Genomic DNA, 222,105 nt, shown 5'->3' with positions numbered 1-222,105 from the left:
TTGACGTCGGCGGCGAGGGACTGCAGTTGCTGATCGTTGGCGAGGTTGACGCCCATGGAATTGGTCCTGTCGTAGCCGAAGCTGCGGTAGAGATCGGCCGGAAGCGGAATGCGCGGATGCGGGATGCTGGCGAAGCCGGACACCGTTTCAACCGGATCCTGGATCAGGTCGTCGATGGCGATGTCCTCGTCGGTGATGCGGTTGACGAAGCTGGAGTTGGCGCCGTTCTCGAGCAGGCGCCGCACCAGGTACGGCAGCAGGTCTTCGTGCGAGCCGACCGGCGCGTACACGCGGCACGGCGCGTTCAGGCGGTCGGCCGGAATCACTTCGGCGTAGAGATCGTCGCCCATGCCGTGCAGCTTCTGGAACTCGAAGTGCTTTTCGCGGCCCATCGCCTTGGCGCGCTGGTGGATGGTGGCGATGGTCTGGGCGTTGTGGGTGGCGAACATCGGATAGATCGCATCCGAGGCCTCCAGCATGCGTCGCGCGTTGGCCAGGTACGACACGTCGGTGTTCGGCTTGCGGGTGAACACCGGATAGCCGAGCTGGCCGTCGACCTGGGCGCGCTTGACCTCGCTGTCCCAGTACGCCCCCTTGACCAGGCGCACCGGGATGCGGCGGCCGACCCGGCGGGCGAGGTCGGCGATGAAGGCGATCGCCTCGGGCGCGCGCTTCTGGTACGCCTGGATCGCAAGGCCGTAGCCTTCCCAGCCGTCCAGCGAGGCGTCGCTGTAAGCCGCGGCGATCACGTCCAGCGACAGCTCCAGGCGGTCGGCTTCCTCGGCGTCGATGGTGAAGCCGATGCCGTAGCCCTTGGCCAGCTGGGCCAGTTCCAGCACGCGCGGGGTCAGCTCGGCGAACACGCGCTCGCGCTTGGCGTGCTCGTAGCGCGGGTGCAGCGCGGAGAGCTTGACCGAGATCGACGGGGTGGCGAACACGTCGGCATTTTTAAAATTGCCGCTCTTGCCTATGGCGTGGATCGCGTCGCGGTAGGCCTGCAGGTAGCGCAGCGCGTCCTTGGTGGTCAGCGCGCCTTCGCCGAGCATGTCGAACGAGTAGCGGTAGTTGCCGTTGTCGCCCTTCTTCGAGCGCGCCAGCGCCTCGCCGATGCTGCGGCCCATGACGAACTGGTGGCCCATGATGCGCATGGCCTGGCGCACCGCGAGGCGGATCACCGGCTCGCCGACGCGGCCGATCAGGCGCTTGAAGGCGTTGTGGACGTCGCGCTTGGTGTCGTCGGCGAGGTCGACCAGGGTGCCGGTCAGCATCAGGCCCCAGGTCGAGGCGTTGACCAGCACCGAATCGGACTGGCCCAGGTGGCGCTTCCAGTCGGCCTCGCCCAATTTGTCGCGGATCAGCTTGTCCGCGGTCTCCTGGTCCGGAATGCGCAGCAGCGCCTCGGCCACGCACATCAGCAGCACGCCTTCCTCGCTGCCGAGGTCGTACTGGCGCATGAAGGCTTCGATCGCGCCCTGGTCCTGGGCGCGGGCGCGGACCCGGCGGACCAGGTCGGCGGCGGTGGCCTGGGCGGCGGCGCGGTCGGCCTCGGGCAGGCGCGCCAGCTCGAGCAGGCCGCGCACGTGCTGCGCTTCGTCGCGGACCCAGCCTTCGGTGAGCGCGGCGCGCGGGCCGGCCGGCGGCGCCGGCAGTTCGGGGCTGATCATCGCCGACAGCGGCTGGGCGCCGGGGCGCGGCGGCGGGCCGTCGCTGGCGACGGCGGAGGGAGCGTTGGTGGACATCGGACCCGGGACAGGGGTGGGAAGTCCGCCATTTTAGAGCTTTCTCTCGACCGCAATCTGCCCTTTTTCGGCTGGATCGCAGGCCCCGTACACCATCCGCCGGGGTAGGGCGGCCGGCCCCCGCGCGGGCCCGGAGCGCTCGCGCGGACAGGCGAACCGGCCGTTCCGGCAAGGCCTGCGGCGGCGCCGCGGACTTGCCTGTGCAACCCGCAATCGATGCGCTAACTTGCATCGGTCACGTTTGCGACGCAGGCCCGCGCCGCGCTCCCGGCCGCTCCTGCGCGATGCAAACCCGCGCCGGCGCTGGCTCTGCGCGATTTTCGCGGCGCGGCGCACGCGGCAAGTGGCGGGTTGCCGCAGGGCGGGGCCGCCGCTACCATTTCTCGGTTATCCGTAGCGCCGATCCGGCGTGATGGGCCCGGCAGGGCTCGCCAGCCACCTCGCAGTGCCCGCATGGTCCGCGCGCCCCTTCCAGGGCGCCGCCGGTGCCGGGGACGGGGGCAGCCCGCGGAGCGCGCGTTAGATCACCACACTGATTTATTCGGGGCTCGAACTGATGAAAGCCGGTCGTTTCAAGCAGTGGGCAGCGGGCGTCGCCGCAATGGCGTTGCCGGTCCTCGCGTTCGCGCAGGCGGCCGATCCCAAGCCGTGGCAATTGAATATGGGCAAGGGCGTCACCGCCCAGTCGATGAACGCCCACTCCGCGCACATGCTGGCGCTGTGGATCTGCGTGGTGATCGGCATCCTGGTCTTCGGCGCGATGGCCGTGGCCATGTTCAAGTTCCGCAAGTCCAAGGGCGCCGTGCCCGACAAGGACTTCGTCCACAGCACCAAGCTGGAGATCGTCTGGACGGTCGTGCCGGTGGCGCTGCTGGTGCTGATGGCGTTCCCGGCCACCAGCAAGCTGATCAACATGTACGACACCCGCGACTCGGCGATGACGGTGAAGATCACCGGCATCCAGTGGCTGTGGAAGTACGAGTACCTCGGCGAGGGCGTGGCCATCACCAGCCGCCTGGACCGCAAGAGCGACCAGCTGCGCCAGAGCGGCAAGCACGTCACCGCCGCCGACCACGAGCACTACCTGCTCGACGTCGACAACGTGCTGGTGCTGCCGACCGACACCAAGATCCGCTTCGTGATCACCGCCGACGACGTCATCCACGCCTGGTGGGTCCCGGCGCTGGGCTGGAAGCAGGACGCGATCCCGGGCATCGTCAACGAGGCCTGGACCGACATCAAGGAGCCGGGCATCTACCGCGGCCAGTGCGCCGAGCTGTGCGGCAAGGACCACGGCTTCATGCCGATCGTCGTGCGCGCGGTGCCCAAGGCCGAGTACCAGCAGTGGCTGGCCGAGCAGAAGGCCAAGAACGCCCCGGCGCCGGCTCCGGCCGCAGCGCCCGCGGCCGCTCCCGCTCCCGCCGCTCCCGCCGCCGCCCAGGCCCAGCCTGCCGGCACTGCCAGTTCCGATGCCCCGGCCGCCGCCCCGAAGGGCGCCGCGACCGCCGGTTGATCGTCCGCATTTCTCAGAGGTAGGTCATGGCAGCCACGCACCCCGTCGCCGATCACCACGATCATCACGATGATCACGCCCACCAGCAGGGCTTCATCGAGCGTTGGTTCTTCTCGACCAACCACAAGGACATCGGCACGCTGTATCTGATCTTCAGCTTCGTGATGTTCATCATCGGCGCCGCCATGTCGGTGGTGATCCGAGCGGAGCTGGCCGAACCGGGCCTGCAGTTCGTCAAGCCCGAGTTCTTCAACCAGATGACCACCATGCACGCGCTGGTGATGATCTTCGGCGGCGTGATGCCGGCCTTCGTCGGCCTGGCCAACTGGATGATCCCGCTGCAGATCGGCGCGCCGGACATGGCGCTGCCGCGCATGAACAACTGGTCGTTCTGGATCCTGCCGTTCGCCTTCAGCCTGCTGCTGATGACCCTGTTCCTGCCGGGCGGTGCGCCGGCCGGCGGCTGGACCCTGTACCCGCCGCTGTCGCTGCAGGGCGGCTCCAACGTCGCCTTCGCGATCTTCGCGATCCACATGATGGGCATCAGCTCGATCATGGGCGCGATCAACGTCATCGCCACCATCCTCAACATGCGCGCCCCGGGCGTGGACCTGCTGAAGATGCCGATCTTCTGCTGGACCTGGCTGATCACCGCGTTCCTGCTGATCGCGGTGATGCCGGTGCTGGCCGGCGCGGTGACGATGCTGCTGACCGACAAGTTCTTCGCCACCTCGTTCTTCAACGCGGCCGGCGGCGGCGACCCGGTGATGTTCCAGCACATCTTCTGGTTCTTCGGGCACCCCGAGGTCTACATCATGATCCTGCCGGCGTTCGGCGTGGTCTCGGAGATCATCCCGACCTTCGCCCGCAAGCCGCTGTTCGGCTACCAGGCCATGGTGTACGCGACCGCCTCGATCGCCTTCCTCTCGTTCATCGTGTGGGCGCACCACATGTTCACCGTCGGCATGCCGCTCGGTGGCGAGATCTACTTCATGTTCGCGACGATGCTGATCGCGGTGCCGACCGGCGTGAAGGTGTTCAACTGGGTCACCACGATGTGGCGCGGCTCGATGACGTTCGAGGCGCCGATGCTGTGGGCCGTGGCGTTCGTCATCCTGTTCACCATCGGCGGCTTCTCGGGCCTGATGCTGGCGATCGTCCCGGCCGACTTCCAGTACCACGACACCTACTTCGTGGTCGCCCACTTCCACTACGTGCTGGTCACCGGCGCGCTGTTCTCGATCATCGCCGCGGTCTACTTCTGGTGGCCGAAGTGGACCGGCCGCATGTACAGCGAGGGCCTGGCCAAGTTCCACTTCTGGTGGACGATGATCTTCGTCAACCTGCTGTTCTTCCCGCAGCACTTCCTGGGCCTGGCCGGCATGCCGCGCCGCATCCCGGACTACAACGTGGTGTTCGCGGACTGGAACCTGATCAGCTCGATCGGCGCGTTCGGCATGTTCCTGACGCCGTTCATGATGGCCGGCATCCTGCTGCTGTCGAAGAAGTCCGGCGCCAAGGCCGAAGCGCGCGCCTGGGAAGGCGCCCGCGGCCTGGAGTGGACGGTGCCGAGCCCGGCTCCGCACCACACCTTCGGCACCCCGCCGGTGATCCGCGACGGCGACCTGGCCCACGGCGACATCACACATTGATCGCGGCATCCGGCGCTGCGGTCTGACGATCGCGGCGCCGGCACCGACGGGAGGCCGAACATGACCCCGATCCAGGAACCGCAGGACCTCGCCCAGCGCCGCGCCGCCGCGCGGCGGACCGCGTTGTGGTTCGGCGCGGCCGCGGTCGCGGTGTACGTGTTGTTCATCCTCAGCGGCGTGTTCGGAGCCGGCCAGTGAGCGCCGCCCGCGACCCGCGCGAGTCGCCGCCGCAGGACCTCGCCGAGACCCGCCGGCAGGCCTCGCCGAAGATGGTCAAGCTCATGGTCGGCGTGGCCCTGGGCGCGTTCGCCTTCACCTTCGCCCTGGTGCCGCTGTACCGCATCGCCTGCGAGAAGGTGTTCGGCATCCGCCTGGAGCGCGGCGTCGCCGAAGCCGACGTCGGCGGCCGCGCGGTCGGCGACCGCATCGTCACCGTGCAGTTCGACGGCAGCGTCAATTCCAAGCTGCCGTGGGAATTCCGCCCGCACGTGATCAGCATGAAGGTGCGCCCGGGCGAGCAGTACGAAACCACCTACTACGCGCGCAACACCAGCGATGCGGCCATCGTCGGCAGCGCCTCGCCTTCGGTGGCGCCGGCGCGCGCGTCGGGCTATTTCAACAAGACCGAATGCTTCTGCTTCACCGCGCAAACGCTGCAGGCCGGCGAGTCGCGCGAGATGCCGGTGCGCTTCATCGTCGATCCGAACCTCCCGGAAGGCGTCGAGACGCTCACCCTGTCCTACACTTTCTTCAAGAACGACGTGCTCACCGCACGGCTGCAGCAAGGCGCGGTCTCCAAGACCCCGTCCTCGCCGCTGGCCGCGCCTTGAGTTGGCTTCGCACCACCTGACTACGGAATGCCGCCATGGGCCAAGCGCACTCGCCAGACGCCAACATCTACTACGTCCCGCATAGCAGCCGCTGGCCGTTCCTCGGTTCGATCGGGCTGTTCACCCTGATGATCGGCGTGGCCAGCTGGCTCAACGAAGTCAGCTGGGGCAAGCCCACCTTCTTCGTCGGCGTGGCGATGATGATCGCGGTGCTGTTCGGCTGGTTCGGCGACGTGGTCAAGGAGTCGGTGCGCGGCAACTACAACAAGCAGGTCGACGTCTCGTTCCGGATGGGGATGATCTGGTTCATCTTCTCCGAGGTGATGTTCTTCGCCGCGTTCTTCGGCGCGCTGTTCTACGCCCGCCAGCTCGCGCTGCCGTGGCTGGGCGGCGAAGGCGACGGCGTGATGACCAACAGCCTGCTGTGGCCGGAATTCAGCGCGGCCTGGCCGAGCTCGGGCCCGGCCGGCGTCGGCGGCCACTTCCAGACCATCCCGGCCTGGGGCCTGCCGCTGCTCAACACCCTGATCCTGCTGACCTCCGGCAGCACCGTCACCGCCGCGCATCACGCGCTCAAGAGCGGCCACCGCAAGTCGCTGCTGTTCTGGCTCGGCGCGACCGTGCTGCTGGGCTGCGTGTTCCTGTTCTTCCAGGCCGAGGAATACATCCACGCCTACAAGGAACTGAACCTGACCCTGGGCTCGGGCATCTACGGCTCGACCTTCTTCATGCTCACCGGCTTCCACGGCGCGCACGTGACCCTGGGCACGATCATGCTCGCGGTGATCTGGTTCCGCTGCCTGAAGGGCCACTTCGACAAGGACAACCACTTCGCGTTCGAAGCGGTGGCCTGGTACTGGCACTTCGTCGACGTGGTGTGGCTGGGCCTGTTCCTGTTCGTCTACGTGCTGTAAGCGCGGGCGACGCCATCGCAGCGAAAGGCCGGCCCGGTGGCCGGCCTTTCGTTTTGCAGGGCTCGGGCGGTTTCGGCCCGCTCTTGTGGGAGGGCCTTCAGGCCCGAGGCTTTCCGCCCAAGTCGCGGCGAACTGAAACAAGAGCATCGGGCCTGAAGGCCCTCCCACAACAGCTTCGCCGGGCCTTGCAGCAGGGGGCCGGGCACGCAGCGACCGGCCGCCGCATCGCGGCGGCGCCCCGAACGGGCGACAATAGCGGTTTCCAGGACGCCGGCCGCGGCGCCCGGCCGGATCAGCCCGGATTCGAACCCACGCCGTGCGGCGTGATCCAGCCCATCCAGATCGACACCGCCACGATCAGGATCAGTGCGACGGACAGCACGATGCGGCGGGTCAGGGCGTTGACCGTGCGTTTGCTCTGACCCTTGTCCACCAGCATGTAGTAGAGGCCCGCTCCCAGGTTCCACAGGATGACCGCCAGGAACGCCACCACCAGCAGGACTTTCAGTTCTTGGCTCATCGAAGCCTCGTGCGGCGCGCGCGTGGGTGCGAAAGCGGGATTATCGCAGCACGCCGGGAGCTTGGGGTGAGCCGCCGCGGCAACCTGTTGCTGGGTTGGACGCTGGCGCTGGCGGCGATCGCGCTGTTCGCCAACCTCGGCCTGTGGCAGGCGCGGCGCGCGGTGGAGAAGCAGGCCATGCTCGACGCCGCCGCGCGCGTGCTCGGCGAGCGCGTGCCGCAGCCGCTGTCGGTCGCCGACGATCCGCACCGCGCGCGCGACTACGACTGGGCCGCGGGCCTGGGCCGTTTCGACGAACGCGGGCCGCTGCTGCTCGACAACCAGCAGCGCGGCGGCCGCGCCGGCGTGCGCGTCTACCGGATCTTCGTGCCGCGCGCCGGCCTGCCGCTGTTGGTCGACCTGGGCTGGCTGCCGCTGGGCGGCGAGCGCAAGCTGCCGGCGGTGCCGCGCCCGGACGGCGAACTGGCCCTGCGCGGCCTGCTCAGCGCGCCGCCGTCGGTCGGCATCGCGCTCGGCCCCGGCCTCGGCCGCGACGGCGAAGGCTGGCTGCTGACCCGCGTGGACACCCGCGCGATCGCCGCCGCGACCGGCCTGTCGGCGCCGCTGGCGCCGCGCGTGCTGCGCCTGGACCCCGACCTGACGCTGGGCTACGAGCGCGACCTGGAACTGCTCAGCAACACCTTGCCGCCGGACAAGCACCGCGGCTATTCCCTGCAATGGTTCGCACTCGCCGCGGCGGTGCTGGCCACTGCGTTGATCCTGACTTTCCGGCGTCCGCGCCGCGGAACCGACCGATGACCGAACCCCTGCCTCCCGCGAGCGAGCCCGCCGCGCGCGTCTCCGACGCCCAGCGCAACCGCAACCGCCTGACCCTGCTGCTGATCGCCGCGTTCTTCTTCGTGCCGATGCTGGTGGCCGGGGTCATGCGCTTCACCGACCGCCACCCGGCGATCAACCGCCAGCACGGCGAGCTGCTCGAACCCAAGCCGGACCTGCGCGAGCTGGCGCCGAACCTGATCGACGGCAAGCCCTATCCGTGGAACCCGGGCGCCCGGGTCTGGCGCATCCTGGTCGCGCCCAAGCCGGATTGCGCGCAGGAGTGCGTCGCGTTGTCGCACGAGCTGGACACGGTCTGGCAGCTGTTCGGCAAGGACGCCGACCAGGTCGACCTGCTGTGGCTCGGCGAGCCGCCGGCCGGCGCCGCGCGTCCGGCGTCGTTGCGCGTGCTCGGCCCCGCGCCGCAACTGCGCGAACGCCTGCCGCGGCTGGACGACCCGGCCGGGACCCCGGTCTATGTGGTCGACCCGAACGGCTTCGTGATTCTGCGCTACGCTCCCGGCTTCCAACCCGGCGGGCTGCGCACCGACCTGAGCCGGCTGCTGAAACTGATGTGACGACGGGCCGGCGCGGCCCGCGGCGGGCGCCCGGCGCCGCCGTCCCGCGCACGCCGCCGCAAGCGAGACCAAGCCAAAGCAATGAGCGTATCCAGCCTCACCGGCCTGAGCAGTTCCGGCCTGTACAAGAATTTCCACCGCATCGCCTGGCTGGCGGTGGCGCTGGCCCTGTGCGTGATCGTGTTCGGCGCGTTCGTGCGCCTGTCCAACGCCGGCCTGAGCTGTCCCGACTGGCCGACCTGCTACGGCCGCGCCGCGTGGCCCTCGCACGCCGACGACGCGGTCGACCACGTCGCCACCCAGATCCGCCCGGTCGAGGTGCACAAGGCCTGGCGCGAGCAGTTCCATCGCATGATCGCCGGCCTGCTCGGCGTGCTGGTGCTGACCCTGGCGCTGGTGTCGGCGCGCCGGCGCAGCAAGGGCATGGCGCAGATCGCGCTGGCCTCGCTACTGGTCGCCATCGCCATTCCGCTGTACATGAAGGGCCAGCACGTCGCCGCGTCGGCGCTGGCGATCGTCGGCGAAGCGATCCTGATCGCCGCGGCCGCGCGCTGGAGCAACACCGACCTGTCGCGGGTCTCGGCGCTCACCCTGGCGGTGATCATCTTCCAGGCCCTGCTCGGCATGTGGACGGTGACCTGGCTGCTGAAGCCCATCGTGGTGATGGCGCACCTGCTCGGCGGATTGCTGACGTTCTCGCTGCTGGTGTGGATCGCGTGGCGCGCGACCAACCAACCGATCCGCCTGGCCGACGCGCCGCGCCTGCGCGGCTGGATCGCGCTGGGCATCGCCGTGCTCGGCGTGCAGATCGCGCTCGGCGGCTGGACCAGCGCGAACTACGCGGCGCTGGCCTGCGGCAACGACTTCCCGACCTGCGTCGGCCAGTGGTGGCCGCGCCACGACTTCGGCGAGGCCTTCGTGTTGTGGCGCGGCATCGGCGTGGACTACGAAGGCGGCATCCTCGACGGCGAGGCGCGCATCGCGATCCAACTCGCCCACCGGATCATGGCCGGCGTGGTGTTCGTCTACCTCGCGGCGCTGACGGTCGCGTTGCTGCGCACGCCGGGCCTGCGCGGTTGGGCGACGCTGCTGGGCGCGCTGTTGCTGCTGCAGGTCGGCCTGGGCATCGCCAACGTCAAACTCGGCCTGCCGCTGGCGGTCGCGGTGGCGCACAACGGCGGCGCCGCGCTGCTGCTGTTCGCCCTGGTCTCGCTGCTCGCGCGCCTGCGCACGCCGGAGCCGTGATGAGCGCCGCGCCGCGACCCACCGCCAAGCAGTACTGGGACCTGACCAAGCCGCGCGTGGTCGCGCTGATCGTGTTCACCGCCATCGTCGGCATGTTCATGGCGGTGCCGGGCTGGCCGCCGCTGCGCGAGTCGGTGCTGGGCTTCCTCGGCATCTGGCTGGCCGCCTCGTCGGCGGCGGCGATCAACCAACTGCTGGATTCGCGCATCGACGCCAAGATGGCGCGCACCTCGTGGCGACCGATCGTCGCCGGGCAGGTCACGCCGCGCCAGGCGCTGGTGTTCGCGCTGTCGCTGGCTGCGGCGTCGATGGCGATCCTGGTGCTGTGGGTCAACGCGATCACCGCGTTGCTGACCTTCGCCTCGCTGATCGGCTACGCGGTGGTCTACACCGTCTACCTCAAGCGCGCCACGCCGCAGAACATCGTCATCGGCGGCATCGCCGGCGCGGCGCCGCCGCTGCTGGGCTGGGCCGCGGTCACCGGCATGCAGGGCGAATGGGACTGGGCGCACGCGCTGCTGCTGGTGCTGATCATCTTCGTCTGGACCCCGCCGCATTTCTGGGCGCTGGCGATCTTCCGCCGCGCCGACTACGCCCGCGCGATGGTGCCGATGCTGCCGGTCACCCACGGCGTGCAATACACCCGCTGGCAGATCCTGTTCTACACCGTGTTGCTGGTCGCGGTGACGGTGTTGCCGTGGGCGGCGGGCATGAGCGGGCTGTTCTATCTCGGCGGCGCGTTGGTGCTCGGCGCGATGTTCCTGTACTACGCCTGGAAGCTGATGGACCCGCCGGACGAGCTGTACGCGATGAAGGTGTTCAACTACTCCATCGTCTACCTGATGGCGCTGTTCGCGTTCCTGCTGGCCGATCACTGGCTGCTGCCCGCGCTGCAGCCGGCGGCGGCGTTCGAGTTGCGCGCGGTCGGCTGAGCCGCGCAACCCTTCGCGGCGCGGCCGCATCCAACGGACTCGTTTTCGTTGGAGAGTCCCGTGATTTATTCGTTCCGCCTGCGCTGGCTCGTCGTCGGCGCGCTCTTCGCCGCGATGGGCGCGGCCGCCGATCCTCGCGCCACGCCGCCGGCGGACGGGCTCGCGCGCACCATCGAGTTCCGCGACGGCCGCTGGTTCGACGGCGAGGGTTTCCGCGCCGGTACCTGGTACTCGGTCGACGGCGCGCTGACCCGCACGCGGCCGGCGCGGGTGGACCGGGTGGTCGATCTCGACGGCGGCTACGCCACCCCGCCGCTGGCCGAGGCGCACAATCACAATCTGCAGAACGCCTGGGGCGCGCGCCGCTTCCGCGAGCGCTATGTCGAAGGCGGCGTGCAGTACGCGGCGATGCTGTGCGGGGATCCGGGCGGCACCGCCGAGGCGAAGCAGGCGCTCGGCGCGGACGCGCCGCTGGACGTGCTCTACGCCAGCGCCTGCATTTCCAGTTCCGACGGGCATCCGCTGGCGATGGCGCGGCGCGATCCCGACGGCAGCCTGCGTCCGGTCGAAGACGTGCACGACCACGACTACCTGGTGATGGACTCGCGCGACGACATCGAGCGCAAGTGGCCGCGGGTGCGCGCGGCGCGGCCGGACCTGATCAAGGCCGTGCTGGTGCACAGCGAACGGCCCGAGCGCCGCGGCGACGCGCGCTATTTCGGAATGAACGGCTTGCGTCCGGAGTTGCTGGCGCCGCTGGTCGAGCGCGCCCATGCCGACGGCCTGCGCGTGGTCGCGCACGTCGAGTCGGCCGCCGATTTCCGCGTCGCGGTCGAGGCCGGCGTGGACATGATCGGGCATCTGCCGGGCTATCAGATCTGGGAAGGCCGCGGCGAAGCCGATTACCGCCTCGACGATGCGTCCATCGCCCTGGCCGCGCGGCGCGGGATCGCGCTGATCGCCACCGCCGGCGCCGCGCAGCTGGTCGCCGGCGACGATGCCGGCAAACTCGAACGCGTGCGCGCGCTGCAGAGCGACAACCTGCGCCGCCTGCTCGCCGCCGGCGTGCCGCTGGCGTTGGGCAGCGACCGCTTCGACGCGACCGTGCGCGCGGAGATCGAGTACCTGTCCGCGCTGAGGCTGATGCCGCCGGGGCGGCTGTGGCGTGCCGCAGTGGAGTACACGCCGTCGCTGCTGTTCCCGCGGCGACGGATCGGCCGCATCGCCGAAGGCTTCGAGGCGAACTTCATCGTCCTCGACGCGGACCCGCTGCGCGCGCCGCAGGCGCTCGACCGCATCCGCTTGAAAGTACGGCGCGGCGCGCTTTACTGAGCCGGCCCGCACTGGCGGAGCGCGGCCGGGGCGTGCCTATACTCGCCGCACTGTTCAGCCGATGGGGAGATCGGTGCCGATGATGCGACACAAGAACTCGAAGGCGCGGCGCGCGGCGCGGGCCGGACTGGCGCTGGCTTGTGCGGCGCTGACGCTGGCTTCGCCGGCGCTCGCGCAGCAGGCGCCGGACACGCTGGTGGTCACCGCGGCGCGGCTGTTCGACGCGAGCAACGGCCGCTTGATCGAGAACCCGCAGATCGTGATCCATGACGGCCGCATCAGCGCGGTCGGCCGCGCCGGCGACGCCGCGCCCGAGGGCGCGCGCAGCCTCGACCTGCCCGGCATGACCGTGCTGCCCGGCCTGATCGACATGCACGTGCACCTGGATTCGGACCCGAGCTACGGCGGCTACACCAGCCTGCAGTTCAACGACCGCTTCTGGTCGGTGCTGGCGGTCAAGCACGCGCAACAGACCTTGCAGGCCGGCTTCACCACCGTGCGCAACGTCGGCGCCGACGCCTGGAACGACGTCGGCCTGCGCCAGGCCATCGACGAAGGCAAGCTGGCCGGCCCGCGCATCGTCACCGCCGCGTATTCCTTCGGCGCCACCGGCGGCCACTGCGACTCGACCTATTTCCCGCCGTCGATGGCGCAGAAGAACCCGTACAACGCCGACTCGGCCGCCGAAGCGCGCAAGAGCGTGCGCGAGCTGCGCAAGTACGGCGCGCAGGTGATCAAGATCTGCGCCACCGGCGGTGTGTTCTCGCGCAACACCGAGCCCGGCCAGCAGCAGATGAGCTTCGAGGAAATGAAGGCGGTGGCCGACGAGGCGCACCAGTGGGGACTGCGCGTGGCCGCGCACGCGCACGGCGCGGCCGGCATCCGCGACGCGATCCGCGCCGGCGTCGACACCATCGAGCACGCCAGCCTCATCGACGAGGAAGGCATCCGCCTGGCCAAGCAGCATGGCGCGTGGCTGTCGATGGACATCTTCAATACCGACTACACCCAGGCCGAGGGCAAGAAGAACGGCGTGCTCGAGGACAACCTGCGCAAGGACCGCGAAGTCGGCGACATCCAGCGCGAGAACTTCCGCCGCGCGCATGCGGCCGGTGTGAAGATGGTCTACGGCACCGATGCCGGCGTGTACCCGCACGGGCTCAACGGCAAGCAGTTCGCGGTGATGACGCGCTACGGCATGAGCCCGGCGCAGGCGATCCGCGCCGCCACCTTCGACGCGGCGCAGGCGCTGGGCCGCAAGGACGTGGGCCTGGTCGAGACCGGCCGCTGGGGCGACCTGATCGCGGTCGCCGGCGACCCGACCCAGGACGTGCGCCTGCTCGAGTCGGTGCCGGTGGTGATCAAGGGCGGCGAGGTGGTGAAGGACGCGCGCTGAGCGAGGGGCGGGCGGCGCGTGCTGCTGGGAGGCTGCGTCTTTTCGCCAACCTCCGTCATTCCGGCGAAAGCCGGAACCCATTTTGATCGTGTCGTTGCCGTTGCCGTTGCCGTTGCCGTTGCCGTTGCTGTTGCTGTTGCTCGTGCTCGCCTTTGAGCCCGATGCAGTCGTCCCGCAGCCCCGGAGGGCGTGCGCATGGATGCGCACGCGCGCCATGGGGCAGGATGCCCCTTATGGCGCGGCCCCGCGCCCCTTTCGAGCCCTAGTGGCTCTTGATCCGAAAAAGATAAGGCCTTTTCTTTGGTTACTTTCTTTGTGGCTTCAGACAAAGAAAGTGACCCGGCCGCTTGCGGACGGAAGCTCTTGATGTTCGCTTGTCGTCACCCGTAGCCACACGAAAAAGCAGCGCCCACCGCGGCACGCCCCTGTAGGAGCGGCGCAAGCCGCGACCGCGCCATCGCAAACACAGTGAAAGTTTCGTAGTAGTTGCATTGTCGCGGTCGCGGCTCGCGCCGCTCCTACAGTCGGATACGCGACCCCATGCCCGTCATTCCGGCGAAAGCCGGAACCCATGCTGGCTTTGCTGCTGCTTTCGCCGTTATCGATGTGTCGCGCGACGAAAAGCCACCATCAAAAGCTTTCGTCCGCAAGCGGCCGAGCTACTTTCTTTTGTCAGCGCGACAAAAGAAAGTAGCCAAAGAAAAACGCTTGTTTAAGGTCACAAGCCACTAGGTCCAGCACCTTGCGCGGGGATGCGCCGTAAGGGGCATCCATGCCCCTACGGCGCACGCGCGCATCCATGCGCGCGCCCTCCGGGTCTGCAGGCATGCGCGGGAATTCAGGGGCAAGCACAATCGACGGCAACGGCAACGGCAACGGCAACGGCAACGGCAACGGCAACGGCAACGGCAACGGCAACGGCAACGGCTATGAATCGTACGCTCCCGCCAAGGCCGAAGCCACTCGCGACACGCGCACCGCCGCTGCACACCGCTCAGTCCGCCGCCTGCTCCAACTCCGCCCGCCCCGCCGCCTTGCGCGCGTACCGCTGCGCCAACTGCGCGCACACGATCAACTGGATCTGGTGGAAGATCATCACCGGCAGCACGATCGCCCCGAGCGCGCTCGTCGCGAACAGGATCTTGGCCATCGGCACGCCCGTCGCCAGGCTCTTCTTCGAACCGCAGAACACGATGGCGATTTCGTCCTCGCGCGAAAAACCGAGCCTGCGCGCGGCGAACGTCGTCGCCGCCATCACCGCCGCCAGCAGCAGCGCGCACACTGCGATCACGACATACAGCGCCAGCGCCGGCATGCTCTGCCACAGACCGCTGTTCATCGAGGCGGAGAACGCGGTGTACACCACCAGCAACACGGTGCCCTGGTCGGTGTAGCGCAGCACCGCGCGCTGGCGCTCGACCCAGCCGCCGATCCAGCGCCGCAACAAGTGGCCGGCCACGAACGGCACCAGCAGCTGCAGCATGATCTTGCCGATCGCCTCGGTCGGGTCGGCCATGCCGCCGTGGGCGCCGGCCAGCGCGCTCAGCAACAGCGGGGTCAGGAACACGCCGAGCAGGCTCGACGCCGAGGCGCTGCACACCGCCGCCGGCACGTTGCCGCCGGCCATCGAGGTGAAGGCGATCGAGGACTGTACGGTCGAGGGCAGGGTGCACAGGAACAGCAGCCCCAGGTACAGCTCGGGCGTCAGCAGATGCCCGGACAGCGGCTTGAGCGCCAGGCCGAGCAGCGGGAACAGGATGAAGGTGCTGGCGAAGATCACCAGGTGCAGGCGCCAATGCAGCATGCCGGCGAGGATCGCCTCGCGCGACAGGCGCGCGCCGTGCAGGAAGAACAGCGCGGCGATGGCGAGGTCGGTGAAGTCGTCCATCCACTGCGCGGGCGCGCCCTGCAGCGGAAATTTCCAGGCCAGCGCGACCGTGGCCAGCAGGGCCAGGGTGAAGCTGTCCACGCGCAGTCGCTTGAGCCAGCTCATCGAGGTCCTCGTGGTGCGGGAATCGCGGCTGCGGCCATTGTGGACGCTGCGCTCGGCGCCGGCCATGCGCGACGTGGCGGATGCGGCCGGGCCTCCAGGCGCGCAGTCGCGGGCGGCTCGTCAAGCCCGATGCCCCTTCGTTCCGGGCCGTGGCGCTCGATCTGCGAGAAGGCCCTCAGGCCCGATGTCCCTTCTTTCCAGGCCACAGCGCCAACTCTGTGGGAGGGCCTTCAGGCCCGCCGCTTTTGTTTCAGGCCGCAGCGATCGGGCACAAGAGCATCGGGCCTGAAGGCCCTCCCACCCGAAGCGGGCGCTGCCGTCAGCCGCTCAGCAGGGCCGCACGCGCTCGGCGATCTCCGCCGCGCTATCGGGGGTGACGTACCACCTGCCCGGCTCTTCGTACTCGAAGTCGATCGCCACTTCGGCCGCTTCGCGGTTGATGCGGATGATGCACACCCGCCACGGCGCCTTGCCCTGCACCTGGGTGACCCGGCGCAGCTCTTCCAGGCGGTTCTCGACCTGCACGCCCGACGGGGTCAGCGGCTCGCCGGCCTGGCCCTTGTCGTAGCGGAAGCCGTTGAGCCGGCTGATGCCGTCGCCGTACCAGGCGATCAGCGCGTAGCCGTCCCAGGGGCGCTCGCCGGCCTTGGGATCGGTGACGATCAGGCGCGCGATCTCGCCGAGCAATTCGTCTCTGTTCATGTCGTGCTTGAGGTCCTTGCGGTCAGCTGGCCGCGATCAGGCCGTCCATCTCGCCCGTGTCGATGCGGTCGTAGCTCTGGCCGGCGCGGTTGTCGAAGCTCACGCGCTGATCGTAAACCCTGTGGCCGTCGGCCGGGTCCAGGACCTCATAGGAAATGCGAACCCGGTCCGGTCGGTCGGCTTCGCGCGGGCTCAGGTCGATGCTGACGCGCACGTCCATGCCCTTGTCGATCCACGCCGCCCACTCGTTCTCCAGGGTCTTGTAGGCGCCCATGTTGAAGTTGCCGTTCTGCGGGAACAGGTTCTTCAAGCCCTGGTCGGTGACGAAGCGATGGCCGAGCAGGTGGCCGCCCTGGTCGCCGTCGACGCCGCGGTCGGCGGCGGTGCGCTGGGCGGCGGTCTCGGCGTCGCTGCGGTCGATCTCGCTGAACACGGTGCGCAGGGTGCCCTCGGCGTGCAGCGGACGGCCCTGGTCGTCGACGGTCCAGGTGGCGTCGTTGATCTCGCCGCCGTCGGGGTTGGTCACGCTGGCGGAGACCTCGCGGGTCTGGCCCGGCTCGGCGCGATCGACCGGCGCGTCGTCGGCCGACAGGCCCAGCGCGCGTTGGATCCCGTCGACGAAGCGCGCGACCGGCCCGTCTTCGCGCGGCAACGCCGCGTAGGCCTCGCGCAGTTCCGGCCCGCCGCGGCGTTCGACCGCTTCGGCGATGGTGTCGCGGCCGAACGCGGGTTCGAGCTTGCGCAACCGCGGCGCGTCGAGCTTGCCGGCCAGTTCGTTGGCCAGCGATTCGCGCTCGGCCAGCGGCAGCGCGGCGACCTCGTCGCCCAGCGCCCGCACGCCGTCGCGGTCGAGCGCATCGACCTGGACGCGTGCCAGCGGCGCGGGTGCGTCGCGTAGCGTCTGCGGCAGCGCCGCGGGCGGCGGCAACGGCGCCGGGCGGGCGGGGAGGCCGGCGTGGATCGGGTCGCTCATGACGTGCCTGTTCGCTGCGCTGGATGCACAACACGTTAGCCAGAAATGCGCCCGGTCCCCAGTGGGGAAAACCCCAGAGAATTGTTTCGCTTCAATGACTTCCGGCGGCCGGACTAGGGTTGTCCCCAGCCTCGCGCCGCCGGCCGCGGGCGGGTGCCCTCAGTCCTGCCCGACCTTCGATTCCGGCGCGATCAGATGTTGCCGCCAGAACTGCATCATCGCCGCGCCGAAGTAATCCGAGTTGGCCTTCTTGTGGAAGCCGTGGCCCTCGTCGTCGAACATCAGGAACCACACCGGCTGGCCGTTGGCGCGCACCGCCTTCACGATCTGCTCGGCCTCGGTGTAGGGCACGCGCGGATCGTTCTTGCCTTGCGCGACGAACAGCGGCGAGCGGATCTTGCCGGCGTTCTTCAGCGGCGAGATGCGGTCGAACACCGCCTTCATCGCCGGGATGCGTTCGTCGCCGTACTCGGCGCGGCGCAGGTCGCGGCGGTAGCTTTCGGTGTTGTTGAGGAAGGTGCTGAAGTCGGAGATGCCGACCACGTCGACGCCGGCGCGGATACGGTCGCTGTAGTGCATCAGCGAGGCCAGCACCATGTAGCCGCCGTAGCTGCCGCCGTACACGCCGACGCGGCTGGCGTCGAGCTCGGGCTGCTTGCCGATCCAATCCAGCAGCGCGCCGATGTCCTTGACCGAATCCTCGCGCTTCTCCGCGTTGTCCAGGCCCAGATAGGTGCGGCCGTAACCGGCCGAGCCGCGCACGTTCGGCACCAGCACCGCCACGCCGAGTTCGTTGGCGAGGAACTGCGCGGTGGGATTGAAGGTCGGCTGCGATTGCGCCTCGGGGCCGCCGTGGATCTGGATCACCACCGGCATCGCGATCTTGCGTGGGCCGCCGGCGGGCCGGTAGTAGAACGCCGGGATCGTGCGCGGCTTGCCGTCGACCTTGTCGAAGGTGGGATAGCGCACCAGCGTCGGCGCGACGAACTTCGACGAATCCAGGCCGCCGACTTCGCTGCGGGTCCAGCGGGTCAGCCGGCGCGGTTCCAGATCGATCACGTAGACGTCGCTGGGCGAGGTCGACGAATTGATCGACAGGGCGACGCGCTTGCCGTCGGGCGAGAACGCGGCGCGGCCGATCGCCCCGACCGGCAACTCCGGCAGCGCGATCTCTTCGTGCCCCGGTAACGACAACACGCGCAGCTTGCCGATGCCGTCCTCGTTGCTGACGTAGAGCAGGCGGCTGCCGTCGTCGGACAATTCGATCTGATCGACGTCCCAGGGAATCTTCGCGCTGAGCACGTCGAACTTGCCGCTGGCCGGCTCGTGCCGGCGCAGGGTGCGGAATTCCTGCGGCTTGCCGCCGACGATCTCGTCGGACACGTAATACACCGCGCGGCCGTCGCGCGAGAAGCGGAAGTCGCTGATCGAAGCCTTGCCGCCGTCGACCGGGAACAAGGTCAGCTTGCCGCTGGCCAGATCGACCAGGCCCGGGTACGACTCGCTGGCCGAGACGTACTTGAGCACGAGCAGCTGCTTGCCGTCGGGCGAGAAATCCTGCGCGCTCCACTGCCCGCCCTCGGTCACCACCGTGCGCGCCTTGCCGCCGGGGAAGTCCGTCACCCACACGTCGGTGTCGCGGCCGTTGCGCAGCGTGCTGCTGTACGCGAGCTGCTTGCCGTCGTGGGCGAACAGCGGCGCCTGGTTGCGCGACTTGCCGTCGGTCAGCAGGCGGGTCTGGCGCGTGGCCAGGTCGAACCAATGCAGCTGCCAGAACTCGTTGCCGCCGACGTCCTTGCCGAACACGAAGCCGTCGGCGGCGCCCGGCGCGACGGTCAGGCTGTTGACCGGCTCGGGATAGAAGGTGAGTTGCTCGCGCATGCCCAGCGGCGCGCACACGCGGTGGGCCTGGGCGGTCTCGGCGAAGCGGGTGGAGACCAGCAGGCAGCCGTCGCGGGTCCAGCCGGCGAAGCTGGCGCCGCGGGTGTTCTGGTAGCGGTTGAGGTCTTCGATCAGCTGCGCCGGCAGCGACGGGACGTTTTCGCTGGTGCGGTTGCCCTGGTGCAGGCGTTCGACCGCGCCCGGCTGCGCCTGCGCGGCGCCGGCGCAGGCCAGCATCAGCAACGTGGAGGTCAGGACTCGGCGCAACCGCATCGGCGTTCTCCCGGGAGGCCGCGCGGCGCGCGCGCAGGCAGGTGCGCGCCGCGGACGCGGCGCAGGAAGCCCGAGCTTAGCGCGCCGCGGCGGCCGCGATCCCTCCCGAAAGTCACGCAGCGCGCCGGCCGCCGTTACGCCTAGAGTGCGTTGTCTGCAATCGTGCCCGATCGCACGACGGCTCGAACGGTCGGTCGAACGATCGGGTCGGCGGGCGCCGTCGCCTTCGTTGGTACCGTCCCGCCGTCGCGGCAGCGGCCGCGCGGATGCCTGTGCGCCGCGGCGGTATCGCGCGCGCCGCGCAGTTCGCGGGTGCATGTTTTCGAGTCCGGCCGCGCGCCGCGCACGCCGCCGCAGCCATATCGCCATGAAGGGGGAATCGCAATGACCGATCGCAGGAGTTTTCTGATCCAGACCGCACTGGCCGGCGCCGGCGCGCTCGTCGCCGGCGCCGCCGGCCCGCTGCGCGCGGCCACGGCCGCCGCCGAACCGCGCTGGGCGCCGTTCGCCGAGGCCATGGTGGTCGACGCCTGCGGCTTTCTCGGCGACGACGAGGCCAAGGTCGGCGACCCGCTGACGCCCAGGCTCATCGCCGACGCGCGCGCCAGCGGCCTGCGCGTGCTGCAGACCACGGTCGGCCCGGTCGCCCAGTACGAGGGCGCGTTCGAAGCCTCCGTGCGCGACATCGCCGCGTGGGAGGACGAGATCGCGCGCCGTCCCGACGTGTTCCTGGCGGTGCGCAGCGGCGCCGACCTGGAGCGCGCGCGGCGCGAGAAGAAGCTCGGCGTGGTCTACCAGTTCCAGGACAGCGCGCCGATCGGCGAGAAGCTCGAACGCATCGACGATTACCACCGGCTCGGCCTGCGCACGGTGCAGCTGACCTACAACGTGCGCAACCTCGCCGGCGACGGCTGCCTGGAGCCCGGCGACGCCGGCCTGAGCAAATTCGGCCACAGCCTCATCGAGCGGCTCAACCAGCGCCGGATCCTGGTCGACCTGGCCCACAGCGGCCGCCGCACCGCGCTGGAGGCGATCGCCGCCTCGAAGTCGCCGGTGCTGATCAGCCATACCGGCTGCGCGGCCCTGGTCGAGCGCCCGCGCAACAAGACCGACGCCGAACTGCGCGCCTGCGCGCAGCGCGGCGGCGTGATCGGCATCTACCTGATGCCGTTCCTGCGCGAGACCGGCCAACCCGGCGCGGCCGACGTGATCCGTCACCTCGAACACGCGATCCAGGTCTGCGGCGAAGACCATGTCGGCATCGGCACCGACAATCTGGTTTCGGCGGTGAAGCTGACCGAGGCCTACAAGCGCGACCACGCCGAATCGATCCGCGAACGGCGCAAGCTCGGCATCTCCGCGCCGGGCGAGGCCGAGGACGTCTACCTCTACGTCGAAGGCCTCAACGCCCCGAGCCGGTTCGAGACCCTGGCGGCGTTGCTGTCGGCGCGCGGCCACAGCGATGCGCGCATCGGCAAGATCCTCGGCGGTAATTTCGCCCGGGTCATGGCGGAAGTCTGGGGGTGATTCGCGCGGTGGCTGCAGGCAGCGGCCGCAGCCCGAAGTCCGACTTGTAGGAGCTGCGCAAGCTGCGACCGCAGGGTAGCCGTTCGCGTCGCAAGCGCAGTGTCGCGGTCGCGGCTCGCGCCGCTCCTGCAAGAAGCGGCCATAGCCCGAAGTCCGACCTGTAGGAGTTGCGCGAGCTGCGACCGCGGGGTAGCCGTTCGCGTCGCAAGCGCGATGTCGCGGTCGCGGCTCGCGCCGCTCCTACAAGAAGCGGCCATAGCCCGAAGTCCGACCTGTAGGAGCTGCGCAAGCTGCGACCGCGGGGTCGCCGTTTGCGTCGCAAGCGCAGTGTCGCGGTCGCGTCTTGCGCCGCTCCTACAGGCAGCGGCCGCAGCACGAAGCGCGACCTGCGCGCGCCGGTTAGGTCGCCGCGCGCAGTTGCAACAGCGCCAGCAACTCGCGCTTCTGCTCGTCGCCCAGGCCGAACTCGCGCTGCAGCGCCTGCAGTTCCTCCAGCCGCTGCACCACGGTCTGCTTTTCCAACTGCCCGACCGCGTCGAGGAATTCGCGCTGCAGGTAGTCCTCGTTGCCGGGCAGGCTCTGGCTGGCGAGCTTCTGCAGCGCGCCGATCTGGTCGTGTTCGGCGAAATGCTCCAGCAGCGCGCCGGTGGTGATTTCCGGCCGCGTCTGCACCACTTTGACGATCGCCGCCAGCAGGTCCACACCCGGTTGGTTGAGCCCTTCGAAGGTGTACTTCGGCGGCTCGGAGCCGGCCAGCGGCTGCAGCGCGGCCGCCAACGACGGCTTCTGCAGCAGCAGCGCGATCGCGCTGCGCACCAGCGAGCGCTTCGGCGTCGCCGCCGGCCGCTGCGCGGCGCTGGCGCGCTGCGCCGGCACGTGGGTCTGCGCCGACGCCGCGCGCGCGCCGACGCCGGTCAGTTCGGTCAGGCGCTGCTTCATCAGGTCGGCGAAGGCGCCTTCGGGAATCTGCGCCAGCAGCGGCTTGGCGCGTTCGGCCAGGCGGCCCTTGCCTTCGAGCGTGTGCAGGTTGACGTCGGCGGCGAGGCTGTCGAACAGGAACTGCGACAGCGGCATCGCCTCCTGCAAGCGGCGGCCGAAGCCGTCCGCGCCTTCGCTGCGCACCAGCGTGTCCGGGTCTTCGCCCTCGGGCAGGAACAGGAAGAACGCCTGGCGCCCATCCTTCATCCGCGGCAGCACCGATTCCACCGCCTTCCACGCCGCCCCGCGCCCGGCGCGGTCGCCGTCGAAGCAGAAATAGACGTCGGCGGCGTTGCGGAACAGCAGCTCGGCGTGGTCGGGCGTGGTCGCGGTGCCGAGCGTGGCGACCGCGGTGTCGACACCGTGCTGGAACAGCGCGATCACGTCCATGTAGCCCTCGACCACGACCAGCCGCGGGATCTTGTTGTGGGTCTGGCGCACCTGCCACAGCCCGTACAGCTCGCGGCCCTTGTGGAACAGCGGCGTTTCCGGCGAATTGAGGTACTTCGGCCCGTCGTCCTTGTCGAGCACGCGGCCGCCGAAGGCGATGACCCGGCCGCGGCGGTCGTGGATCGGGAACATCACCCGGTCGCGGAACTTGTCGTAGACGCGGCCGCTGTCGTTCTTCGACAGCAGGCCGGCGCGGTCGAGCAGCTTGAGCCGGCGCTCGTCGGTGCCGAGCGCATCGCGCAGGCCGTTGAAGCCGTCGGGCGCGTAGCCGATGCCGAAGCGGTCGCGGATGTCGATGCTGACGCCGCGGTTGTCCAGGTAGCCCTGGGCCTTGCCGCTGGTCGCGTACTGGCGCAGGAAGAAACGCTGCGCCGCTTCCAGCGCGTGGACCAGGTCCTGGGTGTCGGAGTTCTCGTTGCGCGCGCGGGTGTCGCGCGGCACTTCCACGCCCACGCGCTTGGCCAGTTCGTCGACCGCGTCGAGGAACTCGAGCCGGTCGTAGTTCATCAGGAAGCTGATCGCGGTGCCGTGCGCGCCGCAGCCGAAGCAGTGATAGAACTGCTTGGTCGGCGAGACCCAGAACGACGGCGAGCGCTCGTCGTGGAACGGGCAGCGCGCCGAGTATTCCTTGCCCTGGCGCTTCAACGGCACGCGCGCGCCGATCACCTCGACGATGTCGGTGCGGGCGAGGAGGTCGTCGATGAAGGCGTCGGGGATGCGGGCCATGCGTGAGCCGCCCGGCGGGGCGGCGCGGTCTCGAAACGGAGCGGCGACTAGGATGCCATGGGCGGGGCGCAACGGCCGCGACCGCGACGGGCGGTTGCGGCGCCGGCACGGCTCAGCCCGCGTCCAGTCCCGCCGCCGCGCGTTCGTCGGCCAGCCGGCGCCGGACCCGCGCGTGCTCGTCGAGCATCGCGGTGATCAGCGCGCCGACCAGGAACACCACCGCGCAGTAGTACATCCACACCAGCATGACCACCAGCCCGCCGGCCGGCCCGTAGGCGGTGCCGAGGCTGGCCTGGCCCAGGTACAGGCCGATCGCGCTGCGCCCGAGCATGAACATGCCGGCGGTCAGGGCGCCGCCGAACAGCGCGCGCCGGCGCGTCACCGGCCGGTCCGGCAGCCAGCGGTACATCGCCGCGAACACCGCCGCGTACAGCAGGAACGAGAACCCCGCCGCGAACGCCGGCAGCAGGTCCGGCACGTAGGCGATCAGCAACTGCAGCGCCGCCTGCGCCGCCATCGACACCACCAGCAGGAAGCCCACGCTGATGACCATGCCGAACGAGAGCAGGCGCTTGCGCAGCCACACCGCCAGCCCGCCCAGGCGCTTGGCGTCGCTGCGGAACACCCGGTTGAGCGCGGCCTGCAACTGGCCGAACACGGCCGAGGCGCCGACCAGCAGCGCCAGCGTGCCCAGCATCGCCGCCATCGAACCGGTGCCGGGCCGATGCTGGGCGTTGGCGACGATCAGCCGCGCGGTGTTCTCGACCTCGTTGCCGGCCAGCAGGCCCATCTGGCGGAAGAATTCCTCCTGCGCCGACGGATACAGCGCGGTGCTCAGCCACAGCACCATCAGCACCAGCGGCGCCAGCGACAGCAGGGTGTAGAACGACAGCGCCGCGGCCAGAGCGAGGATGTCGTAGTCGACGAAGCGCTGGACGAACTTGCCGGGCCAGCTCTGCTCCAGCCGCGCCTGCAGCGAGTGGACGCGCTGCATCGCGTCGTGGGCGAGTCCGGCCGCGGCCGAGCGCCCGCCGGCGTCGCCGGACGACGGCGGGAGCGGGGCCGGGGCCGGTTCGGCGGTTGCGATGGTCTCGCGCGCGTCCGCCTGCGCATCGGAGCCCGGCATCGGGCGGCCGGCACCGGCAGCGGTGGAGCGGTGCGGGGCGTCGTCGGGGCGTCGGGGATCGGTCGAGGGCATGCGGCGAACGGAACCGGGCGGGGTCGCGTTCAGTATCCGACAAGCCGGTTAGGCGCGTGTTGGCATGGCGTTAGAGCGGGGCGGCGGGCCGGCCCGGTTTCGCCGCGGTTGCGGTATCGCGGTCGCGGCTCGCGCCGCTCCTGCAGTCGCAAGCGAAACCCGCCGCAGCTCCCTGTAGGAGCGGCGCGAGCCGCGATCGCTACCCCGCCGCGACCGCGCAACCCGCCGCGAGCCGTCGCGAGCCGCGTTTTCCGCGAACAAAAAAGCCGGCGCGACACGAGGCCGCACCGGCTCAGCTTGTCTCGACACCAAAACCGACCGCCGCGCACGCGCGCGGCGCGGGGGCGATCAGCCCGCCAGGCGCTTCTTGGCCAGCGCCGAGACCTGGCCCATGTCGGCCTTGCCGCCGAGCTTGGCCTTGAGCGGGCCCATCAGCTTGCCCAGATCGGCCGGGCCGGTCGCGCCGACTTCGGCGATGGTCGCCTCCAGCACTTCGAGGATCTCGGCCTCGCCCATCTTGGCCGGCAGATAGCGGTCGATCACCACCATCTCGTCGCGCTCGATCTGGGCGAGGTCGTCGCGCTGGGCGGCTTCGTACTGGGTCACCGAGTCGCGGCGCTGCTTGACCATCTTGTCGAGCACCGCGATCACGGCGTCGTCGTCGAGCTCGATGCGCTCGTCGACTTCCTTCTGCTTGATCGCGGCGTTGATCAGGCGGATCACGCCGAGGGAATGCTTGTCGCCGCTCTTCATCGCGGCCTTCATGTCTTCGGTGAGGCGTTGCTTGAGGCTCATGGGACGAATCCGGGAAGGGGGAAAGGGGAGGCAGGCGCGGGCCGGGCACCGGCTCCGGAAAAACCGGACCGGCTGCGCATTTCGGGCCGCTGTTCGCCGAACCGCAAACGCAACGAGCCGGCAGCGCACGAGGCGCAGCCGGCTCGAAGGTCGATCGATCCTCGCAGGCGCCGGCCGCGAAGCCGGTGCAGCGCGGAAAGCGCGATCAGTACAGGCGCTGACGCTTGGTCACATCGCGCGAAGCGCGACGGGCCTGGCGCTTCACCGCGGCAGCGGCCTTGCGCTTGCGTTCCTGCGTCGGCTTTTCGTAGAACTCGCGCTTGCGGGTCTCGGCCAGGACGCCGGCCTTCTCGCAGGTGCGCTTGAAGCGGCGCAGGGCAAACTCGAAAGGCTCGTTTTCGCGGACTTTGACGCTGGGCATACGTTTTCTCGTTAAGGGACCAGCCCGGGCAGGCCGGGAGAAGAGCCGCGCATTATAGCGGTGCTCGTACGGAAGGTGCAACATAGGCGGTATGAACGCGACATTCTCCCAGAAATCGGCCGCCGTGCCAGCCCCTGCAACCCTCCGCGCCGGTCGGGAAGGGCAGCGGCCATGAAGGTCCTGGGGATCGAAACCAGCTGCGACGAGACGGGAGTCGCCGTCTACGACACCGACGCCGGCCTGCGCGCGCACACCCTGTACAGCCAGATCGCCCTGCACGCCGAGTACGGCGGGGTGGTGCCCGAGCTGGCCAGCCGCGACCACGTGCGCAAGCTGCTGCCGCTGATCCGCCAGACCCTGGCCGAGGCCGGCCTGCGCACCGACGAACTCGACGGGGTGGCCTACACCGCCGGTCCCGGTCTGGTCGGCGCGCTGCTGGTCGGCGCCGGCGTCGCCCGCGCCCTGGCCTGGGCCCTGGACGTGCCGGCGATCGGCGTGCACCACATGGAAGGGCACCTGCTGGCGCCGCTGATGGAAGACGACCCGCTCGGCCGGCCCGAGCCGCCGTTTGTGGCCCTGCTGGTGTCCGGCGGGCATACCCAGCTGGTCGCGGTCGACCGCATCGGCCAGTACCGGTTGCTCGGCGAGACCCTCGACGACGCCGCCGGCGAGGCCTTCGACAAGACCGCCAAGCTGATGGGCCTGCCGTATCCGGGCGGCCCGCAGCTCGCGGCGCAGGCCGAACTCGGCACGCCCGGCCGGTTCAAGTTCGCCCGCCCGATGACCGACCGGCCGGGCCTGGACTTCAGCTTCAGCGGCCTCAAGACCCAGGTGCTGCTGGCCTGGCAGAACAGCGACAAGACCGAGCAGACCCGCGCCGACATCGCCCGCGCGTTCGAGGACGCGGTGGTCGACACGTTGGCGATCAAATGCGAGCGCGCGTTGGATGCGGCCGGCTGCGACACCCTGGTGGTGGCCGGCGGCGTCGGCGCCAACCAGCGCCTGCGCGCCAGGCTGGCGGCGATGGCCGCCCAGCGCGGCGGCCGGGTCGCGTTCCCGCGGCCGATGTTCTGCACCGACAACGGCGCGATGATCGCCTACGCCGGCGCGCTGCGCCTGCAGGCGGGGCAGCGCGCGGATGCGTCGGTGCGGGTGACGCCGCGCTGGGACATGGCGTTGCTGGACGCGGTCTGATCGCGGCGATGAGGCATTCGTCGTCCGCCTAGTGTCGCGATCGCGGCTCGCGCCGCTCCTGCAAGAAGCTTGCGCGGGAGCGGTGCGAGCCGCGACCGCGACAATGCGACCACGACGTCTGCTTCCTTCCGTTTCCTCGGCGACAAGCCGCGCCGCACTCGGTTACATTGCGCCGCATCGCCGTCAGCCTGGCATCGCGCACCGCTCATGGACCACGTATTCATCGAAGGCCTGGAAATCGAAGCCGTCATCGGCATCTACGACTGGGAGCGCGAGATCCGCCAGCCGCTCGTATTCGATCTGGAGATGGCCTTCGACAACACGGTGCCGGCCGCCAGCGACGCGATCGAGCACACCCTCGACTACGCCGCGGTGTGCGCGCGCATCACCGCGTTCGTCGCCGATTCGCGCTTCGGCCTGGTCGAGACCCTGGCCGAGCGGGTCGCGGCGATCGTGATCGAGGAATTCGGCGTGCGCCGGGTCGCGCTCAAGCTGACCAAGCCCGGCGCGATCCGCAACGCGCGCGGCGTCGGCGTGCGCATCGTGCGCGAGGCCGCGGCTCGGCCGTAGCGAACGCCGGCGCGGCGACAGGCGTGGTCGCCTGCCGCGCCGATTCCTGCGGTCCCCTTCGCCGTTCCCGCCCCGCGCGCGGCGCGCATCGCCACTTGCGCGACGCCCGCGCAGCGCCGACGATGCGCGGTCATCCAGCCCTGGGGAAAGGCCGATGTTCGACAAGATCAAGCGCAGCTGGCGGTTGGCCAAGGCCAGCGCGTCGGTGCTCAATTCCGACCGCGAGCTGCTGGTGTTCCCGGTGATCTCGGCCGCCTGCGTGCTGGTGGTGCTGGGCACCTTCCTGGTCCCGGCGCTGGCGCTGGGCGTGTTCGAGGACGGCTACAGCGTCGGCGCGGCGCTGTATGCGTTCGCGTTCTACTTCTGCCAGTACTTCGTGATCGTGTTCTGCAACTGCGCGCTGGTCAGCGCGGCGATGATCCGGCTGGAAGGCGGCGACCCGACCCTGCGCGACGGCCTGCGCGCGGCGACCGCGCGGATCGGCGCGATCGCCGGCTACGCGGCCATCGCCGCCACCGTCGGCATGCTGCTCAACGCGCTCAAGGACCGCGACAACAACATCATCGTGCGCCTGATCGGCGGCGCGCTCGGCGCGGCCTGGACCATGGCCACCTTCCTGGTGGTGCCGGTGCTGGTCGCCGAGGACGTCGGTCCGGTCGACGCGGTCAAGCGCTCGGTGGCGATGTTCAAGCGCACCTGGGGCGAAAGCGCGGCGGGCATGGTCGGCATCGGCCTGGCCTGCGGCGTGGCGATGGTGGCGCTGGCGCTGGGCGGCTTCGGCCTGGCCTGGTTGCTGGGCCAGGTGTCGTCGGCGCTGGCGGTGCTGGTCGGCGCGCTCACGGTGCTGGCCCTGCTCGGGCTGGCGGTGTACCAGAGCGCGCTCGGCGGGGTGTACTCGGCCGCGCTGTATCGCTACGCCGCCGACGGCGAAGTGCCGGCGGGGTTCGAAGGTTTGTCGCTGGAGTCGGCGCGCGTTTGAGCGCAGCCGCTCGGCAAGACGACGAAGGCCGCGTGCGAGCGCGGCCTTCGTCGTTTGCGACGCCGGGCCGGCGTTCTCAGCCCAAGGCCTGCGACAGCTGCGGCCGTTCGCCGAAGCCGACCACGATGCGGCCGGCGTCGCCGGCGGCGTCCGGGTAGAACCACACCAGCACGCGCTCGCCGGCGCGCGGCAGCGCGCGCGGGTCGAAGTCGCCGATCTTGGCCACCCGGCGCTCGGCGCCGTCGTGGTCGTTGAAGCGCACCACCACGCGCACCCGCGACGGGTTGTAGACCTCGGTGCCGACGTGCTCGGTGTGGACCACGGTGCCGGCCACGCGCACGCCGTGGGCGAGCAGGTCGCGGATGCGCCGGCTGCGCTCGCGATAGCGGCGCAGGCACACCAGCGCGCCCAGCGCCAGCAGCAGCGCGATCAAGGCGCTTGCCGCGGGCAGCGAGCGCGGCGCGTCGCCGAACAGCCACTGCGGCCAGCCGGCGGCCAGGCCGGTCAGCGCCGCCTGCGGATGCCAGGGCCAGGCGCGGGCGAGTGCGAAGCCGGCGGCGAGCGCGGCCGCGGCCAGGGCCAGGCTGGCCTGCAGCGCGACCGCCAGGCCGAAGCGCACGCCGAAGCCGGCGTTGACGAACACCCCGAAGATGATCCCGCCGAAGCCGCCGGCCAGCAGCGACCACAGCAGGGCCTGCAGCGGCGCGCCCGGGGCGACCGCGTCCGGCGGCTGGGCCAGGGCGCCGGCCAGGCTGTAGCCGCACAGGACCCAGCCGGCGGCGCAGGCCGCGCTCAGCAGCCACAGTCCCAGCGGCAAACGGTCCGGCGGCGGCAGCAGACGGCTGTGCGCGTTGGCGAGGGCGGGCTTGCTCATGCCATGGCTTCCTTGTCGGTCGAGAACCGAGGGGCCATGTTGCATTCGGCGGGTAAAGAAAGTGTGCGTTAAATCACAAATTTTCGTGGGCTGGCATGCCCGCTTGCAGTGGTAAATCGCGTTTTAGGCGGCTATCGGGCTGTTCAGCCGCGCCGAGGCCGGCTTCGGCGCGCGGTCGCGCCGCCCCTGTTCAGGCGGTCGTAGCGCTCAGCGCCGGGCCAGCCGCTCCTCGATCCCGGCGTCTTCCTCGCTGCCGAAGCCGACCACGATCCGGTCTTCGTCGCCCGGCGCTTCGCGCAGGAACCAGACCTGGACCGGGTCGCCCACGCGCGGCAGCCGGGCCGGATCGAACGGGCCGATCTTGGTGGCCCAGCGCCCGGTGCCGAGGCGGTCGCCGAAACCGGCGACGCGGCGACTATGCCGGCGGCCGCGCGGACCGCCGTGCGTGCGATCCGGCGAGCGGCCGCGCGATCGCGCCGCCCGGGTCCGCACACCCGCGCTGCTTTATCCTGATCGCCCGCTTCGCCACCGCCGCGCCCGTGACCGCTCTCGACCTGCCGCTTCCCGATCCCGACGCGCTCGCCCACAGCGCGCGCCTGTCCCGCCTGATCCACGAACAGATCGCCGCCGCCGGCGGCGCGATCGCGTTCTCGCGCTTCATGGAGCTGGCGCTGTACGCGCCGGGCCTGGGCTACTACAGCGCCGGCGCCAGCAAGTTCGGCGGCGAAGGCGACTTCGTCACCGCGCCGGAACTGGGGCCGGTCTTCGCCGCCTGCACGGCCCAGGCGCTGGCGCCGGCATTGCAGCAGATCGGCCCGCAGGCGCGCCTGCTCGAACTCGGCGGCGGCACCGGCGCATTCGCCGAAGTCGCGCTCAAGCGCCTGCTCGAGCTGGACGCGCTGCCCGACCGCTACGCCATCCTCGAACCCAGCGCGCAGCTGCGCGAGCGCCAGCGCGAGCGGTTGATGCAGCGGTTGGCGCCGCCGTTGTTCGAGTTGGTGGAGTGGCTCGACGGCCCGTTCGGCGACGAGTGGGAAGGCGTGGTGTTCGCCAACGAGGTGATCGACGCGCTGCCGACGCCGCGCTTCGGCATCCGCGACGGCGAAGTCTACGAGGAGCACGTGACCAGCGACGGCGAGCGCTTCGCGCGCGAGCTGCGCCCGGCCGACGGTTTCCTCGCCAACGCGGTGGGCCACATCGAACGCGGGCTGGAGCGGCGCTTCGCCGACGGCTATCGCTCCGAGGTGCTGCCGCAGCTGCCGTACTGGATCCAGGCCGTCTCCGGTGGATTGCGCCGCGGCGCGCTGCTGTTCGCCGACTACGGCTATGCGCGCGGCGAGTTCTACGCGCCCGAGCGCGACGACGGCACGCTGCGCGCCTACTACCGCCATCGCGTGCATGGCGAACCGCTGCTGTGGCCGGGCCTGCAGGACATCACCGCGTCGGTGGACTTCACCGCGCTGGCCGAAGCCGGCGTCGCCGCCGGTTTCGATCTCGCCGGTTATTGCTCGCAGGCCAGCTTCCTGCTCGGCAACGGCCTGGACGGCGTGCTCAAGCGGATCGAATCCATCGCCGACCCGGTCGAGAAGCAGCGCCGCCTCAACGAGGTGAAGAAGCTGACCTTGCCCAGCGAAATGGGCGAGCGTTTCCAGGTCATGGGCCTGCAGAAGGACGTGGAGCTGGGCGTGGCGTTCATGGTCGGCGACCTGAGCCATCGCCTGTGAGCGCGGCCAGGACCCTGCGCGAGTTCCGCCGCCCGGCGCTGTGGATCGCGCTGTGGCTGGCGATGATCGCGGCGGTGATCGCGACCTGCCTGATGCCGGCCCAGGACCTGCCGCCGGCGCCGTTCGATGCCTTCGACAAGGTCGAGCACTTCACCGCCTACCTGCTGCTGTCGTTGTACGCCGGCATGCTGTTCGCGCGGGTGCGCGCGCAGGCGCTGGCCGCGGCGGGACTGATCGCGCTCGGCATCGCGCTGGAGTTCGCCCAGGCCAACCTCACCGATTCGCGCAGCGGCGACGCCGCCGATGCCCTGGCCAACGGCCTGGGCGCGCTGGCCGGCTTGTGGTTGTCGCGCACGCCGGTCGCGTTGTGGCTGCAGCGGCTGGACCGCGCGCTGGCGCGAGGCTGAGGCGCCGGATCGCGACGTCCGCGATCCTCGTAGGTGCCGCCCTCGTAAGTGCCGCCGCGATCGCGTCGCGGCCATATCGCCGATGACGGCAACGCGCCGCTGCATGCGCGCATCGCTTGCGACCGGCACGCTTCATCGAATTCAGCGGCGCGCCGATGCCGTGCGCTTTCCGCGCTCGCGCGTGCCGCCGCGCACGCGATTCGGTGACGCCGAACGCATTCAGGTCTGAACGCCGCATTAGCCCGTTCGTCGTAGTAGGAAAACCGTCACAAAGGCAAAGTCGGCACAGTCACGCGGCGTATTGCGAAAAGGTTAAGAACCCGTGAGGCTCCAGCGCGGGCCACGGGCGCCCCTCACCTTCGCAAGGAACCGACTCATGTCTTCGACCCCGCATCGCCACCGACTGGCGCTGGCCGTAGCCGCCGCCATGGCCGCGACCGCCTTCGTTCCCGCCGCATTCGCGCAAGCGTCGGCGCCGCAAGCGCCCGCGTCGGGCACGCGCGAGGCGACCACGCTCGATGCGGTGCAGGTGACCGGTTCGCGCGCGCGCGGCCGCGCCGCCGAGGACACCGCGGCGCCGGTGGACGTGATCGGCAAGGAAGAACTGAACGCGACCGGCGCCACCGAGATCGGCCAGATCCTGCAGATGCTGGAGCCCTCGTTCAATTTCTCGCGCACCTTCGTCAGCGACGGCACCGACATCCTGCGCCCGGCCACGCTGCGCTCGCTCGGCCCCGATCAGGTGCTGGTGCTGGTCAACGGCAAGCGTCGCCACCAGCAGGCGCTGGTCAACGTGCAGCAGACCATCGGCCGCGGCTCGGCCGGCACCGACATCAACGCGATCCCGCTGTCGGCGATCGAGCGCATCGAAGTGCTGCGCGACGGCGCCGCCGCGCAGTACGGCTCGGACGCGATCTCCGGCGTCATCAACATCATCCTCAAGAAGCAGACCGAGGAAACCCAGCTGTCGCTGCAGGCCGGCCAGAACTACGCTGGCGACGGCGAGAACTACTCGGCCTCGGTCAACACCGGCGTCAAGCTCGGCAGCGACGGCTTCCTCAACCTGTCGTTCGAATACCGCGACCGCAGCGCGACCAACCGCGCCGGCCCCGACAGCCTGCGGGTGAATCCGCCGCGAGTGACCCAGCGCCTCGGCGACGCCGACGCGACCGACGCGTATTTCTGGTTCAACGGCGGCCTGCCGGTCGGCCGCGGCGAGCTGTACTGGTTCGGCGGCCTGTCCAAGCGCAAGGGCGATTCCTACGGCTTCTTCCGCAGCCCCGGCGACAACCGCACGGTGCCGGCGCTGTATCCCGACGGCTTCCTGCCGAACATCCGCACCAAGGTCGACGACACCTCGCTCGCGGTCGGCTACAAGGCGCCGATCAACGACAACTGGGATTGGGACGTGTCGATCAACCGCGGCCGCAGCAAGTTCGGCTTCGAGGAAGCCGACTCGGTCAACGTCAGCTGGTGGTACGAGCCCAAGCCCGGCGGCGGCATCTACGCCGAATCGCCGACCAGCGCCGACACCGGCACGCTGCAGTTCGACCAGACCACGTTCAACCTGGATTTCCGCGGCACGCTCAAGGGCTTCAACGACCGCCCGCTGTACCTGGGCACCGGCGTGGAATACCGCAAGGACGAGTACCAGATCCGCGCCGGCGCGCCGGTGACCTACACCTACGGCCGCACCAACAACCGCAACATCAACATCGTCGGCCAGGCCGGAGAGACCGCGCAGCCGGGCATGCAGGGCTTCCCGGGCTTCTCGCCGAACGAGGCGGTCGACGACGGCCGCCACAACTACGCCGCCTACGTCGATCTGGAAACCAACCTCAGCGATCGCTTCCTGCTCGGCGCGGCGGTGCGCTACGAGGACTACTCCGACTTTGGCCAGACCACCACCGGCAAGCTGTCGGCGCGCTTCGACGCCAGCGAGCAGTTCGCGCTTCGCGGCACGGTGTCCACCGGCTTCCGCGCGCCGGGCGTGCAGCAGCTGTTCTACAGCCAGCGCTCGACCAACCTCAACGCCGCTGGCGAGCTCACCGACACCCTCACCGCGCGCCAGGACAGCGCGGTGACGCGCGCGTTCGGCATCGAACCGCTGAAGGAAGAAACCTCCAAGAGCGGTTCGGTCGGTTTCGTGCTCAAGCCCAACGACCGCTTCTCGCTGACGATGGACGTGTTCCGCATCGACATCGACGACCGCATCATCTTCTCCAGCAACATCCAACCCGAATCGGTCGGCAACAACGGCCAGCCGTGCGCGCCGGGCAACGGCAACTGCCCGATCCGCGCGATCCTCGACCCGATCGGCGTCGGCCAGGTGCTGTTCTTCACCAACGCCATCGACACCCGCACCACCGGCGTGGACCTGGTCGCCAACCACAACACCGAGTTCGCCAGCGGCGCCAAGCTCAACCTGACCGCGCTGGTGCACTTCAACAAGACCGAGGTCAAGGACCGCCGCTCGCAGTCGGCGATCCTGCCGCCGAACGTGCTGTTCGACGACACCCAGGTGACCCTGATCGAGAAGGGCCAGCCGCGCCAGCACCACGTGCTGCAGGGCGTGTACGAGACCGGCCCGTGGGAACTGACCGCGCGCGCCAACTACTACGGCCCGGTCACCGGCGAGGGCTTCACCCCCGGGGTCAAGCAGACCTGGAGCGGCAAGTGGCTGGCCGACCTGTCGGTGCGCTACAAGTTCAGCGACCAGCTGGCGCTGACCGTCGGCGGCAACAACCTCTTCGACACGTATCCGGACAAGTGGGATCGGGTCCGCGGCGCGCCGTTCCCCGAAATGGGCTTCAAGTACGGCTGGGAAACCCTGCCGTTCGGCATGAACGGCGGCAGCTACTACGCGCGCCTGGACTACCGCTTCTGATCGTCGCAAGCGATCGCGCGAAGACGCCGCCCGGCTCCGGCCGGGCGGCGGTCGCGGCGCGCAAGGCGCCGGGGCCGGGCTGAACCCGCGCCGCAGCACTCGGTTCGGGCCTGGCCCGAACCGCGACGGCCGCGGCTTGACGCCGCCGCCGGGGGGGAGAAGACTGGCGGCACCAGCGTAGCGACAGGGACTGTCATGGGCAGGATATGGATCGTGGTGGGCGACACCACCACCGGCGGCGGCAGCGTAGTGTCCGGCTCGCCTTTTACCGACATCGACGGCAAGCCGGTCGCGCGCATCGGCGACAGCGTCGTGTGCCTGCGCCACGGCCCGACCGTGATCGTCAGCGGCGACTCCAGCATGATCGTCGACGGCCAGCCGGTCGCCCGGCATGGCGATGGCTTGGCGTGCACGTGCAGTTTGGTGGCGGTGCAGCAGGCGCATGTGCATATCGCCAGCGGCGGGGCGGGCGGTGCGGCGGCGACGCCGTCGGTTGCCGAAGCCCCGACTGCAGCATTAGCGCCCGATGGTGCAGGTGCGCCGCCGCCGGCCGCCGCGGCAGGTGCGCCGGCAGGCGCGGGCTCGGCCGCCGCACCGCCACCGGCCACGCCTCCCGCTCCTGCGTGTTGGATCGCCGACCACGACAAGAGCGTCGCAGTGCAAAGCCGCGGGCGTTATTACGAAGTCTTCGACAAGAACGGCGCGAAACATAACTACAACATCCAGCGCAAGTTCAAGGTCGCCTGCCCGCTCAAGTCCGGCGGCAACGTGCGGGTCGAGGTGAAAATAAAGGCCGTCGCTCAAACCGGGGTCACCGCCGCGGACGTCGCTGCGGCCAAGACCGCGTTGGAGACCGGCGTGTCGACCCATTGGTCGAACAAGTTCAAGCTGGAGATCACCGATCAGCCCTGCGGCACCAAGACGCTGCCGATAGAGTACAAAGTGGTATGGGTGACCTCCGGCGAAGACTATACGATGAAAGTGCACCAGACTTATCCGCGAGAGGGCGTGACCGGCTACGTCATCGACGTGTCCAAGACGACGACCGCCTGGATCTATGCGCATGAGTTCGGCCATTGCGTTGGCGTCCCCGACGAGTATTCGTACACTGCCGACAATGAAACGGTGCAGTACTACAAACCCGACGGCACGCTGGACAGCACGGTGATTTCGGCGCCGCCGACCAAGCCGGCCACCGATACCTCCGCCACCATCATGTCCACGTTCGGCAATACCACCGTGCTGCCGCGCCATGCCTGGAGCGTGGCGCGCGAAGTCCAGGAATTGCTGACATCGAAGATAGGACGTCCTGTGACATGCAACGTCATCTGACTCTGGCCGCGGTCTTGTTGGCCACAGCGTGTACACCGGTAAAAGGCGCGAGTATGAACAACGACACTCTTTCGGTTTCCGCCACCTGCCGCAACAGCCCGCAATGCAGGTTCGTCGGGCAGGACATGTTCATCGATGTCCGCATCCTCAACAACACAGGCAGCGACATCTCGCTGCCGCTGGACTATCTGCGCAAGCGCGGACCGGTCATCAAACTGATCGATCGAAAAACCGGCAGCGAGAGCTTCACCCGGCCGAATCTGGCCGATCCGGCGTTGCAGGAAAAGCTGACCACGTTGAGGCCTTCCGAGTCGGTGATCGTGGAATGGGTGATCGCCGAGTCGGAACTGCGCCAATTCGACGAGCATCATGTCGACGTCACCGCCGAGATCAGCATCCAGTCGGGCGCCCGCAGCGAAGGGCGGGAGATCGAGATCAAGGGAAGCGGGTCGCTCAACATCGCCAGCGCCAAGCCGTAGGGTTCCGCAAGGCATCGATGCCGCGCTTGCTGGGCGACTCTTCGCTGCAATGAGTTGAGGCGTTTGCGGGCGAGCGGCTAAGCGCGACTCTTGAGCCTGCGTCTTGCGCGTAGCGGCCCGCCCAGACGACATCGATGCCGCATATGAAGGAACTGCAATGAGGTTCCCCGTCCTGGCTCTGTTCGCGTTATGCCCTTCGGTGGCATACGCCAGCGACAAGGCCTACGCCTGCGACCTGGGCGATTTGGGTGCGCCGCAGGTGGTACGGGTGACCAAGGCCGGCAAGCTGGCCGATACCTACATCTACTACCTGCGGCAGGGCGACGGGGCAGCGCTGCCGTTGCTCGGAGGCGAGGCCGAGGGTTCGCGCGGTTCCGGGCTCAGGATCGAATGCGTCGATGGCAAGCATCGCGCGCTGGCGGTGTTCGGCGAATTCATGTCGGCCGGCTATCCGCAGGGATGGGTGATGATCTACGACCCGGCAAAGCGCTCGTTCGAGCGCTTCGGCTTCGCGGAGAGAGCGCCGCTGGGCTGGCTGTACCTGGGCGCCCAGGACAGTCTGCTGGTGTTCGCGCCCGGCGGACGCCTGGAAACCGAGCGGCGCTATCTGGTGTACCGCTTCGCGGTCGGCGCCGGCCAGGACAGCACCGAAACGATCGTCGATACCTTGCCCAAGGCCGAGGGTTACGAGGTGGTCAAGATCGACTGGTACGCTCGCAGCCGCGCCAGTCCGTCAGTCCGCCGGCGAATCCTGCGCCCCCTCGCGCCGCAGCGCCGCGATCGCCTCGATCCTCGCCCGGCGCATCGCTTCGCCGACGGCCGGACCGCTCAGGCCCGGCTTCAGGTCGCCCGCGCGCACCTTCAGGCCGGCGTGCAGCGCGTCGACCAGCGCCTGCCGCGAAGGATAGTCGCTGTCCTCCAGCCCCAGCCGGCCGCGCTTGTCGGCCTCGCACACCAGCGCCATCTGCTCGATCCGCTTGGGGTTGCGCCAGCCGTCGCAGCGCGCGATCAGCTCGTAGACGCTGCGCGGGCGCATCTCGGCCAGGCGGTGCACGTTGAGGTGTTCGCGGCACACCGCTTCGGCCAGCAGGCGGTGATCGGTCGGCACCTTGAGCCGCGCGCACAGCTCGGCCAGCGGTTGCAGGCCGTTGTGCTCGTGGTTGTGGTGGCGCGGCAGCAGATCGGCCGGGGTGCGCGCCTTACCGAGATCGTGGGTCAGCGCGGCGAAGCCGATCAGGTCGTCGCCGGGCGCGAGCCGCGCGGCCATGTCCACGACCATCTCGGTGTGGATGCCGGTATCGACTTCGGGATGGTATTCGGCCCGCTGCGGCACGCCGTACAGCGCGTCGACTTCCGGCAGCACCGCGGCGAGCGCGCCGGCCTCGTGCAGGGTGCGCAGGAACGCCGAGGGCGTGGCGCAGGCGAGCGCGCGGCGGGTTTCCTGCCACACGCGCTCGGGCACGAGGTCGGCGAGCTCGCCGGATTCGGCCATGCGCCGCATCAGCGCCATCGTTTCCGGCGCGACGCTGAAACCGTGCGCGGCGAAGCGGGCCATGAAACGCGCCGCGCGCAGCACCCGCAGCGGGTCCTCGACGAAGGCCTCGCCGACGTGGCGCAGCACTTTGGCTTCGAGGTCGCGCGCGCCGCCGTAGGGATCGACCAGGCGTCCGTCGCCCTCGTCGCGGGCGATGGCGTTGATGGTGAAGTCGCGCCGGCCCAGGTCGTCTTCCAGGCTTACCGACGGATCGGCATCGACGACGAAGCCGCGGTAGCCGCGACCGGATTTGCGCTCGGTACGCGCCAGCGCGTATTCCTCGCCGGTGTCAGGATGCAGGAACACCGGGAAGTCCTTGCCCACCGCCTTGAAGCCGGCGGCCAGCATCGCCTCGGGCGTTTCGCCGACGACGACGTAGTCGCGATCGCCCGCCGGCAGGCCGAGCAGGCTGTCGCGGACCGCGCCGCCGACCAGATAAGTCTTCATTTTGGGGATTCGGAATTCGGTAGGGGCGAAGCGATTGCGTTGCCGGCTTGCCGGGGTGGGACCGCGATGGGGGCTGCGATGCGCGAAGCGGCGGCGCATCGTCGCGGGCAGCGGTCCCGCTTTGGCGCAGCCCTGGTCGCGAACTCCGCGGCCTCAGCGCGGCGCCAGCAGCGCGATGATGTCTTCCGCGCCGGCGCTGCGGCCGAGGCGGCGCGCGATCGGATTGGGCTGGCCCGACACCCACAGCCGCAGCTCGGCTTCCAGGTCGAAATGGCCGGCGGTTTCCAGCGAGAACATGACGATGCTGCGGTAGGGCAGGCTCAGGAATTCGGTCTTGCGTCCGGTCACGCCCTGCTTGTCGACCAGGATCAGGCGGCGGTCGGTGAACACGATCAAATCGCGGATCTCGCCGAAGGCGCGCACGACGGTTTCGCCGGGCGCGAGCAGCGGGGCGAAGTCGTCGTTGACCTTGTCGGCGGATTTGCTGCCGGCGTGGCCGAGCAGGGTGTCGAGCAGGCCCATGGCGGTGTCCTTTCGCGGGAGGTGTATCGCGCATCCTAGCGCAGCGGCCGCAGCCCCTGTAGGAGCGGCGCGAGCCGCGACTGCGGCAACGCGACTGTTGCGAAAGGTTCGGCGTAGTCGCGTTGCCGTGGTCGCGGCTCGCGCCGCTCCTACAGGTCAGGCCCCGAGGATTTCGGGCAGGCGGGGCAGCACCGGGGTCGGTTCGACGCCGAGCTTGAGCAATCCGTTCTCGACGCTGGTCGAATCGCTCTGCAGCGAGCGCCAGTTGTCGCGGCTGATCGGCTTGCCCGGCAGGTGTTCGCCGATCTCGGCCTGCAACTTGCCCAGCGCGTCGGGCAAGGGCACCACCGCGCGCCAGCGGCCGCGGGCGCGCGCGCCGGCGCGCACGATCTCGGCCAGGGTCATCACGTCCGGGCCGACCAGGTTGTAGCTGCGCTGCACGTGCGCGTCGTCGGCCAGGGCGTTGACGAAGGCCTGGGTCACATCGCCGACCCACACCGGCTGGAAACGCGCGTGGGCGCGGCCGATCGGCAGCATCGGCGCGTAGCGCAGCAGCGCGTCGAAACGGCAGAACAGGCCGTCGCCGGGGCCGGCGATCACCGAGGGGCGGAACAAGGTCCAGTCGAGCTTGGACGCGCGCACCTTCTGTTCGGCGCGGCCGCGCGCTTCCAGGTAGTGGCTGTGGCCGGTGCCGGCGTTGAGCGCGCTCATCTGCAGCAGCCGGCGCACGCCCATGTCGCGCATGGCTTCGAGCAGCGCCTCCAGCAGTTCGACGTAGACGTGCTGGAAGCCGCGCCCGCTGTCGCCCTGCTCGTTGAGGATGCCGACCAGATTGACCACCGCGTCGACGTCGTCGAGCACCGCGCGCAGGAAATCCGGGTTGGCCACGTCGCCTTCGATGATGCTGGCGTCGCGGCTGAGTTTCTTCTTCTTCGACGGATCGACGCCGCGGCTGAGCACGGTGACGCGGTAGCGCTGGTCCAGCAGATGCGCGACCAGGTGGCGGCCGACGAAGCCGGTGCCGCCCAGGACCAGGACGTGGGGACGCGCCATGGCCGAACCCTTACTCGGTTTCCGCCGGCAGCGGCGCGCTGGCCGTCGCGGCGGCGGCCGGACAGGCGAAGGACTTGCGCCTGGCCTGGGTCGCGCCGCGCAGGCGGTCGCTGACGCTGAGCGCGTCGCCGTTCATGCGCCAATCGTAGAGCACGCTGAAGGCGAGCACGCGGGCGACGTACTCGCGGGTTTCCTTGTAGCTGATGGTCTCGATCCAGAAGTCCGGGTCCATCCCCGGACGCTGCGACTGCCAGCGCGCCAGCGGCGCCGGGCCGGCGTTGTAGCCCGCCATGGCGAAGTAGGGCTGGCCGCCGTACTTGTCGTGCAGCTGGCGCAGGTAGGCGGTGCCCAGGACGATGTTGGTGTCGGAGTCGTACAGGCTGGCCGCGCCGCCCCACGGCAGGCCCAGGCTCTTGGCCACCTGCGCGCCGGTGCCGGGCAGCACCTGCATCAGGCCCATGGCGTTGGCGCCGGAGCGCGCGGTCGGGTTGAATACGCTCTCGGCGCGGATCTCGGCGGCGACCCAGGCCGGGTCGAGCCCGTTCTTGGCCGATTCGCGGCGGATCGTGTCGGCGTGGTGCAGCGGGAAGCGCAGGTAGTACAGGCGCTGTTCCTGCGGGGTCTTGTTGAGCGAGAACACCGCGCGGTCGAACCAGTTGTAGCCCTGCGCGACCTCGATGGCGAGGCGCCGCTGGGTGTCGTCGAAGCGGCTCAGCGCGTCGTCCCACTCGCGGATCGCCCACGGCGTGCGCTCGATCTGGAACAGGCCCATCGCCCGCACCAGCGCCGGATCGCGCGCGACCTGCGCGCGCGCGGCCGGCGCGTCGGCCGGTTGCAGCGGGCACAGCGTGTACGCCGCGCCGAGCCGGTCGGCGGACAAAAAGCCGTGGAAGTCGGCGTTCTTGGCCGCTTCGCGATACAGCCGGGTCGCGGCCGCCTTGTCGCCGGCGCGTTCGGACAGGCGCGCTTCGAAGTATTCCCAGCGCGATTCGCCGCGCTGCTTGGCGCCCATCTTGCGGATCGCCGCCAGCGCCGCGTTCCAGTCCGAACGCGCCATCGCCTCGCGCGCGCGCCATTCGTGCAGGCGTTCGTCGTAGGCGATGTCGGGCACGGCGTTGAGCCGGCGCGCGGATTCGGCGTCGTAGGAGGCCACCGACCACAGCGCGGTCTGGTACAGCACGCGGCCGCGGTCTTCGTCGCTGAAGTTCAGCGCGCTGGCGTACTTGGGCAGCTGCGCTTCGGCGCTGGCCGGCTGGGCCTTGGCCAGCTTGGCCAGACCGTGGCTGGCGATCTTGCGGCTGCGGTCGGTCTTGGGCCAGGCCAGCGCGCGTTCGTTGACGTTATCCAGGAACGCGGCGTAGTCGTTGGCTTGCGCGAGTTGATCCGCCGGCAAGCCGCGCGCCGCCGCGCGCATCACCGCCGGCTGCCATTCGGCGGCGGCGGCTTCGATGCGTTCCCAGCGCAGTTCCGGGCTCAGCCCGCCCTGCGCGGCCAGCACCGCGAACGGCGCGTCGCAGGCGTCGGGCAGCGACTTGCCGCTGCTGCGCCAAATGGCTTGCGCGTCCTTCGTCCATTGCGCGTCGGCGCGGCCGAGCGCCTGGCGCGCGCTCAACTCGGCGCAGCGCAGTTGCGCGCCGCGTTCCTTGCCGCTGCGGTTGAGCGGGGTCCATGCGGCGAGGAAGGCGTTCCAGTCCTGGCGGCGCGCGGTCGCGGCCAGCCAGATCTCGCGGAACGCCTCGCCGGAGGCTTCGTTGCCGCGGCGGGCGAGGAAGTCGCGGGCCTGGCCGTTGTCGAGGCTGTCGATGTTGCGGCGGAGCGCGGCGTACTCGACCCAGCCGTACAGCGGATGGCGGGCGATGTCGGCGTACTGGCCGGCATCGAAGCCGCCGCGTTCGGCCGCTTCCAGCGCGGCGCGCACGCGCGGCAGCTGGGCGTCGGCGGTCGGCGCCGGCGGCGCGCGCAGCAACGGCGGCTTGGCCGCGGGCTGCGCCGGCGTGGACGCCGTGGTCTGGGCGCAGGCGGTGGTGGCGATGGCCGCGATCAGCGCGGCGGCGAGCAGGGGGAAGGGGCGCGGGAGCATCGCCGGACTATAGCCGAGCGCGCATGAATGTCTTATGTGAACGCAGCGTGGATGAGGGCGAAGCGCGAACGCGGTCGCGGCGTGGCGGTGGCGGTGGCGGGAGCGAGGGTCGGAACGACTGTAGGAGCGACGCGAGTCGCGACTGCGACAACGCAGGTACGACGCAGGTACGACGCAGTTGCGTTTTCGCAGTCGCGACTCGCGTCGCTCCTACAGTCGGAGCCATCGGCTATCCAGCGCGCGAACGGGCGTGCAGAATCGAAGGCCCGCATTCGGAATGCAGCGCATGGCGATCTGGCTGGTCTTCCTGGTCCTCGGCGCCATCGCCGGCGTGCTCGCCGGTTTGCTCGGCGTCGGCGGCGGGCTGGTGCTGGTCGCGGCGCTGGCGTGGATCGCGCCGGCGTTCGGCATTCCGCAGGAAGCGGCGATGCACACCGCGCTGGCCAGTTCGCTGGCCAGCATCGTGCTGACCGCGACCGCGTCGGCGCGCGCCCATGCCAAGCGCGGCAGCGTGCTGTGGCCGACGGTGCGCTGGATGGTGCCGGGCCTGATCGTCGGCGGCTGGCTCGGCAGTTGGGTCGCGGTGCGCATCGACGGCGAATGGCTGCGCTGGATCGTCGCCGGCTATTGCCTCATCGCCGCGGCGCAGTTGTTGTTCGGCAAGCCGCGCGCGGCGCTCGGCGAGGACGCGCCGGCGCCGCAGGGCGCGGCGATGTCGGGCGCGGGCGTGGGCATCGGCGCGGTCTCGGCGGTGGTCGGCATCGGCGGCGGCAGCATGACCGTGCCGCTGCTGGTCTGGCGCGGAGTCGCGCCGGTGCGTGCGGTCGGCACATCCTCGGCCTGCGGCGTGGCGATCGGCCTGGCCAGCGCGATCGGCTATGCCTTCAATGCGCCGCCCGGCGCGCTGCCGCACTACGCGATCGGCTATGTCTACCTGCCGGCGGCGATCGGCGTGGCCCTCGCCTCGGTGCTCGCGGCTCCGTATGGCACGCGTTTGGCGCATCGCCTGCATGGCGACACCTTGAAGCGGGTGTTCGCGACGTTCCTGCTCCTGGTCGCGCTGAGCCTGTTGCTCGGCGGCTGAATCCGCAAAGCCGATCACGTTTCCGCGGCATCGCGCCGCGACCTCTCGCGACCGTCCGGCGCCCGGCCTGAATGGGCGGCGAGGGTATGCCGCATCCGGTGTTTGTCCGAGGCCTCGCGACAGGCCGAACAAAACTGCGACCGGTTTGGCAAGTACTCCTATTTTGCGCCTTGTGGCGGATTCACGGATTGTTTACAACCTCTCGGATGCCTCCGGCACGGTCCGGCCGGCACGCCAATAGCCAACAGAGCTAGCCAAGCCAATTACGAGGGAGAGAGTAGATGAAGCCGTCGCGTCGCCATGTCCTGGCGAAAGCCATCCAATTGTCCCTGCTGGTCGCGCTGCCCGGCTTCGCCGCCGCGCAGGACGCCGCCCCCGCTAAGGACCCCACCACGCTCGACTCGGTCCAGGTCACCGGCACCCGCATCAAGAAGGCCGAGATCGAAAGCCAGGTCCCGGTCCAGACCCTCAGCCGCGACGACATCGAACGCACCGGCCTGACCTCGCTCGGCGACATCGTGCAGGAACTCACCGGCGCCGGCTCCGCGCTCAACACCAAGTTCAATTCCTCGGGCAACTTCGGCTTCTCGCCCAACGGCGACGGCATCGGCGCGGGTTCGGCCCAGGTCGACCTGCGCCACCTCGGTCCCAAGCGCGTGCTGGTCCTGGTCGACGGCATGCGTTGGGTCAACGAATCCTCGGCCTCGGGCGTGGGCGCGGCGACCGACCTCAACACCATTCCGCTGGCCATCGTCGAGCGCATCGAAGTGCTCGAGGACGGCGCGTCCTCGCTGTACGGTTCCGACGCCATCGCCGGCGTGGTCAACATCATCACCCGCCGCAACTTCGACGGCGGCCAGATCAGCCTCAACTACGGCCAGTACGGCAAGGGCGACGGCGAGCTGCAGGGCGTGGATCTGGCGTGGGGCTACAACACCGACCGCGCCAACCTGTTCCTCGGCCTGAGCTACGTCGACCAGGATCCGGTGTTCTCGCGCGACCGCAAGGTCTCGCGCGTGCCGGTGCCGGGCCTGGGCGTGGAGACCGGCAGCTCGGCCACGCCGAACGGCCGCTTCATCTTCACCGACCCGCGTTGCCCGGCGGTCGACAGCGACGACGATCCGTCCACGCCGCCGGTCAACATGTGCAACATCACCACGCCCAACGGCTCCAGCTTCCCCAACGGCGTGCGCTTCCCGCAGGACTTCATTCCGTTCGGCGGCGCCAACCGCTACAACTTCGCCGCCGAGAACATGCTGCTGACGCCGTCCAAGCGCACCGGCGCGTTCGGCCAGTTCCGCTATCACTTCAGCGACAACGTGCAGGGTTATTTGAAGGCCCTGTACAACCGCCGCGAGTCGGTCAACCAGGCCGCGCCCGAGCCGATCTTCCTTGGCCTCGACGCCGGCACCGGCAACCCGTGGTCCGAGCGCATCACCATTTCGCGCCTGAACCCGTACAACCCCTTCGGCATCGACCTGACCTCCGAGGGCGCCAACCCGAACCTGATCACGCTCGCGCGGCGTCCGGTCGAGGGCGGCCCGCGCATCTTCGAACAGCAGGTCGACACCCAGTACGTGGCCGGCGGCCTGGAAGGCAGCTTCGACGCGGGCGACCGCACCTTCTTCTGGGACGTCAACGCCGCCTACAGCCGCAACAAGGCCGACCAGACCAACCGCGGCAGCTACAACATCCGCAACATCAACATCGCCCTCGGCGATCCGGCGGTGTGCGCCGCGACCCCGGGCTGCGTGCCGCTGAACCTGTTCGGCGGCCCGGGCACGATCACCCCGCAGATGCTCAGCTGGATCAGCCCGATCATCCGCGACCGCAGCGAGCAGAAGCTCAAGACCTTCACCGCGAACTTCTCCGGCGACCTGTTCAACCTGTGGGCGGGCCCGCTGTCGTTCGCGGCCGGTTACGAGTACCGCAAGTACGAAGGTTCCTACTCGCCCGATCCGATCACCGTCGCCGGCTACTACAACGGCACCCAGTCGCTGCCGACCCGCGGCACGTACGACGTCAACGAGGCCTATGTCGAGTTGAACCTGCCGCTGATCAAGGAAGGTTCGTTCGGCAAGAGCCTGGATCTGAGCCTGGCCGGCCGCTATTCGGACTACTCGACCTTCGGCGGCCAGTTCACGCCCAAGTACGGCCTGCGCTGGCAGGTCGCCGACGAGTTCCTGCTGCGCACCACCTACGCCGAAGGCTTCCGCGCGCCGTCGATCGGCGAACTGTACGGCTCGGCCAGCCGCGCCGACCTGCAGCTCAGCGATCCCTGCCTGATCTCGATCACCGGCTCGCCGCCGACCGGCAACCGCGCCAACTGCGCCGCGCTCGGCGTGCCGGCCGGCGCCGCCCAGGCCAACAGCCAGATCTCGGTGCAGACCGGCGGCAACGCGGACCTGGAACCGGAAACCGCGCGCAGCTTCACCGCCGGCTTCGTCTACAGCCCGGCCTGGGCCGCGGATTCGGCGTGGTCGGACAAGTTCGACTTCGAGGTCACCTACTACCGCCACTCGCTGGAAGGCGCGGTGCAGGCGATCGACGCGCAGACCCAGCTGAACCTGTGCGTGCAGACGCTCGACCCGCTGTACTGCAACGGCATCACCCGTTCCAGCGTCGGCGGCATCTCCAGCTTCGAGAACAAGCTGACCAACCTGGGTTCGATCAAGACCTCCGGCTGGGACGTGGACTTCTTCTGGACCCTGCCGGAAAGCTCGCTCGGCCAGTTCAAGCTGGCCTGGCAGAACACCTGGGTGACCCAGTACGACGCGGTCGGCGCCGCCGGTCAGTTGCAGCCGCGCCGCCCCGGCGTGGAAGTCAACGACAGCGCGATTCCGGAGTGGAGCTCCAACGCGACCTTGTCGTGGAAGCGCAACGCCTGGACCGGTTCGTGGACCGTGCGCCATATCTCCGAACTGACCGAGACCTGCCAGGCCTCGGCGCTGGAGTCGCCGTACTGCGACAACTCCGTGACCGGCGCGAACAAGCTCTCGCCGACCACGTACCACGACATCCAGCTGGGCTACCACTTCGAACTGTTGAAGGGCCTGCAGGTCACCGGCGGCGTCAACAACCTGTTCGACAAGGACCCGCCGGTGTGCCTGTCGTGCTCGCTCAACGGCTACGACGCGTCCACCTACGACATCCCGGGCGGGCGTTTCTTCTACGTGCGCGCGGATCTGCGGTTCTGATCCTGGGGTAAGGCGTCAACGAAAAGAAACGGCCGGCGCTGCGAGGCGCCGGCCGTTTTCGCTTGGGGGTTCTGCGATCGTCGGGACGCGGCTGCGATGGGGTTTTCGTCGTTGTCGCGTTCTCGCGGTCGCAGCTTGCGCAGCTCCTACAGTCTGAAACGAAACCGGCCGCAGCCCCTGTAGGAGCTGCGCAAGCTGCGACCGCGCCAACGCAACCGCGACGAACCCGGCTATCGCCCGCGCACCGACGCATGCCGGATCACCTCCAGCGCCTGTGCGGCGTCGCAGGCGTACAAGCCCGCGCCCCAGGCCGCGTTCTGTTCCACGCAGGCCCAGCCGCGATCCTCGATATAGCCCACGTCGATCACGCACGCGCGCGGCAAGGCCACGCGCGGATCGTCGAGCATGCGCTGCAGGAACGCGGTGGCCTGCGCGTCTTCTTCGTCGCTGCTGGCGAAGCCGCTGTCGCGCGCCAGCTCGCCTTCGCGCGAATACAGCGACCAGGTACGCAGGCGGCGGTCGAGCACGAAGCAGCGCAGTTCGCAGCGCCAGCGCACCACGTCGGCGACCAGCACCGGCATGTCCTCGTCGTAGCCCAGCGGCAGTTCGGCGCCGGTATAGACGCGGGCCGGGAAGCTCTTGTCGTTGGGCGGCTTGACGAAGGCCGGCGCGGTGCGCGCGCGCTGCGCGCCGAGCGTGCTCAAACCGATCTCGCGCAGGCGGTATTCCGGCGGCAGCGCCGGCAGCCAGTCTTCGGGCGGATTGTCCAGGCGCAGGCCGAGCGCCGCGCCGATCTGCGGCGCGAACAGCGCTTCGCCGTAGAACACCGCGTCGTCGAGATCGCGCAGGCGATCGGGCACGCGCCAACCCGGCAGGCGCTCGATCGACCAGCCCTGGCGCGAGGCGGCTTTCCACAAGGCCTGGGCGTCGTCGGTGTGGCGGGGCGTGAGGATCAGCGTGGGCATGGCGTGGCGGCGGTGGGAATGCCGGTGCAGCGTCGGGGAAAGGGCGAGGTGCGTCAACGGCCGGAATCGGCGTCGATCGGGGGATGAGCGGCGCTGGATGATCGTGTGCGTTGCGGCGTTTCCAACGTCGCGGGCGGCCTGCACGTCGTTCCGGCGAAAGCCGTAATCTATTTTACCGCTGCCGCTGCCGCTGCCGCTGCCGCTGCCGCTGCCGCTGCCGTTGCCGTAGTTGTTGCTTGTGCTCGCCGCCCAATCCGATGCGAATGTTTCGTAGCCCCGAAGGGCGTGCGCATGGATGCGCACGCGCGCCATGGGACAGGATGTCCCTTATGGCGCGGCCCCGCGCCGGGTGCTGGACTTAGTGGCTTTTGACTTAAAACAAGCGTTTTTCTTTGGCTACTTTCTTTTGTCGCGCTGACAAAAGAAAGTAGCTCGGCCGCTTGCGGACGAAAGCTTTTGATGTTGGCTTGTCGTCACGCGACACATCGCTAACGGCGAAAGCAGCAGCGACGTCAACATGGGTTCCGGCTTTCGCCGGAATGACGGCCGTAGGGTTGCGTATCCGACTGTAGGAGCGGCGCGAGCCGCGACCGCGCCGACGCAACTACGACGAAACTTTCGCAATCGCCGCGATGGCGCGGTCGCGGCTTGCGCCGCTCCTACAGGGGGCGTGCCGCGGTGGGGTCTGCGTTTGCGTGTTCGTTCGAGTGACGACAAGCGACCATCAAGAGCTTCCGTCCGCAAGCGGCCGGGTCACTTTCTTTGTCTGAAGCCACAAAGAAAGTAACCAAAGAAAAGGCCTCGTTTTTTCGGATCAAGAGCCACTAGGGCTCATCGTGGCGCGGGGCCGCGCCATAAGGGGCATCCATGCCCCATGGCGCGCGTGCGCATCCATGCGCACGCCCTCCGGGGCTGCGAAACATGGGCTTCGCGTGGGGTTGCGTCCGAGCGAATGGCAACGGCAATGGCAACAGCAATTGCAACAGCAGAATGGATTCCAGCTTTCGCTGGAATGACGGGATTGGGGATGACGGCGCAGAAGGTCGGCGTCGTTAGCGGCGCGGAAGTGGCTGCGTTGAAAGGGCGTGAGCCGTGAAGCGGTGCGCGTAGAGGAGGGGCGGTGCGCCGGCTTGCGCTTTCGGTCGGGATGCGCCGCGACCTCCGCCGAGCTCAGCGTAACGCGTCGTCCGGCACGTCCAGCTCCAGCGACAGCGCCAGATGATCGGACTGCGCCGCCGGCATCGCCTTGGCGGCGATGTAGCCCAGGCCGTCGCCGAGCAGGATGTGGTCGATCGCGCGCTGCGGACGCCAGCTGGGGAAGGTCGGCAGGATGTCGGCCGGTCGTTGCAGCCGGGTGTCGCGGAACAGCGCCTGCATTTCCGGGCTGTCGGCGGAACAGTTGAAGTCGCCCATCAGCACCGCGTGCGGATGGTCGTGCAGCAGTTCGGCGATGAAGGCCAGCTGCGAGGCGCGCGAGCCGGCGCCGAGGGAAAGATGGGCGACGGCGACGGTGAGGCCGTCGTCGCCGTTGCCGTAGTGCGCGACCAGCACGCCGCGGCCGGCGATGCGCCCGGGCAGCGGGTGGTCGACCACTTCGCGCGGCTCCAGCCGGCTCAGCAGGCCGTTGGCGCTGGAGGCGACGTTGCCGACGCGCCGGTTCGGCTGGTGGCTCCAGTAATCGAAGCCGGCGCGCTGGGCGAGGTAGTGCGTTTGATTGGTGAAGCCCGAACGCAGGCTGCCCGGGTCGCTCTCGTTGAGGCCGACGATGTCGTGCTCGCCGGCCAACTGGGCGATGGTGTCCAGGCTACCGCGCTTGTTGCCGGCGGGCAGCACGTGCGACCAGCTGCGCGTCGCGTAATCGCTGTAGCGACGCGTGCTGGAACCGGCCTGGATGTTGGCGCTGAGCAGGCGCAGCCGGCGAGTGGTCATGCCCGGTACGAGCGCGGTCGGGGCCGGCCGATCAGTTCTTGACCGGCGCCGCGGCCGGAGCCGGGGCCGCGCCGGCCATCGCCGCGCGCTCGCGCGCGACCAGGTGGTCGGCGATGCGCAGGTAGTCCTCGAAGCCCTTGCCCTTGACCAGGTACTTGCCGTTGATCACCAGGCTCGGGCTGGCGTCGACGCCCGAGCGCGCCATGAACTGCTCGGCGCGCTTGCCCTTGGCGGTGATGGCGAAGCTGTTCATGGTGCCGATGAAGTCGGCCGGCTTGACCCCGTACTTGGCATAGAACTCGCCGAAGGTCTGGTCGTTGACGGTGCGGTAGTCGATCGACTGGTCGATGTGCACGGCGCGGAACATCGCTTCGTGGGTCTTGTCGATCAGGCCCAGGGTCTGGGCGGCGTAGAAGGCCTTCTCGAACGGGATCGGGTTGGCGCCGAACGGACCGGCGATCGGGGTGAACTTGACGTCGGCGGTCTGCTTCTTGCGCCACTCGACCAGCAGCGGCTCGAACTGGGCGCAGTGCGGGCAGGTGTAGCTGAAGATCTCGGCGACTTCGATCTTGCCCGGGGCCGGATCGAACGGCTGGCCGCCCGGGATTTCCTGGTAGTCGGTGCCGGCGACCGGCGTCGGACCGGCCGGCGGGGTCGCGGTGGCGGCCGGAGCGATGGCCGGATCGGCCTGGGCCGGCGCCGCGGTTTCGCCGGCGGCCGGCGCGGCGGGCGCGCCCTCGGCCGGGGCGGCGGCCGGCGCGGTTTCGGTGGCGGCGGGCGCGGCCGGGGCGGCCGTCTCGGCCGGCGCCTCGGTCTTGCCGCACGCGGCCAGCGCGATCAGCGCGCCGAGCAGCAGCGGATAGCGGGACAGGGTGGCGATACGCGAATTCATCGTGATCTCCGCAACAACTTCGGGAAAAAGGCGGGTGCGGCGGCGAAAGGCCGTCCGCGACGGCCCGCCAGCATAGCGGGCGGGCGACTTAACGGGGAGTGTAGAGGCGGCGGGAACGGGGCCTGCGCGCGCGCGGCGCGCGGCCGGCGCGCGATGGCCTGTTCCGATTCCCGCCCGGGCGCCTCAGCGCTTGGCCTTGGCCCGCTCGCGCGCGATCAGGTGATCGGCCACGCGCAGCATGTCGTCGAACCCCTTCTGGGTGGTGATGCGGTACTTGCCGGCGACCACCATGCCCGGGGTGCCCTCGATGCCGGAGGCCATGATGAAGTCGGTGGCGCGCTTCATCGTTTGCTCGGTGGTCTTGCCGGTCATGGTCGCGGCGAAGGTGCCGGCGTCGGCGCCGTACTTGGCGTAGAAGCCGGCGATCTCCTGCGCGCTGGCGTTCTGGATCGGCAGGCTCTTGTCCTCGTGCAGGGCCTTGAACACCGCTTCGTGGGTCTTGGGCAGCAGCTTGAGCGACTGCGCGGTGTAGAAGGCCTGCGCGTACGGGGTCCAGTAGCCGCCCCACGGCGCGGCCAGCGGCACGAAGTTCACGTCGGCCGGCAGGGTCGCCTTCCACTTCGAGATCAGCGGCTCGAAGTGGGCGCAGTGCGGGCAGGTGTAGCCGAACACTTCGACCACCTCGATCTTGCCGGCCGGGGTCGAGAACGGCTTGCCGCCCGGGATTTCGACGTAGTCCACGCCCGGCTCGGGCGCGGGGCCGGTCGCGGCCTTGGGCGCGGCGAGGCTGGCGAAGGGAAGGGCGGCGAGCAGCAGCAGGGTGGCGAGGCGTCGGTTCATCGGAAAGGGTCTCGTCGGAAAGGGCCGGCTGCGCGTCGCGCCGGTGGGGCGGGCTTGGGAACGTCGCCGCCAAGGATAACGGCCGGCGCGGGCGGCCTGCAGTCTGCTATGGGACCGGACGGTGTCGTGTGAGTTCCGCGGCGGGACTCGATGTGAAGTGCGTCACTTTTACGCAGGGCGGGGCTTCTTGTACGAGCGGCGCGAGCCGCGATCGCGGGGTGGCCGGTCGCGGCGAAAATCCGCGGGCCGTTACGCGGGGCTGGTGGCTTTTGTCGTCGTTGCAGTGTCGCGGTCGCGGCTTGCGCCGCTCAGGGGGGCGATGTGGGACTCGCGGCGGGCGGAAACGAAAGCGCCGGAGTTACGTGGGCCGGGTCGGTTTCGTCGTCGTTGCGGTGTCGCGGTCGCTGCTTGCGCCGCTCCTACAGGGAGGGCGATGCGGGTTCGCGGCGGGCGGAAACGAAAACGCCGGCGCGGGGCCGGCGTTTTCGGGTGCTTCGCGCTGCGCTCAGCCCTTGGCGGGCGCGGCCGGCGCGGCGGCCGGCTTGGGCGCTTCGGCCGGTGCCGCCGGCTGGGCCGGGGCGGGCGCGGCGGCGGGCTTGGCCGCCGGGGCCGGGGCGCCGGCGGCGGCGACGTCGTCGGCGCGTTCGTGCAGGCCCTGCAGGTAGCTGGCGAGCGAACCGATCTCTTCGTCGGTGAGCTGCTTGGCCACGCCGGCCATCACGTTGAACAGGTGCGGATCGCGCTGGGTGGTGGTGCCGGCGCGGTATTCCTCCAGGCGACGCTGCGAGTAGGCGGCCTGCTGACCGGCCAGGTGCGGGTAGGCCGGGCCGGGGTTGCCGGCGCCGCCGGGGCCGTGGCAGGCCATGCAGGCGGGGATGCCGCGCGCCTTGTCGCCGCGGCGGAACAGGTCCTCGCCGACCTGGTAGAACTTCTTGTCCTTGTTCGGGCCGGAGGCGATGACGGTGTCGTCGGCCACGCCGGCGCCGGACTTCTGGGTCGCGAAGTAGGCGCCCAGGTCGCGCGCGTCCTGTTCGCTGAGCGCGTCGGCGAAGGGCTTCATCGCCGCGGCCATGCCGGTGTTGCGCTCGCCGCTCTTGAACAGGGCGATCTGGTGGGCGATGTAGCGCTCGCTCTGGCCGGCCAGGCGCGGGTACTGCGGATCGGTCGGGTTGCCGTCCAGGCCGTGGCAGGCGGCGCAGGTGCCGGCCTTGGTGGCGCCGGCCTTGACGTCGCCCCACTTGCTTTGCGGCCCGGCGTTCAACGGCGCCGTCTGCACCGGTTCCTTGTCCGGGATCGGCGTGACCGTGGTCTGGGCATACGCGACGGCGGCGACCGCAAAGACGGCGAGACCGACGAGGCTCAGGACGCGGGCTTGGCTCATGTAGCTGGGCTCCGAACTGCTTGGCTTTCTGGGTGGCGGGCTTGCTGGAAGGCGGGCGTGCGGTACGGCAAAAGCGGGTCGCGACTCGGTCGTGCTGTGGCCGGTCGCGCCGGGCGCCGGAACCTTGGAATTATCATCGCCGGCCCGGACGGGGTCAACGCGGGTTCAGGTGCGCGCGGTCGCCGAATGCGGTTTTGCGCCCGCGGCGGGGCCCGCCCGCGCGATCCTACGTGCGATCCTATGGGCATGAGCAATCCCCTCGCCCGCGCCCGTTACCTGTTGTCGGCGCACAACGTCAAGCAATTGCCGCCCGACGGCGGTTTCGAGGTGGCCTTCGCCGGCCGCTCCAACGCCGGCAAGTCCAGCGCCCTCAACGCCCTGTGCCAGCAGAACGCGCTGGCGCGCGTGTCCAAGACGCCCGGCCGCACCCAGCAACTGGTGTTCTTCGACGTCAGCCCGCTGCACCGCGGCCCCGAGCCGGCGCCGGAGCCGGACCGCTTCCTGGTCGACCTGCCCGGCTACGGCTACGCCAAGGTCCCGCAGGACCTGCAGGCGCACTGGCAGGCCTTCCTCGACCGCTATTTCCAGACCCGCCAGGCGCTGCGCGGGCTGGTGGTGGTGATGGACATCCGCCACCCGCTGAAGGACTACGACCGGCAGATGATCGCCTACGCGGTGAACCGCGGCCTGCCGGCGCACGCGCTGCTGACCAAGGCCGATAAGTTCGGCCGCGGCCAGCAGCAGCAGGCTTTGATGGCCGTGCGCAAGGACCTGCACGCCAGCTACGGCGACACGGTCAGCGTGCAGACCTTCTCCGGCGAGTCCAAGCAGGGCGTCGACGAGGCGCGCGCGGTGGTCGGCGGCTGGCTGGAGCTGGGTTAGGCCTGTTGAGGTGTGCCGGGGCCGGCTCTGGTGGGAGGGACTTCAGTCCCGATGCTTTGGGACCTGATGAGGCCGATCTTGCTGGTGGTGCGCTCGGCGATCTGAGCCGAAAGCGTCGGGACTGAAGTCCCTCCCACATAAAGCTCCGCCCACGGCCGCCCCGGTGTTGGCCGCCCGAGCCCCATCGTTCGCGTTACCTCCTGGGTATACCGCCAGGAGCCCGCCCGCCATGGACGCGATCGCCGATCCCCGCACCATCCTCGCCGCCGGCGCCTACGGCACCGCGCTGCTGTTCTTCGTCTACGGCGGCTACGTGCTGCAGAAGGCGCGCAGCGCCGAACAGAGCCGCAACGTGCGCTGGTACCTGGGCATCGGCGCGGTGGTGGCGCTGGCGATGATCGGTTTCGACGCGTTCAAGCAGCAGCTCGGCGGCGAACGCGTCGCGCCGGGCGTATTCCTGACCTTCTCGCCGAAGTTCTCCGCGGTCGGCCTGCCCGAGCCGGCGGTGGAATACCGCGGCCAGGCGCTGGCGCTGAGCGCGCCGATCCAGGTCAGCGACCAGAGCAGCATCAACATTTCGGTCGACGCGATCCTGGAGAAGGTCAAAGGGCTGCAGCAGGACAACCGGCAGCTGCAAAGCGCGCTGGGCAGCGCAGCGCTGGCCAGCCAGCCGAAGGAACTGGCCGAGCGCATCGCCGCGGCCGACAGCGCCGGGCAGGACCCGTGCGCGCGCGGCGGCGATGCGACCCTGTGCGGCTGGAAGCAGCTGTCCGCCGGCCAGCTGGCGCGCGCGGAAACGACGTTGCTGCAGGCGGCGAAGGACGCGCCGGCCGCCGACAACCGCGCCAAGGGCGCGGCGCTGAGCGGGCTGGGCGAGATCTACGTCGGCCAGGGGCGCATCGACGAGGCCAAGGTGCAGCTGCGCAAGGCGGCCGAGCTCGGCAACGACGGGGCGAAGAAGCGGCTTGCGACGTTGAACCGCCAGCCGCAGCGTTGATCCGGTCGCCCCTGTAGGAGCGGCGTGAGCCGCGACCGCGACAACTCGACTACGACGAAACTTGCGACGTGGCTGAATTGTCGCGGTCGCGGCTCGCGCCGCTCCCACAGGGAGCGACCGCGAAGCGCATCGCGCGCGTGGGCGCGCCGGCTAGCCCGCCGGCCGCGCCGCATAGGCGCCGTGCCCCGGCAGCCGCAGGCGGCCGCCTTCGACCGCGCCCGACGGCAGGCCGTGGCCGGGATCGGCGATCCAGCCGGCGCGTTCGCCCAGCTCCAGCATCGCTTCGCCGGGGCCGAGGTTGAACACCATCAGCACCGCGTCCGCGCCTTCGCCGCGCACGAACGCGATCACCGGTTCGGCGCTGGGCAGGAACGCGATCGCGCCGTCGAGCAGCGCGCGATGGCGCTTGCGCCAGCCGATGAACCGGCGGAAGCCGTTGAGCGGCGAGGCCGGATCGTCCTGCTGCGCGGCGACGTTGAGCGCGCGATGCTCGGCCGGGATCGGCAGCCACGGCCGGCCGCGGCTGAAGCCGGCGCCGTCGCCGGCATCGGCGCCGGCGTCCCACGGCAGCGGCGTGCGGCAGCCGTCGCGGCCCTTGAAGTTAGGCCAGAAGGTCTTGCCGTACGGGTCCTGCAGCGCTTCGAACGGCACCTCGGCCTCGGCCAGGCCGAGTTCCTCGCCCTGATACACGCACACCGAGCCGCGCAGCGAGCACGCCAGCGCGCTGACCAGGGTGGCGAAATGCTTCGGCGCCTCGCCGCGGCCCCAGCGCGTGACCACGCGCTGCACGTCGTGGTTGGAGATCGCCCAGCACGGCCAGCCTTCGCGCATGCTCGCTTCCACCCGCTGCACCGTGCCGCGGATGTGTTCGACGTTGTAGTCGTCGGTCAGCAGCTCGAAGCTGTAGCCCATGTGCAGGCGGCCGGCGCGGGTGTATTCGTCCATCGTCGCCAGCGAGTCTTCCGAGGAGATCTCGCCCAGCGCCACCGCGCCCGGATAGCGGTCCAGCAGCGCGCGCAATTCGCCGAGAAACGCCAGGTTCTCGGGCTGGGTGTTGTTGTAGTGGTGGTACTGGAACGCGTAGGGATTGTCCGGGCTGAAGCCGCGGCCCACGCGCTGCGCCGCAGGCTTGGGCGGGTTGTCGCGCAGTCGCGCGTCGTGGAAGCAGAAGTTGATCGCGTCCAGGCGCAGGCCGTCGACGCCGCGTTCGAGCCAGAAGCGCACGTTGTCGAGCACCGCCGCGCGCACGTCGGGGTTGTGGAAATTCAGGTCCGGCTGGGCCGAAAGGAAGTTGTGCAGGTAGTACTGCTGCCGGCGCGGCTCCCAGCGCCAGGCCACGCCGCCGAACAGCGACATCCAGTTGTTCGGCGCGGTGCCGTCCTCGCGCGCATCGGCCCAGACGTACCAGTCGGCGAATTCGTTGTCGCGGCTCTCGCGGCTGCGCTTGAACCACTCGTGCTCGTTGGAGGTGTGGCTGAGCACCTGGTCGATCATCACCTTCAGGCCCAGCGCGTGGGCCTTGGCCAGCAGGCGGTCGAAGTCGCCGATGTCGCCGAACAGCGGATCGACCGCGCGGTAGTCGGCGATGTCGTAGCCGAAGTCGGCCATCGGCGATTTGAAGAACGGCGAGATCCAGATTGCGTCCACGCCGAGGTCGGCGATGTAGCCGAGCTTGTCGACGATGCCGGGCAGGTCGCCGACGCCGTCGCCGTCGAGGTCGCGGAAGCTGCGCGGATACACCTGGTAGATCACCGCGCCGCGCCACCACGAGGGATCGCGTTGCGCGGGCTGGGAGGATGCGACGGCGGACAAGTGCGGCCCCTGTGTTTTCGTGTGGTGCGGCGCGCGACGGCGCTGCGTTGCGGCGATGCGCGCCAGCTTACCGCCGCCGCCCGCGGCGGCCGCCGCGCCTGCATACGTATTCATGGCGCAAGCGCGGGCGGAACTGCGACATGAATGCGACTGCATCCCATGAATACGTATGCAGAACCCGCTGCAAGCCGTAAGGCATGCCTAACATGCGCCCAGACCACGGCCCCGATGCCGCGGCGGACGCAGCGCGCCGGCAGTGCGCGCGCGGCCACAGAACACAACGCTCTGGAGGGGAGCCATGTCGCATTCCACGCCGGCCGCACGCAGGCCGAAGCAACTCGACCGCCATCTGTTGACCCTGGCCCTGGCATCGCTGGGCCTGTGCGGCTTCGCACCGGCCTGGGCCGCGGACGCGCCCGCGCCGCAGGACGCCGCGCCCGCCGCCGCGCAGGCCGCGCACGAGCTCGACGCCGTGCAGGTCACCGGCAACCGCCGCGTGCAGTCGATCCAGAAATACGCCGGCACCATCCAGTCCTTCAGCGGCGAGGACATCGCCAAGCTCGGCATCAACACCGACTTCCGCAACCTGCAGGCGGTGGTGCCGGGACTGCAGATCACCAAGCAGGAAGGCAAGTACGAGATATTCCTGCGCGGCATCGGCGCGGCCGACTCGGACTTCTCGTCCGACCCGTCGGTGGCGACCTACTACAACGGCATCTACCTGCCGCGTCCGCGCTCGATCGGCCCGATGTTCTTCGACGTCGACCGGATCGAGGTCAACAAGGGCCCGCAGGGCACGGTGCGCGGCCGCAACGCCACCGGCGGCTCGATCAACGTGATCTCCAAGCGCCCGGAACTCGGCGTGACCAGCGGCGGACTCAAGGTCGGCGCCGGCAATTACGACTTCACCAACGCCGAGGGCGTGCTGAACCTGCCGATCGGCGAGACCTTCGCCTTGCGCGCGGCGCTGTTCGACGAGGAGCGCTCCTCCTACATCAGCAACGGCTATCCCAAGTCGCTGTTCGACGCCGAAGGCCCGAGCGCGCTCGACAACCAGGCCGCGCGGCTGTCGGCGCTGTGGCAGCCCAACGACAAGTTCTCCGCCTACGTGATGCTGGACAAGGTCACCGAGCGCGGCACCGGCGACCCGGGCCTGTTCGCCGAGCGCGGCCTCGCCGCGGGCTACGACATCAAGGACCTGGACGACCCGTTCAAGCAGTACTTCCGCACCCAGGGCAAGACCACCAACGACATCGAAGGCATCGCCGCGACCTTCACCTACGCGTTCAACGACGCGGTGTCGGTGGAGTTCAACACCTCCTACCGCAAGTACGACTTCTACAACCGCAACGCCTCGCGCGAATGGCAGCTCGGCCCGGTGTATCCGGGCTCGGAGCGCGAAGCCTATTTCAATCCCGAGCGGCTGGACTGGTACGACACCTTCTACCAGGCCGACAAGTCGTCCTCGCGCATCAACGAGCTGCGCTTCTTCGGCGATACCGGCAAGCTGATCTGGTCGGCGGGACTGTTCAACTACGAAGAGAAGTACGACTACGTCTCCTGGGACGTCGGCAACGGCTACTTCGGCGATTGCGACTGGTGGCGGCCGGGCACGGTCTGCGGCTACCAGGACGGCCTCGGCGGCGAGAACCGCGGCGACGGTTCCAAGGTCGAGTCCAACGCGGTCTACGGCGATTTCAGCTTCGCCGCGACCGATTCGCTGCGCCTGATCGGCGGCATCCGCTACACCCGCGACAAGAAGATCGCGCGCGAATCCAACGTCAAGTACCAGTTCGTGATTCCCGAGGAACTGTTCCAGCAGTTCACCGGCCAGCCGATCAACACCGCGACCAATCCCTACGTCACCGGCCTGGTGCTGGGTTCGCCGGGCTTCCAGCTGGCCGGCCCGGGTCGCCGCCGCGGCGGCGCCCCGAGCATCTGCACCGGCTGGACGCCGGCCGATCTGCAATGCGGCCCGGGCGGCAACACCCTCGACTACTTCCTCGGCGGCTTCCAGAACTTCGGCGGCAACGACAACTGGGCGCAGTTCCTGCAGCAGAACCGCGACCAGATCCAGGTGATCGCGCGCTCGGACTTCCCCGGTGGCCGCAGCCAGGACGTGTACAAGGACAACTACGTCGACTGGCGCGTGGGCTTCGAGTACGACCTCGGCGCGAAGGTGATGCTGTACGGCACGGTGTCGACCGGCACCCGCGCCGGCGGCATCAACCGTCCGCTGGCGCTCAACGACGGCAGCGCGCTGGCGCCGAGCTTCGCGCCGGAAGAGCTGACCGCGTACGAAGCCGGCATCAAGGGCGACTACCTCTGGGGCGAGACCCCGGTGCGCCTGAACGCGTCGGTGTTCTACTACGACTACAAGGACAAGGTGCTGCAGAACCTGATCGACGTGCCGGCGCCGACCCCGACCAATCCCAACGCGACCAGCCGCCAGGTGTTCAACGACAACGCGGCGAACGCGAGCGTGCTGGGGCTGGAGCTGGAAGGCAGGGTCGGCCTGCCGCACGGCTTCGACCTGGGCTACAACTTCACCTACCTCGACGCCACGTTCGACGATTCCAACGTGCTCGACACGCGTTCCGGCGGCCTCGGCCTGATCGTGCCGCTGGACGGCAACCGCCTGCCGAACACGTCCAAGTACAACGCCAACGTCAGCCTGTCGCAGACCGTCGACATCGGCCGCGGCGCGCTGAACTCGTTCGACTGGACGATCAACCTGACCTACCGCTCCGACTACTACCTGACCGCGTTCAACAGCCGCGGCTTCGGCCTGGATGCGAACGGCAAGGTGATCGAGATCCCGCTCAAGGACATGCCGTTCAACAACGGCTCCAACCCGGCCGCCGGCGGCGGCCCGGCCAACGGCCTGGCGATGCGCGACGACGTGGACGGGTTCTTCACCGTCAACGTCTCGGCCGGGTTGAACTTCGGCAGCGACAACCAGTTCCGCATCGACGGTTTCGTGTCCAACCTCACCGACGAGGTGTACTCGGGCAAGGGCTTCGTCAACAACTCGACCAACATCCGTTACTTGAACACGCCGCGGATGTACGGCATCCGCTTCGCTTCGCAGTTCTGATCGCCGCGCGGCCCCGCGTCCGCCACGGACGCGGGGCCGCAGCCGTCGTCGCCCGCGGGGCGACGCGGCGGCGGGCGCGCCGCGTTGCGGCCGCCATCCCGCGTCGCCGCGCGCGCCCCGTGCCAGACTTCCCGCCATGACCGACCGCCCCGACGCGCCGACCCGCAAGCCGCAGCTGACGTTCTGGCAGATCTGGAACATGTGCTTCGGCTTCCTCGGCATCCAGTTCGGCTTCGCCCTGCAGAACGCCAACGTCAGCCGCATCTTCCAGACCCTGGGCGCGTCGATCGACGACATCCCGATGCTGTGGATCGCCGCGCCGCTGACCGGGCTGATCGTGCAGCCCATCGTCGGCTACCTGTCCGACCGCACCTGGACCGGCCTGGGCCGGCGCCGCCCGTACTTCCTGATCGGCGCGATCCTGGCCACGCTGGCGCTGATCGCGATGCCGAACTCGCCGACGCTGTGGATCGCCGCCGGCCTGCTGTGGGTGCTCGACGCCTCGATCAACATCTCGATGGAGCCGTTCCGCGCCTTCGTCGGCGACCAGCTGCCGCAGCAGCAGCGTCCCGCCGGTTACGCGATGCAGAGCTTCTTCATCGGCGTCGGCTCGGTGGTGGCGAGCCTGCTGCCGTACCTGCTCGCGCACCTGGGCGTCGGCAACACCGCCGCCGCCGGCGCGGTGCCCGACACGGTGCGCTATTCGTTCTACTTCGGCGGCGCGGTGCTGCTGCTGTCGGTCGGCTGGACCGTGCTGCGCACGCGCGAGTACCCGCCGCAGCAGTTGCAGGCCTTCGACGAGGCGCCGGCGGCCGAGGCCGCGCCCGAGCGCGACCGGGTCCGCTGCCTGCTGTTCGGCGCATCCTGGGTGGTGGTCGGCGGAATCTGCGCGACCGCGATCTCCATGCTCAGGCTCGACCGCCAGCTGTACGTGCTGGCGGCGCTGATCGCCGCGTTCGGGTTGGCTCTGCTGGTGCGCGGGGCGATCCGCGACGAGCACGGTTTCGCCCGGGTGATGGACGACGTCGGCGCGATGCCGTCGACGATGGCGCGGCTGGCGGTGGTCCAATTCTTCTCCTGGTTCGCCTTGTTCGCGATGTGGATCTACACCACGCCGGCGGTCACCCAGCTGCATTACCACACCAGCGACACCGCCTCGGCCGCCTACAACGAAGGCGCCAACTGGGTCGGCGTGCTGTTCGCCGCCTACAACGGCTTCGCCGCGCTGGCGGCGATCGCGATCGCGCCGATGGCGCGGCGCTGGGGCCTGCGCCGCAGCCATGTGTTCAACCTCGCGCTCGGCGGCGCCGGGCTGATTTCGGTGGCGCTGCTGCGCGATCCGCAGATGCTGCTGCTGTCGATGGTCGGCGTCGGCTTCGCCTGGGCCTCGATCCTGTCGCTGCCGTACGCGCTGCTGTCCGACAGCGTGCCGGCGGCGAAGATGGGCGTGTTCATGGGCATCTTCAATTTCTTCATCGTCATCCCGCAGCTGGTCGCGGCGAGCCTGCTCGGGTTCCTGATCAAGCACCTGTTCGGCGGCCAGCCGGCGGCGGCGCTGGCGATCGGCGGGGTCAGCCTGTTCGTCGCCGGCGCCTGCACGCTGTGGGTGCGCGAGCCGGCGCCGCGGGTGCGCGCGTGAGGCCGCTGCTGCTGGCCGCGCTGAGCCTCGCGCTGGCCGCGTGCGCGCACGGCGGCGGCGCGCGCGAAGCGCCGCCGCAACGCGATTACTACGGCACCCTGGCGCCGATGGCGAGCGAGGCGGTGTACTTCGTCGTCACCGACCGCTTCGTCAACGGCGACGCCGGCAACGACCAGCGCGAGCAAGGCGGGCCGGACCCGGACACGCGCAGCTTCGACCGGCCGGTGCCCGGCGCGCCCGCGGGCGAGAGCGACAACATCGGCTACCTCGGCGGCGACTTCAAGGGCCTGCTCGACAATGCGGGCTACATCCGCGACATGGGCTTCGGCGCGGTGTGGCTGACGCCGATCGTCGACAATCCCGACGAGGCCTTCACCGGCGGCGATGCGGTGACCTGGGGCGGCGCGTTCCAGGACCGCGGCAAGACCGGTTACCACGGCTATTGGGGCGTGGACTTCTATCGCCTCGACGAGCACCTGCCGAGCCCGGGACTCGACTTCGCCGCACTGACCCGCGGGCTGAAGCAGCACGGGCTCAAGACCGTCCTCGACATCGTCGCCAATCACGGCTCGCCGTCGTTCACGATGCGCAAGCCGCAGGCCAAGTACGGGCGGATCTACCGCGACGGCGAGTTGGTAGCCGATCACCAGAACCTGGCGCCGGAACGACTCGATCCCGCGCACGACCCGCTGCATCGTTTCTTTCACAACGAACGCGACCTGGTCCAGCTGTCGAACATCGACGACACCAATCCGGCGGCGATGGACTATTTCGTCGGCGCTTACTCGCAGTGGCTCGACCAGGGCGCCGACGCGTTCCGCATCGACACCATCCGCCACATGCCGCTGGCGTTCTGGCGCGAATTCGCCGCGCGCATGCGCGCAAAACGGCCGGGATTGTTCATGTTCGGCGAGGCCTTCGACTACAAGCCGGAGAACATCGCGCCGTTCACCTGGGCCGGCAACGGCGGCGTCAGCGTGCTGGATTTCCCGCTCAAGGAGCGGCTGGCCGACGTGTTCGGCAAGCCCCGCGCCGACTATGCGCGGCTGGAGGAGCGGTTGTACCTGCAAGGCGGGCCGTACGCGAATCCGTACGAGCTGATGACCTTCTACGACAACCACGACATGCCGCGCCTGGACGCCAGCGACGACGGCTTCATCGACGCGCACAACTGGCTGTTCACCGCGCGCGGGATTCCGGTGATCTACTACGGCTCCGAGATCGGGTTCGAGCGCGGGCGCGCCGAGCATGCCGGCAATCGCAACTACTTCGGCCAGCCGCGCGTGGACGCGGCGCGCTCGCATCCGATCCGCGTCGCGCTCAAGCGCGTCGCCACGGTGCGGCGGGACTCGCCGGCGCTGCAGCGCGGTCTGCAGCTGAACGTATCGCTGCAGGGCGACCGAGCCGCGTTCTATCGCGTGTACGAACACGCGGGCGTCGCCCAGATCGCGCTGGTGCTGCTCAATAAGGGCGATGCGCCGGCGCAGTTCGCGGTCGGCGAATACCTGCAGGCCGGCCGCTGGCGCGCGGCGCTGGGCGGTGGCGAGGTCGCGGTCGGCGAGGGCGGCACGCTGCGCGCATCGGTGCCGGCGCATGGCGTGGAGGTGTATCTGCTCGATGCGCCGGCGCGCCGCGCGGATCTGGTCGCGGCGCTGGACCAAGCGATGGCGCGGGCGCGCAAGCGCTGAGCGTCTCGTCGGTCCGCTACCTGCAGGAGCGGCGCGAGCCGCGACCAACCGAAGCCGCGTAGCCCCGCCGTAGCTCCCCAAAGCCCCGATCCCCCAGCCCGTCATTCCGGCGAAAGCCGGAATCCAACTTGCCGTTGCCTTTGTCGTCGCTCTCGCCCGGCCGACCGCAGCGCAAAGTCAAAATGGATTCCGGCTTTCGCCGGAATGACGGTGCGAGGGTGCGAGGGTGCGATACGACGTGAGGCGACGCGACGCGATACAAGGCCTGTCGGCCCTTCAGCCCCCGCAAGACTTGCGCACCACCAACGTCGTCGGCAAGCGCTGGCTCGCGGCATCCTCGCCGCGGATCAACCGCATCAACGCCTCGACCAGCAACTCGCCCGCCTGCTTGGTGTCCTGGAACACCGTCGTCAGCGGCGGATGCGCGAACCGCGCCATCGGCAGGTCGTCGAAGCCGATCACCGACACGTCCTCGGGCACGCGCAGCCCGCGCTCGGTCAGCGCGCGCATCGCGCCGATCGCGATCAGGTCGCTGGCGGCGAACACCGCGTCGAACGGCAGGCCGCGCGCCAGCAGTTCCAGCGCGGCGGCATGGCCGGCGTCCTCCGAACTTTCCGCATCGACCTGCAGCGCGCGGTCCAGCGCCAGCCCGGCGTCGTTCAAGGCCTGCTCGCAGCCGAGGAAGCGGTCGAGGAATTCAGGGTAGTGGCTGGACGCGTCGCCGAGGAACGCCACCCGCCGCCGCCCGAGCGCGACCAGGTGCGCGCCGGCCTGGCGCCCGCCGCCGAGGTTCTCGCAGCCGATCGACAGCCCCGGCTGGTCCGGCAGCACCGCGCCCCAGCGCACGAAGCGGGTGCCCTGTTCGACCAGCCGCTGCAGCTTGCCCTGGTAGGCCAGGTAATCGCCGTAGCCGAGCAGGATCAGGCCGTCGGCCTTCATGCTGTCCTCGTAGTCGGCGGCCCAGTCGTCGGAGAGTTGCTGGAACGAGATCAGCAGGTCCTGGCCGTGGCGCGCGCAGGCGCGGGTGATCGAGCCGAGCATCGACAGGAAGAACGGGTTGATGTGCGACTCGTCCGGAGTCGGGTCCTCGAACAGCAGCAGCGCCAGCGTTCCCGAGCGCTGCCGGCGCAGGCTGGAGGCGTGGCGGTCGACCTTGTAGTTGAGCTCGCGCACCACCGCCTCGACCCGCTTGCGCGTCTCGGCGTTGACCAGCGGACTGCCGCTGAGCACGCGCGAGACCGTGGCCTGGGAGACGCCGGCCAGGTGGGCGATGTCGACCGAGGTGGCTTTGGTCTTTTTGCGCATGGCGGGAGTGTAGCGGGGACCGGGGACCCGGGACCGGGGACCCGGGCAAGAGCAAAAGCGTTGTCCGCGGCTTTACCCGGTCCCGGGTCCCCGGTCCCCCGATCAACCCTGCTCCAGCCGCGGATCCATCCACCCCCGCAGCGCATCCACCAACACATTGATCGCCACGATCAACGCCCCGATCGCCAGCACCACGCCCAGCACCAGGGTGTAGTCGCGATTGAGCGCGCCCTGGACGAAATAACGCCCCATGCCGGGGATGCCGAACACCTGCTCGACCACCGCCGAACCGGTGACCACGTTGATCAGCGCCGGCGACAGCCACGCCGCCACGGGCAACAGCGCCGGCTTGAGCGCATGGGCGAACAGCAGCCGGGTTTCCGACAGGCCGCGGGCGCGCGCGGCGCGCAGGTAGTCGGCCGACAGCGTGTCCAGCAGCGAGGCGCGGGTCAGCCGCGCGCAATAGGCGATGTTGGGCAGGGCCAGCGCGATCACCGGCAGCACCACGTTGTCCCATTCGCCCCAGCCGCCGGCCGGCAGCCAGTGCAGGGTCACCGCGAACAGCAGCACCAGCAGCGGCGCGACCACGAACTTCGGGATCGCCAGGCCGAGCCCGGCCAGCAGCATCAGCGCGCGGTCGGTCCAGCCGCCGGCGCGCAGCGCCGCCCACGCGCCCAGGCCCACGCCGAACAGCAAGGCCAGCAGCAGCGCCAGGCCGCCGTTGAGCGCCGACACCGGCAGCGCGTTGGCGATCAGCTGGTTGACGGTGTAGTCGGGGTACTGGAACGAGGGCCCCAGGTCGCCGCGCAGCGCGTCGCCGAACCAGCCCAGGTATTGCAGGAGCAGCGGTTGGTCGAGCCGGTACTGCGCATCGAGCACCGCCTGCACTTCCGGCGGCGCCGCCTTCTCGGTGTCGAACGGGCCGCCCGGCGCGGCGCGCAGCAGGACGAAGCACAGCGTGCCGAGCAGCCACAGGGTGATCGCCGCTTCCAGCAGGCGGCCGCCCAGGCGCAGCAGTCGCGGCGCCGCGTGCATCAGACCCGCACGCCGAACAGGTGGCCGACCGCGGTCGCCGCGGCCATCGCCATCGCGCCCCAGAACGTCACCCGCAGCGCGCCGCGCAGCATCCGCGCGCCGCCGGCCCAGGCCGCGAGCGCGCCGGACACCGACAGCGCGACCAGGGTGGTCACGATCGCCACCGGCTGCACGTGTGGGTGCGGCGCCAGCACCACCGCGGCGATCGGCAGCGCCGCGCCGCCGACGAAGGCGCCGGCCGAGGCCAGCGCCGCCTGCACCGGCCGCGCGCGCAGGGTGTCGGTGATGCCGAGTTCGTCGCGCGCGTGGCTGGCGAGCGCATCGTGCGCGGTGAGCTGGCGCGCGACTTCCCGCGCCAGATCCGCGGTCAGCCCGCGTTGCACGTAGATGCGCGCCAGCTCTTCGAGTTCGCCGTGCGGGTCCTCGGCCAGTTCGCGTTTTTCCACCGCGATGTCGGCGCGCTCGGTGTCGGCCTGCGAGCGCACCGACACGTATTCGCCCGCGGCCATCGACATCGCCCCGGCCACGGTGCCGGCGATGCCGGAGGTGAGGATGGCCGCCGCGTCCGCGCCGCTGGCGGCGACGCCGACCACCAGCCCGGCGACCGAGACGATGCCGTCGTTGGCGCCGAGCACGGCCGCGCGCAGCCAGCCCACGCGCTCGGAGCGGTGCGCTTCGGGATGGCGGCTGCGCGCGTGCGGCGTGGGCTTGGCGGCGCGCGCGTTCATGGCGACAGGCTCAGCCAGCGGCTGGCGTGGCGGTCCAGCGCATTGGCCTGGAACCCGCGCACGCGCCGCGAGACCAGGTGCTTGGAAGTGTAGAAGTACAAGGGAATCGCCGCGTTGTCGTTGAGCAGGCGCTGCTCGGCCGCGCGCAGCCAGGCGTTGCGCGCCGCTTCGGTGGCCGCCGCGTCGGCGCGGGCGAGGCGCTCGCGATAGCCGGCGTCGTCGTAGCCCATCCAGTTCAGCGGGCCGTCGTTGGCGAACGCGGCGAGGAAGTTGCGCGCGTCGGGCAGATCGCCGATCCAGCCGCCGCGGAACGCCTGGGTGATCGCGCGCTGCTTGCGGTTCTGCACGAACACTTTCCATTCTTCGTTGCGCAGGCGCACCTGCACGCCGAGGGTCTGCTTCCACATCGCCGCCACCGCCAGCGACAGGCGCCGGTGCGGGGTGGACGTGTTGTAGCGCAGCTCCAGCACCAACGGACGTTCGGGCGAGTAACCCGCGTGGCGGTACAAGGCGCGCGCATGCGCCTCGCGTTGCGCCTGCGTCCACGATGCCCACGGCATCGCCGCCGGCGCGTAGCCGGCGATGCCCGGCGGCACGATGCCGTAGGCCGGGGTTTCGCCGAGGCCGGTGACGTAGCGGGTGAGTTTGTCGCGGTCGATCGCCATGGTCAGCGCGCGCCGCAGCGCCAGCGCCTGTTCGGCGCAGCGCGCGCTGGCGCAGGCCGGACGGAACGGCGGCTGGGTGGTGTTCAAGCCGAGCCAGAACGCGCCCAGGTACGGCGACAGCCGCAGCTGCTCGCCGAAGCGCGCGCGCAGCGCCGGCAGCGGCTGCGGCGGCACCACCTCGGTGATGTCCAGGTCGCCGGCGGCGAAGCGCTGCAGTTCGGCGGCGGCGTCCTCGGTGACGTGGAAGCGCACCCGCGGCAAGGCGACGCGGGCGGCGTCGTGGAACTGCGGGTTCTTCTCGACGACCAGATTCGCCTGCGGCGTCCAACTGGCGAGGCGGTAGGCGCCGTTGGACACCAACCGGCCCGGCTGGGTGTGCTGCGCGCCGTGCCGTTCGACCGCGGGCAGGTAGACCGGAAACGCGATCGGCAGGGTCAGCAGCGCCGGCAGCGAGGCGCTGCGGGTGAGCCGGAACACCACCGTGCGCGGGTCCGGCGCGCCGACCCCGAGCCGTTCGGGCGCGAGCTTGCCGGCCTGCACCGCCTGGGCGCCGTCGAGCGCGTCGAACAGTTCGCCGAACGGCGCCGCGGTGGCCGGAGCGAAGGCGCGGCGGAAGCTGGCGACCACCTGCGCCGCGTCGAGCGCTTCGCCGTTGCTCCAGCGCAGGCCCGGACGCAGGACGAAGGTCCAGGTGCGGCCGTCGGCCGAGACCGTCCAGCGCTCGGCGATGCCCGGCACCAGCCGGCCCTGCGCGTCCTCGGTCACCAGCCCTTCGTACAGGTCGCGCAGCACGTTGCCGCAGGCGACTTCCTGGCAGCGGTGCGCGTCCAGCGTGCTCGGCTCGGGCCCGTTGCCGCGTTCCAGCTGCGCGGTCGCGTCCGCCACCGCCTGGGCAGGCACGGCCGGCGCCGCCAGCGCCAGTAGCAGGGCCGAACCATAGCGTTGCAGGACGGACGTTGTTCGCGCCAAGACGGGCTCTACACTGCCTGGGGTCTTGCGATTGTAGGCGAGCTGCCGCATATCCAGACCTCAGATTGCTGCAAGGTAGGACCGTGGCGCCGCGCCGGGTTCCCCGTGGGGGAGGCCGGCCGCGGGCGCTGGCCGCGCTTCGGCGCGGCGGGCCGCGCGGTCCCGACGACGAACAATGAGTTTGCGAAGCGAGGTGGATGTGTCCGGACCCAGCCAGGTGAACGATCTCGAGATTCCCGACGTCAAGGGCGGCGGCCGCGCCGTGCTGATCGACTACCTGGCTTCGGGCGCGCGCCCGGAATCGGACTGGAAGATCGGCACCGAGCACGAGAAGTTCGGCTTCCGCACCGACGACCTGCGTCCGCCGACCTTCGACGGCGAGCGCGGCATCGAGGCGCTGCTCAAGGGCCTGACCCGGTTCGGCTGGGCGCCGGTGGAAGAGAACGGCCGCACGATCGCGCTGACCCGCGACCAGGCCTCGGTCTCGCTGGAGCCGGCCGGCCAGCTGGAACTGTCCGGCGCGCCGCTGGCGACGCTGCACGACACCTGCGTGGAAGCGGCCACCCACCTGCGCGAAGTGCGTACCGTGGCCGAGCCCATGGGCCTGGGTTTCCTCGGCATGGGCTTCCAGCCCAAGTGGCGGCGCGAGGACATGCCGTGGATGCCCAAGGGCCGCTACAAGATCATGCGCGAGTACATGCCCAAGGTCGGCCAGCTCGGCCTGGACATGATGACCCGCACCAGCACCGTGCAGGTCAACCTGGACGTGCTCGACGAAGCGGACATGGTCAAGAAGTTCCGCGTGTCGCTGGCGCTGCAGCCGATCGCGACCGCGCTGTTCGCCGATTCGCCGTTCCTGGAAGGCCAGCCCAACGGCTACCTGTCCTACCGCTCGCACATCTGGACCGATACCGATCCGGACCGCACCGGCCTGCTCGACTTCGTGTTCGAGGACGGCTTCGGTTACGAGCGCTACGTCGACTACCTGCTCGACGTGCCGATGTACTTCGTCTACCGCGACGGCCGCTACCTCGACGCCAGCGGCCAGTCGTTCCGCGACTTCATGGACGCGAAGCTGCCGGTGTACCCGGACCAGCGCCCGACCCTGAAGGACTGGGCCGACCACAGCACCACCGCGTTCCCGGAAGTGCGGCTGAAGAAGTACCTGGAGATGCGCGGCGCCGACTCGGGCCCGTGGAACCGGATCTGCGCGCTGTCGGCGTTCTGGGTCGGCCTGCTGTACGACGCGCAGGCGCTGGATGCGGCCTGGGACCTGGTGCTGGACTTCACCCCGGCCGAACGCCACGCGCTGCGCGACGGCGTGCCGCGGCACGGGCTGCATCTGCCGTTCCGCGACGGCAAGGTGCTGGAACTGGCGCGGCGCGCGCTGGAGATTTCGGCGCACGGCCTGCGCCGGCGCGCGCGCCTGAACCAGAACGGCGCGGACGAGTCGATCTACCTGGAACCGCTGATGGAGTTCGTGGCGATGGGCAAGAGCCCGGCCGAGCGCAAGCTCGAGCTGTTCCACGGCGAGTGGGGCGGGAACGTGGATCGGGTGTTCAAGGAATTCGCGTACTGAGGTCGCGGCTGCGCGCGCGTGCGTGAGCCGCGCGTGCGGGTGTCGATTCGGGGTGTCGCCTTCGTCGTGGCTGCGTTGTCGCGGTCGCGGCTCGCGCCGCTCCTACAGTCGGATACGAAGCCGCGGTAGCCCCCTGTAGGAGCGGCGCAAGCCGCGACCGCGCCACGACGACTACGACGCGACCGGCCTATGCGCCGTCCGCGCGAATGCCCGCTGCCGTCGCGCGCGCAACAAAAAAGCGGGCCGCCCTCGCGAGCGCCCGCTTCTGTCATGCCCGATACCGCGGCGCAGCCGCCGCGGCACCGGCGCGACGGCTCACTTCGCCGTCGTCTTCTTCGCCACCTTCTTGACCGCCTTCTTCGCCGCGGTCTTGGTCGCCGTGGTCTTGCTCGCGGCCGGCTTGGCCGCCACGGTCTTGGCCGCCGCCTTCTTGACGACCTTCTTCGCCGCCTTCTTGGCCGGCGCTTTCTTGGCCGCGGCCTTCTTCGCCGGCGCCTCGCCGTCGGCGCTCTTGGCCGTCTTCTTGGCGGCCGACTTCTTCGCCGCCGGTTCCTTCTTGGCCGCGGTCTTCTTGCCGAAGCGGCCGCGCACCGGCTTGCCGGTCTCTTCCAGCAGCTTGGTCACTTCCTCGAAGGTCAGCGAGGCCGGCTCGCGGTCCTTGGGGATGCGGCCGTTGAGCTTGCCGTCGCTGATGTACGGACCGAAGCGGCCGTTGAGCACCTGGATGTCGCTGCCGTCGAACTGCTTGATGATGCGGTTGCGCGCGATCTCTTCCTTCTCCTCGATCAGGAACACCGCGCGCGCCAGGTCGATGGTGTAAGGATCGTCTTCCTTCTTCAGCGAGGCGTAGGTGCTGCCGAGCTTGGCGAACGGACCGAAGCGGCCGATGCCGACGCTGACTTCCTCGCCGTTGTGCTGGCCGAGCTTGCGCGGCAGCTTGAACAGCTCCAGCGCCTCGTCCAGGGCGATGGTGTGCATGCTCTGGCCCGGACGCAGCGAGGCGAAGGTCGGCTTCTCCTCGTCCTCGGCGGTGCCGATCTGCGCGTACGGCCCGTAGCGGCCCAGGCGCACGCTGACCGGCTTGCCGCTCTTGGGATCGGTGCCGAGCTCGCGCGCGCCGGTGGCCTCGCTGCGGTCGACCGATTCCTTCTTCTCTTCGACCAACTGCTTGAACGGCGCCCAGAACCGCTCCATCAGCGGCACCCATTCCTCTTCGCCGCGCGACACCGCGTCCAGCTCGTCCTCGAGCTTGGCGGTGAAGTCGTAGTCGACGTACTGGGTGAAGTGGCCGGACAGGAACTTGGACACCGCGCGGCCGACGTCGGTCGGACGGAAGCGGCGGCTGTCGAGTTCGACGTACTTGCGGAACAGCAGGGTCTGGATGATCGAGGCGTAGGTCGAGGGACGGCCGATGCCGTATTCCTCGAGCGCCTTGACCAGCGAGGCTTCCGAGTAGCGCGGCGGCGGCTCGGTGAAGTGCTGGTCGGCGTGGATGCGGTCGAGCGGGATGCGGTCGCCGGTCTTCATCGGCGGCAGCTTGCGGCCTTCGTCCTCGTCCTCGGCGGCCTTGGCGTCCTTGCCTTCCTCGTACACGGCGAGGAAGCCCGGATCGATCACCGTGGTGCCCGACGCGCGGAAGCTGTGGTCGGCGCCGGCGGCGAGGTCGATGCTGACGGTGTTGAGCGTGGCCGGGACCATCTGGCAGGCCACCGCGCGCTTCCAGATCAGCTCGTACAGGCGGCGGGCGTCGTCGTCGAGGTAGCGCGCCATCTGCGCCGGCGTGCGCAGCGCGGCGGTCGGGCGGATCGCTTCGTGCGCTTCCTGCGCGTTCTTGGACTTGGTCTGGTAGGCGTTGGGCTTGTCCGGCAGCGCCTTGGTGCCGTAGTCGCGCGCGATCACGTCGCGGATCTCGGTCACCGCGTCCTGCGACAGGTTGACCGAGTCGGTACGCATGTAGCTGATCAGGCCGACCGTGCCCTCGTCGCCCAGCGCCACGCCTTCGTACAGCTTCTGCGCCACGCGCATGGTCCGCGAGGTGGTGAAGCCGAGCTTGCGCGAGGCTTCCTGCTGCAGGGTCGAGGTGGTGAACGGCGGCGCCGGGCGGCGCTTGCGTTCCTTGCTGGTGACGTCGGTGACGTGCAGGAAGCCGTTGGCCGCCGCGACCAGGCGCTTGCGCGCGGCCTCGGCGGTCTCGCCGTCGGTGATGGTGAACTGCTCGAACTTCTTGCCGTCGAGCTTGTTGAGCCGGGCGGTGAAGGCCTGCTGCGGATGCGCGCATTCGGCTTCGACGGTCCAGTACTCGCGCGCGACGAAGGCTTCGATCTCCTCCTCGCGCTCGACGATCATGCGCAGCGCCGGCGACTGCACGCGGCCGGCGGACAGGCCGCGCTGGACCTTGCGCCACAGCACCGGCGAGAGGTTGAAGCCGACCAGGTAGTCGAGCGCGCGGCGCGCCTGCTGGGCGTCGACCAGGGGCGCGGCGATGTCGCGCGTCTGGTTCATCGCCTCCTTGATCGCGCGCGGGGTGATCTCGGTGAACACCACCCGGCGCAGCGGCTTGTCTTCGAGCAGGCCGCGCTCGCGCAGGATCTCGGCGATGTGCCAGCTGATCGCCTCGCCTTCGCGGTCCGGGTCGGTCGCCAGGAACAGGTTGTCGGCGCTGCGCGCGGCCTTGGCGATGGCATCGACGTGTTTCTCGTTCTTCTCGATGACCGCGTATTCCATCGCGAAGTGGTTGTCCGGATCGACCGCGCCTTCCTTCGGCACCAGGTCGCGGACGTGGCCGTAGGAGGCCAGGACGGTGAAGTCCTTGCCGAGGTACTTGTTGATCGTCTTGGCCTTTGCGGGCGATTCGACGATGAGGAGGTTCTTCGCCATGGGGACTCCGCAGGCCCGGGGCGGGGCGCTGCTCGACTGCTCGTTCTCGGTGGGGGCGGCGACGCGGGCCGGGGCCGGCGTGGCGAGGGGTTAAGAAGGCGACGCCCGCGACGTTCGGCCGCGGGCGTTCAGGTTTCCTTTTTCTAGTGGAATCACGCGGCGGCCACGGCTGTCAAGCTCGGCGCTGCGGCCGCGGCGATCCGGGCGCCCTAAAGTGGCATCGAAATGCCTCAAGGACACGTGACGAAGTGTGCCCCGTTCAGCCCGGGGCGGCTGTGACCGCGGCCGCGGCCGTTCAGGCCCGGTCGTCGGTGGGCGGGGGTGGCGGGCCGGGGCATTCAGCGCAGGCCGAACACGAGCGCGCCGACGATGAAGCCGATCACGCCCAGCCAGATCAGGCCGCCGAGCACCAGCACGACCCAGGTCACCACCCCCAGCTCGTCGCGCTGCAGCTCGGGACGGGCGGTGTAGGCCCAGCGGTCGACCACCTGGGTGCGCGCGAGCAGGTCGTGCAGGCCGCGCTTGCGCTCGGTGAAGGCCGCCATCAGGAAGCCCACGCCGAGGGTCAGCCAGCTCGCGATCGAGGCGGCCCAGCGCGCGAGCGCGCGGCCGCGGCCCAGGCGCGCGCCGTCGGCGTCGACGACCTTGATCCCGACCGCCAGCTTGCCCAGGGTCGCCTGCATCGACGACGACTCCATGCCGGCGTAGTAGCAGGCGCTGATCAGGACGTAGCTGAGCGTGCTGATGGCGGTGACGACGGCCGACAGCGTCGCGCCGCCTTCCAGCCAGCGCCCGCTGTCGCCGGCGATGCCGACCATGAACACGCCGATGAACAGCACCGTGGCGACGGCGTAGTAGAGGGTGCCGACCAGGGTCGAATCGATCAGGTAGGCGGCGAAGCGGCGCCAGAAGCCGGCCGCGACCACCGGCTGGCCCAGCACCACCTGGCTGTTCTCGGCCACCGCGGCGCGCGGGGCGGCGTAGGGCGAATCCGCGCCGGGGGCGTCGGTGGTGGGGGCGACGGACGTGGCGATGGCGGACGTGGCGGCGGTGGCCGCGGCGGCCTGGGCCGTGGCATCGCCGGGGAGGCCGGTGTCGGCAGCGGCGGCGAGTCCGGCGTCCGCGGGCGAACGCCGCGCTTCGGCCTCGGCCTGGGCGGCCGCGACCGCGGCGGCGGTGCGCCCGGCGCTGGCCTGTTCGGCCTGCTCAGGATCGGCGAGCGGCGCGAAGCCCGGCGCGGCGACCAGTTCCGCGGCCAGCTCGCGCCACGGCCGCCACTGGTCCAGGCCGTCGCGCCAGACCAGCGTGTCCGGGCCCAGTTCGCCGCGGTCGTGCAGGGCGGCCATCGCCGCCGCATCCAGCGGCCCGTGCCGGTTGCGTTCTTCGTCGCTGTAGTACCACTGGGCCATCGCGGCGTCCGTTTGCCTGGTCAGATCGGCGCACATGATGCCATCGGTGCGCCGGACCATCATGGCGGCGCGTGGCCGTTGGCCGCGGCCGGCGCCGCGCGGATGCGCGGCGCCGGCGGTTTGGCGGCCTATTGCGGCCTATTGGCGGCAGGATTGCGGCACCAGCGCCGGCTTGTCGATGTCGGTGCTGCAGGTCCATTCGTGGCTGTTCGGATCGAACGAGAGCCACAGCTTGCGGCCGTCCAGGTGGCGGTTGTCGAAGCCGCGCAGTTCGAGCTGGATCGCGCACTGGCCGCTGTCCTTGAACCGGCCGAATTCGACCGAGGCCAGCTGCGGGCCGGCGTAGTCGGCGGCCGGGCGGAAGCCCGGGCTGGCGTTGTTGGGGCAGCCCTCGTGTTCGAGGTAGTGCTCGGCGACCTGGAGCTTGTAGCTGCCGGCCTCGGCCATGACCCCGGCGAGCTTGGCCCGGTGGGTGTAGTCCTGGTAGGCGGGCAGGGCGATCGCGGCGAGGATGCCGAGCACCGGGATCGCCAGCACCGCCACCACGATCAGCGCGATCAGGCAGCCCGACATGCCGCGCTTGGGCGGCGGCGCGGCCTGCTGGCGGCGGGCGACGTGGGCCGGGGCGTAGTCGGCGGGGCTGACGCTGCGCTGCGGTTGCGCGGGCGCGGCTTCCGCGGGCTGGGGCGCGGACGCGCCGATGGGCGCCTGCGCGGCCGGCTGCGGCGTTTCGGCGGCGGCCACGGCGGCACTGAAGTCCGCGCGGCCTTGCGACGCGGGGGCGGCTGGTGTGGCCGGTGAAGCTGTCGCAGCAGGCGCGGCAGGCGCAGCGGCGGGCGCCGGCGCGGAGTCGGTCGGGGCCGGCGCGGCGCCTGGCGCGTTTGGCGTTGCGGCGGCGAGCGGCGCTTGCGTCGCAGCGATCGGCGTCGCGGCCGCGCCGGGCGGCAACGGCGGCGGCGCGTCGGCCAGGCCGAGCTCGTCCTCGACCTGCTGCAGCGGCAGCCATCCGCTCAGTCCCGCCCGCCAGACCAGTGTGTCGCGTCGCACGCGGCCGGCGCGGACGTGTTCGCGCAGTGCATCGGCGTCGATCGGCCCGACCCGGCCCTGCGACGGTTCGTGGTAGTACCAGTGCGTCATTCCATCCCCCCAAAGCCGCGGCCGGCGTTGCGGCGGCCGCGGGCGTCCCTGTCCGTGAAAGCGAGGCCGCGGCGTGTCCGCCGCAGCATCGCGCAATGGCGCGGCGCGCGTGCCTCGGGCGCGCGCGAGCCGCATGAAACTACCACGCAGCGCACAAAACGCTACTGGCGCGACGCTGGCGATCTACGGGCGACGACGGACGGGCGCCGCCGCGGCCATGGACGGGCGCGCACGCTCGCGCCGCTGCGACGAAGCGGCAGTCGGGCGACAGGGACAGGAAACGTGTGGGGCGCCCGCAGCGGGGCGGCGACGCGAGACCGGACGCAGCCCAGGGCCGCGTCGGAGGGGACGAAACGACGCCGCGGACGGCGCCGCAGCCGGTTCAGTGCACCGGCTCGGGCTCGTCCTCGAACATCTGGGTTTCCATCCAGGCGTAGGCCGCCTCGGAACCGGGCTGGTTGAACAGCACCATCAGCACGACCCACTTGAGGTCGTCCAGGTCCAGTTCGTCCTGGTCCAGCGCCATCGCGCGGTCGAGCACCAGTTCGCGCTGGTCCGCGTCGAGGATGCCGTGTTGTTCCAGGAACAGCAGGAAGCCGCGGCACTCGACATCGAGCTTGTCGAGTTCCGGCCCGAAGTAGATCCGGGTCGGCCCGCCCGCGCTGGGACGGCTGACGCTGGGCCGCTGCTGGGCCAACGCGTCGAGCCATTCGATGGCTTTGTTGATTTCGGCGGGGCTGAAACCGGCCTGGCCCAATTCTTCGAACAGGGGGCCGCTGCGGAGCGAATCGCGGTCGCGGACCAGGTCCGCATCGTCGGTGAAGTAATGCTCGAACAGGTACAGCAGGACGTCCAGGATGCTCTCTTTCATTTCCCTCGGCCTGCGCCGCATGCGGCGCGGTGGGCAGAACTTGCTGATTGGCCGGGTGAACTGCCGGTGGGTGACACCGATTCGAGTTCAGCGGTTACGGAAGTAACGGCCGTGCTGCGCCGCGACGCGACCCTCAAGCTCCATGACCAGCAGCATGGAGGACAGTTCCGCAGTCGTCAATCCAGTACGGTGGACCAGTTCATCCATACCGGTTGGGTCGAAACCCAGCGCATTCCACAAGGACTGGTAGTCCGGATCGGCGAAATCGGCCTGGGCCGGGGCTGGATCGGCGTCTCCTGAGACGGGACCGGAACCATCCTGACCGGCCTGTATGACCGCCGCGTGGCCACCGTCAATGGGGGCGCCCAGGCGCCGACGCAAGCCGTCGGCGAGTTCGGCCGCGACCGGGGCCAGCGCGGCGGCGACCTCGGCCGCGCTTTCCACCAGCCCGGCGCCCTCGCGGATCAGCCGGTGGCAGCCGCGCGCGAGCGGGTTGTGGATCGAGCCGGGCACGGCGAACACCTCGCGCCCGCACTCGGCGGCCAGGCGCGCGGTAATCAGCGCGCCCGAGCGCTCCGCCGCCTCGACCACCAGGGTGCCCAGGCTGAGCCCGGCGACGATGCGGTTGCGCGCCGGGAAGTGCGCCGGGCGCGCCTGGGTGCCCGGCGGGTACTCGCTGGCCACGGCGCCTTCGGCGGCGATCCGCGCCAGCAGGTCGGCATGGCGGCGCGGGTAGGCCAGGTCGGGGCCGGTGCCGAGCACGGCCACGGTGAGCCCGCCGGCGTCCAGCGCGGCGCGGTGCGCGGTCGCGTCGATGCCGGCGGCCAGGCCGCTGGTCACCGCCAGCCCGCTGCGGGCCAGGGCGCGGGCGAAGTCGGCGGCGTTGCCGCTGCCGGCCGGGGTCGGCGAGCGGCTGCCGACCACCGCCACCGCCGGGTGCCACAGCAGGCCGGGCTCGCCGGCCACGAACAGCGCCAGCGGCGGGTTCGGCGCGCGCCGCAGCAGGGCGGGGTAATCCGGGTCGGTCCAGGCGATCAGCTGGCGGCCGGGGCGGGTCAGCCATTCGAGCAGGCGGCGATCGGCGTCGTCGGCCCAGCCGGCCTCGCGCCACAACGTCTCGCCGGCCGGCGCGCGCAGGCGCGCGACCTGCGCGGACGACAGCGCGGCCTGGCTCCAGGCGGACGGCCCCGCGGCCAGCGCCGCAGCGGCGCCGCCGCACGCTTCCAGCAGCGCGCGCCGCGCCGCGCTGGAACCGCCGGCGGCGAGCAGGCGCAGCAGGGCCAGGGCGTCGGCTTCGCTGCGGATCGGGCCGTCGGAGCGCGCGCCGGCGGTGCGCGTTGCCGCGGCCGGCGCCGCGTCGAGGGCCGCGTCGAGGGTCGCTTCGCCGGCGGGTGCCGCGGGCGGCCGCGGTCCGCCGCGCGGCTGCGCGCGCGGGTCGGGGTTGGGATTCGGGTTCGGGTAGGAGGCGGGAGCGTCGGCGTCGGGCATGCCCCAGCCTAGCCCGCAAACGACGACGGCGCCCGCAGGCGCCGTCGCGTGTATCGGTAGGAAAAGCCCGCGTCGGGCCCGCTACCGTGGACTCAGTACGGCGAGTCCGGATGCTTGAGCTCGAAGCCGACCTTGGTCGGGCGCACGCCGTCCATGATCAGCGCGTAGCTGACCTTGTCGAAGGTGCGGAACACCATCGCGTGGCCGGCGAATTCGTCCGGCAGGCGCACGCGCGAGTTCTTGCCGACGGTGGTTTCGTCGCGGTCCGGGCCGACCTTGACCCGATCCACCGCGCGGCTGCCCACGCGCCAGGTCGAGAACACGGTGCCGTTGTCGATGCCGTCGCGGGCGCCGACCGACAGCGCGATCACGTCGCGCGGGCCGCCGTTCCGGATCAGGTCGGCCACCGCCAGCACCTGCGCGCGGCCGTAGTCGAACTGGGCCTTGGGCGGATGCGGGAAGAACTGCAGGTCGTAGGGCTGGGCTTCGACCGGGATCAGGCGGTCGCCGACGCGGATCTCGCGGCCGGTGTCGTCGATCACCAGGGTCGAGGCCTGCATGCCGCTGACGGCGCCGCGGCTCAGGGTGCCGGTGGAGATCTGCATCAGCTCGTAGCCGAGCAGCTCGCGGCCCTTGTCGGGCACCACCACGTCGGTCCAGATCGCTTCGAAGTCGACCGTGCGCTTGCCGCGGAAGTCGAGGTCGGCGGCGCGCATGATGTCGCAGCAGGCCACGCGGTCCAGGCGGGTATAGCGCTGGGTCGGACGGACCACGGCGTAACGGGTGCCCGGGCTCGCCTCGGGCAGGCCCTTGATGTAGGCCACCTGGCCCTGGGTCACGCGCAGGCGGTCTTCTTCCAGGCCGACCACGTAGGGCAGGTCCTCGAACTTGTCGACCACGCGCAGGTTCTTCAGGAACGGTTCGATTTCCGACAGCGGCACGCCGGTGATCGCCGCTTCCTGGCGCGGGCCCGGCTGGACCTGGGCCTGGGCCACGCGGTCCAGGTAGGCCAGCGAGATGACGTCGCCGGGATAGATGAGGTGCGGATTCTTGATCTGCGGATTGGCCTGCCAGATCTCCGGCCACAGCCACGGCTTCTTGAGGAAGCGCGCGGAAATGTCCCACAGGGTGTCGCCCCGCTTGACCACGTAGGTCGAGGGGTGGTCGCCACGCAGTTCCGCCGCGATGGCGTACGTGGCAACAGTCAGCAACGCAGCGGCGAAAACCGCGCGAATCGGTTTAAACATGGCGGCCATCTACCTGATTCCCCTTCCAGGTTTGCCCTTTGCGGGCACCCGGACTATAGCCCAGAAGTCGCGCAACACTATCAGGCATTGACCGGCTATGGACGGCCTGTAATGGGGGTACAATGCAACGAAAACTTGCGTATGTGACCCACGCCCCCATTTTAGGTGCCCTATGGCCCTGTTACCGATCTTAGAGTTCCCCGACCCGCGACTGCGCACGAAGGCAGCGGCGGTCGATCCCGCGCGCGTCACCGAACCCGCGTTCCAGCAATTGCTCGACGACATGTTCCAGACCATGTACGAGTGCCCGGGCATCGGCCTGGCCGCGAGTCAGGTCGACGTGCACCAGCGCTTCATGGTGATCGACGTGTCGGAGGACAAAAACCAGCCGCTGGTGTTCGTCAATCCCGAAATCCTCGAGCGCTCCGGCGAGCAGGTCTATCAGGAAGGCTGCCTGTCGGTGCCCGGCATCTTCGCCGACGTGACCCGCGCCAACGCCATCACCGTGCGCGCGGTCGGCCGCGACGGCCAGCCGTTCGAGCTCAGCGCCGACGGCCTGCTGGCGGTGTGCATCCAGCACGAGATGGATCACCTCGAAGGCAAGCTGTTCGTCGACTACCTCTCGCCGCTCAAGCGCGAGATGGTGCGCAAGAAGCTGGCCAAGCAGAAGCGGCTGTCGGCGTAACCGCCGGGCGCCGGACACAGGGAATGGGGCATCGGGGTCCGCGTTCGCGCAGCCTCGGCCCCGTTCCCTTTTCTGTTTTTGCGCGCCTGCGCGGCCCGGTTCGCTAAGCTCCGGGCCGCTGCCGTCCTACTCCCCATTCCCGAGTTCCCAGTCCCGCCCCAATGCGCATCGTCTTCGCCGGCACCCCCGAATTCGCCGTTCCCGCCCTGCGCGCCGCCGCGCAGTACAACGAAGTGGTGGCCGTCTACACCCAGCCCGACCGTCCGGCCGGGCGCGGGCGCGAGATGGCGCTGTCGCCGGTCAAGCGCGAGGCTTTGCTGCGCGGCATCCCGGTGCTGCAGCCGGAGAACTTCAAGCAGGCGGTCTCGCGCAAGGCGCTGCGCGCGCTGGAGCCGGACCTGATGGTCGTGGTCGCCTACGGCCTGATCCTGCCGCAGTCGGTGCTCGATATTCCCGTGCACGGGTGCTGGAACCTGCATGCCTCGCTGCTGCCGCGCTGGCGCGGCGCGGCGCCGATCCAGCGCGCGATCGAGGCCGGCGACGACGAGACCGGCGTGTGCCTGATGCGCATGGAAAAGGGCCTAGACACCGGGCCGGTGCTGCTCGCCAACGACACCGAAATCGGCGCGAACGAAACCGGCGGCCAACTGCACGACCGCCTCGCCGACATCGGCGCGCAGGTGCTGCGCGACGGCCTGGGCCTGTTGCGGGTGGGCTTGGTGCCGCAGCCGTATCCCCAGCCGGAGCAGGGCGTGACCTACGCGCACAAGCTCGACAAGGCCGAGGCGCGGCTGGACTGGAACCGGCCCGCGACCGAGCTGGCCAACAAGGTGCGCGCGTTCAATCCCTGGCCGATGGCCGACGCCCTGCTCGCCGGCGAGCGCGTGCGCGTGCACGGCGCGGTGGCGCTGCCTTTGGCGCACGGCGCCGAGCCCGGCACGGTGCTGCTGGCCGGGCGCGACGGCATCGACGTGGCCTGCGGCGACGGCGCGCTGCGCATCCGCGTATTGCAGCGCGAAGGCGGCAAGGCGATCACCGCCGCAGATTATTTGAACGGCCGCCGCGACCTGGCGACGGTGCGCTGAGATGAGCGAACGCCGCGATCCGCCGAAGCCCGGCTCGTCCAAGCCGGCCGCACCGCTCGACGGCGAGGCGCGCCCCACGGCCGGACGGCTGCGCAAGCTGGATTCGCTGGACGCCGCGCGCTACGCGCCGGCGCCCGAGCGGCCCGCCGCCGCGCCGGGACGTAGCGGCGAGCAGGACCCGCAGCGCACGTCGGCGGCCCGGCGCGAGCGTCGCGAACGCGCGGCGGCGCGCGAGGTCGCCGGTCGCGAGCGCAATCCGCGCAGCGATGGCGCGCGTGGCGCCGGCCCGCGCAGCAACGGCCTGCGTGGCGATGGCCCACGCAGCAACGACGCGCGCGGCGACGGCGCACGCAGCGACAACCGCCACAGCCCAGGCGCACGCGGCAGCGGCCCGCGCAGCGCTGCGCGCTCGCCCGATCAGCGCGACGCCGCGCCTCGCGGCGACGGCCGCAGCGCCGGCGAACGTCGCCGCGATGGCGCCGCACGCACCGGCGATAAGCCGAGGCCGCCCGGCGCGCGCGATCGGGGCCGCGAACCCGGCGCCGAACCGTACGCGCGTTTCCGCACCGAACACCCGGCCGCGCCGCCGCTGCCCGCCGACGACGGCCACCCCGGCGCGCGCGTGCGCGCGATCGCCGCGCGCACGCTCGACGCGGTGCTGCATCGCGGCCGTTCGCTCAAGGCCGAACTGGCCACGGCCTTGCCGGCGCTGGCCGATTCGCGCGACCGCGCCCTGGTCGAGGCGATCTGCTTCGCCGTGCTGCGCCAGCCCTTGCGCATGGAGGCGGCGCTGAACGAATGGATGCCGCGCCCGCTGCCGCCGCGCGACAGCGAACTGCGCGCGTTGCTGCTGGCCGGTCTGGCCCAGCTCGATCCGATGCAGTTGCCCGCGCACGCCGCGCTCGACGCCACCGTGCAGGCCGCGCGCCTGCTCGGCCGCGCGCATCAGGCCGGGCTGGTCAACGCGCTGCTGCGCCGCGCCCAGCGCGACGGCCTGCCGGCGGTCGACCCGCGCCATTCGCATTGGCCGAGCTGGCTGCGCGGCATGCTGCGCAAGGATTGGCCCGAGCGCTACGACGAGATCCTCGCGCAAAGCGCGGTCGAACCGCCGATGTGGCTGCGGGTCAACCGCGCCCAGAACGCCCGCGACAATTACATGCAGCGTCTGGCCGAGGCCGGCATCGCCGCGTCCGCGTCCGACGGTCTCGCCGACGCGTTGCGCCTCGACGAACCGCGGGCCGTCGCCGCGCTGCCCGGCTTCGCCGACGGCGCGGTCTCGGTGCAGGACGCCAGCGCCCAGCGCGTGGCCGATGCGCTGGCGCCGGCGCCCGGCGCGCGCGTGCTCGACGCTTGCGCCGCGCCCGGCGGCAAGAGCGCGCACCTGCTCGAACGCGACGGCTCGCTGCGGCTGACCGCGCTGGACGTCGACGCCGCGCGCCTGCAGCGGGTGCGCGCGACCCTGGCGCGCGCCGGCTTCGACGACGGCCGCGCGCAGCTGCAGGCGGCCGATGCCGCCGACCTGGACGCGTGGTGGGACGGCGCGCCGTTCGACGCGGTCCTGCTCGACGCGCCGTGCTCGGCCACCGGCATCGTCCGCCGCCAGCCCGACGTGGTGCTGCACCGACGCGAGTCCGACATCGCCGCGCTTAGCCTCGTGCAGGCGCGACTGCTGGACGCGCTGTGGCGCACGCTCGCGCCCGGCGGCGTCCTGGTCTACGCCACTTGCTCGATCCTCAAGGCCGAGAACGAAGACCAGGTGCGTGCGTTCCTGGCCCGCACCGACGACGCCCGCATCGACCCGCTCGGCCCGGCCTTCGGCCACGACCGCGAGGTCGGCCGCCAGCGCCTGCCCGGCGAGGACGGCGGCGACGGCTTCTTCTACGCACGGCTGCGCCGGGCCGGATAGCCGTCGGGCGCCGCCGCGTTCGCCGCCGGCGCCGCGCCGCGCCGCGATCGCGTCGCCGCGATCGCGGGTCGGTCTCGCGGAGCCGTCAGGGACGGATGGACGCGGCGCCGAGCCTGCGTCCTGACGTAAGCGGCCGGTCGGGGTCTGGTTCATCCGGGCCCGGCTCGCCGCGACCCGTCCCGACGCGGTCGGCCGGCGACGTCCGCGGCCCGCGTCCGGACGCGGCATGAGCCGAAAGTGAGCGGCGGCGCAGTTGCGCGACAAGCCCTCTCCACCCGTCACTTTCCGCTGCGTATCATTCCCCGCATGTTCAAGAATCCCTTGTCCCGCCACGCGTGGCTGTTCTGGGTCGCGGCCTGGCTGGTGCTCGGAGCCGGCCTCGGCCTGCGCGATCCCTGGCCCGCCGACGAGCCGCGCTTCGCCTTGGTGGCCAAGCAGATGGTCGAGTCCGGGCAGTGGCTGTTCCCGCACCGCGGCGTCGAGCTGTATTCGGACAAGCCGCCGTTGTTCATGTGGACCGAAGCGGTCTCCTACCTGATCACCGGCAATTGGCGCGTGGCGTTCCTGCTGCCGTCGCTGCTGGCGGCGCTGGGCACGCTGTGGTGCGTGGTCGACCTCGGCCGGCGCCTGTGGACCCCGCGCGTGGGCTACTACGCCGGCTGGGCGCTGCTGACCACGCTGCACTTCGCCTACCAGGCCAAGAAGGCGCAGATCGACCCGTCGGTGGTGTTCTGGATCACCTTCGCCAACTACGGCCTGCTGCGCCACTTGCTGACCGGGCCGGCGTGGCGCTGGTGGGTGCTGGGCTGGTTCGCCGCCGGCATCGGCGTGATCACCAAGGGCGTGGGCGCGATCGCCCTGCTGATGCTGCTGCCGCTGGCGCTGGCGGCGCTGCTGCGGCCGCTGCAGGCGCGCCTGGCGCCGGACGGGCTCGGCGCGCGCGCGCTGGCCTGGGTGCGCATGCCGGTGCGGGTCGGGATCGCAAACCCGCGCTTCTGGCTGGGGCCGCTGGCGTTCGTGGTCGCGGTGTCGCTGTGGCTGGCGCCGATGGTGCTGGTCGCGACCCAGTCCGGCGATCCGAGCTACCAGGCCTATCTCAACGACATCCTGTTCCGCCAGACCGCCGGCCGCTACGCCAAGTCCTGGGACCATCCGCAACCGGTCTGGTACCACCTGGGCGTGATGTTCTCGATGTGGCTGCCGCTGATGCTGGCGCTGCCGTGGGCGCTGCGCGCCTGGGGCCGGCGCCTGGGCCGGGCGGACGCGCGCTACCTGCTGCCGCTGGCGTGGTGGGCGCTGGTGATCGTGTTCTTCTCGATCCCCAGCGGCAAGCGCGACGTCTACATCCTGCCGGCGCTGCCGATGGCCTGCCTGATGTTCGCGCCGTTGCTGCCCGGGATCCTGCGCCGGGCCTGGCCGCGGCGCCTCGCGCTGGGCTTCACCGTGGCGCTGGTCGCGGCGATGCTCGGGGTCGGTCTGTCGATGTGGTTCGGCGATCCCAAGTTCGAAGCCCAGCTGATCGCCGAGCGCGGCTTCACCGACCATGGCCGCGCGCTCGCCGCCGGGGTGACCGCGATCGGCGCCTGGGGCGCGGCCTGCCTGCTGTGGTCGGGCCGGCGCCGGCCGGTGCGGGCGATGCTGGCGACGCTGTGCGGGGTATGGGTGTGCTACGGCCTGCTGATCACCCCGGTGCTCAACGATTCGTCCTCCGCGCGCGGAGTGATGACCCGCGCGGCGCAGCGCATCGGCGCCGACGTCGAGCTGGGCCTGGTCGCGTGGAAAGAGCAGAACCTGCTGATGTCGCAGCCCGGGACCGTCAACTTCGGTTTCCGGATGGGCTGGCAGAAGCAGCTCGAACTCGGCCTGGCCTGGCAGGCGCGGGCGCCGGACGCGCGCGTGCTGTTCGTGCAGGCGCCGGCGGTGCCCGATTGCGTGGACCGCGACAAGGCCGAGATGATCGGCCGTTCCAACCGCCGCGAGTGGTGGCTGGTGCCGTACGCCGCGCGCACCGGCTGCCCGGCCTCGCCGCCGCTGCCGCGCAACGAAGACGACCACGAGTACGATTGAGCGTGCCCGCAACGCCTCCCCCGCATTCTCCCGCGCCGTACGCCGCGCCGCCCGCCGGCGACGCGCCCGGCTTCGCCGCGCCACGCGAGCGGCTGGCGCAGCGCCTGCTGCAGGTCGGGCTGTTCCTGCTGCCGGCGTTGTTGTTGTCCACGTCGTGGGGCCTGGGCCCGTTCGCCGCGTTCGCGCTGCTGGCCTTCGCCCTGGCGCCGCCGGTGTTCGCGCGCGGCTGGCGCGACGCCCGCCGCGAGTTGCGCTGGCTGCTGGCGATGGCGGTGCTGGCCGCGGCGGTGGTGCTGTTCTCCAAGTTCCATTTCGACGTGCGCTGGCGCGAGGCCGACAACCGCCTGCGGCTGTTGACCGCGCCGTTCTTCGCCACCTTGGTGTACGCGTGGCGGCCGTCGCGGCGCTGGCTGTGGGCCGGCGCGCTGGCCGGCCTGGCCGGCGCGTTCGCGCTGGCGTTGTTCCAGGTCGCCGGCGGCACCGAGCGCGCGCTGGGCTGGACCGCCAACGCGATCGTGTTCGCCGATGCCCTGATCGCGCTGATCGTGATCGCGGTGTTCGCCCGGCCCTCCGGCGAATTGCTGTGGACCTCGCTGGCCTGCGCGCTGGGCGTGGGCGCGGTGGTGCTCAGCGGCAGCCGCGGGGTGTGGCCGGGGCTGGCGATCGTGCTGCTGGTGGCGCTGATCGTCAGCGGCGGCCGCGCGCGCAAGCTGTCCTGGGCGGTGTTGGCGGCGATGGCGCTGGCGGTGGTGGCGAGCCACTGGATCCCGCCGCTGGCGCAGCTCACCCGGATGCAGGAACTGGCCTCGGACATGGACAGGGTCAAGCGCGGCGGCGACCACGAGTCCTCGCTCGGCGCGCGCGTGACCCTGCTGGAACTGGCCGGCGACACCTTCGTCGAGCATCCGCTGACCGGCGTCGGCGTCGGCCGCTTCGAGACCGTGGTGATGGCGACCCCGCAATGCGCGCCGCCGGCGCCGCGGGTCGGCTTCTGCAAGCTCGGCCACGCCCACAGCGACGCCTTCGAATGGGCCGCGACCATGGGCGTGCCGGGGGTGCTGGCGCTGCTGGCGATCTATCTGGTGCCGCTGGCGCTGTTCGCGCGGCTGTTGCGCGCGCAGACGGTCGCGCGCGCGCGCAGCAGCGCGCTGGCCGGGCTGGTGCTGGTGCTGGTGTACATCGCCTGCGGGCTGACCCAGTCGATGTTCGCCCACCAGCTGGTCGCCTCGTTCTACGCGGTCGCGATCGGCCTGTTGTACGGCTTCGCCTTGCTCGAACGCGAGCGGCCGCCGCAGTGAGCGGCGCCGGCCGCACCGTCACGCCTCAGGGCTTGCCGTCGCCCGCGCCGCGCTCGGGCGTGACCACCGGCTGACCGTTGCCGAGCATCCACAGCATGATGGTCTTCTGCCGCACGTAGTTGGCGCGCACGTAGGCGTAGACCAGCCCGTGCCAGCCGTCGCGGAAGCCGCCGCGCAGCAGATAGCCGCGCCAGAACCGCCACGCCGGCGCCAACACCAGCTTGGCCAGGGTCGCGCGCTTGCCGCGCGCGTGCTCGTGCTCGGCCATCATCCGCGCGTAGCGCTCGGTCTTGGCCAGTTGTTGCTGCAGCGAGCGGTAGGGATAGTGGATCAGGTCGCCGCGCAGCGTCGCCACCGTGCCGTCGACGCTGGCGGCCTCGTGCACCTCGCGCTGGCCGCGCCAGCCGCCGCGGCGGCGGTCGAACAGGCGCAGCACCCGGTCGGGATAGGCGTTGCCGTGGCGCAGGAAGCGGCCGAAATAGTCGGACAGCCGGGCGAATCGGTAGCCGGCGGCCGCGTCGAAGCCGCGGTCGCGCGCGGCCAGGATCGAGGCGCGCAGTTCGTCGCTGATGCGTTCGTCGGCGTCCAGGCACAGCACCCAGTCGTGCGCGGCCTGCTCGACGGCGAACTGCTTCTGGCTGCGGAAGCCGTCGAAGCGGCGTTGCAGCACGCGCGCGCCGGCGGCCTCGGCGAGGGCGACGGTGGCGTCGGCGGAGTGCGAATCCACCACCACGATCTCGTCGCAGAACGCCAGCGAGGCCAGGCAGTCGACGATCCGGTCGGCCTCGTCGAAAGCGATGATGCAGGCCGACAGCCTGGGGCGGGCGGCGTCGTTGGGCGCGGGCGTGTCGATGGCGGCGGTCCGGGGGCGGCGACGGCGATCAGGATACCCCGCGGCGGTACGGCGAGGAGCGAGCGCAGAGGAGCGAGGAGTGAGCTAAAGCGGGGGCGCTCCTGCTCATCGCTCGCTCCTCTACACTCACTTCTCGCTCTCAACGGCCGCCGTCATGTCCGATTACCTGCTCTTCGCCACCGAACGCTACGCGCTGCCGATCCTGCAGCCGCTGGCGCAGGCGCTGCACGAAGCCGGGCACACGGCCCATGCGTGGTTCGCCGACGGCGCCGCCGGCGCCGCGCTGCCGGCGCCGGCGCGCATGCTCGAACCCGGCCGCGCCGGCCTGCGCGCGGCGGTGGCGCTGAAGCCGCGCGCGGTGTTCAGCGCGGCCAACTGGGTGCCGCCGTTCGTGGCCGGCGCCAAGGTCCAGCTGTTCCATGGGTTCAACGTGGAAAAGCGCGCCGATGCGCGCGGCCACTTCCGCGTGCGCGGGCTGTTCGACCTGTACTGCACCCAAGGCCCGGCCACCACCGCGCCGTTCCGCGAACTGGCCGCGCGGGCCGGGCATTTCGCCGTGGTCGAGACCGGCTGGCCCAAGCTCGACCCGCTGTTCCGCGACGACGACGGCGCGTCCGCCGCCTTGCGCGCGCCGGCCGGCGCGCGGCCGGTGGCGATGTTCGCCTCGACCTTCACCGAGCGCCTGAGCGCGGCGCCGCACTTGTTCGAGGCGATCGCCGCGCAGGTCGCGCGCGGCGATCGCTACTGGCTGCTGACCCTGCATCCCAAATGCGCGCCGGACCTGTTCGAACGCTACCGCGCGCTGGCCGGTGCGAACGCGGCCTTCGTCGAGACCGAGCAACTGATCGCCGCGCAGCGCGCGGCCGACGTGCTGGTCGCCGACACCACTTCGGTGGTGTCGGAGTTCGTGGTCCAGCGCAAGCCGGTCGCGACTTTCCGCAATCGCGCGCCGAAACCGCACATGATCGACTTCGCCGACCCGGCCGAGCTGGAAGCGCGCCTGGCGCAGGCGTTCGCGCCGACGCCGCAGTTGCAGGCGGCGATCGATGCGTACGCCGACGCGATCCACCCGTATCGCGACGGCTTGTCGTCGCAGCGGGTGATCGCGGCGACCGGCGACTTGCTCGACGGCACGCTGGGCCGATTGCGCGGCAAGCCGCTGTCGTCGTGGTGGCGCGGACTGCAGATCCGGCGCGAGCTGGGGTATTGGGGGCCGGGCGCCTGAGGCGCGGCGCGGGAAGCGCGTCGCCGTCGCGAGTATGCGGCGGCGCTGGTGCGTTCGCCGTAGTCGAATCGTCGCGGTCGCGGCTCGCGCCGCTCCTACCGGGGTTGCGGCCAGTTTCGTTTCCGACTGTAGGAGCGGCGCGAGCCGCGACCGCGACGCCTCATTTACGACGCCACTCATCCGCCCCGCCGTTCCCGCGAACGCCGGAATCCATCTCGATCGTGCTGTTGCCGTTCGCTCGGACGCAACCCCAAGTAAAGCCCATGTACCGCAGCCCCGGAGGGCGTGCGCATGGATGCGCACGCGCGCCATGGGGCAGGATGCCCCTTATGGCGCGGCCCCGCGCGCCTTTCGAGCCATAGTGGCTCTTGATCCGAAAAAATAAGGCCTTTTCTTTGGTTACTTTCTTTGTGGCTTCAGACAAAGAAAGTGACCCGGCCGCTTGCGGACGGAAGCTCTTGATCGTCGTTTGTCGTCACAAGTACGCACACGCAAAGACAAATCCCACCACCGCGGCACGCCCCCCCTGTAGGAGCGGCGCAAGCCGCGACCGCGCCACCGCAAACACAGTGAACGTTCCGTCGTAGTTGCGTTGTCGCGGTCGCGGCTCGCGCCGCTCCTACAGTCGGATACGCAACCCCTCCCCCGTCATTCCGGCGAAAGCCGGAACCCATGTTGACGTTGCTGCTGCTTTCGCCGTCACCGATGTGTCGCGTGAGGACAAGCCACCATCAAGAGCTTTCGCCCGCAAGCGGCCGAGCTACTTTCTTTTGTCAGCGCGACAAAAGAAAGTAGCGCTGGTCTCTAACCTCAAGTGCATCACCTCAGTGAGGCACTGTGAATGGGTCAGCAGTATTCGCATCTGAGCGCAGAAGAGCGCGGGGCCATCATGGTCTTGATCGCCCAAGGGGCGAGCGGACGGCAAATCGCCCAGACGTTGGGTCGGGCGCAAAGCACAATTGCTCGCGAGTTGCGCCGTAATGGGTTTCGGTCCCATTCGGGGCCGCCGCTGCGCGGACGCCCTCGTTTCGACCCTGGCTACGATGCGACCCGGGCGGGCCGGCGGGCCCAGCGACTGCGGCGACGGGCGCGGGTGCGCCGCAAGCTGCGACGCGACACCGTGCTGTGGCGACGCGTGCGCTATTGGCTGGAACGGTGCTGGTCGCCGCAACAGATTGCCGACAAACTGCGGGATCTGTACCCGGACCGGCCCTGGCTGCGCGTGTCGCACGAAACGATCTATACCGCGATTTATGCGATGCCGCGCGGCGAATTGCGCCGCCAGGTGACCCGTCTGCTGCGGCAGGGGCGCAAGTCCGGCCGCCGCACGCGCCAGGGAAGCGACGCCCGCGGCCATCTGCCGGATCTGCCCAACATCCGCCTGCGGCCGCCGGCCGCGCATGAGCGCCTGATGCCGGGGCATTGGGAGGGCGACCTGATCGTGGGCGCGCACAACCGCTCGGCGATTGGGGTATTGGTCTGCCGCCGCACCTTGTACGTCAAGCTGGTCAAGCTCGCCGACGCGACCGCGCACACGGTGCTGGAGGCCTTCAGCTCGGCGTTCGAAGGCGTGCCGGAAAGTTTGAAGAAGACCTTGACCTACGACCAGGGCAAGGAAATGGCATCGCATCGGCAGTTGAGCGAACGCACTGGTTTAGCGATCTACTTCGCCGACCCCCATAGCCCGTGGCAACGCGGAACCTGCGAAAACACCAACGGCTTGTTGCGGCAATACTTTCCCAAGGGCACCGATCTGTCGGTGCATTCTGCGCAGCGCCTCAAAGAGGTGGCGTGGGAAATGAACAACCGCCCCCGCCGTAGCCTGGGCAGGCGCTCGCCCGTCGAGGTGCTCTATGAGGAACTCAAAAACCCGCGGGCGCAGGGTGATGCACTTGGACATTGACTCCGCCAGCCAAAGAAAAACGCTTGTTTAAGGTCACAAGCCACTAAGTCCAGCACCCGACGCGGGGCTGCGCCATAAGGGACATCCTGTCCCATGGCGCACGCGCGCATCCATGCGCGCGCCCTCCGGGGCTGCGGAACGTGGACCTCGGGTGGGGTTGCGTCAGGGCTAAGGGCAAAGACAACGTCAAGGCAAAAGCAAAGGCAAAATCCTGCGGATTCCGGCTTTCGCCGGAATGACGGCCGGGTGCTTGCGGCCTCGAAGCCTGGCGGCGAAACCGCACGGCTCCGGCGTCTTCACCACCGCAACGGCCGCCCCGCCAACGCCCCCGCCAACCGATCGTAAAGCCGCCGCGCCTCATCCGCCGGCAAAAACCGTATCCGCAACGGCGGACTCAACGCGCCGGCCCCCGCCGTATCCAGCCACAAGGTCGCCGTGCCGCAACGCCGGTCCAGCGGCGAGCGGGTGAGCTGCAGCGCCTGCAGCTTGTCGAGCTCGGCGAAACGCCAATGCCGGCGCCACCAGCCTTCGCGCACCGCGACCAGTTCGGCGTTCATCGCATACCCCATGCGCCGCGCGCGCCGCTGCGCCTTGAACGCCGACCACGGCAGCCACAGCAGCGCCAGCAGGCTCCAGCTACCCAGGTGCCAGTACAGCGCGAACGCCGCCAGCACGGTCCACGGCATGTCCGGCAGGAACAGCCGCCACCAGGCCGCGTTCGGCAGCGCGCGCCACTCCAGCGCGTCCCAGCGCGCGTGCGGCAGCAGGTGCGCGATCAATCGGTCGCAGGTCTGCGGCGAGGCGATCGGCGCCAGTTCCTTGAGCGCGCGGCCTTCGTCGTGTTCGTCCGCGCCGACCGTGTCCACCGCCAGCCGGCGGCGCTTGAGCAGGCGGTGCAGCACGCCTTCTTCCAGCGTCCAGGCCTGGATGCGCCGGCGCGGCACGGTGGTGCGCCAGCGCGCCAGCAGGCCGCGCTCGGCGGTCAGCCGGCGGCCCTGCTCGCTGAGGTCGAAGCCGTAGTAACGCAGCAGCGCCAGGGTCACCGACAGCGTCTTCAGCGCCACCGCCACCAGCGCGATCGTGGCCGCGGCCAGCAGCGCGTAGCCGCCGGCGTCGAGGTGGTAGCCCTCGACCCGGCCGAACAGCCAGTGCATGCCGCCGCGCAGCACCCGCTCGGGCACGCGGCCGTTGAAGTCGGGCACGGTCTGCAGCGCCGCGGCGATGCCGGCGCCGACCAGCACCAGGCCGCCGTTGGAGACCAGGCCGAGCCGCAGCACTTCCGCCGGCGACAGGCGCAGCAGGGAGTCGGCGCGTTCTTCCACCGCCTGCGCCGGGTCGGCGCCGCGGCGGCGCACCAGGGTCTCCAGCGCCATCGCGTCGGCCAGGGTCAGCACGCGCATCTGCGCCTCGGGCTCCTTGCCCGCGGCCGATTCCATGCGCACCTCGGCCACGCCGAACACCCGGTGCAGCACGGTCTGGTGCACGGCCACGTTCTGGATGCGCACGAACGGAATCACCCGCAGGCTGCGGTTGAGCAGCCCGCTGCGCACCACCAGCCCGTTCGGCCCGACCCCATAGCGATAGGTGAAATAGCGCCACAGCGCCGCCAGCACCAGCAGGCCGACGCCGATCAGCGAATACAGCTCGTTGCGGTCGCCGCGACCGGCGAAGACCAGGATCAGCAGCGGCACGATGAATTGCTTGAGGTGCTGGATCAGCACGAACAGCCACGACATCGGATGCAGGCGACGGTCGGCGACGGGTTCGCCGGCCGCGCCCGCCGCGTCCGCCGGCATCGTCGTCGCTGCGGCGTCCGCCGCGGCGACGGAGGCGGATCGCTCGGCCGGCGCGGGCACGGGCGCGCTCATCGGTCCTGGTCGTCTTCGTGGTCGAGCTGGCGGCCCAGCCGTTCGCGCAGGCGCTGGGCGTCGCCGGCGTCGAGGTGATCGATCGCCACCGAACTGTGGCGGGTGCCGGCGGTGTGCACCACCAGCGTCGCCAGCCGGCGCATGCGCTGCAGCGGGCCGTGCTTGAGGTCCAGGTGCTGGACCCGGGTCAGCGGCACGATGGTCTCGCGCTGCCAGGCCACGCCGCGGCGCACCGCGAAGCCGTGATCGTCGAGCCGCCACAGGGTGTTGCGGTAACGGCGGAAGCCGATCCACATGCCGATGCCGGCGCCGAACAACGCGCCGGTGAGGCCGCTGGCGAGCCCGGCATGGCGGCCGACGGTGAGCACGCCGCCGATCACCGCGGCGATCGCGAACACCACCGCCAGCGACAGGCTGATGTCGATCGTGCACAGCGGGATCGCGCGCGCCGGCAGGCGCTGCCAGCCTTCGCGCGGGAACCCGTCGGCGTTCGCGGCCGGCGGCGGCGAGGGCGCGGTATCGGGATGCGTCGCGGGCGACGGCGAGGGCGCCGCATCGGGCTGCGCCGCGGACGGCGTCGCGACGGGCTCGCCGTCGGGCTGGGCCCGCGCGGCGGGCGCGTATGCGGAGACCGTGGCGTCGCCCTCGGCCGCTGCCGCCGTCTCGGCAAGATCGGTCCGGGCCGGACCGTCCGCGCCGACGTCCCCCGCCGCGGAATGCGCTTCGTCGCGCTCGCGCGCGCCGTCGGCGGAGGTGGGGGCGGGGAAGGCGGAGCCGGGCGGGATGGGCGTCATCGTGCGGGCAGGGCGAGGTTCTTCCGCAGTGTAGCGGGGCGCGCGGGGTTCGGTCGGTCCGAGCGCGCCCGCCGATGCGGCCGCGCGGAGGCCGTTGCGCGAGCGCAGTCGCGGCGGCGGCCGCTCAGTGGCGGTCGGTCTCGATCGCGCGGTACGGATTGTCGCGCCCGTCGCCGGACGGCCGCAGGGTGTAGCGTTTGTAGGTCCACTGGTACTGCGCCGGATCGCGCCGGGCGATGCGCTCCACCGCCTGGTTCAGCGCGGCGCAGGCGCGGCGCGGGTCGGGGTCGGCGATGCCCGCCGGCGCGGTTTCCACGCGCAGGGCGAAGCCGGGGCCGTCGGGATGCTGGTCGATGCGCTCGCAGTAGCAGAACAGCACCGGCGCGCCGGTGCGCTCGGCGAGGCGGCCGAGCAGGGTCATGGTCAGGGCCTCGACACCGAAGAACGGGGCGAATTCGCCGTCGCCGGCCTTGGGCTGCTGGTCGGGCAGGATGCCGACCACGCCGCCGGCGTTGAGCCGCTTCCACAACTGGCGCACCGCGGCGCCTTCGGCGCGCACCTGGGTCACGCGCTGGGCGTCGGTGTCGGCGCGCACGAGGTTCAGGAAGGCCTCGCCGACCGGCGACTCCGGCGGCTTGTACAGGATCGCCAGCGGCGTGCGCGCGGCCAGCCACTGGTTCAGCAGCTCCCAGTTGCCGTAGTGCGGCGCGGCCACGATCAGGCCCTTGCCCGCGGCCAGGGCGGCGTCGAACAGCTCGGTGCCGTGCTGCTCGCGCAGCAGGGTCAGGTTTTCGGCGTGCGGGCGGGTCCACAGGCGCAAGGTCTCGACCGCCTGGCGCGCGGTGGTGCGCACGATCGCCTGCTGCCACTGCTCGCGTTCGGCCGGCAGCAGTTCGGGGTAGGCCAGGCGCAGGTTGACCCGCACGACCCGGGCCTCGCGCCCGTCGCGGCGCTGCCAGGCCGCGGCCACGGCGTCGCCCAGGCGCTGCTGCCAGGACCAGGGCAGGCGGCCGATCAGGCTGGCGAAGAAGTAGAGGACGCGGGCGGCGAACTGGGTCATGCCGGCGAGTGTAGCCGCGACCGCCGCCGGCGCCGCGGCGGCGCGCGGTCCCGAATCCCGGCGAACGCCGCCATAGCCGGCACGTTGCAGGCCGTACACTGGCGATCCCCGGAATTGAAGCGGTGCGCGATGTTGAGCCTGATCCAGCGGGTGACCCAGGCGGCGGTGACGGTCGACGGCGAAACGGTCGGGGCGATCGGCCCGGGCCTGCTCGCCCTGGTCGGGATCGAGCCCGGCGACGGCGAGGCGCAGATCGCGCGCATGGCCGATCGGCTGCTCGGATACCGTGTATTCGCCGATGAGGCCGGACGCATGAACCGTGGCCTGGCCGACACCGGCGGCGGGTTACTGCTGGTCAGCCAGTTCACCCTGGCCGCCGACACCAGCAGCGGCATGCGCCCGGGCTTCAGCACCGCGGCCGCGCCGGGGCTGGCTGAACCGCTATTCAACCGTTTGCTCGAAACCTGCCGGCAACGCCACGGCGGAGGGGTGGAAACCGGCCGGTTCGGCGCCCATATGGTCGTCAGCCTGGTCAACGACGGCCCGGTCACCTTCCTTCTCCGGTCCTGATCCGGTCCGCCGCCCCGTCCTGTCCGGGTCGGGGGCGCCGGACCTGATATACTGGAGCGTTCCCTACCCTCAATAGCGCGGTGGCGCAGCCCATGGCCAACGAACGTCAGCCCCCTCCGTCCGATATCAAGCTCCTGATCTCCAAGGGCTTGGAGCAGGGCTATCTGACCTATGCCGAGGTCAACGATCACCTGCCCGACGATCTGGTCGACGCCGAACAGATCGAAGACATCATCGGCATGATCAACGGCATGGGCATCGAAGTGCACGAAGTTGCGCCCGATGCCGAAACGCTGCTGCTCGCCGACGGCAACACCGGTAACCGCGAAGTCGACGACACCGCGGCCGAAGAAGCCGCCGCGGCGCTGACCGCGCTCGATGGCGAAGGCGGCCGCACCACCGATCCCGTGCGCATGTACATGCGCGAGATGGGCACGGTCGAACTGCTGACCCGCGAAGGCGAGATCGCCATCGCCAAGCGCATCGAGGAGGGCCTCAACCAGGTCCAGGCCTCGCTCGCGCTGTACCCGGGCACGATCCAGCTGATCCTCGACGATTACGAGCAGCACAAGGCCGGCAAGAAGCGCCTGGCCGAGATCGTGGTCGGCTTCAACGACCACCTCGACGAAGAGCCCGAGCCCGCCGCTCCGCCGGCGCCGCCGGCCGACGTCGCCGACGCGGACTCCGACGAGGACGAGGACGAAGAGGCCGCCGGCGACGGCGAGGAGACCGAGGAGACCGTGTCCGGTCCCGATCCGGTCGAAGTCGCCGCGCGCATGGAAGCCATCGCCGACCTGCACGGCAAGTTCCTCAAGGCCCACGCCAAGTACGGCTCGGCGCACAAGAACGCGACCAAGCTGCGCGAGGACATCGCCGCGGTATTCATCACCCTCAAGCTGCCGCTGGCGCTGACCGACTCGCTGATGCGCAACCTGCGCGAAGTGGTCGGCTCGATCAAGGAGCGCGAGCGCAAGATCCTCGATCTGGCCACCCGCGTGGCCAAGATGCCGCGCAAGGACTTCATCCGCGCCTGGGAAGGCAACCAGACCAATCTGGAGTGGGTCGACGAACTGCTCAAGCGCAAGCAGAAGTGGTCGTCGGGCCTGCGCGACGTCAAGGACCAGATCGTGGCCGAACAGCAGGCCACCATCGAGCTGGAGACCCGCTCGCTGCTGACCCTGGACGAGCTCAAGGAAATCAGCCGCGCGGTCGCCTACGGCGAAGCCAAGGCGCGCAAGGCGAAGAAGGAGATGGTCGAGGCCAACCTGCGCCTGGTGATCTCCATCGCCAAGAAGTACACCAACCGCGGCCTGCAGTTCCTCGACCTGATCCAGGAAGGCAACATCGGCTTGATGAAGGCGGTGGACAAGTTCGAATTCCGCCGCGGCTTCAAGTTCTCGACCTACGCCACGTGGTGGATCCGCCAGGCCATCACCCGTTCGATCGCCGATCAGGCGCGCACCATCCGCATCCCGGTGCACATGATCGAGACGATCAACAAGCTCAACCGCATCAGCCGCCAGATGCTGCAGCAGTACGGCCGCGAAGCGACGCCGGAAGAGTTGGCGAAAGAAATGGACATGCCGGAGGACAAGATCCGGAAGGTCATGAAGATCGCCAAGGAGCCCATCTCGATGGAGACTCCGATCGGCGACGACGAGGACTCGCACCTGGGCGACTTCATCGAGGACACCAACGTGGAGTCCCCGGTGGAAGCGACCACCAACATCAACCTCTCCGAGACGGTCCGCGACGTGCTCGCCGGTCTGACCCCGCGCGAGGCCAAGGTGTTGCGCATGCGCTTCGGCATCGACATGAACACCGATCACACCCTGGAAGAAGTCGGCAAGCAGTTCGACGTGACCCGCGAGCGCATCCGCCAGATCGAAGCCAAGGCGCTGCGCAAGCTGCGCCATCCGAGCCGGTCGGAACAGCTGCGCAGCTTCCTCGATATCGACTGACCGGTCGGGCGAGTCCGCGCACGTAGAAACAGGCCCCGCTCGCGGGGCCTGTTTCGTTTCCGGCGCGTGATACCGCGGATGTCTCCCGTCCGGCGTGCGATATCGCGGGTGCCCCCTGTAGGAGCGGCGCGAGCCGCGACCGCGAAACCGCGCTTGCGTCGTAGGCGAGGTTTCGCGGTCGCGGCTTGCGCCGCTCCTACACCGGGCATGGGCGAGGGCGACGCAGGACGACTAGGCGGCCACGCGCGCTAAGATCGCTACGGATTCCACGGAGGGACGGCATGGACGAGGACAACGTCTGGAGCGCACCGAAGGCCGCGGTGGGCGCGGACCCGCGCCGCGAAGCCTGGTTCGGCCTCGGCGCGATGCTGTGGGGCAGCGTGCTTGCGACCACGGTCGCCGGGCTGTTGATGATGGCGATGAACTACCGCGCCCAGGGCCGCCCGCGACTGGCCTGGGCGGTCGTGGCCGGCACCGTGCTGGTGGTCGTGCCGGGGCTGTGCTGGGCCTTCATCTACCTGCTGATGTCGGTGATGCCGTATCCCGTGGGCCAGGTGCTGGCATTGGTCGGCTGGATCGCGGCGCAACCGTTGGCGACGCTGACCATGCTGGGCGCCTCGCACCGTCGCGCGATCGCAGAACGCCTGCGCACCGGCCAGCCGATGCGGCCAGCCGCGCACGCGGCGCTGGTGGTGATCGTGGTGTGGATGGCGCCGGTGCTGCTGTTCTTGCTGCTGTCGGCGCTCGCAGGCTTGGTCGTGGTCGGCTGAGGCGCGACTGCCCTTGTAGGAGCGGCGCCCCACAGGGATTTCCTTCGGTCACAAGCCGCGACCGCGAAACCTCACCTACGACGCAAGCGAGGTTTCGCGGTCGCGGCTCGCGCCGCTCCTACAGGGCCGCGGGCGGCTTACGCGCCGCGCAGCCAGCGGATCACTTCGTAGCACGCGCCCATGGTGTGGTAGTCGGTCTTGCCGGCGGGGCTCTTCTCGTCGCTGTATTTGCCGTTGCGGCGGTCGAGGATGCGGTACCACGCGCCGTAGCGGTGGTCGACCATGTGTTGCCACGCGTAGGCCCACAACTTGTCATACCACTGCCAGTACAGGTTCTCGCCGGTGCGCACGGCCAGCAGCGCCGCGGTCGCCAGCGATTCGGCCTGGACCCAGAAGTATTTGTCGTCGTCGCAGACCGCGCCGTCGGGGGCGAAGCCGTAGGCGAGGCCGCCGAATTCGTCGTCCCAGGAGCGCGCGATCGCGGTGTCGAACAGGTGGCGCGCGGTCGGCACCAGCCACGCCGGCGCGTCGCCGCGCGCGGACAGGTGGCGGTCGAGGATCAGCAGCAGCTTGGCCCATTCGGTCTGGTGGCCGGGCTGGAAACCCCAGGGCCGGAACAGGTGCTTGGGATCGTCGCGGTGGTAGTCCCAGTCGATGTTCCAGTCGCGGTCGTAGTGTTCCCACACCAGGCCGTCGGCTTGCGCGGCTTGGCGCTGGGTCATGTTCCGCGCTAGCGTCAGCGCGCGCTCGAGGTAACGCGCGTCGTTCGATGCCTCGTACGCCGCCAGCATCGCCTCGCACATGTGCATGTTGGCGTTCTGGCCGCGGTAGCCGGTGAAGTTCCAGTCGGCGTCGGCCTCGTCGCGGTACAGGCCGAATTCGGGTTCCCAGAAGCGCGCTTCGAGCAGGTTCCAGGTTTCGTCCATCCACGCCGCCGCTTCGGCGATGCCGGCCTTGACCCCGCACGAGTACGCCAGCAGCACGAAGGCCACGCCGTAGCAGTGGTTCATGCGGTCTTCCGGGCGGCCGTCGCGGATCGTCCAGGCGTAGCCGCCGGTGTCCGGATTGCGGTGGACGTCGCGCAGGTAGCGCAGGCCGTGGCGCGCGCGTTCGCGGTAGTCGTCGCGGCCGAATTCCACCGCCGCCATCGCGTAGTTGAAGACGAAGCGGGTCGAGCTGACCAGATGGCGATGCGAGGCGTCGTAGACCGAGCCGTCGTCGCGGAAGTAATGGAAGAAGCCGCCGTCGGCGTCGAGCGCGACCGGATCGTAGAACGCCAGGGTGTCGCGGATGTGGGCGAGCAGGGTGTCGGCGTCGCGGAAGTTCGGCTGCGGATCGAGCGGGAGGTTCATGCGGGTTCCTGGGCTTGTTCCTGCATCAGGCGTTCGACGTCGGCGGCGCTGGGCATGGCCGCGAACGCGCCGTGGCGGGTGGTGGCGAGCGCGCCGGCGGCGGCGGCGTAGCGCAGCGCGTCGGTGAGCTCGTCTTCGCGCTGGAGGAAATCGTTGAAGTTCGCCGCGCTCACGCCGAGCGCGACCAGTCGGCGCAGCAGGCCGCCGACGAAGGCGTCGCCGGCGCCGGTGGTGTCGCTCGGCGCGACCTTGAAGGTGGCGACCGAACCGCCGCGGGTGCGCGTGTACCAGCGGATCGGGGTGGCGCCGTCGGTGATGAGCACGCAGGTGGCGTAGCCGTGCCACAGCCGCTGCAGCGCCGCTTCTTCGCCGCCGAGGTGGCGGGCGAGGAATTCGAACTCGCTGCCGCACAGCTTGATCAGGTCCGCTTCCAGCAGCGCCGCCAGCAGCCGCGGTGCCGGATCGAAGCCGGCCGGCCACAGCGACGGGCGCAGGTTCATGTCCATGCTGACCAACGCGCCGGCCAGGCGCGCGCGGCGCATGCCGGCCAGCGTCGCCGCGGCGATGGCTTCCTCGGTGAGGCTGTTGGAGCAGACGTGGAACACGCCGGCGTCGGCGAAGCCGTCCGGGCTGAAGTCGGCGTCGCGGAACAACAGGTCGGCCGCCGGCGGCCGGTAGAAGCTGAAGCTGCGTTCGCCATCGCCGTCGAGCGAGACGAAGGCGAGCGCGGTCTTGGCCGCGTCGGTGCGGCGCACGTCGCGGGTGTCGACGCCGTAGCCGCTGAGCTGGTCGGCGATGAAGTCGCCGAACATGTCGCGGCCGAGCATGCCGACGAAGCGCGCGTGCGCGCCCAGGCGCGCGGCGGCGACGGCGACGTTGGCCGGCGCGCCGCCGGCGTATTCGACGAAGTGGCGCGGTTCGCCGGGGCTTTGCGCCGGGCGGGCGAGGAAGTCGATCAAGGCTTCGCCGAAGCAGACGATCGCGGCGTTCGCGCCGCTGGCGCCGGACGAAGAGGGTACGGCGGACATCAATGCATCACTCCCGAAGCTTGCGCGCTGGCGTGCTGGCCTTGGCCGGCGCGGATGCGCGAACCGGACAGGCCGTACCAGACGATGAAGGCGTAGCACACCGCCGGAATCACGAACGAATGCTGGATGCCGATGCCGTCCGACAGCAGGCCCTGCAGCAGCGGCACCACCGCGCCGCCGACGATGGCCATGATCAGCAGGCTCGAGGCCTTGCTGGTCATCGGCCCGAGCCGCTCGATGGCGATGGTGAAGATGGTCGGGAACATGACCGAGTTGAACAGGCCGATCGCCAGCACCGTCCACATCGCCACCGTGCCCTGGGTGCTCATGGTCAGCGCCAGCAGCGCGATCGCCGCGACCGCGGCCAGCGCCAGCAGCTTGCGCGCGTCGACGCTGCGCAGCAGCGCCGCGCCGATGAAGCGGCCGACCATCGCGCCGCCCCAGTAGTAGCCCAGGTAGGTGCTGGCGGTGGCGTGGTCGAAGCCGCCGATGTTCGGCTCGGACAGGTAGTTGACCAGGAAGCTGCCGATCGAGACCTCGGCGCCGACATAGACGAAGATCGCGATCACCCCGAACAGCAGATGGCGCTGGCCCAGCACCTCGGCGAAGCTGTGGCGGGTCGGGTCGGCGCTCTCGGTGGACTCGGTCAGCGGCGGGATGCGCATGGCGTAGACGAACACCGCCAGCAGCACCAGGCAGCCGGCGATGACCATGTACGGCATCTGCACCGCCGCGGCTTCGTGCGCGCGGTAAGCGGCTTTTTCGGCGACCGACATCGCGCCCAGTTGGGCGTCGGTGAGCACCGCCGCGGACAGGATCAGCGGGCCGATGAAGGTCGGGAACACGGTCGTGCCCAGCGAGTTCAGCGCCTGCGCCAGGTTGAGCCGGCTCGGCGCGCCGGCCGGGTCGCCGAGCAGGCTGATGTAGGGATTGGCCGAGACCTGCAGCACGGTGATGCCGCTGGCGAGCACGAACAGCGCGCCGAGGAACAGCGGATACGAGGGTACGCGCGCGGCCGGGAAGAACAGCGCCGCGCCGATCGCCGCGACGATCAGGCCGATGACGATGCTGTTCTTGTAGCCGAACTTCGCCACCACCCGGCTGGCCGGCAGCGACATCAGGAAATACGCGCCGAAGAAGGTCGACTGGATCAGCATCGACTGGGCGTAGTTCATTTCGAACACGGCCTTGAGATGCGGGATCAGCACGTCGTTGAGGCTGGTCAGGCCGCCCCAGGTGAAGAAGATCGTGGTCACCACCGCCAACGCGGCGGTGTAGGACATGACGCGGCTCATGCGGGCTCTCCGGGCGGTGTCAGGTGCACCTCGCTGCTGCTGCGGGCCTGCAGGCGCACGGGAGCGATGGTGTGGGCCGGCGCCAGCTCGGGCTCGCGCAGGCGCTTGAGGATCAGTTCGGCGGCCTGGCGGCCGCGCGCGCGCGGATCGACCGCGATCGTGGTCAGCGGCGGCGAGGCGACCGCGGCTTCGGGAATGTCGTCGAAGCCGACCACGGCGAAGTCGCCGCCGGCGCGGCGGCCGCGCGCGACCAGGCCGGCCATCAGGCCCAGCGCGACCGCGTCGTTGTAGCAGACCGCCGCGGTCGGCGCGGGATCGCGCACGAACAGCGCGCCGGTCTGCTGCGCCGCTTCCAGGCGGGTCGGCGCGCATTCGATCAGCCACTGCGGCTCGGGCTCGATCCCTGCCTCGGCGAGGGCCTCGCGATAGCCCTGGCGGCGCTGCCGGCACGAGGACGAATCGCGGTGGCCGCCGAAGAAGGCGATGCGGCGGTGGCCGCGGTCGAGCAGGTGGCGGGTGGCCAGGCGCGCGCCGTGGGTGTTGTCCAGGGCGAGGAAGTCCCAGGCGGTGCCGTCGAGCTCGCGGTTGAACACCAGCACCGGCGTGCGTTCGCCGACCTGCGCGCGCACCCGCGCGCCGTCGCTGCCTTCGGCCGGCGACAGGATGATCCCGGCCGGGTCGTGCTCCATCAGCGAGTTGAGTACCGCCTGCTGGCGCTCGACCGATTCGTTGGTGCTGCCCAGCAGGGTGACGAAGCCGGCGGTGGCCAGCCATTCGTCCACGCCGGCGGCGAATTCGGCGAAGAACGGGTTGGACAGGTCGTTGATGACCAGGGCCACGCCGGTCGACACCTTGCGCCGCAGGTTGGCCGCGCCGCGGTGGTAGACGTAGCCTTGGCGCTTGAGCTCGGCCTCGACCCGGGCGCGGGTGTCGGCGTGGACCAGCGGGCTGCCGCGCAGCACCAGCGACACGGTCGCGCGCGACAGGCCGCAGGCGCGGGCGATATCGGCCAGGGTGACCCGGCCGCGGGGAGCGGGCGCGTCGTTCATCTTGGGCACCTCGCGAACTGTGGACGGGCGGGACTCATGGCCGGCACGGGTGGTTGGAAGGCTTTTGGATCGTTCTAAATGCCGCCATCCTGCGGCCTGGGCCCCGTCGCTGCATTCTGCAATGCAGCATGAACGGGCCGGGGCCGCGTGTTAGCTTGCCTATATTTAGAACGATCTAAAAGTGGCGGCCCGGCTTTGCGGCCGACCGCCGTCCCCTTCGAGCCTTCCCGTCGCACCGGTTCGAACGCGCCAGGGCGCGAACGTTCCGGTCCGGCCTTAGACGGAGTACCCCGGATGACCCGGCCGGTCCAGTCCCGCACCTCCCGTTCCCGTCCCGTATGGTCCCTGGCCGCCGCCGCCATGGCGCTGGCCGCGGGCGTCCTCGCCGCGCCGGCCGCGCTGGCGACCGGCGCGGCCGCCGACGCCGGCCGCCGCGCGTTCGAGGCGGTCGACCCGTTCATCGGCACCGGCGGCGAGGGCCACACCTTCCCGGGCGCGACGGTGCCGTTCGGCATGATCCAGCTCAGCCCCGACACCGAGATCAAGCCGCGCAAGGAGGCCTACGGCTGGGCCGCCGGCTACCGCCACGGCGATCCGACCATCGTCGGCTTCTCCCACACCCACTTCTCCGGCACCGGCCACTCCGACCTCGGCGACGTGCTGGTGATGCCGATCGCCGGCGAGGTCAAGCTCGAACGCGGCGATTCGAAGATCGCGCGCAGCGGTTACCGCTCGGCGTTCCGCCACGACGACGAGGTGGCCCAGCCGGGCTACTACGCGGTCACCCTCGACGACTACAAGATCCGCGCCGAACTGACCGCGAGCGAGCGCGTCGGCGTGCACCGCTACCGTTTTCCCAAGGGCCAAGCCGCGCACGTGCTGCTGGACCTGCGCACCAGTCTGTACGACTACCCCGGCAAGGTGCTGTGGTCGCGCGTGCGCCTTCGTCCGGACGGCACGGTCACCGGCTTTCGCGAGACCCGCGGCTGGGCGCCGGGCCGGCAGCTGTATTTCGCCATGCGCTTCTCGCGCCCGGTCAGCGGCCACGCCTTCCACGACACCGAGGCCGACGTGGCCTACAAGGGCTTCCCGCCGCCGGGCGAGAAAGCCCCGACCCGGCGCGCGCAGATCGAAGGCCGCCAGCTCGTCGCCAGCCTCGACTTCAAGGACGCGCCGGGCCAGGAGCTGATCGTCAAGGTCGCGATCTCGCCGGTCGGCGAAGACAGCGCCATCGCCAACCTCGACGCCGAAGTGCCCGGCTTCGATTTCGACCGCGTGCGCGCGCAGGCGCGCGAGCGCTGGAGCCAGGCGCTGTCGGCGATCGACGCCGAAGGCGACGCGGCCGCGCGCAAGAGTTTCTACACCGCGCTCTATCACACGCTGATGGGACCGAGTCTGTTCATGGACAGCGACGGCCGCTATCGCGGGCCGGACAACGCGGTGCACGAAGCCAAGGGCTTCCGTTACCACTCCACGTTCTCGCTGTGGGACACCTATCGCGCGCTGCATCCGTTGCTGACCCTGGTGCAGCCGGAACAACGCAACAGCGACTTCGTCAATTCGCTGCTGGCCTCGCGCAAGCACAGCCCGTACGGCGTGCTGCCGGTGTGGTCGTTCCACGGCCAGGAGACGTGGTGCATGATCGGCTACCACGCCGTGCCGGTGATCGCCGACGCCTACATGAAGGGCATCCGCGGCTTCGACGCGAACGAAGCGCTGGAGGCGATGGTCGCCAGCGCCGACTACGGCCCCTACGACGGCATCGCCCAGTATAAGGAGTTGGGCTACGTGCCGATCGACGAGGAAGGCGAAGCGGCGTCGAAGACCTTGGAGTATGCGTTCGACGACTGGACCATCGCGCGCATGGCCGGGGCGATGGGGCGCAAGGACGTCGCCGCACGATTCGAAAAGCGCGCCGGCAACTGGCGCCATGCATTCGACCCGGCGAGTGGCTTCATGCGCGCGCGCAAGCGCGACGGCAGCTTCCGCGAACCGTTCGATCCCACCGCCAGCGGCTACGGCAGCGACTACACCGAAGGCAACGCCTGGCAGTACTCGTGGTACGTGCCGCAGGACGTCGCCGGCCTGGCGAAGGCGCACGGCGGCGCCGACAAGTTGATCGCGCGGCTCGACCAAGTGTTCGAGGCCAAGGTCGATCCGAAGATCTTCGCCCACATGGAAGACATCACCGGCCTGATCGGCTGGTACGCGCACGGCAACGAGCCCAGCCACCACGTCGCTTATCTGTACGGTTACGCCGGCCAGCCCTGGCGCACCCAGGAGCGGCTCAAGCAGATCATGGCCAGCCAGTACGCGCCGCGGCCCGACGGCCTCGCCGGCAACGACGACCTCGGCCAGATGTCGGCCTGGTACGTGTTCACCGCGCTGGGCTTCTACCCGGTGGCGCCGGCCAGCAACGAGTACGTCATCGGCCGGCCGTTCCTGCCCAAGGCCACCTTGAACCTGCCCAATGGCAAGCGCTTCAGCGTGATCGCCGAAGGCCTGGACGAGGCGCACACCTACATCGGCAGCGCCACGCTCAACGGCCAGCCGCTGGATCGCGCGTTCCTGCGCCACGAGGAGATCCTCGCCGGCGGCGAACTGCGCTTCGTCATGCAGGCGCAGCCGAACCGCGAATGGGCGAGCCATCCCAAGCAGTTGCCGTACTCGATGAGCGCCGCGCGCTGAGCGCGGCGACGCGTGCGTCGGCGCGGCCGCCGACGCACGCCAGGCGCGGCAAGAATCAGAAGTCGTCGCGTCCGTGCGTCGCCGCCGACCAGCCGATGAACTCGGCCGCGTTGCCGTCCGGCCGACCGCGCTTGGTCGCGTTCTGGAAATTCGGAATCGGCGTACCGCGGTTCATGTAGCCGTTGACCGCGATCTCGCTGTAGCCCGGATACAGGCCGAACGACCGGCAGTCGCGCACGCCTTCGCCGTACAGGATCGACTTGGCCATGTACTCCAGCCCGCGCGAGAACCGCGGCTGTGGCTCGTTGCCGACCTTGAGCAGCCACACGCTGGTGTCGCCCTGGATCGTCGCCATCTCCGCCGCCTGGGCGATGCCGGCCAGCGAATACTGCGGATGGTGGCAATCGCGCGCCGCCAGTTCCTGCACCTCGCCGCTGCTGTAGACGATGCCCGGGATCAACTGCTTGATCCGGTTGAGCCCGGCGTTGTAGCGATTGGCGTCGTCCTGATAGACCCCGGTCGCCATCATCGCCAGCGCGCCGGACACGCCCCAGTTGTTGGTCCGGCTCGAGGCCTGATTCGCGTACCCGTACAGCTTGTTGAGGTAGCCGTTGAAGCGATCCTGCGACGCCTGCGGCCAGCCCGCCGCGCCGCCGTCGTGATGACGCAGGATCTCCGCCGCGCTGGCCCACACCGGCAATCCCCACGCCGCCTCCAGCCACGCCTGCGGCGCATCGGTGCCCGGCGCCAGCGTGAAGCCGGTGAACTTCGCCGACCACGCATCCAGGATCTGCACCGCCTTGTCGCGATTGCGCGTATCGCCGGTGACCGCCCAGCGCAGCGCGTTCAAGTACGCCGCGAACCCATCGTTCTTCCAGCGCCCCTCCTGCGGCCCGCCGGCCGCGCGCACCACCTCCACCGTCGCCAGCGCCTGATGCGCGTAGGTGTGCGAACCGCGGTTGTCCTGCAGCAGGCGGTTGTAGCCGGTCTTCATCGCGCTGCCGTTGCCCGATTGCACCGCGGCGCGGATCGAGGCGAGGCGGTTCTGGGTCATCAACAGGCCGGGGTGCTTGAACGGCGGCACGGCGGCGGTAGCATCGGGAGCGGCGCCGCTGTAATCGGCGGCTTGAACGGAACCGGCGGCCCCGGCGAGCAGGGCCAAGGCCAAGGCCAGGGCGTGGAAGCGGAACGGAGTCGTGCGCGGCATAGAAACCTCGTTGATGGATCGGGCGGCACCGGGCGCCCGCCGACATCGCGGCGAGTCCGGATCGTGAGCCCCCCATCAGTGCGCGACCCGCCCGGCGTCGCCGCCGTCGCGTCCCGCCGCGCCGGACCGCGGCAAACGCCGCCGGCGCAGGCACGCGTCTGGCGCGCGTGTCGACGCCATGCTGCCCGAGTCGTGGGCGCGAAAAATGCGACTGGCGCTGGGCAAGTCGGGCAGCCGAAATCGTATAAAGGCGAGCGGATTCGCAGTTCGGCGGGGTTGTGGCGAACCGCCGAGTCGGCGTGGCTGAGGCGGTCGGGTCCCCGAACGGCCGCGGGACGGCGACGCCCCGGGCTGACTGGACCGCGGCGCTGCTTTAGAATCCCGGCTCTCGCGGGCCTATAGCTCAATGGTTAGAGCAGAGGACTCATAATCCTTTGGTTCCAGGTTCGAGTCCTGGTGGGCCCACCACAGCAATAACGGGGCGCGTTTCTCTCCCTGAGTTTCGCCCAGAAAACGCCCTATTTCCCAGGGTTTTCAACTATCCCTCGGACTTGGAGAGAGGCCGAAACTCGCCAGTTGGCGAAATTTTCGCCACGGTTGCCTCTCTCTTCTCAGCACCTCTGGACCCGGAACCAAAGGGGGCATTTTTTGTCCGTTTGGAATCAAGCGGTTAGCCATGGACTTTTAGAGCCTTTTCCTGCGGTAGAGCCTTTGAGAGGACTAGGGAAAAACTCTATAAAACCAAGGGCTTCCGGAGCGAGGCTCTGGCGGTCGATTTTTTTGACGCAGTTCGAGCCCATCCGCTGGGGCCCGGGTAGACTACCGTCGCCGAGACGACACTCGACGTTGACGACAGGGAATGTGAGCCCATGGCGCTGATTACATGCAAGGACTGCAAGGCACAGACCAGCACCACTGGACTGGCGTGCTCCCAGTCCGGTGCCACGCACGAGAAGATCTCCAGGTGCATAGTCGCCATTGCGCCGACCACTAGCCTCTAGATCCCACACCCACGCTGGACCAGGCCAATGGCAACTCGACTTTGCGCGCCCCTCGACAAAATACCAGAGGCGTTAGAGAAAACCGGATTTATCCTAGAGCACGCAGTGGCGGAAGAATTCAAGCGTGCGGGCTGGTCCACCATCGGTGGTCGCTACTACGTTGACGATGTCGATGGACGCGCTCGTGAACTCGATCTTGTGGCCTATCGCATACACAAATCAGACGATGTCGAGGTGGTGACTGCTGTATTAGTCAGTTGCAAGAAGGATGCTGAAACTACGTGGACATTTTTAACTAAGGATAGACCCAGGCAGGACCCCAACTTTGATTGGAACCCCGCGCATTACTGGACTGATCTCCAGCCTCTCCAAACGTATCTAGCCAGCGTGCCCTGGAAGGATAAGTATATTGATGCGCTCGGCGAGTTGTATGTCGGTGCTTTCAGAGCGGAGCGGGACGTGTTCGCCTTCCAGCAGGTCTCGACGCAAAGCGTCGTTCCACGGAATGACAAGGCAATATTTGACTCGATTGCGACGCTAATGAAGGCGCTTGACCACGAGGTTCAAGCACTTCCGAGTCGGGTTAAGACGCGCAAGCGGCTGTACATGTTTTTTCTTCTCTCCGTCGTCGATGCACCTCTGGTGGATGTCCGATATAACGGGCTCGCGGCCGAAGCGGTAGAGATAGAGAGGATCACATACCTATGCCGCTACATGGTGCGGAAAAGGGAGCTGTCTGCATTGGTTCATTTTGTCCGTAGCGATAGGCTCGGCGAATACATCAAGTCTCTGACTAGGTTGGCAAAAGCAAATGGTAAGTACATGCAATCTCTTGTTGCATCCGCTTATGATGCGATCAAGTCAGATGAAAGCGTCCAGGCGTACTTTAGCGCCCGACTACGTTCGCGAATTGCGTGGAGACTTGATCGATTTCTGTCAGACCGCATGCTAAAGAACTTTAGCGTGGGAGAATTCGGTCTCAGGTACGTTGGCGAAGTGTTGCAGATTGAGATAGATGTAGACGACGATGAAGTTCTCGCGGACTTGAATAAGGATGAATTCGTTCTGGACGCTACGCGTGTAGCGTTGCGTGATATAGCAAGATACTCGGGTGCGTTTACCTTCACTTGGAACATTCCCTTTTAGACATGGCACTGACCACCTGCAAGGAATGCAAAGCCCAGATTAGCGCCACCGCCCAGGCGTGCCCCCAGTGCGGAGCCAAGCCCAAGAAGACGTCTGGTTGCGCCATCGTGATCTTGGTAGTGATCGGATTTGGCGTTTTGTCGATGATGGCGAAGGGCTGCTCAGACCAGGTGGACACCCCTAGCGCGCCCTCGCAGGCCCCGACCGCAACGCCGGCAGCGCCTGCAGTTCAGCTTGACCCTGCGGCCAAGTTAACCGAGGCCGTCCAAACCGTCGACGGCGTAGAGGCGCGGCTGAAGGAAAATGCGCAGAAGCTGAAGAAGTACTACGGCACGAAATCGCAGCTGGAAGATTCCACTGCTGATCTGCTCAAGCTCGGGCTGGTTCGCGCGCAGTACGAGAAGTCTAAGGTGAAAGCCGAGCGAGCGTTAGCAGCCCGGGCTGATGCGCTGTTTACAAAGGTTGGGCAACAGCAGCGAACGATCTATGCCTCGACTATTGAGGAGAACTTCATTAAGAATGGCTTGGACATCCGTACCAGCGTTGAAGGTTCGAAGAAGGATCATCTGCGCCTGAAGTACGTACTGATGTCGAAACCGCTCGTCTACAAGTTCCAGAACGAGATGAAATTGGACGAGCAGGCTAAGGTTTTTGGGTTCACCAAGCTGATTTACTCGGATGGGTACAACGAGAGTTGGACGGTGGACTTGTGAATGCGATCCGATGGGCTACTCGTTCTCTTTGCCATAGTAGTCCTCTCCGGCGAGGCGTTCTTGTTGCCAGTACTCGATCTCTTTGTCCATGCCTTCCCGGTCGTGAAGCCTGACGTCAAAAAGCTCTCTCTCCTCCCAGTGGTCGAACGTCCGCTCTTGCATGATGCGGATGATCTCACCTGCGGGCATGCTGCGATCGATGAGGCTTCGAAAGCCTAGATCGAACCAGCTATCCATGGACTCTTCATTGGGCAAGTTGTCCAGCACCCATTCCCCGGTATAGCGCTCCGGCGAGTACTCCAAATGGTCGACTTCGTCTTGGAGGGTCCAGATGCCCTCGGCGATACGTTTCTCGCGACGTTCCTCGTAATCGCGGAAGTGCTCTTCATACGTATAGGTCGTGTTGCTGTCGCCCTTCCAGTCGTACCAGCGAATGCCAATACCAACTGCCTCCCAGCGGGTAAGAGCGGCCACAAGCGCCGCCTTGGTAGGAGCGAAAATCCATTCATAGGAGTTCAGGAAGTTTTGGCCCGTGGTTAAGCCGACTCCTTCTGCCGAGAACGGCCGACTCTCGCGCTGCTCAGCCCAGCACCGCTCCAGGGCCGCGAGGGTCGGTAGGCGCACGAAGAAGGCATCGCCGGACAACGGCACTCGCTCGGGCAGCGGAATGTCGATGGATCGGGTCGGTTTGTTGTGTTGTTTCATTGCGCCCCCTGGCTAGAACGAAGCCATAGTAGCGACTAGTCAAGGGAGGTAAGGTAAAGAAAAATTAACCTAGTGCCGCCGTGTACTGGGCGCAATGGGGTTGCGGCTCAGCGCCCGCCGAGGTTCGGCGGGGCTAAGCTTGGCTTCATAGCTGGATGATCACTGGCCCGCGGCCGCTGCTCTGGCGCTTTTCGCAGATTGATTTTTGAGCGAGCCTTTCCTGCCGCTGGTCGCGGCGGCCTTCTTAGCCGAGCGCCGCGCCGATGTCTTGCGATCGGCTTCATTAACGGGCGGCAGCTTTCGAGAAGCTCGCTTGGTCACCTTTCCGGCGGCTTTGGCCTTGGGAGCATGCTGGGCCAAAAGCTGATCGACCTGTCGCTTTCCTAATTTCCGCACCAGCGCCAGTTTCTCGATGGAGGCCTGACGTGGCCGGCTGGCGCCGCTTTCCCACGTAGCGATGGCGGGGGCGCTCACGCCCAGCAGGGGCGCAAAGGCAGCCCGCGACAGGCCCAGGCGCTTGCGCAGCTTCAGCAGGCCTTTGGCCGAGAACCGTACCTGACCAGCCGAGCCGTCCCCGCTGGCGCCCGCCGGCAGCGCAGGCGTTTTCGACCGCCCGGCCGCGTTCAGCGCTTTCTGCAGCTTGGCGATATCGAGCTTCAGAGCCGCTATGCTCTTGCGCTGAGCTGCGACCTGCTGGCGCAGTGGATCGACCTGGGCGCGAACTTCCTTTCGCGTCAAGCGCGCGACTTCACTTTTCAGTACCGAAGCGATGTTGGGCATGGAGCATCCTTATTTTGTTCACGTTAGCAGGGTAATTCATCGGGCACTTGGGCGCCAAAACGCACCTTTTCGATGCCGGAGCCACTCGAGTTGTTCCGGCCAAAGCAGGGGAAAGCCCACTGCGATATCCGCAAGCCGAATGTCGGGCAGCGTGTCGTCAAGAATGGCTTCGATAATCTCGGGTGCCAGGAACGTAACGTTGATCATTCGAGCCACGTAGCTGGGATCAGTCCCGTTCTTCTCGGCGATCTCCGTCATGGACGGGACATCCCCCGCGTCCAGCATTTCGCGCCAGCGAAAGCCTCGTGCGAGCGCCTGTTGCATCGCGGTCAGTTCCGGCGGCGTCCCGGTGACGGGGACCGCGCCAGAGCGCAGTTTGCGTTGTCCCGAACGCCGCCGGAGTTGAATGGGCACCAGTACCGCAGCGGCGCCGTCGCTGGTTTGAACGACGCGTGGTCGACCCCCGGGGATAATGGTGGCGGCGGTCATGCAGCCCTACTTTCGCCCGCGCCGGGGAAGAGCTGAAAGCCGAGCGGCTGGAGCCGGATTTCCACTTGGTCCGGTGTCACAATGACCTTCTCCACAAGCTGGGTGACGAGCCGCCGTTGCTCAGCGGGGAAGAGCGCATCCCAGATGCGATCCGTTCGCCGGAGGGCGACGGTCACTGCCGCCTCGTCCAGGGACGGAGCCTGCTCGCGCACGTAGCCCAACACCGCGCTGCTCATCTGTGGGGCCCGCATGACATCCCGCAGATGGGCGACGACGAGGGCCTCGATCTCGCTGGCGGGCAAACGCGGCAGGGTGGACTTTGCGGCGCGCCCGCGTTCCATAAGCTCTTGGGTAAGGTAATAGCGATACATTCGGCCGCTGGCGCTGACCGTGTGCCAAGGACTTAGCGCCCGGCCGGTGGCGTCGAACAGCAGTCCTTTCAGCAAGAAATCGACGTTGGCGCGTGCTTGGTTGGCGCGGGTGCGGCCGTTGACCTTCAAGATGGCCTGCGCCTGCCCCCACGTCTCGGTGCTGACGATCGCAGGGTGGGTGTTCTCGAACTCCATGTCGCGATGCTTGATGTGCCCCAGATACGTGCGGTTGTGCAGGATCTTGTGGATCGCGCCCTTGTCGAGGACATGCCCCAGCAAATTCCGGCCGGCGGCGGTCGTCCACGACTTGTTTCGGTACTCGTGGACCAGCGCATCCTCGGCCACCTTCTGGATCGACCGATGCTCAATAAAGCGTTCGAAGATCCAGCGGACCCGTTCGGCCTCGCCCGTATTGACGGCCAGGCGCCGGTCCTTGATGTCGTAGCCGAGCGGCGGGATGCCGTGCATCCACAGGCCCTTGCGCTTGCTGGCGATAAACTTGTCGCGGATACGTTCGGAGGTCAGCTCGCGTTCGAACTGCGCGAACGTCAGCAGAATGTTCAGAAGCATCCGCCCCATCGCGTCGGTGGTATTGAAGTGCTGGGTGACCGAGACGAAGGTGACGTTGCAGCGTTCGAACACTTTGACCAGTTCCGCGAAGTCGAACAGCGATCGGCTCAGGCGGTCCAGCTTGTAGGCCACGATGACGTCGATTCGGCCGGCCTCGATATCGGCGAGGAGCCGTTTTAGTGCAGGCCGCTCCAGGGTTCCGCCGGAGAAACCGCCGTCATCGTAATACTCGCTGACCTGAACCCATCCTTCGGTTCGACGGCTGGCGATGTAGGCTTCCCCCGCATCGCGTTGCGCGTCGATGGAGGTGTAGGCCTGGCCCAGCCCCTCCTCGGTGGAGACGCGGGTGTAGACCGCGCAGCGCAGGCGCTTTGCGGGTAGGGCGTTCACGCCGCGATCCTCACGATGATGGCGGGCTGGGCGCGACATTCGATCACCAATACCTCATGTTTCCGGAAGAATCGCAGCAGCGCGTCCGCGTCGGGGCCGGGAACGCTCAGATGGTCCCAGTGATTGACCGCGATGCAGTCCGTTTCACCTTCCGCGACGGATTGGAGAAGTCGTTGGAATGCGGGCCGCACCTGCGTGCTGGGACAAAACCCATTGTCCGCATAGACGGTGATCTCAGGCGGCACATCGGCGCAGCGCAGAACCGTGTCCATGACAACCGCGCGTTGATAGTCGATTTGGATTGGGTTCTGCGTATGCGTATGGCAGTAGATAGCGATGCGCAGCGGATTGGCGTTCTCGTTCATGCGGCGGGCTCCGTAGCGAGATGGGCGGGGAAACGGAAGGGAGTCTTCGCCACCACGACCTTCGCATTGGCTTGTTCGAACCGGGATTGCAGGCGGAGGTGATCCAGATGGACCTGAGTCAGTCGGCAGGGGCTGGTGACGACGATGGTGCGAACGTGACCGCACCACACGTGATGGAGCAGAGTCTGGAGCGCGGGGCGGGCCAATGTTCTCCCTGTATAGCCGTCGTCGCTGTAGGCCACTGTGGCGGTCGCGCCTAGCACCGTGCGGGCGTACTGGATCGCCTCCGCGCACTGCTCGGCAATCGACTTTGGATCGGGTTCGCCGCTGCGCGCGTAGATGGCGACGGGGCAAAATGGCGTCAGTTTCATTTCCTTCCTTCCTTGCGATGGTGGATGCCGCGCAGGCCAAAGAACGCCGGGCCCGACCACTGCGTTCCGGTGATCTGGCGGGCAATTGCCGACAGGCTGCGATAGGCTTGTCCGGCGTACTCGAAGGTGCCGTTGTCGAGCACACGGACCGAGTGCAGGACACCCTGGTATTCCCGCGTGAGAACGGTGCCTTGTCGTGCCGTGCTTCCGCTGCGCGGTCGAACACGCCCGGTATCTATCAAGTGGCGGATACGCCGTTCGTTCGAGGACAGAAGTTCACCTTTGTCGTGGCGGGCGGCTTCCTCTTGCAGGCGATGCGTCAGCCGACGTTCGACATATCGACGATTGTTGATGCCAGGCTCGCGACCGAACAAGTCGGCCCACAGGGCTTTCAGTTCGATCCATTTCATTCCTTCCAGCGCGGCGATCTTCGCTGCAGTGTCGATGTGCCCGCGCGATTTGGGTTTCATGTGTCTCTCCGGTTTTGGTTGGGGGGAGGCACATAGACCCTCGGTTCCCGCGCGTTATCAAGGTCCACGGGCGTGGATTTCGCGTGAATTCCGCGAAGGCGAAGGACGCCGCGTGCGATCAACTGCGCAACCATGCGAAGGCGCGCGAGTTCAGTCGATTTGGGATTGGTCATCTTGGAGTTCGACATTGTTGGGTGGTGCGTCGATTACGCGCGGAACAGCTTCTTTCCTGATCCAAACGTGGCCGTGGCCGCTGTCGATAAATCTGCGGACTTCGTCGGAGAAAATCTGGCTCAGGCTGGTGATCTGCCGCGAGTACTTGCACTCTTCGGCAAGCTCTCGCCAGTCGAACGAAGGGAAGCCGATCGCATGCTTCTCCTTAAGCAACCGCATGAAGCGTTTCTGCTTACGCCGAAGTACCAAAGTCTCGCCGCCCAGGATCAAGCGGTTGTACGGCGGCTCCAAGGTGAACCACAGCGGAAGCGGCGCGGTCACCACGGTCCCGAGGCGACGGTGATTGAGCTGGATGCCTTCGGTCTCGATCCTGATCGCTTCATCCATGGGAATCACAATGCGGTGGCTGGTGGAGATCTGATCGTTCAACAGCAAGCTCGAGGTGATGAGAATCTGGCGCGCGCTCTCCTCCTGCCCGAGGACCGCTTTGATCCCAAGCTGATCGATGTGCCAGCCCGAACGCAGCAGGTAGACGGGTGCGCGTCCAGCACTTGTCGTCGTGGTTGTCAGTCGCCATAGCCGCTCCGGGATCAGTTCCATGGGTACGGCCGTGGGCCCACTGAGGAGCCGGGCGAACGTGGACGGAAGCCAGGGAAGGCGGATCTGCACGGACATGTGGTCGGAGATCAGCTCCACTTGCTTGCTGCCGCACGTGCCGCAGGTCACCTCGGGATCTGCCCACAAAGGCAACTGACGCGGGTGCTGATCGCCACAGGCATGGCAAAGCACCTGTCGCGTTCGCCGCGGAGGCGTGAGCGCACCGAGGTCTACGAATTTGCTCATGGCCCAGCCGTCGTAGGGCAGCAGGGCACTGGCCGGTTCGATTTCGAACCAGCTAATGAATCGGTCAAGCACGTTACGTCCCTACCAAATGAGCGGGCAAAAGCTGCCCGTCGGGCTGACAACGCCCGAAAAAGCGGAAGCTGCTTTGATATCGAAGAGGCGGAAAGTCTTCCGCTTTAAATGGGTATCAGCTGTTGTGCAGTACGCGACCGCGAGCGATCGCATAGACGTCGCGCCACGAGGGCTGCGAGTGCGTGGTGATGCAGAGAGAGGTCTCGGTCACCGAGAAACGTCGCCAGACTGGCGACTTGAAACAATCCGTTGCGCATAGAGGGCCTTTGGGGGCAAGCCACTTTCTTGTTGTTTGATCGTGTTGCTGAATCAAGCCTAGCCTGCGGTCGAACGCGCACGCAACCGCACATGCGCGTCGGTCAACCCTTTGTTCGCGCGAATGCCGGTTTGATTCATCTTGCGTTCTGATTCGGGCCGTTTTTCGTCCGATTTTGTGAGCAATCGGCCGCGATTGCTAGCCTCGCGCACGCCAACTTCTAGCAAGATTGCTATCCGAACAAGCGGGTTGCGGTTGCTCGCGCATTGCTCATGTATCGCTAGCTCGTTGCCCTCTTACGTCGCTAGCCACGCTTGGTGGACGCTTGTTGCACGGCATGACAAGCCGATCACAAGGAGCAGCGGCATGGGTACGGGACATCTTTCGACCGCCGAGTTGTCGAAGCACTGGGACATTCCCGAGAAGACGTTGGAGCGGTGGCGATGCGAAGGCATCGGCCCTCGCTACATGAAGGTTGGGCAGCACGTTCGCTATCGACGCGACGACATCGAGCAGTACGAAGCTGCGTCGCTCCGGAGCTCGACCGTCGAGCGCGCCGAGGTTCCGGCATGACGGCGTTGCCGTACCAAAGCCGGTCGGCGTCGGACCTGGCGAAACTGGACGTCGAGGTTCTGTACCAGCTGAAACGGTCTGCGGACGCCGCGGTCGCGAGCGCCCGCGCCGACGCGGATGCAATCGACCAGGCCCTGGATCATCGATACCGGCAGTTGGCGGCGGATGCGCGGCGGGCCGCGGGCAAGGACACCGGCACGGTCCACTTGGTCGACGGTGACCACCGGATCAGCGTCGAACTGCCCAAGCGAGTCGAGTGGGATCAAGCGCGGCTCGCCGCGATCGTGGAGCGCATCCGGGCAGCCGGGGAAAACCCCGGCGAGTTCGTGGAGATCAGCTACCGGGTCAGCGAGGCCAAGTACAGCGCGTGGCCGGCGTCAATGCGCGCTTCCTTCGACTCCGCCCGCACGCTCAAGCCGGGCAAACCGGTGTACCGCTTGGCACCGGCCCAAGACTGAAAAATTGACGAAAGTCTCAAATTCTGGAGATAGGTAGAGCATGTTGCCGATCATCACGGCGGACCAGCGGCTGGCCGAGCCGCGGGGCGTCAAGGGCGTCCTGGTCGGGCGTTGGGGCCTGGGCAAGACGTCCCAATTGTGGACGCTCGATGCGGGATCGACGCTCTTTGTCGACATCGAGGCCGGCGACCTGGCCGTCAAGACTTGGCCTGGGGACAGCCTGCGGCCGCGGACGTGGGAGGAGTGCCGCGACATCGCAGTTTTGCTGGGCGGCCCCAATCCTGCGCTTCGCGACGACCAGCCTTTCAGCGAAGGGCATCACGCCCAGGCATGCCGTCGATACGGCGATCCGGTGACTCTGGCGAAGTACCGGACGCTCTTCATCGACTCGATCACCGTCGCCGGGCGACTGTGCTTGCAATGGTGCAAAGGCCAGCCGCAGGGATTTTCGGAGCGTACTGGGAAGCCGGACGCGCGCGGTGCCTACGGGCTGCTCGGGCAAGAGATGGTGGGTTGGCTGACCCACATCCAGCATGCGCGCGCAAAACACATTTGGTTCGTCGGCATCCTCGATGAGCGCACGGACGACTTCAACCGGCGCGTCTATGAGTTGCAGATCGACGGTTCGAAGACCGGCCTGGAGCTGCCCGGCATCGTGGACGAGGTGATCACGCTGGCTGAAGTTCCCGCCACCGAGGGCGCCGCGTACCGCGCCTTCGTCTGCCACACCGCCAACCCCTGGGGCTACCCCGCCAAAGACCGATCCGGTCGTCTCGACGTCGTGGAGCCGCCGAACCTGGGCCAGTTGATGGTCAAGCTCGGCGCGCCCGAGGCCGCAGCACCGAACCCGCCGTCCACCCAATAGAAGAAGGTCAACCATGTCCTCCGCTTGGAACAATTTCAACGACGCCGAGAGCCCGGCGTTCTCCCTCATTCCGAAGGGCACGCTGGTTAAGGTGCGCATGACCATCAAGCCCGGCGGCTATTCCGACGTCGCCAACGGCTGGCTGCACGGCTGGGCCTCGCGCGGCGACACCGGTGCGGTCTATCTCAACGCCGAGTTCGTCGTGCTAGAGGGCAAGTACGCCCGCCGCAAGCTGTGGACGCTGATCGGCCTGCACAGCCCGAAAGGTCCGACCTGGGGTCAGATGGGCCGCAGCTTCATCAAGGGCGTCCTCAACTCCGCGCACGCGCTCCACCCGGACGACATGAGCGCCGCAGCGCAGCAGGGGCGATGTATCGAGAGTTTCGGCGATCTCGATGGCCTCGTGTTCGCCGGCAAGGTGGATTGGGAGAAGGATAGCTACGGCGAAGACAAGGCGGTTATCAAGGTGCCGGTCATGCCGGAACACCCGCAGTACCGCGAGGTGATGGGCTCGGTGCAGCCGGCGCCCGCCGGGACCGCGTCGGCCCACGTCGCGCAGGCGTCGTCGCCGACAGCACCTACGCCGACGAGTCGCCCTGCTTGGGCGAGCTAGTGCGCGGCGATGACGTCGTGCTGGGGCTGTGGCCGGCCGGCGCGCGGCCTCGGTCATCTGGATCTGCGCCGCCGCGTCGCTGACCCACGCCGCGCGCCCTACCGATGGGCGTTCTGCTCGGCGACATGCCAGAACGCCTTCCACCAACTCTATATGACCCGATACCGGAACGATCCGGCGTCGGTGGAGGAGCTTTTGCCCGTGACCCACCCACTCTCCCACGACGCGCAGCGCGCGTGCCTGCGCGCGCTGGCCGCCGAAGCGGACCGCGTCGGATTCGACGTGCCATTGGCGCAGTACACGCAGGCGCAGGCCACCCGCGTGGTCGAGGCGATCACTACCGCCTATGAAGCCGCCTTACGCCAGCGCTCAGAACCGCGGGGAACGCCCGACGCGCCGTTTGATGATCCGATCCCCTTCTAGGCTCCTGCCGCGCCATGCTCGATTTCAACTCGCATGACGTCTCCGAGCATCTCGCCGGGTTGATCGATGCCGCAATGGAGCGCGACGCCGCTATCCATCCGGCTCGTGCCTATCTGGGCGCATCCAGCCTGGGGGAGGAGTGCAGCCGCCGGCTTCAGTTCCAATTCTTCGACGCGCCCAAGGACTTCGGTCGTCAGTTTCCGGGCCGCTTGCTGCGCGTGTTCGCGCGCGGCCATCGCGTCGAAGACTGGATGGCCGATTGGCTGCGTCTGGCCGGGTTCGACCTGCGCACGCGCAACGACCACGGCGAGCAGTTCGGATTCGCGGCAGCTGACGGGCGCGTGCGCGGCCACGCCGACGGTGTGATCGTCGGCGGCCCCGCCAGCTTCCGCTATCCAATGCTCTGGGAAAACAAGGCGGTCGGCGTCAAGACGTTCCGCGAGCTGCAGAAGAAGCGACTGGCTGCGAGCCGGCCGGTCTACGCCACCCAGATCGCGCTGTATCAGGCCTATCTCGGCCTGCACGAACACCCCGCGCTATTCACGGCCGTTTGCGCCGACGACATGACGATCTACGCCGAGCGCGTCGTATTCGACCGCGGCTTGGCGCAGCGCGCGTCCGATCGCGCCGTCGAAATCTTGCGCGCCTGCGACGCCGGGGAACCACTGCCGCGTATCAGTACCACCCCCACCCATCAAACCTGTCGGTCCTGCCCATGGCAGGACCGTTGCTGGAGGCTGCCCCATTGACTAGCTGGACCGATTTCAACGATGCCGAGCCTGATCTCGAGCCGAAGGCGGCGCGGCCTGCACGCAAAGAAGTGCGTCGGCAATTGCTTTACCGTCTCGACGGCGTGCTGCAAGCACTGTTTCCGAAGGGGAAAGCCAAGCGCGGCAAGTTCACCATCGGCGACATCCACGGTGCGCCGGGCGACAGCCTGGAAGTAGCGCTGGATGGCGACAAAGCCGGGCTGTGGAACGACCATGCGACGGGCGATGGTGGCGACATCTTCGACCTGATCGCTGCGCACGCTGGATTGGACGCGCGCGACGACTTCGCCATCGTCCTGGCGATGGCCGCGGAGCTGGCCGGCCATGTGCCGGTGCCCGTGGCCGGGGAGTCCGGCAAGCGGCGGCAAACCGAGCCGGCGATGGACGATCTGGGCCCGCACACCGCGCGCTGGGACTACCTGGACGCGGACGGCGAGCTGATCGCCTGCGTCTACCGCTACGATCCGCCCGAAGGAAAACAATATCGCCCTTGGGATGCCAAGCGTCGCAAGCACCAAGCGCCGACGCCGCGGCCGCTGTATAACCTGCCGGGCATCGCCGCATCGACTGAGGTCGTCCTGGTCGAAGGCGAAAAATCCGCGAATGCGTTGATCGAGCGCGGCGTTTGCGCGACCACGTCGATGAACGGCGCCAACGCGCCAATCGAGAAGACCGACTGGTCGCCGCTGTCGGCTAAGCACTTGCTGGTCTGGCCGGACAAGGACAAGCCGGGTTGGGAGTACGCGATGCAGGCTGCGCAGGCGGCGTTCAGGGCCGGCGCCGATTCCGTTGCGGTTCTGCACCTGCCTGACGATCGACCGCAGGGTTGGGATGCGGCCGATGCCGCCGGGGACGGCTTCGACATCGACGGCTTCCTGCGCGCGGGCGAGCGCACGTTCTTGTCGCCGGGCAACGACGATGCACCGCCGTCGATTGACTTCGCAGGCTTGGACTGGAGCAGCGACGACGGCCTCGGCTTGGCTTTCACCCGCCACTACGCGGACGATTGGCGCTACTGCGCTGCGTGGGGGCAGTGGTTGAGCTGGACCGGCACGCGCTGGAATCCGGACCGGACTCTGGTGGTCCAGCACCTGGTGCGCGGCGTCTGCCGTGCCGCACAAGCCTTTGCGGACAAGCCCTCGCAGCGCTCGAAGCTGGCTTCGGCTTCGACGGTCGGCGGCGTCGAACGCCTTGCCCGCAGCGATCCGCGCAACGCCTCGTTCGCCGAGGATTGGGATCGCGACCTGTGGGCGTTGAACACGCCGAACGGCATTGTCGACTTGCGCACCGGCGCGCTGCGTCGGCATGCCCGCGGCGAACACATGACCAAGCTGACCACCGCCAGCCCGAAGGGCGACTGCCGGACGTGGCGCAACTTCCTGATCGATGTGACGGGCGGCGACGGCGCCTTGGAGGCGTACCTTCAACGTGTTGTCGGCTACTGCCTGACCGGCGTCACCCGCGAGCATGCGCTGTTCTTCCTGTACGGCACCGGCGCTAACGGCAAGTCCGTGTTCGTGAACACCTTGGCGACGATTCTGGGTGATTACGCTACGAACGCTCCGATGGACACCTTCATGGAGGCGCGGCACGACCGGCACCCCACCGAACTGGCCGGCTTGCGCGGCGCGCGCTTTGTCGCCGCCAGCGAAACCGAACAGGGCCGGCGCTGGAACGAGTCGAAGCTCAAGGCCATCACCGGCGGTGACAAGATCAGCGCCCGCTTCATGCGCCAAGACTTCTTCGAGTACATCCCGCAGTTCAAGCTGGTCATTGCCGGCAACCACAAGCCGGCGATCCGGAACGTGGACGAGGCGATGAAACGGCGTCTGCACCTGGTGCCGTTCACGATCACCATCCCGCTCGAGCGGCGCGACGGACGCCTCACCGAGAAATTACTCGCCGAACGCGACGGAATCATGGCGTGGGCGGTGCGCGGTTGCTTGGAATGGCAGCGTGCCGGCCTGCGCCCACCGCAATGCGTCATCGACGCCACCGACGAGTACTTCGAGGGCGAAGACGCGCTCGGCCACTGGATCGAAGAACGTTGCTATCTGCACATCGAAGCCCGCGCCATGGTTGCCGACCTGTTCACCGACTGGCGCGAGTGGGCGGAGGCCAACGGCGAGTTCGTAGGGTCCGTCAAACGCTTCTCCGACCTGCTCGCCACTCGCCAGTTCAAGAAGCACAAGGGCACGAAAGGGGCTCGGTACCTGCTAGGCCTCAGCCTCAAACCGAAATCGTTCAACCACTACGGAGGTGCCCGCCATGACTGAAATCAACGACTTACCCGAGCGGGTGGCGGATTCGGCAGAAGTGCCGGTTACTCCTTATATGCGTGTGCGCGCGCGTCTCAACGGATTAACCGGCAAACCTGCCGAATCCGCCACCCAGGGCTATCCCCGGTCCGGTACGCCTACGATCATGGCCCTCGATCTGGGAACAACCACGGGATGGGCAATCCGTTTCCTGGGGCTGACGACGAGCGGGACGATGAGTTTCAAACCGGGACGATTCGAGGGCGGAGGAATGCGGTTCCTTCGATTCGCTCAGTGGCTGCATACACCGGACTGCTTTCCTTCCCCGATGTACGTGTATTTCGAAGAAGTGCGACGGCACCGGGGCGTCGACGCCGCTCATGCCTACGGCGGCTTCCTGGCGCAGCTCACCGCGTGGTGCGAGCAGCACAGCGTGCCTTACCGGGGTGTGCCGGTCGCCACGATCAAGCGATTCGCGACGGGGAAAGGGAATGCGGATAAGGCCGCCATGATCCAGGCAATGCGGCAGCGCGGGCACGCGCCCGTCGATGACAACGAGGCCGACGCGCTCGCCTTGCTGCATTGGGTAATCGCCCAGGAAGGAAAGTAATGGCCACGATCTGGACATTGCAGAGCATCACAGATCGCTTCCACGAAGCCGCCGTGACAGCGCGGCGGCTTCCGCCAGCCAGGGTGCAGGGCTATGCCGCGTTCTGGCCGGACATCCATCGGCAGTCGTGGGAAGGCTACGCCGACGAGCGCATCGTCCTGCGGTTCACGGCGTCGCCTGGCGCCATCGATCGCTTCGGCGAGACGGTGCGCTGGCTACGGTGGCTGGACGAGGAGCAACGGCGGTTGGTCTGGTTGCGGGCGCAGTACGTGCCGTGGCGCGAGGTCTGCGAGCGCACGGGTCTGATCCGCAAGACAGCCTGGCGACGCTGGCAACATGCGCTGACGCTGGTCGCGGTGCATCTCAACGGCCCGCTCCCGCGCTTTGCCCAGGTCGATCAGAGGGAAATGCACACCGAGATTTGATCGTTGGGGGCGGATGGGTAGCGATGAGGTCGGATGCGAATTTTGCTGGTGTCCCAAACCCTCGGCTTTTGCCCTAGTCTGATCCCCATGCTGAGCGCGCTGTGCCATGAACGCGGCGCGATCGCTAGGGCCAGTCCGGAGTGCCTCCGCCGCCTCCTCCACTCCGGGCTGGCCCGCTCTCTTTCAAGCATCTCCGCTGCGGTGCATGGTCACTCAGTCCGCATCTGTGATTCGGAAACGGCACTGCGAGGTGCGTCGTCGGACGCGATCGCACATGCCAGAACGTCCGAGTCGGCACGACAGAGGCCGAAGCGGTTAAGCGAAGCGTTTTCTATGACGGGTGGGCTTTTGCCTACCCAGAAAAAGGAAACGAGTACCGTTTCCCCTTCTATGCGTTCCATGCGCGGGCCAATGACCCCCACTACGCTATCGATGACTGCCTCGGCGAGTTCGCCCAAAGGAAACTCATTGAAGGCGGTGTGCCCAAAACGCTTAAGCGCAATCAACTGCCGAGTCATAGCTTCCTCCCTCGGGACGGGGCCGGCCGGAGCAGGCGCGACCACGCCACTCGCCATGGATCACATATTTACGTTGCCAGCGGCACTGTGAATATTCCCTAGACGCACACAGCGCGCGCGACAGGCGGCGTGTGCGGCCCGGAATCACGCAACGGTGAAACCCCGGCTGGACGGACCGCCGCCCACAGCACGCCGCACGTCGCGCGCCTTGGCCGGAAATCGTGGGTCCTACCTGAGCATTTCGTGAAGCGGGGGGCGTAGCCGCAAAACCCCGCTAGTGTCAAATCTTCCTTCCGGGTTTGCAGCCGCTGCAAACTCGGGTTCGCATCGGTATTGCCCTTGACCCTTCAGATCGAACAGCGCGCCATCGGCGCGCTCATCCCTTATGCGCGAAATGCGCGCACGCATTCCGAGGTGCAGGTCGCGCAGATCGCGGCAAGCATCGCGGAATTTGGCTGGACAAATCCGATCCTGGTCGATGGAGCCAACGGCGTGATCGCCGGCCACGGCCGGTTGCTCGCTGCGCGCCAGTTGGGTCTGAACACCGTGCCGGTGATCGAGCTGGCCCACCTCACCAGCGCGCAAAAGCGCGCCTACATCTTGGCCGACAACCGCCTGGCCGAGAACGCTGGCTGGGACGATGAACTGCTGGCCTTGGAATTGGCTGAGCTGCGCGACGCCGAATTCGACCTGGACCTGATCGGCTTCTCGGATGAGGAGATCGATGAGCTGCTGGGCATCGGCGAAGACGCGGGCCTGACCGACGAGGACGCAGCGCCTGAGCCGGAGCCCGAGCCGGTCTCCAGACGAGGCGACGTATGGATCTGCGGCAACCACCGAGTGATCTGCGGCGATGCGACGTCGGTCGAGGACTACGCCGCGCTGCTGGGCGATGAGCTGATCGACATGACCTTTACCGATCCGCCCTACAACGTGGACTACGCCAACAATCCGAAGGACAAGCTACGCGGCAAACACCGTCCGATCCTCAACGACAACCTGGGCGACGACTTCGGCGCCTTCTTGCAAGCGACCTGCACCGAGATGCTACGCGTGACGAAGGGCGCGATCTACATCGCCATGGCGTGCTCGGAGCTGGACAGGTTGCAGGCGGCATTTCGCGCTGCCGGCGGTAGATGGTCGACCTTCATCATCTGGGCTAAGAACAAATTCACACTGGGCCGCGCCGACTACCAGCGGCAGTACGAACCCATCCTTTACGGCTGGCGTGAAGGCACCGCCCGGTACTGGTGCGGGGCGCGCGACCAAGGCGATGTCTGGTTCATCGACCGCGCCAACAATAACGATCTGCATCCGACGATGAAGCCGGTGGTGCTGGTCGAACGAGCGATCACCAACAGCAGCAAGAGCCGCGACCTGGTACTCGATCCGTTCGGCGGCTCGGGCACGACCATGATCGCCTGCGAAAAGACCGGCCGCCGCGCGCGCCTCATCGAATTGGACCCGAAGTACGTCGATGTCATCGTCCGGCGCTGGCAGGATTACACCGGTAGGCAGGCCGTCCGTGCATCCGATGGCGTCGCGTTCATCGCGGCGGACTCGGAGGCCGAGGACGCTGCCTAATGGCGGTCTATTACAACGAGATCGATCCGTACCTGTGCCAGTGGCTGAAGAACTTGATGACGGCGGGCATTATCCCGGCCGGCGACGTCGATGACCGCGACATCCGATCTGTTTCCGCAGACGATGTCCGCGGCTATGCCCAGTGCCACTTCTTCGCCGGGATCGGTGGGTTCGCCTACGCCGCCCGACTCGCGGCCTGGCCGGACGAGGCGCCGCTGTGGACCGGAGGGTTCCCCTGCCAGCCGTTCAGCGTCGCTGGCAATCAGCGTGCACAGGCCGACGACCGTCACCTCTGGCCGGAGCTGCATCGCCTTATTGCACAAGCGCGACCCGCTCTATTCCTGGGCGAGAACGTTGCTGGCCTCATCCCGCTGGGCCTCGACGGAGTTCTCGCTGACTTGGAAGGCGAAGGCTACGCCAGCCGGGCGATTGTTGTTCCAGCTTGCGCCGTCAACGCACCGCACCGACGAGACCGAGTCTGGATCGTCGGGCAGCGTCTGGCCGACCGCAGTCGCGAACGACGACAACAAATTCCCCGAGGCGCACTTGGCGATGAAGCGCCGGATGCCGGGCGGGCCGCGCCAAACGATCACGAGCCTGCAGGTAGCGGCGAAGGCGGTCTGGCCGACCGCGACCGCGAACGATCCGGAGAAACGCGGCGACTTTGCGGCCGAGCGGCGCAACGGGTTGCCGGGGGTGGTGAAGGCGGTCTGGAGCACGCCGCGTGCGAGCGACGGGGAGAAGGGCGGTCCCAGACAGTCCTTCGGAAGCGGGGCGATCGCGCCGCTGCCGGCGCAGGCGCACGAGAGTTCCAAGCAGGAGAACGCGTTAGCGTTGAAGCGGCACCCGATGGTATCGGCGGTACAGACCGCCCTGTACTGCGACCGTCTGGGTCTGGCGCCGCCCGCGTTGTGGGCGACGCCGACGGCGCGGGATCACAAGGATGGCTGGAGCTATGGCAGCGCTCCGCACAATGGCCAGCTTGGGCGACAGGTCGAACCCTCGCCGGCCGGCGGGTTCCTGAATCCGGAATTCGTCTTCTGGCTCATGGGATACCCGCCCGAATTCCTCGCCTGCGCGCCGCCGGCAATGCGATCGTCCCGCAGGTCGCCGCCGAAATCTTGAGGGCGTTGCGCCCCTGACGCCGCGCAGCGCGCGGCGCCAGGGCGAGGCTTACTCTTCGTCCGCCGGCAGCCCGACGTAGCAGGCATGGTCGGTCCCTTCGGCCCGGACATACAACGTCGGCATCCGAGGCGCGACGACCATGATGCAGTGGCCGGGTCGGCTATTGAGTTCCCAGATCCAAGACTGCGGCTTGGCGAAGTCGCGCTCGAAGGCGCGATACTCGGACTGGGTCAGGGTCTTGCGCTCAATGACCCAGACCAACTCTGGCTCCACGTAGTAGCCGCTGAGTTCCCGCATCATGGCGCGATAGTTCGCTGGCTTTCGACTAAATCGAATGCGGAGCTGGTAGGGCGGTAGTAGCGTAGTGCTCATGGTAGGTCTCCTGCTTCGGGGAACCCATGAACGCTTCCTCCCGGGCAGAAGCCAAGGGTTTGCGTGCGGTGCTCGCAACACCGCTCAGCGGTCGGACAGGCAGGCCCGCCGCGCAGCGCGCGGCGGCCTCCGGCTTAGGTGCTTTCGAACTGGCCGGTTGTGCCGTTGTAGCGCAGTGCGATGCTGGAACGAATCGGTGTGAATTCGTGTACCCACAGGTTGAGGGTGTACAGCGCGCGGTAGCAGATCGCGCGCTTGGCCTGCGCCTCGCTCAGCCCAAGATCGATCAGGTACCGCGCCATCTCGGCGTCCGTCGAGCCTTCGTCGTTCGACAACGTGTCCTCGACGGCATCGAGGAGGCGCGCGTCGAGCGTTGCGAGCAGTTCGTCCGGACCGGCGTGCGGGGTGGCGTTGTTCATCGTGGGTCTCCGTGGTTGGGAGGCCATGAACGCTTCAACTCGAAATAAGATCAAGCGCAACGCGCAGCGTTCTTCGATGCGGCGCATTGTTGGACAGCTACGAGACAGCGAGCCGGGCGTTCGCCCGGCTCGCTGCGTGCTTCACTCCTCCTCGTCGCCGTGCGTAGCGGTGCCTTCGGTCACGATTCGATATACGCGCTCGCCGTCGCCTTCCTTACTGTTGGTGACGATATAGCCCTTCTTCTTGACCGTGCCGGCGAGGAAACCACGCACCGAGTGCTGCTGCCAGTCGGTCGCGGCCATGATCTGCGCGAGGGTGGCGCCCTGCGGCCGCGTCAGCAGGCCGACGACCTTGGCGATCTTGGTGTCGCCGCGCGCCGTGCGCTTGGGCTTCACCGGCGGCGTGGTCGCCGCCGACACGCTGTCGGCCGGCGCGGCGGCGGCGCCATCGTTCTGGCCGGTGTTCGTATCGCCCGCGGGTTCGCTGGGCGCGTCGTGGCCGCTGGCGCCCTCGTCGCCCTGTTCGTCGTCGGCCGGCGCTTCGACGCCGACGGCCGCGTAGCCGTCTGCCGTCAGGCGGTAGCCGGCGTCGTGCGGCTCGACCAGCTCGTTGCGCAGCAGACCGCGCACGACGCTGGTGCGGGCGCCGCCCAGCAGGCCGGTGGGGTAGCGTTCGATGCGGCCTTCGGTGGCCACGGCCAGTTCCAAAACAGCGCGCTGGTTGATGCTGAGTTCGACGTTGCTCATGGGTATTCTCCTAGTTAGGGGTTGGGGTTGTGCAGTTCCCGCGCGCGACTGGGGCCGACCCATTCGCCTTCGGGGTCAAGCCCGCGACGGATCAGTTCGTCGCGCGCCAGTCGATTGAGGTCGAGGGTTCCGTTGGCGGCGGCGACGAGGACCGTCGCCGCCGTTGCCTTCAGGAACCAGAGGTCCGCGTCACTCGGCGAGGACATCGGCGACGGTCTTGCTCGGATACGCGCGGCCCAGCAACAGGTCGACCACGCAATCCACGGGGATGTTCTGCAGGGCGAGCGCGGCCCGGCGCTGCAGTTCCTGTTGCGCCAGCGTGCTGAGGACGCCGCCGGTCAGAGGGCCGAAGTCCGCGAGTACCGGTGCGGGGAGTTGGGTCAGGCATTCTTTGAACACGTCGTTCTGCTTCATCGTGGTGGCCTCCGTGGCCGCGTTGGTGTGGACGCATGAACGCTTCGTTCGCCGAGGAAGCCAAGCGGTTTTCGCGTCGAAGAACGCTCGTTCTCGTTCACGGACAGGTGTCGGACAGCTTCGTCGTCGGCGCAATGAAAACGCCCCGCGTGTGCGTTGAAAGCTGTCCGTTGCCTGTCCGAACACCGCCTGGAATCGCGACGGCGCTTGGCTTCGGCGATGGATGACGCGTTCATGCGTTCGCCGCGCTGGGCGGCAACGGAGGGAAAACCGCGATGGACGTCGAACACGATCTACGTACCCTTGGCGCGCTGCCGGGGACGATACGGTGGCTGCTGGTCGCGCCCACGGATCTGGAACCGGTCTGGGAATACGGCACGTGCCCCGTGGACGGATGTGCCGCCTTGACCCGATTTCTGGCGCCTTGGACGCGGATTGACCGCGCGCGCCGAATCGACGGCGTCGAACTGCGCGCGCGTGTTGCGGCGGCGAGTGCGGAGCTGGACAGCTGGCATCGACGGGTGCGTGGCGACTACAACCGCCGCAAGCGCAAGCCGAAGCGGAGGAACGAGACAGTCGCCGCGACGCTAGCGACCGCAGCGCAGCAAATTGAAGACTACTTGCAGTGTCGCCGGGAGTTGACGCCGCGCCAGTGGGTCGCGCAAGCGCTTTCCGTGGTTGAAAGGCTGTCCGTGCTGCGGCCACGCGATAGCGAGTACCAGAACGGCATCAACTTCGCGGTCAGCGGGTTGGAGCAAGCGCTCGGGCAACTGCCGGAGTAGGCGCGGCGTAGGCCGAAGCTGTCAGAACCCTGTCTGCGAACGCAAGCGCTGCTTGTTCTGCTTGGATTCAACGCGGAAGGAAGCGTTCATGTCGTTGCCGCAACGACGCGGCGACTACCGGAAGATCGACATGAGCAATATGTCTTACTGCAAATTCCACAACACGCTAATCGACCTGATCGACTGCCGAAACACCATCGAAGAGATGGTCGCCGGGGACGAGGACGAAGTTTTCGTCCTCAGCCACGACGAGGCGCGCGCGGCCGAGGCTCTGGCGGAACAATGCCTCGACATCCTGACGCTGCTCTGCGAGCACGCGGGCGTGGATCTGGATGAGCACCAGGATGCGCGGGTTTTGATGCGAAGTGTGATCGACAGCTTGCCCCGACGTTAAGCCGGGAGAGGACAGACCCCAGCGCCGGAACGGCGCTGGGGTGTTCCCTCTTCCGTTTCCTGTCTACTTCGTGTCTGCGCTATCGCACTGCCGCTGTTTCGCTTGATGAAGGCCGACAAGGAAGCGTTCATGTCCATGCCGCAACGACGTGGCGCACAGGAGAAGGACATGCACCGAGTACCGGGCCGTGAATTTTCACAAGCCAGGGAGCCCATTGCTTGGGCCGAGGTTTACCTGCACGACCTGCTGCGGCAGGAGGAGGATGCGGCCCCTGCGGATGAGGACCGGGCAGCGGTTTGCGAGGTGGTGCGCAGCGCTTGGGCCATCACCAAGATGCTCTGCGATCAGGCCAACGTCGACCTGCCGCGCGAGCCAGACTGGGAGACGATTCTGCGCGAGTACGTATACCGCTGAGGGAGAGTGAAGTCCCCAGCCCCCTGGAGGGGGCTGGGGTGTTCGTTCTTCCAGCAGCCGGCGAAGCTGTCTCAGCGCTGTCCACGGTGCGGCGCAGCGAACGAAGTGCTTGCGAGGCCCGTCGAGTGAAGCGTTCATGTCGCTGCCGCAACAACGCGGCTTCGATAAGGAGAGCGACATGGACAAACTGGAAGTGAAGGCGTACGCGGAGCTACGCGCTTTGGGTGACCGCATCGAGCGGTTGCTGATGTCGGATGTGCCGGTGTTCAAGACGGACGCGAGCCTGTCCCTCTACGGCTGCTACGGCCTGTCTCACCTGTTGGCCTCGCAAAGCGCAGGGCATCACGTTGGGCGCTGCGACCCGGACGTCGTGATCTGGATGGTGGAAGGCTGCGGGTACGAACTGGCGCCGGTCGAATTGACCGTCGAGAACAGCGACGGCTGGTTCAAGCGCCGCCTCATGCCCAACGAGTTCGGCCCTAATGAACTAACGCTGCGCGCGCTGCTGACGCACATCGGCCGGTATCTTGAGGGCGACGAGCCGGAGTACAGCGCGCTGCCGGTGCATGAACTGGACCGGTTGCTGCAACGGGTCAAATTGCTGGAGGTATGGGATGTGCAGGACGTCGGCTACCAGAAGGGCCTGCGCGCGGCGTTGAAGAGCCTGCAGCGCGCACGCGACGCGGCCGAGTACGAACCCCGCAACTAGCCCCACTCGCGCGAGAGCGCACACCCCAGCGCCTTCCGGGCGCTGGGGTGTTCCCTCTTCCAATCTTTTAATCTGCGCCGATGGCCGGCGGTCGCGGAGGCCCGAATTTGCCAGTGACCGCCTGTGGGAATCAGCATTCGCGCCTACGGGCGCCATCGCGGCGTCTCGGACACCGCCGTTCGTAAAGCCATCGCTACCGGCCGGATTACCGCGCTGGCGGACGGCACCATCGACCCGACGCGCGCCGACGCCGAATGGGCGGTGAACACGACGTCGGCGCAGGCGCCGGTGCCGCGCCCTGCGGCGCGCTCGCGCGCTGCACCTATGACCATAGAGGACGCGGGCCCCGGCCCGACCGGTGGCCCAAGCGGGGGCAATAGCTACGCCCAAGCCCGGACCGCCAACGAAGTCCTCAAGGCCCAGCACCACAAACTGCGTATCGCGCAGCTGCGCGGGGAGCTGATCGATCGCCAGCAGGCGGTCGGCCAGGTCTTCGCCCTGGCGCGCGCCGAGCGCGATGCCTGGCTGAACTGGCCCGCGCGCATCAGTTCGATGCTCGCCGCCGAGTTAGGTATCGACCCGCATGCCATGCACGTCGCGCTGGAGCGCGAGGTGCGGCAGCACCTGTCCGAACTCGGGGACTTCGTCGCCCGCCTGGAGTGATCGTTGTACGACGGCTTTGACGATGTCGCGCGCGCGTGGCGCGACGGTCTGACGCCCGATCCCTTCCTGGACGTTTCGGATTGGGCCGACCGCGACCGCGTGCTGTCGAGCACCTCGTCGTCTGAGCCGGGGCGCTGGCGCACTGCGCGAACGCCGTACCTGCGCGACATCATGAACGACCTGTCGCCGGCCTCGGCGACCGAGCGTGTCGTGTTCATGAAGGGCGCGCAGGTCGGCGGCACCGAGTGCGGCAACAACTGGATCGGCTACGTCATCGCCTGTGCGCCAGGGCCGATGATGGCCGTGGCGCCCACGGTCGAGATGGCCAAGCGCAATTCGAAGCAGCGCGTCGATCCGCTGATCGAGGAATCACCCTCGCTGCGCGAGCGAATCGCGCCCTCGCGCGCGCGGGATTCGGGCAACACGATTCTCGCCAAGGAGTTCCGCGGCGGCGTACTGGTGCTGACCGGCGCCAACAGCGCGGTCGGCCTGCGCTCGATGCCGGTGCGCTATCTGTTCCTGGACGAAGTGGACGGCTATCCGCGCGACGTGGAAGGCGAGGGCGATGCGGTCGCGCTGGCCGAGGCCCGCACCCGAACCTTCACGCGCCGCAAGATTCTGCTGGTGTCGACGCCGACGATTGCCGGCGCTTCAACCATCGAACGCGAGTACCTGGCCTCAGACCAGCGCCGCTTCTTCGTGCCGTGCCCGCACTGCGCCCACGCGCAATGGCTGCGGTTCGAGCAGCTGCGCTGGACCTGGGGCGACCCGCGCTCGACACGCTACATCTGCGAGTCCTGCGAGCAGCCGATCGGCGAGCACCACAAGACGGCGATGCTCGCGGCCGGCCAGTGGATCGCGACGGCATCGCAGAACCGCGGCAAGACCGCCGGCTACCACCTGTCGTCGCTGTACTCGCCGGTCGGTTGGCGCAGCTGGGCCGACATCGCCGCGGCGTGGGAAGCGGCGCAGGGTTCGGCGACCGCGCTCAAGGCGTTCAAGAACACCGAACTGGGCGAGACCTGGGAAGAGGAAGGCGAAGCCCCGGATTGGGAGCGTTTGCTGGAGCGGCGCGAGGACTACCGGATCGGCACCGTGCCGGCCGGCGGTCTTCTGCTGGCCGGCGGAGCCGACGTACAGAAAGACCGCATCGAAGTCTCCGTCTGGGCCTTCGGGCGTGAGCGCGAGGCGTGGCTGGTCGAGCACCGGGTGCTGATGGGCGACACCGCGCGTGCCGCGGTCTGGTCCGAGTTGGCCGGGGTGTTGCGCGAGCAGTGGACGCATGACTCCGGCGCGCTGCTGCCGCTGACCCGTCTTGGTTTGGATACCGGCTACGCCACGCAAGAGGCGTATGCCTTCGCGCGCGACGCGCACGATCCGCGGTTGCTGCCGATGAAGGGCGTCGGTAGCGGCGCCGCCTTGATCGGCATCCCCACTGCGGTCGACGTGAGCATTCCGGGCAAGCGCCTACGGCGCGGGCTGAAGCTGTTCGCCGTGGCCGGCGGCATCGCCAAGCTGGAGTTGTACAACGCGCTGCGCTTGTCGATCGAGATCGGACCGGACGGCCAACCCAGCTTTCCGGCCGGCTATGTCCACCTGCCCAAGATCGACGGCGAGTTCCTCCAGCAGCTGACGGCCGAACACCTGATTACCCGGCGGGATCGGCACGGCTATCCCCAGCGCGTGTGGGAGAAGCGCCGAGACCGCAACGAAGCGCTGGACTGCTACGTCATGGCGCGCGCCGCGGCGATGCAGGCCGGCGTCGATCGATTCGAAGAGCGCCATTGGCGCGAGATGGAGCGGGCGCTGGGCGTGCCGGCGTCAACCGCGCCTCCCGCACCCACCGCTTTACCTATCCCCACGGCCGCCCCTTCGGGCGGCCGTTTTGTTTCTGGCCCGCGCCCGGGGCGCCGGGTCATCTCCAGCCGATTCATGCGATGAGCGATCTTCCATACACCCACGAACAATTGCAGGCGTTGCGCAACGCGCTCGCGCGCGGCGAACGCCGCGTCAGCTTCGGCGACCGCTTGGTCGAGTACCGATCGGTCGATGAGCTGCTGGCCGCAATCCGCGAGGTCGAAGCCGCGCTTGCCGGCACCGAAGGCCACCCGCGTCGCGTGCGCCGGCTGCTGACCACCACCGCCAAGGGCTTCTGATCGTGGGCTGGTGGGGCCGGCTGCGCGCCGCGATGCTCGGCGGCACGCCCGTGCATGAAGTGGCCGGTCACGGGCGCCGCTCGACGGCCTGGCAGCCCAGCAATCCCGGCGCGGTCGCCGCGCTGGTCGCGACCGGCGACGCGCTGCGCGTGCGCTCGCGCGACCTGGTCCGGCGCAACGCCTGGGCCAACGCCGCGGTGGAAGCCTTCGTCGCCAACGCGGTCGGCACCGGCATCAAGCCGCAGTCGCTGATTGCCGGCGCCGCCCAGCGCGAAGCGTTGCAGGCGCTATGGCGCGACTTCGTGGACGAAGCCGACGCCGCCGGCTTGACCGATCTCTACGGCTTGCAGGCGCTGGCCTGCCGCGCGCTGCTGGAAGGCGGCGAGTGCCTGGTGCGATTGCGCCCGCGCCGCCCCGAAGACGGTCTGGCGGTTCCGCTGCAAATCCAAGTGCTGGAGCCCGAGCACCTGCCCCTGCATCTGAATCGGGAGGAGCCGAACGGCAACGTCATCCGCGCCGGCATCGAGTTCGACCGGCTCGGCCGTCGGGTGGCCTATCACCTGTACCTGTCGCATCCGCAGGACGGCGCGATGGCGCCGATGACGCGGCAGGGCGGTCTGGACACGGTGCGCGTGCGCGCATCCGAGATCCTGCATGTCTTCCGGCCGCTGCGTCCCGGCCAGATTCGCGGCGAGCCTTGGCTGGCGCGTGCGCTGGTCAAGCTCAACGAACTGGACCAGTACGACGACGCCGAGCTGGTGCGCAAGAAGACCGCGGCGATGTTCGCCGGCTTCATCACCCGCGACGGTCCCGACGATCCGCTGCCGGGCGACGCACCGCCCGACGAGCACGGTAACGCGCCGCTCGGCCTGGAGCCGGGCAGCCTGCAAATCCTGGAGCCGGGCGAGAACGTTGCGTTTGCCCAGCCGGCCGACGTCGGCGCGAGCTACGAGGCGTTCCTGCGCTCGCAGTTCCGCGCCGTCGCCGCGGCGATGGGCATCACTTACGAGCAATTGACCGGAGATCTGACCGGCGTCAACTACTCGTCCATCCGCGCCGGCCTGCTGGAATTTCGGCGCCGCTGCGAGATGATCCAGCACTCGGTGCTGGTGTTCCAGCTGTGCCGGCCGATCTGGAATGCGTTCGTGGACTCCGCCGTTCTGGCGGGCGCCGTCGAACTGCCCGGCTACCGCCGCCGCAAGCGCCAGTACCGCGCCTGCAAGTGGGTGCCGCAGGGCTGGAGCTGGGTCGACCCGGAGAAAGAGTTCAACGCGATGATCCTGGCGATTCGCGCGGGCCTGATCTCGCGCGCGGAAGCCATCGCCAGTTCCGGCTACGACGCCGAAACCATCGACCGCGAGATCGCGGCCGACGCCGCGCGCGCTGACGCGCTCGGCCTGGTGTTCGACACCGATCCTCGCCGCGTCTCGCGTAACGGCGCCTTCCAATCCGCGCCGACCGAGCCGGCGCCGCCTGAGATCGAAATCCCCGCATGACCGGACTGCCTTACTTGGCGGCGCGCGTGTTCAACACGCCTCTGCTGATCCAGCGCGCCAAGCTGGATGTGATTCTGAGCGTACTCGCGCCGAAGTTCGAGCTGCAGACGATGCCGCCCCCGCAGATGGGGCCGCCGCAGCCCGCGCCGCCGCGAGTTGGCGACGCGCAGGGCATCGCCGTTTTGCCGATCCACGGCACGCTGGTGCAGCGCACCGGTGGCCTCGATGCGATGTCGGGGCTGATCAGCTACGAGAGCATCGCCGCCCGCCTCGACGCCGCGCTGTCGGACCAATCCGTGCGCGGCATCGTGCTGGATGTCGATAGCGCGGGCGGCGAAGCCGCGGGCGTGTTCGACCTGGCCGATCGCATCCGCGCCGGCCGCGACCACAAGCCGATCTGGGCGGTCGCGAACGACGCGGCGTTCTCCGCAGCGTATGCGCTGGCCAGTGCGGCCGAGCGCGTGTTCGTGACCCGAACCGCGGGTTTGGGCTCGATCGGTGTGATCGCGCTCCACGTCGATCAATCCCAGCGCGACACGAACCAGGGGCTCCACTACACGCCGATCCTGGCCGGCGCGCGCAAGAACGACGGCAACCCGCATGAGCCGCTGACGCCGGAGGCGCGCGCGTCGATCCAGACCGAAGTCAACCGCCTGTACGAACTGTTCGTGCTGACGGTCGCCCACCACCGCGGGCTCTCCGCCGACGCCGTCCGGCAGACCGAGGCCGGTTTGTTCTTCGGCCAGGACGCGATCGACGCGGGCTTGGCCGACCGGCTCGGAACGCTCGGCGATGCCGTGCAGCAGATGCACACCGAATTGGACGCCGCCGCGCGTCCCCCTTTCTTGGAGTTTCCCTCGATGTCCACCCCCGAATCGACGGCGCCCGCCGTCGACGCCGCGGCCGTGCGCGCGCAAGCGCAGGCCGACGCCCTGGCAATCGCCGAGTTGTGCGAGCTGGCAGGCCAGCCCGCGCTGACCGCGGCCTACCTGGCCGAAGGCATCACTGCTGCGACCGCGCGCCAACGCCTGCTCGGCCTGCGCGCGCAATCGCTCGAGATCACCAGCCACCTGTCGCCCTCCGGCCCGGCGCCGGAGGCCGATGCCGCCCATAACCCGCTGATCGCCGCCGTCCAGGCGCGCGCCGCCGCGGTTCGGAGCCACATCTGATGCGCCTGACCACCTACCCCCCGGTGTTCGAAGGCCCGAACTTGGGCGATGTCCTCAAGCTCGAAGCCGATCACCTCTACTCGCGCGATCAAGTGACCGTCGCGCCGAATCAAGTCCTGGTCCTGGGCCAGATCGTCGGTCGCATCACCGAGACCGGCCAGTACGCCGCCTTCGATCCCACTGCGACCGATGGCCGCGAACAAGCGGCCGGCGTCGTCATCGTGCCGATCACCACCAACGCCGAACCCAGCCCGGACGGCATCGTCGTCGTGCGCCACGCCACCGTTTCGGACCGCTACCTGGTCTGGCCCCGAACCGCCACTCCCGAACACCGCATCGCTGCGGTCCAGCAGTTGCGCGCGCTCGGCGTGCTCGTGCGCCAAGGAGCCTGATCCATGCCGATGAACAACCCTTTCAACAACCCGGCCTTCTCGGTCAGCTCGCTGACCGCGGCCATCAACCTGCTGCCGAATACCTATGGCCGGCTGGGCGAACTGAACCTGTTCCCGATCAAGCCGGTCCGCACGCGGCAGGTCTCGATCGAGATGCGCAATGGCGTGCTGAACCTGCTGCCGACCAAGCCGGTCGGCGCACCCGGCACGGTGGGCACGCGTGGTAGCCGCAACCTGCGCGCGCTGAGCATTCCGCACATCCCGCACGACGATGTCGTCTTGCCGGAGGAAGTGATCGGCGTGCGTGCGTTCGGTTCGGAGAGCGAGCTGGTGACGCTGGCCGAAGTCATGGCCGACAAGCTGCAGACCATGCGTAACAAGCACGCGATCACCCTGGAGCATCTGCGCATGGGCGCGCTCAAGGGCATCGTGCTCGATGCCGATGGCAGTGAGTTGCTGAACTTCTACGAGGTGTTCGATATCGCGCCCAAGGTGTTCTCGTTCGAGTTGGCCGACGCCGGCATCAACGTACGAGACAAGTGCATCGAACTGCGTCATCTCCTGGAAGACAGCCTCCTGGGGGAGCGCATGACCGGCGTGCGCGTGCTGGTCTCCGAGGAGTTCATGACCGCGCTGACCAACCACACCAGCGTGGAGAAGGCGTGGGAGCGCTGGCAGAACGGCGAGTTCTTCCGTAGCGATACCCGTGCGGGTTTCGCCATGGCGGGCGTCGTGTTCGAGGAGTACCGCGCCACGGTCAGCACGGGAGTCGAGGGCGAAGAGTCGGTGCGTTTCATCGCGCCCAACGAAGGCCATGCGTTCCCGCTGGGCACGCTGGATACGTTCGCCACCTACGTTGCCCCGGCCGACTTCAACGAGACCGTCAACACGATGGGCCAGTTGCTGTACGCCAAGCAAGCGCCGCGCAAGTTCGACCGCGGTACGGATCTGCACACGCAGTCCAACCCGCTCCCGGTCTGCCAGCGCCCCGGCCTGCTGGTCAAGGTCACGGTGTGAACGCTTTCGAGGCAATGGACGATGTAATCTTTGACACGCTCGGCGTCATCGCGCAGGTTCAGCGCCGTCCTAACCCCTCGGTGCTGATCCCCCTTGTCGTGCGCGATGGCGTCGAGCGCTTGGGGGAGTTCCAGCAAGTGATCGGACGGGCGCGCCATGTGGTGGCCCGTAACGTCGAGTGGGTGTTCCGCCGCGGCGACGAAGTCACCCTGGACTGCCGGACCCAAGCCGTCGAGGCGCTGGTCCGCGACGATGGTCTGGTCAACGAGGCCGTCCTGTATGGCTGAGCCAGCGCAGACGTGGACGCTACTGGAGCGCATTACCAGCCGGTTGGCGGAGATTCGTTCCGACCGCGGGTATCGAACCGACATCGGGACCGTTGTAACGCGTGAGCCGATTCAGTACGCGGCCCATGAGGCGTTGGGACTGACGCTGGCGGCATTGGGCGTGCAGCGCGATGCCCAAAAGCCGCAGGGACAATATCGGTTGTTGGAGGCGATGGTCGAGGCAACCGTGCCGTCGCGATTTAACGATTCCCATGCGCTCGCACACGCGATCGCCGCGGATATCGAGGATGCGCTCGATGCGTGGATTCCGCTGCCGCAAGCGCTGCCGTTGCAGGTCGAGGACATCGTGTTCCTTGACCGGCCCGAGGGGTTGGCGGTGGTCGCGGTGCAACTGACCCTGACCGTGCGGTATCGGCGCTGATGCGGGTTTCCATCGACGCCGATGGCGCTCTGGAGGCGGCCAAGCGGATCAGCGACCTGCCCGCGAAAGTGCTGATTGCCCAGCGCCGCGCGCTCGGCACGCTCCGACGCCGCTGGCCGGTCATCGCCCGCAGGGACATCCAAACCGAATACGCGCTGTCCGCGACACGGATTCGCGATGGGCTGAGTGTGCGGACCACCCGAGAGGGCATCGAGCTCGTCGGGCGCGTGCGCGGCATCGGCCTGCTCAACTTCGCCGGGCGCGGTACGACATCGGGTCTGCGCTATCGCATCTTCCGCAACCGGCCCGGCCACGAGCCCCACGGCTTCGTGCGCAGTCGGTGCGGCCAAGGGATTCGGAAGGCGTGGGAGCGCGAGCCCCTGGCCGGTAGTGGCGGGACGCGCCGAGTCCCGCGCTACCCCATCGAACCTCTGTTCGGCCCTTCGCTGGCTCAGATGCTGCGCAAGGGCGATCGCCCGGAACGCATGGCCCAAGCGGGCCTGGATGTGATCACCGCCGAGTTGGATCGGCAACTGTTGCGCTCCCTGCGCCGCTGAATGGGCCGCCGGCTGGCGGCCTTCGACACCTTATATATAGGAGCACGCGACCCGATGGCCGCGCCGAATCTGTTTTCTTTCCAAGGCAAGGTCTACCTCGCCCAGCGCCAGTCCACGGGCAAGCCCGGTCCGCTGCGCTGGGTCGGCAACGCCCCGCAGCTGGAACTCGCCCTGGAAGTCCAAAATTCGGACAAGTTCGAATCCTTCAGCGGCAATCGCCTGCTGTATGGCCGTCTTGTCCAATCCAAGACCGCGAACGTCAACCTGACGCTGGACGAAGCCACCCCGGAGAACTTGGCCGAGGGCTTGTACGCGTTGCCGGCGACCGTGCCTGCCGGCGCGGTCAGCAACGAACTGCTGCCGGCGAGCCTCAAGGCGGGCGACCTGGTCGCGCTCGATCGCGGCCACATCAGCGAGCTGTCGTTGACCGACAGCGCCAATCCCCCGGTGACGATCCCGCCGGCAAACTGGTGGACCGAGTCGCCGACGGCCGGCGTGATCGGGCTGCGGAAGGTCGATGGCTTCACCCAGCCCTACAAGGCGACCTACCAGTACGGCGCGACGGTCAACATCGCCCTGTTCACGACCCCGCCGCCGGAGCGGATGCTGTTCCTCGACGGCATCAACACCGTCACCGGCCAACGCGCCAAGGTGACCCTGTATCGCCTGACGTTCAATCCCATCGAGCAGTTGGCGTTGATCTCGGAGGAGTGGGGCAGCCTGCAACTCTCCGGCGCCGCGCTGTTCGATGAATCCCGCGCGCTGGACCCCGAGCTGGGTGGTTTCGGCCGGATCGAGCTGGTGGCCGGCTGATGGCGCGCAAGGTGAAGCGTCGGGCGCCAGCGGCCGACGACCTGACGATTTTGGAGCCGAGTCGCACGCTGCCTATCGGCGGGCGCAACGTCACCGTGCGCGAAATCGGCTTCTTCGAAAGCCTGCGACTGCATGCCGAGATCGCGGCGCTGGTCGCCGACCTGGTCGAACACACGGACGACGGCAATGTCGATCTGGGGCGGCTGCACCGGATCTGCGCCGCGCATCCGACCGCCACGATCACGCTGCTCGCACAAGCCTGCGATCAGCCCCCCGAGTGGGTGCAGGCACTGCCCGGCGCGCAGGGCGATCTGTTGCTGCTGACGTTCTGGGCGGTCAATGCGGATTTTTTTCTGCAGCGCGTGCTGGCGGCGGTGGAACTGCGGCGAGCGGCCCCGGCAGCGACTGGCCCGGCGTCCTCGCCACCCTGATCGATCACGGCCACGACTGGTCCTGGATCGAGTGCGCGACCGCGCGCCAACTCGCCTTGTTCTATCGCGCCGCGATTCAGCGCGAACGCGCGCTGCGTGCCGAGCGCATCGAGGACGTGAACGCCGGCTTCGCTGGCGGCGCTGACGTCACCACCCTTATTCAATCCCTTCGGGAACCCTTATGAAGTTGATCGAGGACTGGCGCCATGCGTGGCGCTTCTTGAGCGTGCAGGCGATGAGCTTGGCGCTGGCGGTGCAGGGCGTCTGGCTGAACATCCCCGACGACCTGCGCGTGCATGTACCGGATCGGGTCGCCACGTATGTAACCGCAGGCGTTCTGGTGCTGGGCTTGTTTGGCCGTCTGTTCCAGCAGCGAGGCGCGGATGGCACGTCTGACCGCTGAGCAGGCGGGCGGCCAGAACGTGGTTGCGTTCTTGGACACGATCGCGCACGCCGAGGGGGTCGAGCGATTCAGCGCCATTGGCGGATACGACGTGCTGGTGGGCGGCGACCGCTTCACCGACTTCGCCAAGCATCCGCGCTTGATGATCTGGCTGCCGAAGTATCGAATCCATTCCACCGCTGCCGGCCGCTATCAGTTCCTGTGGCGGACCTGGAACAGCCTTCAAATCCGGCTGAAACTACCGGACTTTGGTCCGAGCTCGCAGGACCGCGCCGCCATCGAACTGCTGCGCGAGAACGGGTCGCTGGCCGACATCAAGAAGGGCTGGATCAGTTCGGCGGTTCGGAAGTCCCGCAAGACCTGGGCGTCGCTTCCGAACGCCGGCTATGGCCAGCGGGAGCTGCCGCTGGAAGCGTTGCTGGCGGTCTTCCAAAGGGCCGGCGGCAGTATTCACTAGTGCTCTTCAATGGCCAATCGCGATACCACGATCACGCTTCTGCTCAAGGGCAATGCAGCGGCACTAAATGCTGCGCTTCAACAAGCCGGCGCTCGCGTACGGTCGTTCGCGAACGAGTCGCAGGCTGCTGGGCGCAGGGCGCAGGCCAGCCTGGCGGGCTTGCAGTCCGAGATTCGGGGAATCGCCGCCGGCTATCTGTCGCTGCGATCCGTCCAGGCGCTCGCGCGCGTGGCCGACGAAGCGGTCACCCTGCAGGGGCGCCTGAAACTGGCGACCAAGAGCCAGGAGGAATTCAACACCGCGTACAGCGGTGTCCAGGAGATCGCGCAGGCGACCCGTCAGCCGTTGGCGGCCACAGTCGATCTCTATGCCCGCGTCGAGCGCAGCACGCAAGCGCTCAAGCTGAGCCAGGATCAACTGCTCGGCCTGACGCAGACGATCTCCCAGGCGGTGGCGCTGAGCTTCACCTCCGCAGCCTCTGGCGAGGCCGCGTTGATGCAGTTGGGGCAAGGCTTGTCGACGGGGCGGCTGGGCGGCGAAGAACTGAATTCGGTTCTCGAACAGACGCCGCGGTTGGCCGAGGCGCTGAAAGCGGGTCTGAAAGACCTGGGCGTCGAGGGCGCGGACAATCTCAAGAAGCTTGCGGCCGAGGGCAAGCTGACCACGGCGGTGGTGCTTCAGGCGATCCAGAGCCAGGGCAAGTCGATCTCCGAGGAGTTCGCGAAGCTGCCCGTGACTATCGGCGGCGCACTGACGCAGCTGAGCAATGCGTTCACCATCACCATCGGCGACACCGAGCGCGCGACCGGCGCGGCCGGCGCCCTCTCCACCGAGCTGTCGTCGCTCGCGACCTTCATCTCCAACTACAACGCTGCCCTGGTCGCTGCGGGTGGTACGACGGATACGGCAGGACAGAAGCTCAACGCCCTGGTTTCCATCGTTCGAGTGGTGGGCACCGCATTGATCGGATTGAAGGTCGGCTTCCAGATCATTGGCCGGGTCATCGCGGCGCTGATGGTCAGCGTCGAGAATTTTGGGCGCTATCTCATCCTCAACGGACAGGTGGTGGTCGCCTACGTCGAAGGGTTGCGAAAGATTGCGCAGTTCGACTTTTCGGCACCCGATCAGTTCTTCGCCACTCAGCAGCAGGCCCTCCAAGAGGCCAAGGGCCTGGCGCGGCAGACCGCGGAGGCGTGGCGCGCGGCCGGCGAGGATATGGCCGACGAGATCGGCAAAGCCAACACGCAGTTGGGACTGCTGTGGACGACCAGCGCCGACCCGAAGCCCGCCCAGGATTTTGCGGCGAACGCCAAAACCATCGCCAACGGCGCGGGCAAGATCAAGTCAGGAGACAGCAAGGACGCCGCAAAGCAGGGCGCCAAGGATAAGAAGGATCGGGACGACCAAGCACGGAAGGATGGCGAGCGTCGAAAGGAATTGGCCGAGGCGCTCGCTGCAGCCGAGAACGCGTTGCTGCGTGTGCAGGGCAAGGAGCGGGAGGCGCGCGAACGGGAGCTGACGGCGCAGTACGCGCCGCTGCTGGCGGATATGAAGCGGCTGGGCGTCGCTGGTGAATCGACACTCCGCCTGCACATCGACACCGAGTCGGCGCAGGCACAACTGCAAGAGTTGGAAGCGAAGATCGAGCGGGTGTTCGGCGATCAGTCGCGCCAGGAACAGTCGATCCAGACCCGCCAGCAGGCGAGGCTGCTGACCGAGATCGGCGCGCGCCGGGAACTGCTGGATCTGCATGGCCGCACCGCCGCCGAGGTCGACCAGTTGCTGCCGAAGATGGATGCGCTGGCCGCCAAGACGGGCTCGCCCGAAGCCATCGAGCGGGTCAAGGATCTGACGGCGCAGGTCGCCGCGTTGAAAACGCAATCGAATGAGCTGGTGGTGACGCTGACCAATGGCTTCGAGACGGGCCTAGGTAATGCGCTGGAAGGATTGGCCACCGGGACGTTGACGCTGCGACAAGCGCTGACGGGATTAGTGCAGGACATGGCCCGATCCTTGGCGCAGCTGGCGTCGCAGCAACTGGCAGCGCTGGCGACCGCCAAGCTGATGTCGGTCGTAGGCAAGATCGCGGGCGGCGGTAAAACGCCCGACATCGCCCAGCCGGACCCGGTCCAGGCCGCAGCAGCGGGTGCCGCCTACGCTACCCCGATCACCGGCGCGTCGGTCGCACTGGGCGTGGCCGGCGGTGTAGTGCTCAAGGCTGCCTCCGCCATGCAGGCCGCGGCGGCCACGCTGGCGGCCGCCAATGCGACTAAGGGCGCGAGTGGATTCTTCGCGACGGGCGGCTTTACCGGGATCGGCCCGAAGTACGCGCCGGCCGGCATCGTCCATCGCGGCGAGTTCGTCAATCGACGGGAGGTTGTGCGCCAGCCGGGTGCGCGGTCCTTCTTGGAGCGTTTCAACCGCGTAGGCATGGCCGCATTGGATGGGCTGCGCGGGTTTGCCGGCGGGGGCTTCGTGTTGCCAGCGCCGACGACCCGTGCGCCCGTGCGTAGGTCCGTCTCGGAGCGATCGGCGGCCAGCGCGTCCGGTTCGCGATCCTCGCAAATCACCAACGTTCTCTATCTGGACCCGCGTGAGATCGTCAACGTCATGGGAACGCAGGCGGGGCGGCAGGTGATTCTTTCTACCATCCGGGCCAATGCCCCAACCGTTCGACAAGATCTCGGTTGAACATCTATGACCTTACGAGTAGGAACGGCAACCGATTACTTCGATTTCCTCAATCGCTTGGAATCCGCGCTCTGCGCCGAGGGGCACGCCTGGGGTTTGCTCTACGTCGGCGCCGGCAACGGCACGCTGACCGGGCCGGACGGCGCCATCGGCGGTTACCGCGGCGGCGGTGCCAGCGTGGCCGAAGGCTTCACCCTGACCGCGCTCGACACCGAGCGCTTCCAGGTGATCGGCGCGGTCGCGGGCGATCTGGGCATTGCGCAGGTCGGTCAACCCTTCGATTCCGAGCGGCTGCGGTTCCGCATCAACGCCGGATCGACGCCGTTCGTGTCAGGCGACCGCTTCACCCTGAACACGTCACCGGCCTGGACGCTGCTGCGCCGCTACGGCTGCCGGAATGCCAGCGCTCGCACCACGAACCTGACCAATCCCACGGCGGTGTTCGACAATCGTACCGATACTTGGGGCAACCTGCCCGTCGCCGGTCTGCCGGCGCACGCCAGCATCGAGATGATCGGTCCGGCCGCGGTCAAGGCAATGACGCTCGGCATCGGCGACAGCGGCGCGCGCGGTCCAGCAGCCTTCGAACTGCAGCGCTCGGATGACGGCTCGGCCTGGTCTCGGGTGCAAGCCTGGACCGGCCAGGTCTGGCCGACCGCACGCATGCGCCGGACGTATTCGATCACCGGCGCGCCCGCGGCGGCTCGGTTCTGGCGCGTCCTGGTCACCGCCACGGCCGGTGCCGACCCGCTTGAGGTTAACGATGTCAGCTTCCACACCGATCTCAACGCCGACTTCGACCTTGAAGACCGGGCGCAATGGATCGTGCAGGCACCGGGGCTGGACGGGCAGAAGGCGATCTTCATCGGCGCCGAACTGTACGAGGACAGCGCGCGCGCCGCCTACAACCTCAACTGGTACGGCTTCCGCTCGCACAATCCGCTGCGCGGCGTGCGGACGCAGACCAACGCCAGCGGCGTGCGCGGACTGCCGTTGCGCAACGGTCCCTTCGCCTACTGGCTGGCGATCAATGGCCAGCGCGTGGTGATCGTGGCGCGCGTCGGCACGGTCTACCTGAGCGCATACCTGGGCTTCATCAACGCCTACGAGCCACCCTCGATCCACGAGTACCCGCTCGCTATCGGCGCCTGCGGCTCCGTCGAGACGCTGACCCCGGATGCGACCGATGCCAGCTTTCGCTGCTTCTTTGACCCGGGGCGCTATGGCTTGGCGGTGAACTACCCGGACAACGTGTGGCGGGTACATGCCAACCGGTACTCCTCTGGATCGAGCGACACCGGCGATACCGAAACGCCCGGCAAGGTCTATCCCAGCGCGATGTCCACTTGGGGCGATCGCGCCAATCTTCGCGAGAACCTGGACGGCACATCGCCGGTACTGCCGCTCGTTCTGGGGAATTCGTCTCCGCGGCATCCGCTGGGCGAGTTCGACGGCTGCGGCTGGACCACTGGCTTCAGCACCGCCTCCGAGTCGCGGATCGACCACGACGGCGCGGCCTGGATGGCGTTCCAGAATGCCTTTCGCATTTCCCCCGACAACTATTTCGCCTTAAAGCTGGACTGATGGCCTACGCGACTTCCGCAGCGAACGACCCCAACGAACTGCTCGACAAGCTGCGGGTGTTTGCCCACAGCAATGGCTGGGTGGTGGATGGCTGGCGCGATCGCACGGTCCGGGTCGGCAAGGCGCTGAGCGTGCATGCGGGCTCCCTGTACGCGACGCTTCTGACCGAACTCAGCGGTGGCGACAGCAGCCGACCGCCGCCGTTCGTGGGCGTGTTCGGCCACACGGGTTACACGGCGAACGCCAATGCCGATCTTCAGGCCGAGGCCAGCGCGCCGGTTTGGGCGAACTATGTCCAGGGTCCGTACAGCGCGGTTCACTTCTTCTGCCGAACGGCGCCGCAACCGTACCTGCACATCGTGCTGGAGACTCAAGCCGGCACGTTCAAGCACTTCGGCACGGGACGGCTGGTGACAGCAGGCGCGGTCAGCACCGGCCAGTACGTCTATGGCAGCCAGTGGTACTACGACCCCAGCTACATCAACAACCCCGACGATGTTCGTCACGCGATGGCGTTCGATGATTCCTGGGCGAACTACGTGTCGGCGACCACGCGCGTGCGCGCCGACTTCGATGGCATCGCGCCGCGCTGGCATGGGGTCTCGGACACAGGCGGCGATAGCCGCGCGCTGTACTGCGGCTGGCGCCGCCGGGGCGCGCCGATCAATCTGCTGAAGGACATCGGGCACAGCACGCTGACGGGCCGCGCGCCTGGCCAGCCGCTGTGGTGTTCGGTCCCGCGCGGCGGTGATCTGAACACGGACGTCGGTCATCCGCCCGACCTTCGGTTCATCCGCCTGGACAGCTACGCGCCCGGCGAGGAACTGGTGTTGGGCAGCGACCGCTGGAAGATGTTTCCGGTCCACCGCAAGAACGGTCCGGTCGGCACCCCGAACAGCGGGGTCTACGGCTATGCCTATCGCATCACCGAGTAACTAGCGGACATCGCATGTGGCATGGCCTGTGGCCGCTGACCTTCAGCGGTCAGGGCGATTACTTCCGATCTCCCCCGTTCTGGGGCGGCCGACCCAGCGGCGCATTGGCCGGTGAGCCGACCTTCGGCGTGCGGACGGTCGATGTGCCCCAGCACATCGGCGACGAGCGCCGCGGCGCGCTGCAACCGCTGTTCGGCGATGACTTTTTCGACCGCATTCACGTCGAGCCGCGGGTGCTGAACCTCGGCAACGTCAGCAGCGTCCAGCGCCGGGCCGTGCGGGTCTGGAATGCGTTCCGCAGCCGGGCGCTGACGCTGACCGAGGTGACGCTGTCGGGCGGCGAGGGCATCGTCCTGACCGCGCCCGGCGTGCCGCCGCTGCCGTTCGCCCCGCTGTCGGAGCGGACCTGGCAGGTCGCGGTCGGAACCGATGGTCCGCCGGTGATCGGCGCCACCTTGGCGTTCTGGTTCGACGGCTTCCCCGAACTGCCAGTGGTCATCACCGGCCAGCGCATCGTCGCCTTCGCGTTCGTGCCGGATTGGTCGCGCGGCGTGCTGGAGCGGCTGGCCTGGCGCACCGACATCCTGACCAGCCCCCTGCAGGTCGAGCAGCGGCGCGGCCTGCGCTCGACGCCGCGGCGCTCGTTCGAAGCGACGCTGATCGTGGACGGGCGTGAGCGGGTCCTGCTGGATCTGGCCGTGTTCGGCTGGGGCGGACGGACCTGGGCGTTGCCGGTGTGGCCGGACGGGCAATGGCTGGGCACCGAGCATGCGCTCGGTATCCGTGTCTTGGCCTGCGATCCGACTTACCGGGACTTCCGCGCCGGTGGCTTGGTGCTGCTGCGCGGACCGTCCGCGTTCGACACCGAGGTCGCCGAGATCGAATCGATCGGCGCTGACCGCATCGTCCTGCGGCATCCGACGACGCGCGCGTGGCCGCGCGGCACCCGGTTGTACCCCGTCCGAACCGCCCGTCTTGCCGAAGCGCTCAGGGTCACCCGCCTGACCGATCAGGCGGCTTCGATTGCGGTGCGGTTTGACGTGGTCGAGCCTTGCGATTGGCCCGCGCTTATTGATACGCCAGTCTACCGCGGGCATCCCGTCCTGGCCGATCGTCCGGACGAGTCCGAATCGCTGTCGTCCGGCTGGCAGCGCGCGCTGTTGTCTCTGGACAACGAGTTCGGCGCCCCGTTCGTGCTGGACCCGGCGGATTGGGCGGCCGTCACCCAGCCGCACCGTTGGCGCATGCACGGTCGCGCGGAGCGGGCGCGGGTCCGGTCCTGGCTGTACGCCCTGCGGGGCCGCCAGCGCGCCGTGTGGCGGCCGACCCACGCCGACGACCTGGTCCTGGTCGCCACCGTCGCCGGCACCGCGACGGCGGCGGACGTGGCCAACGTCGGGCTTGCCCGGTTCGGCGGTCTTCGGCCGGGCCGCCGCGACCTGCGCATCGAACTGCGCGACGGCCGCGCCTTCCATCGCCGCATCACCGCCGCGGTCAGCCTGGACGAGGCCGTGGACCGGATCACGTTCAACGCGGCCCTGGGCGCAGAGGTTCGGCCGCGCGACGTCAAGCGGATCAGCTTCATGGCGCTGTCGCGCGCCGACAGCGACGAAACCGAAATCGAGCACCACACCGACAGCGACGGAGCCGCAGATGTCGCCATCATGCTGCGTGCGGTGCGCGATGCAGATGCCGTCAAGACCAGCGGGTGAGAATCAAAGAAAGTGTGACGACTAGTGCTAAGACAGTTCCCCCAATTACATGAGAAACCGCTGGCAGGGCGGCCCACCGAGAGCCAATTCCGCTCTTGAAAGAACAATTTGACGTGCCAACTGCCAGAAAGTACGTGCACGCCGTTATCCACGCGCAAAGCGGCAATCCGATTGCACCAGCGAGAACATGGATCAGCGACCACGGGGCCGTCGCCAACAGATGGACAAATGTTCCAAGCAGCACGCCGAGAGTTAACGCACCGATCTCGAACGTCCGTGCCCATAGTCCTGATGCGAGAGAAGACAAAGTGCGCTGCTTGGGCAAGAACAATAACGCGCAGGTTGCCAGGGCCGCCACAAGCCCGAACGTGTTGAACAACTTAGGTCCAACAGCCTCCCAGGCTGCATCGTGAAAGTACCTTGCTGCCGGCGAATTTACTCTGCTGACTACGAGGGTGACTAGGGCGCTGGGGATGACAAAGAATGCTCCATACCTCGCAGCTTCGGTCATTAGACGAAGTGGAAATTCCATAGGGCTAACCAAAGTCATCAGCGAATTCTTTACTCGTTGCTGAGCCATAACGTTCTCCAGAAGCCATGAGTCTTCATTCCGCGAAGGACATTACTCCTAGCGCTGAAACATGTGTCTTCCGCCGCGCAGTTCAGTGGAACAACCCAGAGTGTACGACTTATTTGAGCGCTCAGTCGCTGCGGGAAATCCGCGGCGGCTATACGAATTCGCCCGTGGAGGGCGGCGCTGGCGATACACGGGCAGCGATCGCGACTTCCAGTTGGACACGCAGACCTTCCGCGCCGTCGCGATCAGCGACGACGGTATCCGCCAGTCCGGCCACGTCGCTAGCGATGTGCTGACGATCACCGCGCCGGGCGATTTCGACGTGGCCCGGCTCTATCGCGGTTTGCCGCCGTCGACCGAGGTCGCCGTCGTCGTGCGCGACGTCCACGAAGGTGACACCGACGCCCGCGTGTCGTGGGTCGGCCGCATTGCCGGGGTCAATCGACCCACGCTGGAGACGAGCGAAATCCGCTGCCAGTCGCTGGATGCCGCGCTCGGCCAACCCGGCCTGCGCTTGGCGTGGACGCGCGGCTGCCCGCACACGCTCTACGACCGCAACTGCCGGGTGAACCCCGAGGCGCACCGCGTGCCGGCCGCGCTGGTGACGGTCGCCGGCAATGTCGTCACCGCGGGTGCGTTCGGTCTGCTCCCGGATGGCTGGTTGGCCGGCGGGTTCCTGGCTTGGGATCTGGGCGAGGCCGGGATCGAGCGGCGTGGCATCCGATTCCACGAGGGCGAGCGGCTGATTCTGCTCGGCGCCGGCGATGGTCTCCGAGTCGGCCAAGCCATCGTCGCCTATCCCGGCTGCGCCCGGACCATCGCGGTCTGCCACAGCAAGTTCGCCAACGCCCCGAACTACGGCGGCGTGCCGGGGCTGCCCGGCAAATCCCCCTTCGACGGCACGCCGGTGTTCTAGAGACCGGAGCCACCTCCCTATTGGGTTCTTCCTAATGAATGTCTGGGTCCAACTCGCGATCTGGCTGGTCAGCTATTTCGTCTCGGCGGCCGCACGGCCGAAACCGCCGCAGCCCAAGCCGGCCGCGTTCGGGGATTTCCAGTTCCCGCAGGCCACCGAAGGCACGCCGCAGGCGGTGATCTTTGGCGACGTGTGGATCTCCGACTGGATGGTCCTCGGCGTCGGTCAGTACCGCACGCAGGCGATCAAGCAAAAGGGCGGCAAGAAGTGATCGTGACCTTGGACCATCTTCGCCGCGCGCCGGGCTTCGGTGCGCGGCCTGGGTTCTGCGCCCAAGGCGGGCGCGAGTGGTTCGCCTATTACGGCTTGGACTGGAGCGCGTTCGTCCGCGACGGGATAGACGCTGAGCTCATCGAGGCGACTGGCGACGCGCTGGGCTTGCACTTGGTCGCGTTCGCGCACGCGGAGGCGGCGTGTGGGTAGTCGCAAGAAGCAAACGGTCGGCCATCGCTACCTGTTCGGATTACACATGGGCCTCGCACGAGGACCCGTGGACGAGATTGTCGAGATCCGGGTCGGGGACCGCGAAGCCTGGAAAGGCTCGATCACCAAGAGCGGCCGCATCCTGATCAACAAGCCCGACCTGTTCGGCGGCGACAAGGGCGAGGGCGGCATCAAGGGCACGCTTGACGTGCTGATGGGCGACGCCGACCAAGCGGTGCTGCCGGCGCTGGCTGCGCTGCACGGCACGCCCACGCCTGCCTTCCGCGGCAGCACCACGCAGTACTTCGACGGCCAGATCGCGGCGAACAACCCGTATCCCAAGCCGTGGAAGGAACGCGCGCGCCGCGCGCTGGCGGGGTGGGACGGCGCGCCGTGGTATCCCGAGAAGGCGGTGATCTGGCTCGCCAATGGCGCCATCCGCGCGATGAACCCGGCGCACATTCTGGTCGAGTGCCTGACGAATCGAGATTGGGGGCGCGGCCTGGACCGTGGTCTGCTGGACGAGGCCAGCTACCGCCGCGCCGCCGACACGCTGCATGCCGAAGGCTTCGGTCTGTGCTTGCGCTGGGCGCGGCAGACCTCGATCAGCGATTTCATGCAGGTGGTAATCGACCACATCGGCGCCGCGCAATATACGGACCGCAGCACCGGCCGCTCGACGCTGCGCTTGCTGCGCGACGACTACCGGATCGAAGACTTGCCGGTGTTCGACTACGAGTCCGGCCTGCTGGCGATCGAGGAGGACGAAGGCGGCGCGCAGGACGGCGCGGTCAATCAAGTCATCGTGACTTGGTACGACCCGACCCTGGATGAAGAACGGCAGATCCGCGTGCAGGATCTGGCCGGCATTCAAGCCACCGGCGGCGTCGCCTCGACCACCACCGAGTACCGCGGCTTGCCGACCGCCGAGCTGGCGGCGCGGGTCGGCACCCGCGATCTGTCGATCGCCTGCTCGGCGTTGAAGCGATTCAAGGTACGGCTCGACCGCCGCGGGGGCGTCTTGGCGCCCGGCAGCGTGTTCTGCATCCGTGATCCGTTCCGCGAGATCGGCACCCTGGTGCTACGCGCCGGTACGTTCGATGACGGCAAGCTGGCCGAGGGGGCCATTCTGGTCGCGGCGGTGCAAGACGTGTTTGGCCTGCCGGCGACGAGCTATGTGCAGCCGCAGCCGCCGGTGTGGACGCCGCCAGACCGGAATCCGCAGCCGGTGCCGACGCGACGACTGTTCGAGGCCGGTTACCGGGATCTGGCCGCCACGCTCGACCCGGCCGCGCTGGCGGCGCTGCCAGCGGACGCGGGCGTGGTGCTGGCCGTGGGCGAACAGCCGGGCGGGCTGGCACTGAACTACATCCTGACCACGCGCGTAGGCGGTGGCGCCTACAGCGAGGCCGCCACCGGCGATTGGTGCCCGACCGCGGTCTTGGCTGGCGCGTTGTCGGCGACGACGACGGCCGTCCTACTGGCTGCCGGGCGCGCGCTGGATCAGGTGGCGGTCGGCACGGCCGCCTGGATCGAGGAGGAACTGGTCCGCGTGGTGGCGATCGACCCGCAGGCCCAGACCGCGACGCTGGCGCGCGGGTGCGCCGACACCGTGCCGGTGCCGCATGCCGAGGGCGTCCGGGTCTGGTTCTACGACGACTTCGCCGCAGCCGACCCCACAGACTACAGCGTCGGCGAGACCGTCGAGGCCAAGCTGTTGACGCGCACATCGAGTGCGCAGCTGGACCCCGCGCTTGCGCCGGCAGACAGCGTCCGGCTGATGCAGCGCCAGGCGCGGCCGTACCCGCCCGGCGATCTGAAACTGGCGGGCGCTCGCTACCCGGACGCCGTCGACGGCGACCTAGTGGTGGGCTGGGCGCATCGCGACCGGCGCCTGCAGAGCGACCAACTGGTCGACCATGGCCAGGGATCGATCGGGCCGGAGGCCGGCACGGCCTATGTGCTGCGCCTGCTGGACGCCATCGCCGGCACGGTCCTCGACAGCCCAGCGCCGATCACCGGCACCGGCTACGCCGCCACGCTCAAAGGTGTGTACCGGGTGCGGGCCGAGATCGGCTCGACGCGCGACGGCCTGGCGAGCTGGCAGAAGGCCGCGCACACCTTCGACTTCAAGAACGGCCTGCTGCGGTCGGAGACCGGCGACGAGTTGGTGACCGAGGCCGGCGACTACCTGCTGATGGAATGAAATGGCGAATCTGAAACTGTCCCAGTTGCCGGCGGCGAGCGCGCTGACCGGCGATGAAATCGTGCCGGTGGTGCAAGGAGGGCAGACCCGGCGAAGTACCGCCGCAGCGGTAGCCGATGCGCGCAAGGGCGCTTGGGTGGCGCCGACGCTCAACGCGCCTTGGACGAACTTCGGCGATTTGTTCGCCGCGGTCGGCTATCGAAAGGATGGTAACCGTGTGCAGTTACGGGGCGTGGTCAAGGGTGGAGCAGGCGGGACGGTGGTGTTCGTTCTACCTGCAACATTGCGCCCCTCCGCGCAGTTGATCATGACGACGCTGAGCGATGTAGCAGAGCCGACCCGGATCGATATCCGGGCGAATGGCGAAGTATTCGTGGGCTTATCACCCAGCGCCCACGTTGCGTGGCTAACGCTGGATAACATCAGCTACTGCACAGATACCTAAGAAAGGGACGAGTGGAACTATCAGGATGTCGACCATGTCTCGCGGATCGCCTCGCGCCGGCTAGTCGTTCTTCGGATTTCGCAGATCTAGCTCAACGCTTTCAGAAAAGACGGTCTCGAACCCGGCGTAGGGCAAGGAGTTATGGCCACCTGCCAGACGCTCGATGCGTGTCTTGGTGGCTGTATCGAGGTTGCAGCCTGGGAGCAGTTCAATTTGCGCTAACTTGCCCCCACGCTCTTGATGGAGTCGGATCCGACAGCGTGCTCCAAAAGGCAGGGCTTTTGGATCGAGCATCTGTAAGAGCGCTTCTTGGAGGGCGCTCGTATAGTCCTCCACGAGATCGTGATCCTGAGGAACTGCCGCTCCACGCGCCGACAGGTCGCGGAGCTGTTGCTGCCGCTCCAACTGCAAGGGAGACAACGATTCGCTTTGGACTGCACCACCAGTCTCGTCGAGCGCGAGAGGGGCTTCTGCCGGCGGACTTTGCGTCGCCACGCCTGTGACGTCCTCGATCTTCGCGGCCGGAATGGAGGCAGCAGTTGGGGGCGGTAGGTCCGAAGGTGCCGGAGGGGCGGGGGATAATGCTGGTGGCGACTGCAGGTCTAAGGTGGTCGAAGCGTCGTTGCGATGGCGCTCTTCCGAGGCAAGTTCCGGCGCCATGGGAACCGAGGTTTCATTGTCCACTATAAGGGCCAACGTGGTTGGCCCATGTGTTCGCGTCTTTGGATCTGGAGAGAGCTGTTCTGCAGCGTAGAGCAGCACGAAGAGGCAGGCGTGGAGCACTAAAGCAAAGACGAAGGCGCGTAGCTCCTCGCTACGGCCTTCGTCTTTGCCGACACGCCTATTTTGCGTAAGGCGGGGGCAATCCCCCATGGCGGTTAGGTTGAGCGGGCTCAATTACATTCAGAATCCGATGGATCTTAAGCCTGCGTTGGAAAGATAGTACATTCTTACTTTTCCAAGGCTGTCATAAGTTAGTCCGAGACGCCACCCTGAAATGGCAGTTGCAGATGGAGGGTTCGCTTCCGAATATTCCGGGGTAGCGGTGAGCGAATTTTGCTGCTTCAGCGCTGCAGCTGAGGGCCTAAGTGGTATCTCGACAGTAGATAAACCGTCGTCTGCCTGCCTGTAATGATCCTTCGGTGAGAAGGTTGTTCCAAAGATTGCGTTGACAGTATCCAGCTCACACTCTTTGCATATGAGCTTCTTATCAATAGCTTCAATGCACGCAAGAAGTCGCTCGTGCTCACTTTGAGCGTTGCTATACCGTTTGGCCGACTCTGCGATACTCACTTTCGACTCAGCAGAATAAGCCGTTGAGCTAACGCCGGCAGCCAAAATGCTCAGGCAGGCAAGGGCTATGAATTTCATGGCGCACCTTAGATTGTTGTTTAGTGTTAGGAGAAAGCTCTCGCTGCTCACCTCGTTGGTGCCGGGCAGGTGGTGCAGAACATTTGTGCCGGATACCGAGGGTCGGGGGCCAGCTGCACTCCCTGAGAAGATCTTACCTGAATCAATTGCGGCCCGTTGGCTGGAACATCTTCGACTCTGTAGTTCATCAACAGATAAACTTCTTCATCGAGGAGCCAAGTTACATAGTTGAACGATTCGGCGTGGCCACCATCGCTGGCCGTAGTTGCCCCCTTAACAGACAAGGGGCCCGTAAATTTCTTGACAGGATCTCTCCATACGCCTTCTTTTATTACGACCACATTATTTTTGCATTCCCGGGCTTTGAGTTCGGCCTCATCTTGTGTCTTGAAGCATTGAATTCCAGGCGCGGTCTCAGGCATGTTCACACCCATTCCCTGATAGATCGAGGCTACACCTACACAACCTCGGTTGAGCTGACGCTCGACGTTCGGCGTGAAGGGACCAAATCGATCTGTAAACTCCTTTCGTGTGTAGGTTCTGCTGGCCCCTTTCGCCATTCGATCAACAACTGGTGGAGCCAGTCCAAAAGGGTCAGTTAGTGTCGTCGGTGCGTTCAGTGCATAGGCGTAAGTACTAACGCCACCGCGAAGTCCGATGGGATCGCTTTGCAAGTACCTACCGGTAGTTGGGTCGTAATCGCGGAAATAGTTGTACAGCATCCCGCTAGCTGCATCGAATCGCTGGCCGGGCATTCTCATGTCGAACACGAGCGGCTTGCCGTCCTGATCAGGGTCTTGAGTGGGACCACTGTTTTCGAAGGCCTCCTCCGCCAGATCCCACCTCCAAACCGCAACGTTCCGATTCGGGTCGATGACAACACGGGGCGTACCGAGCGCATCGGCCTCGATGTAGTGCAGCGCGGTATTCGCCGCTTCGGTCTGCAACAGGGCCACCGGCAGGCTGCCCAGCCAGATCACCTGTTGCTTCGGCTTGCCCGTAGCGTCGTACTCGCCGAGCCACTGACCGGACTCGCCGTAGATCGCAAAGCTGCTGGTGCTTGCGCCAAGATAACGGCGAACTTGCTGGCCCTTCCCGTCATAGGCGTACTGCATCAGCGTCGTATCCGATGATTTGACGGCGGTCATGCGGCCGGTCTCGTCGTAGTCGAACGTCTTTTGCTGCCCACCAATGCTGGTGGTGTTGCCTAGGGCGTCGTAGCTACGGGCCACCGTGCCCACCTTGCTCAAGCGATGGCTGTCGTCTGCGTAGGTGTAGTCGGTCGTGCGTCCGCCGGTTGTGATCGAGTCCCGATTTCCATTCAGATCGTAGGTATAGGCCTGGAGGACGCCATTCGTGCTGCCGTCTTTGGTGGTCAGCAGGCGGTACAACTGGTCGTACTCGTACTTCCGGACCGGCGGGTCGGCTTGGTCGCCCTTGCGCACTGCCTTCAGATTGCCGACCTCATCGAACTCGTAACCGATCGACAGACCGCCCGGTGCGGTGTCCTGGACGATGCCAGGTTGATAGTTCTGGTTGTAGGTGCGAACCAGGCTGCGGCCGTTGCCGTACGTCCAGCCAGCAAGCGGGCCGAAGGGGTAGTAGGTGGCGTTCTGCAGCACGATCGCACGTGCCCGGCCCGGCATCGTGACGCCCGCCGACGTGAGCTTGCCGACGGCACTGTAGCCGTAATCCACCACCGTGCCATCCGGATACGTCATCGCGCTTAACTGGCCCGCGGTCGTGTAGCCGTACCGCAGGGTGAACGCTGTTCCGTTGATGGTCTGCTGTTTCCGGGTCACGCGCCCGAAGCGGTCGTAGCAGTAACGCGTGCTGCCGCTGGCGTCCACTAACTCGGATAGGCGGCCCTTGCTGGCGCGCTCGTCCGCAGCGCAGGCCGTCGGCGCAACGTCGTAGTTCAGCGTCACATCCAGATTGCGGTTGTCGCCGTACTGGGTGCTGACCATACGCCCAAGCGCGTCGTAGCCATAACGTGTGACGATTCCCTTCGCATCGGTGGCCGTCTTGAGGTTGCCGGCGGCGTCGTAGGTCTGGGTGCTGACCCCGGTATCTGGGCTGCTGAGCTGCAGCAAGTCGCCCAACGCGTTACGCGTGTAGACGGTCGCCAGCCCCTTTGGGTCGGTGACCTTGGCTAACTGGCCCAGCGCGTCATACTCGTAGAAGGTGTCCACCTGCAAGTTGTACTGGCCGGAGAGCGCGCGCTCCTGCGTCAACTGCCCCAATGCGTCGTATGTGTACAGCCTGTCGCGCTTCCAGTTGATGGCGTTGGCATTCCACAAGGCATCTCTGTACTGATGCAGCTTGCCATTGACCATGCCATAGCGAGCAACCCGGCCGTACGCATCGGTGACCGATTGCAGTTGTCCAAGCCGATCATAGGCGCGGCTGGACTTCGCCAGGACCGTGCCGTCGGCTCGCAGGATCTCTTCCTTTTCCCGGTCGCCGAACTTGTTCAACGTATACCGGACGCGATTGCCGTCCTGGTCGATGATCTCGGTGAGCAAGTGCTGGGCGCCATACTTGTACTCGGCCGAGCTGCCGTCGGGCAGGCTGATCTTCTTAACCGCGCCGGTGGGTTCATACGCCAGGCGGGTGATGAGATCGTCCGTCTCCCGGCTGTCGTCGGCGCCCCGAACCTTCAAGGCCACCGGCCATCCCTGGGGGTGATACTCGAGGTCGGTGATCAGCCCATTGGCGTCGCGGGTCCGGGCGATGCGGCCCGCCCCGTCATAGCGGAGGACGTCATTGGCGTGGCCGGCTGCATTGACGACCCGGCGCAGATCGCCCTTGCGATACTCACAGGTCGTCGGCATGGTGGAGCAGCTGGCGGCGTCGCTGGCGTAGTACTCGAAGCGGGTGATGTCGTTGACATCGGTGCGGGGGCCATCCACCGACAGTACCAGGCCGACCTTGGGGCAGGTGCCCGAATCTACCTGCGGTTGTTCGCAGTAGGCGGTGGCCGCCGACCGGGTTTCATTGCGAATCGGGTCGCGCGCGGATTCGAGGGTGACCTGGCCCCGCGTGTTCACATCCCAACGCTCCTCCAGCACCAACGTGCCCTGAGCGTCGTACGTGCGACGTGCCGACAGCTGGTCAAAGCTAGAATACCAATCTGTTTCCACAGTCTTGAGCACGGTGGAGGCGGCGTCGAGGTGGGTCGTCTTGGTCACGCGTCCCTTCGTATCGCGCTCAAAGGCCGTGATGTTGCCGTCGAAGCCGCCGGTCTGTTTGACCGTTCCATCGGGATGATAGGACTGTGTCTTCAGGTTCAGCGTGTTCTTGCACATCGCCGCGCTGTAGTTTGCCGGTCGATCTTCCCCGTTGACGGTGGTGCGTTCGATCGACGCGACACGCACGCTGTCCTCGAACACCTCCATAAACGAAGGGTCCGACGGATACGTGACCCTGCGTTCGACTCCGCCCGCGGTTTGAGTGGTCTCCGCTTGTCCCCGGCTGTTGTAGCTGAATCGAGCCTTCTCCTGGCCGTTCGCATCCAGGGTCTTGGTCAAAAGGCGGTTGGTATAAATGTAGTAGTGGCCAAAGCCCCCTCCGCCAGCCACTGAGGACAACAGCTTGTCGTCGGGTGCGGTGCTGGCATCGACATATCGATATTCGACTCGATTCCCGTCCGCCTGGGTCACCGCCTCAAGATAGCCGTCGCTGCGATACGCCAGCGCGATCGCACGACCTTGTTCATCTACGACCCGGGTGAGCTTGGCCCCGTCGTACTGGAGGGACAACGTGCTGTTGGAGAACGCGCGTTCGATCAGTCGCCCCGCCGCGTTGAAGGTGTCGACGTAACCTTTGGGCGAAACAAACTTGAAGCGCCGGCCGTCGGCTCCGATAAAACTGCTTACAGAACCACCGTCAGGCGAAGCCACCGCGACGGTCCCATCGGATCGGAGCGTCATGTAGTGAATCTTGCCGTCATCCTGCGCCAGCTCGTACAGGCCTTCGCCTATGTCGAAGACACGGCTGCTGAAAGAGTGCGACCAGCCTCGCCCCAAGCTGACCCGCTTGGCTTCCCAACCGCTGTTGTAATAGCGGTTGAACTCGAGAAGACCATTGCTGCCGGCGGCATCGAGATCACGGACTTCCTCGAACTTGTTGCCATTGAAGGCATTGATCGGGTTGCCGAGGCCGACCTCGCACGATGGCTTGCCCAAGGTATTGGGGCCAGTATCCTTGCGGTAGTAGTACCGATTCCAGGCACCATCGTAAGGTTGGAAGGGACTGGGATCGACGTAGTCGGGGCCGGAGTAGACGGTCCAGCCCCACGCCATCTCGATGGCACCAAAGCGAACGATCCGGGCGCTGCTGCCAGAGCCATAGGTGGTCTGTACTTCGACACCTGGTACTACATGGCAGGGCTTCTCGCTTCCGGGGGTAACACGGGTTTCACCTTGCTCGTTCTTCTCGGGCAAATCGAGCCGATTGGCGTAACCCTTTTCGCATTGCTCCATGGCGTAGGAGTACGTTGCGTAGGATCTTGTGCTTAGTTCCTCATGCTGCGCTGCAGCGATCGGGCCATAGGCCAATCCGCAAGCCAGTGTTGAAGCCAGTAGTATCTTCTTCATGTGATGTCCCTATCGAGCGTGCTTGGCGACCACGCGTGATCAGCAATGATTGGGTCCGCGACCGTTCTGCCAGAAAACCGGATGGCTTAAAGGTAGGAAATTTGTATTGACTTAGATTGGGATGCAACGGTCTCTTGCCGTGAGACGAATACCGGGCTGAATAACATGAACCTCTCCGTATGCAATAACTGCCTAAGAAGCGAGGAGCCTGCCTGAGCGTTCCTTGGCGGGCTCCCTCGGCCGGCCAAACCGCTACCGGGGCACATGCCCGTACTGGTCGCAGGCCCAGCGCATCTCCTGGCTGGATTCGGAGCCGTTGAACGCATCGAGAAATTCCTCCGGCGCCGAGTACCAGACCGTTGTTTCCAGCGTCCCGTCCAGGCGCGGAACTCGGACTCGTGTTGACACGCCATAGTCTTGGTGATGCCGGCGGGCGCGAACGCGCGCGGCCGCGGCGCAAGCCTCACGGGTGGGGAAGGAAGGCAGGTCGTCCTCACCGTTGATCGACACACGCCAGCCCAACGCGCCCCGGTTGACGACATCGAAATTGATGACACCGTCATTCACCACGAGTCGTACTCCTTTAGGAGCCCTATTCGGCGAACGAAGCCTTCTCCGGTCCATTGGGGGTGATAGGAACGTCCCAGCATCTGATCGGGATGCATAAACAGTCCGCGATTCTTCCGCTCGTCGGCGCAAGCGTAGGCGGGCAAAACCGCCCAGAAGGTCGGATCGATGATTTCGTGGCTGGGAAGGGTCAGCCAGACGTGCAGCTTGACCCGAGCGTCAGGAGCGATGCCGGTGCGTAGCATCTGCTCCAGGCCCGCGATGGGCGTACAACAGAGCCATTGGCCGTCCTGACAGAGATAGCCCAGCGTATAGGTCAACGGAACGCGCAGTTCACGCTCCAGTCGTTCGCGCAGTTGCGCGGTCAAGTCGAATCGTTGGGCGGCGACCTGGTCGACCGACAGGTGCCCCAGGGTCATGGCGAGTTGTTGACGCATCAGCAGCGCCGAACCCGGAGAGGCATACCGCGCCGTGACCGGGTCGAATGCCGGAGGCCGCAGAGCCCAGAGGATGGAGCGCGCACGCGCGGCCATCAGCTTGGTCTCGTAGCTGATTGTGGCAGCGGTGTCTGGCGCGCGTGGAATAAAAAAACGGCGTAACCAAGTTGGCAGCTTCCAATGCATATACGCCGGTACAAAGATTTTAGACACAAAGCCCTCCTACCTTCTCCGACAAGAGCGGTGCGGTTGGCGCCGGTTTCCAGTTGTGAGCTACACGGACCGTGTCGCGGCAGAGCGGCTCTGTTCTTGCGCTTGGTCTTGGACGGGAGCCCGTGCAAGTTGATGGTCCACCGATTCGAGTTTCCGGAAGGACTCGTCCACGGGCGTCTGCGCTGCTTGAGCGACGGACACCTGGGCGCGGCGATGCGTGGGATCGAGCAAGTCGCCCTGCACTGCGAACAGCTTCTGATCGTTCTGAGTGGCCTGGCCGGGAATGACGTGGTCGACTCGGTTCAAGCCGTTAGCTTTAGACGCGACCAGCAGGCTGGCGGTCGTGCGCTCGGCCGTTTCATCGAAGGGCCGGCCCTCGTGCCCGTGCAGCGCGCCGATGCCGTCGCGGATCTGCAGGTACATTGGGTTGTCCGGATGGTAAGGGGTGCGGGGGTCGGTGTTGGGCGAGTCGCTGCGATGGGGCAAAGCGCCGCTGGCGTCCTTGAAGGGGCTCTCCGTCTTCTCGGGCAGGTGTCGGCCGATCTCGCCCGCAATTCCCTGAGCGCCGTTGGCGACAGCGACGCCGATGGAGACGCCGGCACGCATGTTCTCGATGTCGCCCCGGTACTTGTCGATCATCGGCCGGTGCTTCTCGGCCAAGTCGCGCGCCTGGGGCTGCGACAGGATCGACCGGTCCGACTGGCCGTTCCCATCGACATCGAGGAAGTGGTGCATGCGGTGCGAGTCGCCGCCGGTCACCGCGGCTTTACCGGGATTGCGGATATCCCACTGGCTGCCGCTGTCCTCATAGCCGGACGCCTTCAAGACGTTCAGTTCGACCGGCTCGGCGTACATCTGCACCTTGCCGAAGTGCTTGCTGGCGGCGCTGACCACGTCGCCGGCCATGACGTGGTTAACCACGTTGCTGCCGCCTTCGGGGATGCGCATGCCGAGGCTGACCGCGCCATACGGGTTGAAGGTCTCGCCGTTGAGGTTCAACTTTGCAGCAGTGATCTGGGCGAGACAGCCGCCGAGCGAGTGGCCCGTGACTGTCACTTGAGGCTCCATGCCACGCGCATCGCGGCTAGTCTGAGCCATTTCGATTGCGCTACGAGTGAACTCAAGTGCGTCCGCAGCTTGCGCGTTGACGCGTCGCGCAACCATTCCACCATCGGCGAAGACGCCGTCTTTGAACGGCTGAGTGTCGAATTCACTACCGCGATGGGCGACGATGATCTCTTTGGTGTCGTTGCGCTGGTAGATCGTCCCTTGGTAGCCGGACTCCTTGCTTACATGGGCGCGAATGGTGTACTCGACCCCGTCGATCACGGTACGGCGGCTGTCGAGACTGCTCATGTCCGGCGACCTGTAAGCGTCCTGCGCGAGGTTCGCGTACTGCTGCGTGGTCATGCTCATTCCGGCACCTTCCTGGTCCTGACAGAAACACTGAACAACTCGCTACGAACTGATTCCTTGTACTCGTCGGGGCTGCTCGATCCGAGGTCCGAGTAGTCCTCGATCTTGGCGTGCCTGGGATAGCTGGCCCGCCAGTAATAGGTTGTTAGTTGGTCCGCCTGCTCCAACTCATTGGCCCAACGGCTCGCGACGAATTTGGTGTCGCCAGCTGCCTGACTAGCCTTAAGGGAGAAGGAAGGGCCAATGGGCTTGAAGTGGCAGATCCCTCGCCCGAAGTAGTCACCATCGACCAATTCATCCAGCGCAAACTGTCCTTCAAAAGTCGTGTCGTTGACGCGCTTAAGGGCGATGGGCACGAATGTAGAGATTGGCGTTGTCTGTGCACCGGAGAAGCTCTCGGCCGGCGGTAGGCAGTCCATGTTGGCAATGTCGTACTGCACAGCCCCATGCACGACTGCGAATGGACCCGGCGCATTTTCGATCACAACCGTTACGTCGTATCGTTGCTTTGGGGTGGGATTCTTGTCGTAGGTGGGCATCTTTGCTCCTGATTTTCCGGAGCAACCGGCGACTGAAAGCAGGGCGATCATCAAAGCCATGCTTAAGACGTGACGAATAGCGGTTGGCTGTCTATCGCTCATAGGTCGCTCGTAAGGCTTAGTTGAGTCGGGCTCTTTCGGTAACCCGAATTGCTTCGAACAGTGCGGTGAAAGCCATAGTCGATTTGGCGGCAAAGAGGCCCGTCGTCAATACCGTGATGAACTGAGCGGCCATTACCGCCGCTGCCGTTTCCTGGGAAACGTCAGCGCTCATAGAAGGAATTGTGGTGGCGACAACGACAGTGGACAGTACGCATGCGGCGGTTACCGCCGAGGCCAGCCATACGATCTTAGTATCTCGAAGCCCCGCCAATTTGCGCCGAGTAAGGAAGTAGAGTTTCCATATCTGCGCCGCCACGATCATCACCGACGTGCCTGTCAGCGCGGACATGAATCGAGCAACGACGTAAAGATTCAGGTCAAACGCCCAGGACGCGAGCACCGCCAAGAACGCGAGCATCAGAAAGAGCTGCGTAACAATGACCGCAATCGCAACAGGGCGGATGAACTTATCGCCTTCCCGGCTTACGTAGTATTTGGTAGTCATAGCTCTATCATCGTTTGCATCTGCAACACATCAGCGCTCAAGCACTGGAGTCGAGCATTCGCTGTAAGCAATCTCGCACGTCACGCCGTTCTTGGCCTTGCAGTCATCGAGAGCTAGCTGCGAGCTCTTGTATTCGTTCTCCGCCGCAACGATGGCCGGTGGGCCTTTAGATTGACCCGCTGGCAGGGCGATGGCAGCGCATTGGTGTTCGTATGAAAGGACGACCTTGCATTGCGAGTTCCCATCGCGTCGGCAACGTTCTAGTGCTTCCTTCTTTGCGGTCCGTTCTGTCCTACTCCCCACGGTGACCCCGGTGGCTCCGGTCGCGCCATCAACGGCAATTGCGCCCCAAGTCTTGCGCCAGTGAGGGCCGGTAGGCGCCTGCTCAGGAAGAGCGGGGATAGGAACGCAGTCCCCCCGATGTCCTGGGGTGGAATAGCGGTAATACCCCGAGGGGCAATCTCCTTCCGCGTGGGCCGTGAGTGGCGCGAGCAGAGCGAATCCGATGGCTAGTAGTTGTGGTCGTCGCACTTCTGTTCTCCGATCTGCCAGTTCAACTGCGCCTAATGTTGTCGCGATCGATGCGTTCGGGATTCTCGGCTCTCGCCACGGCGTGGTTTGGTGGCGGGGTCGGGGCACCTCCGCCGGGGCTAGTGGGGTATGACGGCTGATTAGCGCCGCCGCTCCTGTTCCCACTGCCGCCACCACCGCTGGGGCCACCCATTGCCGAATATGGGTTGAAGTGCGCGAGCAATCCTCTGAACAACATCGCAGCCGCGGGCGGTGCGCCCATAATGAGCGTCGTAAGCACCAAGCCCAAGATGCCCTGCATCTGAACAACACTGTTGATGCCTTCGGAAGCGGTGCCCATGCCGAGCAGACGGGACAATCCTTCGGCTGCCCAAAACCCTCCTGCGAGCGCGAGCGTGACGTCCATCGCCAGGGTAACCGCCACGCTCAGGAAGGCCATAGCCATCAGAGATCCCAGCAACGAGTTCAGCCAGCCTTTGAACAGCCCTTCCGTCTGCTTGAAGATGAGACACAGGACAAAGAATGGCCCGACGCCGAGCAGCATGGCGATGACGAACTTGTTCAGGATGAGAAGGCACCCGCCGACTACCGCGGGACCGCCTACCCCGAGGCCGGCGAGCAGGCTGGCCTGGTCGCGCTTCTTGATGGCGACTGAGCTGTCGCCCACGTCGAGCATATCGATGCTGCTGATGGCTAGTTGCATCAGAGCCAGCGACTTGTCGATATCGTCGTAGACTGTGGTCTCGTCTTCGCCGCTGATCGCATAGTTGATGACTTGGCTGAAGCCATCCGTCATCGACTTGTAGATCGAATCCTGGAAATTTGCGGACGCACCGGCGATGGTCACGATTAGGACAATCTTGGTGGCTTCAACTTTCAACGCTGCCATCGAGCCTTGCGACTGACCGGTGACCCTCAGGTAGCCCTGGTAGATGATCCAAAGCGTGACCAGCGGGGTAACGCCAACGGCAACTAATGTGCCGACACGCCGTAGCAGGTTGCGCGAGTATTCTGCGATTTCGCCGTCGAGGAAGTCTTTGAACAGGGCGAAGAAGCCGAGGCTGTCGATACCGTCGGGAATTCCGGCCCGAAGCAGGTGCAGGCTGCCGCTGAGGCCGGCTGAAATGATGTCGAGCATGCTAGAAATTCCGTTTAGGGTGCCGAGTTCCTGATCACCGCTCGCGCCGCTTGGCCACTTCGAACGCAGCCTTGAGCGCTGCGGCCCGCATGCCGCCCTGGCCCAGCTTCTTGAGATCGATCTTGCTGCCGGTGTGTTCGCCTTCGATTACCGCTTGCGCGGCTTTCGAATGCTCCTGTTCAAGAACGCGCACTTGCCCGCCATAGGCTTCCAGCATGTTCTGCGCATTTTGGAGGTCCACCTGCGTCCGCGCCTGAAATGACAGCAAGCGGTTGTTGTTCGCCTGCAAGCGCCCAGCTTCGTCCGGCTTGATCTCTGAGCGCTCCTTGTAGATGTCCTTCAGTTCGCCCTCCCGGGCCTCGGTCAGCTCCTGCAGGTCCACCATTGCGTTGAACTGCCGGTTCTGGGTCTGCACAAGCGCTGTGCAGAGTTCCTTCTGCTTGGGGCCGGGGTTCTTGATATCGGTGCAGCGCTCGGGCACGCCATAGCCGAGGGGCCGCCGGTCGAGTTTGACCTTAACGCCATCGCGGCCGAAATAAGACTGACCGTTGACCAACTGCTGGTTGTACTGTTTCTGCAGTTCCTTGTACTGATCGTTGAGCTTGTCGTAGGAGCGCTTCATCTCCTCCAACTGCTTCATGCTTTCGGCGGTGTTCTTGGGGTCGAACACGATGTCGATCGCCGCCGCCGGATGGGAGAAGCCAGCCAGGATCGCCACGAGCACTGTGGCGGGCAACGCGGGAAGACGATTGCTCTTGCTCATACCGACTCCACTTCCGATTGTGAATGTTGTTGCTGGGGTTTCTCGTCCTGTTTGCCCGGTCGCCGCTCACCTACCCAAGCTGGCGGACGAAGCTAGCGCTTTCTACGGACTCGATAGGCGGGCAGGGTGTTTCGATAGGTGATGGCTTCTTTCAATGAGGCTTCTGCTCCGCCGTGGCGAGCATCGAGGAAATAGTGGCGTGCGGATTTTCGCCCTGGGTCGACGGCAACACTCCAGCCCTCCGCATTTGTGATGTCCTCGCGCTTTATGCCAGCCAGGTTCGATCCCAATTCGGCTAATAGATCGCTCGCAACCTGAGCCTCAAGATCGACATCGAGCGGGGCGAGCTTCAACAGGCGCGTGATTCTGCTCGGGCGACTCTTTGTGGATGTGCGCGGAGTCTCAGCGCGAAGTTGCTCCGTTCCCGCTTCGATCAATTGGTGACGGCGTTCGCGGATCGCCATCGCGAGAGCGCAAGCAGCGCCGTAGCTCCGAACACTGAAGTACTTCGTGAGCATCTGCTTCGAAGGAAGAACGGTGCGTGCCTGGTATCCAACGACATGGCCATCCTTCCGAATGGGGGTAACCCCAGGAATGCTGCCCCGACGCGATGAACGTTGAATTCCGTTTTCAGCCATGGCAATACGACCCTCCGTGTCGCGGCAATAGGGTCACGTCTCGCCACACCCGTTTGCAAGATGTTTTTCATGAAAGTGAGAAAAATTGCCCGCGATTGAACACTGTTCAATCGATGCGCCGATTCTGTTCAACGCTGTTCAATCGACGCAGCGTTGGTTAGCTGAACGAAAATGTGCCAGAGGGAACAATTGTCGTGCTGATTGAACAGAAATCGCTTGAATGCTCTAAGCGAAATTTGGCTAAGTCGCGTCCCCAAGGATCAATTCAAGCCAGGAGGGCGCATGATCCGCGTGCTCATTGTTGATGATCACCCGCTTGCCGTTGCGGGCCTTCGAATGCTTCTGGGTTCGGCTGCCGGCATCGAGATCATCGGTGCAACTGACTCAGCAGCGGCTGCATTGACGGCCTACGCTGCAATGAAGCCAGATGTCGTCGTCAGCGACTACTACCTGCCCATCAGGAACGGCCTGTTCGTCGTTGAGCAACTGATCCGGCTAGACCCCGACTGCAAGATCTTGGTGGTCTCCTCAGTGGAGACTGCGGAGATTCCTGCGCAGTTGCTACGCGCTGGCGCGCTGGGTTACGTGATCAAGGCGGCCGACGCTTCGGTGCTGATCCGGGCGGTCCGTAAGGTTGCCAAAGGCGAGCGGTACATCGATGACTCCCTAGCGGGAGCGACGCTCTTTGAACCCAGCGAGTTGGGGAAGATCTCAGGGCGACTGCTGCAGGTGTTGACGCTTCTTGCTGAGGGTTTCTCCAACGCGGAGATCGCGGTCCGACTCAGGATCGATGAGGTTACCGTCCGACGCCATAAATCGCGACTGCTGGCGAAGCTCGGTGTCGAGAAGGAGTCCGAGCTGATCGCGATGGCGCGCGCCGCAGGCTTCGGAAAAGACGTGTACTGACTAGAGGAACGCTCGCAGTTGTGCAGGCGTCGTACAAGCGGCTTTGAGCCGGCAGTACTAGTACCTGCGGTATCCATACATGCGGTGTTGATACATCATGTTTCAATACCGGCCGTTATAATACATGCGGCGTAGGTGCCGCCGGCTAAAAGACAGCGGCGCTCTTGCGTCTATCGATCTACATTTGCGCAATGTCGAAGTCTTCGATGCCTGGCCTGATTCGAAAGAAGCCGAAGCCGACGCCGTCTCGGGGGCCTGGGCGCTCAGGAACGTCGCCAGTTCTAGTCCTAGTCGGGGCGCGCATCAGGCAGGTCCGCTTGCGTAGGGGCATGAGCCAAGACGACCTGGCCTACGGTGTGCCGATGGACCGAGCCGCGTTGGGCATGGTCGAGAACGGTAAGACCGCCCCAACGGTTCTCACGCTACTGAAATTAGCCTTCGCGCTGGGATGCGAAGTGGCCGAATTGATCCCGACCGTTAACGAGGTCAGTTCGCATCTCCGCAGAGAGGTGCCGCGGGACTAATTGCCCTCGGGGGGGGGCGAAGTACGGAACGCGCCTCGGTTCCGATGGGTGGACGAGAACCGGTCCCGCTTGCTTTTTTTGCGACGCAGTGCTTTGTATGGGGCTGTGGATTTCGTCTGGAGCTGGGTAACCTGCGTTACGACGAGTTATCGATGGATCGATACGGCGATGGCGACGAGGTACTCCAAGCGGCGGTCTGATGGCACCGTTGCTTACTACGACTCCGAGGAGGCTATGCGGGCGGACGAGCCGGCTCCCCGCGGCCTGTTCGATTTCTCGATCTTCTATGCCGTCGTAGGCTTGTTCCTGTCGGTGGTCGTCGTCTTGTCGTTGGTATACGGCCTTGACCTGGGCGCCGGTTGGCCCAAGCCGGTGCGCTTCAGTGCGATGGTAATAGCAGTAGCTGCTGGCTCATATGTCATTGGCCGGACCGGCTTGTTCCTGTTCGGGATGTTCTGGCTGCTTGTAGCGGCTCTGTTCGTCCTCGGAATTCTCGGTTCGATCGGCGCAGCCCTTTGGCACTTCGCTTGATCTTTTTGACGGAGGGAGCTAGGCACGGGTATGGGGCGGTGTCCCCTCGGGTGGGGTGGTCCCGGAGTAGCCGCCGCCGCCCCGGCGGCCAGGAGTAGACCACGCGTCTGGCATCTGATCATTGGAAGAGCCGGCTGTCAGAATTGCTCGGTAGCGGCCTCAGTGGCCCCCAACCGTCCCCGCCGGCCCCGATAGAGAGTTGGAGCCGGGGTTTAGCGGCTCCACCACGCCGTTACGTCAAACGGCTTTCTCCGCCTCTCCGCACCTTACGAAAACGCCTTATTTTCGGCCTTTTCGTCGTGCGCCTGTGGTTTTGGAGAAAACGGCACGCGCCAATTTTGGCGAAATTTTCGCCACTTTTTCTCCGTTTTCTCCGCAGCTGTGGACCGAAAACCACAGACTTCAATTTTCGGGGTCTTACGGATCAATGGGTTAGCTGTGGACTTGTCAAGCGGGTTTTTTCGCTATCAACATGCCTGCCAGGACTCAAAACCTAAACCACGGATATCGAGTATGACGGATCCGATCGAAGACTTTATCGTGCAGTACAGACACAGACGCGAGGAGCATCTTGAAGAGCAACGGCGCTTTAGGCGACAGCGTAAAAACTCGAAGCTCACTGAGCTAGATCTTATCTCGCAGGACGAGGACTTCTACGCCAAGTGCCTCTCGGAGCTTGCGGGCTTTGCGAGATTGCGAGGTAAGGAGCTTTCCATCACACGAACAACTGGACTGGTCTTGGCGCTGAAAAACAAGGCGGAGATAATTAACGCTGATATAGACTTCCTCAACTACCTTCATACACTCATTGCAATTGCATTGCCTCTATTTATCATTGCGGGGCAGTTCAACAGAGACAACTACTGGGCGGCACTTGCCTGCGTCTTCTTCGTAATCATGGTTTTCGTGAAGCGCGCCAAACTTCGTAAAGAGCTGTCGATAGCGAAGGAGTTGACCAATCTCTTCGACCAGACTGCGAAGGGCTCTGGCTCGGCATCGAAATAAAGCCTCCGATTTAAAGGCGGCCTTTTTCAATATTGCCCGCATCGGTTGTTAATCCAGGAGGCAGCAAGTGACAAGGATTCTCGGCTGTTTTTTGCTCGTGCTGTTGATGTGTGGTTTCAAAGCCACCGTTGGCTCGAACTTCAACGAGGCGAATTTGCCACAGTTGAAGATCGGCCAAACCACTTTGGCTGAAGCCACGAAATTGCTAGGTCGACCAGCCGACAGCACGCAGGTCGGTCAGAGTGGCGTGATAGGACATACATGGACCTACGTGGTGACGAAGGCGAGCATGTGGACAGGCAATGTGAAGGGCTCGACCAAGAGCGTGATGTTGGTGTTCAACACGGACGGAACATTCCAGCGCATCCTCACGATGGAAGGTATCGTCCTTCCGTCCGAAGACATGCAGCGGCTCGTTGCTGAACCAGCGGCGGCTCGGGCCAAGACACCGTAGTTACCCACATTGGTCAGGCAACGGTCGGCAGGTCCTTTTGCTTGACGACTGTCCGTTTGCCTACGGAATTGGTCTTGCGCGCGGTGGGTTTCGCGATGCCCGGAATCAAGAAATCAGTAGCGTCATGCCCGAACCTGATCTTTTTGGCTAGCCAACGCGGCATGCTTCCCCGGCCTGACCAAGTGTTGCGTTCGTTTTCTGGGTCGCGGTAATTGGGCGCGACCTTGATCGGCTTGCGGTGTGAGCGCCTTTTCCGCCGGGTCGGCGAGGCTGCAGGCTGCTCGCCAAAGAGATCCTCTATCGTGTAGCCATGATTTTCGGCAAGGGCGACCGCTTGCCGGCGCACCGAAGCGGCGGTGCGACGATTTGATAGGAACTGTTTTCGCTTCTCCGCAGAAATAGGAAGGGATGTCAGCTCTCGTAGGCTAAGCTGGTCGATATTGAAGTTCATGCTTTCCAGATTCCGACTCTGGCCATGCGCCTGTCAAGCAGCATCGGCTTCAGCCCGGTGGGCGCCAGGTGTCATGCGACGGCAATTTAACGACACGCCGGTAGGATGAGAGCCTCCCTTGCGAGAAATGTCGTGACCGAATCGGCGATCCGTGGCACTTGCCATTGCGGCACGGTAGAAGTCGTCCTCGGCGCATTCCCGCCGACGATCACCGAATGCAATTGCTCGCTATGCCGCCGCTATGGCGTGCTTTGGGCCTACGTCGAAGCTGACCAAGTACTGGAGCTGCCCGACCCCGGGCTCACAGACGCCTATGCGTGGAATGGCCGAAATGTGGACTTCCTTCGCTGCAGAGACTGCGGCTGCATCACCCATTGGGTACCACGAAAGAAAGGGCGAACTTTGCGAGGGATCAACGCGAGAATTTTCGATCCAGAGTTGGTGGCGCAGAGCAAGCGCATTTTTCGCGATGGTGCCAACAAGTAGTTTCAGTTAGGCCGTCGCATCGCGAGTCTGGGGCGCCAGTACCGACTAACGCCACTCGCCTCGACGTCCGTCAAGCAGCTTGAGGCCTTTCCGTGGCGCGTAGCGCCAATGGTCGAACGTCGCCTCTTGCATGATGCACTTCGCCTCAATGAGCTTCGCATCGCGCTTGATGCAATGGCGATATCGCGGGCCGTACCAGTCCAACATGCTCATCCCCATCGGCAGATTCTCGATGAGCCAGTAGCCGGTGAAGGTCTCCGGTGTGTACGTGACGTGGTCCAGAGCCTCGAACACGGTCAATCGATTGTTGTCGAAACGCTCCTGGCGCTCGGCGTGATCGCTCACGAAGTCGTCGTAGCTAGGGACTGCGCTCGTGTCCGCGCGCCAGTCGTACCATCGCGTCTTGATTCCGATCTGATCCCACCGCGTGACAGCGGCGATGAGCGCCTCCTTGAACGGCGCGAACACCCACTCGCCGGGCCGCAAGAACGTCAGGTCGCAGCTTTCGCCGGTGCCTGTCGCCGCGTACGGGCGTTCACCTATTTGCTTGCGTAACAATTCGGCTTCTTCACGTTCGCTCGTAGCGCGGAAGAAGAGTGCATCGCCCCAGAGCGACTTCCCGCGCGGCAACTCCACGCTGGCCGGGTCCTTCCCAAATTCACTGTGCAACATGGTTCTACCACGCCCCTGTGTGTCTTTCCTAGATACTGATGCGCCAGCCTACACCCGTCGCGCTGGGGAAAGCGTAACGGTAGTTAATAGATGGAATGCACAACTGCCGAGTCAGAAAAATATGCCGGAAGCCAGAGACAAAGCGTCCTCAGGCCGGTACCAGGTCGGCCGCGTCCGCCCAACTCAGTGGTCCCCTGCGAGGGCCAAGCTCAAGCCGCCAACCAGAATATTTCGATCGATGGTGTGCCGCCCAGGTTGGTCCGAACGACCCCTCGACGGACAGCAACTTCCGGCGCACTAGACGCCCGGGGTTGCCCCATTCGTCCCTTTCGCGGACTTCCTCGATGATCGCGAAGGAGGATTGGTCGTTGTAGGCGGCCGGTTCTCTACGAGTGCGCAAGCGGCACTCGTAGCGGGATACACAGATGCCGAGGTCGGCTGGTGCGGGCTGATTCATACTCAGTCTCGGTACTGCAAATGCGTGGTGTGAAGTTCCGCGATCAATTGATCCGCGTACTTGGTCACCCAGGCGGCGAGGTAGCTCATGGCGGTCGAGTAGCTCGTGAACTCGCGGTAGTGCTGCGTGCTGCGGAGCGCGCGATGGGTGCCTAGAACTGTCCATGACTTCCCGCTACTTCGCCCCGCGGTGGCCACTATTCTTCCGCCCGGTCCCCAGGCGATGGCGATGCAGTCCGTAGAGGCAGGCCGGCACTGCTCCAGGCACACCCAGACACACGGCGCCGGGAGCGGGGGCAGTCCAACGCGAGGCGGGCCTGGTGGCATACATCGATTCCCCGCCGAAGCCGAGCCGGAAATTACCGCTCTGGAATCTCGTCCGCTGAGACTCTACAAGCACGCCCAGATGGCAGCGATTGAGCGCGGATTTAACATCTTCTTGGAAATTTCCAAGATCAACCTGCTAACTACGTCGCATCGACCACGATTAGGCTTGACGCCGGCCCGCGCGTCGGATCAATCTCGCCGGGCAAGACCGCAGACCTAAGGGAGACGCCAACGATGGCGTCCCCGACCGCAACACACTTTGGATGATCGAGCCCAATCGGCAGCAACTCCATATCGCCCAGGATGGGCGATACGGCCCGACAGTTGAACACGGACGGTTATGTCTTGTTTCTCCCGCGCACCAAGAATCCCGAACTGCCTCGCTCGCGGTGCAGGTGGTGTGCGCGGTTGCGATGAGCTTCGTCCGAATTCGAAACTTTTCTCTCAGGACATACCGCAATGATTCAAGGCGCCCCCCCTGCCAACGTCCAGGCTGACTTCCCTTGGCCGTTGACCTTCGAAGCGTTCTCGTTCGGCGTTCGCTGCTACAACACGTTGGCCAGCAACATCATCTTCGACAACCATCAGTTCGCATTAGACGACGAAATTGATGGCGCGTCCGGCCAGCCGCGATCAGCCGATTGGAAGGAGCGCTGGACCGCCAGCTACATCGTCATGGCGGAAGATATGCCGCCCGGCCCGGTTGAAGTTCGGTGGACTCCGCTGGACGGCGCGGAACGATACGCGGAAATCGACCTCATCAGGGACATATTCCCTGATCAGCGGGTACTGCATAACGTCCCCAAAGAGGATATCAACGAAGATTGGGCCCGCTTTGAGGGGGGTAAAACCAGTCCGCCCGACATTCTGATGGAGGTCAATGACCGAACCATCAATGTCTACATGAGCGCGCATGTGCTGACCAAATCCTTCCCGATTCCCGGACGCGACGACGTTAAGAGCCGTTGGGATTTGATCCTGGCTTGGACGAAGACCTTCTGAGGGAGCGCGGCGCCATGGAAGACACAAAGAACAAGAAGAAGGTGGTTCAACTCGCCGAAGACGGACTTCCGAAGGCCGATGTCTCGTACTACACGGCCACGCCGGAGCATCTGACGAGCTACGACAGAGCTGCCGACGAGCTATACAAGTTCAAGGTACCTCCGTTGCTGGATACTAAGGACCGGCACTCGTACCTATTGATCGGGCTGATGGATGGCACCGGTAACGATGTCGGGAAGGATCCTCTGCATGCCACCAACGTCGCGAGATTCGAAACGCAGGTCCAAAAACTAAAGCATTCGGGCGTCAATATCGATGTCGTGTACAAAGCCGGTCCTGGTACACAGAAAAATACTGTAGCTGAAACCATAGACGCAGCCACAGGTCGAACCAGCGAATCAATCGCAGAGCGCACATATCAAGAGTTGGTGGAGCGCGCGCAGAAGATATACAGGCTCGATCCTGACGCGAAAATCGCGATTCATGCCGAGGGATTCAGTCGCGGCGCTAGCCAAGTTCCTTTGCTAGCGCGAATGATTCACGAGCGCGGAATCCCCAATCTGGATCGCGCCGAATACGTCCACGACGCGCAAGGCAAGCTCACTAAGACGTATCCGCACTTCCATCAGTTCCCTGGGCACACTCCGATGACTGTGGGGCTCTACGATCCCGTGCCTACCGGCGCGATGGAAAAGTTGGACCGGCGCTTGCCACCATCGGTAGTCTCTGGATTCCAGATCAACGCCGCTGACGAGCGGCGCGGCCTATTTCCAGTGGACCGCATCATTCCCGCGGGCGTGTCGGAGGATGGTCGCTTTCTGAGCGTCAGCGTTGCAGGGGCGCACTCTGACATCGGCGGCAGCTATCAGCGCAATGGTCTAGGTACGCGCAGTCAGAACTTGATGACGGACTACCATAACGCGCTCTTCAGTGAGCCGCTATTGCGGCGTTTGCCGGAGACCTACGATCCACGTCTGAACGTCATCCATCGCTCAGAAGAAGGCAATGTGCTGTTCCGCGCTTGGCCTAAGGTGGAGCGCGATTCGCCTAAGGGCGAGGTGACAAAGCTGATGCCGGACGACGGCGCGCGGGTTATAAATGACCCGATCGAAGCTGCAATTCGCAGTCGGCCAGAGCCCATTTCGCCGGCCGTAGCCGAAGTGGCCCAACGAGCTACGCCGGTGGTCCGTAGTTTGCCTGAGCGATTTGCTGCGCCTCCCGCTGAAGAGGCAATGGCGGAATGGCATAAGAAGGTCGGCAACGTCGAGCTTCGGCCATATCAAGCTCCGACGCAGTTGAGTCCTGGCGCCAAAGTAATGGCGGCAGCGGGCGTCGCTGGCGTTGCTGCAAGTATCGCGGATGCTAAGGCAAGCGCGAACCAAGCCAGTACGCTGCTCGCTCAAGACAATCTGTCAGCAGCGCAATCAACTTTGACCCACTACGCCGCCCGCGGCACGGGCGGCTGGATTGGCGGCGCGACAGCGGGCATGGTCGCCACGGCCGCAGCAACCGGCCCCGGCGTGGTCAGCTTCATCGTCGTCGGCGGCGCGGCCGTGGCCGGCGCGCACGTAGGAGAGCATGTCGCCACGGTGCTGGATAGCTACAAGACCTTCAAGCAGACAGATCGCGATGGCGTTGCTTGGCAGTCCAACGGGCGACAGTGGGTGCGGCAGGATCTGGGCGATCTGAGCGACGACGGTCAGAACAATCCGGTGAAACAGGCGTTCTCTGCCGATCCGGAGAAGGCCAACGAACTGAGCTATCGGGCGAGCAATTCGGCCACCGAACTAGCAATCGGAAAGTTGGAGTCGCCGCGCAACCCATACTCACAGGCCGCGGCGGAGACCGATCCGCCAAGCTTGCGTCGCGCAGATTGGGAGCGCAATCCGGTGAGCGGCGAATGGGGCCGGAAGGTTGTGGTCGGCTTCGAGCAGCGCGGCGTGCCGATGGTCCGGATCGACTCGGCCGGCCCAGAACGCGCGGACGAACTCAATCGTGCGGCGGAGCAGACGATCCTCGACAACATCGCCAACGGACCGGCGCCGATGGCGGCGAGATACGCGATGGCGCATCGGAGCGAAGGATGGGAGCGGTTTGGCACTGTCCCTGCCTCGATCAGCGCCGCACTGCACGACGACTCGCTGGTGGCGTCCGACGGCAAGCTGTACCAGCGCACCGCAGACGGTCAGTGGCAGCGCAACGGCGAGTCCGTTGTCGCCGCAGGGAACTTGCGTCAGGAGTTGGAAGGCACACGCACCGCGTTACAGCCGCAATTGGCGCAACACGAGCAGCAACTGGCGGTCATTCCTACGAGGCAGCCGCCCACGTTGGAGGACATCGAGCGCGCGGATCTGATGGCGACCTACAAGGTCCACAACGTCAATCCGAATCCCCAGCAGTTGGAGGCCGCACTGGAGGCTGTCAGGCGAACCCAGCACGAGCAGGGTGTCGCACCGCTTGCTACGTCCCTGCACCTCGGACGCAATGCCGCGGGCAACTTCGACATCGACAGCCCGATCGAGCATATCGGCCGCGATGCTGATGGCGCGAACCGGGTCCATGCCGTGACGAGCCCGTTGGAAGTGCAACTCGCCATGCTGGATCTGCGGTCTCCGCCGCCCACTTCGCCAGAGGCGCCGGAGCTGCGCATCGCCAACCTGTCGCCCAAGCAGCAGGAAGCTCTGGAGCAGGTCGTCCGGGAAGCCAATCGCGTCGGCCTGACGCGCGACGAAGTGCAGGGCACCGCGCGCGAAGCGGTGGCGGCAGCTGGCCGTGCAGACGTGGAGCCTGAGATCGTCATCGGCGCCGTGGCGGCGGAGCGCTCAGTACAGCCAACGAAGGTCGAGGTGCCGCGGGCCGTTGACCAGGCGCCGGTTGAACCCCCGAAACCCGCCGAAGCAGATCTGGCGGCTAGTAAGCCGTTGGAACCACCGTCAAAGCCTGGGCATCGCGACGCCGAGGCGGTGCCGGACCGTTCCAGCGGAGCGCCGGTAGCATCGGCCACGTCGGCGCCTGTTACACCCGCGGCGGTAAGTCCCGAAGCTAAGCAGGCTCCCACCGTAAGCAACGGGGAATTTTCCGCTCCTCCCCAGCAGCCCGAGCGCCAAACTTCCGGCTTACCGGACCAGCAGCCGCAACCTGAGGTGATCGCGGCCCAGTCGGCCAACCCTGTCCCGCCGCCCCGTCAGCCCGAAACCGCGCCCAGCGCGGCCGTGGAGGCGCCGGCCGCCGCGGCGCCCCGGGTTGCGCCGCAGGCGGTCGCGGAGGCCGAGTCCGCCCCGCGCATTGCGTCGTCGCCGGCAGAAGCAACCCCGGCGCCGACGACGGGAAAACCGGACGTCGCGGAGGCCGGCGCACCGGCGCCGGCTGCGCCCGCGGTCGCTGTGGCGCCTGCTCCAGCACCGGACGACAGCACCTTGCAGCGCGGCGACCGCGGGCAGGAGGTCGAGCTGCTGCAGTACCGGCTTCAGCGGGTGGGCTATCGCGGCCCGGACGATGCGCCAGTCCCCGAGCGTGGGCATTTCGATGCCGCGACGGAACACGCGGTGCGCCACCTCCAGCGCGACCACGGCCTGGCTGAAACGGGCCATGTCGACCCCGATACGCTCCAGGCGCTCGCGGTGGCCCAGCAGGCCAAGATCGAGGCTCAGAAAGCAGTGCCGCAGGCCGACGGGGCCGAAGTCGCCAAGGTGCAGGGGCAGCCGGCGCAGGCAACGGGCGGGCAGAAGCCGCAGACCGTTCTCGCTAACGAGCCGCAGCAAACCGCGCCGATTGCGCCGACAGCCGAGGTCCGCGCGGCACCGGCGCCGGCATTGGCGGGTTACGCGGCGTCGGAAAACAACCCAATCGTGGCTGCGCCGAAAACCCAAGTCTCGGACATGCTGGCGGACGTAGGGGCTAGGGAGTCCGCGCAACCGTCGTACTCGCAAGCGGAGCCCGGCAAACCTGTCGATTCGCGTGCCGTCCACGGACAGCTTGCAGGCGAACCCGCTCAAGATCGGCGGGAAACAGAACGCGAACTGGCGCGCCTATCGCCTGCCGACCAAGCAATGTTCGCGAAGATCCGGGGCGCCGCCCCTGCTAGCGTTCCAGACGAGGTGGTGGCCAAGGCCATGCTGGAGGCCAAGCGTAACGGCATCCCCGACGTGGAACGTGTGGGTCAGGTCGGCGTCGCAGACGGAAAGCTCTGGGTCGGCAGTGTGACTCCCGGCTTCCACGCAGCCGTGTCCGCGAACGGCCCCGCTCCGAACATGCAGGACACGCTGAAAGAGACGCAGATGGTGAACCAGCAGCGCGATCAGCAGCTAGCGATGGAGGCCACGCAGCGACAGCAGGACGAGCAGCGCGCCAAGCCCATCATGCACTAGCGTCAGCGCGAGAAGGTGGCCTGTGCATCTTGGACGAAAAATTGCCGCCTGCTAAACTGGCATGAGCGGTACGCGGCGCCGTGGTATGCCTCCTCGGCACAGCCGCCGCGTCACCGCTCACCTTGGTTGCCCGCCGGTAAGGAAACCGGCGGGCATCTTTTATTGTAGGCCCGTGGTTGCCCCGTTCGCCTTCTGTTCGCCCTTGCGTTGTCTTGGCTTGCTTGCCGGCGGCGATTCGCTCTTAGTCGTCTTCTTCGCGGTCGGAGCCTTGCGGGCTGCCTTCTTCGTCACCGCAGTTGCTGCCTTACTGGACGCCTTTTTCGCTGCGATCGGAGCAGCCTTCTTCGCCGACGGCTTCCGGGTGCGACGTACGACAGGCTTGGCCGACGGCGCATGCTGAGCCAGCAGATCTTGGACCTGTCGCTTAGTCATGCCGCGCGCGATTGCGATTTTCTGGACTGACTCCGCGCGCGGACGGTTCTGGCCGCGCTCCCACATGTAAATGGCCTGGGCGCTGACCCCGAGCAGGATGCCGAATGCCTCCATCGTCAGCCCAAGCTTTTTACGCAGCTTCTTCAGCCCGCTGGCGGAGAACCGCGAGCGTGTTGCAGGAGCGTCTTCCGCGCGCTGGACAGCGACCGCGTTTCGACTTCCTGAGGCTATGCCCTTTTGAAGTTTGGCGACGTCAGCGCGCAGTGCCGCGATCATTTTGCGCTGCGCGCCCACTTGTTTGCGCAACGGTTCGACTTGGAGTTTGAGCTCCTTGCGCGTCAGTCGTGCTACTTCGGCTTTGAGAATCGTAGCGATGTTAGGCATGGGTGATCCTTGCTGTGGCCATTCGAGACTAGACGATTAGTTGTAGCCGGACAAATGGGGCTTGAGCGCGGTGAACTTCGCTAGCTGCTCATCCCAGCGATCCGGTGGAGCGATGGCCACGTCGTCCAACGTCCAGTCCGGAACGGTGTCGTCCAGGATCGCCTCGATCAGTTCGGGCGCGAGCAGCGTCATGTTGATCATGCGGGCGACGTAGCTGCGGTCGATATTCTCGCTGTCCGCGATGTCCTTCATGGACGCGACTTCGCCGGTGTCCAGCATCGCGCGCCATCGATAGCCGCGCGCGAGCGCGGACTGGAGCGCAGTGAGCTCGGCGGAAAGCTCTGCGAACTGAACCTTGGTTTGGCGGAGACGACGCTTACCCGACCGGCGGCGAAGTTTGACGGGAACGCGGATGAGCGTGTCGCCATTGCTGATCTGGACGATGTCGGCGTCGCCGCCGACTTGGATGACGAGTTCGTTCATGCGTTGTCCTTCATGAGTTCTTGTATCGACGTGGCCGACCCCAGCGCATGCATGCGGATCTCAATAGCGCTGTGTGTGACCACGACGCGCTCGATCAGCTGTTGTGCCAGCCGGGCTTGTTCTTCGGGGAAGAGCGACTCCCAGATGCGGTCGATCTGGCGCAAGGCGACGGTGACCCGCGCCTCATCCAGCGAGGGGTCTTTTGCGACGGCGGCCTTCACTACCTCGGCGAGTACGTCCTCGCGCTTGAAGATGTCGCGCAGCTGCTGCAGCACGATGTCTTCCAGCTCGCTGGCCGGAAGTCGGGGTAGCACGGACTCGGAGAGGCGGCCGCGCTCCATCGTCTCCCGCGTCTGGTAGTAGCGATAGAGCCGTCCGTTTCCCTTGGTGGTGTGCCAGGGGATCAGGGCGCGGCCGTCCGCCGCGAACACCAGGCCCTTCAACAAGAAGGAGATGCGCGAGCGCGTGACGTTGCCGCGCGCGACCGAGTTGGTCGAGAGCAGCGCATGGACTGCTTTCCACAGGTCCGAATCTATAATGGCCGGATGCGTGTCGGGAACCTCAGAGTCTCCATGCTTCAAGTGGCCGAGGTAAGTCCGGTTGTGAAGGATCTTGTGCAGCCCGCTCTTGTCCAGAACCTTGCCTTCGCGAAAGATCCCAGCCTTCGTGGTCCACGACTTGTTGCGGTACCCAAGGGCGCGCGCTTGCTCGGCGAGCTTCTGGATGGACTTCAGTGCCAGGAACTGGGTAAACGCCCAGCGCACGATCTCGGCCTCTTCAAGGTTGATGGCGAGACGGCGCTGCTCGATGTCGTAGCCCAGCGGCGGGATGCCGTGCATCCACAAGCCCTTGCGTTTGCTGGCCGCGAATTTGTCTCGGATACGCTCGGCGGTCACTTCGCGCTCGTACTGGGCGAAGGCGAGAAGCATGTTCAGCTGCATCCGCCCCATCGCGTCAGTGGTGTTGAAGTGCTGCGTGACCGAAATGAAGGTCACGTCGTGGGCGTCGAAGACCTTGATCAGGTCGTGGAAGTCCAGCAGCGAACGGCTCAAGCGATCCAGCTTGTACGAAACGATGACGTCCACGCGGCCGGCTTTGACGTCGGCGATCAGCCGCTGCAGGGCAGGGCGATCCAGGGTGCCGCCCGAGTAGCCGGCATCGTCGTACAACTCGCCCACCGGCACCCAGCCCTCGGAACGCCGGCTGGCGATGTAGGACTCCCCGGCGTCGCGCTGGGCGTCAATCGAGGTGTACAGCTGGCCCATGCCCTCATCGGTGGAGACTCTGGTGTACACCGCGCAGCGCAGGCGCGCGCGACCGTTCATGCCGCGCCCCGGACGATCCGCGCCGGCGCCAGCTCGCACTCCATCACCGACACATGGTACTTCTGCTCCAGCACCCGGAGCAGTTCGTCGTAATCCGCCGTCCTCGTTGAAAGGTGCTGGCGTCCGAGTACGGCGATGCAATCGATCTGCCGGGCCTCAGCGGCCTGGAGTAGGCGCTGCAATCCCGGGCGATTCTGGCTGTGCGCGCAGTAGCCGTCGTCGACGTAGACCGACAGTGTCGGGGTGACGTCGCAGCAGCGGTTGAGGGTTTCGACCAGCGTCACGCGCTGGACGGTGATGTGGTCGGGCGAGGCGATGGGAGTTTGGCAGTAGACGGCGATGCGCAGCGGCGTGGTCATGGGCGGGCCTCCGGGATGGGGGCGTCGTAGAGGAAGGAGTGGGGTGCGGACCGGGGCAGTCCAGGCGCTAATCGCGGGTGCGGCGCGGCGACCCAGAGGGCGACGTTGGCGCGCTCCAGCTTCATCTGCACGGTGAGCAGTTGGGTGTGAATGCGAGACAGGCGGTGGTACTCGGCGACCACGACGGCTTCGACGCCGCCGGCTTCGACGTGCGCCAGCAGCGATTGCAGGCCGGGCCGGTCCAGCGTCGTACCCGAATGGGCTTCGTCGCAGTAGATCACGCTCGCGTAAGCGCCCAATTGGGTGCGCAGGAACTGCCGCGTGATCCGGATCTGCTGGGTCAAGGCGTCGGAGTGGTAGCTGGGCGTGCGGATGTAGCAGGCGACGGTGCGGGGCGGTGTCATCGGGTCTTCCTTCCGGAAGCGGCATCGGCCTTGATGCCGAAGAAGAGCGGGCCGGACCAGCGCGTGCCGGTGATCTCGCGCGCAATCGCCGACAGACTGGAGTAGGGCTTGCCCAGGTACTCGAAGCGATCCTTGCCGAGGACGCGCACGGAATGCAGGGCGCCGTGGTAGTTTCGGGTGATCACGAGGCCGGGCTGCAGCCGGTTCTTGTCCTGCGCTTTCATGGTTCCGGTGCTCAGAAGGTGGCGGATGCGATCGTCGTTCGCGGCGACAATCGAAGAACGGGCCGCGCGCGCGGCGTCCTCTTGTATTCGGTGTGCCAGACGCCGCTCGACGTAGCGCCGGTTGTTGATGCCCGGCGGAGCGCCGAAGCGATCCGTCCACATCGCCTTCAGGTCGATCCACTTCATCTGGTAGAGCGATTCGATCTGGGCGATAACATTTTCAGGTAGCGGGTTAATGGACATCGCGTCGGTCTCTCCGTGGTGGTTTGAGGGCGCGGACAGTCACCCTCTCTTCGGAGGCGTTATCAAGGTCCACAGGGCGGTGCGCGGACGCGGAGTTTTTGCATCGCGTGCGCAGCAGGCCGGTGGCGAGTAGCTCGGCGACCATCAACAGTCGCTGCTGGGCAGAAGCGCGTATCGAATCGTTCATGAGATGTCCTTTTTCCTGCGGGGTGGTCCCGCGCGTGGGGTGGCGGATCTGGGCTCCGGCGCTCGGCGAATCCACACTTCGCCTTTGGACCAAGCAATGAAGCGCGAGGCGTTCTTCGAGAACAGTTGCCACATGCTGGTGTAGTTGTAATCGGTGTCGTAGCCGGCGCGTTCGACCAGGGCGCGCCAGCTGGTCGTGGCTTGACCGGATGCGTGCGCTTCTTTGAGCAAGCGCATGAACTCGCGTTGATTGCGACGCAGCTCCAGCGACTCGCCACCCAGGGTTAACCGGTTGTAGGGCGGCGGCAGGTCGAACCACAGCGTGGCGTCTTCGCGCAGCAGGTGCAGAAACTTGTCGGTGTCCAAGCGGATGCCTTCCACGTCCATGTGAGAGATTGAGTTCAATGCGACAAAGGTCTGGTTGGGATCGCCGTTGGGCGGCGAAGCGAGGGGGGACGAGGTGATCACGACGCGCCGACGCGTTCCGCTGTCGCGCTCCAGCGCCTGAAGGATTGGAGCAAGGTCTGGATGGAGCGCGGTTCGCAATAGGTACACGCAGGTGCGCGACGCATCGGCTCGGGACAGGCGCCACAGGCGTCCCTCGATCAGCGTCTCGGGCAGAGCATCCAGGTCCTCGACTTGGCGCGCCAAGGAGGCCGGCAGCCAGCTTTCGACTACGCTGACCGACAAGTACTCCGTGCCCAGCGTCACCACGCCCGCGCATCGACTGCATCGCACGGTGCGCTCGTCCCACACACCGATTTGCAACGACTTCTTGAGCTTGCAGCTCCGACATTCGACATGCCGGGCGCGTTTGGGCTCGGTCAACATACCGACTACTACGAACGGCTCCATCGCATCGTTGTCGTAAGGCAGCAGGGTGCCGACCGGTCCGATTTCGAACCAGTGGATGACTCTGTTGAGCACGCGGAATCCTTGGGTATTGCGGGGCAAATGCTGCCCGTCAGGCCAGAAAGGTCTGAAGCGGGGTACGGCAGGGGGCGAAACGAACTAGTCGATCAATCGATCGGCTGGCGCGCTATCGGGTGCGTGGCAATGATCGAGTGGCGTAGGCCTGCGCCTACGCCGATCCGGTCTCGCACGCAGCCGATGTTCGGCGCGCGGTAGCAGCGGGGGAGGGGGTTGCCGTGGTTGCGCGAAGCCGCCACGACGATGTGGTCGAACAGTCCATTGCGCATCGGTGATGTCCTTCATTGTGCGGCCCACTTCGAGTGGGCTTTCTTTCTTGTTAACGAAGATAGCGCGCCGCGGAAGTCGTGCGCAACATCACTGAACGCCATCCCCCACAAGTCACGGATGCGAGTTCACGGTCCGTTCGGGTTCAGATGCGAATTAGCTAGAAACAGGCCCCGATTTCTATTTTTTTCCACCCGCGGCCAGACCTCCTCCGCTCGTCGCGCTCGAACTGTCGGGCGCAATTGCCATCGCGACGACATCGGCTTCGGCATCTGCTTCGACATCCGCGTCGACCTGGACGGACTCCGTCATCGCGCTGTTGCTACAAGCCAGCGCATCAGCGATTGCGCTCGGCAAAAATTTTTTCGCGTCGGCGCAGATCGATTTCTATGCGCGTTTCGCCGGGTTTTTAGCGGTTTCGATGATCGTGCATAGAAACGCATAGAAACGGCCCACGCGTTTCTATGCTGTTGCTACTTTTCTTTCGTGCTCGTCTTCGCGCAGTCTTTCGTCCCGACAGCGCCACGTCGACGACGAGAACCTTCCCATGAACGACAACTCTTTGACGACCGAACAGCTCGCTGCGCGCTGGGACGTCACGACCGAGACACTGGCGCGCTGGCGCACCGAAGCGATCGGCCCGCCGTTCTTCAAGCTGGTCGACCGGCGCGTGAAGTACCGCCTGGAGGACATCGAGTTGTACGAGTCCGAGTCCATGCGCACCTCCACCGCCGACAACGCGCGCATCCCCAGCAACGACCTGCGTCTGGCGGCGCAGCGCGAGCGCGCCGCGGCGGCCGCGCAAGGAGCGTCGGCATGAACCTGCTCGCTCGATGCATCGACCGACCGGCCAGCGAACTTGCCGACTTCGAGCCTGGCCTGCTGCTCGACCTGAAGCTGCAGGCGGCGGAGGCCGTTGCCGCGGCGCGTGCGCAGGCCGACAAGATCGACCAAGCGCTCGACATCCGTTACGGCAAGCGCGCCGCCGAGCAGCGCTTCGCGGCCGGTAAGGACACCGGCACGGTCACGCTGACCGAAGGCCCCGTGCGGATTTCCTGCGAGGTGCCGAAGAAGGTCGAGTGGGACCAGGCGGCACTCGGCCGGATCGTGGAGCGAATCCGCAGCGCCGGCGAAGACCCGGCCGAGTTCGTAGAGATCAGCTATCGCGTCAGCGAGAGCAAGTACATGGCATGGCCGGCGTCTATGCGCGCGTCCTTCGATTCTGCCCGAACCCTAAAGCCCGGCAAACCGGTGTTCCGTCTGTCGCTGACCGAAGGAAAAGCGTGATGAAAATCACAACTGTAAGTTGGGGCCGCTGGATCCTCATGACCGCGGTGCACGAACTGGGCACGACCTACGCGCTGACGGAGTTGAGCGACGGTCCCGAGGAACACGAACCGGTGACGCCGGAGGCGGCCGAAGCGGTCGCTGAGTTCCTGCGCAAGACCGGGAGTGCCGTCTGATGGCATTTCCGATCATTACCGCCGAACAGCGGCTTGCCGAAGCCCGCGGCGTGAAGGGCGTGCTCGTCGGCGGCTGGGGGCTGGGCAAGACCTCGCAACTGTGGACGCTGGATCCGGCCACGACCTTGTTCGTGGACATCGAAGCCGGCGACCTGCCGGTGATGAGCTGGCCCGGCGACAGCATCCGCCCGCGCACCTGGGAGGACTGCCAGGACATCGCGGTCCTGCTCGGCGGCGCGAATCCGGCGCTGCGCGAAAACCAGCCCTACAGCCAATGGCACCTCGAATCCGCGCAACTGCGCTACGGCGACCCGGCCATCTTCGCGAAGTACCAGACCCTGTTCGTGGATTCGATCACCGTCGCCGGCCGGCTATGCCTGCAATGGTGCAAAGGGCAGCCGCAGGCGTTCTCCGAGAAGACCGGCAAGCCCGACAACCGCGGCGCCTACGGCCTGCTCGGACAGGAAATGGTCGGCTGGCTCACCCAACTCCAGCATGTCCGCGGCAAGCACGTCTGGTTCGTCGGCATTCTCGAAGATCGGGTGGACGACTTCGGTCGCCGTACCCACGAACTGCAGATCGACGGCTCCAAGACCGGCCTGGAACTGCCGGGCATCGTGGACGAGGTCATCACGCTCGCGAAGGTTCCCGCGACTGAGGGGCCGGCGTATCGCGCCTTCGTCTGCCACACCGCCAATCCTTGGGGCTACCCCGCCAAGGATCGATCCGGCCGGCTCGACATGGTCGAGCCGCCGGACCTGGGCCAGCTCATGCGAAAGCTCGGCGCGCCGGAAGCGGCCGCGCCCACTCCCCCCACGCTCCACTAATAAGAAAGGTCATCCATGTCCTCCGCTTGGAACAACTTCAACGACGCCGAGAGCCCGGCGTTCTCCCTCATCCCAAAGGGCACGCTGGTTAAGGTGCGCATGACCATCAAGCCCGGCGGCTACAGCGACGCCGCCAACGGCTGGCTGCACGGCTGGGCCAGTCGAGGCGACACCGGCGCCGTTTACCTGAACGCCGAGTTCGTCGTGCTGGAGGGCAAGTACGCGCGCCGCAAGCTGTGGACCCTGATCGGCCTGCACAGCCCGAAGGGGCCGACCTGGGGCCAGATGGGGCGCAGCTTCATCAAGGGCGTCCTCAATTCCGCGAACGCCCTGCATCCCGACGACATGAGCGCGGCCGCGCAACAGGGCCGGTGCATCGAGAGCTTCGGCGACCTGGACGGCACGGTGTTCGTCGGCAAGGTCGACTGGGAAAAGGACAGCTACGGCGAAGACAAGGCGGTGATCAAGGTGCCGATCATGCCCGACCACCCGCAGTACAAAGAGGTGATGGGCGCGGTGCAGCCGTTGCCGGCGCAAGCCGCCGCGATGCCGGCGCACATCGCGCACGCTGCGAACCAGGCCGCGCAGGCGCCGATCGCCGGCCGTCCGACGTGGGCGCAGTGATGGGCATACGCCACCATGCCGCGAAATTCCCGCCTCCAGGACCGTTACCCGAACGGCGACGGCATCTTCACCCCCTTGCGCGAGTTGTCCAGCGCCGAGCTTGACGCGCAGATCCAGCGCCTCATTGCTCTGGCGCAGCACCACGACGAGCACGCGCAAGCCCTGATCGAGTACCGCGACCATGTCTTTGATCGATCGCGGCATGGCCGATGACGCCGTGCTGGGGCTGCGGCCGACCCGCGCGCGGGTTCGGCCACATGGACCTGCGCCGCCGCATCGCTGATCCACGGCGCACGCCGTACCGCTGGGCGTTCTGCTCGACTGCCTGCCAGAACGCCTTTCACCAACTCTACGCGACCCGAGCTCGGACGAATCCGAGCGCGGTGGAGGAGCTTTTGCCCGTGCCACACCCTTTGTCCCATGAAGCCCAGCGCGCTTGCCTATCCGCGCTGGCGCAAGTCGCCGAGCGCGTCGGCTTCGACGTGCCGCTGGCGCAGTACACGCAAGTGCAAGCCACCGAAGTGGTCGAGGCCGTGACGATGGCGTACGAGTCCACGCTTCGCGAGCAGGCTGATCCACGAAACAAGCCCGTGCCGCCGCTCGATCCGGACCGACCCTTCGACGATCCGATCCCCTTTTGAGAAATGGCACGCCAGAAAAATTCTGGCATTGGCCACCTATTCGAGCGACGTCATGCTTGATTTCAACTCGCACGACCTGTCGGAGCAGCTGACGGCGTTGATCGACGCCGCGATGGAGCGCGACGCCGCCACGCGGCCCGCGCGTGAATACCTAGGCGCTTCCAGCCTGGGAGAGGAGTGCAGCCGCCGCCTGCAGTTCCAGTTCTTCGACGCGGCCAAGGATTGTGGACGCCACTTCCCGGGCCGACTGTTGCGCGTCTTCCAGCGCGGCCACCAGATGGAAGATTGGATGGCCGACTGGCTGCGTGTGGCCGGCTTCGACCTGCGGACCCACGATGAGGCCGGCCAGCAGTTCGGGTTCGAGACGGCGGGCGGCCGAGTGCGCGGTCATATCGACGGCGTCATCGTCGGTGGCCCTGACGGCTTCCGCTATCCCATGTTGTGGGAGAACAAGGCCGTCGGCACGAAGACCTACCGCGAACTGCAACGCAAACGGCTGGCGTTGAGCCGGCCGGTGTACGCCACCCAGATCGCGCTGTATCAGGCCTATCTCGGGCTGCACGAACATCCGGCGCTGTTTACCGCTATTTGCGCCGACGACATGTCGATCTACGCGGAGCGCGTGGTCTTCGATCGCGGCCTGGCCCAGCGCGCGTCCGATCGCGCCGTCGAAATCTTGCGTGCCTGCGACGCCGCCGAACTTCTCCCCCGAATCAGCACGACACCGACCCACCAAACGTGTCGTGGCTGCGCCTGGCAGGACCGCTGCTGGACCTTGTCCATCCCCACCACCCACCACTAAGGACTTCCCATGAGTCAGAACGTCCACACCTTGCCCATCACGATCGAGTCCGAAGCCGAGGCCATCGCACTGCCCACTCGCGAACGCTGCTCGATCGAGGTGGTCTTGGTCAATGCCGCCGTCGCGTCGGCGTGGCTGCATCGGAATAGCAACAATCGCCCCATCCGCTTCAAGGCGGTTACGCAGTACGCCAACGACATGCTGGGTGGGCACTGGAAGAGCACCGGCGAGTCGATCAAGTTCAGTAGGACCGGTCGCCTGCTGGACGGACAGCATCGACTCTCTGCGATTGTGGAAGCGGACGCCACCATCGATGTCGTCGTGAATACCGGGTTGGAGGACGGATCGTTCGACGTGATCGATACCGGCCGGCAACGAACCGGCTCCGACATTTTGACCATCGACGGCATCTCGCTCAGCGAAGCCCGGACCGCCGCCGCAGCGCTGCCGATGATTGTGAATTACAGCCGCGGTCTGCCGCCACACAGTTCGGCGCGTCCGACGAACCAGGCACAACTGGACTTCTGGAAGCAGCATCCGTACGTGCAGCCTGCGAGCCGATATGCCGCCCTGCTTTCCAAACGCTATCCGCCGATCACGCATGCCAAGGCGATGTTTCTGCATTGGCGATTTGCTCAGATCGATCAGGATGACGCCGAGGACTTCCTCGCGGCGTTGTTCACTGGCGGGGAACTGTCGATGACCGAGTCGATCTATCACCTGCGCAACAAATTCATGGAATCCCGTATGCAGGGCCGAGCGATCCGCGACGGCGTCCAGATCCACGCGTGCTTCAAGGCCTGGAATCTGTATCGCGCTAGGCGGGAGGTCCGCTCTTGGCGGGCGGTGTTCCCCCGCGCCGATGAGAAGCTGCCGGAGCTAATCTGATGACTATGGAGTTCCACCCGCTCTGTTTGGCGCTGCCGGACATGGCCGACGACGCGTTTCGGGCACTGGTCGAGGACATCCGGGCCCACGGGCTTCGCCATGAGGTCGTTGTTTTCGAAGGGGCCATCCTCGATGGCCGGCACCGGTATCGAGCATGCCTGGAGTGCGGCATCGAGCCCCGGTTCGTCACCTTCGACGGCGACGATCCCCTGGCCTTCGTCATCAGCGAGAACGTCACCCGGCGGCACCTCAGCGAATCGCAACGCGGCATGGTGGCCTCCCGCTTGGCTAACCGGCAGGTCGGAGGCAGCTATTCTCATTCTGCAAATTTGCAGAATGAGATTGTGACGCGTGACCAAGCAGCCAAGTTGCTGGCGGTTTCCGACCGAACGATCGCGAATGCGGTTCGTATCCGAGAGACCGGAATCCCGGAGCTAGTCGCCAAGATCGATGCGGGGGCGATCAGCGTGCACGAAGGCGTCAAGATCGCCTCGCTGAATCCGAAAGCGCAGGCCCGGCTGGTGGCGATCGAGGAGCGCAAGCCGCGGCAGCGCGAGCTTTCGGCATCACTCAATCGCAGTGCGAGTCGAAACCGCGTGGACCGCCCTGAGTTCGTCGCGCCTGTCGAAGCCACGGTCCGTTACGGCAGCCAAGTGCTGGTCCGGCTAGAACGCTTCGCCACCGACAGCATGGACGCCGCCGAGTCGCCCGAGGAATTCGCGCGCCGGTGCGTGGCCGAGATGGACTGGGACAGCCCGCGACTACAGGGGCAACTCGGCCTGGTCTTGAAGGCCACTGCCGGTATTCGCGAGCTCGACGCCGCGCTGCGTAAGGGCATCGAGGAACGGGCATGATGGACTTCAACGACGCAGAGATTCCGACCGAACCTAGGCCCGAGCGTCCGTCGCGGGATGCCGTCAAAGCGAAGCTGCTGCAACGCCTGGAGAGTATCCTCCAGGCACTGTATCCGCACGGGCGCGTCAGACGCGGAAAGTTCCATCTCGGGAACGTTGAAGGCGAGAAGGGCGACAGCTTGGAGGTCGAGCTGTCTGGGCCGAAGGCCGGGCTGTGGACCGACCACGCGACCGGCGAGGGCGGCGACGTGTTCGACCTGGTTGCCGCGCAGGCCGGTCTGGACGGCCGCCACGACTTCGCCGCAGTCTTGGCGCGGGCCGCTGACTTGGCCGGACACGCACCGATCCCGTCGCCGATCGCGCCGCGACCGCGCCGTCGCGCCGAGCCCGTGCTGGACGAACTCGGGCCGGCGACCGCGCGCTGGGACTACCTCGGCGCCGACGGCGAGCTGATCGCCTGCGTGTACCGCTACGATCCGCCGACCGGCAAGGAATATCGCCCTTGGGATGCGAAGCGCCGCAAGCACGCCGCGCCGGAGCCGCGGCCGCTCTACAATCAACCCGGTCTCGCCGCGGCCCTCGATGTGGTGGTGGTGGAAGGCGAGAAGGCGGCCGATGCCTTGATCGCCCTCGACGTGCCTGCCACGACAGCCATGAACGGCGCAAAGGCGCCGGTCGAGAAAACGGATTGGGCGCCCCTGCGCGGCAAGCACGTGCTGATCTGGCCGGATAAGGACAAGGCCGGCTGGGACTACGCGCTGGCCGTCGCCCACGCCGCGCTCGCGGCCGGCGCGATCTCCTGCGCGATCCTGTATCCGCCCGAAGATAAGGAGCAGGGCTGGGATGCTGCTGACGCCGTCGAAGAGCGCTTCGACGTCATCGGCTTCCTGCGCGCTGGCGAGCGCACGCCGATCACGCGGCCCGAACGGGCAGAAGCGATCGACTTCGGCGAGCTCGGCTGGCATACCGACGATGGCCTGGCGACTGCCTTCACTAACCGCTACCACGAGGATTGGCGCTATTGCGCCGCCTGGGGACAGTGGATGGTGTGGAGCGGGCAACGCTGGAACCCCGATCGCACGCTGACGGTCAACCACCTGGTGCGTGGCGTCTGCCGCGTGGCGGCCACCTACGCGAACACCGGAAGTCAGCAGGCGCGTTTGGCAAGTGCGTCGACCGTGTCCGCGGTTGAGCGCATGGCCCGCAGCGACCGGTATCACGCCTCCGATGCCGAGGAGTGGGACACCCGCCCCTGGTTGCTGAACTCGCCTGCGGGAACCATCGATCTCAAGACAGGGGCATTGCGTAAGCACGCTCGGCTGGATCGCCTTACCCGGATGGCGACGGCGGGAATGAACGGGGAATGTTCGCTCTGGCGCCGGTTCCTCGCGGACGTCACCGGCGGCGACGGCGAACTGCAGGCCTATCTGCAACGCATGGCAGGCTATTGCTTGACCGGCGTGACCACCGAGCATGCGCTGTTCTTCCTCTACGGCACGGGCGCCAATGGCAAGTCCGTGTTCGTCAACACGCTAGCCACCATCCTTGGCGACTACGCCACCAGCGCGCCAATGGACACGTTCATGGAGAGCCGCGGCGAGCGGCATCCCACGGAACTGGCGGGTCTGCGCGGCGCGCGCTTCGTCGCCTCGGTCGAAACGGAAGAGGGGCGGCGCTGGAACGAATCGAAGCTCAAAGCGATCACGGGCGGCGACAAGATCATGGCGCGCTTCATGCGGCAGGACTTCTTCGAATACGTCCCGCAATTCAAGCTGGTCATCGCCGGCAACCACAAGCCCGCCATCCGCAATGTGGACGAGGCGATGAAGCGTCGTCTGCACTTGATCCCCTTCACCGTAACAGTTCCGCCGGAGCGGCGTGACCGCGACTTGGCGCGCAAGTTGCTCGCCGAACGCGAGGGGGTGTTGGCGTGGGCCGTCGAAGGCTGCCTGGAGTGGCAGCGTATTGGCCTGAAGCCGCCGCAGTGCGTTCTCGATGCAACCGACGAGTACTTCGAGGCCGAGGACGCGCTCGGCCGATGGGTGGACGAGCGGTGCCACGAGCACAGGCAGTCTCAGGCACTCGTGTCGGATTTGTTCGCCGACTGGAAGGAGTGGTGCATGGCCAACGGCGAGTTCGCCGGATCGATCAAGCGCTTCGCCGAGATGTTGGAGTCGCGGAAGTACGAGCGACGCCGAGGCGGAAAAGGGGCGCGCTATGTACTCGGACTCAGTCTGCGGCCCAAGAGCTTCACTCGCTACGCAAGCTAAATAATTCAATCACATAACAAGCGTGGGTGACGGATGTGACGGGTTTGCTAGTTACCCCTCGCGTGTGCGCGCGCACGCACATACAAGCGTTAACCGGCAAACCCGCCACATCCGTCACCTAGCGAGACCCGAGGGAAGCAAGATGAGCAGGACAACACTGGCCCTGGACCTGGGCACGACGATGGGTTGGGCGCTGGCGCGCGGCGGCCAGATCGCCAGCGGCACCCAGGCGTTCCGGCCGGGCCGGTTCGAGGGCGGCGGCATGCGGTACCTGCGATTCGGCCGCTGGCTGGACGAGACCCAGGCATTTGTCGGCCAGGTCGAGGCAATTTACTTCGAGGAGGTGCGTCGGCACCGCGGCGTCGATGCGGCGCACGCTTACGGCGGATTCTTGGCGCAGCTGACGGCCTGGTGTGAGCAGCACCGGATTCCGTATCAGGGCGTGCCGGTCGGCACGATCAAGCGATTCGCGACCGGCAAGGGCAATGCCGACAAGGCGGCCATGATCGCCGCGATGCAGCGGCGCGGCCACGCGCCGACCGACGACAACGAGGCCGACGCGCTCGCCCTGCTGCACTGGGCGCTGTCGCAAGGGGCGGAAGCATGAGCACCATCTGGAACATCCAGCAGGTCACGGACCGATTCCAAGAGGCCGCGATCACCGCGCGCCGGCTGCCGCCGGCCCGCGTGCAGGGATACGCGGCGTTCTGGCCGGACATCAACAGGCAGTCGTGGGAGGGCTATGCCGACGAGCGCATCATTCTTCGGTTCACGGCGTCGCCCGGCGCGATCGATCGCTTCGGCGAGACGGTGCGATGGCTGCGCTGGCTGGAGGAGGAACAGCGTCGGCTGGTCTGGCTACGCGCGCAGTACGTGCCGTGGCGTGAGATCAGCCACCGCACTGGCCTGATTCGCAAGACCGCGTGGCGCCGCTACCAGCACGCGCTGGCGGTCGTAGTCGTTCACCTCAATGGCCAATTGCCGCGCTTTGCCGCCTGCGAGCAGTCGGCAGACACGACAATTCTTCACTGAACGGATCCTGCGATATCCACAGTTATCCAGGATCATGATCGCGGCCGTTATGGGGTGTCCCAAAAACCCCGGATTTGCCCTAGCCTAGATCCCATGCTGACGCGGGTATGTCCGACACGTGGTGGTGTAGGCGCAGCGGGATGGGCGGCGGTTCAAATTGGACCGCCGCCTTTTTCTTGGTCGGAAGGCGTGCCCAGTTCGGGTGCGATTTCCAGGCCGAAGCGGTGCAAGTAGTCGGCTGGAACGTCTGGCGTCCCTTGGCCATCCCACTGGAACGTAAGCACCACGTCATGCATATCTTCACGTTCGACCACGGGCGATCGGATACCCGGCACCGCCTGAAGGGCAATGATGGCTAGCTCCTCGATCGGCACGGTCACGAGCTGGACATTCCACGCTCTGCGGATTCTGATCGACGCCTGCATGATGGCCCCTCCCCATAGGGACTCACGTGGAAGCTGAGCGAACTAGGTCACGGTCTCGGCAAGCTCTGTGCGCTCCAGTCCGTACCGATCAAGATACTCCTCCGGTATGACTGGTGTGCCTTCGCCTGGCCAGGCGACGCTGAGTACAGCGTGTTTCCTAGAGGCGTATTCCAGCTGGACATCGCGCAGTCCTTCGAGCGACTGGACATAGGTTAAGGCAACGACGCGCAGCGGAAGCAGATTCAGCAGCGAGCCGAGCCGGCGACGCAGGACGATCTGGTATCGGAGCATGGCGCTTCTCCTCGCCTCGCGAGCATCAAAGCGCGTCGTAGGCAATTTGACTAGGGGGTAATACCCCAGCGTCGTCAGATCGCGATAGGCGGCACGGCCGGGAGTGACGTCGCATCACGCCGACCTGACGTGGCGCGCACACAGGCGCACACGGCGCGGCGCGTCGAAGGCGCCGGTGGGCCCCTATCGCCCTTGGCCGCGGCGCGGACGCGCGGCGGGGCGGCGAGGGGTGGCTAAGAATTGACCGGGTCCTTCCTCGCCATCAGGGCATGCGGGGGGCCAAGCCGCAAAATCACGCTAGCGTCAACCCTTGCATGAGGTTTGCGGATCGCGTTCGCGCCGTCCCGATAAGTCAACTCCGAGGCGCCGAGCACGGCGCAAATCATGATTCCCAACGCGCGTCCACCATCGCTAATCGACGGTGGCGCGGAGCGCTGGCGGCAGATCTCGGACTATCCGAGCTACGAAGTTTCCGACCGAGGCAACATCCGGCGGTCAATCGCATACCGACAGCATCCGGCCGGGAAGCTGCTCAAGCCGAAACCGGACACCGGTGGCTATCTGCAGGTTGCGCTGAGTCGGGACGGCCGGTACGGCTACTTCAATGTTCATCGCCTAGTGGCGTTGACTTTCCTGGGGCCGCCGCCGACGCCGCGGCACCAAGTCGCCCACAATGATGGGGTTCGCAGCCACAACTGGGTCGCGAACCTGCGCTGGGCTACGCCGAAGGAGAATTGCGCCGACCGGGTACTGCACGGTACGTCGCCGGACAACCGCGGCGAGCGACATCCGTCGGCCAACCTCACCGAATCCCTGGTGACCGAGTTGCGCGATCACCGGCGCGCGGGTCGTCGCTACAACGAACTGGCGCAGACCTACCGGCTGCCCATGATGACCATCTACTCCGCCGTGGTCGGCGACACTTGGCCGCATGTGCCCGGTGCGCTCGGCCGCGCGCGCCGCCCACTGCGAGCGAAATGAACCTGCAACTGGAGCACTGGCCGGTCGACCGGCTGATCGCTTATGCGCGCAATCCGCGCGAGAACGACCATGCCGTAGACCAGATGGCCGCGGTGATCCGCGAGTTCGGATTTCGAATTCCGTGCGTGGTGCGCAGCAACGGCGAACTGGTCGACGGCCATCTCCGTCTCAAGGCTGCGCGCAAGCTAGGCCTGGAATCGGTGCCGGTCGTCTTGGCGGACGAACTGACTGAGGCCCAGGTCAAAGCCTTCCGGCTGCTGGCGAACCGTTCCGCCACCTGGGCGAACTGGGACGAGCAATTGCTGCAACTGGAGCTGGCCGACCTGGACGCGCTCGAATTCGATCTGGCGTTGACCGGCTTCGATGACGACGAGATCGAGGAGATGCTGGCTGCGGTCTCGGGCGAAGGTCAGACGGAGGAGGACGCGGCACCCGAGCCGGAAGAGCATCCGATCTCGCGCCCAGGCGATGTCTGGATTTGCGGTGAGCATCGCGTGTTGTGCGGCGACGCCACGCGCGCTGAGGACTACGCCGCGCTGCTCGGGGACGAACTGATCGACATGACGTTCACCGATCCGCCCTACAACGTCGACTACGCCAACAATCCGAAGGACAAGCTACGCGGTAAACGCCGCCCGATCCTCAACGACAACTTGGGTGACGACTTCGGGGCCTTCTTGCAAGCGACTTGCGCCGAGATGCTGCGGGTGACGAAGGGCGCGATCTACATCGCCATGTCGTCGTCCGAGCTCGACCGGTTGCAGACCGCGTTCCGCGCTGCGGGCGGTCGCTGGTCGACCTTCATCATTTGGGCGAAGAACAAGTTCACCCTCGGTCACGCCGACTACCAGCGGCAGTACGAGCCAATCCTCTACGGCTGGCGCGACGGCAACGACCGATTCTGGTGTGGCGCGCGCGACCAGGGCGACGTCTGGTTCATCGACCGAGCTGCGCGCAACGAACTGCATCCCACGATGAAGCCGGTGGCGCTGGTCGAGCGCGCGATTCGCAACAGCAGCAAGACCCGCGACCTGGTACTCGATCCGTTTGGCGGATCGGGAACGACGATGATCGCTTGCGAGAAGACCGGCCGCCGCGCGCGCCTCATCGAGCTGGACCCGAAGTACGTCGATGTCATTGTCCGGCGCTGGCAGGACTACACCGGCCGGCAGGCCGTCCGTGGATCCGATGGTGCCGCGTTCATCGCGGCGGACCCGGAGGTCGAGGTTGCTGCCTGATGGCGGTCTACTACAACGAGATCGATCCGTACCTGTGCCAGTGGCTGAAGAACTTGATGGGGGCCGGATTGATCCCGGCCGGCGACGTCGATGACCGCGACATCCGATTTGTTTCCGCAGACGATGTCCGCGGCTACGCCCAATGCCACTTCTTCGCCGGCATCGGCGGGTTCGCCTACGCCGCCCGGCTCGCGGCTTGGCCGGACGACACGGCGCTGTGGACCGGCGGATTTCCCTGCCAGCCGTTCAGCGTCGCCGGCAACCAGCGCGCGCAAGCCGACGACCGCCACCTCTGGCCGGAGTTGCATCGCCTTATTGCACAAGCGCGACCCGCTCTATTCCTGGGCGAGAACGTTGCTGGTCTCATCGCGCTGGGCCTCGACGGAGTTCTCGCTGACCTGGAAGGCGAAGGCTACGCCAGCCGGGCGGTTGTTGTTCCAGCTTGCGCCGTCAACGCCCCGCACCGACGCGACCGCGTCTGGATCGTCGGGCAGCGTCTGGCCGACGGCAGTGGCGAGCGACGACAACAAATCCCCGGCCGCGCACTTGGCGATGAAGCGTCGGATGCCGGGGGGGCCCCGGCAGGCCATCACCAGCTTGCAGGTGGCGGCGAAGGCGGTCTGGCCGACCGCGACGGCGAACGACCCCGAGAAGCGGGGCAACTTCGCGGCCGAGCGGCGCAACGGCCTACCGGGCGTGGTGAAGGCGGTCTGGAGCACGCCGCGCGCGAGCGACGGGGCGAAGGGCAGTCCGAAGCAATCCTTTGGGAGCGGGGCGACTGCGCCACTCCCGGCGCAAGCGCACGAGAGTTCAACGCAGGAGAGCCCGTTGGCGCCGGTGAAACATCCGATGGCGCTGGCGGTGGAAACCGCGCTGTACGGCGACCCGCTGGGTCTGGCGCCGCCGGCTCTGTGGGCAACGCCCACGTGCCGGGATCACAAGGACGCGACGAGCATTGGCAGCGCACCGGTCAATGGGCTGCTTGGCAGGCAGGTCGAACCCTCGCCGGTCGCCGGATCCCTGACGCCGGAATTCGTCTTCTGGCTCATGGGCTACCCGCCCGAGTACCTCGACTGCGCGCCGCCGGCAATGCGATCGTTCCCCAGGTGGCGGCCGAGATTCTGCGAGCCTTGAGGCCCTAATCCCGCCGGGATAGGCTGGTCGTACCAAATGACGAGGGGTACGTCATGTGGAAGCCGAGGCCATGGACCGATCAGATGAAGCTGATTCGAGCGCTCGTCAGGAGCGCAGATCTGGATGCGGTGGCGAGGGCGTGGCGTGAGGGCCGCATTACGGAGTGGCAGGCGCGCGCTGTTGCGCAAGCCATCAGTGAGCGAGCGGAGGCGAGTTTTGCGCCGTCTGCTCCGCCAGACACGTGACGCTACGCAACTCGCGACGTCTGGGCGAGCTTTACGTTTCCTCGGCAGGTAGCCCCACGTAGTGAGCATAGTTGTGCCCCTCGGCCCTGACGTACAGGGTCAGCATCCTCGGCGCTTCGACTACGATGCAATGCGCGGGACGGCTATTTAACGGGACAATCCAAATCTGCGGTTGGAAGAAATCGCGTTCGAAGATGCGGTACTCGGCCTGCGTCATGGTGATGCGCTCGACCACCCAAACCTGTTCCGCGTCGACATGGTAGCCGCTCAGCCCGCGGAGCATAGCGCGGGAGTTCTTGGGCTTGTGGCTGAAGCGGACCTGGATCTGATGCGGCGGGACAATCGTTCTGTGCATGCGTGCAGCCTCGGTTGGGGAGTCCATGAACGCTTCCGCCCAGCTGGAAGCCAAGTGCGTTTTCTCGAATTCGCCGGTGCCGCTCAGCAGTCGGACAGGAATGCCGCCGCTCAACGCGGCGGCATGCGGCTCAGGCGACTTCAAACTGGCCGGTTGTACCGTTGTAGCGCAAGCCGATGCCGGAACGAATCGGCGTGAACTCGCCCACCCAGAGGTAGAGGGTGTACAGCGCGCGGTAGCAGATCGCGCGCTTGGACTGCGCCTCGCTCAGCCCAAGTTCCATCAGGTGCTGCGCCATTTCGGCGTCCGTCGAACCTTCGTCGTTCGACAACGTGGCTTCGACGGCGTCGAGAATGCGCGCGTCGAGCGTGGCAAGCAGTTCGTCCGGGCCGGTGTGTTGCGTGGCGTTCTTCATCGTGGGTCTCCGTGGTTGGGAGGCCATGAACGCTTCAATTCGAAGGAACATCAAGCGCAACGCGCAGCGTTCTTCGATGCATCTCGTCGTTGTACAGCTACGAGACAGCGAGCCGGGCATTCACCCGGCTCGCTGCTGGGTTCACTCCTCCTCGTCGCCGCGCGTGGCGGCGCCGGCCGAGCGCGCTTGCGCCTCCTCGGTCGCGATGCGGTAAACTCGGTCGCCGTCGCCTTCCTTGCTGTTGGTCAGCGTGTAGCCCTTCTTCTTCACCGTGCCGGCGAGGAAACCGCGCACCGAGTGCTGCTGCCAGTCGGTTGCGGCCATGATCTGCGCGATAGTCGCGCCTTCGGGGCGCATCAGCAAACCGACGACCGTGGCGAGCTTGGTGTCGCCGCGCGCCGTGCGCTTGGGCTTCGCCGGCGGCGTGGTTGCCGCCGACACGCTGTCGGCCGGCGCGGCGGCGGCGCCATCGTTCTGGCCGGTGTCCGCATCGCCCGCAGGTTCGCTGGGCGCGTCGTGGCCGCTGGCGCCCTCGTCGCCCAGTTCGTCGTCGGCCGGCGCTTCGGTGCCGACGGCCGCGTAGCCGCCCGCCGTCAGGCGGTAGCCGGCGTCGTGCGGCTCGACCAGTTCGTTGCGCAGCAGGCCGCGCACGACGCTGGTGCGGGCGCCGCCGAGCAAGCCGGCGGGATAGCGTTCGATGCGGCCTTCGGTGGCCACGGCCAGTTCCAGAACAGCGCGCTGGTTGGTGGTGAGTTCGACTTTGCTCATGGTTTGCTCCTAGTTAGTGGTTGGGGTTGTGCAGTTCCCGCGCGCGGCTGGGACCGACCCATTCGCCTTCGGGGTCCAGCCCGCGACGGATCAGTTCGTCGCGCGCCAGTCGATTGAGGTCGAGGGTTCCGTTGGCGGCGGCGACGAGGACCGTCGCCGCCGTTGCCTTCAGGAACCAGAGGTCCGCGTCACTCGGCGAGGACATCGGCGACGGTCTTGCTCGGGTACGCGCGGCCCAGCAGCAGGTCGACCACGCAATCCACGGGGATGTTCTGCAGGGCGAGCGCGGCCCGGCGCTGCAGTTCCTGTTGCGCCAGCGTGCTGAGGACGCCGCCGGTCAGAGGGCCGAAGTCCACGAGTACCGGTGCGGGGAGTTGGGTCAGGCATTCTTTGAACACGTCGTTCTGCTTCATCGTGGTGGCCTCCGTGGCCGCGTTGGTGTGGGGCCATGAACGCTTCCTTCTAGGAGGAAGCCAAGCGGTTTTAGCGATGAAGAACGAGCGTTCTCGTTCACGGACAGGTGTCAGACAGATTCGGCGTGCAGGAACAAATAGGCCCCGCGTGGGCGGGGCTCTGAGGTCGTGTTGCATCAGTCGATGCGGCGCTGTCGGACGGCTTCGGGGATCAGAAAGTCGAGCGCGCGCCGCTCTTGCCAGCGGTACGCCAACAACTCGGTCTCCGGGATGGGCAGTGTGGTGACCGTTCGGACGGCGCCCGATTGGGCGAAGTCGCTGGCTTCGCCCTCGCCAAGCCATACATCGCCGAGCATCGTGTGCCGTTGCGTCGGCAAGGCGATGCCTTCGCCGCATGCCGCCCGGACGCTGGCGGCGTAGCCAGCCAAATACGCAGCGCGCAAGGCGGCGTGTATTTCCCACACTGCGACGCTGTAGAAGTCCAGGTGGGTGCTTTTTCGTGTCTGTAGCGTGGTAATCCCGATGTGATGGAGCGCGATGTCGTTGAAGAGCACGTCGTTCATGGTGGCCTCCTTGGCCGCGTTGGGTGGACGCATGAACGCTTCGGTTCGGCCAGAAGCCAAGCGCTTTTCCGGGCAATAGACGATGGCTGGGCAATGCCAGACAGCTAACGGACAGGGAGCAGGAGAAGCTGTCCGACGCCTGTCCGAGCGCTAGAGGCGTCGCTTGGCTTCCATCGAAATTGAAGCGTTCATGCCGAGCCGCAAGAGGCGGTGACCGGAGGACGTACAAAATGCAAGCGGTTGACGACGTACTGTTTACTCTAGGCACGCTGCCCAAACGGATTCGATGGTTGTTGGAACAGGCACCGACGGATTTGGCGCCGTCGTGGGAGTACGGCGTCTCCAGCGTGGAAGCCTGCGCGGCGCTCGCGCGATTTCTCAAACCATGGGCGCGACTCGACCGCGCACGGCGCATCGAAGCGGTGGAACTGAGCGCTCGGGTCAGCGCCGCCGACCAGGAACTGCAGGACTGGGAACGACGCGTGGGGAGCGGATTCAAGCCCCTCAAGCGCCGGCCGAAACGGCGCAATGAGGCAGTCGCCACCGCTTTCGCGGACGCCGCGCGCCAGATCGAGGACTACCTTGCGTGTCGCCCCGCGCTCACGCCGCGTCAGTGGGTGGAGCAGGCTCGGGATCTGGCCGAGCGTCTGTACGTGCTCCAGCCGCGCGACGCCGAGTACCAGCACGGCATCAGCGTCGCGGTCAGCGGCTTGGAGCAAGCGCTCGGGCAGCTGCCAGGGTAGACGCGGCGTAAAGCGCGTGGATGACGATGGGTGTAGAAGCCGATCCGAAGGAGCTGATGGCGAAGCTCTGGCGGGATGATCAGGAATCCCCGGGCGCGCTGATGGACGCGCTCTGGATGCCGCACGACGCGGATTGAGCGGGAGAGGTCAGACCCCAGCGCCGACCCGGCGCTGGGGTGTTCCCTCTTCCGCTTCCTGTCTGCCGCGTGTCTGCACCGGCGCGCTGTCGCTGGTTCGCTTGATGAAGTCCGAGAAGGAAGCGTTCATGTCCACGCCGCAACGACGCGGCGACCATCGAGTGATCGACATGAGCAATATGTCCTACTGCAAGTTCCAGAACACGCTGAGCGACCTCATCGACTGCAGGAACACCATCGAAGAGATGGTCACGGGAGACGAGGACGACGTCTTTGTCCTCAGCCGTGAGGAGGCGCGCGCCGCCGAGAATCTGGCTGAACAATGTTTCGACATCCTGACGCTGCTGTGCGAATACGCGGGCGTCGAGGTGGACCAACACCTGGATGCGCGAGAACTGATGCGGAGCGTGATCGCAAGCCTGCCCCGTCGTTGAACCTGGAGAGGACGCACCCCAGCGCCTAGGCGGGCGCTGGGGTATTCCCTCTTCTGGCGTGGCCACCTTCCTGTCCGTTTGCTGTCTGCACGCCTGGGATGGGCTGAGGTCGCTTGCGATTCGCGCGCGGTGAAGCGTTCATGTCTAGGCCGCAACGACGCGGCGACGACAAGGAAAGCAAGATGGAATCACTGGTCACGAAGTCGAATGCAGATCTGCGCGCGCTGGGTAGCCGCATCGAACGGCTGCTGATGTCGGCGGTTCCTGCATTCGACGCTGAGGTAAAGTTTCAGCTGTACGGTTGCTACGGGCTTTCGCACCTGCTGGCATCCCACTGCACGGGGCATCATACGGGGCGCTGCGACCCCGAAGTCATCAGCTGGATGGCGGAGGGCTGTGGCTACGAACTAGATCCGCTGGAGTTGGTCATCGAGCAGTCCGACGAATGGTTCAAGCGGCGGCTGATGCCGAACGAGTTCAGCGCGAATGAGCTGACACTGCGCGCGCTATTGACGCACATCTACCGCTATCTCGAAGGTGACGAGCCGGAGTACAGCGCGCTGCCGTTGGCCGAACTGGACCGGTTGCTGCAACGGGTCAGGCTGCTGGAGGTCTGGGAACTGCGAGACGCCGGCTACCAAAAAGCGTTGCGCGCAGCACTGAAGAACCTGCAGCGGGCGCGGGACGCGGCGGAATACGAGCCGCGCAACTAACGCCGCGCCTGAGAGCGCACACCCCAACGCCCGGCAGGGCGTTGGGGTGTGCGCTCTTCCCCTTTCGAATCTGCGCCGAAGGCCGGCGGTCGCGGAGGCCCAACTGCGATTGACCATCTGTGGGTATTTCCATTCGCGCCTACGGGCGCCATCGCGGCGTGTCGGATACGGCCGTCCACAAAGCCATCAAGTCCGGCCGGATTACCGCGTTGGCGGACGGGAGCATCGACGCGGCCCGCGCCGACGCTGAGTGGGCCGCCAGCACCGACCCGGCGCAGTCGACCCTGGGCGCGCGGACCCGCCCCGCGCGGGCGCGCGCGAGACCTGCCGCCTTCGCAGACGACGGCGCGCCCGGCGCGCCGTCGGGCAATAGCTACGCCCAGGCCCGCACCGCCAACGAAGTCCTCAAGGCCCAGCACCACAAGCTGCGCATCGCGCAGCTACGCGGCGAGCTGATTGACCGCCAGCAGGCGGTCGGCCAGGTCTTCGCCTTGGCGCGCGCCGAGCGAGACGCCTGGTTGAACTGGCCCGCGCGGATCAGCTCGATGCTCGCCGCCGAGCTGGGCATCGATCCGCATGCGATGCACGTCGCGCTGGAGCGCGAAGTGCGGCAACACCTGTCTGAACTTGGGGACTTCGTGGCCCGCCTGGAGTGATCGTTGTACGACGGCCATGAGAACGTCGCGCGCGCTTGGCGCGATGGCCTGACGCCCGATCCGTTCCTCGATGTCTCCGACTGGGCGGATCGCGATCGGGTGCTGTCGAGCACTTCATCGTCGGAGCCGGGTCGCTGGCGCACCGCGCGCACGCCGTACCTGCGCGACATCATGAACGACCTGTCGCCGGCCTCGGCGACCGAGCGTGTCGTGTTCATGAAAGGCGCGCAAGTCGGTGGAACCGAGTGCGGCAACAACTGGATCGGCTACGTGATCGCGTGCGCGCCAGGGCCGATGATGGCCGTGGCGCCCACGGTCGAGATGGCCAAGCGCAATTCGAAGCAGCGCGTGGACCCGCTGATCGAAGAGTCGCCGTCGCTGCGCGAGCGCATCGCGCCCTCGCGCGCGCGGGACTCGGGCAACACGATCCTCGCCAAGGAGTTCCGTGGCGGCGTCCTGGTCCTGACTGGCGCCAACAGTGCGGTCGGTCTGCGGTCGATGCCCGTGCGGTACCTGTTCCTGGACGAAGTGGACGGCTATCCGCGCGACGTAGAGGGCGAGGGCGACGCGGTCGCGCTGGCCGAGGCCCGCACCCGGACCTTCACCCGCCGCAAGATCCTGCTGGTGTCGACGCCGACGATCGCCGGCGCCAGCACCATCGAGCGCGAGTATTTGGCGTCGGACCAGCGGCGATTCTTCGTGCCGTGCCCGCACTGCGCCCACCAACAATGGCTGCGGTTCGACCAACTGCGCTGGACGTGGGGTGACCCGCGATCGACGCGCTACATCTGCGAGTCCTGCGAGCAGCTGATTGGCGAACATCACAAGACCGCGATGCTCGCGGGCGGCCAGTGGGTCGCGACGGCACCGCAAAACCGCGGCAAGACCGCCGGCTACCACCTGTCCTCGCTGTACTCGCCGGTCGGCTGGCGCAGTTGGGCGGACATCGCCGCGGCCTGGGAGGCGGCGCAGGGCTCGGCCACCGCGCTCAAGGCGTTCAAGAACACCGAACTGGGCGAGACCTGGGAAGAGGAGGGTGAAGCTCCCGACTGGGAACGCTTGCTGGAACGGCGCGAGGACTACCGGATCGGCACCGTCCCGGCCGGCGGCCTCCTGCTGGCCGGCGGCGCCGACGTGCAGAAGGACCGTATCGAGGTCTCGGTCTGGGCGTTCGGCCGCGAGCGTGAGACTTGGCTGGTCGAGCATCGTGTCTTGATGGGCGACACCGCGCGCGCAGCAGTCTGGGCGGAGTTGGCGAACCTGCTGCGCGAGCAATGGACCCATGCATCCGGCGCGCTGTTGCTGCTAACCCGGCTGGGCCTGGATACCGGCTACGCCACCCAGGAGGCCTACGCGTTCGCGCGCGACGCGCACGATCCGCGGCTGCTGCCGATGAAGGGTGTCGGCAGCGGCGCCGCCTTGATCGGCATCCCGACCGCGGTCGATGTGAGCATTCCGGGCAAGCGCCTGCGGCGCGGCCTGAAGCTGTTCGCCGTGGCTGGCGGCATCGCCAAGCTGGAGTTGTACAACGCGCTGCGGTTGTCGATCGAGATCGGGCCGGACGGCCAATCCGCGTTCCCTGCGGGCTACGTCCATCTACCAAAGGTAGATAGCGAGTTCGTGCAGCAGCTGACCGCCGAGCACTTGATCACCCGTCGGGACCGGCACGGCTATCCGCAACGGGTGTGGGAAAAGCGCCGGGACCGCAACGAAGCGCTGGATTGCTACGTCATGGCACGCGCGGCCGCGATGCAGGCCGGCGTTGATCGTTTCGAAGAGCGCCACTGGCGCGAGCTCGAGCGATCACTGGGCGTGCAACCGCCACGCCCGCCTGATCCAACCGAACCACCCCTACCCATTCCGTCGAAGGCCGCCTCGCCGGGCGGCCTTTCTGTTTCCGGTCGCCGCCGGGTGATCTCCAGCCGTTTCATGCGATGAGCGACCTTCCTTACACCCACGAGCAATTGCAGGCGCTGCGCTCGGCGCTGGCGCGCGGCGAACGTCGCGTCAGCTTCGGCGACCGCCTGGTCGAGTACCGGTCGGTGGACGAGCTGCTGGCGGCGATCCGCGAGGTTGAGGCGGCCCTGGCCGGTACCGAAGGGCGTCCGCGCAGGGTCCGGCGCCTGCTGACCACGACGTCGAAAGGGTTCTGACCGTGGGTTGGTGGGGAAAGCTCCGGGCCGCGATGTTCGGCGGTTCACCCGTGCACGAGGTCGCGGGCCACGGTCGCCGGTCGACCGCCTGGCAGCCCAGCAATCCAGGTGCGGTCGCCGCGCTGCTGGCGACAGGCGATGCCCTGCGGGTGCGCTCGCGCGACTTGGTGCGCCGCAATGCGTGGGCCAACGCCGCGATCGAGGCCTTCGTCGCCAACGCGGTCGGCACCGGCATCAAGCCGCAATCGCTGATCGTGGACACCGCGCAGCGCGAAGCGCTTCAGGCGCTATGGCGGGACTTTGTGGACGAAGCCGACGCCGCCGGCTTGACCGATCTTTACGGCCTGCAAGCCCTGGCCTGCCGCGCGCTATTGGAGGGCGGCGAGTGCCTGATCCGCCTGCGCCCGCGCCGGCCGGAGGACGGCTTGGCGGTGCCGCTGCAACTGCAGGTACTCGAACCCGAGCACCTGCCGATCGCGCTCAACCGGGAAGCGCCGAACGGCAACCTGATCCGTGCCGGTATCGAGTTCGATCGATTGGGCCGCCGCGTTGCGTATCACCTCTACCTATCGCATCCGCAGGACGGGGCGATGGCGCCGATGACCCGGCATGGCGGCCTGGACACGATCCGCGTGCCGGCCTCGGAAGTGCTGCACATCTTCCGGCCATTGCGCCCGGGGCAGATCCGAGGCGAACCCTGGCTCGCGCGCGCGCTGGTCAAGCTCAACGAGCTCGACCAGTACGACGACGCCGAACTCGTCCGCAAGAAGACCGCGGCGATGTTCGCCGGCTTCATTACCCGCGACGGCCCGGACGACCCGCTTCCGGGCGACGCACCTCCGGACGAGCACGGTAACGCGCCGCTCGGCCTGGAGCCGGGCAGCCTGCAGATCCTGGAGCCGGGCGAGAACGTCGCATTCGCCCAGCCCGCCGATGTGGGCGCGAGCTACGAGGCGTTCTTGCGCTCGCAGTTCCGCGCGGTCGCCGCGGCGATGGGCGTCACCTACGAGCAGCTGACCGGCGACTTGACCGGGGTCAACTACTCGTCCATCCGCGCCGGCTTGCTGGAATTTCGGCGTCGCTGCGAGCAGGTCCAGCACTCGGTCCTGGTCTACCAGATGTGCCGGCCGATCTGGGCGGCCTTCGTGGACGCGGCCGTCCTGGCCGATGCCATCGAACTGCCGGGCTATCGCCGCCGCAAGCGCCAGTACCGCGCCTGCAAGTGGGTACCGCAAGGCTGGAATTGGGTCGACCCCGAGAAAGAGTTCAACGCCATGATCCTGGCGATCCGCGCGGGCCTGCTCTCGCGCGCGGAGGCCATCGCGAGCTCGGGCTACGACGCCGAGACCATCGATCGCGAGATCGCGGCCGACGCAGAACGCGCCGACCGCCTGGGCCTGGTGTTCGACACCGACCCGCGTCGCGTCGCCCGAAACGGCGCCTTCCAATCTGCGCCGGCTGAGCCGGCGCCGACCGAACCTGAAACCATCGAATGACCGGACTGCCCTACCTGGCGGCGCGCGTGTTCAACACGCCGCTGCTGATCCAGCGCGCCAAGCTGGACGTCATCCTGAGCGTGCTCGAACCTAAATTCGAGCTCCAGACCTTGCCGCCGCCGCAGATGGCGCCGCAGATGCCGCAGGCACCGCGATTCACAGATCACCGCGGCGTCGCGGTCATCCCCATTCACGGCACCTTGGTGCAGCGGACGGCCGGTCTCGAAGCGCTATCGGGCCTGACGAGCTATCAGGCGATCGCGCAGCAATTCGATGCCGCTCTAGCCGATCCTGCGGTAAGGGGCATCGTGCTCGACATCGACAGTCCCGGCGGCGAGGCCGCCGGCGTGTTCGACCTGGCCGACAAGATCCACGCGACTCGGCAGACGAAGCCCGTCTGGGCAGCCGCAAACGACGCCGCCTTCTCCGCTGCCTATGCCCTGGCCAGCGCCGCCACGCGGATCTTCGTCACCCGCACGGCCGGCGTCGGCTCCATCGGCGTGATCGCGCTGCACGTTGACCAATCGCGCCGCGATGCCAACGCCGGCTTGAGCTACACCCCGATCCTCGCCGGCGCCCGTAAGAACGATGGCAGCCCACATCAGCCGCTGACGCCCGAGGCGCGCGCGGCGATCCAAACCGAGGTCGACCGTCTCTACGAGCTGTTCGTCCTGACAGTAGCGGAGCAGCGCGGGGCCGCGGCGGAAGCGATTCGCGCCACCGAGGCAGGCTTGTTCTTCGGCCAGGACGCGCTCGATGCCGGCCTGGCCGATCGCATCGGCACGCTCGGCGACGCCGTGCAGCAAATGCACACCGAACTGGACGCCGTCGCGCGTCCCCTATCCCTGGAGTCCCCCACGATGTCCACCCCCGAATCGACGGCGCCCGCTGTCGACGTAGACGCCGTGCGCGCGCAAGCGCACGGCGATGCCCTGGCGATCGCCGAGCTGTGCACGCTCGCCGGCCGCCCCGATCTGACCGCGGTGTTCCTGGGCGAACGGCTCAGTACCGCCGACGTTCGCCGGAAGCTGCTCGGCCTGCGTGCCGAGTCGCCCGAGATCACCAGCCACCTGTCGCCGGCCGCGGCACCTGCCGCCGCTACGCAGTCGTTGGACGACAACCCGCTGATCCACGCCGTCAAGGCGCGGGCCGCGCGAGCGAAGAAGGAGCGCTGAGATGGGCATCACCGTCTATCCGCCCCAGTCCGAGCCGAACAACCTGGGTGATCTGCTCAAGTTCGAGGCCGACAACCTTTACTCGCGCGATCGCGTGACCGTGGCCGCGCAGCAGGCGCTGCAACTCGGCCATGTGGTGGGTCGCATCACCGAGACCGGCCAGGTGGCCGCACTCGACCTGGCTGCGACCGATGGCCGCGAGCAGGCTAAGGGTGTCGTGATCGTGCCGATCATCACGGCCAATGCACCCAGCCCGGACGGCGTCATCGTCGCGCGCCATGCGACCGTCGCCGACCACGCCCTCGTCTGGCCGAAAGGCATCAACCCCGAGCAACGAACGGCCTGCATCGAGCAGTTGCGTGCTGTTGGCGTGCTTGTGCGTCAAGGAATTTGATCCATGTCGACGAACAATCCGTTTCACAACCCCGCGTTCTCGATGAGTGCGCTGACTGCGGCACTCAATATCCTTCCGAACCAGTACGGTCGTCTGGACGAATTGGGCTTGTTTCCAATCAAGCCGGTGCGGACCCGCCAGGTGACGGTCGAAGAGCGTAATGGCGTTTTGTCCCTGTTGCCCACTCAGCCGGTGGGCTCTCCGGGAACGGTCAGTAAGCGCGGGAAGCGCTCGCTGCGCGCCTTCAACGTTCCGCACATTCCGCACGAGGATGTCGTGCTGCCGGAGGAGGTGATCGGTGTCCGTGCCTTCAGCACCGAGTCCGAGCTGGAAACGATCGCAGGCGTCATGGCCGATCACTTGCAGACCATGCGCAACAAGCACGCGATCACCCTGGAGCATTTGCGAATGGGTGCCCTCAAGGGCGTGATGCTGGACGCAGATGGCAGTGAGTTAGCAAATCTGTTCGATATCTTCGGGATCACGCCCAAGACCTTCGACTTCCAACTTTCCAGCAAAGAGACCGACGTTCGGCAGAAGTGCATCGATCTCAAGCGATACATGAGTAACGCGCTGAAGGGTGAGCGCATGAGCGGGATTCATGTGCTGGTGTCTCCGGAGTTTTTCGACGCGTTGTCGGGGCACGACAAAGTCAAGGAGGCTTACCACCTGTGGCAAGAGGGCGCGGCTCTGCGCGACGACATGCGGTCGGATTTCCGCTTCGCGGGTGTCCGTTTCGAGGAGTACTCCGGCGAAGCCAGCGATGCGGAAGGAAAGAGTCGGCGCTTTATCGCGGCGGGTGAGGGGCATGCCTTCCCCCTGGGCACCCTCGACACGTTCGCCACCTACGTGGCGCCGGCCGACTTCAACGAAACTGTCAATACCCTGGGCCAACTGCTGTATAGCAAGCAGGCACCCCGTAAGTTTGACCGCGGCACCGACCTGCACACGCAGTCGAATCCACTGCCGATGTGCCATCGTCCGGCGCTGCTGGTGAAGCTGAAGGCGTAAATGAACGCCTTTGCAGTAGCTGATGACGTAATCTTCGAAGTGCTCGGCGCCGTCGCTCAGGTCCAGCGCTCGGATAACCCCCCGGTAGCCGCGACCCTCGTCGTGCGCGACGGCGCCGAGCGCTTGGGCGAGTACCAGCAGGTCATCGGCCTGGTCCGGCACGTTTGCGCCCGTAACCGGGAATGGGTCTTCCGCCGAGGCGACGTCGTCACCCTGGACGGCCGGTCCCAAGCAGTCGAATCGGTGGTGCGCAACGACGGCCGGGTGAACGAGGCGGTGCTGCATGGCTGAGCCAGCGCCCACCTGGACGTTGCTGGTCAACGTCGCACATCGCTTATCGGACATCCGGGCGGATCACGGGTATCGGACCAATATCGGCGACGCCGTGGCGCTAGAGCCCGCGCAGCATCCAGACGACTCGGTCGAAGGTCTGACCTTGGTCGCTCTGGCGATCCAACGCGACGCGAATCAACCGCACGGACGGCACCGGGTGCTCTCCGCATTGGCCGAGGCCACGGTGCCGGCGTCCCTGATCGATGCCCATGCCCGGTGTCATGCGATTGCGGCCGATGTCGATGCAGCGTTGGCGGACTGGATTCCGCTGTCGAAGGCGCTCCCGGTGCAGGTCGAGGACATCGTGTTCCTGGATCGGCCCGAGGGTTTGCCGGTGGTTACCGTCCAGGTCGCTCTGTCGATCCGCTACCGCACATGATCACCATCGACGCCGATGGCGCGTCGGACGCGGCACGGCAACTGAGTCAGATTCCCGCCAAGATCGCGCTCGCGCAGCGCCGCGCGCTGGGTACGCTGCGACGGCGTTGGCCGGTGATCGCCCGACGGGACATCCAAACCGAGTATGCGCTGACCGCGGCTCGCATTCGATCCGGCCTGAGCGTTCGAACCACGCACGAAAGCCTGGCACTGGTTGGCACCGCCCGCGGCGTTGGCCTTCGGAACTTCCGCTCCAAGCGCAGTGCGGACGACCGCGGCCTGGACTTCGTTGCAATCAAGGGCAAGCGCGGCTTCAAGCGAAGCGGCTTTCACGGTCGCCACCGGGGCACGGACATCGCCTTCGAACGAACGCCCGTCACCGGGGACAAGCGTGTGCCGCGGACCCCGATCCGACGTCTGTACGGCCCCTCGATCGCGCAAATGCTGCGCAAGGGCGACCGCTCCCAGCGAATGGCCGAGGCGGGTCTGGCGGTCATCACCGGCGAGATCGACCGTCAAGTCCTGCGCGCGCGTCGCCGCTGACTCATCGCTGCCCCTGCGGCGGCGCGAACCCCATCTAAAGGAGAACGCGACCACATGGCCGCGCAAGACCTGTTTTCGTTCCAGGGCAAGGTTTACCTCGCCACCCGCCAGGCCTCGGGCAAGTCCGGACCGCTACGCTGGGTCGGCAACGCCCCTCAGCTTCAGCTGGCCTTGGAAGTCCAGAACTCTGACAAGACCGAGTCGTTCAGCGGCAATCGCCTGCTGTACGGCCGCCTGGTGCAGTCGAAGACCGCCAATGTGAACCTGACGCTGGACGAGGCGACGCCGGAGAACCTGGCGGAGGGCATGTACTCGGTGCCGGCTACGCTGCCCGCCGGCACGGTTAGCAGCGAACTGCTCCCGACCGGCCTCAAGGCGAACGACTTGGTCGCCCTGGATCGCGGCTGGGTCAGTGATGTGGCCCTGACTGACAGCGCCAACCCGCCGGTGACCGTCCCGGCCGCCAATTGGTGGACCGAGTCCGCGTCGTCGGGACTGATCGGCCTGCGCAAGGTCGACGGCTTCACCCAGCCGTTCAAGGCCGCCTATAAGCACGGCGAGACCGTCAACATCGCCCTCTTCACCACGCCGCCGCCGGAACGGATGCTGTTCCTGGACGGCATCAACACCGTCAACGGTCGCCGCGCCAGGGTCACGCTGTATCGGGTGACCTTCAACCCCATCGAGCAACTCGACCTGATCTCGGAGGAGTGGGGCAGCTTGCAACTGTCCGGCGCCGCCCTGTTCGACGAATCGCGCGCGCTGGACCCGGATCTGGGCGGCTTCGGCCGGATCGAACTGGTGAGGGGCTGATGGCGCGTAAGGTCAAGCCCCGTGCTCCCGCGGAGGCGCTGGATGATCTCGTCGTCTTGCAGCCGAACCGAACGCTGCCCATCGGCGGACGAACGGTGACGGTGCGCGAGATCGGGTTCTTCGAGAGCCTGAGCCTGCACGACCCCATCGCGGCATTGGTCGCCGACCTGGTCGAGCAGACCGAGGACGGCAGCATCGATCTCGCGCGCCTGCACCTCGTGTGTGCGAAGCAGCCTGCGGCGACCGTGGCGCTGTTAGCTCAAGCCTGCGATCAGCCGGCCGCATGGGTCCAAGCATTGCCCGGCGCCCACGGCGATCTGTTGCTGCTGACCTTCTGGGCGGTCAATGCCGATTTTTTTTTGCAGCGCGTGCTGGCGGCGCTGGAGCTGAGGCGCGTGGCACCGGCAGCGACTGGCCCAGCGTCCTCGCCACGCTGATCGATCACGGCCACGACTGGCCGTGGATCGAGCGCGCAACTGCGCGGCAATTGGCCCTTTTCTATCGCGTCGCGCTTTACCGCGAGCGGGTGCTGCGCGCCGATCGAATCGAAGACGTCAACGCCGGCTTTGCCGGCGGCCGCGACGTCAACGCCTTCGTCCAATCCCTTCGGAAAACTCCATGAAGCTCATCGATAACTGGCGCCAAGCATGGCGCTTCGTCAGCGTGCAGGCCATGAGCCTTGCGCTGGCCGTGCAGGGTGCCTGGCTGAACATCCCGGACGATCTGCGCGCCCACGTGCCCGACCGCGCGGCAACCTATGTCACCGCAGGCGTGCTGTTTCTCGGATTGATCGGTCGCGTATTCCAGCAGCGAGGCGGCGATGGCACGATTGACCGCTGATCAGGCCGGTGGCCAAAACGTTGTCGCATTTCTGGACATGATCGCCCACGCCGAAGGCGTTGAGCGATTCAGCAAGCAGCACGGGTACGACGTGCTGGTCGGAGGCGACTGCTTCACCGACTATGCCAAGCACCCGCGGCTGCTGGTTTGGTTACCCAAGTACCGCATTCACTCGACGGCTGCGGGACGCTACCAGTTCCTTTGGCGAACCTGGAACAGCTTGCAGACGCGGCTCGATCTGCCTGACTTTGGTCCGTCTTCGCAGGACCGCGCGGCGATCGAGTTGCTCCGCGAGAACGGCTCGCTGGCGGATATCCAGAGGGGGTGGGTCGCCTCCGCAATCCGGAAGTCCCGCAAGACCTGGGCATCGCTACCCAATGCGGGCTACGGGCAGCGCGAGCTGCCCCTGGAAACGCTACTGGCCGTCTACCAGAAAGCCGGTGGCCAGGTCGCATGATCGCGCGCCTGCAAGCCTGGGCGGTCGCAGCGGCGTCTGCGGTCGTCGCCGTCTTGGCGGCCTTCGGGATCGGACGCGTGTTGGGTGGCCGACGCGCAAAACAAGAAGCGGCGGAACGCATCGAACAGGAGCAGCGAAGGGTTGCCGCAGCTGAGCGCGATGTGGCGGATAACCGTATCCGAACCGAGATAGAGAATGATGTGTTGCGACTTCCGAGTGGCACCGGCAGTGCCTTAGCTGATGCTGCTCCTGGCACCGCTGCTGAGCAACTGCGCGACGACTGGTCGCGCGATTGAAGGCGGCGGCTGTGCCTGAGCGCGGCCCATCCTGGTGTCGCGGCAGGACGTGCTAACGGACTCCACGGCGAGCCAGATACTGGTTCACAATAGGGCTGGCGAGAGGCTGTGTGGCTGGTCGGCCGAACAGCGAGGGCTACCATAGCGCCTTAACACTTTCTTGGAAATTTCCAAGAACTGCGCGCTACTGGTTTGATTATTGGTGTCCTGGCGTGCTGGCGGGCCGGGAACCGTGACTAGGTGCCGACTAGACCCCGGGGTGTCTGGCTATGCTCGCGGCCTATGAGACGGGACATGGAGCGACCCCGCAGTTTTTACCGGGCCCTTTTGGGGCTCGTCCTGCTGTGCTGGTTTGCATCGGCGAGCGGGCAAGAGGTGCTCCTAGCGACCATTGCGGAAAAGCACGGCCCGTCTCCTGAGCGCGTGGTCGATGGCGCATCCGATGCGCTGTTCCGCCAAGTCATAGGGAACGAACTAACGGCACACGGTCGTGGACCCTATTGGTGGCGCGTAACGTTCAATCGGGCCCTCTCGGAGAAGGACGATCCGCAGTTGGTGCTGGAGTGGCCTCAGCGCCGGACCGTAGAGCTTTGGGCCTCGGGCTCGAAGAACCCCATTCGGCGATCTGTTTACGGCCCAGATGCGGACCTCACCCACACACCGCGCGTTCTTTCGTTCCCGCTAGGCAAGAGCGTCAAGCCAGGCGACGTCGTGTACTTGCGCGTCAGTTCGGTGAATCTGACCGGCTCGGTCGTTGTTCTCCAGTCTCAAGAGGAGTTGCTGAAGGAAGAGATTCACTACGCTCAAGTTCGTAGCGTGCAGATGACCATCCTCGGATTCATCGCGTTCGTGGCGTTCTGTCTGTTCGTGAGCCTCCGCGAACGTGGCTACGCCTATTTGTCCGTCACTTTGCTACTCCAGATGATTGGTCTGATGGCGGAAGGTGGCGAATTGCGCGGTTGGTCGCTGCTGTCCGAGCTGGCGATGGATTCGCGCACCAATATCGTGCTGAACACCGCAGCGGTGCTGGCGAGCATTCGATTTCTGATCTTCTTTTTGGGGTTGAGGCAGCGGCAGCGTCGGTTGACACGGGTGCTGGACATTTGCAGTGCGTTGCTCGGCGGCCTGCTGGTGGTCTCGTTGTTTGCGGTGTGGCGATCCAGCGCGATGTTCGGAAACATGGTGCTGCTCGTCGTGGTCGGGTCGGTCGCCGCAGCGATCTTGATTGCGCTTCTGAAGAAGCAGCGCGAGGCAATCTTCTTGCTGCTCGCTTGGACGCCCATGCTGGTGGTGATCACCTCGCGCATCGGCGCATTGCATCAGTGGTGGCCAACCGCCGACTGGATGGAGTACGGGTACTCCAATGCAATGACCGTCGGCGGCATCGGACTGCTGGTCGGACTTGCCGACAAGCTTCATCAGTTGCGACGGGACCGGGATTCCGCTCGGTATCGTGCGACGTTTGATCCGTTGACGCGGCTGATGACGCGCGCGGCCATGATCGAAGCGCTGGAGGCGGCGGTGGTCTCAGCGCACGCGCGGCAGGCGCCGCTATCGATCGTGTTCTTCGATGTGGATCATTTCAAGCACATCAACGATCAGCACGGACATATGGCGGGAGACGATGTCTTGCGCGTCATCGGCGACGAGACGCGGAAACGCAGTCGGGCGTCTGACCTGCTCGGACGATTCGGCGGCGATGAAATCGTTGTCGCGCTTCTCGGCACCCATGCGGCTGGTGCGGTTCGATTTGCCGAAAGCCTGCGGGAAACTCTCGAGGCCGTCGAAATGCCTAACGATAGAAGGCAAATCAAGATTGGCATCAGTGTGGGCGTGGCCGAGCTACGGCCCGCGGAAACCTTGGCCGAGTTGCTGGAACGAGCGGACTCGGCTTTGTACGCGAGCAAGCACGCGGGACGCGGGCGTGTGACGGACGTCGCCATGATGACTGAGGGTGGGGCGGCTTAGAATGTGAGCGCTTCCGCGTTTAGGCGGCGCGGGCGATTTGGCCTGGAAGGCATGATTTGGGTTTTGGCCTACATTGAAGCGGCCGGCCGGCGCACGGGGACGGTCGCTGTGCGCTTTCGGGCCGGTCTACTCAACGAACCCGAGGACACCACAATGAACCGTTCCCGCTGCGTCGCCCTTGCGCTGCTGTCCATCCTTGTTCTGGCCGGCTGCGACTATCTGCCCAACGGCGTTCCGCCCCACGAAGCGCAATCTTCGGCGAACATCGATCTGAGCGTGCCCGACGACACGCCGCGCAGCTGATAGAAGACGTGACTAGAAGAGGCGCGGCCGGCATTGCCGGCCGCAGCCGTTCGGACGCGTTGAAACACTACCCACTCCGAGAATGAACTAGCTTTGCCGCGCGCAGAGCGTTGTGCTTGCTGAATCCAATGGCGAATCGTGACACCACAATTACATTGTTGGTGCGCGCGAACGCGGCCCAGCTTAACCAAGCGTTGCAGCAATCCGGGACGTGGGTTCGTAGTTTCGCATCGGATGCCGAGCGAGCGGGTGCCCGGAGCAAGAAGCAGTTCGACCAAGTCCGCGGTAGCGTTGCCGCGATCAGCTCACAGCTGTCGCAGACGAAGCACCAACTGGTCGTCTTCCTCGGGCTACAAGGGCTGGGCGATGTTGTCGGGCGACTGGTCAAGGCCGCCGACAGCTACGCGAACCTGTCGGCCAAGATCAAGCTGGCCACGACGTCGCAGGCTAGCTTTAATCAGGCCGAGGCGACGGTTTTCGCAGTCGCGCAGCGCACCTCCACCTCGCTCGATGCGACCGCGACCCTGTTCGGGCGACTGAGCAGTGCGCTGCGCGAGCAGGGCACCTCCCAGCGCGACGTGCTGGGACTGACTGAGACCATCAACAAGGCGCTGGCGGTCTCCGGCGCCACGGGGGCCGAGGCCGCCTCGACCATCTTGCAGCTGAGCCAGGCGTTCGCTTCCGGCACACTGCGCGGCGACGAGTTCAACTCCGTCAACGACGCAGCGCCGCGCCTCATGCGGGCCCTGGCCGACAGCATGGGCGTCACGGTCGGTCAGCTGCGCAAGCTGGCGGAGGAGGGCAAGCTCACCAGCGAGCAGTTGCGCAAGGCGTTCTCGGGAGAGCAGGCCAGAAAGATCGCGGCCGAGTTCGGCCAACTGCCGCTCACGATCGAACGCAGCTTGACGCAACTCGACAACGCATTCACCCGCTTCATCGGTCAGCAGGATCGAGCCAGCGGCGTGTCCTCCACGGTAGCTCAAGCGATCCAGGGGGTGTCGCAAAACTTCGACGGTTTGGCCAGTGCGGTGGGCGTGGTTGCTGTCGCTGCATTGGGCCGGCTTGTTTCGACGCTGACTTTGGCCGGCGCGGCCAAGGTCCAGAGCATGCGCGAAACCCGCCGGCTGGCGCAGGAGGAACTGGCGCAAGCCAGAGCGGTTGAGACTGCCGCCCAGGCAGAGCTCAGTCGTGCCCGCGCGCTGGCGCTGGGCGGGGCCGGCAGTGCGCGAGCGGCGGCGGCCGAGGCCGCTTTGGCAGCCGCGCAAGCGCGGACTGCGGCGGCAACCCGGGCCGCGACGGTAGCGGTCGGAGCAAAAGCGGTCGCCGTGCGCGCACTGTCCTCCGTCCTGACGTTGATGGGCGGCCCGCTGGGTTTGGCCATTACAGGCGTGACGCTGTTGGCGACCGCGTTCGCTAATGCCAGCGCCAACGCGAGGGCCGCGAAACTTGAGTTCGAAGGGACTATCAAAGCCGCTCAGCAGTTCCGTGAGCAGCAGGACATCGACGCGGGCGTCGACGTAGGCAAGAGGTTAATCGCCCAGCGCGAGCAGCTGCAGAAGGAACTGGAAAGCCTGCAGATCCTGAGGCAAGGCGCCGGCTCGGTCTACGGTGGTATCCATGAGAATCCGGGGCAGAGCAGCATGCGCTGGCTCTGGGGCGAGGACGTCGATGCAGAGATTTCTCGTGTCCAGGCGCAGCTGAAGCGTACCAACACCGAGTTCGATACCGTTCGTAAGTCGCTTGTTGAATTGCGCTCAGCTCAGGCGAGCGGGGGACGTACCACGCAGCAGGCCAGCAAGGACGCTGCTGGCTTTGCTAAGTCTCTGACGGATCAGAACGAGAAGCTCAAGGTTGAGCGGATCGAGCGGGAGAAGGGCCTCCGTGCCGCGTTGGAGTATCAGGCCGCCAAGGCTGCGGGCGTCAAGGATGCCACGCGGCTCACCGAGGCGACTCGGAAGCTGATCGATGAACAGGTCCGAGAGCGAGAGGCCGCGAAGACGGCGACCGCGGAGGATCGCGCTCAAGCCGAGGCCAGGCGCGAAGCCGATCGCGCGCAGAAAGCGGCCGAACGGCTCGCCAAGCAAGGAGAGAAGGCTTCCGAGCGCGATGAAAAGAAGGAGCGCAAGACCGACGACGAGCTCAACCGGACCGTAGCTGAGGCCGACGCCAACCTGCTGCGTAATCGGGGCGACACGGCCGCGGCCCGGCAGCGCGAGCTGCTGCTGGAGCATCGCGACTCGCTGGCCGAACTACTGCAGCGTGGGCGGACCAGTGACTGGCTGAAGCTGAACCTCAGTATCGATACCGAGGTGGCCCGCGCTCAGCTGGACGATCTCCAGGCGCAAGTCGATCGCGTGTTCGGCGATCAATCGCGCCAAGAGCAGTCGATCCAGACCCGTCAACAGGCGGGCCTGCTGACCGAGATCGGGGCGCGCCGCGAGCTGCTGGATCTGCATGGCCGCACCGCCGCCGAGGTCGACCAACTGCTCCCCAAGGTGGATGCCCTGGCCGCCAAGACCGGCTCGCCCGAAGTGATCGAGCGAGTCAAGGATCTTGCAGCACAGATCGCTGCGCTGAAGACGCAGTCGAACGAGCTGGTGGTGACGCTCACCAATGGCTTTGAGACGGGCTTGGGCAATGCGCTGGAAGGACTGGCCACCGGCACGTTGACGCTGCGGCAGGCGCTGACAGGATTGGTGCAGGACATGGCCCGGTCCTTGGCGCAACTGGCGTCGCAGCAATTGGCGGGGCTGGCGATCGCCAAGCTGACGTCGGTCGTTGGGAAAATTGTGGGCGGGGGTAAGACGCCCGACATCGCCCAGCCCGACCCGGTCCAAGCGGCGGCCGCAGGCGCCGCCTACGCCACCCCGATCGCGGGCGCGTCGGCCGCACTGGGCGTGGCCGGCGGTGTGGTGCTCAAGGCTGCCACCGCCATGCAAGCCGCGGCGGCGACGTTGGCGGCCGCCAATGCGACCAAGGGCGCGAGCGGATTCTTCGCGGCGGGTGGTTTTACCGGGATCGGCCCGAAGTACGCACCGGCCGGCATCGTCCACCGCGGCGAATTCGTCAATCGCCGGGAAGTTGTGCGCCAACCAGGTGCGCGGTCCTTCTTGGAACGTTTCAACCGCGTAGGCATGGCGGCGTTGAACGGGCTGCGTGGGTTCGCGAGTGGTGGCTTTGTATCGCCTGCTCCGACCGCGCGTGCGCCTGTGCGCCGACCGGTCTCGGAGCGATCGGAGGCCAGTGCGCCCGAGCCGCGGTCCTCGCAAATCACCAATGTGCTGTATCTGGACCCACGCGAGATCGTAAACGTCATGGGCACGCAGGCCGGCCGACAGGTGATTCTGTCCACAATCCGAGCCAATGCTCCAACAGTTCGTCAAGATCTGGGCTAAAGACTGGACGGTGGCGGGCCCACGAACGAATGGATCAACTGTTACCTGGCGTCTCAGCCAGTGAGATGATGGGATGATATTGACGTTCGCTCAGCGAGGATCTAACCATGGAATTCTGGAAGAACGTTGTTATCCCCATTCTTTCTGTCGTGATTCCTATTGTCGGCGTCTGGCTGGCTGGTCGGCCATCATTTAGGCAAAGCAGACAGAAGAAATGGCTGGAGCTTTTGGAAAGTGGGGCTTGGAAAACCGTCCACCCTATGGTTCTGAGCCATGCAGCACGCGACTATTATGGAAAACAGTCCATTCCCTCTCCCGATACGATCAAATTTGCGCTGCTGCGCAGCCAGGATGGTGATCGGGTGATGCGGCTTGCAATGAATGCTGGGGCACTCGTTCGACGCGAAGGGGGGATTTTTTTGGACAACAGAAGAGGGCCGAAGAATCGCTCTAGCTTTTTAGTTTGGTCCGTGTTGAATTTGATAGTCGGAGTGTCCGGCTATGCCTGTGCCATCGCGTGCGCCGTCTGGGCTCCGACTGCTATCGATACGATTCTCTCATTCCTGGTCGGAGTAGTGGTCCTGATCGCTACACTCGCCGCAACATTCTCAATGCTGTCTGCCCACCATCTGGTCAATTTGGAAAATGAAGCAGCGCCCTATTCCGAAGAAGTGGCCAGGGTGGAGTACGCATCTGCTAATGATGAGGAAGTCGCAGGTGCTCCAGTTGTTTCAATAGCATTACGCGACTGATCGAGCGAACGAACTTAGTCTCCCAACGCCTGGCCCATGGCCGGGCGTTTTTTTGCGCCTATGACCCTACTTTCGGCCGTCGCCACCGACTACTACGATTTCCTCAATCGCCTGGAATCCGCGCTCTGTGCCGAAGGCCACGCCTGGGGTCAGCTTTATGCCGGCGCCGGCAACGGCACGCTGACCGGGCCGGACGGCGCCACCGGCAGTTATCGCGGTGGCAGCGCCAGTGTCGCCGAGGGCTTCACCCTCACCGCGCTCGACGCCGGTCGATTCCAGGTGATCGGCGCGGTCGCGGGCGATCTGGGCATCGCCCAGGTCGGCCAGCCCTTCGATTCCGAGCGGCTGCGGTTCCGCATCAACGCAGGCTCGGTTCCATTTGCGACGGGCGATCGCTTCACCCTGAACACGTCGCCAGCCTGGACACTGGTGCGCCGCACCGGCTGTCGCAACGCCAGCGTCCGCACTACCAGCCTGAATAATTCAGCCTCAGTGTTCGACAGCCGCACGGATACTTGGGGCAGCCGGCACGTCGCCGACCTGCCGGCGCACACCAGTATCGAGATGATCGGTCCGGCGGCAATCAGGGCGATCACGCTCGGCATCGGCGACAACGGCGCGCGCGGCCCAGCGGCCTTCGAACTGCAGCGCTCCGACGACGGCGCGGCCTGGTCGCGGGTGCAAGCCTGGACCGGCCAGGTCTGGCCCACCGCGCGCATGCGCCGGACGTATCCGATCACCGGCGCGCCCGCAGCGGCGCGGTTCTGGCGCGTCCTGATCACCGCCACGGCCGGCGCCGACCCGCTTGAGGTCAACGATGTCAGTTTCCACACGGACCTCAACGCCGACTTCGACCTTGAAGACCGGGCGCAATGGATCGTGCAGGCACCGGGACTGGATGGGCAGAAGGCGATCTTCATCGGCGCTGAGCTGTACGAGGACGCCGCGCGCGCCGCCTACAACCTCAACTGGTATGGGTTCCGCTCGCACAACCCGCTGCGCGGCGTGCGGACGCAGACCAACGTCAGCGGCGTGCGTGGATTGCCGCTGCGCAACGGCCCCTTCGCGTACTGGTTGGCGATCAATGGCCAGCGCGTGGTGATCGTGGCGCGCGTCGGCACGGTCTACCTGAGCGCGTACCTGGGCTTCATCAACGCCTACGAGCCGCCCTCGATCCACGAGTACCCGCTCGCCATCGGCGCTTGCGGCTCTGTCGAGACGCTGACCCCGGATGCGACCGATGCCAGCTTCCGCTGCTTCTTCGATCCGGGGCGCTATGGCTTGGCGGTGAACTACCCTGATAACGTCTGGCGTCTGCACGCCAACCGTTATGCATCCGGGGCAACCGATATCGGCGATACCGAAACGTCCGGTAAGGTCTATCCCAGCGCGATGTCGACTTGGGGCGATCGTGCGAGCTTGCGCGAGAACCTCGACGGTACGTCGCCGGTGCTGCCGCTCATTCTGGGAAATTCGTCTCCGCGGCATACGCTCGGCGAGTTCGATGGCTGCGGCTGGACCACCGGCTTCAACACCGCCTCCGAGTCGCGGATCGACCACGACGGCGCGGCCTGGATGGCGTTCCAGAACGCCTTTCGCATTTCCCCCGACAACTACTTCGCCTTGAAGCTGGACTGACAAGCGGGCGTAACCACAACGCTATGCGTCGTGGTGCTTCCCGCTGCTTTGGTCGGAGCGGGACAGGCGCTCTTTGATGACGTCCAGGTCGCGCTGAATGTTCCGAAGACGATGGATTATGCTCCCCATGACGACCGCCAGTGCAATCAAGACCAAAAGCACAATCCACTGCTCCATGGATCTGTCTCCGAGGCCGAGTCGACTTAGTCTGCCTGCGCATGGGGGGTATCTCAAGCGAACCGGCTTTTACATAGAGTCTGCGCCGACGGGTTCTGGTGCCACGTCGGCGCCACGTGGGTCAGGCTGACGGGTATGTCTTACGCCACTTCTGCCGCGAATGATCCCAATGACCTGCTCGACAAGCTGCGGGTGTTTGCCCAGAGCAACGGCTGGGCGGTGGATGGCTGGCGCGATCGCACCGTCCGCGTCGGCAAGGCACTGAGCGTGCATGCGGGCTCGCTGTACGCCACGTTCTTGACGGAGCTGAGCGGCGGCGATTCCGTTCGGCCGCCGCCCTTTGTCGGTACGTTCGGCCACACCGGCTTCGCGGCGAACGCCAACGCTGATCTTCAGGCCGACGCCAGCGCGCAGGTCTGGGCGAACTACGTCCAAGGTCCGTACAGCGCGGTCCACTTCTTCAGCTCAACGGCGCCACAGCCGTACTTGCACATTGTGTTGGAAACCCAGGCCGGCACGTTCAAGCACTTCGGCACGGGACGGCTGGTAACCGCAGGCGTGGTCAGTACCGGCCAGTACGTCTACGGCAGCCAGTGGTACTACGATCCCAGTTACATCAACAACCCCGACGATGTTCGTCACGCGCTGGCGTTCGATGACTACTGGACCAACTACATGTCGGCGACCACGCGCGTGCGCGCAGATTTCGATGGCGTTACGCCGCGCTGGCATGGCGTCTCTGACAGCGCAGGCGATACGCGCGCGCTGTACTGCGGCTGGCGTCGGCGCGGCGCGCCGACCAATTTGCTGAAGGACATCGGGCACAGCACGCTGACCGGCCGCGCGCCCGGCCAGCCGCTGTGGTGCGCCGTGCCGCGTGGCGGCGACCTGATCACCGACATCGGCCACCCGCCGGACCTACGCTTCATTCGCCTGGACAGTTATGCCCCCGGCGAGGATCTGGTGCTGGGCAGCGACCGCTGGAAGGTCTTCCCGGTCCACCGTAAGAACGGCCCGGCCGGCACCCCGAACAGCGGGGTCTACGGGTATGCCTATCGCATCACCGAGTAAGTAGCGGACATCGCATGTGGCATGGCCTGTGGCCGCTGACCTTCAGCGGTCAGGGCGATTACTTCCGATTTCCCCCGTTCTGGGATGGCCGCGCGTCCGGGGTACTCGGATCGGAGCCAACCTATGGGCGATGCACCGTAGAGGTGCCCCAGCACATCGGCGACCAACGCCGCGGCGCGATGCAGCCGTTGTTCGGCGACGATTTCTTCGACCGCATCCACGTCGAGCCGCGGGTACTGAACCTTGGCAGTATCAGCAGCGTGCAGCGCCGGGCGGTGCGGGTCTGGAATGCGTTCCGTAGCCGGGCGCTGACGCTGACCGAGGCGGCTCTGTCGGGGGGCGAGGGCATCGTCCTGACTGCGCCCGGCATGCCGCCGCTGCCGTTCGCGCCGCTGTCGGAGCGAACGTGGCAGGTCGCGGTCGGAACCGATGGGCCGCCGGTGATCGGCGCCACCCTGGGGTTCCGTTTCGATGGTTTCCCTGTGCTGCCGGTCGTCATCACCGGCCAACGCATCGTTGCCTTCGCCTTCGTGCCGGATTGGTCGCGCGGCGTGCTGGAGCGCTTGACCTGGCGCACCGACATTCTGACCAGCCCACTGCAGGTTGAGCAGCGGCGCGGACTGCGCTCGACGCCGCGGCGGTCGTTCGAAGCGACGCTGATCGTGGACGGCCGCGAGCGGGTGCTGTTGGATCTGGCCGTGTTCGGCTGGGGCGGGCGGACCTGGGCGCTGCCGGTCTGGCCGGACGGGCAATGGCTGGGCGCCGAGCATGCGCTCGGGGTCCGCGTCCTGGCCTGCGATCCGACCCATCGCGACTTTCGACCCGGTGGCCTGCTGCTGCTGCGCGGCGCGACCGCATTCGACACCGAGGTCGCCGAGATCGAGTCCATCGGCGCCGACCGCGTCGTCCTGCGGCATCCGACGACGCGGGCCTGGCCGCGCGGCACCCGGTTGTATCCGGTCCGGACCGCCCGGCTTGCCGAAGCGCCCAAGGTGACCCGCCTGACCGATCGGGCGGCGTCGCTCGCGGTGCGTTTCGATGTGGTCGAGCCCTGCGACTGGCCGGTGCTGATCGATGCGCCGGTCTACCGCGGGCATCCCGTCCTGGCCGATCGCCCCTACGAGTCCGAATCGCTGTCGGCCGGATGGCAGCGCGCGCTGTTGTTTTTGGACAACGAGTTCGGCGCCCCGTTCGTGCTCGACCCGGCGGACTGGGCGGCCGTGACCCAATCGCACCGCTGGCGCACGCACGGACGGGCCGAGCGCGCGCGGGTCCGGTCCTGGCTCTACGCCCTGCGCGGCCGCCAACGCGCCGTGTGGCGGCCGACCCACGCCGACGACCTGGCCTTGCTGGCTACCGTCGCCGGCACCGCGACGGCGGCGGACGTGGCCAACGTCGGGCTTGCCCGGTTCGGCGGTCTGCGGCCGGGGCGCCGTGATCTGCGCATTGAGCTGCGCGACGGCCGCGCCTTCCATCGCCGCATCACCGCCGCGGTCAGCTTGGACGAGGCCGTGGACCGGATCACGTTCAACGCCGCGCTGGGCGCGGAAGTCCGGCCGCGCGACGTGCAGCGGATCAGCTTCATGGCGCTGTCGCGCGCCGACAGCGACGAAACCGAAATCGAGCACCACACCGATAGCGACGGCGCCGCCGACGCGGCCGTCGTGCTGCGCGCGGTGCGCGATCCCGACCAAGACGATGGACCCGCCCCGGCATGAGCTTCGACCAATTCGAGCGCTCGACTGCCGCGGGCAATCCCCGGCGGTTGTACGAGTTCGTCCGCGGTGGTCAACGCTGGCGATACACCGGCGGTGATCGCGACTTCCAGCTCGACACCCAGACGTTCCGCGCCATCGCGATCAGCGATGACGGCATCCGCCAGTCCGGCCACGTCGCCAGCGATGTGCTGACGATCACCGCGCCGGGCGACTTCGACGTGGCGCGGCTCTATCGCGGCTTGCCGCCGTCGACTGAGGTTGCTGTGTTCGTCCGCGACATCCACGAAGGCGATGCCGAGGCCCGCGTGTCCTGGGTGGGCCGCATCGCGGGGGTCAATCGACCCAAGCTGGAAACCAGCGAGGTGCGTTGCCAGTCGCTGGACGCCGCGCTCGGCCAGCCGGGCTTACGGCTGACTTGGACGCGCCCGTGTCCCTACACGCTGTACGACCGCAACTGCCGCGTGAACCCGGAGGCGCATCGGGTGCCGGCGACGCTGGCGACGGTCGCCGGCAACGTCGTGACGGCCGGCGCCTTCGGCCTGCTCCCCGATGGCTGGTTGGCCGGCGGGTTCCTGGCCTGGGATCTGGGCGAGGCCGGCATCGAGCGGCGCGGCATCCGATTCCACGAGGGCGAGCGGCTGATCCTGCTCGGCGCCGGCGACGGGCTGCGCGTCGGTCAAGCCCTCGTCGCCTATCCGGGCTGCGCCCGAACCATCGCCGTCTGCCACAGCAAGTTCGCCAATGCCCCGAACTACGGCGGCGTGCCGGGACTGCCAGGTAAATCCCCCTTCGACGGCACCCCCGTCTTCTAACTTTCGGATCACCCCATGAACGTCTGGGTCCAGCTCGCGATCTGGCTGGTCAGCTATTTCGTCTCGGCGGCCGCACGGCCGAAACCGCCGCAGCCTAAGCCGGCGGCCTTCGGCGACTTCCAGTTCCCGCAGGCCACCGAGGGCACGCCGCAGGCGGTGATCTTCGGCGACGTCTGGATCTCCGACTGGATGGTCCTCGGCGTCGGTCAGTACCGCACGCAGGCGATCAAGCAAAAGGGCGGCAAGAAGTGATCGTGACCCTGGATCACCTACGTCGCACGCCGGGATTCGGTGCGCGGCCGGGGTTTTGCGCGCAAGGCGGTCGCGAATGGTTCGCCTACTACGGTCTGGACTGGAGCGCATTCGTGCGCGACGGCATCGACGCCGAGGCTATCGAAGCGACCGGCGACGCGCTGGGCCTGCACCTGGTCGCGTTCGCTCGCGCGGAGGCCGTGCGTGGGTAGTCGCAAGAAGCAGACGGTCGGGTACCGCTACCTGTTCGGATTGCACATGGGCCTCGCACGAGGACCGCTGGACGAGATTGTCGAGATCCGGGTCGGGGACCGCGAAGCCTGGAAAGGCTCGATCACCAAGAGCGGCCGCATTCTGATCAACAAGCCCGACCTGTTCGGCGGCGACAAGGGCGAGGGTGGCATCAAGGGCACGCTCGACGTGTTGATGGGCGACGCCGACCAAGCGGTGCTGCCGGCCCTGGCCGCGCTGCACGGCACGCCCACCCCGGCATTCCGCGGCAGCGCCACTCAGTATTTCGACGGCCAGATCGCGGCGAACAACCCGTACCCCAAGCCCTGGAAGGAACGCGCGCGCCGCGCGCTGGCCGGGTGGGACGGCGCGCCTTGGTATCCTGAGAAGGCGGTGATCTGGCTCGCCAATGGCGCCATCCGCGCGATGAACCCGGCGCACATCCTGGTCGAGTGCCTGACGAACCGGGATTGGGGCCGTGGCCTGGACCGCGGCCTGCTGGACGAGGCCAGCTACCGGCGCGCCGCCGACACACTGCACGCTGAAGGCTTTGGCCTGTGCCTGCGCTGGGCGCGGCAGACCTCGATCAGCGATTTCATGCAGGTCGTGATCGACCACATCGGCGCCGCGCAGTATACGGATCGCAGCACCGGCCGCTCGACGCTGCGTTTGCTACGCGACGACTACCGGATCGAGGACCTGCCGGTGTTCGACTACGAGTCCGGCCTGCTTGCAATCGAGGAGGACGAGGGCGGCGCGCAGGACGGCGCGGTCAATCAGGTCATCGTGACTTGGTACGACCCGATCAAGGACGAAGAACGGCAGATCCGGGTGCAGGATTTGGCCGGCATCCAAGCGACCGGCGGCGTCGCCTCGACCACCACCGAGTACCGCGGCCTGCCGACCGCCGAGCTCGCGGCGCGGGTCGGCACGCGCGACCTGTCGATTGCCTGTTCGGCCTTGAAGCGGTTCAAGGTCCGGGTCGATCGCCGCGGTGGCGTCCTCGCGCCCGGCAGCGTGTTCTGCATCCGCGACCCGTTCCGCGAGATCGGCACCCTCGTGCTGCGCGCGGGCACGTTCGATGACGGTAAGCTGGCCGAGGGCTCCGTCCTGGTCGCGGCGGTGCAGGACGTTTTTGGTCTGCCGGCGACGAGCTATTTGCAACCGCAGCCGCCGGTGTGGACGCCGCCGGACCGAAACCCGCAGCCGGCGCCGACGCGACGACTCTTCGAGGCCGGTTACCGGGATCTGGCCACCACGCTCGATTCCGCCGCGCTGGCGGCGTTGCCGGCGGACGCGGGGCTGGTCCTGGCGGTGGGCGAACAGCCCGGCGGCCTGGCGCTGAACTACATCCTGAGCACGCGGGTCGGAGGTGGCGCCTACAGCGAGGCCGGCACCGGCGATTGGTGCCCGACCGCGGTCCTGGCCGGCGCGTTGTCGGCGACGACGACGGCCGCCCAGCTGGCGGCCGGGCGCGCGCTGGACCAAGTGGCGGTCGGCACCGCGGCCTGGATCGAGGACGAGCTGACCCGCGTGGTGGCGATCGACCCGCAGGCCCAGACCGCGGCACTGGCGCGCGGGTGCGCGGACACCGTGCCGGTGCCCCACGGCGAAGGCGCCCGGATCTGGTTCTACGACGACTTCGCTGCGGCCGACCCAACGGACTACAGCGCCGGGGAGACCGTCGAGGCCAAGCTGCTGACGCGCACGTCGAGCGCGCAGTTGGACCCGGCGTTGGCGCCGGTGGACAGCGTTAAACTGGCGCAGCGCCAAGCGCGGCCGTACCCGCCTGGCGATCTGAAGCTGGCCGGCGCCCGCTATCCGGCCGCCGTCAACGGCGACCTGGTGGTGGGCTGGGCGCATCGCGACCGGCGCCTGCAGAGCGACCAGTTGGTCGATCACGGCCAAGGCTCGATCGGACCGGAGGCCGGCACCTCCTATATGCTGCGCTTGCTAGACGCCATTGCCGGCACGGCCCTCGACAGCCCGGCGCCGATCACCGGCACCAGCTACACCGCTGCGCTCAAGGGTGTGTACCGGCTGCGAGCCGAGGTTGGCTCGACACGCGATGGTCTGGTGAGCTGGCAGAAGGCCACGCATACCTTCGACTTCAAAAACGGCCTGCTGCGGTCGGAGACCAGCGACGAGCTGGTGACCGAAGCCGGCGATTACCTGCTGATGGAATGACATGGCAAATCTGAAACTGTCCCAGCTGCCGGCGGCGAGCGCGCTGGCCGGCGATGAAATCGTGCCGGTGGTGCAAGGCGGGCAGACCCGACGAAGCACCGTCGCGGCGCTGGCCGATGCGCGTAAGGGCGCGTGGGTAGCGCCGACGCTCAATGCGCCGTGGACGAACTTCGGAGACGTGTTCGCTGCGGCCGGCTATCGAAAGGACGGCAACCGCGTTCAGCTGCGCGGCGTGGTCAAGGGCGGGGCAGGCGGAACGGTGGTATTCGTGCTGCCCGCGGCGTGTCGTCCGTCCGCGCAGTTGATCATGACGACGTTAAGCGACGCAGGTACGCCGACGCGGATTGACGTTCGGACGAATGGAGAAGTGTTCGTTGGCCTGCCGCCGAGTACACAAGTTGCATGGCTGACACTGGACAACATTACATACTGCTCGGACGCATAAACAAAAAAGGGAGGAGCGGATGCTCCTCCCCATGACCTACAGGCTGGTGTGACGACAGCGGACGAGCAAGATTTCAGAAGGCGATGCCCCGACTGGCCCCCTCTCATGGTGAAGCATCCGCTGTGACCGGGCTCCAAGGGCTAGGAGAAAACCAAATCATGTGGGGCTGACCGCTGCTGAGACTTACATGACGCTGTTCGAGTCAGAATCCCATAGGCGCCTGCGTGGCGTTGGATAGGTAGTAAGACCTAACTTTCCCGTAGGCGTCGTACTTGA

The 222,105-nt window shown here is 67.1% G+C and carries 224 protein-coding genes and 1 tRNA gene (2 of these 225 running past the window's edge); 139 read left to right on the top strand and 86 right to left on the bottom strand.

What is annotated here, in order from left to right:
* Window positions 1–1,664, bottom strand: the 5' portion of a protein-coding gene (putA, locus tag JHW41_RS24100) for a bifunctional proline dehydrogenase/L-glutamate gamma-semialdehyde dehydrogenase PutA (RefSeq protein WP_250451253.1). 1,501 nt of this gene lie to the left of the window's left edge; the window shows 1,664 of its 3,165 coding nt (coding positions 1–1,664); its start codon is at window positions 1,662–1,664; the stop codon falls past the left edge of the window.
* A gap of 631 nt (window positions 1,665–2,295) precedes the next feature.
* Between putA and coxB the strand changes: the two genes are divergently transcribed.
* From coxB to JHW41_RS27665, 6 genes are all read left to right on the top strand, one after another.
* Window positions 2,296–3,252 (top strand): cytochrome c oxidase subunit II, encoded by a 957-nt coding sequence (coxB, locus tag JHW41_RS24095; protein WP_078999652.1) that lies wholly within the window; start codon window positions 2,296–2,298, stop codon window positions 3,250–3,252.
* A gap of 26 nt (window positions 3,253–3,278) precedes the next feature.
* On the top strand, window positions 3,279–4,904 hold the full coding sequence (ctaD, locus tag JHW41_RS24090; protein ID WP_057945929.1) for a cytochrome c oxidase subunit I: 1,626 nt from the start codon (window positions 3,279–3,281) through the stop codon (window positions 4,902–4,904).
* A 60-nt stretch (window positions 4,905–4,964) separates the two neighbouring features.
* A complete protein-coding gene (locus JHW41_RS24085) occupies window positions 4,965–5,102 on the top strand; it encodes a hypothetical protein (RefSeq protein WP_175429089.1) in 138 nt (45 codons plus the stop codon).
* A gap of 71 nt (window positions 5,103–5,173) precedes the next feature.
* Window positions 5,174–5,734, top strand: coding sequence for a cytochrome c oxidase assembly protein (locus JHW41_RS24080; RefSeq protein WP_057949897.1), 561 nt, complete (start codon window positions 5,174–5,176; stop codon window positions 5,732–5,734).
* Between the two features lie 35 nt (window positions 5,735–5,769).
* Window positions 5,770–6,648, top strand: a complete 879-nt coding sequence (locus JHW41_RS24075; protein ID WP_057945930.1) for a cytochrome c oxidase subunit 3 — start codon at window positions 5,770–5,772, stop codon at window positions 6,646–6,648.
* Between the two features lie 145 nt (window positions 6,649–6,793).
* Window positions 6,794–6,904, top strand: a complete 111-nt coding sequence (locus JHW41_RS27665; RefSeq protein WP_428995594.1) for a hypothetical protein — start codon at window positions 6,794–6,796, stop codon at window positions 6,902–6,904.
* 36 nt (window positions 6,905–6,940) lie between these two features.
* On the opposite strand, the gene JHW41_RS24070 is transcribed toward JHW41_RS27665, so the two are convergent.
* Complete coding sequence (locus JHW41_RS24070) at window positions 6,941–7,168, bottom strand: twin transmembrane helix small protein (RefSeq protein WP_057945931.1); 228 nt, start codon at window positions 7,166–7,168, stop codon at window positions 6,941–6,943.
* A 66-nt stretch (window positions 7,169–7,234) separates the two neighbouring features.
* On the opposite strand from JHW41_RS24070, the gene JHW41_RS24065 reads away from it, so the two are divergent.
* From JHW41_RS24065 to JHW41_RS24035, 7 genes are all read left to right on the top strand, one after another.
* On the top strand, window positions 7,235–7,966 hold the full coding sequence (locus tag JHW41_RS24065; RefSeq protein ID WP_250448074.1) for an SURF1 family protein: 732 nt from the start codon (window positions 7,235–7,237) through the stop codon (window positions 7,964–7,966).
* Window positions 7,967–8,073: 107 nt separating this feature from the next.
* On the top strand, window positions 8,074–8,562 hold the full coding sequence (locus JHW41_RS24060; protein ID WP_250451244.1) for a hypothetical protein: 489 nt from the start codon (window positions 8,074–8,076) through the stop codon (window positions 8,560–8,562).
* Window positions 8,563–8,643: 81 nt separating this feature from the next.
* Complete coding sequence (locus JHW41_RS24055; RefSeq protein WP_057945933.1) at window positions 8,644–9,807, top strand: COX15/CtaA family protein; 1,164 nt, start codon at window positions 8,644–8,646, stop codon at window positions 9,805–9,807.
* Window positions 9,807–10,739 carry a heme o synthase gene (locus JHW41_RS24050; RefSeq protein ID WP_057945934.1) on the top strand — a complete coding sequence of 311 codons (933 nt, stop codon included), beginning with the start codon at window positions 9,807–9,809 and terminating at the stop codon, window positions 10,737–10,739. The genes JHW41_RS24055 and JHW41_RS24050 overlap by 1 nt, the downstream gene beginning before the upstream one ends.
* A 60-nt stretch (window positions 10,740–10,799) precedes the next feature.
* Complete coding sequence (locus JHW41_RS24045; protein WP_250448072.1) at window positions 10,800–12,071, top strand: amidohydrolase family protein; 1,272 nt, start codon at window positions 10,800–10,802, stop codon at window positions 12,069–12,071.
* 79 nt (window positions 12,072–12,150) lie between these two features.
* Entirely contained in the window at window positions 12,151–13,467 is a 1,317-nt protein-coding gene (locus JHW41_RS24040; protein ID WP_250448070.1) for a metal-dependent hydrolase family protein, read from the top strand.
* Window positions 13,468–14,007: 540 nt separating this feature from the next.
* The gene (locus JHW41_RS24035; RefSeq protein ID WP_250448068.1) at window positions 14,008–14,199 is read left to right on the top strand and encodes a hypothetical protein; all 192 of its coding nucleotides are present in this window, start codon (window positions 14,008–14,010) and stop codon (window positions 14,197–14,199) included.
* A gap of 262 nt (window positions 14,200–14,461) precedes the next feature.
* Here JHW41_RS24035 and JHW41_RS24030 read toward each other — a convergent pair whose 3' ends face one another.
* Window positions 14,462–15,460, bottom strand: a complete 999-nt coding sequence (locus JHW41_RS24030; RefSeq protein WP_250448066.1) for a bile acid:sodium symporter family protein — start codon at window positions 15,458–15,460, stop codon at window positions 14,462–14,464.
* 80 nt (window positions 15,461–15,540) lie between these two features.
* Between JHW41_RS24030 and JHW41_RS27660 the strand changes: the two genes are divergently transcribed.
* Window positions 15,541–15,837, top strand: a complete 297-nt coding sequence (locus JHW41_RS27660; RefSeq protein WP_428995426.1) for a DUF6053 domain-containing protein — start codon at window positions 15,541–15,543, stop codon at window positions 15,835–15,837.
* On the opposite strand, the gene JHW41_RS24025 is transcribed toward JHW41_RS27660, so the two are convergent.
* The 3 genes from JHW41_RS24025 to JHW41_RS24015 form a co-directional block, all read right to left on the bottom strand.
* A complete protein-coding gene (locus JHW41_RS24025) occupies window positions 15,788–16,162 on the bottom strand; it encodes a hypothetical protein (protein ID WP_057945937.1) in 375 nt (124 codons plus the stop codon). The genes JHW41_RS27660 and JHW41_RS24025 overlap by 50 nt on opposite strands.
* Before the next feature lie 22 nt (window positions 16,163–16,184).
* Window positions 16,185–17,135 (bottom strand): DNA/RNA non-specific endonuclease, encoded by a 951-nt coding sequence (locus JHW41_RS24020; protein ID WP_250448064.1) that lies wholly within the window; start codon window positions 17,133–17,135, stop codon window positions 16,185–16,187.
* Between the two features lie 159 nt (window positions 17,136–17,294).
* On the bottom strand, window positions 17,295–19,289 hold the full coding sequence (locus JHW41_RS24015) for a S9 family peptidase (RefSeq protein ID WP_250448062.1): 1,995 nt from the start codon (window positions 19,287–19,289) through the stop codon (window positions 17,295–17,297).
* A 384-nt stretch (window positions 19,290–19,673) separates the two neighbouring features.
* On the opposite strand from JHW41_RS24015, the gene JHW41_RS24010 reads away from it, so the two are divergent.
* The gene (locus JHW41_RS24010; protein WP_250448060.1) at window positions 19,674–20,816 is read left to right on the top strand and encodes a dipeptidase; all 1,143 of its coding nucleotides are present in this window, start codon (window positions 19,674–19,676) and stop codon (window positions 20,814–20,816) included.
* Between the two features lie 399 nt (window positions 20,817–21,215).
* On the opposite strand, the gene dnaG is transcribed toward JHW41_RS24010, so the two are convergent.
* The 4 genes from dnaG to rpsU form a co-directional block, all read right to left on the bottom strand.
* Window positions 21,216–22,970, bottom strand: a complete 1,755-nt coding sequence (gene dnaG / locus JHW41_RS24005) for a DNA primase (protein ID WP_057945941.1) — start codon at window positions 22,968–22,970, stop codon at window positions 21,216–21,218.
* A gap of 112 nt (window positions 22,971–23,082) precedes the next feature.
* The gene (locus tag JHW41_RS24000) at window positions 23,083–23,964 is read right to left on the bottom strand and encodes a YihY/virulence factor BrkB family protein (protein WP_057949900.1); all 882 of its coding nucleotides are present in this window, start codon (window positions 23,962–23,964) and stop codon (window positions 23,083–23,085) included.
* 552 nt (window positions 23,965–24,516) lie between these two features.
* The gene (locus JHW41_RS23995) at window positions 24,517–24,963 is read right to left on the bottom strand and encodes a GatB/YqeY domain-containing protein (protein ID WP_057945942.1); all 447 of its coding nucleotides are present in this window, start codon (window positions 24,961–24,963) and stop codon (window positions 24,517–24,519) included.
* Between the two features lie 205 nt (window positions 24,964–25,168).
* The gene (gene rpsU / locus JHW41_RS23990; RefSeq protein WP_031371286.1) at window positions 25,169–25,384 is read right to left on the bottom strand and encodes a 30S ribosomal protein S21; all 216 of its coding nucleotides are present in this window, start codon (window positions 25,382–25,384) and stop codon (window positions 25,169–25,171) included.
* Between the two features lie 171 nt (window positions 25,385–25,555).
* Here rpsU and tsaD point away from each other — a divergent pair, with 171 nt between their 5' ends.
* The 3 genes from tsaD (at window position 25,556) to JHW41_RS23975 (ending at window position 28,127) form a co-directional block, all read left to right on the top strand.
* A complete protein-coding gene (gene tsaD / locus JHW41_RS23985; protein WP_250448057.1) occupies window positions 25,556–26,578 on the top strand; it encodes a tRNA (adenosine(37)-N6)-threonylcarbamoyltransferase complex transferase subunit TsaD in 1,023 nt (340 codons plus the stop codon).
* 207 nt (window positions 26,579–26,785) lie between these two features.
* Entirely contained in the window at window positions 26,786–27,148 is a 363-nt protein-coding gene (gene folB / locus JHW41_RS23980; RefSeq protein ID WP_250448055.1) for a dihydroneopterin aldolase, read from the top strand.
* Between the two features lie 154 nt (window positions 27,149–27,302).
* Window positions 27,303–28,127, top strand: coding sequence for a DUF6159 family protein (locus tag JHW41_RS23975; protein WP_250448053.1), 825 nt, complete (start codon window positions 27,303–27,305; stop codon window positions 28,125–28,127).
* 76 nt (window positions 28,128–28,203) lie between these two features.
* Here JHW41_RS23975 and JHW41_RS23970 read toward each other — a convergent pair whose 3' ends face one another.
* Window positions 28,204–29,001, bottom strand: coding sequence for a DUF3592 domain-containing protein (locus JHW41_RS23970; RefSeq protein WP_250448051.1), 798 nt, complete (start codon window positions 28,999–29,001; stop codon window positions 28,204–28,206).
* A gap of 506 nt (window positions 29,002–29,507) precedes the next feature.
* Here JHW41_RS23970 and JHW41_RS23965 point away from each other — a divergent pair.
* The 6 genes from JHW41_RS23965 (at window position 29,508) to JHW41_RS23945 (ending at window position 35,830) form a co-directional block, all read left to right on the top strand.
* Window positions 29,508–30,725 (top strand): class I SAM-dependent methyltransferase, encoded by a 1,218-nt coding sequence (locus JHW41_RS23965; protein WP_428995593.1) that lies wholly within the window; start codon window positions 29,508–29,510, stop codon window positions 30,723–30,725.
* Complete coding sequence (locus JHW41_RS23960; protein ID WP_057945949.1) at window positions 30,722–31,132, top strand: hypothetical protein; 411 nt, start codon at window positions 30,722–30,724, stop codon at window positions 31,130–31,132. The genes JHW41_RS23965 and JHW41_RS23960 overlap by 4 nt, the downstream gene beginning before the upstream one ends.
* Before the next feature lie 103 nt (window positions 31,133–31,235).
* A complete protein-coding gene (locus JHW41_RS26050; RefSeq protein ID WP_284499518.1) occupies window positions 31,236–31,361 on the top strand; it encodes a hypothetical protein in 126 nt (41 codons plus the stop codon).
* Between the two features lie 147 nt (window positions 31,362–31,508).
* Window positions 31,509–34,019: a TonB-dependent receptor plug domain-containing protein gene (locus JHW41_RS23955; protein WP_250448049.1), complete on the top strand. Its 2,511-nt coding sequence runs from the start codon at window positions 31,509–31,511 to the stop codon at window positions 34,017–34,019.
* 213 nt (window positions 34,020–34,232) lie between these two features.
* Entirely contained in the window at window positions 34,233–35,351 is a 1,119-nt protein-coding gene (locus JHW41_RS23950) for a PAAR domain-containing protein (protein WP_250448047.1), read from the top strand.
* A 53-nt stretch (window positions 35,352–35,404) separates the two neighbouring features.
* Window positions 35,405–35,830, top strand: coding sequence for a hypothetical protein (locus JHW41_RS23945; protein ID WP_139382052.1), 426 nt, complete (start codon window positions 35,405–35,407; stop codon window positions 35,828–35,830).
* A 733-nt stretch (window positions 35,831–36,563) separates the two neighbouring features.
* Here JHW41_RS23945 and JHW41_RS23940 read toward each other — a convergent pair.
* The 4 genes from JHW41_RS23940 to JHW41_RS23925 all read right to left on the bottom strand — a co-directional run bounded on the left by JHW41_RS23940 (window position 36,564) and on the right by JHW41_RS23925 (window position 41,466).
* Window positions 36,564–37,811 carry a multifunctional CCA addition/repair protein gene (locus JHW41_RS23940; RefSeq protein ID WP_250448045.1) on the bottom strand — a complete coding sequence of 416 codons (1,248 nt, stop codon included), beginning with the start codon at window positions 37,809–37,811 and terminating at the stop codon, window positions 36,564–36,566.
* A 153-nt stretch (window positions 37,812–37,964) separates the two neighbouring features.
* Window positions 37,965–38,333, bottom strand: a complete 369-nt coding sequence (locus JHW41_RS23935) for a PH domain-containing protein (RefSeq protein ID WP_057945953.1) — start codon at window positions 38,331–38,333, stop codon at window positions 37,965–37,967.
* A 156-nt stretch (window positions 38,334–38,489) separates the two neighbouring features.
* Entirely contained in the window at window positions 38,490–39,386 is an 897-nt protein-coding gene (locus tag JHW41_RS23930; protein WP_250448044.1) for a complex I NDUFA9 subunit family protein, read from the bottom strand.
* A gap of 10 nt (window positions 39,387–39,396) precedes the next feature.
* Window positions 39,397–41,466 (bottom strand): lytic transglycosylase domain-containing protein, encoded by a 2,070-nt coding sequence (locus JHW41_RS23925; protein WP_250448042.1) that lies wholly within the window; start codon window positions 41,464–41,466, stop codon window positions 39,397–39,399.
* Between the two features lie 286 nt (window positions 41,467–41,752).
* Here JHW41_RS23925 and JHW41_RS23920 point away from each other — a divergent pair, with 286 nt between their 5' ends.
* Complete coding sequence (locus tag JHW41_RS23920) at window positions 41,753–42,550, top strand: sulfite exporter TauE/SafE family protein (protein ID WP_241833799.1); 798 nt, start codon at window positions 41,753–41,755, stop codon at window positions 42,548–42,550.
* A gap of 281 nt (window positions 42,551–42,831) precedes the next feature.
* Entirely contained in the window at window positions 42,832–45,747 is a 2,916-nt protein-coding gene (locus JHW41_RS23915; RefSeq protein ID WP_250448040.1) for a TonB-dependent receptor, read from the top strand.
* Between the two features lie 230 nt (window positions 45,748–45,977).
* Here JHW41_RS23915 and JHW41_RS23910 read toward each other — a convergent pair whose 3' ends face one another.
* The 5 genes from JHW41_RS23910 to JHW41_RS23890 form a co-directional block, all read right to left on the bottom strand.
* Complete coding sequence (locus JHW41_RS23910; protein ID WP_250448038.1) at window positions 45,978–46,712, bottom strand: ATP-grasp domain-containing protein; 735 nt, start codon at window positions 46,710–46,712, stop codon at window positions 45,978–45,980.
* A gap of 1,170 nt (window positions 46,713–47,882) precedes the next feature.
* The gene (locus tag JHW41_RS23905) at window positions 47,883–48,641 is read right to left on the bottom strand and encodes an endonuclease/exonuclease/phosphatase family protein (RefSeq protein ID WP_057945958.1); all 759 of its coding nucleotides are present in this window, start codon (window positions 48,639–48,641) and stop codon (window positions 47,883–47,885) included.
* Window positions 48,642–48,672: 31 nt separating this feature from the next.
* Window positions 48,673–49,533 carry a thiol:disulfide interchange protein DsbA/DsbL gene (locus JHW41_RS23900; protein WP_250448036.1) on the bottom strand — a complete coding sequence of 287 codons (861 nt, stop codon included), beginning with the start codon at window positions 49,531–49,533 and terminating at the stop codon, window positions 48,673–48,675.
* Window positions 49,534–49,716: 183 nt separating this feature from the next.
* On the bottom strand, window positions 49,717–50,373 hold the full coding sequence (locus tag JHW41_RS23895) for a thiol:disulfide interchange protein DsbA/DsbL (protein ID WP_079000000.1): 657 nt from the start codon (window positions 50,371–50,373) through the stop codon (window positions 49,717–49,719).
* Between the two features lie 505 nt (window positions 50,374–50,878).
* Window positions 50,879–51,754 (bottom strand): c-type cytochrome, encoded by an 876-nt coding sequence (locus JHW41_RS23890; RefSeq protein ID WP_123645711.1) that lies wholly within the window; start codon window positions 51,752–51,754, stop codon window positions 50,879–50,881.
* Window positions 51,755–52,000: 246 nt separating this feature from the next.
* Here JHW41_RS23890 and yihA point away from each other — a divergent pair, with 246 nt between their 5' ends.
* The gene (gene yihA / locus JHW41_RS23885; protein ID WP_057949903.1) at window positions 52,001–52,636 is read left to right on the top strand and encodes a ribosome biogenesis GTP-binding protein YihA/YsxC; all 636 of its coding nucleotides are present in this window, start codon (window positions 52,001–52,003) and stop codon (window positions 52,634–52,636) included.
* Here yihA and JHW41_RS27655 read toward each other — a convergent pair.
* Window positions 52,633–52,821, bottom strand: a complete 189-nt coding sequence (locus tag JHW41_RS27655; RefSeq protein ID WP_428995425.1) for a DUF6053 domain-containing protein — start codon at window positions 52,819–52,821, stop codon at window positions 52,633–52,635. The two genes, yihA and JHW41_RS27655, sit on opposite strands and share 4 nt — an antisense overlap.
* Window positions 52,822–52,865: 44 nt before the next feature.
* Here JHW41_RS27655 and JHW41_RS23880 point away from each other — a divergent pair, with 44 nt between their 5' ends.
* Window positions 52,866–53,633, top strand: coding sequence for a hypothetical protein (locus JHW41_RS23880; RefSeq protein ID WP_250448034.1), 768 nt, complete (start codon window positions 52,866–52,868; stop codon window positions 53,631–53,633).
* A gap of 150 nt (window positions 53,634–53,783) precedes the next feature.
* On the opposite strand, the gene JHW41_RS23875 is transcribed toward JHW41_RS23880, so the two are convergent.
* Window positions 53,784–55,445, bottom strand: coding sequence for an alpha-amylase family glycosyl hydrolase (locus tag JHW41_RS23875; protein WP_250448032.1), 1,662 nt, complete (start codon window positions 55,443–55,445; stop codon window positions 53,784–53,786).
* 298 nt (window positions 55,446–55,743) lie between these two features.
* On the opposite strand from JHW41_RS23875, the gene JHW41_RS23870 reads away from it, so the two are divergent.
* The 3 genes from JHW41_RS23870 (at window position 55,744) to JHW41_RS23860 (ending at window position 61,869) form a co-directional block, all read left to right on the top strand.
* On the top strand, window positions 55,744–58,542 hold the full coding sequence (locus tag JHW41_RS23870; protein WP_250448030.1) for a TonB-dependent receptor: 2,799 nt from the start codon (window positions 55,744–55,746) through the stop codon (window positions 58,540–58,542).
* Window positions 58,543–58,678: 136 nt separating this feature from the next.
* Window positions 58,679–60,181: an MFS transporter gene (locus JHW41_RS23865; RefSeq protein ID WP_250448028.1), complete on the top strand. Its 1,503-nt coding sequence runs from the start codon at window positions 58,679–58,681 to the stop codon at window positions 60,179–60,181.
* Window positions 60,178–61,869, top strand: a complete 1,692-nt coding sequence (locus JHW41_RS23860; RefSeq protein WP_428995424.1) for an alpha-amylase family glycosyl hydrolase — start codon at window positions 60,178–60,180, stop codon at window positions 61,867–61,869. The genes JHW41_RS23865 and JHW41_RS23860 overlap by 4 nt, the downstream gene beginning before the upstream one ends.
* A gap of 276 nt (window positions 61,870–62,145) precedes the next feature.
* Here the strand turns inward: JHW41_RS23860 and JHW41_RS23855 are convergent, their stop codons facing one another.
* The 4 genes from JHW41_RS23855 to JHW41_RS23840 form a co-directional block, all read right to left on the bottom strand.
* Window positions 62,146–63,174 (bottom strand): LacI family DNA-binding transcriptional regulator, encoded by a 1,029-nt coding sequence (locus JHW41_RS23855; RefSeq protein WP_250448026.1) that lies wholly within the window; start codon window positions 63,172–63,174, stop codon window positions 62,146–62,148.
* 102 nt (window positions 63,175–63,276) lie between these two features.
* Entirely contained in the window at window positions 63,277–64,209 is a 933-nt protein-coding gene (locus JHW41_RS23850) for an ABC transporter permease subunit (RefSeq protein WP_250448024.1), read from the bottom strand.
* Complete coding sequence (locus JHW41_RS23845; RefSeq protein ID WP_250448022.1) at window positions 64,209–64,937, bottom strand: VIT1/CCC1 transporter family protein; 729 nt, start codon at window positions 64,935–64,937, stop codon at window positions 64,209–64,211. The genes JHW41_RS23850 and JHW41_RS23845 overlap by 1 nt, the downstream gene beginning before the upstream one ends.
* Window positions 64,934–66,502, bottom strand: coding sequence for a peptide ABC transporter substrate-binding protein (locus JHW41_RS23840; protein WP_250448020.1), 1,569 nt, complete (start codon window positions 66,500–66,502; stop codon window positions 64,934–64,936). Before JHW41_RS23840 ends, JHW41_RS23845 begins: the two co-directional genes overlap by 4 nt.
* 268 nt (window positions 66,503–66,770) lie before the next feature.
* On the opposite strand from JHW41_RS23840, the gene JHW41_RS23835 reads away from it, so the two are divergent.
* A complete protein-coding gene (locus JHW41_RS23835) occupies window positions 66,771–68,150 on the top strand; it encodes a glutamate--cysteine ligase (RefSeq protein WP_428995423.1) in 1,380 nt (459 codons plus the stop codon).
* Between the two features lie 315 nt (window positions 68,151–68,465).
* On the opposite strand, the gene JHW41_RS23830 is transcribed toward JHW41_RS23835, so the two are convergent.
* The 6 genes from JHW41_RS23830 to JHW41_RS23805 form a co-directional block, all read right to left on the bottom strand.
* Complete coding sequence (locus JHW41_RS23830; RefSeq protein ID WP_250448016.1) at window positions 68,466–71,027, bottom strand: DNA topoisomerase I; 2,562 nt, start codon at window positions 71,025–71,027, stop codon at window positions 68,466–68,468.
* A gap of 338 nt (window positions 71,028–71,365) precedes the next feature.
* Window positions 71,366–72,472, bottom strand: a complete 1,107-nt coding sequence (locus tag JHW41_RS26045; protein ID WP_284499517.1) for an RDD family protein — start codon at window positions 72,470–72,472, stop codon at window positions 71,366–71,368.
* Window positions 72,473–72,574: 102 nt separating this feature from the next.
* A complete protein-coding gene (locus tag JHW41_RS23820) occupies window positions 72,575–73,573 on the bottom strand; it encodes a GYF domain-containing protein (RefSeq protein ID WP_250448014.1) in 999 nt (332 codons plus the stop codon).
* Between the two features lie 382 nt (window positions 73,574–73,955).
* Window positions 73,956–74,444: a DUF494 family protein gene (locus JHW41_RS23815; RefSeq protein ID WP_057945974.1), complete on the bottom strand. Its 489-nt coding sequence runs from the start codon at window positions 74,442–74,444 to the stop codon at window positions 73,956–73,958.
* Between the two features lie 87 nt (window positions 74,445–74,531).
* Window positions 74,532–75,932, bottom strand: coding sequence for a DNA-processing protein DprA (dprA, locus tag JHW41_RS23810; RefSeq protein WP_250448012.1), 1,401 nt, complete (start codon window positions 75,930–75,932; stop codon window positions 74,532–74,534).
* Between the two features lie 92 nt (window positions 75,933–76,024).
* A complete protein-coding gene (locus JHW41_RS23805) occupies window positions 76,025–77,179 on the bottom strand; it encodes a LysM peptidoglycan-binding domain-containing protein (RefSeq protein WP_057949907.1) in 1,155 nt (384 codons plus the stop codon).
* Window positions 77,180–77,351: 172 nt separating this feature from the next.
* Between JHW41_RS23805 and def the strand changes: the two genes are divergently transcribed.
* From def to JHW41_RS23780, 5 genes are all read left to right on the top strand, one after another.
* Complete coding sequence (gene def / locus JHW41_RS23800; RefSeq protein ID WP_057945975.1) at window positions 77,352–77,864, top strand: peptide deformylase; 513 nt, start codon at window positions 77,352–77,354, stop codon at window positions 77,862–77,864.
* A gap of 161 nt (window positions 77,865–78,025) precedes the next feature.
* Complete coding sequence (gene fmt / locus JHW41_RS23795; RefSeq protein ID WP_078998224.1) at window positions 78,026–78,949, top strand: methionyl-tRNA formyltransferase; 924 nt, start codon at window positions 78,026–78,028, stop codon at window positions 78,947–78,949.
* 589 nt (window positions 78,950–79,538) lie between these two features.
* Window positions 79,539–80,855 carry a 16S rRNA (cytosine(967)-C(5))-methyltransferase RsmB gene (gene rsmB / locus JHW41_RS23790; RefSeq protein ID WP_250451221.1) on the top strand — a complete coding sequence of 439 codons (1,317 nt, stop codon included), beginning with the start codon at window positions 79,539–79,541 and terminating at the stop codon, window positions 80,853–80,855.
* Between the two features lie 306 nt (window positions 80,856–81,161).
* A complete protein-coding gene (locus JHW41_RS23785) occupies window positions 81,162–82,922 on the top strand; it encodes an ArnT family glycosyltransferase (protein WP_343226571.1) in 1,761 nt (586 codons plus the stop codon).
* A 2-nt stretch (window positions 82,923–82,924) separates the two neighbouring features.
* Complete coding sequence (locus JHW41_RS23780) at window positions 82,925–84,220, top strand: O-antigen ligase family protein (RefSeq protein ID WP_231784008.1); 1,296 nt, start codon at window positions 82,925–82,927, stop codon at window positions 84,218–84,220.
* Window positions 84,221–84,245: 25 nt separating this feature from the next.
* Here the strand turns inward: JHW41_RS23780 and JHW41_RS23775 are convergent, their stop codons facing one another.
* Window positions 84,246–85,073, bottom strand: coding sequence for a glycosyltransferase family 2 protein (locus tag JHW41_RS23775; protein WP_250451219.1), 828 nt, complete (start codon window positions 85,071–85,073; stop codon window positions 84,246–84,248).
* A 154-nt stretch (window positions 85,074–85,227) separates the two neighbouring features.
* Here JHW41_RS23775 and JHW41_RS23770 point away from each other — a divergent pair, with 154 nt between their 5' ends.
* Window positions 85,228–86,298 (top strand): CDP-glycerol glycerophosphotransferase family protein, encoded by a 1,071-nt coding sequence (locus JHW41_RS23770; RefSeq protein ID WP_250448010.1) that lies wholly within the window; start codon window positions 85,228–85,230, stop codon window positions 86,296–86,298.
* Window positions 86,299–87,139: 841 nt separating this feature from the next.
* Window positions 87,140–88,201, top strand: a complete 1,062-nt coding sequence (locus JHW41_RS23765; protein WP_057945874.1) for an IS30 family transposase — start codon at window positions 87,140–87,142, stop codon at window positions 88,199–88,201.
* A gap of 296 nt (window positions 88,202–88,497) precedes the next feature.
* Here the strand turns inward: JHW41_RS23765 and JHW41_RS23760 are convergent, their stop codons facing one another.
* From JHW41_RS23760 to JHW41_RS23750, 3 genes are all read right to left on the bottom strand, one after another.
* Window positions 88,498–89,997 (bottom strand): PH domain-containing protein, encoded by a 1,500-nt coding sequence (locus JHW41_RS23760; RefSeq protein WP_250451217.1) that lies wholly within the window; start codon window positions 89,995–89,997, stop codon window positions 88,498–88,500.
* A 68-nt stretch (window positions 89,998–90,065) separates the two neighbouring features.
* Window positions 90,066–90,863: a PH domain-containing protein gene (locus JHW41_RS23755; RefSeq protein WP_250448008.1), complete on the bottom strand. Its 798-nt coding sequence runs from the start codon at window positions 90,861–90,863 to the stop codon at window positions 90,066–90,068.
* A 124-nt stretch (window positions 90,864–90,987) separates the two neighbouring features.
* On the bottom strand, window positions 90,988–91,923 hold the full coding sequence (locus JHW41_RS23750) for a lauroyl acyltransferase (protein WP_250448006.1): 936 nt from the start codon (window positions 91,921–91,923) through the stop codon (window positions 90,988–90,990).
* Between the two features lie 129 nt (window positions 91,924–92,052).
* On the opposite strand from JHW41_RS23750, the gene dtd reads away from it, so the two are divergent.
* From dtd to JHW41_RS23735, 3 genes are all read left to right on the top strand, one after another.
* A complete protein-coding gene (gene dtd, locus JHW41_RS23745; RefSeq protein ID WP_057945982.1) occupies window positions 92,053–92,493 on the top strand; it encodes a D-aminoacyl-tRNA deacylase in 441 nt (146 codons plus the stop codon).
* 92 nt (window positions 92,494–92,585) lie between these two features.
* Window positions 92,586–94,454 (top strand): RNA polymerase sigma factor RpoD, encoded by a 1,869-nt coding sequence (rpoD, locus tag JHW41_RS23740; RefSeq protein ID WP_057945983.1) that lies wholly within the window; start codon window positions 92,586–92,588, stop codon window positions 94,452–94,454.
* 281 nt (window positions 94,455–94,735) lie between these two features.
* On the top strand, window positions 94,736–95,224 hold the full coding sequence (locus JHW41_RS23735; protein ID WP_250448004.1) for a hypothetical protein: 489 nt from the start codon (window positions 94,736–94,738) through the stop codon (window positions 95,222–95,224).
* A gap of 137 nt (window positions 95,225–95,361) precedes the next feature.
* On the opposite strand, the gene JHW41_RS23730 is transcribed toward JHW41_RS23735, so the two are convergent.
* Genes JHW41_RS23730 through JHW41_RS23715 form a run of 4 tightly spaced genes read right to left on the bottom strand, consistent with a single transcriptional unit; the run spans window position 95,362 to window position 99,948 of the window.
* A complete protein-coding gene (locus JHW41_RS23730; protein ID WP_250448002.1) occupies window positions 95,362–96,576 on the bottom strand; it encodes an AGE family epimerase/isomerase in 1,215 nt (404 codons plus the stop codon).
* On the bottom strand, window positions 96,573–97,604 hold the full coding sequence (locus JHW41_RS23725; protein ID WP_057945988.1) for a carbohydrate kinase family protein: 1,032 nt from the start codon (window positions 97,602–97,604) through the stop codon (window positions 96,573–96,575). The genes JHW41_RS23730 and JHW41_RS23725 overlap by 4 nt, the downstream gene beginning before the upstream one ends.
* Window positions 97,604–98,899, bottom strand: coding sequence for a sugar MFS transporter (locus JHW41_RS23720; RefSeq protein ID WP_250448000.1), 1,296 nt, complete (start codon window positions 98,897–98,899; stop codon window positions 97,604–97,606). The genes JHW41_RS23725 and JHW41_RS23720 overlap by 1 nt, the downstream gene beginning before the upstream one ends.
* Complete coding sequence (locus tag JHW41_RS23715; RefSeq protein WP_078996838.1) at window positions 98,896–99,948, bottom strand: LacI family DNA-binding transcriptional regulator; 1,053 nt, start codon at window positions 99,946–99,948, stop codon at window positions 98,896–98,898. Before JHW41_RS23715 ends, JHW41_RS23720 begins: the two co-directional genes overlap by 4 nt.
* A 360-nt stretch (window positions 99,949–100,308) precedes the next feature.
* Between JHW41_RS23715 and JHW41_RS23710 the strand changes: the two genes are divergently transcribed.
* Complete coding sequence (locus JHW41_RS23710; protein ID WP_250451199.1) at window positions 100,309–102,636, top strand: GH92 family glycosyl hydrolase; 2,328 nt, start codon at window positions 100,309–100,311, stop codon at window positions 102,634–102,636.
* Between the two features lie 55 nt (window positions 102,637–102,691).
* Here JHW41_RS23710 and JHW41_RS23705 read toward each other — a convergent pair whose 3' ends face one another.
* Window positions 102,692–103,843, bottom strand: a complete 1,152-nt coding sequence (locus JHW41_RS23705; protein ID WP_250447999.1) for an alginate lyase family protein — start codon at window positions 103,841–103,843, stop codon at window positions 102,692–102,694.
* A gap of 392 nt (window positions 103,844–104,235) precedes the next feature.
* Between JHW41_RS23705 and JHW41_RS23700 the strand changes: the two genes are divergently transcribed.
* From JHW41_RS23700 to JHW41_RS23690, 3 genes are all read left to right on the top strand, one after another.
* Window positions 104,236–104,311 (top strand) — tRNA-Ile (locus JHW41_RS23700).
* 560 nt (window positions 104,312–104,871) lie between these two features.
* Complete coding sequence (locus JHW41_RS23695) at window positions 104,872–105,990, top strand: hypothetical protein (protein WP_250447997.1); 1,119 nt, start codon at window positions 104,872–104,874, stop codon at window positions 105,988–105,990.
* 2 nt (window positions 105,991–105,992) lie between these two features.
* Complete coding sequence (locus JHW41_RS23690) at window positions 105,993–106,703, top strand: hypothetical protein (protein ID WP_250447995.1); 711 nt, start codon at window positions 105,993–105,995, stop codon at window positions 106,701–106,703.
* Window positions 106,704–106,718: 15 nt separating this feature from the next.
* On the opposite strand, the gene JHW41_RS23685 is transcribed toward JHW41_RS23690, so the two are convergent.
* From JHW41_RS23685 to JHW41_RS23650, 8 genes are all read right to left on the bottom strand, one after another.
* On the bottom strand, window positions 106,719–107,408 hold the full coding sequence (locus JHW41_RS23685) for a hypothetical protein (RefSeq protein ID WP_250447994.1): 690 nt from the start codon (window positions 107,406–107,408) through the stop codon (window positions 106,719–106,721).
* A gap of 159 nt (window positions 107,409–107,567) precedes the next feature.
* The gene (locus tag JHW41_RS23680; RefSeq protein WP_250447992.1) at window positions 107,568–108,188 is read right to left on the bottom strand and encodes a helix-turn-helix domain-containing protein; all 621 of its coding nucleotides are present in this window, start codon (window positions 108,186–108,188) and stop codon (window positions 107,568–107,570) included.
* Between the two features lie 36 nt (window positions 108,189–108,224).
* Entirely contained in the window at window positions 108,225–108,677 is a 453-nt protein-coding gene (locus tag JHW41_RS23675; RefSeq protein ID WP_250447990.1) for a LacI family transcriptional regulator, read from the bottom strand.
* Entirely contained in the window at window positions 108,674–110,008 is a 1,335-nt protein-coding gene (locus JHW41_RS23670) for a recombinase family protein (protein ID WP_250447988.1), read from the bottom strand. Before JHW41_RS23670 ends, JHW41_RS23675 begins: the two co-directional genes overlap by 4 nt.
* Window positions 110,005–110,373: a recombinase family protein gene (locus tag JHW41_RS23665; protein ID WP_250447986.1), complete on the bottom strand. Its 369-nt coding sequence runs from the start codon at window positions 110,371–110,373 to the stop codon at window positions 110,005–110,007. Before JHW41_RS23665 ends, JHW41_RS23670 begins: the two co-directional genes overlap by 4 nt.
* Window positions 110,370–110,744: a recombinase family protein gene (locus JHW41_RS23660; RefSeq protein WP_250447984.1), complete on the bottom strand. Its 375-nt coding sequence runs from the start codon at window positions 110,742–110,744 to the stop codon at window positions 110,370–110,372. Before JHW41_RS23660 ends, JHW41_RS23665 begins: the two co-directional genes overlap by 4 nt.
* On the bottom strand, window positions 110,741–111,214 hold the full coding sequence (locus JHW41_RS23655) for a DUF2924 domain-containing protein (protein WP_250447982.1): 474 nt from the start codon (window positions 111,212–111,214) through the stop codon (window positions 110,741–110,743). Before JHW41_RS23655 ends, JHW41_RS23660 begins: the two co-directional genes overlap by 4 nt.
* Window positions 111,215–111,364: 150 nt before the next feature.
* Window positions 111,365–112,303, bottom strand: coding sequence for a hypothetical protein (locus JHW41_RS23650; protein ID WP_250447980.1), 939 nt, complete (start codon window positions 112,301–112,303; stop codon window positions 111,365–111,367).
* A gap of 622 nt (window positions 112,304–112,925) precedes the next feature.
* Between JHW41_RS23650 and JHW41_RS23645 the strand changes: the two genes are divergently transcribed.
* The 9 genes from JHW41_RS23645 to JHW41_RS23605 all read left to right on the top strand — a co-directional run bounded on the left by JHW41_RS23645 (window position 112,926) and on the right by JHW41_RS23605 (window position 119,554).
* The gene (locus tag JHW41_RS23645; protein ID WP_250447977.1) at window positions 112,926–113,132 is read left to right on the top strand and encodes a helix-turn-helix domain-containing protein; all 207 of its coding nucleotides are present in this window, start codon (window positions 112,926–112,928) and stop codon (window positions 113,130–113,132) included.
* Window positions 113,129–113,590: a hypothetical protein gene (locus JHW41_RS23640; protein ID WP_250447975.1), complete on the top strand. Its 462-nt coding sequence runs from the start codon at window positions 113,129–113,131 to the stop codon at window positions 113,588–113,590. Before JHW41_RS23645 ends, JHW41_RS23640 begins: the two co-directional genes overlap by 4 nt.
* A 40-nt stretch (window positions 113,591–113,630) precedes the next feature.
* On the top strand, window positions 113,631–114,455 hold the full coding sequence (locus JHW41_RS23635; RefSeq protein ID WP_250447973.1) for an ATP-binding protein: 825 nt from the start codon (window positions 113,631–113,633) through the stop codon (window positions 114,453–114,455).
* A 13-nt stretch (window positions 114,456–114,468) separates the two neighbouring features.
* Window positions 114,469–115,068, top strand: coding sequence for a hypothetical protein (locus tag JHW41_RS23630; RefSeq protein WP_250447971.1), 600 nt, complete (start codon window positions 114,469–114,471; stop codon window positions 115,066–115,068).
* 201 nt (window positions 115,069–115,269) lie between these two features.
* Window positions 115,270–115,491 (top strand): DUF6511 domain-containing protein, encoded by a 222-nt coding sequence (locus JHW41_RS23625; RefSeq protein WP_250447969.1) that lies wholly within the window; start codon window positions 115,270–115,272, stop codon window positions 115,489–115,491.
* A 14-nt stretch (window positions 115,492–115,505) separates the two neighbouring features.
* On the top strand, window positions 115,506–116,240 hold the full coding sequence (locus JHW41_RS23620) for a hypothetical protein (RefSeq protein ID WP_250447967.1): 735 nt from the start codon (window positions 115,506–115,508) through the stop codon (window positions 116,238–116,240).
* On the top strand, window positions 116,237–118,537 hold the full coding sequence (locus tag JHW41_RS23615) for a phage/plasmid primase, P4 family (protein ID WP_250447965.1): 2,301 nt from the start codon (window positions 116,237–116,239) through the stop codon (window positions 118,535–118,537). Before JHW41_RS23620 ends, JHW41_RS23615 begins: the two co-directional genes overlap by 4 nt.
* Entirely contained in the window at window positions 118,530–119,129 is a 600-nt protein-coding gene (locus tag JHW41_RS23610) for a crossover junction endodeoxyribonuclease RuvC (RefSeq protein WP_250447963.1), read from the top strand. Before JHW41_RS23615 ends, JHW41_RS23610 begins: the two co-directional genes overlap by 8 nt.
* A complete protein-coding gene (locus tag JHW41_RS23605; RefSeq protein WP_250447961.1) occupies window positions 119,129–119,554 on the top strand; it encodes a DUF6362 family protein in 426 nt (141 codons plus the stop codon). Before JHW41_RS23610 ends, JHW41_RS23605 begins: the two co-directional genes overlap by 1 nt.
* A 209-nt stretch (window positions 119,555–119,763) precedes the next feature.
* On the opposite strand, the gene JHW41_RS23600 is transcribed toward JHW41_RS23605, so the two are convergent.
* Complete coding sequence (locus JHW41_RS23600; protein ID WP_250447959.1) at window positions 119,764–120,072, bottom strand: hypothetical protein; 309 nt, start codon at window positions 120,070–120,072, stop codon at window positions 119,764–119,766.
* Window positions 120,073–120,411: 339 nt separating this feature from the next.
* On the opposite strand from JHW41_RS23600, the gene JHW41_RS23595 reads away from it, so the two are divergent.
* Window positions 120,412–121,656, top strand: a complete 1,245-nt coding sequence (locus tag JHW41_RS23595) for a site-specific DNA-methyltransferase (protein WP_250447957.1) — start codon at window positions 120,412–120,414, stop codon at window positions 121,654–121,656.
* Window positions 121,656–122,798, top strand: a complete 1,143-nt coding sequence (locus tag JHW41_RS23590; protein ID WP_428995422.1) for a DNA cytosine methyltransferase — start codon at window positions 121,656–121,658, stop codon at window positions 122,796–122,798. The genes JHW41_RS23595 and JHW41_RS23590 overlap by 1 nt, the downstream gene beginning before the upstream one ends.
* A gap of 31 nt (window positions 122,799–122,829) precedes the next feature.
* On the opposite strand, the gene JHW41_RS23585 is transcribed toward JHW41_RS23590, so the two are convergent.
* The 5 genes from JHW41_RS23585 to JHW41_RS23565 all read right to left on the bottom strand — a co-directional run bounded on the left by JHW41_RS23585 (window position 122,830) and on the right by JHW41_RS23565 (window position 124,733).
* Window positions 122,830–123,153, bottom strand: a complete 324-nt coding sequence (locus JHW41_RS23585) for a hypothetical protein (protein ID WP_250447953.1) — start codon at window positions 123,151–123,153, stop codon at window positions 122,830–122,832.
* Between the two features lie 134 nt (window positions 123,154–123,287).
* On the bottom strand, window positions 123,288–123,572 hold the full coding sequence (locus tag JHW41_RS23580; protein WP_250447951.1) for a hypothetical protein: 285 nt from the start codon (window positions 123,570–123,572) through the stop codon (window positions 123,288–123,290).
* A 141-nt stretch (window positions 123,573–123,713) separates the two neighbouring features.
* Window positions 123,714–124,319: a DUF3489 domain-containing protein gene (locus JHW41_RS23575; protein WP_250447949.1), complete on the bottom strand. Its 606-nt coding sequence runs from the start codon at window positions 124,317–124,319 to the stop codon at window positions 123,714–123,716.
* Window positions 124,320–124,333: 14 nt separating this feature from the next.
* A complete protein-coding gene (locus JHW41_RS23570) occupies window positions 124,334–124,525 on the bottom strand; it encodes a hypothetical protein (protein WP_250447948.1) in 192 nt (63 codons plus the stop codon).
* Window positions 124,509–124,733 carry a hypothetical protein gene (locus JHW41_RS23565; protein ID WP_250447946.1) on the bottom strand — a complete coding sequence of 75 codons (225 nt, stop codon included), beginning with the start codon at window positions 124,731–124,733 and terminating at the stop codon, window positions 124,509–124,511. Before JHW41_RS23565 ends, JHW41_RS23570 begins: the two co-directional genes overlap by 17 nt.
* Window positions 124,734–124,768: 35 nt before the next feature.
* Here JHW41_RS23565 and JHW41_RS23560 point away from each other — a divergent pair, with 35 nt between their 5' ends.
* From JHW41_RS23560 to JHW41_RS23430, 27 genes are all read left to right on the top strand, one after another.
* A complete protein-coding gene (locus tag JHW41_RS23560) occupies window positions 124,769–124,960 on the top strand; it encodes a hypothetical protein (protein WP_250447944.1) in 192 nt (63 codons plus the stop codon).
* Between the two features lie 48 nt (window positions 124,961–125,008).
* Window positions 125,009–125,515, top strand: coding sequence for a hypothetical protein (locus JHW41_RS23555; RefSeq protein WP_250447942.1), 507 nt, complete (start codon window positions 125,009–125,011; stop codon window positions 125,513–125,515).
* Between the two features lie 88 nt (window positions 125,516–125,603).
* Window positions 125,604–125,909, top strand: coding sequence for a hypothetical protein (locus JHW41_RS23550; RefSeq protein WP_250447940.1), 306 nt, complete (start codon window positions 125,604–125,606; stop codon window positions 125,907–125,909).
* Window positions 125,910–126,014: 105 nt separating this feature from the next.
* Window positions 126,015–126,323, top strand: a complete 309-nt coding sequence (locus JHW41_RS23545) for a hypothetical protein (RefSeq protein ID WP_250447938.1) — start codon at window positions 126,015–126,017, stop codon at window positions 126,321–126,323.
* 136 nt (window positions 126,324–126,459) lie between these two features.
* Window positions 126,460–127,032: a hypothetical protein gene (locus tag JHW41_RS23540; RefSeq protein ID WP_250447936.1), complete on the top strand. Its 573-nt coding sequence runs from the start codon at window positions 126,460–126,462 to the stop codon at window positions 127,030–127,032.
* A gap of 123 nt (window positions 127,033–127,155) precedes the next feature.
* Window positions 127,156–127,695 (top strand): elements of external origin, encoded by a 540-nt coding sequence (locus JHW41_RS23535; protein ID WP_250447934.1) that lies wholly within the window; start codon window positions 127,156–127,158, stop codon window positions 127,693–127,695.
* Window positions 127,696–127,698: 3 nt separating this feature from the next.
* Window positions 127,699–129,636, top strand: a complete 1,938-nt coding sequence (locus tag JHW41_RS23530; RefSeq protein ID WP_250447932.1) for a phage terminase large subunit family protein — start codon at window positions 127,699–127,701, stop codon at window positions 129,634–129,636.
* Window positions 129,633–129,851 carry a phage head-tail joining protein gene (locus JHW41_RS23525; RefSeq protein WP_250447930.1) on the top strand — a complete coding sequence of 73 codons (219 nt, stop codon included), beginning with the start codon at window positions 129,633–129,635 and terminating at the stop codon, window positions 129,849–129,851. Before JHW41_RS23530 ends, JHW41_RS23525 begins: the two co-directional genes overlap by 4 nt.
* 2 nt (window positions 129,852–129,853) lie before the next feature.
* Window positions 129,854–131,347 (top strand): phage portal protein, encoded by a 1,494-nt coding sequence (locus JHW41_RS23520; RefSeq protein WP_250447928.1) that lies wholly within the window; start codon window positions 129,854–129,856, stop codon window positions 131,345–131,347.
* Window positions 131,344–132,516, top strand: a complete 1,173-nt coding sequence (locus JHW41_RS23515) for a S49 family peptidase (RefSeq protein WP_250447925.1) — start codon at window positions 131,344–131,346, stop codon at window positions 132,514–132,516. The genes JHW41_RS23520 and JHW41_RS23515 overlap by 4 nt, the downstream gene beginning before the upstream one ends.
* Window positions 132,516–132,908, top strand: coding sequence for a head decoration protein (locus JHW41_RS23510; RefSeq protein ID WP_250447923.1), 393 nt, complete (start codon window positions 132,516–132,518; stop codon window positions 132,906–132,908). The genes JHW41_RS23515 and JHW41_RS23510 overlap by 1 nt, the downstream gene beginning before the upstream one ends.
* 9 nt (window positions 132,909–132,917) lie before the next feature.
* Entirely contained in the window at window positions 132,918–133,925 is a 1,008-nt protein-coding gene (locus JHW41_RS23505; RefSeq protein WP_250447921.1) for a major capsid protein, read from the top strand.
* Entirely contained in the window at window positions 133,922–134,212 is a 291-nt protein-coding gene (locus JHW41_RS23500) for a hypothetical protein (protein WP_250447919.1), read from the top strand. The genes JHW41_RS23505 and JHW41_RS23500 overlap by 4 nt, the downstream gene beginning before the upstream one ends.
* A complete protein-coding gene (locus JHW41_RS23495; RefSeq protein WP_250447918.1) occupies window positions 134,205–134,633 on the top strand; it encodes a hypothetical protein in 429 nt (142 codons plus the stop codon). Before JHW41_RS23500 ends, JHW41_RS23495 begins: the two co-directional genes overlap by 8 nt.
* Window positions 134,633–135,190, top strand: a complete 558-nt coding sequence (locus tag JHW41_RS23490) for a hypothetical protein (RefSeq protein ID WP_250447916.1) — start codon at window positions 134,633–134,635, stop codon at window positions 135,188–135,190. The genes JHW41_RS23495 and JHW41_RS23490 overlap by 1 nt, the downstream gene beginning before the upstream one ends.
* Window positions 135,191–135,244: 54 nt before the next feature.
* The gene (locus JHW41_RS23485) at window positions 135,245–136,003 is read left to right on the top strand and encodes a hypothetical protein (RefSeq protein ID WP_250447914.1); all 759 of its coding nucleotides are present in this window, start codon (window positions 135,245–135,247) and stop codon (window positions 136,001–136,003) included.
* Window positions 136,003–136,434 (top strand): DUF6631 family protein, encoded by a 432-nt coding sequence (locus JHW41_RS23480; RefSeq protein ID WP_250447912.1) that lies wholly within the window; start codon window positions 136,003–136,005, stop codon window positions 136,432–136,434. The genes JHW41_RS23485 and JHW41_RS23480 overlap by 1 nt, the downstream gene beginning before the upstream one ends.
* 181 nt (window positions 136,435–136,615) lie before the next feature.
* Window positions 136,616–136,837: a DUF4175 domain-containing protein gene (locus tag JHW41_RS23475; RefSeq protein WP_250447910.1), complete on the top strand. Its 222-nt coding sequence runs from the start codon at window positions 136,616–136,618 to the stop codon at window positions 136,835–136,837.
* Window positions 136,818–137,294, top strand: a complete 477-nt coding sequence (locus JHW41_RS23470; protein WP_250447908.1) for a glycoside hydrolase family 24 protein — start codon at window positions 136,818–136,820, stop codon at window positions 137,292–137,294. Before JHW41_RS23475 ends, JHW41_RS23470 begins: the two co-directional genes overlap by 20 nt.
* 9 nt (window positions 137,295–137,303) lie before the next feature.
* The gene (locus JHW41_RS23465; protein ID WP_250447906.1) at window positions 137,304–139,985 is read left to right on the top strand and encodes a tape measure protein; all 2,682 of its coding nucleotides are present in this window, start codon (window positions 137,304–137,306) and stop codon (window positions 139,983–139,985) included.
* 6 nt (window positions 139,986–139,991) lie between these two features.
* Window positions 139,992–141,569 carry a hypothetical protein gene (locus tag JHW41_RS23460; RefSeq protein ID WP_250447904.1) on the top strand — a complete coding sequence of 526 codons (1,578 nt, stop codon included), beginning with the start codon at window positions 139,992–139,994 and terminating at the stop codon, window positions 141,567–141,569.
* A complete protein-coding gene (locus JHW41_RS23455; RefSeq protein WP_250447902.1) occupies window positions 141,569–142,504 on the top strand; it encodes a hypothetical protein in 936 nt (311 codons plus the stop codon). The genes JHW41_RS23460 and JHW41_RS23455 overlap by 1 nt, the downstream gene beginning before the upstream one ends.
* A 14-nt stretch (window positions 142,505–142,518) precedes the next feature.
* Entirely contained in the window at window positions 142,519–144,216 is a 1,698-nt protein-coding gene (locus JHW41_RS23450) for a hypothetical protein (protein ID WP_250447901.1), read from the top strand.
* Between the two features lie 791 nt (window positions 144,217–145,007).
* A complete protein-coding gene (locus tag JHW41_RS23445) occupies window positions 145,008–145,709 on the top strand; it encodes a phage BR0599 family protein (RefSeq protein WP_428995421.1) in 702 nt (233 codons plus the stop codon).
* Window positions 145,710–145,743: 34 nt separating this feature from the next.
* Entirely contained in the window at window positions 145,744–145,980 is a 237-nt protein-coding gene (locus JHW41_RS23440; protein WP_057945746.1) for a hypothetical protein, read from the top strand.
* A gap of 279 nt (window positions 145,981–146,259) precedes the next feature.
* The gene (locus tag JHW41_RS23435) at window positions 146,260–148,398 is read left to right on the top strand and encodes a phage tail protein (protein WP_250447897.1); all 2,139 of its coding nucleotides are present in this window, start codon (window positions 146,260–146,262) and stop codon (window positions 148,396–148,398) included.
* 1 nt (window position 148,399) lies between these two features.
* Window positions 148,400–148,843 (top strand): hypothetical protein, encoded by a 444-nt coding sequence (locus JHW41_RS23430; RefSeq protein ID WP_250447895.1) that lies wholly within the window; start codon window positions 148,400–148,402, stop codon window positions 148,841–148,843.
* A gap of 60 nt (window positions 148,844–148,903) precedes the next feature.
* Here JHW41_RS23430 and JHW41_RS23425 read toward each other — a convergent pair whose 3' ends face one another.
* The 12 genes from JHW41_RS23425 to JHW41_RS23375 form a co-directional block, all read right to left on the bottom strand.
* Window positions 148,904–149,740 carry a hypothetical protein gene (locus tag JHW41_RS23425; protein ID WP_250447893.1) on the bottom strand — a complete coding sequence of 279 codons (837 nt, stop codon included), beginning with the start codon at window positions 149,738–149,740 and terminating at the stop codon, window positions 148,904–148,906.
* A gap of 6 nt (window positions 149,741–149,746) precedes the next feature.
* The gene (locus JHW41_RS23420) at window positions 149,747–150,214 is read right to left on the bottom strand and encodes a hypothetical protein (RefSeq protein ID WP_250447891.1); all 468 of its coding nucleotides are present in this window, start codon (window positions 150,212–150,214) and stop codon (window positions 149,747–149,749) included.
* Window positions 150,215–150,261: 47 nt separating this feature from the next.
* Complete coding sequence (locus JHW41_RS23415; RefSeq protein ID WP_250447890.1) at window positions 150,262–154,812, bottom strand: RHS repeat-associated core domain-containing protein; 4,551 nt, start codon at window positions 154,810–154,812, stop codon at window positions 150,262–150,264.
* A gap of 252 nt (window positions 154,813–155,064) precedes the next feature.
* Window positions 155,065–155,379, bottom strand: a complete 315-nt coding sequence (locus JHW41_RS23410; protein WP_250447888.1) for a hypothetical protein — start codon at window positions 155,377–155,379, stop codon at window positions 155,065–155,067.
* The gene (locus JHW41_RS23405; RefSeq protein WP_250447886.1) at window positions 155,376–156,002 is read right to left on the bottom strand and encodes a hypothetical protein; all 627 of its coding nucleotides are present in this window, start codon (window positions 156,000–156,002) and stop codon (window positions 155,376–155,378) included. Before JHW41_RS23405 ends, JHW41_RS23410 begins: the two co-directional genes overlap by 4 nt.
* Before the next feature lie 87 nt (window positions 156,003–156,089).
* Window positions 156,090–157,445, bottom strand: a complete 1,356-nt coding sequence (locus tag JHW41_RS23400; protein WP_250447884.1) for an XVIPCD domain-containing protein — start codon at window positions 157,443–157,445, stop codon at window positions 156,090–156,092.
* On the bottom strand, window positions 157,442–157,984 hold the full coding sequence (locus JHW41_RS23395; protein ID WP_250447882.1) for a hypothetical protein: 543 nt from the start codon (window positions 157,982–157,984) through the stop codon (window positions 157,442–157,444). Before JHW41_RS23395 ends, JHW41_RS23400 begins: the two co-directional genes overlap by 4 nt.
* Before the next feature lie 118 nt (window positions 157,985–158,102).
* On the bottom strand, window positions 158,103–158,591 hold the full coding sequence (locus JHW41_RS23390; protein WP_250447881.1) for a hypothetical protein: 489 nt from the start codon (window positions 158,589–158,591) through the stop codon (window positions 158,103–158,105).
* A 30-nt stretch (window positions 158,592–158,621) separates the two neighbouring features.
* On the bottom strand, window positions 158,622–159,122 hold the full coding sequence (locus JHW41_RS27650) for a DUF4189 domain-containing protein (RefSeq protein ID WP_428995420.1): 501 nt from the start codon (window positions 159,120–159,122) through the stop codon (window positions 158,622–158,624).
* A 22-nt stretch (window positions 159,123–159,144) separates the two neighbouring features.
* Complete coding sequence (locus tag JHW41_RS23385) at window positions 159,145–160,260, bottom strand: type IV secretion system protein (RefSeq protein WP_250447879.1); 1,116 nt, start codon at window positions 160,258–160,260, stop codon at window positions 159,145–159,147.
* A gap of 34 nt (window positions 160,261–160,294) precedes the next feature.
* Window positions 160,295–161,023, bottom strand: a complete 729-nt coding sequence (locus JHW41_RS23380; protein WP_250447877.1) for a type IV secretion system protein — start codon at window positions 161,021–161,023, stop codon at window positions 160,295–160,297.
* 92 nt (window positions 161,024–161,115) lie between these two features.
* Window positions 161,116–161,661, bottom strand: coding sequence for a hypothetical protein (locus JHW41_RS23375; RefSeq protein WP_250447875.1), 546 nt, complete (start codon window positions 161,659–161,661; stop codon window positions 161,116–161,118).
* A 282-nt stretch (window positions 161,662–161,943) separates the two neighbouring features.
* Here JHW41_RS23375 and JHW41_RS23370 point away from each other — a divergent pair, with 282 nt between their 5' ends.
* From JHW41_RS23370 to JHW41_RS23350, 5 genes are all read left to right on the top strand, one after another.
* Complete coding sequence (locus tag JHW41_RS23370; protein WP_250447873.1) at window positions 161,944–162,567, top strand: response regulator; 624 nt, start codon at window positions 161,944–161,946, stop codon at window positions 162,565–162,567.
* 329 nt (window positions 162,568–162,896) lie between these two features.
* Complete coding sequence (locus JHW41_RS27645; protein WP_250447871.1) at window positions 162,897–163,091, top strand: helix-turn-helix transcriptional regulator; 195 nt, start codon at window positions 162,897–162,899, stop codon at window positions 163,089–163,091.
* 48 nt (window positions 163,092–163,139) lie between these two features.
* Window positions 163,140–163,622 carry a hypothetical protein gene (locus tag JHW41_RS23360; protein ID WP_250447869.1) on the top strand — a complete coding sequence of 161 codons (483 nt, stop codon included), beginning with the start codon at window positions 163,140–163,142 and terminating at the stop codon, window positions 163,620–163,622.
* Between the two features lie 513 nt (window positions 163,623–164,135).
* A complete protein-coding gene (locus JHW41_RS23355) occupies window positions 164,136–164,627 on the top strand; it encodes a hypothetical protein (RefSeq protein WP_250447868.1) in 492 nt (163 codons plus the stop codon).
* Window positions 164,628–164,694: 67 nt separating this feature from the next.
* Complete coding sequence (locus JHW41_RS23350; RefSeq protein ID WP_250447866.1) at window positions 164,695–165,081, top strand: hypothetical protein; 387 nt, start codon at window positions 164,695–164,697, stop codon at window positions 165,079–165,081.
* Window positions 165,082–165,094: 13 nt separating this feature from the next.
* Here JHW41_RS23350 and JHW41_RS23345 read toward each other — a convergent pair whose 3' ends face one another.
* Window positions 165,095–165,532 (bottom strand): H-NS family nucleoid-associated regulatory protein, encoded by a 438-nt coding sequence (locus JHW41_RS23345; protein WP_250447864.1) that lies wholly within the window; start codon window positions 165,530–165,532, stop codon window positions 165,095–165,097.
* 132 nt (window positions 165,533–165,664) lie between these two features.
* Here JHW41_RS23345 and JHW41_RS23340 point away from each other — a divergent pair, with 132 nt between their 5' ends.
* Entirely contained in the window at window positions 165,665–166,018 is a 354-nt protein-coding gene (locus tag JHW41_RS23340) for a GFA family protein (protein WP_250447862.1), read from the top strand.
* A gap of 45 nt (window positions 166,019–166,063) precedes the next feature.
* Here the strand turns inward: JHW41_RS23340 and JHW41_RS23335 are convergent, their stop codons facing one another.
* Complete coding sequence (locus tag JHW41_RS23335) at window positions 166,064–166,654, bottom strand: hypothetical protein (protein ID WP_250447861.1); 591 nt, start codon at window positions 166,652–166,654, stop codon at window positions 166,064–166,066.
* 1,278 nt (window positions 166,655–167,932) lie between these two features.
* Between JHW41_RS23335 and JHW41_RS23330 the strand changes: the two genes are divergently transcribed.
* Complete coding sequence (locus JHW41_RS23330) at window positions 167,933–168,475, top strand: hypothetical protein (RefSeq protein WP_250447859.1); 543 nt, start codon at window positions 167,933–167,935, stop codon at window positions 168,473–168,475.
* The gene (locus JHW41_RS23325) at window positions 168,457–172,842 is read left to right on the top strand and encodes a phospholipase effector Tle1 domain-containing protein (RefSeq protein ID WP_250447857.1); all 4,386 of its coding nucleotides are present in this window, start codon (window positions 168,457–168,459) and stop codon (window positions 172,840–172,842) included. The genes JHW41_RS23330 and JHW41_RS23325 overlap by 19 nt, the downstream gene beginning before the upstream one ends.
* A gap of 159 nt (window positions 172,843–173,001) precedes the next feature.
* On the opposite strand, the gene JHW41_RS23320 is transcribed toward JHW41_RS23325, so the two are convergent.
* The 8 genes from JHW41_RS23320 to JHW41_RS23285 form a co-directional block, all read right to left on the bottom strand.
* Entirely contained in the window at window positions 173,002–173,658 is a 657-nt protein-coding gene (locus JHW41_RS23320; protein WP_250447855.1) for a helix-turn-helix domain-containing protein, read from the bottom strand.
* 36 nt (window positions 173,659–173,694) lie between these two features.
* On the bottom strand, window positions 173,695–174,141 hold the full coding sequence (locus tag JHW41_RS23315; protein WP_250447854.1) for a LacI family transcriptional regulator: 447 nt from the start codon (window positions 174,139–174,141) through the stop codon (window positions 173,695–173,697).
* Window positions 174,138–175,466: a recombinase family protein gene (locus tag JHW41_RS23310; protein WP_284499515.1), complete on the bottom strand. Its 1,329-nt coding sequence runs from the start codon at window positions 175,464–175,466 to the stop codon at window positions 174,138–174,140. Before JHW41_RS23310 ends, JHW41_RS23315 begins: the two co-directional genes overlap by 4 nt.
* Window positions 175,463–175,825 carry a recombinase family protein gene (locus tag JHW41_RS23305; protein WP_250447850.1) on the bottom strand — a complete coding sequence of 121 codons (363 nt, stop codon included), beginning with the start codon at window positions 175,823–175,825 and terminating at the stop codon, window positions 175,463–175,465. Before JHW41_RS23305 ends, JHW41_RS23310 begins: the two co-directional genes overlap by 4 nt.
* Window positions 175,822–176,229 carry a recombinase family protein gene (locus tag JHW41_RS23300; protein WP_250447848.1) on the bottom strand — a complete coding sequence of 136 codons (408 nt, stop codon included), beginning with the start codon at window positions 176,227–176,229 and terminating at the stop codon, window positions 175,822–175,824. The genes JHW41_RS23305 and JHW41_RS23300 overlap by 4 nt, the downstream gene beginning before the upstream one ends.
* Complete coding sequence (locus JHW41_RS23295; RefSeq protein WP_250447846.1) at window positions 176,226–176,696, bottom strand: DUF2924 domain-containing protein; 471 nt, start codon at window positions 176,694–176,696, stop codon at window positions 176,226–176,228. Before JHW41_RS23295 ends, JHW41_RS23300 begins: the two co-directional genes overlap by 4 nt.
* 183 nt (window positions 176,697–176,879) lie before the next feature.
* Window positions 176,880–177,809, bottom strand: a complete 930-nt coding sequence (locus JHW41_RS23290) for a hypothetical protein (RefSeq protein WP_250447844.1) — start codon at window positions 177,807–177,809, stop codon at window positions 176,880–176,882.
* Window positions 177,810–177,901: 92 nt separating this feature from the next.
* Window positions 177,902–178,081, bottom strand: a complete 180-nt coding sequence (locus JHW41_RS23285; protein WP_250447843.1) for a hypothetical protein — start codon at window positions 178,079–178,081, stop codon at window positions 177,902–177,904.
* A gap of 545 nt (window positions 178,082–178,626) precedes the next feature.
* Here JHW41_RS23285 and JHW41_RS23280 point away from each other — a divergent pair.
* The 13 genes from JHW41_RS23280 (at window position 178,627) to JHW41_RS23220 (ending at window position 187,480) form a co-directional block, all read left to right on the top strand.
* Window positions 178,627–178,899 carry a helix-turn-helix transcriptional regulator gene (locus JHW41_RS23280; protein WP_250447841.1) on the top strand — a complete coding sequence of 91 codons (273 nt, stop codon included), beginning with the start codon at window positions 178,627–178,629 and terminating at the stop codon, window positions 178,897–178,899.
* A complete protein-coding gene (locus JHW41_RS23275; RefSeq protein WP_250447838.1) occupies window positions 178,896–179,366 on the top strand; it encodes a hypothetical protein in 471 nt (156 codons plus the stop codon). Before JHW41_RS23280 ends, JHW41_RS23275 begins: the two co-directional genes overlap by 4 nt.
* Window positions 179,366–179,542 carry a hypothetical protein gene (locus tag JHW41_RS23270; protein ID WP_158229747.1) on the top strand — a complete coding sequence of 59 codons (177 nt, stop codon included), beginning with the start codon at window positions 179,366–179,368 and terminating at the stop codon, window positions 179,540–179,542. The genes JHW41_RS23275 and JHW41_RS23270 overlap by 1 nt, the downstream gene beginning before the upstream one ends.
* Window positions 179,542–180,369: an ATP-binding protein gene (locus tag JHW41_RS23265; protein ID WP_250447836.1), complete on the top strand. Its 828-nt coding sequence runs from the start codon at window positions 179,542–179,544 to the stop codon at window positions 180,367–180,369. Before JHW41_RS23270 ends, JHW41_RS23265 begins: the two co-directional genes overlap by 1 nt.
* A gap of 15 nt (window positions 180,370–180,384) precedes the next feature.
* Window positions 180,385–180,993, top strand: a complete 609-nt coding sequence (locus JHW41_RS23260) for a hypothetical protein (RefSeq protein ID WP_250447834.1) — start codon at window positions 180,385–180,387, stop codon at window positions 180,991–180,993.
* A 15-nt stretch (window positions 180,994–181,008) separates the two neighbouring features.
* Window positions 181,009–181,206 carry a hypothetical protein gene (locus JHW41_RS23255; RefSeq protein WP_250447832.1) on the top strand — a complete coding sequence of 66 codons (198 nt, stop codon included), beginning with the start codon at window positions 181,009–181,011 and terminating at the stop codon, window positions 181,204–181,206.
* Between the two features lie 44 nt (window positions 181,207–181,250).
* On the top strand, window positions 181,251–181,634 hold the full coding sequence (locus JHW41_RS23250) for a DUF6511 domain-containing protein (protein ID WP_250447830.1): 384 nt from the start codon (window positions 181,251–181,253) through the stop codon (window positions 181,632–181,634).
* A 28-nt stretch (window positions 181,635–181,662) separates the two neighbouring features.
* Window positions 181,663–182,436: a PD-(D/E)XK nuclease family protein gene (locus JHW41_RS23245; protein WP_250447828.1), complete on the top strand. Its 774-nt coding sequence runs from the start codon at window positions 181,663–181,665 to the stop codon at window positions 182,434–182,436.
* Window positions 182,437–182,445: 9 nt separating this feature from the next.
* Window positions 182,446–183,324, top strand: coding sequence for a hypothetical protein (locus JHW41_RS23240; protein WP_250447827.1), 879 nt, complete (start codon window positions 182,446–182,448; stop codon window positions 183,322–183,324).
* Window positions 183,324–184,178 carry a ParB/RepB/Spo0J family partition protein gene (locus JHW41_RS23235; protein ID WP_250447825.1) on the top strand — a complete coding sequence of 285 codons (855 nt, stop codon included), beginning with the start codon at window positions 183,324–183,326 and terminating at the stop codon, window positions 184,176–184,178. Before JHW41_RS23240 ends, JHW41_RS23235 begins: the two co-directional genes overlap by 1 nt.
* Window positions 184,175–186,448 carry a phage/plasmid primase, P4 family gene (locus tag JHW41_RS23230; RefSeq protein WP_250447823.1) on the top strand — a complete coding sequence of 758 codons (2,274 nt, stop codon included), beginning with the start codon at window positions 184,175–184,177 and terminating at the stop codon, window positions 186,446–186,448. Before JHW41_RS23235 ends, JHW41_RS23230 begins: the two co-directional genes overlap by 4 nt.
* Before the next feature lie 181 nt (window positions 186,449–186,629).
* Window positions 186,630–187,055 carry a crossover junction endodeoxyribonuclease RuvC gene (locus JHW41_RS23225; protein ID WP_250447821.1) on the top strand — a complete coding sequence of 142 codons (426 nt, stop codon included), beginning with the start codon at window positions 186,630–186,632 and terminating at the stop codon, window positions 187,053–187,055.
* Window positions 187,052–187,480 (top strand): DUF6362 family protein, encoded by a 429-nt coding sequence (locus JHW41_RS23220; RefSeq protein WP_250447819.1) that lies wholly within the window; start codon window positions 187,052–187,054, stop codon window positions 187,478–187,480. Before JHW41_RS23225 ends, JHW41_RS23220 begins: the two co-directional genes overlap by 4 nt.
* Before the next feature lie 152 nt (window positions 187,481–187,632).
* Here the strand turns inward: JHW41_RS23220 and JHW41_RS23215 are convergent, their stop codons facing one another.
* Window positions 187,633–187,905 (bottom strand): hypothetical protein, encoded by a 273-nt coding sequence (locus tag JHW41_RS23215; protein ID WP_250447817.1) that lies wholly within the window; start codon window positions 187,903–187,905, stop codon window positions 187,633–187,635.
* A 42-nt stretch (window positions 187,906–187,947) separates the two neighbouring features.
* On the bottom strand, window positions 187,948–188,196 hold the full coding sequence (locus JHW41_RS23210) for a hypothetical protein (protein ID WP_250447815.1): 249 nt from the start codon (window positions 188,194–188,196) through the stop codon (window positions 187,948–187,950).
* Between the two features lie 384 nt (window positions 188,197–188,580).
* On the opposite strand from JHW41_RS23210, the gene JHW41_RS23205 reads away from it, so the two are divergent.
* From JHW41_RS23205 to JHW41_RS23195, 3 genes are read left to right on the top strand one after another with little or no spacing between them, the layout of a single operon-like run.
* The gene (locus tag JHW41_RS23205; RefSeq protein ID WP_250447813.1) at window positions 188,581–189,177 is read left to right on the top strand and encodes an NUMOD4 domain-containing protein; all 597 of its coding nucleotides are present in this window, start codon (window positions 188,581–188,583) and stop codon (window positions 189,175–189,177) included.
* Complete coding sequence (locus JHW41_RS23200) at window positions 189,174–190,415, top strand: DNA modification methylase (protein ID WP_250447810.1); 1,242 nt, start codon at window positions 189,174–189,176, stop codon at window positions 190,413–190,415. Before JHW41_RS23205 ends, JHW41_RS23200 begins: the two co-directional genes overlap by 4 nt.
* Complete coding sequence (locus tag JHW41_RS23195) at window positions 190,415–191,557, top strand: DNA cytosine methyltransferase (RefSeq protein WP_250447808.1); 1,143 nt, start codon at window positions 190,415–190,417, stop codon at window positions 191,555–191,557. Before JHW41_RS23200 ends, JHW41_RS23195 begins: the two co-directional genes overlap by 1 nt.
* A gap of 268 nt (window positions 191,558–191,825) precedes the next feature.
* Here the strand turns inward: JHW41_RS23195 and JHW41_RS23190 are convergent, their stop codons facing one another.
* From JHW41_RS23190 to JHW41_RS23165, 6 genes are all read right to left on the bottom strand, one after another.
* Entirely contained in the window at window positions 191,826–192,293 is a 468-nt protein-coding gene (locus JHW41_RS23190; RefSeq protein WP_250447806.1) for a hypothetical protein, read from the bottom strand.
* A complete protein-coding gene (locus tag JHW41_RS23185) occupies window positions 192,280–192,564 on the bottom strand; it encodes a hypothetical protein (RefSeq protein ID WP_250447804.1) in 285 nt (94 codons plus the stop codon). The genes JHW41_RS23190 and JHW41_RS23185 overlap by 14 nt, the downstream gene beginning before the upstream one ends.
* A gap of 141 nt (window positions 192,565–192,705) precedes the next feature.
* The gene (locus JHW41_RS23180) at window positions 192,706–193,332 is read right to left on the bottom strand and encodes a DUF3489 domain-containing protein (protein WP_250447802.1); all 627 of its coding nucleotides are present in this window, start codon (window positions 193,330–193,332) and stop codon (window positions 192,706–192,708) included.
* A 13-nt stretch (window positions 193,333–193,345) separates the two neighbouring features.
* On the bottom strand, window positions 193,346–193,537 hold the full coding sequence (locus JHW41_RS23175) for a hypothetical protein (protein ID WP_250447800.1): 192 nt from the start codon (window positions 193,535–193,537) through the stop codon (window positions 193,346–193,348).
* Window positions 193,521–193,745 carry a hypothetical protein gene (locus tag JHW41_RS23170; protein ID WP_250447797.1) on the bottom strand — a complete coding sequence of 75 codons (225 nt, stop codon included), beginning with the start codon at window positions 193,743–193,745 and terminating at the stop codon, window positions 193,521–193,523. Before JHW41_RS23170 ends, JHW41_RS23175 begins: the two co-directional genes overlap by 17 nt.
* A 176-nt stretch (window positions 193,746–193,921) precedes the next feature.
* Window positions 193,922–194,308 carry a DUF6900 domain-containing protein gene (locus JHW41_RS23165; protein WP_250447796.1) on the bottom strand — a complete coding sequence of 129 codons (387 nt, stop codon included), beginning with the start codon at window positions 194,306–194,308 and terminating at the stop codon, window positions 193,922–193,924.
* 230 nt (window positions 194,309–194,538) lie between these two features.
* Between JHW41_RS23165 and JHW41_RS23160 the strand changes: the two genes are divergently transcribed.
* The 31 genes from JHW41_RS23160 to JHW41_RS23015 all read left to right on the top strand — a co-directional run bounded on the left by JHW41_RS23160 (window position 194,539) and on the right by JHW41_RS23015 (window position 221,829).
* The gene (locus JHW41_RS23160; RefSeq protein ID WP_250447794.1) at window positions 194,539–195,051 is read left to right on the top strand and encodes a hypothetical protein; all 513 of its coding nucleotides are present in this window, start codon (window positions 194,539–194,541) and stop codon (window positions 195,049–195,051) included.
* A gap of 265 nt (window positions 195,052–195,316) precedes the next feature.
* Window positions 195,317–195,622 carry a hypothetical protein gene (locus JHW41_RS23155; protein ID WP_250447793.1) on the top strand — a complete coding sequence of 102 codons (306 nt, stop codon included), beginning with the start codon at window positions 195,317–195,319 and terminating at the stop codon, window positions 195,620–195,622.
* Window positions 195,623–195,804: 182 nt separating this feature from the next.
* Entirely contained in the window at window positions 195,805–196,335 is a 531-nt protein-coding gene (locus JHW41_RS23150) for a hypothetical protein (protein ID WP_250447790.1), read from the top strand.
* Between the two features lie 119 nt (window positions 196,336–196,454).
* Entirely contained in the window at window positions 196,455–196,991 is a 537-nt protein-coding gene (locus tag JHW41_RS23145) for an elements of external origin (RefSeq protein WP_250447788.1), read from the top strand.
* 3 nt (window positions 196,992–196,994) lie between these two features.
* A complete protein-coding gene (locus tag JHW41_RS23140; RefSeq protein WP_250447786.1) occupies window positions 196,995–198,929 on the top strand; it encodes a phage terminase large subunit family protein in 1,935 nt (644 codons plus the stop codon).
* Window positions 198,926–199,144: a phage head-tail joining protein gene (locus tag JHW41_RS23135; RefSeq protein ID WP_250447784.1), complete on the top strand. Its 219-nt coding sequence runs from the start codon at window positions 198,926–198,928 to the stop codon at window positions 199,142–199,144. The genes JHW41_RS23140 and JHW41_RS23135 overlap by 4 nt, the downstream gene beginning before the upstream one ends.
* 50 nt (window positions 199,145–199,194) lie before the next feature.
* A complete protein-coding gene (locus JHW41_RS23130) occupies window positions 199,195–200,640 on the top strand; it encodes a phage portal protein (protein ID WP_250447782.1) in 1,446 nt (481 codons plus the stop codon).
* On the top strand, window positions 200,637–201,815 hold the full coding sequence (locus JHW41_RS23125) for a S49 family peptidase (RefSeq protein WP_250447780.1): 1,179 nt from the start codon (window positions 200,637–200,639) through the stop codon (window positions 201,813–201,815). Before JHW41_RS23130 ends, JHW41_RS23125 begins: the two co-directional genes overlap by 4 nt.
* Window position 201,816: 1 nt before the next feature.
* Window positions 201,817–202,209, top strand: coding sequence for a head decoration protein (locus JHW41_RS23120; protein ID WP_250447778.1), 393 nt, complete (start codon window positions 201,817–201,819; stop codon window positions 202,207–202,209).
* A gap of 3 nt (window positions 202,210–202,212) precedes the next feature.
* Window positions 202,213–203,220 (top strand): major capsid protein, encoded by a 1,008-nt coding sequence (locus tag JHW41_RS23115; protein WP_250447776.1) that lies wholly within the window; start codon window positions 202,213–202,215, stop codon window positions 203,218–203,220.
* Entirely contained in the window at window positions 203,221–203,511 is a 291-nt protein-coding gene (locus tag JHW41_RS23110) for a hypothetical protein (RefSeq protein WP_250447775.1), read from the top strand. It begins immediately after the preceding gene.
* Window positions 203,504–203,932 carry a hypothetical protein gene (locus JHW41_RS23105; protein ID WP_250447773.1) on the top strand — a complete coding sequence of 143 codons (429 nt, stop codon included), beginning with the start codon at window positions 203,504–203,506 and terminating at the stop codon, window positions 203,930–203,932. Before JHW41_RS23110 ends, JHW41_RS23105 begins: the two co-directional genes overlap by 8 nt.
* The gene (locus tag JHW41_RS23100) at window positions 203,929–204,474 is read left to right on the top strand and encodes a hypothetical protein (RefSeq protein ID WP_250447771.1); all 546 of its coding nucleotides are present in this window, start codon (window positions 203,929–203,931) and stop codon (window positions 204,472–204,474) included. The genes JHW41_RS23105 and JHW41_RS23100 overlap by 4 nt, the downstream gene beginning before the upstream one ends.
* A gap of 54 nt (window positions 204,475–204,528) precedes the next feature.
* On the top strand, window positions 204,529–205,287 hold the full coding sequence (locus JHW41_RS23095) for a hypothetical protein (protein WP_250447769.1): 759 nt from the start codon (window positions 204,529–204,531) through the stop codon (window positions 205,285–205,287).
* Entirely contained in the window at window positions 205,287–205,724 is a 438-nt protein-coding gene (locus tag JHW41_RS23090) for a DUF6631 family protein (RefSeq protein WP_250447767.1), read from the top strand. The genes JHW41_RS23095 and JHW41_RS23090 overlap by 1 nt, the downstream gene beginning before the upstream one ends.
* Before the next feature lie 50 nt (window positions 205,725–205,774).
* Window positions 205,775–205,909, top strand: a complete 135-nt coding sequence (locus JHW41_RS26035; RefSeq protein WP_284499514.1) for a hypothetical protein — start codon at window positions 205,775–205,777, stop codon at window positions 205,907–205,909.
* Window positions 205,906–206,127, top strand: a complete 222-nt coding sequence (locus JHW41_RS23085) for a hypothetical protein (RefSeq protein WP_250447765.1) — start codon at window positions 205,906–205,908, stop codon at window positions 206,125–206,127. The genes JHW41_RS26035 and JHW41_RS23085 overlap by 4 nt, the downstream gene beginning before the upstream one ends.
* The gene (locus tag JHW41_RS23080; protein ID WP_250447763.1) at window positions 206,108–206,584 is read left to right on the top strand and encodes a glycoside hydrolase family 24 protein; all 477 of its coding nucleotides are present in this window, start codon (window positions 206,108–206,110) and stop codon (window positions 206,582–206,584) included. The genes JHW41_RS23085 and JHW41_RS23080 overlap by 20 nt, the downstream gene beginning before the upstream one ends.
* Entirely contained in the window at window positions 206,581–206,880 is a 300-nt protein-coding gene (locus tag JHW41_RS23075) for a hypothetical protein (RefSeq protein WP_250447761.1), read from the top strand. The genes JHW41_RS23080 and JHW41_RS23075 overlap by 4 nt, the downstream gene beginning before the upstream one ends.
* 294 nt (window positions 206,881–207,174) lie before the next feature.
* A complete protein-coding gene (locus JHW41_RS23070) occupies window positions 207,175–208,848 on the top strand; it encodes a GGDEF domain-containing protein (RefSeq protein ID WP_250447759.1) in 1,674 nt (557 codons plus the stop codon).
* Window positions 208,849–209,001: 153 nt separating this feature from the next.
* Window positions 209,002–209,151, top strand: a complete 150-nt coding sequence (locus tag JHW41_RS23065; protein WP_250447757.1) for a hypothetical protein — start codon at window positions 209,002–209,004, stop codon at window positions 209,149–209,151.
* A gap of 116 nt (window positions 209,152–209,267) precedes the next feature.
* A complete protein-coding gene (locus tag JHW41_RS23060; protein WP_250447755.1) occupies window positions 209,268–212,546 on the top strand; it encodes a tape measure protein in 3,279 nt (1,092 codons plus the stop codon).
* A gap of 107 nt (window positions 212,547–212,653) precedes the next feature.
* Window positions 212,654–213,298, top strand: a complete 645-nt coding sequence (locus tag JHW41_RS23055; protein WP_250447753.1) for a hypothetical protein — start codon at window positions 212,654–212,656, stop codon at window positions 213,296–213,298.
* Between the two features lie 60 nt (window positions 213,299–213,358).
* Window positions 213,359–214,936 carry a hypothetical protein gene (locus tag JHW41_RS23050; protein WP_250447751.1) on the top strand — a complete coding sequence of 526 codons (1,578 nt, stop codon included), beginning with the start codon at window positions 213,359–213,361 and terminating at the stop codon, window positions 214,934–214,936.
* Between the two features lie 312 nt (window positions 214,937–215,248).
* Window positions 215,249–216,184 carry a hypothetical protein gene (locus tag JHW41_RS23045; RefSeq protein ID WP_250447749.1) on the top strand — a complete coding sequence of 312 codons (936 nt, stop codon included), beginning with the start codon at window positions 215,249–215,251 and terminating at the stop codon, window positions 216,182–216,184.
* Window positions 216,185–216,198: 14 nt separating this feature from the next.
* A complete protein-coding gene (locus tag JHW41_RS23040; protein WP_250447748.1) occupies window positions 216,199–217,902 on the top strand; it encodes a hypothetical protein in 1,704 nt (567 codons plus the stop codon).
* A complete protein-coding gene (locus JHW41_RS23035) occupies window positions 217,899–218,714 on the top strand; it encodes a phage BR0599 family protein (RefSeq protein ID WP_250447746.1) in 816 nt (271 codons plus the stop codon). The genes JHW41_RS23040 and JHW41_RS23035 overlap by 4 nt, the downstream gene beginning before the upstream one ends.
* Window positions 218,715–218,729: 15 nt before the next feature.
* Entirely contained in the window at window positions 218,730–218,966 is a 237-nt protein-coding gene (locus JHW41_RS23030) for a hypothetical protein (protein WP_057945746.1), read from the top strand.
* Window positions 218,967–218,968: 2 nt separating this feature from the next.
* Window positions 218,969–219,178 carry a hypothetical protein gene (locus JHW41_RS23025; RefSeq protein ID WP_343226569.1) on the top strand — a complete coding sequence of 70 codons (210 nt, stop codon included), beginning with the start codon at window positions 218,969–218,971 and terminating at the stop codon, window positions 219,176–219,178.
* Window positions 219,171–221,384 carry a phage tail protein gene (locus JHW41_RS23020; RefSeq protein ID WP_250447742.1) on the top strand — a complete coding sequence of 738 codons (2,214 nt, stop codon included), beginning with the start codon at window positions 219,171–219,173 and terminating at the stop codon, window positions 221,382–221,384. The genes JHW41_RS23025 and JHW41_RS23020 overlap by 8 nt, the downstream gene beginning before the upstream one ends.
* Window position 221,385: 1 nt before the next feature.
* Window positions 221,386–221,829, top strand: coding sequence for a hypothetical protein (locus JHW41_RS23015; protein WP_250447741.1), 444 nt, complete (start codon window positions 221,386–221,388; stop codon window positions 221,827–221,829).
* 202 nt (window positions 221,830–222,031) lie between these two features.
* Here JHW41_RS23015 and JHW41_RS23010 read toward each other — a convergent pair whose 3' ends face one another.
* Window positions 222,032–222,105, bottom strand: partial view of a hypothetical protein gene (locus tag JHW41_RS23010; protein WP_250447739.1) — the final stretch only. Its footprint extends 397 nt past the window's final position; the window shows 74 of its 471 coding nt (coding positions 398–471); its start codon lies off the right edge, out of view — the gene reads right to left on this strand; the stop codon is at window positions 222,032–222,034.

This window comes from Lysobacter enzymogenes (assembly GCF_023617245.1).
Taxonomy (GTDB): domain Bacteria; phylum Pseudomonadota; class Gammaproteobacteria; order Xanthomonadales; family Xanthomonadaceae; genus Lysobacter; species Lysobacter yananisis.
The sequence above is the reverse complement of the archived record's forward strand: the minus strand, read 5'-3'. Positions and strand labels throughout refer to the sequence as shown.

Excerpts from the sequence above, each read along its gene's own strand:
- JHW41_RS23995 (WP_057945942.1), bottom strand. The coding sequence starts at position 24,963 with ATGAGCCTCAAGCAACGCCTCACCGAAGACATGAAGGCCGCGATGAAG.
- JHW41_RS23300 (WP_250447848.1), bottom strand. The coding sequence starts at position 176,229 with ATGACACCGCCCCGCACCGTCGCCTGCTACATCCGCACGCCCAGCTAC.
- JHW41_RS23590 (WP_428995422.1), top strand. The coding sequence starts at position 121,656 with ATGGCGGTCTATTACAACGAGATCGATCCGTACCTGTGCCAGTGGCTG.
- JHW41_RS23280 (WP_250447841.1), top strand. The coding sequence starts at position 178,627 with ATGAACGACAACTCTTTGACGACCGAACAGCTCGCTGCGCGCTGGGAC.
- JHW41_RS24060 (WP_250451244.1), top strand. The coding sequence starts at position 8,074 with ATGCTGGTGGCCGGGGTCATGCGCTTCACCGACCGCCACCCGGCGATC.
- JHW41_RS23255 (WP_250447832.1), top strand. The coding sequence starts at position 181,009 with ATGCCGCGAAATTCCCGCCTCCAGGACCGTTACCCGAACGGCGACGGC.
- JHW41_RS23565 (WP_250447946.1), bottom strand. The coding sequence starts at position 124,733 with ATGAAGCAGAACGACGTGTTCAAAGAATGCCTGACCCAACTCCCCGCA.
- fmt (WP_078998224.1), top strand. The coding sequence starts at position 78,026 with ATGCGCATCGTCTTCGCCGGCACCCCCGAATTCGCCGTTCCCGCCCTG.
- JHW41_RS23475 (WP_250447910.1), top strand. The coding sequence starts at position 136,616 with ATGAAGTTGATCGAGGACTGGCGCCATGCGTGGCGCTTCTTGAGCGTG.
- JHW41_RS23195 (WP_250447808.1), top strand. The coding sequence starts at position 190,415 with ATGGCGGTCTACTACAACGAGATCGATCCGTACCTGTGCCAGTGGCTG.
- JHW41_RS23160 (WP_250447794.1), top strand. The coding sequence starts at position 194,539 with ATGCAAGCGGTTGACGACGTACTGTTTACTCTAGGCACGCTGCCCAAA.
- JHW41_RS23405 (WP_250447886.1), bottom strand. The coding sequence starts at position 156,002 with ATGCATTGGAAGCTGCCAACTTGGTTACGCCGTTTTTTTATTCCACGC.
- JHW41_RS23895 (WP_079000000.1), bottom strand. The coding sequence starts at position 50,373 with ATGAACCGACGCCTCGCCACCCTGCTGCTGCTCGCCGCCCTTCCCTTC.
- JHW41_RS23015 (WP_250447741.1), top strand. The coding sequence starts at position 221,386 with ATGGCAAATCTGAAACTGTCCCAGCTGCCGGCGGCGAGCGCGCTGGCC.
- JHW41_RS23030 (WP_057945746.1), top strand. The coding sequence starts at position 218,730 with ATGAACGTCTGGGTCCAGCTCGCGATCTGGCTGGTCAGCTATTTCGTC.
- JHW41_RS24055 (WP_057945933.1), top strand. The coding sequence starts at position 8,644 with ATGAGCGTATCCAGCCTCACCGGCCTGAGCAGTTCCGGCCTGTACAAG.
- JHW41_RS23330 (WP_250447859.1), top strand. The coding sequence starts at position 167,933 with ATGATTCAAGGCGCCCCCCCTGCCAACGTCCAGGCTGACTTCCCTTGG.
- JHW41_RS23905 (WP_057945958.1), bottom strand. The coding sequence starts at position 48,641 with ATGACCACTCGCCGGCTGCGCCTGCTCAGCGCCAACATCCAGGCCGGT.
- JHW41_RS24010 (WP_250448060.1), top strand. The coding sequence starts at position 19,674 with ATGACCGATCGCAGGAGTTTTCTGATCCAGACCGCACTGGCCGGCGCC.
- def (WP_057945975.1), top strand. The coding sequence starts at position 77,352 with ATGGCCCTGTTACCGATCTTAGAGTTCCCCGACCCGCGACTGCGCACG.
- yihA (WP_057949903.1), top strand. The coding sequence starts at position 52,001 with ATGAGCAATCCCCTCGCCCGCGCCCGTTACCTGTTGTCGGCGCACAAC.
- JHW41_RS23735 (WP_250448004.1), top strand. The coding sequence starts at position 94,736 with ATGGACGAGGACAACGTCTGGAGCGCACCGAAGGCCGCGGTGGGCGCG.
- JHW41_RS23495 (WP_250447918.1), top strand. The coding sequence starts at position 134,205 with ATGGCTGAGCCAGCGCAGACGTGGACGCTACTGGAGCGCATTACCAGC.
- JHW41_RS23150 (WP_250447790.1), top strand. The coding sequence starts at position 195,805 with ATGGAATCACTGGTCACGAAGTCGAATGCAGATCTGCGCGCGCTGGGT.
- JHW41_RS23485 (WP_250447914.1), top strand. The coding sequence starts at position 135,245 with ATGGCCGCGCCGAATCTGTTTTCTTTCCAAGGCAAGGTCTACCTCGCC.
- JHW41_RS23610 (WP_250447963.1), top strand. The coding sequence starts at position 118,530 with ATGACTGAAATCAACGACTTACCCGAGCGGGTGGCGGATTCGGCAGAA.
- JHW41_RS23450 (WP_250447901.1), top strand. The coding sequence starts at position 142,519 with ATGTGGCATGGCCTGTGGCCGCTGACCTTCAGCGGTCAGGGCGATTAC.
- JHW41_RS23755 (WP_250448008.1), bottom strand. The coding sequence starts at position 90,863 with ATGACGCCCATCCCGCCCGGCTCCGCCTTCCCCGCCCCCACCTCCGCC.
- JHW41_RS23235 (WP_250447825.1), top strand. The coding sequence starts at position 183,324 with ATGACTATGGAGTTCCACCCGCTCTGTTTGGCGCTGCCGGACATGGCC.
- JHW41_RS24075 (WP_057945930.1), top strand. The coding sequence starts at position 5,770 with ATGGGCCAAGCGCACTCGCCAGACGCCAACATCTACTACGTCCCGCAT.
- JHW41_RS23515 (WP_250447925.1), top strand. The coding sequence starts at position 131,344 with ATGACCGGACTGCCTTACTTGGCGGCGCGCGTGTTCAACACGCCTCTG.
- JHW41_RS23260 (WP_250447834.1), top strand. The coding sequence starts at position 180,385 with ATGTCCTCCGCTTGGAACAACTTCAACGACGCCGAGAGCCCGGCGTTC.
- dprA (WP_250448012.1), bottom strand. The coding sequence starts at position 75,932 with ATGCCCGACGCCGACGCTCCCGCCTCCTACCCGAACCCGAATCCCAAC.
- JHW41_RS23180 (WP_250447802.1), bottom strand. The coding sequence starts at position 193,332 with ATGAGCAAAGTCGAACTCACCACCAACCAGCGCGCTGTTCTGGAACTG.
- JHW41_RS24000 (WP_057949900.1), bottom strand. The coding sequence starts at position 23,964 with ATGCAGCGCGTCCACTCGCTGCAGGCGCGGCTGGAGCAGAGCTGGCCC.
- JHW41_RS23945 (WP_139382052.1), top strand. The coding sequence starts at position 35,405 with ATGAACAACGACACTCTTTCGGTTTCCGCCACCTGCCGCAACAGCCCG.
- JHW41_RS23305 (WP_250447850.1), bottom strand. The coding sequence starts at position 175,825 with ATGACCACGCCGCTGCGCATCGCCGTCTACTGCCAAACTCCCATCGCC.
- JHW41_RS23655 (WP_250447982.1), bottom strand. The coding sequence starts at position 111,214 with ATGAAACCCAAATCGCGCGGGCACATCGACACTGCAGCGAAGATCGCC.
- JHW41_RS23310 (WP_284499515.1), bottom strand. The coding sequence starts at position 175,466 with ATGAACGGTCGCGCGCGCCTGCGCTGCGCGGTGTACACCAGAGTCTCC.
- JHW41_RS23545 (WP_250447938.1), top strand. The coding sequence starts at position 126,015 with ATGAAGGCCGACAAGGAAGCGTTCATGTCCATGCCGCAACGACGTGGC.
- dtd (WP_057945982.1), top strand. The coding sequence starts at position 92,053 with ATGTTGAGCCTGATCCAGCGGGTGACCCAGGCGGCGGTGACGGTCGAC.
- coxB (WP_078999652.1), top strand. The coding sequence starts at position 2,296 with ATGAAAGCCGGTCGTTTCAAGCAGTGGGCAGCGGGCGTCGCCGCAATG.
- JHW41_RS24035 (WP_250448068.1), top strand. The coding sequence starts at position 14,008 with ATGCCCGTCATTCCGGCGAAAGCCGGAACCCATGCTGGCTTTGCTGCT.
- JHW41_RS23085 (WP_250447765.1), top strand. The coding sequence starts at position 205,906 with ATGAAGCTCATCGATAACTGGCGCCAAGCATGGCGCTTCGTCAGCGTG.
- JHW41_RS23385 (WP_250447879.1), bottom strand. The coding sequence starts at position 160,260 with ATGCTCGACATCATTTCAGCCGGCCTCAGCGGCAGCCTGCACCTGCTT.
- JHW41_RS23820 (WP_250448014.1), bottom strand. The coding sequence starts at position 73,573 with ATGACGCACTGGTACTACCACGAACCGTCGCAGGGCCGGGTCGGGCCG.
- JHW41_RS23925 (WP_250448042.1), bottom strand. The coding sequence starts at position 41,466 with ATGCTCCCGCGCCCCTTCCCCCTGCTCGCCGCCGCGCTGATCGCGGCC.
- JHW41_RS23080 (WP_250447763.1), top strand. The coding sequence starts at position 206,108 with ATGGCACGATTGACCGCTGATCAGGCCGGTGGCCAAAACGTTGTCGCA.
- JHW41_RS23320 (WP_250447855.1), bottom strand. The coding sequence starts at position 173,658 with ATGCCTAACATCGCTACGATTCTCAAAGCCGAAGTAGCACGACTGACG.
- JHW41_RS23640 (WP_250447975.1), top strand. The coding sequence starts at position 113,129 with ATGACGGCGTTGCCGTACCAAAGCCGGTCGGCGTCGGACCTGGCGAAA.
- JHW41_RS23685 (WP_250447994.1), bottom strand. The coding sequence starts at position 107,408 with ATGAAACAACACAACAAACCGACCCGATCCATCGACATTCCGCTGCCC.
- JHW41_RS23540 (WP_250447936.1), top strand. The coding sequence starts at position 126,460 with ATGTCGCTGCCGCAACAACGCGGCTTCGATAAGGAGAGCGACATGGAC.
- JHW41_RS23725 (WP_057945988.1), bottom strand. The coding sequence starts at position 97,604 with ATGTCCGCCGTACCCTCTTCGTCCGGCGCCAGCGGCGCGAACGCCGCG.
- JHW41_RS23070 (WP_250447759.1), top strand. The coding sequence starts at position 207,175 with ATGGAGCGACCCCGCAGTTTTTACCGGGCCCTTTTGGGGCTCGTCCTG.
- JHW41_RS23510 (WP_250447923.1), top strand. The coding sequence starts at position 132,516 with ATGCGCCTGACCACCTACCCCCCGGTGTTCGAAGGCCCGAACTTGGGC.
- JHW41_RS23100 (WP_250447771.1), top strand. The coding sequence starts at position 203,929 with ATGATCACCATCGACGCCGATGGCGCGTCGGACGCGGCACGGCAACTG.
- JHW41_RS23665 (WP_250447986.1), bottom strand. The coding sequence starts at position 110,373 with ATGAACGAGAACGCCAATCCGCTGCGCATCGCTATCTACTGCCATACG.
- JHW41_RS23105 (WP_250447773.1), top strand. The coding sequence starts at position 203,504 with ATGGCTGAGCCAGCGCCCACCTGGACGTTGCTGGTCAACGTCGCACAT.
- JHW41_RS23175 (WP_250447800.1), bottom strand. The coding sequence starts at position 193,537 with ATGTCCTCGCCGAGTGACGCGGACCTCTGGTTCCTGAAGGCAACGGCG.
- JHW41_RS23285 (WP_250447843.1), bottom strand. The coding sequence starts at position 178,081 with ATGCGCAATGGACTGTTCGACCACATCGTCGTGGCGGCTTCGCGCAAC.
- JHW41_RS23440 (WP_057945746.1), top strand. The coding sequence starts at position 145,744 with ATGAATGTCTGGGTCCAACTCGCGATCTGGCTGGTCAGCTATTTCGTC.
- JHW41_RS23785 (WP_343226571.1), top strand. The coding sequence starts at position 81,162 with ATGTTCAAGAATCCCTTGTCCCGCCACGCGTGGCTGTTCTGGGTCGCG.
- JHW41_RS23715 (WP_078996838.1), bottom strand. The coding sequence starts at position 99,948 with ATGAACGACGCGCCCGCTCCCCGCGGCCGGGTCACCCTGGCCGATATC.
- JHW41_RS23765 (WP_057945874.1), top strand. The coding sequence starts at position 87,140 with ATGGGTCAGCAGTATTCGCATCTGAGCGCAGAAGAGCGCGGGGCCATC.
- JHW41_RS23680 (WP_250447992.1), bottom strand. The coding sequence starts at position 108,188 with ATGCCCAACATCGCTTCGGTACTGAAAAGTGAAGTCGCGCGCTTGACG.
- rpsU (WP_031371286.1), bottom strand. The coding sequence starts at position 25,384 with ATGCCCAGCGTCAAAGTCCGCGAAAACGAGCCTTTCGAGTTTGCCCTG.
- JHW41_RS23460 (WP_250447904.1), top strand. The coding sequence starts at position 139,992 with ATGACCTTACGAGTAGGAACGGCAACCGATTACTTCGATTTCCTCAAT.
- JHW41_RS24030 (WP_250448066.1), bottom strand. The coding sequence starts at position 15,460 with ATGAGCTGGCTCAAGCGACTGCGCGTGGACAGCTTCACCCTGGCCCTG.
- JHW41_RS23585 (WP_250447953.1), bottom strand. The coding sequence starts at position 123,153 with ATGAGCACTACGCTACTACCGCCCTACCAGCTCCGCATTCGATTTAGT.
- JHW41_RS23110 (WP_250447775.1), top strand. The coding sequence starts at position 203,221 with ATGAACGCCTTTGCAGTAGCTGATGACGTAATCTTCGAAGTGCTCGGC.
- JHW41_RS23570 (WP_250447948.1), bottom strand. The coding sequence starts at position 124,525 with ATGTCCTCGCCGAGTGACGCGGACCTCTGGTTCCTGAAGGCAACGGCG.
- JHW41_RS24085 (WP_175429089.1), top strand. The coding sequence starts at position 4,965 with ATGACCCCGATCCAGGAACCGCAGGACCTCGCCCAGCGCCGCGCCGCC.
- JHW41_RS23315 (WP_250447854.1), bottom strand. The coding sequence starts at position 174,141 with ATGAACGAACTCGTCATCCAAGTCGGCGGCGACGCCGACATCGTCCAG.
- JHW41_RS23035 (WP_250447746.1), top strand. The coding sequence starts at position 217,899 with ATGAGCTTCGACCAATTCGAGCGCTCGACTGCCGCGGGCAATCCCCGG.
- JHW41_RS23505 (WP_250447921.1), top strand. The coding sequence starts at position 132,918 with ATGAACAACCCTTTCAACAACCCGGCCTTCTCGGTCAGCTCGCTGACC.
- JHW41_RS23270 (WP_158229747.1), top strand. The coding sequence starts at position 179,366 with ATGAAAATCACAACTGTAAGTTGGGGCCGCTGGATCCTCATGACCGCG.
- JHW41_RS24080 (WP_057949897.1), top strand. The coding sequence starts at position 5,174 with ATGGTCAAGCTCATGGTCGGCGTGGCCCTGGGCGCGTTCGCCTTCACC.
- JHW41_RS23275 (WP_250447838.1), top strand. The coding sequence starts at position 178,896 with ATGAACCTGCTCGCTCGATGCATCGACCGACCGGCCAGCGAACTTGCC.
- JHW41_RS23265 (WP_250447836.1), top strand. The coding sequence starts at position 179,542 with ATGGCATTTCCGATCATTACCGCCGAACAGCGGCTTGCCGAAGCCCGC.
- JHW41_RS23575 (WP_250447949.1), bottom strand. The coding sequence starts at position 124,319 with ATGAGCAACGTCGAACTCAGCATCAACCAGCGCGCTGTTTTGGAACTG.
- JHW41_RS23155 (WP_250447793.1), top strand. The coding sequence starts at position 195,317 with ATGTCCACGCCGCAACGACGCGGCGACCATCGAGTGATCGACATGAGC.
- JHW41_RS23210 (WP_250447815.1), bottom strand. The coding sequence starts at position 188,196 with ATGCTCCGATACCAGATCGTCCTGCGTCGCCGGCTCGGCTCGCTGCTG.
- JHW41_RS23075 (WP_250447761.1), top strand. The coding sequence starts at position 206,581 with ATGATCGCGCGCCTGCAAGCCTGGGCGGTCGCAGCGGCGTCTGCGGTC.
- JHW41_RS23865 (WP_250448028.1), top strand. The coding sequence starts at position 58,679 with ATGACCGACCGCCCCGACGCGCCGACCCGCAAGCCGCAGCTGACGTTC.
- JHW41_RS23135 (WP_250447784.1), top strand. The coding sequence starts at position 198,926 with ATGAGCGACCTTCCTTACACCCACGAGCAATTGCAGGCGCTGCGCTCG.
- JHW41_RS24040 (WP_250448070.1), top strand. The coding sequence starts at position 12,151 with ATGATGCGACACAAGAACTCGAAGGCGCGGCGCGCGGCGCGGGCCGGA.
- JHW41_RS23660 (WP_250447984.1), bottom strand. The coding sequence starts at position 110,744 with ATGAAACTGACGCCATTTTGCCCCGTCGCCATCTACGCGCGCAGCGGC.
- JHW41_RS23225 (WP_250447821.1), top strand. The coding sequence starts at position 186,630 with ATGGGTTGGGCGCTGGCGCGCGGCGGCCAGATCGCCAGCGGCACCCAG.
- JHW41_RS23200 (WP_250447810.1), top strand. The coding sequence starts at position 189,174 with ATGAACCTGCAACTGGAGCACTGGCCGGTCGACCGGCTGATCGCTTAT.
- JHW41_RS23645 (WP_250447977.1), top strand. The coding sequence starts at position 112,926 with ATGGGTACGGGACATCTTTCGACCGCCGAGTTGTCGAAGCACTGGGAC.
- JHW41_RS23675 (WP_250447990.1), bottom strand. The coding sequence starts at position 108,677 with ATGACCGCCGCCACCATTATCCCCGGGGGTCGACCACGCGTCGTTCAA.
- JHW41_RS23355 (WP_250447868.1), top strand. The coding sequence starts at position 164,136 with ATGACGGATCCGATCGAAGACTTTATCGTGCAGTACAGACACAGACGC.
- JHW41_RS23720 (WP_250448000.1), bottom strand. The coding sequence starts at position 98,899 with ATGAGCCGCGTCATGTCCTACACCGCCGCGTTGGCGGTGGTGACCACG.
- JHW41_RS23115 (WP_250447776.1), top strand. The coding sequence starts at position 202,213 with ATGTCGACGAACAATCCGTTTCACAACCCCGCGTTCTCGATGAGTGCG.
- JHW41_RS23770 (WP_250448010.1), top strand. The coding sequence starts at position 85,228 with ATGTCCGATTACCTGCTCTTCGCCACCGAACGCTACGCGCTGCCGATC.
- JHW41_RS23805 (WP_057949907.1), bottom strand. The coding sequence starts at position 77,179 with ATGTTTAAACCGATTCGCGCGGTTTTCGCCGCTGCGTTGCTGACTGTT.
- JHW41_RS23690 (WP_250447995.1), top strand. The coding sequence starts at position 105,993 with ATGGCACTGACCACCTGCAAGGAATGCAAAGCCCAGATTAGCGCCACC.
- JHW41_RS23090 (WP_250447767.1), top strand. The coding sequence starts at position 205,287 with ATGGCGCGTAAGGTCAAGCCCCGTGCTCCCGCGGAGGCGCTGGATGAT.
- JHW41_RS23850 (WP_250448024.1), bottom strand. The coding sequence starts at position 64,209 with ATGCACGCGGCGCCGCGACTGCTGCGCCTGGGCGGCCGCCTGCTGGAA.
- dnaG (WP_057945941.1), bottom strand. The coding sequence starts at position 22,970 with ATGGCCCGCATCCCCGACGCCTTCATCGACGACCTCCTCGCCCGCACC.
- JHW41_RS23250 (WP_250447830.1), top strand. The coding sequence starts at position 181,251 with ATGGACCTGCGCCGCCGCATCGCTGATCCACGGCGCACGCCGTACCGC.
- JHW41_RS23470 (WP_250447908.1), top strand. The coding sequence starts at position 136,818 with ATGGCACGTCTGACCGCTGAGCAGGCGGGCGGCCAGAACGTGGTTGCG.
- JHW41_RS23375 (WP_250447875.1), bottom strand. The coding sequence starts at position 161,661 with ATGGCTGAAAACGGAATTCAACGTTCATCGCGTCGGGGCAGCATTCCT.
- JHW41_RS23455 (WP_250447902.1), top strand. The coding sequence starts at position 141,569 with ATGGCCTACGCGACTTCCGCAGCGAACGACCCCAACGAACTGCTCGAC.
- JHW41_RS23550 (WP_250447940.1), top strand. The coding sequence starts at position 125,604 with ATGTCGTTGCCGCAACGACGCGGCGACTACCGGAAGATCGACATGAGC.
- JHW41_RS26045 (WP_284499517.1), bottom strand. The coding sequence starts at position 72,472 with ATGTGCGCCGATCTGACCAGGCAAACGGACGCCGCGATGGCCCAGTGG.
- JHW41_RS24050 (WP_057945934.1), top strand. The coding sequence starts at position 9,807 with ATGAGCGCCGCGCCGCGACCCACCGCCAAGCAGTACTGGGACCTGACC.
- JHW41_RS23620 (WP_250447967.1), top strand. The coding sequence starts at position 115,506 with ATGCTCGATTTCAACTCGCATGACGTCTCCGAGCATCTCGCCGGGTTG.
- JHW41_RS23390 (WP_250447881.1), bottom strand. The coding sequence starts at position 158,591 with ATGACTACCAAATACTACGTAAGCCGGGAAGGCGATAAGTTCATCCGC.
- JHW41_RS23420 (WP_250447891.1), bottom strand. The coding sequence starts at position 150,214 with ATGAAATTCATAGCCCTTGCCTGCCTGAGCATTTTGGCTGCCGGCGTT.
- JHW41_RS27645 (WP_250447871.1), top strand. The coding sequence starts at position 162,897 with ATGAGCCAAGACGACCTGGCCTACGGTGTGCCGATGGACCGAGCCGCG.
- JHW41_RS23900 (WP_250448036.1), bottom strand. The coding sequence starts at position 49,533 with ATGAATTCGCGTATCGCCACCCTGTCCCGCTATCCGCTGCTGCTCGGC.
- JHW41_RS23635 (WP_250447973.1), top strand. The coding sequence starts at position 113,631 with ATGTTGCCGATCATCACGGCGGACCAGCGGCTGGCCGAGCCGCGGGGC.
- JHW41_RS23815 (WP_057945974.1), bottom strand. The coding sequence starts at position 74,444 with ATGAAAGAGAGCATCCTGGACGTCCTGCTGTACCTGTTCGAGCATTAC.
- JHW41_RS23845 (WP_250448022.1), bottom strand. The coding sequence starts at position 64,937 with ATGAACGCGCGCGCCGCCAAGCCCACGCCGCACGCGCGCAGCCGCCAT.
- JHW41_RS23045 (WP_250447749.1), top strand. The coding sequence starts at position 215,249 with ATGTCTTACGCCACTTCTGCCGCGAATGATCCCAATGACCTGCTCGAC.
- JHW41_RS23935 (WP_057945953.1), bottom strand. The coding sequence starts at position 38,333 with ATGGGCCTGCTCGACACCCTGCTCGGCCACGCCGGCAGCAAATCCGCC.
- JHW41_RS23970 (WP_250448051.1), bottom strand. The coding sequence starts at position 29,001 with ATGAGCAAGCCCGCCCTCGCCAACGCGCACAGCCGTCTGCTGCCGCCG.
- JHW41_RS23215 (WP_250447817.1), bottom strand. The coding sequence starts at position 187,905 with ATGCAGGCGTCGATCAGAATCCGCAGAGCGTGGAATGTCCAGCTCGTG.
- JHW41_RS23830 (WP_250448016.1), bottom strand. The coding sequence starts at position 71,027 with ATGGCGAAGAACCTCCTCATCGTCGAATCGCCCGCAAAGGCCAAGACG.
- JHW41_RS23205 (WP_250447813.1), top strand. The coding sequence starts at position 188,581 with ATGATTCCCAACGCGCGTCCACCATCGCTAATCGACGGTGGCGCGGAG.
- JHW41_RS27660 (WP_428995426.1), top strand. The coding sequence starts at position 15,541 with ATGCGGCCGGGCCTCCAGGCGCGCAGTCGCGGGCGGCTCGTCAAGCCC.
- JHW41_RS23395 (WP_250447882.1), bottom strand. The coding sequence starts at position 157,984 with ATGCCCACCTACGACAAGAATCCCACCCCAAAGCAACGATACGACGTA.
- JHW41_RS23930 (WP_250448044.1), bottom strand. The coding sequence starts at position 39,386 with ATGGCGCGTCCCCACGTCCTGGTCCTGGGCGGCACCGGCTTCGTCGGC.
- JHW41_RS23920 (WP_241833799.1), top strand. The coding sequence starts at position 41,753 with ATGGCGATCTGGCTGGTCTTCCTGGTCCTCGGCGCCATCGCCGGCGTG.
- JHW41_RS23400 (WP_250447884.1), bottom strand. The coding sequence starts at position 157,445 with ATGAGCATGACCACGCAGCAGTACGCGAACCTCGCGCAGGACGCTTAC.
- JHW41_RS23170 (WP_250447797.1), bottom strand. The coding sequence starts at position 193,745 with ATGAAGCAGAACGACGTGTTCAAAGAATGCCTGACCCAACTCCCCGCA.
- JHW41_RS23695 (WP_250447997.1), top strand. The coding sequence starts at position 104,872 with ATGGCAACTCGACTTTGCGCGCCCCTCGACAAAATACCAGAGGCGTTA.
- JHW41_RS23890 (WP_123645711.1), bottom strand. The coding sequence starts at position 51,754 with ATGAGCCAAGCCCGCGTCCTGAGCCTCGTCGGTCTCGCCGTCTTTGCG.
- JHW41_RS23430 (WP_250447895.1), top strand. The coding sequence starts at position 148,400 with ATGGCGAATCTGAAACTGTCCCAGTTGCCGGCGGCGAGCGCGCTGACC.
- JHW41_RS23915 (WP_250448040.1), top strand. The coding sequence starts at position 42,832 with ATGAAGCCGTCGCGTCGCCATGTCCTGGCGAAAGCCATCCAATTGTCC.
- JHW41_RS23230 (WP_250447823.1), top strand. The coding sequence starts at position 184,175 with ATGATGGACTTCAACGACGCAGAGATTCCGACCGAACCTAGGCCCGAG.
- JHW41_RS23220 (WP_250447819.1), top strand. The coding sequence starts at position 187,052 with ATGAGCACCATCTGGAACATCCAGCAGGTCACGGACCGATTCCAAGAG.
- JHW41_RS23120 (WP_250447778.1), top strand. The coding sequence starts at position 201,817 with ATGGGCATCACCGTCTATCCGCCCCAGTCCGAGCCGAACAACCTGGGT.
- JHW41_RS23240 (WP_250447827.1), top strand. The coding sequence starts at position 182,446 with ATGAGTCAGAACGTCCACACCTTGCCCATCACGATCGAGTCCGAAGCC.
- JHW41_RS23065 (WP_250447757.1), top strand. The coding sequence starts at position 209,002 with ATGAACCGTTCCCGCTGCGTCGCCCTTGCGCTGCTGTCCATCCTTGTT.
- JHW41_RS23380 (WP_250447877.1), bottom strand. The coding sequence starts at position 161,023 with ATGAGCAAGAGCAATCGTCTTCCCGCGTTGCCCGCCACAGTGCTCGTG.
- JHW41_RS23710 (WP_250451199.1), top strand. The coding sequence starts at position 100,309 with ATGGCGCTGGCCGCGGGCGTCCTCGCCGCGCCGGCCGCGCTGGCGACC.
- JHW41_RS23705 (WP_250447999.1), bottom strand. The coding sequence starts at position 103,843 with ATGCCGCGCACGACTCCGTTCCGCTTCCACGCCCTGGCCTTGGCCTTG.
- JHW41_RS23125 (WP_250447780.1), top strand. The coding sequence starts at position 200,637 with ATGACCGGACTGCCCTACCTGGCGGCGCGCGTGTTCAACACGCCGCTG.
- JHW41_RS23525 (WP_250447930.1), top strand. The coding sequence starts at position 129,633 with ATGAGCGATCTTCCATACACCCACGAACAATTGCAGGCGTTGCGCAAC.
- JHW41_RS24070 (WP_057945931.1), bottom strand. The coding sequence starts at position 7,168 with ATGAGCCAAGAACTGAAAGTCCTGCTGGTGGTGGCGTTCCTGGCGGTC.
- JHW41_RS23370 (WP_250447873.1), top strand. The coding sequence starts at position 161,944 with ATGATCCGCGTGCTCATTGTTGATGATCACCCGCTTGCCGTTGCGGGC.
- JHW41_RS23600 (WP_250447959.1), bottom strand. The coding sequence starts at position 120,072 with ATGACTCGGCAGTTGATTGCGCTTAAGCGTTTTGGGCACACCGCCTTC.
- JHW41_RS23730 (WP_250448002.1), bottom strand. The coding sequence starts at position 96,576 with ATGAACCTCCCGCTCGATCCGCAGCCGAACTTCCGCGACGCCGACACC.
- JHW41_RS23465 (WP_250447906.1), top strand. The coding sequence starts at position 137,304 with ATGGCCAATCGCGATACCACGATCACGCTTCTGCTCAAGGGCAATGCA.
- JHW41_RS23560 (WP_250447944.1), top strand. The coding sequence starts at position 124,769 with ATGAACGCTTCGTTCGCCGAGGAAGCCAAGCGGTTTTCGCGTCGAAGA.
- JHW41_RS23940 (WP_250448045.1), bottom strand. The coding sequence starts at position 37,811 with ATGAAGACTTATCTGGTCGGCGGCGCGGTCCGCGACAGCCTGCTCGGC.
- JHW41_RS23750 (WP_250448006.1), bottom strand. The coding sequence starts at position 91,923 with ATGACCCAGTTCGCCGCCCGCGTCCTCTACTTCTTCGCCAGCCTGATC.
- JHW41_RS23165 (WP_250447796.1), bottom strand. The coding sequence starts at position 194,308 with ATGAACGACGTGCTCTTCAACGACATCGCGCTCCATCACATCGGGATT.
- JHW41_RS24025 (WP_057945937.1), bottom strand. The coding sequence starts at position 16,162 with ATGAACAGAGACGAATTGCTCGGCGAGATCGCGCGCCTGATCGTCACC.
- JHW41_RS23040 (WP_250447748.1), top strand. The coding sequence starts at position 216,199 with ATGTGGCATGGCCTGTGGCCGCTGACCTTCAGCGGTCAGGGCGATTAC.
- JHW41_RS23095 (WP_250447769.1), top strand. The coding sequence starts at position 204,529 with ATGGCCGCGCAAGACCTGTTTTCGTTCCAGGGCAAGGTTTACCTCGCC.
- JHW41_RS23055 (WP_250447753.1), top strand. The coding sequence starts at position 212,654 with ATGGAATTCTGGAAGAACGTTGTTATCCCCATTCTTTCTGTCGTGATT.
- JHW41_RS23050 (WP_250447751.1), top strand. The coding sequence starts at position 213,359 with ATGACCCTACTTTCGGCCGTCGCCACCGACTACTACGATTTCCTCAAT.
- JHW41_RS23855 (WP_250448026.1), bottom strand. The coding sequence starts at position 63,174 with ATGCGCAAAAAGACCAAAGCCACCTCGGTCGACATCGCCCACCTGGCC.
- JHW41_RS23480 (WP_250447912.1), top strand. The coding sequence starts at position 136,003 with ATGGCGCGCAAGGTGAAGCGTCGGGCGCCAGCGGCCGACGACCTGACG.
- JHW41_RS24020 (WP_250448064.1), bottom strand. The coding sequence starts at position 17,135 with ATGAGCGACCCGATCCACGCCGGCCTCCCCGCCCGCCCGGCGCCGTTG.
- JHW41_RS23185 (WP_250447804.1), bottom strand. The coding sequence starts at position 192,564 with ATGAAGAACGCCACGCAACACACCGGCCCGGACGAACTGCTTGCCACG.
- JHW41_RS24015 (WP_250448062.1), bottom strand. The coding sequence starts at position 19,289 with ATGCGGTTGCGCCGAGTCCTGACCTCCACGTTGCTGATGCTGGCCTGC.
- ctaD (WP_057945929.1), top strand. The coding sequence starts at position 3,279 with ATGGCAGCCACGCACCCCGTCGCCGATCACCACGATCATCACGATGAT.
- JHW41_RS23415 (WP_250447890.1), bottom strand. The coding sequence starts at position 154,812 with ATGAAGAAGATACTACTGGCTTCAACACTGGCTTGCGGATTGGCCTAT.
- JHW41_RS26050 (WP_284499518.1), top strand. The coding sequence starts at position 31,236 with ATGCGCGCATCGCTTGCGACCGGCACGCTTCATCGAATTCAGCGGCGC.
- tsaD (WP_250448057.1), top strand. The coding sequence starts at position 25,556 with ATGAAGGTCCTGGGGATCGAAACCAGCTGCGACGAGACGGGAGTCGCC.
- JHW41_RS23580 (WP_250447951.1), bottom strand. The coding sequence starts at position 123,572 with ATGAACAACGCCACCCCGCACGCCGGTCCGGACGAACTGCTCGCAACG.
- JHW41_RS23630 (WP_250447971.1), top strand. The coding sequence starts at position 114,469 with ATGTCCTCCGCTTGGAACAATTTCAACGACGCCGAGAGCCCGGCGTTC.
- JHW41_RS23760 (WP_250451217.1), bottom strand. The coding sequence starts at position 89,997 with ATGCCGGCGGACGCGGCGGGCGCGGCCGGCGAACCCGTCGCCGACCGT.
- JHW41_RS23490 (WP_250447916.1), top strand. The coding sequence starts at position 134,633 with ATGCGGGTTTCCATCGACGCCGATGGCGCTCTGGAGGCGGCCAAGCGG.
- JHW41_RS23955 (WP_250448049.1), top strand. The coding sequence starts at position 31,509 with ATGTCTTCGACCCCGCATCGCCACCGACTGGCGCTGGCCGTAGCCGCC.
- JHW41_RS23345 (WP_250447864.1), bottom strand. The coding sequence starts at position 165,532 with ATGAACTTCAATATCGACCAGCTTAGCCTACGAGAGCTGACATCCCTT.
- JHW41_RS23555 (WP_250447942.1), top strand. The coding sequence starts at position 125,009 with ATGGACGTCGAACACGATCTACGTACCCTTGGCGCGCTGCCGGGGACG.
- JHW41_RS23910 (WP_250448038.1), bottom strand. The coding sequence starts at position 46,712 with ATGCCCACGCTGATCCTCACGCCCCGCCACACCGACGACGCCCAGGCC.
- rpoD (WP_057945983.1), top strand. The coding sequence starts at position 92,586 with ATGGCCAACGAACGTCAGCCCCCTCCGTCCGATATCAAGCTCCTGATC.
- JHW41_RS23880 (WP_250448034.1), top strand. The coding sequence starts at position 52,866 with ATGGACGCGATCGCCGATCCCCGCACCATCCTCGCCGCCGGCGCCTAC.
- JHW41_RS27655 (WP_428995425.1), bottom strand. The coding sequence starts at position 52,821 with ATGGGGCTCGGGCGGCCAACACCGGGGCGGCCGTGGGCGGAGCTTTAT.
- JHW41_RS23295 (WP_250447846.1), bottom strand. The coding sequence starts at position 176,696 with ATGTCCATTAACCCGCTACCTGAAAATGTTATCGCCCAGATCGAATCG.
- JHW41_RS23870 (WP_250448030.1), top strand. The coding sequence starts at position 55,744 with ATGTCGCATTCCACGCCGGCCGCACGCAGGCCGAAGCAACTCGACCGC.
- JHW41_RS23605 (WP_250447961.1), top strand. The coding sequence starts at position 119,129 with ATGGCCACGATCTGGACATTGCAGAGCATCACAGATCGCTTCCACGAA.
- folB (WP_250448055.1), top strand. The coding sequence starts at position 26,786 with ATGGACCACGTATTCATCGAAGGCCTGGAAATCGAAGCCGTCATCGGC.
- JHW41_RS23975 (WP_250448053.1), top strand. The coding sequence starts at position 27,303 with ATGTTCGACAAGATCAAGCGCAGCTGGCGGTTGGCCAAGGCCAGCGCG.